General features: G+C 54.1%; 144 protein-coding genes (1 of these 144 running past the window's edge). 58 read left to right on the top strand and 86 right to left on the bottom strand.

From position 1 onward, the window contains the following. The 9 genes from NBA72_RS09835 to fkpA form a co-directional block, all read right to left on the bottom strand. Window positions 1–368, bottom strand: a 368-nt coding sequence (locus NBA72_RS09835; RefSeq protein ID WP_002444880.1) for a GTP-binding protein, incomplete at its 3' end; no start/stop codon positions are given. 71 nt (window positions 369–439) lie between these two features. Next, complete coding sequence (gene fusA, locus NBA72_RS09830; RefSeq protein ID WP_000124693.1) at window positions 440–2554, bottom strand: elongation factor G; 2115 nt, start codon at window positions 2552–2554, stop codon at window positions 440–442. A gap of 96 nt (window positions 2555–2650) precedes the next feature. Further along, on the bottom strand, window positions 2651–3121 hold the full coding sequence (gene rpsG, locus NBA72_RS09825) for a 30S ribosomal protein S7 (RefSeq protein ID WP_001138043.1): 471 nt from the start codon (window positions 3119–3121) through the stop codon (window positions 2651–2653). Between the two features lie 95 nt (window positions 3122–3216). Next, window positions 3217–3591 (bottom strand): 30S ribosomal protein S12, encoded by a 375-nt coding sequence (gene rpsL, locus NBA72_RS09820; RefSeq protein ID WP_000246815.1) that lies wholly within the window; start codon window positions 3589–3591, stop codon window positions 3217–3219. A 125-nt stretch (window positions 3592–3716) separates the two neighbouring features. Then, on the bottom strand, window positions 3717–4004 hold the full coding sequence (gene tusB, locus NBA72_RS09815) for a sulfurtransferase complex subunit TusB (RefSeq protein ID WP_000903400.1): 288 nt from the start codon (window positions 4002–4004) through the stop codon (window positions 3717–3719). A 7-nt stretch (window positions 4005–4011) separates the two neighbouring features. Next, window positions 4012–4368, bottom strand: a complete 357-nt coding sequence (gene tusC, locus NBA72_RS09810; protein WP_000820705.1) for a sulfurtransferase complex subunit TusC — start codon at window positions 4366–4368, stop codon at window positions 4012–4014. Beyond that, entirely contained in the window at window positions 4368–4754 is a 387-nt protein-coding gene (gene tusD, locus NBA72_RS09805) for a sulfurtransferase complex subunit TusD (protein WP_001268011.1), read from the bottom strand. Before tusD ends, tusC begins: the two co-directional genes overlap by 1 nt. Continuing rightward, window positions 4754–5476: a helix-turn-helix transcriptional regulator gene (locus NBA72_RS09800; RefSeq protein WP_000091471.1), complete on the bottom strand. Its 723-nt coding sequence runs from the start codon at window positions 5474–5476 to the stop codon at window positions 4754–4756. The genes tusD and NBA72_RS09800 overlap by 1 nt, the downstream gene beginning before the upstream one ends. Window positions 5477–5752: 276 nt before the next feature. Next, a complete protein-coding gene (gene fkpA / locus NBA72_RS09795; RefSeq protein WP_000838222.1) occupies window positions 5753–6571 on the bottom strand; it encodes an FKBP-type peptidyl-prolyl cis-trans isomerase in 819 nt (272 codons plus the stop codon). Window positions 6572–6790: 219 nt separating this feature from the next. Here fkpA and NBA72_RS09790 point away from each other — a divergent pair, with 219 nt between their 5' ends. Beyond that, window positions 6791–7009, top strand: coding sequence for a protein SlyX (locus NBA72_RS09790; protein WP_001152701.1), 219 nt, complete (start codon window positions 6791–6793; stop codon window positions 7007–7009). Window positions 7010–7198: 189 nt separating this feature from the next. Here NBA72_RS09790 and slyD read toward each other — a convergent pair whose 3' ends face one another. From slyD to kefG, 4 genes are all read right to left on the bottom strand, one after another. Beyond that, window positions 7199–7789, bottom strand: a complete 591-nt coding sequence (slyD, locus tag NBA72_RS09785) for a peptidylprolyl isomerase (protein WP_000861341.1) — start codon at window positions 7787–7789, stop codon at window positions 7199–7201. Between the two features lie 94 nt (window positions 7790–7883). Continuing rightward, window positions 7884–8084: a YheV family putative zinc ribbon protein gene (locus tag NBA72_RS09780; RefSeq protein ID WP_001007735.1), complete on the bottom strand. Its 201-nt coding sequence runs from the start codon at window positions 8082–8084 to the stop codon at window positions 7884–7886. A 10-nt stretch (window positions 8085–8094) separates the two neighbouring features. Continuing rightward, window positions 8095–9900 (bottom strand): glutathione-regulated potassium-efflux system protein KefB, encoded by a 1806-nt coding sequence (gene kefB / locus NBA72_RS09775; RefSeq protein WP_000398141.1) that lies wholly within the window; start codon window positions 9898–9900, stop codon window positions 8095–8097. Continuing rightward, the gene (gene kefG / locus NBA72_RS09770; protein ID WP_000081820.1) at window positions 9900–10451 is read right to left on the bottom strand and encodes a glutathione-regulated potassium-efflux system ancillary protein KefG; all 552 of its coding nucleotides are present in this window, start codon (window positions 10449–10451) and stop codon (window positions 9900–9902) included. The genes kefB and kefG overlap by 1 nt, the downstream gene beginning before the upstream one ends. Before the next feature lie 265 nt (window positions 10452–10716). Here kefG and NBA72_RS09765 point away from each other — a divergent pair, with 265 nt between their 5' ends. Together NBA72_RS09765 and NBA72_RS09760 are read left to right on the top strand one after the other, a co-directional pair. Continuing rightward, window positions 10717–12624 (top strand): ABC transporter ATP-binding protein, encoded by a 1908-nt coding sequence (locus NBA72_RS09765; protein ID WP_039589920.1) that lies wholly within the window; start codon window positions 10717–10719, stop codon window positions 12622–12624. A 162-nt stretch (window positions 12625–12786) separates the two neighbouring features. Beyond that, window positions 12787–13008 (top strand): helix-turn-helix domain-containing protein, encoded by a 222-nt coding sequence (locus NBA72_RS09760; RefSeq protein ID WP_042948430.1) that lies wholly within the window; start codon window positions 12787–12789, stop codon window positions 13006–13008. A gap of 1 nt (window position 13009) precedes the next feature. Here NBA72_RS09760 and NBA72_RS09755 read toward each other — a convergent pair whose 3' ends face one another. Beyond that, entirely contained in the window at window positions 13010–13321 is a 312-nt protein-coding gene (locus tag NBA72_RS09755) for a monooxygenase (protein ID WP_000047690.1), read from the bottom strand. A gap of 197 nt (window positions 13322–13518) precedes the next feature. Between NBA72_RS09755 and NBA72_RS09750 the strand changes: the two genes are divergently transcribed. From NBA72_RS09750 to NBA72_RS09740, 3 genes are read left to right on the top strand one after another with little or no spacing between them, the layout of a single operon-like run. Continuing rightward, window positions 13519–14586, top strand: a complete 1068-nt coding sequence (locus tag NBA72_RS09750) for a hydrolase (protein ID WP_001214116.1) — start codon at window positions 13519–13521, stop codon at window positions 14584–14586. Further along, window positions 14583–14801, top strand: a complete 219-nt coding sequence (locus NBA72_RS09745; protein ID WP_000586568.1) for a YheU family protein — start codon at window positions 14583–14585, stop codon at window positions 14799–14801. Before NBA72_RS09750 ends, NBA72_RS09745 begins: the two co-directional genes overlap by 4 nt. A 51-nt stretch (window positions 14802–14852) precedes the next feature. Next, window positions 14853–15722 carry a phosphoribulokinase gene (locus NBA72_RS09740; RefSeq protein ID WP_001274690.1) on the top strand — a complete coding sequence of 290 codons (870 nt, stop codon included), beginning with the start codon at window positions 14853–14855 and terminating at the stop codon, window positions 15720–15722. A gap of 95 nt (window positions 15723–15817) precedes the next feature. On the opposite strand, the gene NBA72_RS09735 is transcribed toward NBA72_RS09740, so the two are convergent. Further along, a complete protein-coding gene (locus NBA72_RS09735; RefSeq protein ID WP_001148919.1) occupies window positions 15818–16222 on the bottom strand; it encodes an OsmC family protein in 405 nt (134 codons plus the stop codon). A gap of 307 nt (window positions 16223–16529) precedes the next feature. Here NBA72_RS09735 and crp point away from each other — a divergent pair, with 307 nt between their 5' ends. Both crp and NBA72_RS09725 read left to right on the top strand, forming a co-directional pair. Then, entirely contained in the window at window positions 16530–17162 is a 633-nt protein-coding gene (gene crp / locus NBA72_RS09730; RefSeq protein WP_000242758.1) for a cAMP-activated global transcriptional regulator CRP, read from the top strand. 48 nt (window positions 17163–17210) lie between these two features. After that, complete coding sequence (locus NBA72_RS09725) at window positions 17211–19298, top strand: YccS/YhfK family putative transporter (RefSeq protein ID WP_000269311.1); 2088 nt, start codon at window positions 17211–17213, stop codon at window positions 19296–19298. 42 nt (window positions 19299–19340) lie between these two features. Here the strand turns inward: NBA72_RS09725 and argD are convergent, their stop codons facing one another. From argD to ppiA, 5 genes are all read right to left on the bottom strand, one after another. Beyond that, window positions 19341–20558, bottom strand: a complete 1218-nt coding sequence (gene argD / locus NBA72_RS09720) for a bifunctional acetylornithine/succinyldiaminopimelate transaminase (protein WP_001631070.1) — start codon at window positions 20556–20558, stop codon at window positions 19341–19343. An 85-nt stretch (window positions 20559–20643) separates the two neighbouring features. Continuing rightward, complete coding sequence (pabA, locus tag NBA72_RS09715; protein WP_000601880.1) at window positions 20644–21207, bottom strand: aminodeoxychorismate synthase component 2; 564 nt, start codon at window positions 21205–21207, stop codon at window positions 20644–20646. A gap of 31 nt (window positions 21208–21238) precedes the next feature. After that, on the bottom strand, window positions 21239–21841 hold the full coding sequence (locus NBA72_RS09710) for a putative adenosine monophosphate-protein transferase Fic (protein WP_001280675.1): 603 nt from the start codon (window positions 21839–21841) through the stop codon (window positions 21239–21241). Then, on the bottom strand, window positions 21831–21998 hold the full coding sequence (locus NBA72_RS09705) for a YhfG family protein (protein WP_001519136.1): 168 nt from the start codon (window positions 21996–21998) through the stop codon (window positions 21831–21833). Before NBA72_RS09705 ends, NBA72_RS09710 begins: the two co-directional genes overlap by 11 nt. A gap of 108 nt (window positions 21999–22106) precedes the next feature. Beyond that, entirely contained in the window at window positions 22107–22679 is a 573-nt protein-coding gene (gene ppiA / locus NBA72_RS09700) for a peptidylprolyl isomerase A (protein WP_000920478.1), read from the bottom strand. A 276-nt stretch (window positions 22680–22955) separates the two neighbouring features. Between ppiA and tsgA the strand changes: the two genes are divergently transcribed. The 7 genes from tsgA to NBA72_RS09665 all read left to right on the top strand — a co-directional run bounded on the left by tsgA (window position 22956) and on the right by NBA72_RS09665 (window position 36347). Next, window positions 22956–24137 carry an MFS transporter TsgA gene (gene tsgA, locus NBA72_RS09695; protein ID WP_000185267.1) on the top strand — a complete coding sequence of 394 codons (1182 nt, stop codon included), beginning with the start codon at window positions 22956–22958 and terminating at the stop codon, window positions 24135–24137. Window positions 24138–24398: 261 nt separating this feature from the next. Continuing rightward, entirely contained in the window at window positions 24399–26942 is a 2544-nt protein-coding gene (gene nirB, locus NBA72_RS09690) for an NADPH-nitrite reductase large subunit (RefSeq protein ID WP_023224866.1), read from the top strand. After that, a complete protein-coding gene (nirD, locus tag NBA72_RS09685) occupies window positions 26939–27265 on the top strand; it encodes a nitrite reductase small subunit NirD (protein WP_000084817.1) in 327 nt (108 codons plus the stop codon). Before nirB ends, nirD begins: the two co-directional genes overlap by 4 nt. A 265-nt stretch (window positions 27266–27530) precedes the next feature. Further along, entirely contained in the window at window positions 27531–28340 is an 810-nt protein-coding gene (gene nirC / locus NBA72_RS09680; protein WP_000493576.1) for a nitrite transporter NirC, read from the top strand. A gap of 11 nt (window positions 28341–28351) precedes the next feature. After that, a complete protein-coding gene (gene cysG / locus NBA72_RS09675) occupies window positions 28352–29725 on the top strand; it encodes a siroheme synthase CysG (protein ID WP_020899313.1) in 1374 nt (457 codons plus the stop codon). A 337-nt stretch (window positions 29726–30062) separates the two neighbouring features. Next, window positions 30063–35984, top strand: a complete 5922-nt coding sequence (locus NBA72_RS09670; protein WP_439004991.1) for an autotransporter adhesin BigA — start codon at window positions 30063–30065, stop codon at window positions 35982–35984. 192 nt (window positions 35985–36176) lie between these two features. Beyond that, window positions 36177–36347 (top strand): YhfL family protein, encoded by a 171-nt coding sequence (locus NBA72_RS09665; RefSeq protein WP_000472323.1) that lies wholly within the window; start codon window positions 36177–36179, stop codon window positions 36345–36347. A 144-nt stretch (window positions 36348–36491) separates the two neighbouring features. On the opposite strand, the gene trpS is transcribed toward NBA72_RS09665, so the two are convergent. From trpS to NBA72_RS09605, 12 genes are all read right to left on the bottom strand, one after another. Further along, window positions 36492–37496, bottom strand: a complete 1005-nt coding sequence (trpS, locus tag NBA72_RS09660; RefSeq protein WP_000165562.1) for a tryptophan--tRNA ligase — start codon at window positions 37494–37496, stop codon at window positions 36492–36494. Further along, window positions 37489–38247, bottom strand: coding sequence for a phosphoglycolate phosphatase (gph, locus tag NBA72_RS09655; protein ID WP_000359652.1), 759 nt, complete (start codon window positions 38245–38247; stop codon window positions 37489–37491). The genes trpS and gph overlap by 8 nt, the downstream gene beginning before the upstream one ends. Next, window positions 38240–38917 (bottom strand): ribulose-phosphate 3-epimerase, encoded by a 678-nt coding sequence (rpe, locus tag NBA72_RS09650; RefSeq protein ID WP_000816286.1) that lies wholly within the window; start codon window positions 38915–38917, stop codon window positions 38240–38242. The genes gph and rpe overlap by 8 nt, the downstream gene beginning before the upstream one ends. 17 nt (window positions 38918–38934) lie before the next feature. Further along, window positions 38935–39771, bottom strand: a complete 837-nt coding sequence (dam, locus tag NBA72_RS09645) for an adenine-specific DNA-methyltransferase (RefSeq protein ID WP_000742132.1) — start codon at window positions 39769–39771, stop codon at window positions 38935–38937. Between the two features lie 180 nt (window positions 39772–39951). Further along, a complete protein-coding gene (gene damX / locus NBA72_RS09640; RefSeq protein ID WP_042948441.1) occupies window positions 39952–41229 on the bottom strand; it encodes a cell division protein DamX in 1278 nt (425 codons plus the stop codon). Between the two features lie 97 nt (window positions 41230–41326). Continuing rightward, entirely contained in the window at window positions 41327–42415 is a 1089-nt protein-coding gene (gene aroB, locus NBA72_RS09635; RefSeq protein ID WP_000439824.1) for a 3-dehydroquinate synthase, read from the bottom strand. 56 nt (window positions 42416–42471) lie between these two features. Further along, window positions 42472–42993, bottom strand: a complete 522-nt coding sequence (aroK, locus tag NBA72_RS09630; protein ID WP_000818621.1) for a shikimate kinase AroK — start codon at window positions 42991–42993, stop codon at window positions 42472–42474. Between the two features lie 464 nt (window positions 42994–43457). Continuing rightward, entirely contained in the window at window positions 43458–44696 is a 1239-nt protein-coding gene (hofQ, locus tag NBA72_RS09625; protein WP_023195930.1) for a DNA uptake porin HofQ, read from the bottom strand. Continuing rightward, window positions 44611–45012 carry a HofP DNA utilization family protein gene (locus tag NBA72_RS09620; protein ID WP_023195929.1) on the bottom strand — a complete coding sequence of 134 codons (402 nt, stop codon included), beginning with the start codon at window positions 45010–45012 and terminating at the stop codon, window positions 44611–44613. Before NBA72_RS09620 ends, hofQ begins: the two co-directional genes overlap by 86 nt. Next, window positions 45002–45475 (bottom strand): HofO family protein, encoded by a 474-nt coding sequence (locus NBA72_RS09615; protein WP_023195928.1) that lies wholly within the window; start codon window positions 45473–45475, stop codon window positions 45002–45004. The genes NBA72_RS09620 and NBA72_RS09615 overlap by 11 nt, the downstream gene beginning before the upstream one ends. Then, on the bottom strand, window positions 45459–45998 hold the full coding sequence (locus NBA72_RS09610) for a PilN domain-containing protein (RefSeq protein ID WP_000951390.1): 540 nt from the start codon (window positions 45996–45998) through the stop codon (window positions 45459–45461). Before NBA72_RS09610 ends, NBA72_RS09615 begins: the two co-directional genes overlap by 17 nt. Next, entirely contained in the window at window positions 45998–46777 is a 780-nt protein-coding gene (locus NBA72_RS09605; RefSeq protein WP_023202839.1) for a hypothetical protein, read from the bottom strand. Before NBA72_RS09605 ends, NBA72_RS09610 begins: the two co-directional genes overlap by 1 nt. A gap of 120 nt (window positions 46778–46897) precedes the next feature. Between NBA72_RS09605 and mrcA the strand changes: the two genes are divergently transcribed. Next, window positions 46898–49450, top strand: coding sequence for a peptidoglycan glycosyltransferase/peptidoglycan DD-transpeptidase MrcA (mrcA, locus tag NBA72_RS09600; RefSeq protein WP_042948443.1), 2553 nt, complete (start codon window positions 46898–46900; stop codon window positions 49448–49450). Window positions 49451–49544: 94 nt separating this feature from the next. Here mrcA and nudE read toward each other — a convergent pair whose 3' ends face one another. After that, entirely contained in the window at window positions 49545–50108 is a 564-nt protein-coding gene (gene nudE, locus NBA72_RS09595) for an ADP compounds hydrolase NudE (protein ID WP_000045725.1), read from the bottom strand. A 322-nt stretch (window positions 50109–50430) separates the two neighbouring features. Here nudE and igaA point away from each other — a divergent pair, with 322 nt between their 5' ends. The 4 genes from igaA to hslO all read left to right on the top strand — a co-directional run bounded on the left by igaA (window position 50431) and on the right by hslO (window position 54611). Beyond that, window positions 50431–52563: an intracellular growth attenuator protein IgaA gene (igaA, locus tag NBA72_RS09590; RefSeq protein WP_000104091.1), complete on the top strand. Its 2133-nt coding sequence runs from the start codon at window positions 50431–50433 to the stop codon at window positions 52561–52563. 64 nt (window positions 52564–52627) lie between these two features. Beyond that, entirely contained in the window at window positions 52628–53296 is a 669-nt protein-coding gene (yrfG, locus tag NBA72_RS09585) for a GMP/IMP nucleotidase (RefSeq protein ID WP_001520508.1), read from the top strand. 10 nt (window positions 53297–53306) lie between these two features. Continuing rightward, window positions 53307–53708, top strand: coding sequence for a ribosome-associated heat shock protein Hsp15 (gene hslR / locus NBA72_RS09580; protein WP_000660719.1), 402 nt, complete (start codon window positions 53307–53309; stop codon window positions 53706–53708). 24 nt (window positions 53709–53732) lie between these two features. Further along, window positions 53733–54611 (top strand): Hsp33 family molecular chaperone HslO, encoded by an 879-nt coding sequence (gene hslO, locus NBA72_RS09575; RefSeq protein WP_001135571.1) that lies wholly within the window; start codon window positions 53733–53735, stop codon window positions 54609–54611. 110 nt (window positions 54612–54721) lie between these two features. Here hslO and NBA72_RS09570 read toward each other — a convergent pair whose 3' ends face one another. Further along, on the bottom strand, window positions 54722–56431 hold the full coding sequence (locus tag NBA72_RS09570; protein WP_042948447.1) for a DUF4153 domain-containing protein: 1710 nt from the start codon (window positions 56429–56431) through the stop codon (window positions 54722–54724). A gap of 379 nt (window positions 56432–56810) precedes the next feature. On the opposite strand from NBA72_RS09570, the gene pckA reads away from it, so the two are divergent. Beyond that, window positions 56811–58430: a phosphoenolpyruvate carboxykinase (ATP) gene (gene pckA, locus NBA72_RS09565; protein ID WP_001265689.1), complete on the top strand. Its 1620-nt coding sequence runs from the start codon at window positions 56811–56813 to the stop codon at window positions 58428–58430. Window positions 58431–58504: 74 nt separating this feature from the next. Here the strand turns inward: pckA and envZ are convergent, their stop codons facing one another. Beyond that, entirely contained in the window at window positions 58505–59857 is a 1353-nt protein-coding gene (gene envZ, locus NBA72_RS09560; RefSeq protein WP_001253818.1) for a two-component system sensor histidine kinase EnvZ, read from the bottom strand. After that, window positions 59854–60573, bottom strand: a complete 720-nt coding sequence (ompR, locus tag NBA72_RS09555; protein WP_001157751.1) for an osmolarity response regulator transcription factor OmpR — start codon at window positions 60571–60573, stop codon at window positions 59854–59856. The genes envZ and ompR overlap by 4 nt, the downstream gene beginning before the upstream one ends. A 225-nt stretch (window positions 60574–60798) precedes the next feature. On the opposite strand from ompR, the gene greB reads away from it, so the two are divergent. From greB to NBA72_RS09525, 6 genes are all read left to right on the top strand, one after another. Next, window positions 60799–61272 (top strand): transcription elongation factor GreB, encoded by a 474-nt coding sequence (gene greB / locus NBA72_RS09550; protein WP_000856695.1) that lies wholly within the window; start codon window positions 60799–60801, stop codon window positions 61270–61272. Window positions 61273–61370: 98 nt separating this feature from the next. Beyond that, complete coding sequence (locus NBA72_RS09545) at window positions 61371–63701, top strand: Tex family protein (protein WP_000980659.1); 2331 nt, start codon at window positions 61371–61373, stop codon at window positions 63699–63701. A gap of 436 nt (window positions 63702–64137) precedes the next feature. Beyond that, entirely contained in the window at window positions 64138–64365 is a 228-nt protein-coding gene (feoA, locus tag NBA72_RS09540; protein WP_001160955.1) for a ferrous iron transporter A, read from the top strand. A gap of 18 nt (window positions 64366–64383) precedes the next feature. Beyond that, entirely contained in the window at window positions 64384–66702 is a 2319-nt protein-coding gene (gene feoB / locus NBA72_RS09535; protein ID WP_000736983.1) for a Fe(2+) transporter permease subunit FeoB, read from the top strand. A 12-nt stretch (window positions 66703–66714) separates the two neighbouring features. Then, complete coding sequence (gene feoC / locus NBA72_RS09530; protein WP_000157589.1) at window positions 66715–66951, top strand: [Fe-S]-dependent transcriptional repressor FeoC; 237 nt, start codon at window positions 66715–66717, stop codon at window positions 66949–66951. A 234-nt stretch (window positions 66952–67185) separates the two neighbouring features. Next, window positions 67186–68112: an Rpn family recombination-promoting nuclease/putative transposase gene (locus tag NBA72_RS09525; RefSeq protein WP_000235954.1), complete on the top strand. Its 927-nt coding sequence runs from the start codon at window positions 67186–67188 to the stop codon at window positions 68110–68112. Between the two features lie 35 nt (window positions 68113–68147). On the opposite strand, the gene bioH is transcribed toward NBA72_RS09525, so the two are convergent. Then, a complete protein-coding gene (gene bioH, locus NBA72_RS09520) occupies window positions 68148–68918 on the bottom strand; it encodes a pimeloyl-ACP methyl ester esterase BioH (RefSeq protein WP_023224184.1) in 771 nt (256 codons plus the stop codon). A 37-nt stretch (window positions 68919–68955) separates the two neighbouring features. Here bioH and gntX point away from each other — a divergent pair, with 37 nt between their 5' ends. The 3 genes from gntX to gntT all read left to right on the top strand — a co-directional run bounded on the left by gntX (window position 68956) and on the right by gntT (window position 71966). Beyond that, window positions 68956–69639 (top strand): DNA utilization protein GntX, encoded by a 684-nt coding sequence (gene gntX, locus NBA72_RS09515; protein WP_042948452.1) that lies wholly within the window; start codon window positions 68956–68958, stop codon window positions 69637–69639. 58 nt (window positions 69640–69697) lie between these two features. Then, on the top strand, window positions 69698–70273 hold the full coding sequence (gene nfuA, locus NBA72_RS09510; RefSeq protein ID WP_000619387.1) for a Fe-S biogenesis protein NfuA: 576 nt from the start codon (window positions 69698–69700) through the stop codon (window positions 70271–70273). A gap of 376 nt (window positions 70274–70649) precedes the next feature. Continuing rightward, window positions 70650–71966, top strand: a complete 1317-nt coding sequence (gene gntT, locus NBA72_RS09505; RefSeq protein WP_001131737.1) for a gluconate transporter — start codon at window positions 70650–70652, stop codon at window positions 71964–71966. A gap of 118 nt (window positions 71967–72084) precedes the next feature. Here the strand turns inward: gntT and malQ are convergent, their stop codons facing one another. Both malQ and malP read right to left on the bottom strand, forming a co-directional pair. Continuing rightward, window positions 72085–74163 (bottom strand): 4-alpha-glucanotransferase, encoded by a 2079-nt coding sequence (malQ, locus tag NBA72_RS09500; RefSeq protein ID WP_042948453.1) that lies wholly within the window; start codon window positions 74161–74163, stop codon window positions 72085–72087. Window positions 74164–74172: 9 nt separating this feature from the next. Next, entirely contained in the window at window positions 74173–76566 is a 2394-nt protein-coding gene (gene malP, locus NBA72_RS09495; protein WP_042948454.1) for a maltodextrin phosphorylase, read from the bottom strand. 594 nt (window positions 76567–77160) lie between these two features. Here malP and malT point away from each other — a divergent pair. Continuing rightward, entirely contained in the window at window positions 77161–79866 is a 2706-nt protein-coding gene (malT, locus tag NBA72_RS09490; RefSeq protein ID WP_000907030.1) for an HTH-type transcriptional regulator MalT, read from the top strand. Window positions 79867–80007: 141 nt separating this feature from the next. Here the strand turns inward: malT and NBA72_RS09485 are convergent, their stop codons facing one another. The 4 genes from NBA72_RS09485 to NBA72_RS09470 all read right to left on the bottom strand — a co-directional run bounded on the left by NBA72_RS09485 (window position 80008) and on the right by NBA72_RS09470 (window position 84718). Beyond that, window positions 80008–80568, bottom strand: coding sequence for a hypothetical protein (locus tag NBA72_RS09485; protein ID WP_001650910.1), 561 nt, complete (start codon window positions 80566–80568; stop codon window positions 80008–80010). Then, a complete protein-coding gene (rtcA, locus tag NBA72_RS09480; RefSeq protein ID WP_042948458.1) occupies window positions 80565–81599 on the bottom strand; it encodes an RNA 3'-terminal phosphate cyclase in 1035 nt (344 codons plus the stop codon). Before rtcA ends, NBA72_RS09485 begins: the two co-directional genes overlap by 4 nt. Before the next feature lie 3 nt (window positions 81600–81602). Beyond that, a complete protein-coding gene (rtcB, locus tag NBA72_RS09475) occupies window positions 81603–82817 on the bottom strand; it encodes an RNA-splicing ligase RtcB (protein WP_001105526.1) in 1215 nt (404 codons plus the stop codon). Between the two features lie 347 nt (window positions 82818–83164). After that, window positions 83165–84718, bottom strand: coding sequence for a vWA domain-containing protein (locus NBA72_RS09470; protein ID WP_042948461.1), 1554 nt, complete (start codon window positions 84716–84718; stop codon window positions 83165–83167). Window positions 84719–84907: 189 nt separating this feature from the next. Here NBA72_RS09470 and rtcR point away from each other — a divergent pair, with 189 nt between their 5' ends. Further along, on the top strand, window positions 84908–86491 hold the full coding sequence (rtcR, locus tag NBA72_RS09465) for an RNA repair transcriptional activator RtcR (protein ID WP_042948463.1): 1584 nt from the start codon (window positions 84908–84910) through the stop codon (window positions 86489–86491). Here rtcR and NBA72_RS09460 read toward each other — a convergent pair. The 3 genes from NBA72_RS09460 to glpE all read right to left on the bottom strand — a co-directional run bounded on the left by NBA72_RS09460 (window position 86488) and on the right by glpE (window position 88572). Continuing rightward, a complete protein-coding gene (locus NBA72_RS09460; protein ID WP_000815085.1) occupies window positions 86488–87246 on the bottom strand; it encodes a DeoR/GlpR family transcriptional regulator in 759 nt (252 codons plus the stop codon). The genes rtcR and NBA72_RS09460 overlap by 4 nt on opposite strands. Window positions 87247–87339: 93 nt before the next feature. Further along, window positions 87340–88170: a rhomboid family intramembrane serine protease GlpG gene (gene glpG, locus NBA72_RS09455; RefSeq protein ID WP_024146220.1), complete on the bottom strand. Its 831-nt coding sequence runs from the start codon at window positions 88168–88170 to the stop codon at window positions 87340–87342. Between the two features lie 75 nt (window positions 88171–88245). Next, window positions 88246–88572 carry a thiosulfate sulfurtransferase GlpE gene (glpE, locus tag NBA72_RS09450; RefSeq protein ID WP_000434523.1) on the bottom strand — a complete coding sequence of 109 codons (327 nt, stop codon included), beginning with the start codon at window positions 88570–88572 and terminating at the stop codon, window positions 88246–88248. 198 nt (window positions 88573–88770) lie between these two features. Here glpE and glpD point away from each other — a divergent pair, with 198 nt between their 5' ends. Beyond that, complete coding sequence (glpD, locus tag NBA72_RS09445) at window positions 88771–90279, top strand: glycerol-3-phosphate dehydrogenase (protein WP_000448178.1); 1509 nt, start codon at window positions 88771–88773, stop codon at window positions 90277–90279. A 46-nt stretch (window positions 90280–90325) separates the two neighbouring features. Here glpD and NBA72_RS09440 read toward each other — a convergent pair whose 3' ends face one another. From NBA72_RS09440 to NBA72_RS09430, 3 genes are all read right to left on the bottom strand, one after another. After that, window positions 90326–90871: a hypothetical protein gene (locus NBA72_RS09440; RefSeq protein WP_000393232.1), complete on the bottom strand. Its 546-nt coding sequence runs from the start codon at window positions 90869–90871 to the stop codon at window positions 90326–90328. Window positions 90872–90880: 9 nt separating this feature from the next. Continuing rightward, window positions 90881–92377, bottom strand: a complete 1497-nt coding sequence (locus tag NBA72_RS09435) for a PstS family phosphate ABC transporter substrate-binding protein (RefSeq protein WP_017441605.1) — start codon at window positions 92375–92377, stop codon at window positions 90881–90883. Between the two features lie 157 nt (window positions 92378–92534). After that, window positions 92535–93644, bottom strand: a complete 1110-nt coding sequence (locus NBA72_RS09430) for a glycerol dehydrogenase (protein ID WP_042948464.1) — start codon at window positions 93642–93644, stop codon at window positions 92535–92537. A gap of 337 nt (window positions 93645–93981) precedes the next feature. Here NBA72_RS09430 and NBA72_RS09425 point away from each other — a divergent pair, with 337 nt between their 5' ends. Genes NBA72_RS09425 through NBA72_RS09415 form a run of 3 tightly spaced genes read left to right on the top strand, consistent with a single transcriptional unit; the run spans window position 93982 to window position 97977 of the window. Then, window positions 93982–95316 (top strand): MFS transporter, encoded by a 1335-nt coding sequence (locus NBA72_RS09425; RefSeq protein WP_001518078.1) that lies wholly within the window; start codon window positions 93982–93984, stop codon window positions 95314–95316. Beyond that, complete coding sequence (gene ilvD, locus NBA72_RS09420) at window positions 95313–97028, top strand: dihydroxy-acid dehydratase (RefSeq protein WP_000078494.1); 1716 nt, start codon at window positions 95313–95315, stop codon at window positions 97026–97028. The genes NBA72_RS09425 and ilvD overlap by 4 nt, the downstream gene beginning before the upstream one ends. 43 nt (window positions 97029–97071) lie before the next feature. Then, window positions 97072–97977: a dihydrodipicolinate synthase family protein gene (locus tag NBA72_RS09415; protein ID WP_000192193.1), complete on the top strand. Its 906-nt coding sequence runs from the start codon at window positions 97072–97074 to the stop codon at window positions 97975–97977. A 43-nt stretch (window positions 97978–98020) separates the two neighbouring features. Here NBA72_RS09415 and NBA72_RS09410 read toward each other — a convergent pair whose 3' ends face one another. The 7 genes from NBA72_RS09410 to asd form a co-directional block, all read right to left on the bottom strand. Then, window positions 98021–98776 carry an IclR family transcriptional regulator gene (locus NBA72_RS09410; RefSeq protein ID WP_000724553.1) on the bottom strand — a complete coding sequence of 252 codons (756 nt, stop codon included), beginning with the start codon at window positions 98774–98776 and terminating at the stop codon, window positions 98021–98023. 177 nt (window positions 98777–98953) lie between these two features. Beyond that, window positions 98954–101401, bottom strand: coding sequence for a glycogen phosphorylase (gene glgP / locus NBA72_RS09405; RefSeq protein ID WP_000993424.1), 2448 nt, complete (start codon window positions 101399–101401; stop codon window positions 98954–98956). A 19-nt stretch (window positions 101402–101420) separates the two neighbouring features. Further along, entirely contained in the window at window positions 101421–102854 is a 1434-nt protein-coding gene (gene glgA, locus NBA72_RS09400) for a glycogen synthase GlgA (RefSeq protein WP_001197669.1), read from the bottom strand. Next, window positions 102854–104149 carry a glucose-1-phosphate adenylyltransferase gene (gene glgC / locus NBA72_RS09395; RefSeq protein ID WP_000253994.1) on the bottom strand — a complete coding sequence of 432 codons (1296 nt, stop codon included), beginning with the start codon at window positions 104147–104149 and terminating at the stop codon, window positions 102854–102856. Before glgC ends, glgA begins: the two co-directional genes overlap by 1 nt. A 14-nt stretch (window positions 104150–104163) precedes the next feature. Beyond that, window positions 104164–106140 (bottom strand): glycogen debranching protein GlgX, encoded by a 1977-nt coding sequence (gene glgX, locus NBA72_RS09390; RefSeq protein WP_000192491.1) that lies wholly within the window; start codon window positions 106138–106140, stop codon window positions 104164–104166. After that, window positions 106137–108323: a 1,4-alpha-glucan branching enzyme gene (gene glgB / locus NBA72_RS09385; protein WP_000098553.1), complete on the bottom strand. Its 2187-nt coding sequence runs from the start codon at window positions 108321–108323 to the stop codon at window positions 106137–106139. The genes glgX and glgB overlap by 4 nt, the downstream gene beginning before the upstream one ends. Window positions 108324–108670: 347 nt before the next feature. Continuing rightward, complete coding sequence (asd, locus tag NBA72_RS09380) at window positions 108671–109777, bottom strand: aspartate-semialdehyde dehydrogenase (RefSeq protein WP_000799940.1); 1107 nt, start codon at window positions 109775–109777, stop codon at window positions 108671–108673. Window positions 109778–109903: 126 nt separating this feature from the next. On the opposite strand from asd, the gene NBA72_RS09375 reads away from it, so the two are divergent. Beyond that, window positions 109904–110284 (top strand): MarC family protein, encoded by a 381-nt coding sequence (locus NBA72_RS09375; protein WP_077917543.1) that lies wholly within the window; start codon window positions 109904–109906, stop codon window positions 110282–110284. On the opposite strand, the gene gntU is transcribed toward NBA72_RS09375, so the two are convergent. The 5 genes from gntU to NBA72_RS09350 all read right to left on the bottom strand — a co-directional run bounded on the left by gntU (window position 110201) and on the right by NBA72_RS09350 (window position 115191). Next, window positions 110201–111541 (bottom strand): gluconate transporter, encoded by a 1341-nt coding sequence (gene gntU / locus NBA72_RS09370; protein WP_000105950.1) that lies wholly within the window; start codon window positions 111539–111541, stop codon window positions 110201–110203. The two genes, NBA72_RS09375 and gntU, sit on opposite strands and share 84 nt — an antisense overlap. Then, window positions 111538–112071, bottom strand: a complete 534-nt coding sequence (gene gntK / locus NBA72_RS09365; RefSeq protein WP_000108340.1) for a gluconokinase — start codon at window positions 112069–112071, stop codon at window positions 111538–111540. Before gntK ends, gntU begins: the two co-directional genes overlap by 4 nt. Before the next feature lie 138 nt (window positions 112072–112209). Continuing rightward, window positions 112210–113205: a gluconate operon transcriptional repressor GntR gene (gntR, locus tag NBA72_RS09360; RefSeq protein ID WP_000730242.1), complete on the bottom strand. Its 996-nt coding sequence runs from the start codon at window positions 113203–113205 to the stop codon at window positions 112210–112212. Between the two features lie 129 nt (window positions 113206–113334). Beyond that, on the bottom strand, window positions 113335–114030 hold the full coding sequence (locus tag NBA72_RS09355; protein ID WP_000639789.1) for a pirin family protein: 696 nt from the start codon (window positions 114028–114030) through the stop codon (window positions 113335–113337). 123 nt (window positions 114031–114153) lie between these two features. Beyond that, window positions 114154–115191, bottom strand: coding sequence for an oxidoreductase (locus tag NBA72_RS09350; protein ID WP_001728080.1), 1038 nt, complete (start codon window positions 115189–115191; stop codon window positions 114154–114156). A 459-nt stretch (window positions 115192–115650) separates the two neighbouring features. On the opposite strand from NBA72_RS09350, the gene yhhY reads away from it, so the two are divergent. The 5 genes from yhhY to NBA72_RS09325 all read left to right on the top strand — a co-directional run bounded on the left by yhhY (window position 115651) and on the right by NBA72_RS09325 (window position 120451). Then, window positions 115651–116139: an N-acetyltransferase gene (gene yhhY, locus NBA72_RS09345; RefSeq protein WP_001290278.1), complete on the top strand. Its 489-nt coding sequence runs from the start codon at window positions 115651–115653 to the stop codon at window positions 116137–116139. Window positions 116140–116403: 264 nt separating this feature from the next. Then, a complete protein-coding gene (locus NBA72_RS09340; protein ID WP_000667440.1) occupies window positions 116404–117618 on the top strand; it encodes a PfkB family carbohydrate kinase in 1215 nt (404 codons plus the stop codon). Window positions 117619–117633: 15 nt separating this feature from the next. Next, a complete protein-coding gene (locus tag NBA72_RS09335; RefSeq protein WP_001066509.1) occupies window positions 117634–118395 on the top strand; it encodes a glutamine amidotransferase in 762 nt (253 codons plus the stop codon). Between the two features lie 53 nt (window positions 118396–118448). Continuing rightward, complete coding sequence (locus NBA72_RS09330; RefSeq protein ID WP_001038948.1) at window positions 118449–119420, top strand: DMT family transporter; 972 nt, start codon at window positions 118449–118451, stop codon at window positions 119418–119420. Beyond that, window positions 119417–120451 carry a phosphotriesterase family protein gene (locus NBA72_RS09325; RefSeq protein WP_000675710.1) on the top strand — a complete coding sequence of 345 codons (1035 nt, stop codon included), beginning with the start codon at window positions 119417–119419 and terminating at the stop codon, window positions 120449–120451. The genes NBA72_RS09330 and NBA72_RS09325 overlap by 4 nt, the downstream gene beginning before the upstream one ends. A gap of 44 nt (window positions 120452–120495) precedes the next feature. On the opposite strand, the gene ggt is transcribed toward NBA72_RS09325, so the two are convergent. After that, complete coding sequence (ggt, locus tag NBA72_RS09320; protein ID WP_000805100.1) at window positions 120496–122238, bottom strand: gamma-glutamyltransferase; 1743 nt, start codon at window positions 122236–122238, stop codon at window positions 120496–120498. Between the two features lie 125 nt (window positions 122239–122363). On the opposite strand from ggt, the gene NBA72_RS09315 reads away from it, so the two are divergent. Continuing rightward, on the top strand, window positions 122364–122780 hold the full coding sequence (locus NBA72_RS09315; RefSeq protein WP_042948473.1) for a DUF2756 family protein: 417 nt from the start codon (window positions 122364–122366) through the stop codon (window positions 122778–122780). Window positions 122781–122792: 12 nt separating this feature from the next. On the opposite strand, the gene ugpQ is transcribed toward NBA72_RS09315, so the two are convergent. The 11 genes from ugpQ to livK all read right to left on the bottom strand — a co-directional run bounded on the left by ugpQ (window position 122793) and on the right by livK (window position 133275). Then, complete coding sequence (ugpQ, locus tag NBA72_RS09310) at window positions 122793–123533, bottom strand: glycerophosphodiester phosphodiesterase (protein WP_000073542.1); 741 nt, start codon at window positions 123531–123533, stop codon at window positions 122793–122795. After that, entirely contained in the window at window positions 123530–124600 is a 1071-nt protein-coding gene (locus tag NBA72_RS09305) for a sn-glycerol-3-phosphate import ATP-binding protein UgpC (RefSeq protein ID WP_000907838.1), read from the bottom strand. The genes ugpQ and NBA72_RS09305 overlap by 4 nt, the downstream gene beginning before the upstream one ends. 1 nt (window position 124601) lies before the next feature. Further along, complete coding sequence (ugpE, locus tag NBA72_RS09300; RefSeq protein ID WP_000572196.1) at window positions 124602–125447, bottom strand: sn-glycerol-3-phosphate ABC transporter permease UgpE; 846 nt, start codon at window positions 125445–125447, stop codon at window positions 124602–124604. Then, a complete protein-coding gene (gene ugpA, locus NBA72_RS09295) occupies window positions 125444–126331 on the bottom strand; it encodes a sn-glycerol-3-phosphate ABC transporter permease UgpA (RefSeq protein WP_000094074.1) in 888 nt (295 codons plus the stop codon). Before ugpA ends, ugpE begins: the two co-directional genes overlap by 4 nt. A gap of 104 nt (window positions 126332–126435) precedes the next feature. Continuing rightward, complete coding sequence (gene ugpB / locus NBA72_RS09290; protein ID WP_000624747.1) at window positions 126436–127752, bottom strand: sn-glycerol-3-phosphate ABC transporter substrate-binding protein UgpB; 1317 nt, start codon at window positions 127750–127752, stop codon at window positions 126436–126438. A gap of 232 nt (window positions 127753–127984) precedes the next feature. Beyond that, window positions 127985–128263 carry a hypothetical protein gene (locus NBA72_RS09285; protein ID WP_000621260.1) on the bottom strand — a complete coding sequence of 93 codons (279 nt, stop codon included), beginning with the start codon at window positions 128261–128263 and terminating at the stop codon, window positions 127985–127987. A gap of 163 nt (window positions 128264–128426) precedes the next feature. Continuing rightward, window positions 128427–129140 (bottom strand): high-affinity branched-chain amino acid ABC transporter ATP-binding protein LivF, encoded by a 714-nt coding sequence (livF, locus tag NBA72_RS09280; RefSeq protein WP_000416114.1) that lies wholly within the window; start codon window positions 129138–129140, stop codon window positions 128427–128429. 1 nt (window position 129141) lies between these two features. Further along, window positions 129142–129909, bottom strand: a complete 768-nt coding sequence (gene livG, locus NBA72_RS09275) for a high-affinity branched-chain amino acid ABC transporter ATP-binding protein LivG (RefSeq protein ID WP_000082083.1) — start codon at window positions 129907–129909, stop codon at window positions 129142–129144. Further along, the gene (gene livM, locus NBA72_RS09270; protein WP_000803764.1) at window positions 129906–131183 is read right to left on the bottom strand and encodes a branched chain amino acid ABC transporter permease LivM; all 1278 of its coding nucleotides are present in this window, start codon (window positions 131181–131183) and stop codon (window positions 129906–129908) included. Before livM ends, livG begins: the two co-directional genes overlap by 4 nt. Beyond that, window positions 131180–132106, bottom strand: coding sequence for a high-affinity branched-chain amino acid ABC transporter permease LivH (gene livH, locus NBA72_RS09265; protein ID WP_000003007.1), 927 nt, complete (start codon window positions 132104–132106; stop codon window positions 131180–131182). Before livH ends, livM begins: the two co-directional genes overlap by 4 nt. A 59-nt stretch (window positions 132107–132165) precedes the next feature. Continuing rightward, entirely contained in the window at window positions 132166–133275 is a 1110-nt protein-coding gene (livK, locus tag NBA72_RS09260; protein ID WP_000822976.1) for a high-affinity branched-chain amino acid ABC transporter substrate-binding protein LivK, read from the bottom strand. A gap of 421 nt (window positions 133276–133696) precedes the next feature. Between livK and panM the strand changes: the two genes are divergently transcribed. Both panM and NBA72_RS09250 read left to right on the top strand, forming a co-directional pair. Then, complete coding sequence (gene panM, locus NBA72_RS09255) at window positions 133697–134080, top strand: aspartate 1-decarboxylase autocleavage activator PanM (protein ID WP_000778873.1); 384 nt, start codon at window positions 133697–133699, stop codon at window positions 134078–134080. Continuing rightward, entirely contained in the window at window positions 134058–134192 is a 135-nt protein-coding gene (locus NBA72_RS09250; protein ID WP_001517957.1) for a hypothetical protein, read from the top strand. Before panM ends, NBA72_RS09250 begins: the two co-directional genes overlap by 23 nt. An 83-nt stretch (window positions 134193–134275) precedes the next feature. Here the strand turns inward: NBA72_RS09250 and livJ are convergent, their stop codons facing one another. From livJ to ftsY, 5 genes are all read right to left on the bottom strand, one after another. After that, window positions 134276–135379: a branched chain amino acid ABC transporter substrate-binding protein LivJ gene (gene livJ, locus NBA72_RS09245; RefSeq protein WP_001528146.1), complete on the bottom strand. Its 1104-nt coding sequence runs from the start codon at window positions 135377–135379 to the stop codon at window positions 134276–134278. A 321-nt stretch (window positions 135380–135700) separates the two neighbouring features. Beyond that, window positions 135701–136555, bottom strand: coding sequence for an RNA polymerase sigma factor RpoH (gene rpoH / locus NBA72_RS09240; protein ID WP_000159621.1), 855 nt, complete (start codon window positions 136553–136555; stop codon window positions 135701–135703). Between the two features lie 245 nt (window positions 136556–136800). Further along, entirely contained in the window at window positions 136801–137856 is a 1056-nt protein-coding gene (gene ftsX / locus NBA72_RS09235; RefSeq protein ID WP_001081705.1) for a permease-like cell division protein FtsX, read from the bottom strand. Beyond that, the gene (ftsE, locus tag NBA72_RS09230) at window positions 137849–138517 is read right to left on the bottom strand and encodes a cell division ATP-binding protein FtsE (RefSeq protein WP_000617729.1); all 669 of its coding nucleotides are present in this window, start codon (window positions 138515–138517) and stop codon (window positions 137849–137851) included. The genes ftsX and ftsE overlap by 8 nt, the downstream gene beginning before the upstream one ends. Window positions 138518–138519: 2 nt before the next feature. Next, window positions 138520–139995: a signal recognition particle-docking protein FtsY gene (ftsY, locus tag NBA72_RS09225; RefSeq protein ID WP_021294130.1), complete on the bottom strand. Its 1476-nt coding sequence runs from the start codon at window positions 139993–139995 to the stop codon at window positions 138520–138522. A gap of 125 nt (window positions 139996–140120) precedes the next feature. Here ftsY and rsmD point away from each other — a divergent pair, with 125 nt between their 5' ends. Continuing rightward, window positions 140121–140717, top strand: coding sequence for a 16S rRNA (guanine(966)-N(2))-methyltransferase (gene rsmD / locus NBA72_RS09220; protein ID WP_000743275.1), 597 nt, complete (start codon window positions 140121–140123; stop codon window positions 140715–140717). Then, a complete protein-coding gene (locus tag NBA72_RS09215) occupies window positions 140707–140976 on the top strand; it encodes a DUF1145 family protein (protein WP_000906759.1) in 270 nt (89 codons plus the stop codon). Before rsmD ends, NBA72_RS09215 begins: the two co-directional genes overlap by 11 nt. Window positions 140977–140997: 21 nt before the next feature. Here the strand turns inward: NBA72_RS09215 and NBA72_RS09210 are convergent, their stop codons facing one another. Beyond that, complete coding sequence (locus NBA72_RS09210; protein WP_000042852.1) at window positions 140998–141369, bottom strand: DUF2500 domain-containing protein; 372 nt, start codon at window positions 141367–141369, stop codon at window positions 140998–141000. Between the two features lie 141 nt (window positions 141370–141510). Here NBA72_RS09210 and NBA72_RS09205 point away from each other — a divergent pair, with 141 nt between their 5' ends. From NBA72_RS09205 to tcp, 3 genes are all read left to right on the top strand, one after another. Continuing rightward, a complete protein-coding gene (locus tag NBA72_RS09205; RefSeq protein ID WP_000964735.1) occupies window positions 141511–142137 on the top strand; it encodes a lysoplasmalogenase in 627 nt (208 codons plus the stop codon). An 80-nt stretch (window positions 142138–142217) separates the two neighbouring features. Then, complete coding sequence (gene zntA, locus NBA72_RS09200) at window positions 142218–144416, top strand: Zn(II)/Cd(II)/Pb(II) translocating P-type ATPase ZntA (protein WP_000106657.1); 2199 nt, start codon at window positions 142218–142220, stop codon at window positions 144414–144416. 199 nt (window positions 144417–144615) lie between these two features. Further along, entirely contained in the window at window positions 144616–146259 is a 1644-nt protein-coding gene (gene tcp / locus NBA72_RS09195; RefSeq protein ID WP_000789682.1) for a methyl-accepting chemotaxis citrate transducer, read from the top strand. A 23-nt stretch (window positions 146260–146282) separates the two neighbouring features. Here tcp and tusA read toward each other — a convergent pair whose 3' ends face one another. After that, a complete protein-coding gene (gene tusA, locus NBA72_RS09190) occupies window positions 146283–146528 on the bottom strand; it encodes a sulfurtransferase TusA (protein WP_001541054.1) in 246 nt (81 codons plus the stop codon). Between the two features lie 169 nt (window positions 146529–146697). On the opposite strand from tusA, the gene NBA72_RS09185 reads away from it, so the two are divergent. Further along, window positions 146698–147363 carry a 7-cyano-7-deazaguanine/7-aminomethyl-7-deazaguanine transporter gene (locus NBA72_RS09185; protein ID WP_001518097.1) on the top strand — a complete coding sequence of 222 codons (666 nt, stop codon included), beginning with the start codon at window positions 146698–146700 and terminating at the stop codon, window positions 147361–147363. A 72-nt stretch (window positions 147364–147435) separates the two neighbouring features. Beyond that, window positions 147436–147993 (top strand): DcrB family lipoprotein, encoded by a 558-nt coding sequence (locus NBA72_RS09180; protein ID WP_001245277.1) that lies wholly within the window; start codon window positions 147436–147438, stop codon window positions 147991–147993. A gap of 3 nt (window positions 147994–147996) precedes the next feature. Here NBA72_RS09180 and NBA72_RS09175 read toward each other — a convergent pair whose 3' ends face one another. Continuing rightward, window positions 147997–149256, bottom strand: a complete 1260-nt coding sequence (locus tag NBA72_RS09175; protein ID WP_077684039.1) for an MFS transporter — start codon at window positions 149254–149256, stop codon at window positions 147997–147999. An 89-nt stretch (window positions 149257–149345) separates the two neighbouring features. Here NBA72_RS09175 and NBA72_RS09170 point away from each other — a divergent pair, with 89 nt between their 5' ends. The 3 genes from NBA72_RS09170 to nikR all read left to right on the top strand — a co-directional run bounded on the left by NBA72_RS09170 (window position 149346) and on the right by nikR (window position 151518). After that, window positions 149346–150395 (top strand): AI-2E family transporter, encoded by a 1050-nt coding sequence (locus NBA72_RS09170; RefSeq protein ID WP_000179589.1) that lies wholly within the window; start codon window positions 149346–149348, stop codon window positions 150393–150395. A 51-nt stretch (window positions 150396–150446) separates the two neighbouring features. Further along, complete coding sequence (gene acpT, locus NBA72_RS09165) at window positions 150447–151025, top strand: 4'-phosphopantetheinyl transferase AcpT (RefSeq protein ID WP_000285380.1); 579 nt, start codon at window positions 150447–150449, stop codon at window positions 151023–151025. 91 nt (window positions 151026–151116) lie between these two features. Continuing rightward, window positions 151117–151518 (top strand): nickel-responsive transcriptional regulator NikR, encoded by a 402-nt coding sequence (gene nikR, locus NBA72_RS09160; protein ID WP_001190057.1) that lies wholly within the window; start codon window positions 151117–151119, stop codon window positions 151516–151518. A 102-nt stretch (window positions 151519–151620) separates the two neighbouring features. On the opposite strand, the gene NBA72_RS09155 is transcribed toward nikR, so the two are convergent. From NBA72_RS09155 to NBA72_RS09140, 4 genes are all read right to left on the bottom strand, one after another. Next, window positions 151621–152745 carry an ABC transporter permease gene (locus NBA72_RS09155; RefSeq protein ID WP_001214750.1) on the bottom strand — a complete coding sequence of 375 codons (1125 nt, stop codon included), beginning with the start codon at window positions 152743–152745 and terminating at the stop codon, window positions 151621–151623. After that, window positions 152745–155486, bottom strand: coding sequence for a ribosome-associated ATPase/putative transporter RbbA (gene rbbA / locus NBA72_RS09150; protein WP_000202924.1), 2742 nt, complete (start codon window positions 155484–155486; stop codon window positions 152745–152747). Before rbbA ends, NBA72_RS09155 begins: the two co-directional genes overlap by 1 nt. After that, window positions 155483–156550, bottom strand: a complete 1068-nt coding sequence (locus NBA72_RS09145) for an HlyD family secretion protein (protein ID WP_042948483.1) — start codon at window positions 156548–156550, stop codon at window positions 155483–155485. Before NBA72_RS09145 ends, rbbA begins: the two co-directional genes overlap by 4 nt. Before the next feature lie 305 nt (window positions 156551–156855). Next, a complete protein-coding gene (locus NBA72_RS09140; RefSeq protein ID WP_000439230.1) occupies window positions 156856–158052 on the bottom strand; it encodes an NAD(P)/FAD-dependent oxidoreductase in 1197 nt (398 codons plus the stop codon). Window positions 158053–158282: 230 nt separating this feature from the next. Between NBA72_RS09140 and pitA the strand changes: the two genes are divergently transcribed. Further along, a complete protein-coding gene (gene pitA / locus NBA72_RS09135) occupies window positions 158283–159779 on the top strand; it encodes an inorganic phosphate transporter PitA (RefSeq protein WP_000902764.1) in 1497 nt (498 codons plus the stop codon). Between the two features lie 139 nt (window positions 159780–159918). On the opposite strand, the gene uspB is transcribed toward pitA, so the two are convergent. Further along, on the bottom strand, window positions 159919–160254 hold the full coding sequence (gene uspB / locus NBA72_RS09130; RefSeq protein WP_000626193.1) for a universal stress protein UspB: 336 nt from the start codon (window positions 160252–160254) through the stop codon (window positions 159919–159921). A gap of 387 nt (window positions 160255–160641) precedes the next feature. Between uspB and uspA the strand changes: the two genes are divergently transcribed. Together uspA and dtpB are read left to right on the top strand one after the other, a co-directional pair. Then, window positions 160642–161076: a universal stress protein UspA gene (gene uspA / locus NBA72_RS09125; protein ID WP_000323565.1), complete on the top strand. Its 435-nt coding sequence runs from the start codon at window positions 160642–160644 to the stop codon at window positions 161074–161076. A 324-nt stretch (window positions 161077–161400) separates the two neighbouring features. Continuing rightward, window positions 161401–162331: the 5' portion of a dipeptide/tripeptide permease DtpB gene (gene dtpB, locus NBA72_RS09120; protein ID WP_001098275.1), read on the top strand. 542 nt of this gene lie beyond the right edge of the window; 931 of the gene's 1473 nt are visible here — the first part of the coding sequence; it begins with the start codon at window positions 161401–161403; the stop codon falls past the right edge of the window.

Genomic DNA, 162331 nt, shown 5'->3' with positions numbered 1-162331 from the left:
CCCAGCAGGATGTGCTCACGGGTCTGCGGCATCGGGCCGTCAGTCGCAGCAACAACCAGGATCGCGCCGTCCATCTGCGCAGCACCGGTGATCATGTTTTTAACATAGTCGGCGTGCCCCGGGCAGTCTACGTGTGCGTAGTGGCGGGTCGGGGTATCGTATTCAACGTGAGAAGTGTTGATGGTGATACCACGCGCTTTTTCTTCCGGAGCGTTATCGATCTGGTCGAATGCACGAGCAGCACCGCCGTAGGTTTTAGCCAGTACGGTGGTGATTGCAGCGGTCAGGGTAGTTTTACCGTGGTCAACGTGGCCGATGGTGCCGACGTTAACGTGCGGTTTTGTACGTTCAAATTTTTCTTTAGACACGGCTATATTCCTTACTATAGCGCTCTCCCCTTCAGGAGAGAGCACGGGATTTTGGTTTTTAACCCTGCGGCTTATTTACCACGGGCTTCGATTACGGCCTGAGCAACGTTGTTCGGCGCATCATCATACTTCAGGAATTCCATAGTGTACGATGCGCGACCTTTGGTCAGAGAACGCAGCTGAGTTGCATATCCGAACATTTCAGACAGCGGTACTTCAGCGTGGATCTTAACGCCTGTAACTTCAGATTCCTGACCTTTGAGCATACCACGACGGCGGCTAAGGTCGCCGATAACGTCACCGGTATTCTCTTCAGGTGTTTCTACTTCAACCTTCATGATCGGCTCAAGCAGAACTGGTTTTGCTTTCTTAAAGCCTTCTTTAAAGGCGATAGACGCAGCCAGTTTAAACGCCAGCTCAGAGGAGTCAACGTCATGGTAAGAACCGAAGTGCAGACGCACACCGAGATCAACTACCGGATAACCCGCCAGCGGGCCAGATTTCAGCTGCTCCTGGATGCCTTTATCAACGGCCGGGATGTATTCGCCAGGAATTACACCACCTTTGATGTCGTTGATGAACTCGTAACCTTTCGGGTTAGAGCCCGGCTCCAGCGGGTACATGTCGATAACAACATGACCATACTGACCGCGACCACCAGACTGTTTCGCGTGTTTACCTTCGATGTCGGTAACTTTCGCGCGAATCGCTTCGCGGTAAGCAACCTGAGGTTTACCCACGTTAGCTTCAACGTTGAATTCACGCTTCATACGGTCAACGATGATATCCAGGTGAAGTTCACCCATACCAGCGATGATGGTCTGGTTAGATTCTTCGTCAGTCCATACGCGGAATGACGGGTCTTCTTTCGCCAGACGGCCCAGAGCCAGACCCATTTTTTCCTGGTCAGCTTTGGTTTTCGGTTCTACCGCGATGGAGATTACCGGCTCAGGGAATTCCATACGTTCCAGAATGATCGGGTTTTCCGGATCACACAGGGTGTCACCGGTAGTCACGTCTTTCAGGCCGATAGCAGCCGCGATGTCGCCCGCGCGAACTTCTTTGATCTCTTCACGTTTGTTGGCGTGCATCTGAACGATACGACCGAAACGCTCACGTGCGGTTTTCACGGAGTTCAGTACGGTATCACCAGAGTTAACCACACCGGAGTACACACGGAAGAAGGTCAGGTTACCCACAAACGGGTCGGTAGCGATTTTGAACGCCAGCGCAGAGAACGGCTCGTCGTCGCTTGCGTGACGCTCAGCCGGAGTATCTTTACCGTCGTCCAGAATACCGTTGATCGCAGGTACGTCTACCGGGGATGGCAGGTAATCAATTACCGCATCCAGCATCGCCTGAACACCTTTGTTCTTGAATGCAGAACCACAGGTTACCAGGATGATTTCGTTGTTCAGAACGCGCTGACGCAGAGCTTGTTTGATCTCTTCTTCAGTCAGTTCTTCACCACCCAGGTATTTTTCCATCAGCTCTTCAGAAGCTTCTGCGGCGGACTCGATCAGGTTCTGGTGCCATTCGTTAGCCAGGTCCTGCATGTCAGCCGGGATATCTTCGTATTCGAAGGTAACGCCCTGGTCGGCATCGTTCCAGTTGATGGCTTTCATTTTCACCAGGTCAACAACGCCGGTGAAACCTTCTTCAGCACCAATTGCCAGCTGCAGCGGAACCGGGTTCGCGCCCAGACGGGTTTTGATCTGACCAACAACTTTCAGGAAGTTCGCGCCCATGCGGTCCATTTTGTTAACGAACGCAATGCGCGGAACTTTGTATTTGTTTGCCTGACGCCATACGGTTTCAGACTGCGGCTGAACACCACCAACTGCGCAGTAAACCATTACCGCACCATCGAGAACACGCATGGAACGTTCTACTTCGATAGTGAAGTCAACGTGCCCCGGGGTGTCGATGATGTTGATGCGATGCGGTTCATACTGCTTAGCCATACCAGACCAGAATGCAGTAGTCGCTGCGGAGGTGATAGTAATACCACGCTCCTGCTCCTGCTCCATCCAGTCCATGGTAGCTGCGCCGTCATGAACTTCACCGATTTTGTGGTTTACACCGGTGTAGAACAGAATACGTTCGGTAGTAGTGGTTTTACCAGCGTCGATGTGCGCACTGATACCGATATTACGGTAGCGTGCGATGGGTGTTGTACGAGCCATTTGATTCCTCGTTGATATCTTTAGGCGTTCAGTTAAGTTATCCAAAACGGGCGACTTACCTGAAGCGCCCGCCTGGTGACTATGACTCCGAAGGGATTACCAACGGTAGTGTGCGAACGCCTTGTTGGCTTCTGCCATACGGTGAACGTCTTCACGTTTCTTAACTGCAGTACCTTTGTTTTCTGCAGCGTCAGAAAGTTCGTTCGCCAGGCGCAGAGCCATGGATTTATCACCGCGTTTACGAGCAGCTTCTACGATCCAACGCATTGCCAGAGCATTACGACGGACCGGACGGACTTCAACTGGTACCTGATAAGTAGAACCACCTACACGGCGGGATTTAACTTCTACAGTCGGGCGAACGTTTTCGAGAGCGACTTCGAAAGCTTCCAGTTCAGATTTACCAGAACGCTGAGCCAGGGTCTCCAGCGCGCTGTATACGATTGATTCTGCAGTAGATTTTTTACCATCTACCATCAGGATATTGACAAATTTAGCCAGCAGTTCTGATCCGAACTTCGGATCCGGCAGAATTTTACGCTGACCAATGACGCGACGACGTGGCATGGAAATACTCCGTTGTTAATTCAGGATTGTCCAAAACTCTACGAGTTTAGTTTGACATTAATTTAAAACGTTTGGCCTTACTTAACGGAGAACCATTAAGCCTTAGGACGCTTCACGCCGTACTTAGAACGAGCTTGCTTACGGTCTTTAACGCCGGAGCAGTCAAGCGCGCCACGAACGGTGTGGTAACGAACACCCGGGAGGTCTTTAACACGACCGCCACGGATCAGGATCACGGAGTGCTCCTGCAGGTTGTGACCTTCACCACCGATGTAGGAAGTCACTTCAAAACCGTTAGTCAGACGAACACGGCAAACTTTACGCAGTGCGGAGTTCGGTTTTTTAGGAGTGGTAGTATATACACGAGTACATACGCCACGTTTTTGCGGGCATGCTTCCAGCGCAGGCACGTTGCTTTTCGCAACTTTGCGAGCACGTGGTTTGCGTACCAGCTGGTTAACTGTTGCCATTAAATAGCTCCTGGTTTTAGCTTTTGCTTCGTAAACACGTAATAAAACGCCCTCACACAATATGAGGACGCCGAATTTTAGGGCGGTGTCGAAAAGGTGTCAAGAAATATACAACGATCCCGCCATCACCAGGCCATCTGGTTGGCATACTTAACCGTGAGTCTGACAAACTCAGTATAGTCAACCCTGACGACACTGTCTGAAATTTGACCACCCAGGCCGCGGGCGTCAATGTCTTCTTTCAAGGCATAGACCGTTATGGGGGCATCGCGCAGACTTTCAAGGAAGCGGTTACCTTCAATCGCGACGGTAACGCCATCCTGGAGCAACAAAAGCGCATCGCCCTCTTTTAGCAGGCGCAGCAAAGCGGGAAAATCAACGCTCGAAGCGCAATGAGGTAAGGTATGCAGCATAAACGCCTCAGAATCTCAGGATGACATCATAGTTGCCAAGCTCGCGGCGTAACGCCACGGGTTCCAGCGGCGTGGCGTCTACCACAAAATTAACGTTTTCCAGACCACGCTCGCGCAGCGATGCCGCGCAGATCCAGCATTGATCAATATCGTACAAATCAAAGAGCTTGAAAGTAGCAATATAGTCACGCGCCAGCACAGCGTCTGGTTTTTGTCCCGGTAATAACTGAAAGACGCCGTCGCTGATAAAAAAGACGCCCAGCGCTTCCGTTAGCGCTGACGTCGCCAGCAGCGCATCCAGCCCTTCACGACCTGAGGCGCTACCATGCGGCGCGGTGGAAAAGACAAATGCAATACGTTTCATTAAAACTGCACCACCCGATCGCAGGTGAGAGATGCCTCCGCCAGCGCGCCCAGTCCGCTTAGCGTAAAGCCCGGCTGAAGATTGGCGGACGGCAACTCCAGTCTGCCGGCTTCAGTTTCATCAATAATACCGCGACGAAGCGCCGCCGCGACACAGATGTTCAGCGCTACGCCATGCTGCGTATTCAATTTCTGCCAGGCGCGTACCAGATCATATTCATCGCTCGCCGGCGAGGTCAGGAGATTGGCGTTATAGACCCCTTCCCGATAGAAAAAGACGCTGGCTAACTCATGCCCCTCATTGAGCAGCGCGTGGGCGAACTGCAATGCGCTGCTGGCCTGCTGGGTGCCATATGCCGGCCCGGTGACCATAATGGCATAACGCATTATTTATCCTGCCCCTGAAAATCGCCGCTTTTGAACTGGCGAATATAGAGGTAAACCGTGTGTTTTGAGATATTCAGACGATCGGCTACCTGGTTAATGGCGTCTTTAATATCGAAAATGCCTTTTTCGTACAGGTTAAGGACGATCTGACGATTTTTCGCATTGTTAGAGACATTACGATCGGCATTCACTTCTTCGATCGTGAACTCCAGCGTCTGGGTGACTAAATCTTCGACTGAGGAGGCAAAATTAACCGCTGAGCCGACTTCCGGCGTTTCCGGCGGAATAAAGGTATTCATAATCTGTGAAAATGGCACATCAAGATTCATGTTGATGCACAGTAGACCAATGACGCGCTGCTCGCGGTTGCGAATGGCAATCGTCAACGACTTCATCAAGACACCGCTTTTCGCGCGCGTGAAATAGCATTTCGACACGCTACTGTCCGCCCCTGTCATGTCGTGCAACATACGCAACGCCAGGTCGGTAATCGGCGAGCCAATTTTACGGCCCGTATGTTCGCCATTGGCAATACGAATGGCTGAACATTTTAGATCCTGCAAAGAGTGCAATACGATTTCACAATGGGAACCTATAAGCATCGCTAACCCGTCCACTACCGCTTCGTAGGATTTCAGAATATCGAAGTCGGTTTGCTCGAAGGGACGCTGATCCAGCAAATCAAGTTCACTGGTTTCGTTGGTTAAAAGCGACCTGGACATGAAAAAAAACACTCCTTTTCAGGAGCCTGTCGTTATGTTTTCAGGGCAGGCTCATTATTTACGCGGATGATTAAATTAATACAGTGAGGGTTCATCTTTCCAGTACTAATTTGCTCGTCTATTTCAGACTACGTGTGCGTTGGCGGTCATTCAGCCTACGGTCTCGCCCTTAACGACCAGCGCAAGCGCCGTTATCCGCAAATCAAATTATGGTGAGTAATATATCCGGCCTGAATAAAAAAAACCGCCGCTATTACAAGCGGCGGCTCTCAGTTTTTATTTTTTAGCAGCATCTGCGGCTTTAGCGTCAGCCGCATCGGCAGGTTTGGCATCCGCTTTCGGCGCTGGTTTGATATCCAGCAGCTCTACGTCGAATACCAGGGTGGAGTTCGCCGGGATACCCGGAACGCCCGTTTTACCGTAGGCCAGCGCCGGTGGGATAACCAGCTTGATCTTGCCGCCTTTCTTAATATTTTTCAGGCCTTCAGTCCAGCCAGGGATAACGCCGTCCAGACGGAAGGAGAGCGGTTCGCCGCGCGTGTAAGAGTTATCAAACTCTTTACCGTCGATCAGCGTACCTTTGTAGTTCACCACAACGGTATCGCTATCTTTCGGCGCCTCGCCTGTGCCTTCTTTCTCTACTTTGTAAAGCAGACCGGTAGAGGAGGTTTTCACGCCTTTCTCTTTAGCAAAAGCGTCGCGGAACGCTTTACCTTTTGCTTCGTTATCGGCAGCGTCTTTTTCCATCTTCGCCTGAGCAGCGCTCTTCACGCGTGCTTCAAACGTCTGCAGCGTTTGCTCAATTTCCTGATCGGACAGTTTGCTCTTATCGGCAAAGGCATCCTGAACGCCGGCAATCAACTGATCTTTATCCAGTTTGATGCCCAACTTTTCCTGCTCTTTAAGCGAATTTTCCATGTAACGACCCAGCGAGGCGCCCAGCGCATAAGCCGCTTTTTGATCGTCGTTTTTAAATGCTGCTTTGCTATCAGCGGTAGCTGCCGGTTTCGCCGCATCAGCAGCAAAAGTGATCGGTGCGTGCATAGCAACGGCCATCGTAGTTGCCAGCAGCGTGGCTTTAAACAGTGATTTCATCCATATCTCCAGGGCCGGGGCATCTCGCCCCATGTTAACTTACGTAAGAAGCGTACTATAAATCGTTGCAGAACAAATCAACATACGAACACGCCCTATTATCACTTCTTTTCAGACTCTTTTTGTTTAAATTAGTTTCGTAGGGCGCGTAATGGTTGCTGTGAAAGCCGGTAAAGTTAAGTAGAATCCGCCGACGGAGACAACATAAAGAGGTACATCATGCAGGATATCACGATGGAAGCTCGTCTGGCTGAACTGGAAAGCCGTCTGGCGTTCCAGGAGATTACCATAGAAGAACTAAACCTGACGGTAACCGCACATGAAATGGAGATGGCGAAGCTGCGCGATCATCTGCGTTTGCTCACGGAAAAGTTAAAAGCCAGTCAGCCGTCAAATATCGCCTCTCAGGCAGAAGAAACGCCGCCGCCGCATTATTGAGACGAAAAAAAAGCGGGGATAACCCGCTTTTTTTGTGCCCGATGATTTATCGGAACCAATGATAATACCCTAAGGATTTCGAGTCACAGCAAGGCGGCAAGCTTGAAAATTCCCCGGGAGCATAGATAACTATGTGACCGGGGTTTGAAAGCGTAGCCAACACCGCGGTGGCTTGAAAGACGACGGGGATTAATGGCAACCGCAGCCGCCTTTACCACCACCGCCGCAGCAGCCTTCGCCGCCGTGCTCGTGACCATGGTCATGACCATGACCGCCACAGCAGCCATCTTCACCGTGATCGTGGTGGTGATCGTGCGCGCCGTGAACATGACCGTGAGCCAGTTCTTCTTCAGTCGCTTCACGAATCGCAACAACTTCTACGTTAAATTTCAGATTCTGGCCCGCCAGCATGTGGTTACCATCAACCACAACGTGATCGTCTTCCACTTCGGTAATCTCTACCGGTACCGGGCCCTGGTCGGTTTCCGCCAGGAAACGCATCCCTACCTGCAGTTCATCAACGCCCATAAAGACGTCTTTAGGCACACGCTGCACCAGATTTTCGTCATACTGGCCGTAAGCGTCGTTCGCGCCAACAGCGACATCAAATTTGTCGCCAACTTCATGGCCTTCCAGCGCGGTTTCCAGACCAGAGATCAGGGAGCCGTGACCGTGCAGGTAATCCAGCGGCGCACTCACCGGAGACTCATCAACCAACACACCGTCTTCTGTACGTACCTGATAGGCCAGGCTGACCACCAGGTCTTTTGCTACTTTCATGATATCTCCTGAGCATGGGAAGAATAGTGGCGCAGATTGTAGCGGAATTCTGCAGCCGTGTACCCCTTAGCTTAAAAAAACCTGCGGCATATCGCTAGTCCGGATGAAAAATCCCGATCACTTGCTCTTCTTTGCGAACATGCTCGCGAACGTCTTTATCCGCTTCCCGCATTTGATGCCCGCACTTAACGCATTCAACAATATCGACATTATTTTCACGCCACATCGCCATTGTGTCCTGCGCCTGACAGGCCGGACATTTCGCGCCTGCAATAAAACGTTTACGGATTGCCATTGTTTTACCCCTACTCAAATTCATCCCAGCCATCCAACTGGCGCCGTTCCTGTTGCATTTCGCGCTGAAAAATCTCCTCCAGTTCGCGTCGGGCCTCTCTGGCGCGCGAAATCTGTACCATGTCGCTATGCTCCGGGATCAGCTCCCGCAACATTCGCATATCCAGCCGGCGAAAATGCAACTGCGCGCGTTGCGCCTGATGCGGATGCATACCTAACGACACCAGAGTTTTACGTCCCAATTCCAGCGCGCTGGAAAACGTTTCACGGGAAAACTGCGTGACGCCAGCCTGTAATAACTCATGGGCCTCCACACGTCCACGCGCTCGCGCAAGAATATGCAGATGAGGGAAATGCTGCTGACACAGCGCCACCAGCTTCATCGTGTCTTCCGGTTCATTACACGTGATGACTATCGACTCCGCCGCCTCCGCGCCCGCAGAACGCAGCAGCTCGACTTGTGTAGCGTCGCCGTAATACACTTTATAACCATATTTGCGCATCAGATTAACGGCGCCGATATCGCGTTCCAGCACGGTGATACGCATCTTATTCGCCATCAATAAGCGAGCGATCACCTGACCAAAACGGCCAAAGCCGACGACAATCACCTGGGGCTTATCATCCTCAACCCACGGCTTTTCATCATTCTCTTCCGGGCCATTAAGACGGCGCGATAACCACTTATCAATCCCTTTCATCAGTAGCGGTGTGGTCATCATTGATAACGTGACAGTCACCAATAATAACGCCATCTGGTCGCCCTGAAACAGGCGCTGAGAAGAGGCGGTAGAAAAGAGCACAAAAGCGAACTCGCCCCCCTGACTCAGCACGCTGGCAAACTGCATCCGTTCAGAACTTCTTATTCCATATAACCGCGCCAGCAGATACAGCGTCAGCATTTTTATGACGACCAGAATAACAACGCTCGCCGCCACCCACAGTAAATGGGTATAAAGTACGCCGAGATTTAGCGACATACCGACGGAGATAAAGAACAGCCCAAGCAGTAAACCTTTAAAGGGATCGATAGCGTTTTCCAGCTCATGCCGGTATTCACTCTCTGCCAGTAAAACGCCGGCAATGAAGGTTCCCAGGGCCATCGACAGTCCCAGCGCGTCCATAAATAAGGCGGCGCTCAACACCAGCAACAGCGTCGCGGCAGTGAAGACCTCCCGCACGCCGGACGCAGCAATAAAACGAAATACCGGGCGCAGCAGGTAACGACCGCCAATCAGCATTACCGCGAAAGCCAGTACCTTCATTGCCACTTTAAACCAGTCGAAATGCTCGTCGACCGATCCCGCCAGTAAAGGCACCAACGCCAGCGCGGGGATCACCGCTAAATCCTGAAACAGTAAGACGGAAAACCCTAACTGCCCGGACTCGCTACGATTCATGCCTTTCTCGCGCATCAGTTGTAGCGCCATCGCCGTCGAAGACATCGCCAGGCCAATCCCGCCGACGACCGCCGCCTGCCATAAGAAATCAGCAAGCATCAATAATCCCGCCAGCACCGCCGCGCTTAACAGCACCTGAGCAGCGCCGACGCCGAAGATAGAGCGCCGCAGTTGCCAAAGCCGGGACGGATTGAGTTCGAGACCAATGATAAACATCAGAAACACGACGCCCAGTTCGGAAAAGTGCAGGATCTCGTCAACGTCGCTGATAAATCCCAGCCCCCACGGACCGATGGCGATTCCCGCCAGCAAATACCCTAGCACCGCGCCGATGCCCAGCCTGGCGGCTAACGGCACCGCCGCCACCGCCGCGAAGAGGAACAACACTCCCGCGGTCAATAAATCAGCACCTTCCATCAATAGCCTCCCGCGCTCACAGGATTCGCCAGCCACTCGCCATAGGCTTTCGCATGACTGGCCAGCGTCTGCGGCGACTGGCGGCGCGCCCAGTACACAATAATGGGCGGCATCCAGTGCATCCGGCACATGGCCGCGGTCAGTTCAAAAGGGCGGAGTACATCGCTCATTGGATAGCGGTTTAGCGCGTCATACCGGTAAGCGCTCTCCGGCTCGCCGGTCGTAATCACGCTACGCCAGTACTTTCCCACCAGTTGGTTTCCCCCTGGTCCGCTGGCGAACCCCCGACTCAAAACGCGATCAAGCCATTCTTTCAGTAAAGCCGGACAGCTATAGGTGTAAAGGGGATGCTGAAAAACAATGACGTCGTGCTCACGTAACAGGGCTTGTTCATAGGGCGTGTCGATAAAAAAATCAGGATAGCGCGCATAAAGATCGTGCACGGTTACGTTATTGTGCTGTATGGCCGGTTTAAGCAGTACCCGGTTAGCAACCGAGTCCTGAGATTCCGGATGGGCATACAACAGCAAGACTTTCGCTGGCTGAGACATCAATCCCCCTCCCGGTTGTTTTGGGTCGATACATGCCATTCTTCAGGCCGCTTCTACGTTGATAGCGTTTGGTCAACTCAGGAACGTACTCTATGTCCGCCGCTGGGGATTAATGAGAGATATTCTTGTCCCTCACCAAAGGCGGCCTGAATGATTTTGTGTATCGTTGTTGTTTTGAGCTACCATTGCGCTCCAGCGCGGCGGTACGCCCGAATATTACATTATCATAATGATAAATTAACATAGTCTGAACATACGGCGCCTTATGATTGTTTTCTCCTCGTTACAAATTCGTCGCGGCGTGCGCGTCCTACTGGACAATGCCTCGGCTACCATTAATCCAGGCCAGAAAGTCGGCCTGGTGGGTAAAAACGGCTGCGGTAAATCTACCCTGCTGGCATTGCTAAAAAATGAAATCAGCGCCGATGCCGGGAGTTTTACCCTGCCCGGAACCTGGCAATTAGCGTGGGTGAATCAGGAAACACCTGCGTTGCCTCAGCCAGCGATTGAGTATGTCATTGACGGCGACCGTGAATACCGGCATCTGGAGGCGCAGCTTAACGACGCCAACGAACGTAACGACGGACATGCTATCGCCTCCATACACGGTAAGCTGGACGCCATCGACGCATGGACCGTTCGCTCGCGCGCCGCCAGCCTGCTACACGGTCTCGGCTTCTCTAACGATCAGCTGGAACATCCGGTCAGCGACTTTTCCGGCGGCTGGCGGATGCGCCTTAACCTGGCCCAGGCGCTGATTTGCCGTTCCGATTTACTGCTGCTCGACGAACCGACCAACCACCTCGATCTGGATGCCGTTATCTGGCTGGAAAAATGGCTGAAGAGCTATCCGGGCACCCTGATTTTGATCTCCCACGATCGCGATTTTCTTGACCCGATAGTGGATAAAATTATCCATATCGAACAGCAGACTCTGTTCGAGTACACCGGCAACTACAGCGCGTTTGAAGTTCAGCGCGCCACGCGCCTGGCGCAACAGCAGGCGATGTATGAGAGTCAGCAGGAGCGTGTGGCGCATCTGCAAAGCTACATCGACCGTTTCCGCGCCAAGGCCACCAAGGCCAAGCAGGCGCAAAGCCGTATCAAGATGCTGGAGCGTATGGAGCTGATTGCCCCGGCTCATGTCGACAACCCGTTCCATTTCAGCTTCCGCGCGCCGGAAAGCCTGCCGAACCCGCTGCTGAAGATGGAAAAAGTCAGCGCAGGTTATGGCGATCGCATCATTCTGGAATCCATCAAGCTGAACCTGGTGCCCGGCTCGCGTATCGGCCTGCTGGGCCGCAACGGCGCGGGGAAATCGACGCTGATCAAGCTGCTGGCGGGCGAACTGGAACCGTTGCACGGTGAAATCGGCCTCGCCAAAGGCATTAAGCTCGGCTACTTCGCCCAGCACCAGTTGGAGTTCCTGCGCGCCGATGAATCCCCGTTGCAGCATATGGCGCGTCTGGCGCCGCAGGAACTGGAGCAGAAGCTGCGCGACTATCTCGGCGGCTTCGGTTTCCAGGGCGACAAAGTAACGGAAGAGACGCAACGTTTCTCCGGCGGCGAGAAAGCGCGCCTGGTACTGGCGCTGATCGTCTGGCAGCGTCCAAATCTGCTGCTGCTCGATGAACCGACCAACCACCTGGATCTCGACATGCGCCAGGCGCTCACCGAAGCGCTGATTGATTTTGAAGGCGCATTGGTCGTCGTGTCGCACGACCGCCACCTGATTCGCTCCACCACTGACGACCTCTATCTGGTTCACGACAAAAAGGTCGAACCGTTCGACGGCGACCTGGAAGATTATCAGCAGTGGCTGAGCGACGTGCAGAAGCAGGAAAACCAGGCCGACGACGCGCCGAAGGAAAACAACGCCAACAGCGCCCAGTCACGCAAAGATCAGAAGCGTCGCGAAGCCGAGCTACGCACTCTGACGCAGCCGCTGCGTAAAGAGATTACCCGTCTGGAAAAAGAGATGGAAAAGCTCAACGCCCAGTTAGCGCAGGCGGAAGAGAAGCTCGGCGACAGCAGCCTGTATGACCCCAGCCGTAAAGCGGAGATGACCGAGTGTCTGCAACTGCAGGCCAGCGCCAAATCCGGGCTGGAAGAATGTGAAATGGCATGGCTTGAGGCGCAGGAACAGCTTGAGCAGATGATGCAGAACGACTAAGAGCCTATCCCATTAGGCTATTTTATTCGCCATTTTAGGGCCGGGCAGTGCTCGAAATCCTCACGTACTATGTGTACGCTCCGGTTTCTGCGCGCTGTCCTGCCCCAAACTGGCTTCAACAATTACGCCTACTGGGATAGGCTCTAACGCACGGAGCGGACGATGAACCTGTCAATCACCGATGACATTACCTTCCGCAAGCTCACCATCTTCATGATGCTTGTGGAGAAGGGTAACATCGCCCGCACCGCCGAGGCGCTGCACACGCTGGAAGAGAACGTTCGTTGTCCGCTGTTCGTCCATAAAGGCCTCTTCGGTACTCGCCCCGATATAAAGGTTACCGTTGCGGTCGGCAGCACCGGAACAGAAGCCTGCGTTATGTGATTTAGCGGCAAAGGTTGCCGTGATTTATTTTCGTCAGCGCGTCGTTCACGCCAAATAATGTAAACGTCACCTCATCAACGCCAAGATTTTTCAGACGCGCAGTGTGTTTTTTAATATAAGCCTGCGCCGTTTCTTCGGATTCAAACAAGTAAATGCCGCCAGCTTGCTGGTTTTTCTCGCTTTCTGTCCAGATTTTCCAGATGAAGCCCGGCTCCTCATTGATAGACTCCGCCAGCCCGACCAGTTGCTGAGTCATCTCCTCGCCAAAAGGGCCGCTAAAGTTAAAATGGATCTGTAAAAGTGTCTTCGACATGCCTTCTCCTTGAGTCACATAACTATCGTGTTGCCACACTACCACGATTAATTCGGCTGATGCAGAGGTTCACGCGATTTCTGTGGGGTATTGCGCGCGCCTTGCATACCGCCCCCTCTGGTGAAATGAGGCGCAATTTTATTTCGCCAGACGACCAATTGAACGTAAAATCACATATTGACTAATCTGTGAACCTTATGCGCGGTATAGTATTGTTTCCAATTATCAATTGTTCTGGTGCTATGGTTGAGATCACGTCCACAGAAATGACCCCGCCTGTCAATGACTCGCATGAATTTATTCCCATGCGTGGCATTCGTAATCGCCATTTACAAACTATGCTGCCGCGCTTAATCCGCCGCAAAGTGAAGTTCAACGCCCACTGGCAGCGGCTGGAGCTACCGGACGGCGATTTTGTCGATCTGGCATGGAGCGAAGAACCGCAACAGGCAAAGCATAAACCGCGGCTGGTGGTCTTTCACGGTCTGGAAGGCAGCCTGAACAGCCCCTATGCCCACGGGCTGATTGAGGCGGCGCAAAAGCGCGGCTGGCTGGGCGTGGTGATGCACTTTCGCGGCTGTAGCGGCGAACCCAACCGTCTGAATCGTATTTACCACTCCGGTGAAACGGAGGACGGAGCCTGGTTTTTACGCTGGCTACAGCGGGAGTTCGGCACCGTTCCGACAGCCGCCGTGGGCTATTCGCTCGGCGGTAATATGCTGGCGTGCCTGCTGGCGAAAGAAGGCCGCGATATTCCCATCGAGGCGGCGGTGATTGTTTCTGCGCCCTTTGTTCTCGAAGCCTGTAGCTACCACATGGACAAAGGGTTTTCCCGCGTCTATCAGCGTTATTTGCTTAATCTGTTAAAAGCGAATGCGTCACGCAAGCTGGCGGCGTATCCCGGGTCGCTGCCGGTGAATCTGGCGCAACTGAAATCAATGCGCCGTATTCGCGAGTTTGACGACCTGATCACCGCGAAAATTCACGGCTTTGCCGACGCCATCGACTACTATCGTCAGTGTAGCGCCATGCCGTTGCTTAACCAGATTGCTAAACCGACGCTGATTATTCACGCTAAAGACGATCCGTTTATGGATCATCATGTGATCCCTAAAGCGGAAGATCTGCCCCCGCAGGTGGAGTATCAGCTAACTGAGCATGGCGGACACGTAGGATTTATCGGCGGTACGCCGCTGCGCCCTGAAATGTGGCTGGAACGCCGAATTCCTGACTGGCTGACAACGTACCTGGAGGCGTCATCATGATCATTCCCTGGCAGGGGCTGGCCCCCGACACGCTGGACAACCTGATCGAAAGCTTTGTGTTGCGCGAAGGCACCGATTATGGTGAACATGAACGTTCGCTTGAACAAAAAGTCGCTGACGTAAAACGCCAACTGCAATCCGGCGAGGCCGTGCTGGTATGGTCTGAATTACATGAAACGGTCAATATTATGCCGAAAAAGCAGTTTCGCGAATAAAACGCCTTTGCCGACAATACATTATTACTAAAGCTCAATCATGGAGTTGCCATGTCAGCCAAACATCCGGTGATAGCAGTAACAGGGTCAAGCGGCGCGGGGACCACCACCACCAGCCTCGCGTTTCGTAAAATTTTCGCGCAGTTAAATCTGCACGCCGCCGAGGTGGAAGGCGACAGTTTTCATCGTTACACCCGCCCGGAAATGGACATGGCGATCCGCAAAGCGCGTGACGCCGGGCGGCATATCAGTTATTTCGGGCCTGAAGCCAATGACTTCAGCCTACTGGAACATACCTTTATTGAGTACGGGCAGACGGGTAAAGGCCAGTCGCGTAAATATCTGCATACCTATGATGAAGCCGTACCGTGGAATCAGGTTCCCGGCACGTTTACCCCCTGGCAGCCGCTTCCCGAACCGACCGATGTGCTGTTTTATGAAGGACTGCACGGCGGCGTCGTCACCCCGCAACATGATGTCGCGCGTCATGTTGATCTGTTGGTTGGCGTGGTGCCTATCGTCAACCTCGAGTGGATTCAGAAACTGATTCGCGACACCAGCGAGCGCGGACACTCCCGTGAAGCGGTGATGGATTCCGTGGTGCGTTCCATGGACGACTACATCAATTACATTACGCCGCAGTTCTCGCGTACCCATATCAACTTCCAGCGCGTACCGACCGTCGACACGTCCAATCCGTTCGCCGCAAAGGGTATTCCCTCGCTGGATGAGAGTTTTGTGGTGATCCATTTCCGCAATCTGGAAGGGATCGATTTTCCCTGGCTCCTGGCGATGCTCCAGGGCTCGTTCATTTCTCACATTAATACATTAGTGGTGCCGGGCGGCAAAATGGGGCTGGCGATGGAGCTGATTATGTTGCCGCTGGTGCAACGATTAATGGAAGGCAAAAAAATCGAATAACCGCGTTGAAATGCCCGATGGCGCTACTCTTATCGGGCCTACGAGATAAAAACAGGTAGGCCGGATAAGGCCACGCCGCCATCCGGCATCACGTGTTACGCCGCAATTACTTCATACGAATGGGTAATATTGACCGCTTTTTCCAGCATTAGCGCCACCGAGCAATATTTTTCCGCGGAGAGATCGACAGCGCGCGCGACGGCAGCCTCTTTCAGATCGCTGCCGGTAACGATAAAATGCAGATTAATGTGCGTAAACAGGCGCGGCGCGTCTTCCCGGCGCTCGGATGTCAGCTTCACTTCGCAGTTGGTGACATTCTGACGGCCCTTTTGCAGGATTGATACCACATCAATAGCGCTACATCCGCCAGCCGCCATTAATACCATCTCCATCGGACTCGGCGCTTTGTCACCGGAGTTGCCATCCATTAAAATCTGGTGGCCGGAGGAGGACTCTCCGAGGAACGTGAGCCCTTCAACCCACTTTACACGCGCTTGCATATTTCGTAACTCCAATGTTTCAATTTTCCTGAAAGATTACGCGCATACAACAAAAGTCGCAATGGAAGGCGACCTGGGTCATGCTGAAGCGAGACACCAGGAGACACACGGCGAAAGCTATGCTAAAACAGACAAGATGCTACAGTAATACATTGACGTACTGCATGTATGCAGAGGACATCACATTACAGGCTACAATCTATTTTCGTAGCCCCCTTCCCAGGTAGCGGGAAGTATATTTTTGCAACCCCAGAGACAGTGCCGTTTTCTGGCTCTGGAGACAGCTTATAACAGAGGATAACCGCGCATGGTGCTTGGCAAACCGCAAACAGACCCGACTCTTGAATGGTTCTTGTCTCATTGCCACATTCATAAGTACCCGTCAAAGAGCACGCTGATTCACCAGGGTGAAAAAGCAGAAACGCTGTACTACATCGTTAAAGGCTCCGTGGCAGTGCTGATCAAAGATGAGGAAGGGAAAGAAATGATCCTTTCTTATCTGAATCAGGGTGATTTTATTGGTGAACTGGGCCTGTTTGAAGAAGGTCAGGAACGCAGCGCCTGGGTACGTGCGAAAACCGCATGTGAGGTCGCTGAAATTTCCTACAAAAAATTTCGCCAATTAATCCAGGTCAACCCGGATATTCTGATGCGCCTCTCTTCCCAGATGGCTCGTCGCTTACAAGTCACCTCTGAAAAAGTAGGTAACCTCGCCTTCCTTGACGTCACCGGGCGTATCGCTCAGACGCTGCTGAATCTGGCGAAACAGCCCGATGCCATGACGCACCCGGATGGGATGCAGATCAAAATCACCCGTCAGGAAATCGGCCAGATCGTCGGCTGCTCCCGCGAAACCGTTGGTCGTATTTTGAAAATGCTGGAAGATCAAAACCTGATCTCCGCGCATGGCAAGACCATCGTCGTCTACGGCACCCGTTAATTCCGTCAGAATGGCGCGTTTTATCATGCGCCATTTTTGTTTGCATCGATGTGGCGAAGACTGATTTATCACCCAGAGATTAATTACGCACTACGGCAAACGCTGGTGCTGTGCCTGCCTGTGGCTGTCGGTTTATTGATAGGCCAACTACACCTGGGCTTGCTTTTCTCTCTCGTTCCCGCCTGCTGCAACATTGCAGGTCTGGATACCCCGCACAAACGTTTTTTTAAACGCCTGATCATCGGCGCGTCGCTGTTCGCCGGATGCAGTCTGGTAACGCAACTTCTGCTGGCGGAATCCATCCCCCTGCCGTTGATCCTGACCGGGCTCACGCTGGTGCTTGGCGTGACGGCGGAAATTAGCCCGCTTCACGCGCGGCTACTGCCAGCGTCGCTGATTGCCGCCATCTTTACCCTGAGTCTTGCGGGATACATGCCCGTCTGGGAGCCGCTGCTCATTTATGCGCTGGGCACGCTATGGTACGGCGTGTTTAACTGGTTTTGGTTCTGGCTATGGCGCGAACAGCCGCTGCGCGAGTCATTGAGTTTGTTATACCGTGAACTGGCCGATTATTGTGAAGCGAAATACAGCCTGCTCACCCAACATATCGATCCGGAAAAAGCGCTGCCTCCCCTGCTGATACGCCAGCAAAAAGCGGTCGATCTCATTACCCAGTGTTACCAACAGATGCATATGCTTTCGGCGCACAACAATAATGATTACAAGCGTCTACTACGGGCTTTTCAGGAAGCGATGGATTTGCAGGAGCACATCTCCGTCAGCTTGCATCAGCCGGAAGAGGTACAGAAACTGGTAGAACGCAGCCATGCGGAAGAGGTGATTCGCTGGAATGCGCAAACGGTCGCCGCCCGTCTGCGCGTGCTGGCGGATGACATTCTTTATCATCGTCTGCCGACGCGCTTCTCCATGGAAAAACAGATTGGCGCTCTGGAGAAGATCGCCAATCAGCATCCTGAAAATCCGGTAGGCCAGTTCTGCTATTGGCACTTCAGTCGAATCGCCCGTGTGCTGCGTACTCAGCGGCCGCTGTACGCCCGCGACCTGATGGCCGATAAACAGCGTCGCCTGCCGCTACTTCCGGCGCTGAAAAATTATATGTCTCTAAAATCGCCGGCGCTACGCAACGCCGGACGCATCAGCGTGATGATGAGCATCGCCAGTCTGATGGGCAGCGCGTTGCACCTGCCCAAACCGTACTGGATCCTCATGACGGTGCTGTTTGTCACCCAAAACGGCTATGGCGCGACGCGCGTACGTATTCTGCACCGTTCGGTCGGAACGCTGGTCGGCCTGGTGATTGCCGGCGTCACGCTGCACTTACATATTCCCGAAAGCATTACGCTGGCGGTCATGCTGGTACTAACGCTGGCAAGTTATCTGATTATTCGTAAAAACTACGGCTGGGCGACGGTCGGCTTTACGGTGACGGCGGTATACACCATCCAGTTACTGACGTTAAACGGAGAGCAGTTTATTGTGCCGAGGCTGATCGATACGCTGATTGGCTGTTTAATTGCCTTTGGCGGCATGGTCTGGCTGTGGCCGCAATGGCAAAGCGGGCTATTACGTAAAAACGCCCATGATGCGCTGGAAGCCGATCAAGAAGCTATCCGACTGATCCTCAGTAACGATCCGCAAGCCACCCCGCTCGCTTATCAAAGAATGCGGGTCAACCAGGCGCATAACACGTTATTCAACTCGTTAAATCAGGCAATGCAGGAACCCGGGTTCAATACCCACTATCTGTCGGATATGAAACTGTGGGTCACGCACAGCCAGTTTATTGTCGAGCATATCAACGCCATGACGACGCTGGCGCGGGAACACACCATGCTGACGCCGGATCTGGCGCAGCGCTATCTGGAATCTTGCGAGATTGCGATTCAGCGCTGCCAGCAGCGCCTGGAGTACGACAGGCCAGGCGGCTCCGGCGATGTCAATATTCTGGAGTCGCCGGACATGCCGTCACATGGCTTATTGAGCACTCTGGAACAACATTTACAGCGCATCATTGGCCATCTGAACACCATGCACACCATTTCGTCGATGGCCTGGCGTCAGCGTCCGCATCACGGTATCTGGCTGAGTAAGCGGCTACGGGATACAAAAGGTTAAGTCCGACTGCCGGATGCGCTACGCTTATCCGGCAATCCGCCATCAGGCCACCACCTTCCCTACCGCCTGCGCAAAGCGCTGCATTCCTTCATTGATATCCGCCTCTTCCACCACCAGCGACGGGGCAAAACGCATCACGTCGGCTCCGGCATTGAGCACCATCACGCCGGCCTCCGCTCCTGCGTACAGAAAATCGCGCGCCCGGCCTTTGTACTTCGGCTTCAGTTCCGCGCCAATCAGCAGACCCATGCCGCGAATATCGCTGAAAATGTCAAATTGCTCGTCAATCGCCTGCAAATGTTGCACAAACTGTTGCCGCTTAGTGTGAATACCTTGTAGTACCTCTGGCGTATTAATAATATCGAATGCCGCGCCAGCCACCGCACAGGCCAGCGGATTGCCGCCATAGGTTGAACCGTGCGAACCGACATGGAAGGCCGAGGCGATCTCCTGCGTGGTCAGCATGGCGCTCACCGGAAAACCGCCGCCTAACGCTTTGGCGCTGGTGAGGATATCCGGCGTGACGCCGTAGTGCATATAGGCAAACAGGTCTCCGGTGCGCCCCATCCCACACTGCACTTCATCAAACACCAGCAACGCCTGATGCTCGTCACACAGGTCGCGTAACCCTTTGAGGAATTCCGATGTAGCCGCCTGCACGCCGCCTTCACCCTGAATCGGCTCGACCACCACCGCGCAGGTGTGGTCATCCATTACCGCTTTCACCGCATGAAGATCGTTGAAGGGAACGTGAATAATATCGGCGGGTTTTGGCCCAAAGCCGTCGGAATATTTCGGCTGCCCGCCTACAGAGACGGTAAACAAGGAACGGCCATGAAAGGCGTTATGGAAGGCAATGATTTTCGTTTTGAACGGGCTATGGCGCACGCAGGCATAATGACGCGCCAGTTTAAAAGCGGTTTCGTTCGCTTCGGTGCCGGAATTCATAAACAGCACGCGCTCGGCAAACGTGGCGTCGATCAGTTTACGTCCCAGACGCAACGCTGGTTCATTGGTAAAAACGTTACTGGTATGCCACAAGGTTTCCCCCTGGGATTTCAGCGCCTCGACCAGTGCCGGATGGCAATGGCCCAGCGCAGTCACTGCAATCCCGCCGGCGAAATCGATATACTCTTTGCCCTGCTGATCCCATACGCGGCTGCCTTTACCTTTGACCGGAATAAAGTCCGCCGGTGCATAAACAGGCAGAATTACCTCATCAAAAGTTGCGCGCGTAATAGCCGTTTGTTCAGTTGCCATATCATTACCACCCGGTTAAGTAGAAATGCCAGTGAAATTATAATCACAAAATATGAATAAAAAATCACTCAATAGCAACCACAAATCAACGCCGGAGGAAATTTTTCAGCAGAGCGTGTCCTTGTTCGCTGAGAATACTTTCCGGGTGGAACTGCACGCCTTCCAGATCCCACTCGCGGTGGCGAATGCCCATAATCTCCTGCGTTTCGCTCCAGGCGGTGATCTCAAAACACTCTGGCAACGTGGCAGGGTCGACAATCAGCGAGTGGTAACGTGTCACGGTTAACGGGCTGGGCAATCCCCGAAACACGCCCTGTCCATTATGCGTAACAGGTGACGTTTTACCGTGCATCACTTTCGCTGCCCGCACCACCGACGCGCCAAAGGCCTGCGCCATCGCCTGATGACCCAGGCAAACGCCCAGCATCGGAATACGTCCGGCATAATGGCGGATGACCGCCAGTGAAATGCCAGCGTCATTCGGCGTACAGGGGCCAGGAGAGATAACGATTTTTTGCGGGTTCAAAGCGTCAATGTGCGCCAGCGTCAGCGCATCATTGCGCCGGACCTGCACTTCCGCGCCCAGTTCACAAAAATACTGGTAGAGGTTCCAGGTAAAGGAATCATAGTTATCGATAAGCAGGATCATGGCGGCTCCGGGTGAGTAGAACCGCACTATTTTACTCAGTTTCGCGAGCTTCGCTTATCGCTTTCTGAAAAATCGCCTGCAAAGCGGAGAGATCGCCCATCGCGCCGCTCTGGTTCGCCTGCTTCCATGTTTCAACCGCAATACCTTGCCAACTCAGCGCATAGCCTGCATGTAACGCCAGTTGTTCAAAGAAGATGCGCTGCGCCAGCCCGCTCCCCAAACGAAACGGATGAAGCACGTTAATTTCGCAGTAGTAATGCGCCAGCCGCTCGACAAACTTCTCGTGCGCCAGACCGACCAGATAGCCCTCTTCTTCCAGATCCTGCATCAGAGCGTTGCCCTCTTTTTCGATATAGGCAAAGTGGCAGAAACGGGTATCGCCCTGGTAAATATCGACCTCCCGCAGTTGCCCTGCCCAGTCGAAAATATCCTGATAGAGCTGGCGATGAATCGCGCACAGATGAGGCAAGCCGCGTACCAGCGGCCCCAGTTCAATCGTGGCGGCACGGAGCGCGGTCATTTCATATGCCGCTTGCGCCAGTCGCTGGGCCTGATGAATCCCCAGCCGATTACGCATCACATTCAGCCCCGGATAGAGGTACGGATCGCGCCCTTCGCCAAATTTATCGCTCATAGTGCCTCCGAAGCTCGTCAAGACGTGCCAGCGCTTCATCGGCGGTCAGAGTTACTAAAGGGATCTCAATACCTTCGAGACGGCGGCTTTGCTGGAAGTTAACGTTGCGCCGCTGTTCCCAAAAGCGTGACTTTTGTTTATCGGTAAGTTTCTTCACCGGGCCTCCCTGAATATGTCTGTGCTTGACCACAAGTATAAGCAGCAATTTCAGGTTACGCTGAGACAGGGAGAAAACGCGGGCGGCTCGCGCCCGCGCAGGCATGTTTTATGGCAGGACTTTCGCGGAAAGGATAACGACTGGTTTTGTCGGCACATTCTGATAAGGCCCGACATCGTGCGTCGGTACCTGTGAGATTTTATCGGCGACATCCATACCTTTTACCACTTTACCAAATACCGCATAGCCAAAGTCGCGCTGGCCGTGGTCGAGAAAAGCGTTATCCGCGACGTTAATAAAGAACTGGCTGGTGGCGCTGTCTTTATCTGCGGTGCGCGCCATCGCGATCGTGCCGCGAGTATTACGCAGACCGTTGTCGGCTTCATTCTTAATAGGCGGATTCGGTTTCTTCTGCTGCATCTGCTCGTTAAAACCACCGCCCTGAATCATAAAGCCAGGAATAACTCGGTGAAACGTAGTGTTGTTATAGAAACCACTGTTGACGTAATCGACAAAGTTTTTCACAGAAACCGGCGCTTTCTGGCTGTTCAGCTCCAGCTCAATATTCCCGGCGGAGGTGGTTAACAGCACATGAGGATCGCCTTTTGCTGCCAACGCTGCGGGAGAAAGAGCAGAAAGAGCGAAAACAGCTGCGACAGCCGCCAGAGTCGATTTGAGCATGAGATTTCCTTAAAGAGAGCAGAAATAAAGCAAGTGGAATGATTTTAAAGAGCCTTCCTGGGCCAGGCCAGCCCTTTACCTAATTTTACGTATATGAAACAAATGTAACGTTACGACGCAACGCCGTATTCTTGCAATATGATGTGACAAACATCATATTAAAAAATGTAATGAACATTACTATCACTAATAATTATTTAAATGCATCACAAAAGCGCCTAAAATCTGCCCGCTTAACGCGCCCTCCACGCGCTTCACTTCTCTTCAAGGCCAGACATGACTAACAGCAACCGCATCAAGCTCACATGGATCAGCTTTCTTTCCTACGCCCTGACCGGGGCGCTGGTGATTGTCACCGGGATGGTGATGGGAAATATCGCAGACTATTTTCAGCTGCCCGTTTCCAGCATGAGTAACACCTTTACTTTCCTGAACGCCGGGATTTTGATCTCGATCTTCCTCAATGCGTGGCTGATGGAAATCATCCCGCTGAAAACACAGCTACGCTTTGGTTTTATCCTGATGGTGCTGGCGGTGGCCGGGCTGATGTTCAGCCACAGCCTGGCGTTGTTCTCAGCGGCGATGTTTGTGCTGGGGCTGGTCAGCGGGATCACCATGTCGATTGGCACCTTCCTGATTACGCAACTGTATGAAGGGCGTCAGCGCGGTTCCCGACTGCTGTTTACCGACTCCTTCTTCAGCATGGCGGGGATGATTTTTCCTATGGTCGCCGCCTTCCTGCTGGCGCGTAGTATTGAGTGGTACTGGGTCTACGCCTGCATCGGCCTGGTCTACCTGGCGATTTTCATCCTGACCTTCGGCTGTGAATTTCCGGCGCTGGGTAAACATGCGCAGCACTCTCAGGCACCTGTCGTCAAAGAAAAATGGGGCATTGGCGTACTGTTTCTCGCCGTCGCCGCGCTGTGCTATATCCTCGGTCAATTAGGCTTTATCTCCTGGGTGCCGGAATACGCCAAAGGCCTCGGCATGAGCCTGAATGACGCCGGGGCGCTGGTGAGTGATTTCTGGATGTCCTATATGTTTGGCATGTGGGCGTTCAGCTTTATCCTGCGCTTTTTCGATCTGCAACGCATTCTGACCGTACTGGCGGGTATGGCGGCGGTACTGATGTATCTGTTTATTACCGGCACGCAGGCCCATATGCCGTGGTTTATTCTGACGCTGGGCTTCTTCTCCAGCGCCATTTATACCTCCATCATTACGCTGGGATCGCAGCAAACGAAAGTGGCCTCGCCTAAGCTGGTTAACTTTATTCTGACCTGCGGCACCATAGGAACGATGCTGACCTTCGTCGTCACCGGCCCGATTGTGGCGCACAGCGGCCCACAGGCGGCGTTACTCACCGCGAATGGTCTGTATGCGGTGGTCTTTGTGATGTGCTTTGCGCTCGGCTTTGTGTCCCGTCATCGCCAACATAGCGCGCCGGCTACGCATTGATAATCCTTGCCGGATGGCGACGTCGCCCTCCGGCACTCTATCCCCCTCCTGACGAGGTAGGCCTGTTGGTCTAAAAACCCCTCATTTTGTATGTTATTTGTACAAACCTGAAAAGCCTGACAATTCCGCCACTTATAAAAATCCAGACAAATCAGCCATATACCCATTAAGAGGTATATAAAGGTGAATTTGATTTACATCAATAAGCGGGGTTGCTGAATCGTTAAGGTAGGCGGTAATAGAAAAGAAATTGAGGCAAAAATGAGCAAAGTCAGACTCGCTATTATCGGTAATGGTATGGTCGGCCACCGCTTTATTGAGGATCTCCTTGATAAATCCGACGCTAGCCTGTTCGACATTACCGTGTTCTGTGAAGAACCCCGTAAAGCCTATGACCGTGTCCACCTGTCATCCTACTTCTCTCACCACACCGCGGAAGAGCTCTCTCTGGTGCGTGAAGGATTTTACGAGAAGCACGGCGTGAAGGTACTGGTTGGCGAACGCGCAATTACCATTAACCGTCAGGAGAAAGTGATTCACTCCAGCGCGGGTCGTACCGTTTATTATGACAAGCTGATCATGGCGACCGGTTCATATCCGTGGATTCCGCCGATTAAAGGCTCCGAAACCCAGGATTGCTTCGTTTACCGTACCATTGAAGACCTCAACGCTATCGAAGCCTGCGCCCGTCGCAGCAAGCGCGGGGCGGTGGTCGGCGGCGGTCTGCTGGGGCTGGAAGCCGCTGGCGCGCTGAAAAACCTCGGCGTGGAAACGCACGTCATTGAATTTGCGCCAATGCTGATGGCGGAACAGCTCGATCAGATGGGCGGCGAGCAGCTACGTCGCAAGATCGAAAGCATGGGCGTGCGTGTACACACCAGTAAAAACACGCAAGAGATTGTTCAGCAGGGTAACGAAGCGCGTAAGACTATGCGTTTTGCCGACGGCAGCGAGCTGGAAGTCGATTTTATCGTCTTCTCTACCGGTATTCGCCCCCGCGACAAGCTGGCTACCCAGTGCGGTCTGGCCGTCGCGCAGCGCGGCGGTATCGTGATTAACGACACCTGCCAGACGTCTGACCCGGATATCTACGCTATCGGCGAGTGCGCCAGTTGGAACAACCGCGTTTACGGTCTGGTCGCACCGGGCTATAAAATGGCCCAGGTTGCCGTTGACCATATCCTCGGCAGTGCAAACGCCTTTGAAGGCGCGGATCTCAGCGCCAAACTGAAGCTGCTGGGCGTGGACGTCGGCGGCATCGGCGACGCGCATGGCCGCACGCCGGGCGCGCGTAGCTACGTTTACCTCGATGAAAGCAAAGAAGTCTACAAACGTCTTATTGTCAGCGAAGATAACAAAACGCTGCTCGGCGCAGTACTGGTCGGTGACACCAGCGATTACGGCAATTTGCTGCAACTGGTACTGAATGCCATCGAACTGCCGGAAAACCCGGATTCACTGATCCTGCCGTCGCACGCGAGCAGTGGTAAACCCGCTATCGGCGTGGATAAACTGCCGGACAGCGCGCAGATCTGCTCCTGCTTCGATGTGACTAAAGGCGATCTGATCGCCGCTATCAATAAAGGCTGCCATACCGTGGCGGCGCTGAAAGCGGAAACCAAAGCCGGAACCGGCTGCGGCGGCTGCATCCCGCTGGTGACGCAGGTACTGAACGCCGAACTGGCGAAACAGGGTATTGAAGTCAACAACAACCTGTGCGAGCACTTTGCTTATTCTCGTCAGGAACTGTTCCACTTAATCCGCGTGGAAGGTATCAAAACCTTTGAAGAACTGCTGGCGAAACACGGTAAAGGCTACGGCTGCGAAGTGTGTAAGCCGACCGTCGGTTCGCTGCTGGCGTCGTGCTGGAACGAATACATCCTCAAACCGCAGCACACGCCGCTACAGGATACTAACGATAACTTCCTGGCGAATATCCAGAAAGACGGTACTTACTCGGTGATCCCGCGCTCCGCTGGCGGTGAAATCACCCCGGAAGGTCTGGTGGCCGTGGGTCGTATCGCCCGCGAGTTTAACCTCTATACCAAAATTACCGGTTCTCAGCGTATCGGTCTGTTTGGCGCGCAAAAAGACGATCTGCCGGAAATCTGGCGTCAACTGATTGAAGCCGGTTTCGAAACCGGTCACGCGTATGCCAAAGCGCTGCGGATGGCGAAAACCTGCGTCGGCAGCACCTGGTGCCGCTACGGCGTGGGCGACAGCGTCGGTTTCGGCGTGGAGCTGGAAAACCGCTACAAAGGCATTCGCACCCCGCACAAAATGAAGTTCGGCGTCTCCGGCTGTACCCGTGAATGTGCGGAAGCGCAGGGTAAAGATGTCGGCATTATCGCCACTGAGAAAGGCTGGAACCTGTACGTCTGCGGTAACGGCGGCATGAAACCGCGTCATGCGGATCTGCTGGCAGCCGATCTCGATCGCGACACGCTGATCAAGTACCTCGACCGCTTTATGATGTTCTACATCCGTACTGCCGATAAGCTGACCCGTACCGCGCCGTGGTTAGATAACCTGGAAGGCGGCATCGACTATCTGAAATCGGTCATCATCGACGATAAGCTGGGCCTGAACGAACATCTGGAAGAAGAGATGGCGCGCCTGCGCGCAGCGGTGGTCTGCGAGTGGACGGAGACCGTCAACACGCCAGCGGCGCAGGTTCGTTTCAAACACTTCATCAACAGCGACAAGCGCGACCCAAATGTCCAGGTCGTCCCGGAACGTGAACAGCATCGACCGGCCACGCCGTATGAACGTATCCCGGTCACTCTGGTGGAGGAAAACGCATGAGTCAGTGGCAAAACATCTGCAAAATCGATGACATCCTGCCGGGAACCGGCGTCTGCGCGCTGTCAGGCGGCGAACAGGTGGCGATTTTCCGTCCTTACCATAGCGATCAGGTGTTCGCGATCAGCAACATCGACCCGTTCTTTGAGGCCAGCGTGCTGTCTCGTGGACTGATTGCGGAACATCAGGGCGAACTGTGGGTCGCCAGCCCGTTGAAAAAGCAGCGCTTCCGCCTGAGCGATGGTTTGTGCATGGAAGATGAGCAGTTCTCTGTGAAACAGTACGACGCGCGGGTAAAAGACGGCGTGGTGCAGTTGCGCGGTTAATTATTTTTGGGAGGCGCAACGCCTCCCCTTTTTTGTATTTTTTTTCATTTTAATTGTTATCACAAAATCATTTGTACTGCATCGCGGCGGCAACTGAGCAACAAATTCGTCAGGAACGAATTTGAACAGCCGCTGGCTGCCTTCGGTGAGGGACAAGGATGTCCCTCATTAATCCCCAGGAGCATAGTTCACTATGTGACTGGGGTGAGCGAGGGCAGCCAACAAAGAGGCAGTGCAAAGGATGAAGTGAGAAAAGGATAATCAAATGTTTACAGACACTATCAACAAGTGTGCGGCTAACGCTGCGCGCATCGCACGCCTGTCGGCGAATAATCCGCTCGGCTTCTGGGTCAGTTCGGCAATGGCCGGGGCTTATGTCGGTCTCGGCATCATTCTTATTTTCACCCTCGGCAATCTGCTCGACCCGTCCGTGCGTCCTTTGGTAATGGGAGCGACCTTCGGTATCGCCTTAACGCTGGTCATCATCGCCGGTTCCGAACTGTTTACCGGCCACACCATGTTCCTGACGCTAGGCGTCAAAGCAGGCACTATCAGCCACGGTCAAATGTGGGCTATCCTGCCGCAAACCTGGCTCGGCAACCTGGTCGGTTCCGTGTTTGTCGCCCTGCTTTACAGCTGGGGCGGCGGCAGTTTGTTGCCGGTAGATACCAGCATCGTTCACTCAGTCGCGCTGGCGAAAACCACCGCACCCGCCACGGTACTGTTCTTCAAAGGCGCGCTGTGTAACTGGCTGGTTTGTCTGGCAATCTGGATGGCAATCCGCACCGAAGGCACGGCAAAATTTCTTGCTATCTGGTGGTGTCTGCTGGCGTTTATCGCTTCCGGCTACGAGCACTCCGTCGCGAATATGACGCTGTTTGCCCTCTCCTGGTTTGGTCATCACAGCGACGCCTATACCCTGTCCGGAATCGGACACAACCTGTTATGGGTCACTCTGGGTAATACTTTGTCCGGCGTCGTGTTCATGGGATTGGGTTATTGGTATGCTACGCCGAAATCGGAGCGTCCTGTTCCGCAAAAAACCAACCAAATTAAGGTTACAGCTAACCATTAAGGGGTAATGTCGTGGACCATTTGCCTATATTTTGTCAATTACGCGACCGCGACTGTCTGATCGTCGGCGGTGGCGATGTCGCAGAACGCAAAGCACGGTTACTGCTGGAAGCAGGCGCACGTTTAACGGTCAATGCGCTAACCTTTATTCCACAGTTCACCGTATGGGCAAATGAAGGCATGTTGACTCTGGTTGAGGGACCGTTCGACGAAGCACTTCTCGACTCGTGTTGGCTGGCGATCGCGGCCACCGACGACGATACCGTCAACCAGCGCGTCAGCGACGCGGCGGAGTCACGCCGTATCTTCTGCAACGTGGTGGATGCGCCGAAAGCCGCCAGCTTTATCATGCCCTCCATTATTGACCGCTCGCCGCTGATGGTCGCCGTCTCCTCGGGCGGCACTTCCCCAGTGCTGGCGCGTCTGCTGCGCGAGAAACTGGAATCGCTGCTGCCGCAGCATCTGGGGCAGGTCGCGCGCTATGCCGGGCAACTCCGCGCCCGAGTGAAAAAGCAGTTTGCCACGATGGGCGAACGTCGTCGCTTCTGGGAAAAATTTTTCGTCAATGACCGGCTGGCGCAGTCGCTGGCGAATGCCGATGAGAAAGCGGTTAACGCGACAACCGAACGCCTGTTTAGCGAACCGCTGGATCACCGTGGCGAAGTCGTGCTGGTCGGCGCCGGGCCGGGCGATGCCGGACTGCTGACGCTGAAAGGGTTACAACAAATCCAACAGGCGGATATCGTGGTTTACGATCGCCTCGTCTCCGACGACATTATGAACCTGGTACGCCGCGATGCCGATCGGGTCTTTGTGGGGAAACGCGCGGGTTACCACTGCGTCCCACAGGAGGAAATCAACCAGATCCTGCTGCGTGAAGCGCAAAAAGGTAAACGCGTGGTACGCCTGAAAGGCGGCGATCCCTTTATCTTTGGTCGCGGCGGCGAAGAGCTGGAAACGCTGTGTCATGCCGGTATTCCTTTCTCGGTAGTGCCGGGGATTACCGCGGCTTCCGGCTGCTCCGCCTACTCCGGTATTCCGCTAACCCATCGCGATTACGCACAGAGCGTACGTCTGGTCACGGGTCACCTGAAAACCGGCGGCGAGCTGGACTGGGAAAACCTGGCGGCAGAAAAACAGACGCTGGTGTTCTACATGGGGCTGAATCAGGCAGCGACTATCCAGGAAAAACTGATCGCATTCGGTATGCAGGCCGATATGCCGGTTGCGCTGGTAGAAAACGGTACCTCTGTGAAGCAACGCGTCGTCCACGGTGTGCTGACGCAGCTTGGTGAATTAGCGCAACAGGTTGAAAGCCCGGCGCTGATTATCGTTGGCCGGGTCGTTGGCTTACGCGATAAATTAAATTGGTTCTCTAATTATTAATTAAAATAAAGCCCTGAATAACAGGGCTTTATTTTACAACTACTCGTAATCTCAAATTATTTTTACTTAAAAGTGAATTAAGAAATCAACTTTAAATACACCAGAAAAATTTAAATAGTAATAATTCTGCCTAAAAACCCTTTTATTCGTCAAATTCACCTCTTATTCATTCATACAATAAATAACACCGTTAAGCACTCAATTTGACCTGACCTGGTTATCGGGTGATAAAATAAACACTAAAGCATAATTTTTCTTCTGGCCATTTCATCATTGCCTGTATCGCTCTCTGCATATGTTTAGTACGCAAGGAAAATATTAATTAAGGATGAACCCTATGCAAAAGAAAAAACTTATTTCTATCGCTATCGCTTTAACGCTACAAAGTTATTACATTCCGGCCATCGCCGCAGAAAATAACGATGATGAAAAAGAATGTCCCAGTAATATCTCCTCCCTGCCTAAAGAAAAACGCGCAAAACTCTCACCGACCTGCCTTGCTACACCTGAAAATGATAATCACTGGGGCTGGGTTGCTGGCGGCGTTGCTGCACTGGTCGCAGGTGTGGCTATTGGCGTTGAAAATAACGGTGGCGGAGATTCTAATCATTCTTATACCCCCCCTACGCCCGATAATGGCGGCGACGTTACCCCACCCGACGATGGCGGCAACGTCACCCCGCCTGACGATGGCGGCGATGACAATGTGATCCCACCCGATGATAGCGGCGATGATGATGTGACCCCACCCGACGATAGCGGCGATGACGATGTGACCCCACCCGACGATAGCGGCGATGACGATGTAACCCCGCCCGACGATAGCGGCGATGACGATGTAACCCCGCCTGATGATAGCGGCGATGACGATGTAACCCCGCCCGACGATAGCGGCGATGACGATGTAACCCCGCCTGACGATAGCGGCGATGACGATGTAACCCCGCCCGACGATAGCGGCGATGACGATGTAACCCCGCCCGACGATAGCGGCGATGACGATGTGACCCCGCCCGATGATAGCGGCGATGACGATGTAACCCCGCCCGATGATAGCGGCGATGACGACGACACGCCCCCGGATGACTCGGTTATTACCTTCAGCAACGGCGTCACCATCGATAAAGGCAAAGACACCCTGACCTTCGATAGCTTCAAACTGGATAACGGCAGCGTTCTCGAGGGTGCCGTGTGGAATTATTCAGAACAGGACAACCAGTGGCAGCTCACCACCGCGGACGGCAAAACGCTGAACGTCACCGACTGGGACGTGACCGACGCCAATGCCGCCGTGATTGAAGGCACCCAGGAAAACGGTCTCTACTGGAAGTACGACAGCCGTGGCTATCTGATTATTGCCGACGATAAAACCACCGTTATCAGCGGCGATGACCAGGCGCATAATTCCGATCGCGGCATGGATATCAGCGGCCAGGATCGCACCGGCGTGATTATTTCCGGCGATAGAACCGTCAACACGCTCACCGGGGACTCCAGTGTGACCGACGGCGCCACCGGCATGGTTATCTCCGGCGACGGCACCACCAACACCATTTCGGGCCACTCAACGGTGGACAACGCCACCGGCGCGCTGATTTCCGGCAACGGCACCACCACCAATTTCGCCGGTGACATTGCCGTGAGCGGCGGCGGCACCGCCATCATCATCGACGGCGACAACGCCACGATTAAGAATACCGGTACCTCTGACATCAGCGGCGCAGGCTCCACCGGCACCGTCATTAACGGCAATAACGCCCGCGTCAACAACGACGGTGATATGACCATCACCGACGGCGGCACCGGCGCCCACATTACCGGCGACGACGTGGTTATCGATAACGCCGGGAGCACCACCGTCAGCGGCGCAGACACCACGGCGCTGTATATCGATGGCGACAACGCGCTCGTTATCAACGAAGGTAATCAAACTATCTCTGACGGCGCCGTCGGTACGCGCATTGACGGCGACGATGCCCATATCACCAATACCGGCGATATCGCGGTGGATGGCGCGGACTCTGCCGCTGTAGTTATCAATGGCGACAACGGCAGCCTGACCCAGGCGGGCGATCTGCTGGTCACCGACGGCGCGATGGGTATCATCACCTACGGCACCGGAAATGAAGCAAAAAATACCGGCAACGCCACCGTGCATGATGCGGACTCGGTGGGTTTTGTGATTGCAGGCGAAAAAAATACCTTCAAAAATAAAGGGGATATCGACGTCAGCCTTAACGGCACCGGTACGCAGGTGAGCGGAGATATGTCACAGGTTACGCTGGATGGCGATATCAATGTAACCGCCGTCGAAGACAGCGATAGCGTCTATCGTGGCGCAACGGGTATCGACATTACGGGGGATAACAACACGCTGGATATTGTCGGTAACGTCACAGTCAACGGCGATTATGACAACGACAGCGTGATGGCTGGCAGCACTGATACCCTACAGGGGATGTCCGTCAGCGGCGACAATAATCAGGTGGATCTCACCGGCACGCTCAACATTAACGTCAGCGATATGAGTAATGTAGACGGGCAATATCTGAATGCCGTTGGCCTTAGTGTAACGGGTGATGGTAATTCCGTGGACTTAACTGGCGGTATTAATATCAACTACACCCAGGATGCTGATGGCATCGAATCGCCCGTTGTCGGCATAAATATCAACGGCGACAGCAGCGTAACGCTAAGCGGTCAGTCCACGCTTGATATTACCAGCGTCACCGGCGGCGCGGTGACGCTGGCCTATGTGCAAAACGGCGGCAACTTAACGTTAGACCAAAGCTCAACGATTAATGTCAACAGCACACTTCTGCCTGCTGGTTATTACATGGAAAATGCGCTCTTAACCGCCACGGGTCAGGGCTCCACGATCAATAATCAGGGAACGATCGTGGATAATGGCGCGGTCTCTTTGTTGCTGGCGAACAGCGGCGCACAGGGAGGAAACAGCGGCGATATTACCGCCTATGCCACAACCGGTGAGGATAACCGTAATGCAATCACCGCCGCCAATGGCCAGGGCTCCACGTTCAACAATGAAACGGGAGGAACCATCACGGTAGTGTCGTCATTAACTCCGGTTGTGGATGGTGGCGCATTCGGATTCCCGCTTGCGTGGCGCAACAACACGCTTTACGCCATGCTGGCGGAGGGTTACGGCGAGGTGAGTAACGATGCCGGCGCCCACATATATTTGCAGGGCGCAGGAGTATATGGCGTATCCGCCAGTAAAGGCACGGCGTCCAATGCCGGGGATATTTACCTGGACGGTTTAGTCCCGACGCTGGATGATGAAAACCATATCACCGACAAAACTTACTGGGCGCCGCCGCAACTTTATGTCACCAGTTCCGCAATGGTAGCGGGCTCCACCGATGGCGGTTATGGCGACGCCACCGCTATCAACACCGGCACCATTACCGTTAACAACGCCGGGTTCGGCATGATGGCGCTCAACGGCGGTACCGCCATTAACCAGGGCGTAATCACCCTGACCGCCGATGACGGCGTTACCGGCCAGGCAAACGAGTTGGTCGGGATGGCGGCGCTCAGCGGCGGCACCGTCATCAATGACACCAGCGGCATCATCAATATTGATGCCGATTACGGCCAGCCCTTCCTGACCGACGGCAGTGGCCTGATTATTAACTATGGCCAGGTCTGCTTTGGCGACGATTGCCAAAACAGTGAAGAGTACAATCCAACAAACGGTGACGTTTCAATCCCTTACACGGATGGCGCAACTATTGCCGATGCCGGAACAAGCACCACGCTTGAAAATAACGCCGTGGTGACAGGGAACGTCAATAATGCCGGAGAGGTCAGCGGCAAGCCAATCACAGTCCTGGATAGCGGCACGCTGACCAACAACGACAGCGGTGTTATCAATAGCGATACCAAGGTATCCGGTAACCTTGTCAATGATGGCACCATAAGCGGTAAACTGACGCAAAATGGCGGCGATATCGTTAATAATGGCACCATTGACAGCCGTAGCCTGACGACCGGCGGCGTATTAACTAACGGCACGGATGGCACCATGACCTCCGGCGCCAAAGTCACCGGTGCGAATAGCGCCATCATCAACGATGGTACCTTCCAGCTTGGCTCCGCAACAGACGCGACCAACGCCTCAATGCTGGAAATTAACGATTACGCACAATTCTTTAATACCGGCACGCTGATCCTTGATAACAACAAAAACGCCATTCACCTGAATCCGAATAACGGAACGCTGTATAACACAGGGACGATGGATCTTACGGCAACCTCCAATAAGGGGGCGATTAACTATTGGGGCGCAGGCGCTACATTCATCAATGACGGTACGGTCAATGCTACCACGGCGACACTGGCTTATGCGGCCGGTGGCGCAAGCAGCGCGCCGGATCAACACGCGTTCTTCTGGAACCAGTCAAACGGCGTTATCAACTACGATGCGGATAATGGCCGCGCGGTAGATTTTTCTGCCAACAGCAATTACGTGGCGGTCAATGACGGCACCATGAATATCAGCGGTAATAACGCTTACGGTATGTATGGCGGCAAAAATGCGCAACTGGTCAACAACGGCACCATTGAACTGGGTACAGAAGGCACCACCGACACGGGCATGGTGGCGATGGCGCTGGATAAAAATGCCACCGCCGACGCGGTTATTGAGAACAACGGCACGATTAATATTCACGCCAATAACTCTTACGCGTTCAGCGTGGCGGGCGCAGGTCATGTGGTCAATAACGGTACGGTCGTCATTGACGATAACGTGACGGGTTCCGGCCTCATTAAACAGGGTGACAGCGTTAACGTCGAAGGGACAAACGGTAATAACGGCAACAGCGATGAGGCGCATTATGCCGACTATACGTTGCCGGGAACGCCGGTTGAACCTGACGGTAACATGACTTCCGGCTCCACCACCGATGGCACGTCCAACAACCTGAACGGTTATGTGGTTGGCACTAACGCCGACGGCAGCGCCGGTAAGCTTAAGGTCAGCAACGCCAGCATGAACGGTGTGGAAATTAACACCGGGTTCACCGCAGGCACCGCCGACACCACCGTCAGCTTTGACAACGTGGTTGAGGGCAGCAACCTGTCCGACGCAGGCGCGATTCAGTCCACTTCCGTAGTCTGGAACGCCCAGGGTAGCCAGGATGCCAACGGCAACGTTGACGTCACCATGACTAAAAACGCCTATGCCGATGTGGCGACCGACAGCTCGGTAAGCGACGTGGCGCAGGCGCTGGACGCCGGTTACACCAACAACGAGCTGTACACCAGCCTTAACGTGGGTACTACCGCCGAGCTGAACAGCGCACTCAAGCAGGTGAGCGGTGCTCAAGCCACCACGGTATTCCGTGAAGCGCGTGTACTCAGCAACCGCTTTACCATGCTGGCCGACGCCGCGCCGCAAATTAAAGATGGTCTGGCGTTCAACGTCGTAGCGAAAGGCGACCCACGTGCGGAGCTGGGCAACGACACCCAGTACGACATGCTGGCATTACGCCAGACGTTGGATCTCACCGCCAGCCAGAATCTGACGCTGGAGTACGGTATTGCGCGTCTGGATGGCGACGGTTCGAAAACCGCAGGCGATAACGGCCTGACCGGCGGCTATAGCCAGTTCTTTGGCCTGAAGCACAGCATGGCGTTTGATGAAGGTCTGGCGTGGAACAACAGCCTGCGTTATGACGTCCACAACCTCGACAGCAGCCGTTCTGTCGCCTATGGCGATGTCAACAAACTTGCCGATTCCGACATGCGTCAGCAGTACCTTGAGTTTCGCAGTGAAGGGGCGAAAACTTTCACCATGATGAGTGATACGCTGAAAGTCACGCCGTATGCTGGGGTGAAATTCCGTCACACCATAGAAGATGGCTACAAAGAGCGCAGCGCCGGAGATTTTAACCTGTCCATGAACTCTGGCAACGAAACGGCGGTAGACTCTATTGTCGGCCTGAAGCTGGATTACGCCGGGAAAGACGGCTGGAGCGCCACCGCTACCCTGGAAGGCGGCCCGAACCTGAGCTACAGCAAGAGCCAGCGTACAGCGTCATTACAGGGTGCGGCGGGTCAATCGTTCGGCGTGGATGACGGTCAAAAAGGCGGCGGCGTTAATGGTCTGGCAACCATCGGCGTGAAATACAGCAGCAATGATACCGCGCTACATCTGGATGCCTACCAGTGGAAGGAAGACGGTATCAGCGATAAAGGCTTTATGCTTAACGTTAAGAAAACATTTCGTTAAATAAACGACATTATATAACACTAATAAAGGCCGCTTATTATTAAGCGGCCTTTTTAAATCATATCCCCTGGTAAAGATAAAGTCCTTATTTGGACTACCTGGATGATTCATTAATTGCTATCGTACTATACGCTAAATAGATCTTATATTTATTCCATCAGTAGTGCTCGTTTTATCAACAAGGATTTTGAAATGTTTAAATTTGTAAAAATTGCCGTTGTGGCAGGGGTTCTGGCGACGCTCACTGCTTGTACTGGTCATATCGAAAACAAAAAAAATAACTGCAGCTACGATTATTTGCTGCACCCTGCAATTTCTATTTCTAAAATTATTGGCGGTTGCGGCCCGGCTGCCGATCAATAATAGAAACGACTGCGCAGATACAAAAAAACCGGGATTTTCCCGGTTTTTTTACAGGTCTGATAAACGGTACGGCGCAGATGCCTTGTCCAACTTACGCTCGTTTGTAGGCCCGATAAGCTAGCGCCATCGGGCAAGCAATTACCGTTACGGTTTCGCCACAAAGCCAATGGCTTCGTAAACGGCTTTCAGCGTTTCGGCCGCACGTGCGCTGGCTTTTTCCGCCCCGTCTTTCATCACCTTCTGCAAGAACGCTTCGTCGTTGCGGAAACGATGATAGCGCTCCTGCAACTCAGACAGCATTCCGGAAACCGCCTCCGCCACTTCGCCTTTCAAATGGCCATACATTTTACCTTCAAACTGTTTTTCCAGTTCAGGAATGCTCTGACCGGTCACGGCGGAAAGAATATCCAGCAGGTTAGAGACACCCGCTTTCTCTTTCACATCATAACGCACTACCGGCGGCTCGTCGGAGTCAGTGACCGCACGTTTGATTTTCTTCACTACCGATTTCGGATCTTCCAGCAGGCCGATCACGTTATTACGGTTATCGTCCGATTTGGACATTTTCTTCGTCGGCTCCAGCAGCGACATCACACGCGCGCCGGATTTTGGAATAAACGGTTCCGGTACTTTGAAAATATCGCCATACAGCCCGTTAAAACGCTGGGCGATATCGCGGCTCAGTTCCAGATGCTGCTTCTGATCTTCGCCTACCGGCACCAGATTGGTTTGGTACAACAGGATGTCTGCCGCCATCAGCACCGGGTAATCAAACAGGCCGGCGTTAATGTTTTCCGCATAGCGCGCAGATTTATCTTTAAACTGCGTCATACGGCTCAGCTCGCCGAAATAGGTATAGCAGTTCAGCGCCCAGCCAAGCTGCGCATGTTCCGGCACATGGGACTGAACGAAAATAGTGCTCTTTTCAGGATCAATACCACATGCCAGGTACAGCGCCAGCGTATCCAGCGTCGCTTTACGTAGCTGCTGCGCGTCCTGACGCACGGTAATAGCATGTTGGTCTACGATGCAGTAGATGCAATGATAGTCATCCTGCATGTTTACCCACTGACGCAATGCCCCCATATAGTTGCCAATGGTCAATTCACCTGAGGGCTGTGCGCCACTAAAAACGATGGGCTTAGTCATTTTTTATTTCCTGGTTATCGCTATGCGGAAGCCCAAGTGCGGGCAAAAGATCGTTAAAACTGTCATAAATGACGTCCGGCTCGCTAAGGGCGATCGCTTCGCCATAATTGTAGCCGTATGTCAGGCCAACCGAAGGGCAGCCCGCCGCTTTTGCAGCCTGAATATCATTACGCGAATCGCCGACAAAAAGCATCTGCTCCGGCATCATGCCCAGCCGGCTTGCCACCAGCAACAGCGGCTCCGGATGCGGCTTCTTATTTTGCACATCATCGCCGCCGATAACCACACTAAAGTATTTGGCGATATCAAGCGATTCCAGCAACGGCGCGACGAACGGCGTCGGCTTATTCGTCACCAGACCTAATGACAATCCGCTGGCGTGCAGCGCGCCCAGCGTGTCGGCGACATGCGGAAATAAAAAGGTGCCTTCTTCCGCCACTTCGCCATAATACCTGTCGAACAGTTTACGCAGAATGCGTACCTGTTCCTCGGCAGGAATATCTTCATCAACGGGCGGTTTCCCCATCGTCTTACGCAGCGTGGCGCGCTCCTCGCGAGCCCAGGTCAGCGCGCGTTCCATCAATACGTCTGCGCCGTTACCAATCCAGGTAATCACGCGCTCCTCGCCCGCAACCGGCAGTTCCAGCGCATACAGCGCCATATCTACCGCCGCGGCAAGACCCGGCGCGCTATCCACCAGCGTACCGTCAAGATCAAAGGCGACGCCCCGAATATTCTGCAACTTATCCATGACTTACCTTTGCCAGCTCACTGCGCATTTCATCAATCACTTTTTTGTAGTCGGGTTTATCGAAAATTGCCGACCCCGCAACAAACATGTCCGCGCCTGCTGCGGCGATCTCGCCGATATTGTTCACCTTCACGCCGCCGTCCACTTCCAGGCGAATGTCGTAACCGGACGCATCAATGCGGCGACGCACTTCGCGCAGTTTATCCAGCGTCTGCGGAATAAAAGACTGGCCGCCGAAGCCTGGGTTCACGGACATCAGCAGGATCACATCCAGTTTGTCCATGACGTAATCGAGATAACTGAGCGACGTTGCCGGGTTGAATACCAGCCCCGCTTTACAGCCGTGTTCTTTAATCAACTGTAGCGTGCGGTCAACATGTTCGGAGGCTTCCGGGTGAAAAGTAATGATGCTCGCGCCAGCGGCGGCAAAGTCGGGCACGATACGGTCGACTGGCTTGACCATCAGGTGGACATCAATAGGCGCGGTAATACCGTACTGACGCAGGGATTTCAGCACCATCGGGCCGATAGTCAGGTTCGGCACATAGTGATTATCCATGACGTCAAAGTGTACAACATCAGCACCGGCAGCCAGCGCTTTGGCGGTGTCTTCACCCAGGCGAGCAAAATCAGCCGACAGAATTGAGGGGGCAATCAAATACTGTTTCATCCGCTTCTCCTTGAGAATTATTTTCTTGCAGGCGTTGCGACTCCTGGTTGGTACAGAGCCAGCAGTTCGTCCACCTTTTTACGTGTACCGCCGTTGCTGCTTATACTGCGTCTAACTTTGACGACATGCAATTTTGCGAGTTGATACCACTCGCGTGTGAGCGCCGTATCATGGTTGGAAATGAGCACCGGTATCCGGTTACTGACCAGATTCTCAGCGATTTCCGCCAGATGCGCTTGTTGCGTCAGGCTAAAACTATTGGTGTGATACGCTGTGAAGTTAGCCGTGGCGGACAGCGGCGCATAAGGCGGATCGCAATAGACCACCGACGACTTGTCCGCACGCGCCATACTGTCTGCGTATGACTCACAGTAAAAGAACGCATTCTGCGCTTTTTCTGCAAAGTGGTACAACTCCGCTTCCGGGAAGTAAGGTCTTTTATAACGACCAAACGGTACATTAAATTCCCCGCGTAAGTTATAGCGACAGAGTCCGTTATAACCGTAGCGGTTCAGATATAAAAACAGTACCGCCCGACGAAAGGGGTCCTGGCAGGTGTTGAACTCCTCGCGGAGTTGGTAATAGACCTCAGCCTGGTTAGTTTCAGGCATAAACAGCTCGCGCGAAGCCTGTACATACTCGTCAGTACGTAACTTCACGATGTTATAGAGGCTAATAAGGTCGCTGTTGATATCGGCGAGGATATAACGAGAAAAGTCGGTGTTAAGAAACACCGATCCGGCACCCACAAAAGGTTCGACAAGGCACTCGCCTTTTGGCAAATGTCGTTTGATATCATCAAGCAGAGGGTATTTTCCCCCTGCCCACTTCAAAAAAGCGCGATTTTTTTTCATGCTGACTAACTAATTACACCTTCTCCGGCTGTGGAGAAAGCTCCGACAGCATCCTGCGCTTTAGGCTGTGCCGCGTTGCTTTACGGCGCATTTGACGGTAGCAAATGCGCCCCTCGCGCCTGTCCTGAACAAAAATAGCTGTCAGCGACACTCACAGGCAATTGCAGGACACAGCCTGGATTATTTCAGATCGGCCTGAACCTGATGCAACGGTTTTGCCCACGGGTTTTTCGCCTGCACATCGGCAGGTAAGGTGGACACCGCACGTTTAGCATCTTCTTTCGAAGCATACATCCCCGTTACCAGCACATACCACGGTTGTCCATTACGCGTCGTCTCGTATACCACATAATTTTTCAGGTTCTCTTTCTTCGCCCAACCGTTCAGGTTGTCGTAATTTGAAGAACTACTGAGCTGCAATGTGTAGTGGCTGGATGGTGCGCTCTTTAACGCGCCAACGTTGCCGGCGCTTTTCCCGCCGCCTGCGACAGGCGTCGTCGAGGCTTGCGCTGGCTTCGCGGTTTGTACCGGCGCAGCGCTTGCCGTCGCTGTCGGCGCAGCCGTCGTGGTGGTCGCTTTCGGCGTCGCGGCTGGCGCTGCCGGTTCCGTGCGTTTCACTGGCGCGACCGGTTTCTTCGGTTCCGCAGTCGTGGTTTTCGCCGTGGTCTGCGGTTTCTTAGGTTCAATGACGGCCTGTTTACGTTCCGGACGCGTGGTATGACGCTCAGCAGGTTCGCTAACCGCCGCCTGACGCGTCGTGCTGCCATTGCGAACTGGCGCGACGGTTGCAGGCTCTGTCGGCAACGTAGAATTCACCGCAACATTGTTCATCTGCTCTGGATTCTGCGTCAGCGCATTATTCAGATCGCCCTGCACTTCCACGCGCTGCTGACCGTCAGCGACCACAGGCGACTGTCCCTGCGTCGGCGTTGAAGAAATCGGCGGCAAAGAAATATCCTGCGACGTATTGCCCGCGGTTTGTTCTGCGGAGGTGGTGCCCGGCGCAGGCTGGGTCACATTCGCCTGATCGGCGGCGTTACCGGAAAGATCGATACTCTTTTCGCCAGAGGCCGACGGCTCGCTGGAAGACGTTGAGGGGGCTTTCAGCGCGGAGCCGATACCGATAATCAACAGCAGCAGCACCAGCACGCCAACGCCCATCATCATGTATTGACGAGAGGCTGGCTTATGGGCCGCTTTTTTACGCTTACGTGGACGGCGTTCAACACGCTCTTCGTCCACCGTATCGTCTTCATCGGATTCGTACTCTTCTTCAACTTCAGGTTCTTCACTACGCGCTTTACGCGTACGCGTCGGACGGCGATCGTCGGCGTCCAGATCAACGTCATTAAAGTTGATCTGCGGCTCATTATCGCGTTCTGAAGATTGACGAGAACGACCAGTACGACGATCGCTGGGATCGGGTTTCAGCTCGTCTTCTGGTTTGAATTCATCCATTTAACACCCCACTCAAAGGTTAATGCTTACGACATTGCACATAACCTGAAGCTAAAAGACTGACATCTACGCAATATCAGTCTGACCTTTCTTGTTGTTACGCCTGCTGACAGTCAGCAATCGCGCTAAGAACGACTTCGTGCGACACTCCGCCGCGCACTTCACTTTTCCCTATGGCCAGCGGAAGCACTAAACGCAGCTCCCCCGCTAACACTTTTTTATCTCGCAGCATGTGCGGCAAATAGTCCTGCGCGGACATCTCGCAAGGGCCATTGACTGGCAACCCGGCCCGTTCGAGTAGAGCGATGATGCGCTGCGTATCAGCAGAACTGAACTGCCCCAAACGCTCGGATGCGCGCGCAGCCATCACTATACCTGCGGCAACGGCTTCACCATGTAACCAATTGCCATATCCCATTTCCGCTTCAATGGCGTGGCCAAAGGTATGTCCAAGATTCAGTAAAGCACGTAAGCCCGCTTCACGCTCGTCGGCGGCAACAACTTCGGCTTTCAGCTCGCAACAACGACGAATACAGTACGCCATCGCCGGGCCGTCCAGACGCAATAGCGCATCCAGATTACCCTCAAGCCAGGTGAAGAAGTCCGCGTCGAGTATAATGCCGTATTTGATCACCTCTGCCAGTCCCGATGCCAGTTCGCGTGCGGGAAGCGTTTTCAGGCAATCAAGATCGACAACCACAGAAGCGGGTTGGTAAAACGCGCCAATCATGTTTTTGCCAAGGGGATGGTTGACGGCGGTCTTCCCGCCCACGGAAGAATCAACCTGCGACAGTAAGGTAGTTGGCACCTGGATGAAACGAACGCCTCGCTGGTAGCTGGCCGCCGCAAAACCGGTGAGATCGCCAATCACGCCGCCGCCAAGCGCGACCAGCGTGGTATCACGACCATGCGGTTTTTTCAGTAACGCCGTAAACACCGTATCCAGTACCGTCAGGCTCTTATACTGCTCGCCGTCAGGAAGAATCACGCTGTCTACGTTAACGCCCGCCCGTTCGAGTACGCCGCGAACCTTGTCCAGATAAAGCGGCGCCAGGGTTTCGTTGGTCACTAACATGACCTGATCGCCTGATTTCAGCGGCAAGAATGAAGCTGGTTCGTTAAACAAACCAGCCGCGATGGTGATCGGGTAACTACGTTCCCCGAGAGTGACTGTAATCCTCTCCATGACGCGACATCCACCTTAGTTACTTGTGCCCGCTTACCCAGCGTATTCTGCTTGAATTAGTTGCTTTCCAGCATATGAATAATCTGGTTTGCCACAACCTTAGCGCTTTGATCGTCGGTGCGAATGGTGACGTCGGCAATCTCTTCGTACAGCGGATTGCGTTCGTTAGCCAGCGCTTCCAGAACTTCGCGAGGCGGCGCTTCAACCTGCAACAGCGGGCGTTTTTTATCACGCTGCGTGCGCGCCAGTTGTTTTTCGATGGTCGTTTCAAGGTAGACCACGACGCCACGCGCGGAGAGACGGTTACGCGTTTCACGCGATTTTACAGAGCCACCGCCGGTTGCCAGCACAATACCCTGTTTTTCCGTCAATTCGTTGATAACTTTTTCTTCACGATTACGGAAGCCGTCTTCACCTTCAACATCGAAGACCCAGCCCACATCAGCTCCGGTTCGTTTCTCAATCTCTTGATCAGAATCGTAAAATTCCATATTGAGTTGTTGAGCTAACTGGCGCCCAATAGTGCTTTTTCCGGCACCCATAGGCCCAACCAGAAAGATATTGCGTTTCTCTGCCATTTTTTCGGTACTACTAAGACTATTCGTTAATGGTAAACCCGCTTCACAGACACCCAGCGCAGCAGGACATGAACTGAAACCTCATAAGATATTGCGAGAGTCAGACTGAAAATTATCTCAATACTCAAGCGGGTTTGGCAACTGAATAAATCACCAAGCCTGATTGTTGCAAAACCCGAGTTAGCGTTGCCGGATGGCGGCCAGAACAACATATCCGGCCTACAAATTGCTCTACTTTCAAACAATTGTGCGCAATCCGCAGAACCAATACGTCTGCATCAGCGGACATTCAGCCGTTTATCATCGGTCTTATGCACACCTTAGGCAAGGCAAAGCGCATTAATCAATGCGTAAGCAACGAAAAGCACGACTCTCAAATCGGTACTCCTTGTATGCTAAATACATCCGCACGTCAAATCCCGCAGATGCGTTCAGTGCAAAAACAGCGCTTTTTTATGCATAAATTATTCTGTCGCCACCAGTCTGGGGGTGATAAACACCACTAATTCGCGTCGCTCGTCCTCTTTGCCGTCATGGCGGAAGAGCTGACCAAGCCAGGGAATATCCCCCAACAGCGGCACGCTATCGCTACCCGATTTATTTTTTCGCGAAAAAATACCGCCCAGCGCCAGCGTCTCGCCGCTTTTTACCTCTACCTGCGTTTCAATTTCCTGTTTATCTATCGCCAGCACTTCGCCGTCAGCCTGTTGTAGTACCTGACCGGGGACATTCTGGCTGATATGTAACTTCAGGCGGATGCGCCCTTTTTGCAAAACGGTGGGCGTCACCTCCATTCCCAGCACCGCTTCTTTAAATTCCACGGAGGTCGCGCCGCTTTCGCCGCTGGAAACCTGATAAGGAATTTCGCTGCCTTGCTTGATACTGGCTGGCTGCAGATGGGAAGCCAGCAGCCGGGGGCTGGCGATAATATCCAACTGCTGCTTTTGCTCCAGCGCTGACAGCTCCAGATCCAGCAAGCGTCCGTTAATGCGCCCGATGTTAAACCCGACGCGTGAGGTGGCGGCGGCGACGGATAAATCACTGGAAAGCGTCGTCACGTCACCCACCGCGCCCGCTTGCGTCGCGTCAGCCAGCGTCCACTTTACGCCCAGTTCCCGTAGACTCTTTTCGTTAATGGTGACGATATGCGCCGCCAGTTCCACCTGCGCCACCGGCAGATCCATTTGCGATACCCATTTTTCCAGCTCCGCCAGGGCCGCGCGGTTATCGCGCAACAGCATGCGGTTGGTGCGCTTATCTACCATGATGGTTCCCTTCGCGCTCAGGAGTTTCTCGCCCGCTTTCGCCAGTTCGGCGGCATCGGCGTATTGCAGGCTAATGCTGCGGTTTTCCAGCGGTAAATTAGCCTGAAGCCTTAACCGCTCGGCATCCTGCCGCGCACTGTGTTCTTTCTGCCAGGCCTGTGAATGAACATGGAGAATATTCCCCTCCTGACGCAGCACCAGCCCAGCGCTATTGACCACCGTCTGTAGCGCCTGTTTCCACGGCACATCCGTCAGATGTAGCGATAATGTCCCGCTGACGTCCGGCGACACCACCAGATTCTGCCGCTCCTGTTCGGCTAAAGTCTGCAAAACCTGCACCACAGGGACGTCGTCAACCACCAGCGTCACTTTCGCCGCTTTTCCCGCCTGCGCGGCGGGCATCAAGGCTATCAGTATTATGGCTATCCATCGCTTCATTGTCCGCTCCCTGACGTAGCCACCGCCACTGCGGCGGCGCACAATTTTTACCGGTCGTTAACGTTAAGGCTTCCGCCGTCAGGTGGACAATCGTCCAACCGTTTTCCAGCGTCTGCCCTTCTTCCACTCGTCGCCATTTTTGCTGACTGTCTTTAAGAATGCCTGTCCATCGCTCGCCTTTACGCACCGCGCCCTGATACCGCCACTGCGAGAGTTCCGCTATCCGGCAGCGATCTTCCGGCGGGCGGAAGGGATCGCGCATTCCTGTCAACGTCAGCAAACAAAAACAGAGCAATACACTGCGGCTAGCCTTCATTCGCCAGGCGCTCCAGTTGCAGCGTCATCAATAATTCCGCCCCCTCTCTACGCAATGAAAACCGACTTACGCTCATCTCGCTTTCGGCCAACCGGACAAACAGCGACGGCACCGCATCCCAGGACGTTTTCAGCGCCATTTCTCCCCCCTGCGCCGATGGCTGCCAGTGCAGCAAACGCAGGGGAGGCGCCTGGAAATCTAACGGCGAAAAAGGACGCGGATTTTCCACGGTACGCCCGAAAAGCGGTTCAGCCGCGACGCTCAGACGGCGCAGATGACGCCACTGTTGCCGGGCGGCCTCGCGCTGCTGGCTTAACCGCGTTTGTTGCGTATCCAGCGTTTTCCAGCCGGGATAGCCCACAGATAACGCGACCGTCAGCGTCAGGCACAGCACGCCTGCACACCAACCGAAAACCCGACCACGGCGCGACATCCCGTACCAGATATCAAAGAGCGCGTTCACGGGCGGCGCTCCTCGTTAACTGATAATGGAACTGCCAGCGCCCTTGCGCATCCTGCCGCGTGGCGCCCGTGCGGTTTAGCGGAAAACTGACATAGTGACGAAGTGATGTCTCAAGCGTGAGCAGGGCGTCAAACGTTCTCGCCAGCCCTTCCAGCTCTAGCGTCTCTTGCTGATAATTGAGGCTTGTCAGCCATGCCTGCTCTGGCAACAGGTTGGCAAGGTCAGTCAAGATAGATTGCCAGGCTTGCGTCAGTTCACGCTGCGCCTGACGTTGTAATCGCGCCTGTTGCTGTCGCTGACGCTGCTGCAACTGCGGTATGTTCGCCGCAAGCGCCGTCGTGCGTCCGTTTTCCGCCGTCAGTAGCAGTTCATTAATCCTCCCCTCCTGCCAAAAAACCAACCGGGCGATCGTCGCGAGGCTTGCTATCAGCAGCAGGGACGCGCCCCATACCACGCACCACAGCCGCAGACGCGCTACGTAATGTTGGCGCCGCCAGGGGAGCAAATTGACAGAATGCGCCATCAGCGTATCTCCCCTATGGCTAAACCCAGCGCAATCGCAAAGCGATAACCGTCCGGCGGAACCGGCGGTTGGCGGACGGTAACGGCGCGCCAGGGGTCGAATTCGCCTTCGGCGCATAACGAAATATGTTCCGGCACGACGGATAACGTCGCGGCAAGGTCATGCAGAGTCGTCGCATCGCGCGCCGATTTACGTCCCCACGCATAGCGCGTCGCCCACAGCCACTGGCTCTCATCGCGCCAGACCAGACATTGCCGCCCCGAAGGTATAAACGGCAGCAAGCGCTGTAACGCGCAGGCATCGGGCGTTACAGCAGCGATGCGCACATTGAGCGTTTGCGCCAGCGTTAACAGCTCTGAAATTTCTTTGCTTTGCACGGCGGTAACGTTGAACGCAGGGCTCAGCGCATCGTCCTGAAAGTCGAAACGCAATAAGTCCGGATCCATATCCAGCTCACGCGCCATCGTTTGTGAAAGCCATGCGACTTGCTCACGTTCCCGCAGACGCATCGGCGGATGTGGAAAAGCGCGTTGCAATGTCCGATTTGCGGGAAAAGAGAGATAAATACGGTGACGTAGCGGCAGCTCACGGCTCCAGGGTCGCAGTACGTGAGCCAGCGATTGCGGGTCAGGAATCGTACCCTCTGCCGTGGAGGCGTTCATCAGCGGCAGTCGCCACCAACGTTGCAGGGACCAGCCCGATGCGCCGCGAATAACGGCGATGGCCAGCGCTTCATGCTGCTGAATATGCAATCCTATTTGCCAGGTTTTAAAAGCCATAACGGTCGATCTCCTTATCACCCGTCGCGTTAACGGGTATATCAATGCGTCTGGCTTGCCTTTATACTACCGCGCGTTTGTTTATAAACTGCCCAAATGACACTAAATGGGAAATCTCCAGTGAAGTTCGTAAAGTATTTATTGATCCTTGCAGTATGTTGCATCCTGCTGGGAGCAGGCTCGATTTATGGCCTTTATCGCTATATTGAGCCGCAGCTACCTGACGTCGCGACATTGAAAGATGTGCGTTTGCAAATTCCGATGCAGGTTTACAGCGCGGATGGCGAACTTATCGCGCAATATGGCGAAAAACGTCGTATTCCCGTTACGCTCGATCAAATTCCGCCGGAAATGATCAACGCCTTTATCGCCACCGAAGATAGCCGCTTTTATGAGCATCACGGCATTGACCCGGTAGGTATTTTCCGTGCGGCCAGCGTCGCGCTCTTCTCCGGTCACGCATCGCAGGGAGCAAGTACCATTACCCAGCAACTGGCGCGAAACTTCTTCCTTAGCCCCGAACGCACGCTGATGCGCAAGATCAAGGAAGCGTTTCTGGCGATTCGTATTGAGCAGTTGCTGAATAAAAATGAGATCCTCGAACTCTATCTGAACAAGATCTATCTCGGCTACCGCGCCTATGGCGTTGGCGCAGCGGCACAGGTCTACTTTGGTAAGACGGTCGATCAGCTTAGTCTAAGCGAAATGGCGGTTATCGCCGGGCTACCTAAAGCGCCTTCTACCTTTAACCCGCTCTACTCGATGGATCGGGCGATAGCGCGCCGTAACGTAGTGCTTTCGCGAATGTTAAGCGAGGGATATATCACTCAGGCGCAGTACGATCAGGCCCGTAGCGAACCTATCGACGCAAATTATCACGCGCCGGAAATCGCCTTCTCCGCGCCTTATCTGTCGGAAATGGTGCGCCAGGAAATGTATAACCGTTATGGCGAAAGCGCCTATGAAGATGGTTATCGTATTTACACGACCATCACCCGCAAAGTGCAGCAGGCCGCGCAACAGGCGGTGCGTAATAACGTGCTGGACTATGACATGCGCCACGGTTATCGCGGCCCGGCGAATGTGCTATGGAAAGTGGGCGAAACGGCGTGGGACAGTAAAAAAATTACCGATACGTTGAAAGCGTTGCCGACCTACGGACCGCTGCTTCCCGCCGTGGTCACCAGCGCTAATCCGCAAGAGGCGACCGCTGCGCTTGCCGACGGTACGTCCGTTTCGCTACATATGGAAGGAATGCGTTGGGCGCGGTCTTACCGCTCGGATACACAGCAGGGGCCGACGCCGCGTAAAGTTACCGATGTCGTCCAGACAGGTCAGCAAATCTGGGTTCGTCAGGTGGATAACGACTGGTGGCTGGCGCAGGTACCGGAAGTGAACTCCGCGCTGGTTTCGCTTAACCCGCAAACAGGCGCGGTACTGGCGCTGGTCGGCGGTTTCGATTTTAATCAGAGTAAATTTAACCGCGCGACGCAAGCTTTGCGTCAGGTGGGGTCGAACATCAAACCGTTCCTCTACACCGCCGCAATGGATAAAGGGCTGACGCTCGCCAGTATGCTCAACGATGTGCCGATTTCCCGCTGGGACGCCGGGGCAGGTTCAGACTGGCGTCCGAAAAACTCCCCGCCGCAGTACGCCGGACCGATTCGTTTACGCCAGGGGCTGGGGCAGTCGAAAAACGTGGTGATGGTACGCGCCATGCGCGCCATGGGCGTCGACTATGCGGCGGAGTATCTACAACGCTTCGGCTTCCCGGCGCAGAATATCGTGCATACCGAATCGCTGGCGCTGGGCTCCGCCTCCTTCACGCCGATGCAGGTTGCGCGCGGTTATGCGGTGATGGCGAACGGCGGTTTCCTGATCGACCCGTATTTCATCAGCAAGATTGAGAACGATCAGGGCGGCGTGATCTTCGAAGCGAAACCGAAAATCGCCTGCCCGGAGTGCGATATCCCTGTCATTTACGGCAATACGCAGAAATCCGACGTGCTGGAAAACACCAATGTGGAAGAGGTCGCGGTTTCGCAAGAGCAGCAAAACAGCGCCGTACCGATGCCTGAGCTGGAACAGGCAAACCAGGCGCTGGTCGCGCAAAACGGCACGCAGGAGTACGCGCCGCATGTGATCAATACGCCGCTGGCGTTTCTGATCAAAAGCGCGCTGAACACCAATATCTTCGGCGAACCCGGCTGGATGGGTACCGGCTGGCGTGCGGCGCGCGATCTTAAACGTCGCGATATCGGCGGCAAAACCGGTACAACCAACAGCTCGAAAGACGCATGGTTCTCCGGCTATGGTCCTGGCGTCGTCACTTCCGTATGGATCGGCTTTGACGATCACCGCCGTGATTTAGGCCGCACTACCGCTTCCGGCGCGATCAAAGATCAAATCTCCGGCTATGAGGGCGGCGCGAAGAGCGCGCAACCTGCATGGGACGCCTATATGAAAGCCGTGCTGGAAGGCGTGCCGGAACAGCCGCTAACGCCGCCGCCGGGCATCGTCACGGTGAATATCGACCGCAGTACCGGACAACTGGCGAGCGGCGGTAACAGCCGTGAAGAGTATTTCATCGAAGGCACGCAGCCGACACAACAGGCGGTACACGAGGTGGGAACCACCATTATTGATAATGGTGAAACACACGAACTGTTCTGATCAAAAAAGGCGCTCCGGCGCCTTTTTTATTGTGTTTAGCGGATGACGGCGAACGGGAGACGAACTTTCCGTTGGCTTGATCAACGCCGCGCCATCAGGCAATTCGGCCCTGCGCTTTCAACCACTCGCGTACCAGAAACAGCGCGCTGACGTTGCGGGCCTCGTTAAAATCGGGGTCTTCCAGCAGATCCATTAAATGCGCCAGCGGCCAGCGTACCTGCGGCAATGGCTCAGGCTCGTCGCCTTCCAGCGACTCCGGATAGAGATCTTCCGCCACCACGATATTCATTTTGCTGGAAAAATAAGAGGGCGCCATGCTGAGTTTTTTTAAGAAGGTCAGGTTATGCGCGCCAAACCCGACCTCTTCTTTGAGCTCCCGGTTCGCCGCTTCAAAAACGGTCTCGCCCGGGTCGATCAATCCTTTCGAGAAGCCCAGCTCATAGGATTCGGTTCCCACCGCATACTCACGAATAAGAATCAGATGCTCATCAACGATCGGCACAATCATTACCGCCTCACGGGTTGATGGTCGCATACGTTCATACACGCGACGCACGCCGTTGCTGAACTCCAGATCCACGCTTTCTACGTTAAACAGTCGGGATTGTGCGACGGTTTCCACTTTCAGAATGGTGGGTTTTTGTAATGATTTGCTCATTGTGAGAATCTTTGCAGTGTAATCTGTGGTCATTGTGCGACATACCGCACGGTTTCGGCAATGCGAATTGCCGTTTATTTACATTTATGTAACGTAATAAAAATTAATTCTTATTTCAAATTAAAAGTCAATAGGTTGAAATAACTCCAGGAATTTGCTGATATTCCGTTTTTGGTGGTATTGCTATGATTTGCCTTCACTGGGATGCGCTTTACAATGCTCAAGTTCAACTCCACGCTTGCCGATAGCCAACCACAGAAAAATGTTTATTGGACAGGGTGCGACTGACCACGCCTGACAGACTTAGTAAGATGGGGAAAGCATGAGCACCATTCTGATTTTTATAGCTGCTTTGCTGGCCTGCTCTCTACTGGCAATATGGCGGTTCCGGGTAAAGTCCAGACGAGGGAGCTTACCGTGGATCAGCGCCTTTCAGGACGCGCAAACGCGTAAACTGTTGCCCGAAGAGCGCAGCGCGGTAGAAAACTATCTCGATAACCTTAGCCAGATCCAGCAAGTTCCGGGGCCGACAGGCGCCAGTGCTGCGCCCATCTCGCTGACGCTGAACGCGGAAAGCAACAGTGTCGTGATACTGACCCACTCCATCACCCGCTACGGCATTACCACTGACGATCCTAATAAATGGCGCTACTACCTCGACTCCGTCGAAGTCCATCTGCCGCCTTTCTGGGAACAGTACATCAATGATGAAAACAACGTTGAGCTGATCCTCACGGATACGCTGCCGCTGGTGATCTCTTTAAACGGCCATACGCTGCAAGAGTATATGCAGGAGTCGCGCGGCTACGCGCTACAGAATACGGCCTCTACGCAGGCGTCGATTCGCGGCGAAGAGAGCGAGCAGATTGAGCTGTTGAATATCCGTCAGGAGACCCACGAAGAATATGCGCTCAGCCGCCCGGCTGGCTTGCGCGAAGCGTTGTTAATCGTCGCCTCCTTTTTGTTATTCTTTTTCTGTCTGATAACGCCAGACGTTTTTGTACCGTGGATGATAGGCGGCGCGATCCTGCTGCTGGCAGCCGGACTTTGGGGGCTTTTTGCGCCGCCGTCGAAAAGCGCGCTGCGGGAAATTCACTGTCTGCGGGGAACGCCCCGCCGCTGGGGACTGTTTGGGGAGAATAATCAGGAGCAGATTAACAATATTTCGCTGGGCATCATCGACCTTATTTACCCTGCCCACTGGCAACCCTACATTACGCAGGATCTTGGGCAACAAACGGATATTGATATTTACCTTGATCGCCATGTCGCCCGCCAGGGCCGGTTTTTATCCCTGCATGATGAAGTGAAAAACTTTCCGTTGCAGCACTGGTTACGCAGCACTGTTATTGCTATCGGTTCGCTGCTGGTGTTGTTTATGCTGCTGTTCTGGATCCCGCTGGATATGCCAATCAAGTTCACGCTATCGTGGATGAAAGGCGCGCAAACTATTGAAGCGACAACGGTAAAACAGCTTGAAAAAGCTGGCGTGCGGGTGGGCGATACGCTGCACCTGAGCGGTAAAGGAATGTGTAATATTCATTCCGGCGCGACCTGGAGCGGACAGTCTAACTCACCGTTTATGCCATTCGATTGCTCGCAAATCATCTGGAATGACGCGCCTGCGTTACCGCTACCGGAATCAGACCTGGTGAATAAAGCGATGGCGCTAAGCCAGGCGGTAAATCGTCAGCTCCATCCAAAACCCGAAGACGACTCGCGCGTCAGCGCATCTTTACGCTCCGCGATCCAAAAATCGGGCATGGTATTATTAGATGACTTTGGCGATATTGTTCTGAAAACCGCTGATTTGTGCGCGGCGGAAGACGAGTGCGTGCGTCTGAAAAATGCGCTGGTTAATCTCGGTAACAGTAAGGACTGGAACGCGCTGGTGAAACGCGCGAACGCCGGCAAACTGGACGGCGTCAACGTGCTGCTACGCCCCGTAAGCGCAGAGTCGCTGGAAAATCTGGTCACGACCTCAACGGCGCCGTTTATTTCTCGCGAGACCGCGCGTGCTGCCCAGTCGCTGAATAGCCCCGCTCCCGGCGGATTCCTGATCGCCAGCGATGAAGGCAGCGAACTGGTTGATCAGGCCTGGCCGTCAACGCCGCTGTATGACTATCCCGCGCAGGAACAGTGGAGCGCCTTCCAGCGTCTGGCGCAAACGCTCATGCAGACGCCATTTAGCGCCGAGGGCATTGTCACCAGCGTGTATACCGATGCCAACGGCACGCAGCATATCAGCCTGCATCGTATCCCCGATAAATCCGGCTGGTGGCGTTACCTCGGCACCACGCTGCTGATGCTGGCAATGATAGTGAGCGCGGTCTACAACGGTATTCAGGCGTTCAGACGTTATCAACGCCACCGTACCCGTATGGCGGACATCCAGGAATACTATGAAAACTGCCTCAATCCCAGGTTAACCGTCTCTCCGGAAAATCTCATCTGATAGCGCCGCCGTGCGACAGGGTATGCTACCCTGTCGCGCAAATTGCGTTACCCTGGAGTTCCCCATGCATATTGATATTGACTGGCAAAACGTGGATACCGTTTTGCTGGATATGGACGGCACGCTGCTCGATCTCGCGTTCGATAACTATTTCTGGCAAAAGCTGGTACCGGAAACCTACGGCGCGCAGCAGGGTATTTCGCCGCAGGACGCGCAGGAATATATTCGTCAGCAGTATCATGCCGTACAGCATACGCTAAACTGGTACTGTCTGGATTACTGGAGCGAGCGTCTGGGTCTGGATATTTGCGCCATGACGACGGCGCAAGGGCCGCGCGCCGTTTTGCGCGACGATACCGTACCGTTTCTGAATGCGTTAAAAGCCAGCGGAAAACGTCGGATTCTGCTCACCAATGCGCATCCACATAACCTGGCGGTGAAGCTGGAGCATACCGGTCTGGCCTCACACCTTGATTTATTACTTTCCACCCACACATTTGGTTATCCCAAAGAGGATCAGCGGTTATGGCGCGCTGTCACTGAGGAAACGGGAATAAGCGCAGAGAAAACGCTGTTTATCGATGACAGCGAACCGATTCTCGACGCCGCCGCCCGGTTTGGTATTCGCTACTGTCTTGGCGTGACGAATCCTGATTCCGGTCTGGCGGAAAAGCACTATACGCGCCATCCGTCCCTGAACGACTACCGCCGTCTGATCCCCTCGCTGATGTGAAGGAGACGCCATGAAAGAAAAGTCCTCCGTTGAGGTCAGACTGGATAAATGGCTGTGGGCCGCGCGTTTTTATAAAACCCGCGCGCTGGCCCGCGAGATGATTGAAGGCGGTAAGGTGCATTACAACGGCCAGCGCAGTAAGCCGAGCAAAATCGTCGAGCTGAACGCAACCCTTACCCTGCGTCAGGGAAATGACGAACGGACGGTGATCGTTAAAGCCATCACCGAACAGCGCCGTCCGGCCAGCGAAGCCGCCGCGCTGTATGAAGAGACGGCGGAAAGCGTGGAAAAACGCGAAAAAATGGCGCAGGCGCGCAAGCTTAACGCCCTGACCATGCCGCATCCGGACAGGCGACCGGACAAGAAAGAGCGCCGCGACCTGTTACGATTTAAACACGGCGACAGCGAATAACTGTCACCCGCAAGAGAGATGATTATGCCGCAACATGACCAATTACATCGTTATCTGTTTGAAAACTTTGCCGTTCGCGGCGAGCTGGTGACCGTTTCGGAAACCTTGCAACAGATCCTCGACAATCATACCTACCCGCAGCCGGTGAAAACCGTACTGGCCGAACTGCTGGTCGCCACTAGCCTGCTGACCGCGACGCTGAAGTTTGCCGGTGACATTACGGTACAGCTCCAGGGCGACGGGCCGTTAAGCCTGGCGGTGATCAATGGCAATAACCAGCAGCAGATGCGCGGCGTGGCTCGCGTTCAGGGCGACATCCCTGACAATGCGGATCTCAAAACGCTGGTTGGCAACGGCTATCTGGTGATCACCATTACGCCGGAAGAGGGTGAACGCTATCAGGGCGTGGTGGGTCTGGAAGGCGATACTCTGGCGGCGTGCCTGGAAGATTACTTCCTGCGCTCCGAGCAGTTGCCGACGCGCCTGTTTATTCGTACCGGCGATGTCGACGGTAAGCCGGCGGCAGGTGGAATGTTGCTCCAGGTGATGCCGGCACAGAACGCGCAGGCGGAGGATTTCGACCATCTGGCCATGTTGACGGAAACCATTAAAAGCGAAGAGCTGCTGACGTTACCGGCAAATGACGTGCTGTGGCGTTTGTATCACGAAGAAGAAGTCACGCTCTACGATCCGCAAGATGTTGAATTCAAATGCACCTGTTCACGCGAACGTTGCGCGGGCGCGCTGAAAACATTGCCGGATGAAGAAGTGGACAGCATTCTGGCGGAAGAAGGTGAAATCGATATGCACTGCGATTACTGCGGCAATCATTACCTGTTCAATGCGATGGATATCGCGGAGATCCGTAACAACGCCTCTCCTGCCGATCCACAGGTTCATTAATCGCCTTTCAGTCGACAACATCATTGCCTGATGGCGCTGCGCTTATCTGGCCTACAGCATCCCGCTCCGTAGGCCGGATAAGGCATTTATGCCGCCATCCGGCAAAAAGCTTACTCGTTGTAGTAATCCACATCCAACCGCTGACCATCAACAATGATATCGCGCCAGGCTTTGGGGGCTGAGTCTAACCGATGCCCGGCAATCGCGTGCAACAGTTGCGTCTTAGAAAACCCGTCCGGCAATCGGGCGAACGCTTTCTGCGTCCATTTCCCCTCTTTTAAGCCGTAGACCTGGCTCTCGGCAACAATAAAGTTATACAGCACCTGCTCAGGCTGACCGTCGCCGTTAAGATCCTGACTCACCAGCACGCAGGCATCCGGTTCAAGGCAGGAATCGTCCGAATAACTCTGCTCTTTGACAAACGCCCAAAATGCGGCATCCGGCTTCTGGCTACCGGGCGCAATCATCACCACCCGCGCTAAATCGTCCGCCGTCGGAGAGACCTTATTTCTCTGCAAAAACGTCATCAGTTCACGATTGCGCTTTCTGTTCTGCGTAAACGCCTCGTCATCCCGCAACGATTTCAGCGCTTCCTGGCCAGGTTTGCCGCTGTGATCCAGCATATACAGGCTGATCTGATCCGCAGTAATTTTACCGCTATGGTAACGCGCCATATGGCTGTTGACGCTAATACGCCAGACATCAAGTACAGGCGAGGCCAGCAACAGCAATATCACCAGCGTCAACAAAGAGACGCTCAGTATCACCTTGCCTTGCCACTCACCAGGGTCGCGTCCGCGGCGTAACAGACCGATTAGATAACCGAAGGACCATACCAACAAGACAGACGCCGTCAGCGCGCCATACAGACGATCCGGCGTCCAGCCGTATTGCTGAATGCGTACCCATAACGCCCAGCCCGCCAGCAGCATATATATCGGGGCAACGCACAGCGAGGCGCTAATCATGCCGCGTAGTACGCGCGGATAGGGTAATACGCGCTTTTGCGGTTCGTTGACAATCGCCACGAGGAGCAGCAGCATCAGCGTCAGCGTGGATAGCAGCCCCGCAGCGGAAACACGCGCAGAAATCGCCTCCAGTCCGGTAAAGGGTAACGTCACAATAAACAGCAATGCCAGCAGCGACACCACCGGCAGTAAACCTGTCGCGATCAGCGTCAACAGCTTTTGCACCGCCGCCACAAGGCGCGACTGCGTGCGGGCGAGAATGACCGCCAGCGCCGTAATCAAGCCGATGGTCACATAAATAAAGGCTTCAGTTTCAAAGAAAAGGGTGCTGAAAAAGCGGATGCCCACCAGCCTGAATAGCGCGCTCCAGAGCAGAAGTACCAGCCAGAACAGTCCGTTAGCGACCAGGACGATAAACAATGTCAGTACGTTATGCCATAACCGCATATAAAACTGGGGATAACGCGCCGAACCGGTTTGCGAATGTAACTGATATTGCATCCAGGGTAATACCAGCATCGCCATTAACACAAGCCGGAGACCATACAGCCAGAGGAGCTCGGCCAGGCGCCATTTCTCCACCGCCTCAACCTGCCATTTCAGCCAGCCGCTCATTGCCAGCACGACCACAAAGATCAGCCCCAGCCAGCCCCACAGCGCGCGCTGTTTAAAAGAGACCACGGTAAGCAATAGCATTGACGACAACGCTATCGTCGCAGGCATACCATAGAACAGCCAGTCGCTATTTTGTGGTACCAGCCAGGCCATCAGCAGGTAGCACAAGACGCCCTGCAGCAAACCGGTGAGCAACATACCCCAGCGAGTAGTACGTGAAAGCGCTACACTTTCCATGTCGTTATCCAGAATGATGAGAAAGCCGCATTATTGCATCATCTGTTCACCGCCAGGCATCGTCATGCATAATTCAGAAAAAAACGCAGAGAGGTGAATCGATATTGTTAATGTTGGTGTTACGTAACTTTCTTACATGAATGCGATTACAGTCACATTATGTCGGTCAAAAACACTTCCTTTTAACGTTTTCAGAACATTTTCCACAACAAAAGTAGGTTTCCTGCCATAATAACCGCCGCTGCGTGACAGGAGTCACAGTGTTTTTCGTCAATCGTGATTTTGTCCAGATACGTAAATCTATGAGCCTTGTCGCGGTTAACCAACCTCAAAAAACCTTACTATTTTCGGTAATATATATTGGCTAAGGAGCAGTGATATGCGCGTTAACAATTTAACCCCGCAAGATCTCAAGGCTTATGGTATCAACGACGTCCAGGATATCGTTTACAATCCCAGCTACGACACCCTTTATCAGGAAGAACTTAATCCTGGTCTGGAAGGCTATGAGCGTGGCGTGTTAACTAACCTGGGCGCTGTTGCCGTTGATACCGGTATTTTTACCGGTCGTTCGCCTAAGGATAAGTATATTGTTCGCGACGACACCACGCGTGATACGCTGTGGTGGTCCGATAAGGGTAAAGGTAAAAACGATAATAAGCCGCTTTCCCAGGAAACCTGGCAACACCTGAAAGGTCTGGTGACGCATCAGCTTTCCGGTAAACGCTTATTCATTGTTGATGCGTTCTGCGGCGCAAATGCCGATACGCGTCTTTCCGTGCGCTTTATTACGGAAGTCGCCTGGCAGGCCCACTTCGTTAAAAATATGTTCATTCGCCCAACGGACGAAGAGCTGGTAGGCTTCAAACCTGACTTTATTGTCATGAACGGCGCGAAGTGCACCAACCCGCAGTGGAAAGAGCAAGGGCTGAACTCGGAAAACTTCGTGGCGTTCAACCTGACTGAACGTATTCAGCTTATTGGCGGCACCTGGTACGGCGGCGAAATGAAAAAAGGGATGTTCTCGGTAATGAACTATCTGCTGCCGCTCAAAGGTATCGCCTCAATGCACTGTTCCGCCAACGTGGGTGAAAAAGGCGATGTCGCGGTCTTCTTCGGCCTTTCCGGTACCGGAAAAACCACTCTGTCCACCGACCCGAAACGTCGTCTGATTGGCGATGATGAGCACGGTTGGGATGACGACGGCGTGTTCAACTTTGAAGGCGGCTGCTACGCCAAAACCATCAAACTGTCGAAAGAAGCGGAGCCAGAAATTTATCATGCGATTCGCCGTGATGCGCTGCTGGAAAACGTCACCGTGCGCGAAGACGGCACCGTTGATTTCGATGATGGTTCCAAAACCGAAAACACCCGCGTCTCTTACCCGATCTATCATATCGATAACATCGTTAAGCCCGTGTCCAAAGCAGGTCACGCCACCAAGGTTATCTTCCTGACGGCGGACGCCTTCGGCGTGCTGCCGCCGGTTTCCCGTTTAACCGCTAACCAGACGCAGTACCACTTCCTGTCGGGTTTCACCGCTAAACTGGCCGGCACCGAACGCGGCGTCACCGAACCGACTCCCACCTTCTCCGCCTGCTTCGGCGCCGCGTTCCTGACGCTGCACCCGACGCAGTATGCTGAGGTGCTGGTGAAACGTATGCAGGCAGCAGGCGCGCAGGCTTATCTGGTTAACACCGGCTGGAATGGCACCGGCAAACGTATCTCCATCAAAGATACGCGCGCGATTATCGACGCCATTCTGAACGGTTCTCTTGATAACGCGGAAACCTTCCGTCTGCCGCTGTTCGATCTGGCGATCCCGACTGAACTGCCAGGCGTGGATACCCACATTCTCGACCCGCGTAACACCTACGCGTCGCCGGAACAATGGCAGGAAAAAGCCACCGCGCTGGCGAAACTGTTCATTGAGAACTTCGAGAAGTATACGGATACCCCGGCAGGCGAAGCGCTAGTTAGCGCCGGACCGAAGCTGTAAGGAACAGGCCGGATGGCGGCTTTGAACAGCGTCATCCAGCGTTAAGAAGAAAGGGAGGGTAATACCTCCCTTTCTTATGCCTCTTTTGTCGTCCCCTGGACGCGAGCCACAGGAACCGGTAGCCAGGCGCGAATCGACAATCCGCCACGCTCGCTGGTGCCAATCTCCAGCATCCCGTTATGGTTATCGATAATGCGCTGCACAATCGCCAGCCCCAGCCCTGTGCCGCTGGTGCTACGGGCGCTGTCGCCGCGTACAAAAGGCTGGAACAGATGTTTACGCTGCTCCGGCTTAATGCCCGGCCCGTCATCTTCTACCTGGAACCAGGCGCGATGCGACTCGGTGCCGCTGCTGACCTTAATCCAGCCGTTGCCATAGCGGGCAGCATTGACCACCATATTCGCCACCGCGCGCTTAATCGAGAGCGGGTGCATTTTCACCTGGATACTGCCTGCCTGAAGCGCAGTGTTAATCTCACGCTCATAGCCGCTTTCCGCCGCAATCACCTCGCCCAGCACGGAATTGAGATCCGCCATCTCCATTGGCATTTCCTGACCGGTACGCAGATAGTCAATAAACTGTTCGATAATGGCGTTACACTCTTCGATGTCTTTATTGATCGACTCCGCGAGATAACCGTCTTCCTCGCCCATCATCTCCGTCGCCAGACGAATACGGGTCAGCGGCGTGCGCAAGTCGTGGCTGACGCCCGCCATCAATAGCGTACGGTCATCGGCCAATTGTTTCACGCCGGCTGCCATATGGTTAAACGCCCGAGTCACAGAGCGTACCTCAGAGGCGCCATATTCACGCAGCGGCGGCGGAATAATTCCCTTCCCTACCTGCAGGGCGGCATGTTCAAGATCCACTAACGGTCGATTCTGTATACGAATAAACAGCCACGCGCCACCTATCGCCAGGAGCATGATCGCCAGCGTGTAACGGAAAAGCGGAGAAAAATCGCCCTGATGAATCTCGGTCAGCGGCACGCGCACCCAGATATTGGGCGACAGCCAGGTTTTGAGCCACACGACGGGCGAGCTTTTGTTGACCTCAACGCGCACTTCCGTCGGGCCGCCTAATTGCTGCGCCATCTGGTGGCTTAAGAATTCGTAGTGTTGCGCCCAACGCAGCCCGGCCTCTTCGGCGGCTTCGTTGGTGTAGAGAGAGATCCCCAGCTCGCGATAGATTTCCCGGCGAAACGCAGGCGGCACGACTAACTGCGTGCCGTCCTCCAGTTGCAGCTTATCGGTCATCAGCATACGGACTTCGTAAGCCAGAACCTTATTAAACTGCTGGAGGCTCGGCAAAATCGCGAAGTTCAGCACCACCAGGTAGGTCGTCACCAGGCTGACGAACAGCAAGGTGACGATGAGCAACAGCGTGCGGGCAAATGAACTTCGCGGCGAGAAGCGCATTCGCCTCATGCTTTAGAACCGTCCGGTACGAAGACGTAGCCCAGGCCCCATACGGTCTGAATATAACGCGGATGTGCCGGATCTTCTTCCACCATACGGCGCAGGCGGGAGATCTGGACGTCGATGGAGCGTTCCATCGCGGAATACTCGCGGCCACGGGCCAGATTCATCAGCTTATCGCGAGAGAGCGGCTCGCGCGGATGGCTGACTAACGCTTTCAGTACCGCAAACTCCCCGCTGGTCAGCGGCATCGGTTCATCTTCACGGAACATCTCGCGCGTACCGAGGTTCAGTTTAAACTTACCGAACGCGATAACGGCCTCTTCCTGCGACGGCGCGCCGGGCAGTTCGTTTGCCTGACGACGTAGCACGGCGCGGATACGCGCCAACAGCTCGCGCGGGTTAAACGGTTTAGGAATGTAGTCATCGGCGCCGATTTCCAGCCCGACGATACGGTCAACTTCTTCACCCTTCGCCGTGACCATAATGATCGGCATTGGATTACTTTGACTACGCAGGCGACGACAAATCGACAGACCATCTTCACCTGGCAGCATTAAATCCAGTACCATGAGATGGAAAGATTCACGGGTCAGCAGACGATCCATCTGCTCGGCGTTAGCGACGCTTCGAACCTGGAAGCCCTGCTCGGTCAGATAACGTTCCAGTAGCGCCCGCAGACGCATATCGTCATCAACCACCAGAATCTTATAATTCTCTTGCATTGTCTGTACTCCCAAAGGTTCGCAACAAATGTAAGTGTGTATTCTTAAAAAAGCTCACGTGAGTCACCAGCAAATTCTGGTATGAATTTCAGGCTAAATTGTTACAAAGCATATTTAACAGCAGCTTAAATATACAATTAATCGGCAACCCCATTATTTATTCTGTCGGGACGATCACGTTATACCCCGTGTGCGCAATATCGACAGCAAAGGTAAATCAACGAGATGAAAACGCCCCTGATCACCCGCGAAGGGTACGAAACACTCAAACAAGAGCTCAATTATCTCTGGCGTGAAGAGCGCCCGGAGGTCACCAAAAAAGTGACCTGGGCTGCGAGTCTGGGCGACCGCAGCGAGAATGCCGACTATCAGTATAATAAAAAGCGCCTGCGTGAGATCGACAGACGCGTCAGATATCTGACCAAATGCATGGAAAATCTCAAAATCGTGGATTATTCCCCGCAGCAGGAGGGCAAAGTCTTCTTCGGCGCCTGGGTGGAAATTGAAAATGATGACGGCGATACGCTGAAGTTCCGCATTGTCGGCTACGATGAAATTTTCGGACGTAAGGATTACATCTCTATCGACTCGCCGATGGCGCGGGCGCTACTGAAAAAAGAAGTGGGCGATCTGGCGGTGGTCAACACCCCTGTCGGCGAAGCAAACTGGTACGTCAATGCGATCGAATACGTCAAATAAGACAAGAAGAATCCTAAGCCCCCGCTGATGGCTGGCATTTTTGCCAGCCAATCCGTATAACTATCCCCTGATTTTTATCCTGAAGACGAAGCTAACCCATGATGAATGATTCTTTCTGCCGCATTATTGCGGGTGAAATCCAGGCAAATGCCGGGCAGGTTGAAGCTGCCGTTCGCCTGCTTGACGAAGGGAACACCGTGCCGTTTATCGCACGTTATCGTAAAGAAATCACCGGCGGTCTGGATGACACGCAGTTGCGTAACCTGGAAACGCGTCTGGGCTATCTGCGTGAGCTGGAAGACAGGCGTCAGGCCATCCTCAAGTCCATTTCCGAACAAGGCAAACTGACCGATGAGCTGGCTGGCGCCATCAACGCTACGTTAAGTAAGACCGAGCTCGAAGACCTCTACCTGCCCTATAAACCTAAACGCCGCACCCGTGGACAAATCGCCATTGAAGCCGGCCTTGAGCCGCTGGCCGATCTGCTCTGGAACGAGCCGTCCCACGATCCTGACGTGGAAGCGGCAAAGTACATTGATGGCGACAAAGGCGTGGCGGACACGAAAGCCGCGCTCGACGGCGCACGCTACATTCTGATGGAGCGCTTTGCCGAAGACGCCGCATTGCTGGCGAAAGTGCGTGATTACCTGTGGAAGAACGCCCATCTGGTCGCCACAGTCGTGAGCGGCAAAGAGGAAGAAGGGGCAAAATTCCGCGACTATTTCGACCATCATGAGCCCATTGCTAACGTCCCGTCTCACCGTGCGCTGGCCATGTTCCGTGGTCGTAACGAAGGCATTCTGCAACTTTCGCTCAATGCCGACCCACAGTTTGATGAGCCGCCGAAAGAGAGCTACTGCGAGCAGATCATCATGGACCATCTCGGCCTGCGGCTAAATAACGCCCCGGCGGATAGCTGGCGCAAAGGCGTAGTGAGCTGGACGTGGCGTATCAAAGTCTTAATGCACCTCGAAACCGAACTGATGGGCACCGTGCGCGAACGTGCGGAAGATGAAGCGATTAACGTGTTTGCCCGTAACCTGCACGACCTGCTGATGGCAGCCCCCGCAGGCCTGCGCGCCACGATGGGCCTTGATCCTGGCCTGCGTACCGGCGTAAAAGTCGCTGTCGTTGACGGCACCGGCAAGCTGGTGGCGACGGATACCATTTATCCGCATACCGGTCAGGCGGCCAAAGCGGCTACCGTGATCGCCGCGCTGTGCGAAAAATACCATGTCGAACTGGTCGCGATTGGCAACGGTACGGCCTCGCGTGAAACCGAACGCTTCTATCTCGACGTACAGAAACAGTTCCCGAACGTGACGGCGCAAAAAGTGATCGTCAGCGAAGCGGGGGCGTCCGTGTATTCCGCTTCTGAGCTGGCGGCGCAGGAGTTTCCGGATCTCGACGTCTCCCTGCGCGGCGCGGTCTCTATCGCGCGTCGTCTACAGGATCCGCTGGCGGAACTGGTGAAAATCGATCCGAAATCGATCGGCGTCGGCCAATATCAACACGATGTCAGCCAGACCCAGTTGGCCCGTAAACTGGATGCGGTGGTCGAAGACTGCGTAAACGCCGTCGGCGTCGATTTGAATACCGCCTCCGTGCCGCTGCTGACCCGTGTCGCGGGCCTAACGCGCATGATGGCGCAAAACATCGTCGCCTGGCGTGATGAGAACGGTCAGTTCCAGAATCGCCAGCAACTGTTGAAGGTGAGCCGTCTGGGGCCGAAAGCGTTTGAACAGTGCGCGGGCTTCCTGCGTATTAACCACGGCGATAACCCGCTGGATGCCTCCACCGTCCACCCGGAAGCCTATCCGGTTGTCGAACGCATTCTGGCGGCGACGCAGCAAGCGCTAAAAGATCTGATGGGCAACAGCAACGAATTGCGTCACCTCAAGGCCGCTGATTTTACCGACGATAAATTCGGCGTGCCGACCGTGAGCGATATCATCAAAGAGCTGGAAAAACCGGGCCGCGACCCGCGTCCTGAATTTAAAACCGCGCAATTCGCCGATGGCGTCGAAACCATGAACGACCTGCTGCCGGGGATGATTCTGGAAGGGGCGGTCACTAACGTCACTAACTTCGGCGCGTTTGTCGATATCGGCGTTCATCAGGATGGCCTGGTGCATATCTCCTCGCTCTCGAATAAGTTCGTCGACGATCCGCACACCGTGGTGAAAGCGGGCGACATCGTGAAGGTGAAAGTGCTGGAAGTGGATCTGCAACGTAAGCGTATTGCGCTGACGATGCGTCTGGACGAACAGCCCGGCGAAACCGCCGCTCGCCGCGGCGGCGGCGCCGATCGCGCTCAGGGCAACCGCCCGGCATCAAAAGCGGCGAAACCGCGCGGTCGTGACGCCCAGCCAGCCGGTAACAGCGCCATGATGGACGCGCTGGCAGCCGCAATGGGAAAAAAACGCTAATCGGGTAATACGCAGGCCGGGTTACTTCTTATCCGGCCTGCGATTTTGCAATACGTCCAACCCTTTCTTTTTTAATTAACAATTAAATCTTACCCATTAGAATCTGTTAATTAATTTCCTTCTGCTATCCGCACTATTAATTATCACTTTATTAACAGATGAAACCTTAATTAAACATTAAAAACGGTGAATATTTGCACATCAGGGGTATTTGCAAAAAGACAAATAAATGTTGAGCCATATCAACATCGGCGCAAATTATCGCTTATTTGTACATTCCGTCACATTTTAATCGTTGAAGATAGAAACCATTCTCATTATCATTGTGTTGTTGATTATTTACTCTTTCCTTCGTTGGCTAAACATCGGGTCTCCTGCCGCCCCCCTGAGCGCCGCATGAGGTATACATCCAGTTAGTAAGAAACAAGTAGGTCGTATGCAATTCACTCCTGACACTGCGTGGAAAATCACCGGCTTTGCGCGTGAAATCAGCCCGGCGTATCGTCAAAAACTGCTTTCGCTCGGCATGTTGCCCGGCTCTTCATTTAATGTTGTCCGCGTCGCGCCCTTAGGCGATCCGATCCATATCGAAACACGACGCGTGAGTCTGGTTTTGCGTAAAAAGGATTTGGCGTTAATAGAAGTGGAAGCGGTTTCCTGTTAATACAGTGAGTCTATAAAAATGAAAAAATTAACCATTGGTTTAATTGGTAATCCTAATTCCGGCAAGACCACCTTATTTAACCAACTCACCGGCGCGCGTCAGCGCGTGGGGAACTGGGCGGGCGTCACCGTCGAGCGTAAAGAGGGCCAGTTCGCGACAACTGACCACCAGGTCACGCTGGTAGATTTACCCGGCACCTATTCTCTGACGACCATCTCGTCACAAACCTCTCTCGACGAACAGATCGCCTGCCACTACATCCTGAGCGGCGACGCCGACCTGTTGATAAACGTTGTGGACGCCTCCAATCTGGAGCGCAACCTCTATTTGACGCTGCAACTGCTGGAGCTGGGTATCCCCTGTATTGTCGCGCTCAACATGCTGGATATCGCCGAAAAACAGCAGGTTCGTATTGATGTCGACGCTCTGTCCACGCGTCTGGGTTGCCCTGTCGTACCGCTGGTATCGACTCGCGGCCGCGGTATCGAGGCGCTGAAACTGGCCATTGACCGTCACAACGCTAACGACAACGTCGAACTGGTGCATTATGCCCAGCCGCTGCTGCGCGAAGCGGGTTTCCTGGCCGACGCGATGGCCCAGGAGATGCCTTTACAACAGCGCCGCTGGCTGGGTCTGCAAATGCTGGAGGGCGATATCTACAGCCGGGCTTACGCAGGCGAGGCGGCGCAAAACCTGGACACCTCCCTGGCCCGTCTGAAGGACGAAATGGACGACCCGGCGCTGCATATCGCCGACGCCCGTTACCAGTGTATCGCCGCTATTTGCGACGTGGTCAGCAATACCCTGACAGCCGAACCCAGCCGCTTCACCAGGGCGGTCGATAAAATTATCCTGAACCGCTTCCTCGGCTTACCGATTTTTTTGTTCGTGATGTACCTGATGTTCCTGCTCGCCATTAACATCGGCGGCGCGTTGCAACCCCTGTTTGATGCCGGTTCAGTCGCCATCTTTATTCATGGTATTCAATGGATTGGCTACACGTTGCACTTCCCGGATTGGTTAACCATCTTCCTGGCGCAAGGTCTTGGCGGCGGGATCAATACCGTCCTGCCGCTGGTGCCGCAAATCGGGATGATGTACCTGTTCCTCTCCTTCCTTGAAGACTCCGGTTATATGGCGCGCGCGGCCTTCGTCATGGATCGCCTGATGCAGGCGCTGGGACTACCGGGTAAATCCTTCGTGCCGCTGATTGTCGGCTTCGGCTGTAACGTACCTTCCGTGATGGGCGCCCGCACGCTTGACGCTCCGCGCGAACGCCTGATGACCATCATGATGGCGCCGTTTATGTCCTGTGGCGCGCGCCTGGCGATTTTCGCCGTCTTTGCCGCCGCCTTCTTCGGGCAAAACGGCGCGCTGGCGGTCTTCTCGCTGTACGTGCTGGGTATTGTCATGGCGGTATTAACCGGCCTGATGCTGAAGCATACCATTATGCGCGGCGAAGCCTCTCCGTTTGTGATGGAGCTGCCGGTTTACCACGTCCCGCATATCAAGAGCCTGATCATCCAGACCTGGCAACGCCTGAAAGGTTTTGTACTACGCGCCGGTAAAGTCATTATCATCGTGAGTATTTTCCTGAGCGCGTTTAACAGTTTCTCGCTGAGCGGCAAAATCGTCGATAACATTAATGACTCCGCCCTCGCCTCTGTAAGCCGGGTCATCACGCCAGTCTTTAAACCGATCGGCGTCCATGAGGATAACTGGCAAGCGACCGTGGGTCTGTTTACGGGCGCCATGGCGAAAGAGGTTGTCGTCGGTACGCTGAACACGCTCTACACCGCCGAAAATATTCAGGACGAAGCGTTTAATCCTGCCGACTTCCACCTCGGCGATGAACTGCTGGGCGCGGTTGACGATACCTGGCAAAGCCTGAAAGACACCTTTAGCCTGAGCGTACTGGCTAACCCGATCGAAGCGAGTAAAGGCGACGGCGAAATGGCGACCGGCGCGATGGGCGTGATGGATCAAAAATTCGGCAGCGCCGCGGCGGCGTACAGTTACCTGATTTTCGTCCTGCTTTACGTACCGTGTATCTCGGTAATGGGCGCTATCGCCCGCGAGTCCAGCCGCGGCTGGATGGGCTTCTCCATCCTGTGGGGACTGAATATCGCCTATTCGCTCGCCACGCTGTTCTACCAGGTTACCAGCTTCAGTCAACACCCGACATACAGCCTGATCTGTATTCTGGCAGTGATCGTCTTTAACGTTGTGGTGTTAAGCCTGTTACGCCGCGCCCGCAGCCGTGTAGACATTGAACTGCTGGCAACCCGCAAAAACGTCAGTTCCTGTTGTTCGGGCACTGCGGGCAATTGTCACTAAGGGATGTAAAAAATGGCTTCATTGATACAGGTTCGCGATCTACTGGCGCTGCGGGGGCGTATGGAGGCAACGCAAATCAGCCATACGCTGCACGCTCCGCAGCCCATGATCGACGCCATGCTGAATCAACTGGAGATCATGGGTAAAGCGGTACGTATCCCGGAAGAACCGGACGGCTGCCTTTCAGGCAGCTGTAAAAGTTGTCCGGAAGGTAAAGCCTGCCTGCGCGAATGGTGGGCCTTGCGTTAGCCTTCGCAGGGTAGCGACGTAACGCGTCTTATCCGGCCTTTATCCCGCGTTATGTTGCCCGGTACGCGTCACGCTGCCGGGCAATTTTGCGTCATGCCTTCCACAAAGATGAAAGCGTTACCGCCGTGCGCATTTATCTCCCCATGCGCCTCGCAAGCGCACTAATCCTCTACTGCAATCAGCCCGGTCTGCGCGTAGCGTCACGCCATTGAACTTCACCGATGACGGATCGATATGGCGACCTCAACAACATCCACGCCGCATGACGCGGTATTCAAACAGTTTCTATGCCACCCCGATACTGCACGGGATTTTTTGGAAATTCATCTCCCGACGACATTACGTCAAATCTGTAATCTAAATACGTTACGGCTGGAGTCCGGTAGCTTTATTGAAGAGGATTTACGCCCCCATTATTCCGATATTCTTTGGTCGCTGGAAACAAGTGAAGGTGAAGGTTACATTTACGTGGTTATTGAACATCAGAGTACGCCGGACGCGCATATGGCATTTCGGCTGATGCGTTACGCAATGGCTGCAATGCAACGGCATCTGGAGGCCGGGCATAAGACGTTGCCGTTAGTGGTGCCAATGCTGTTTTATCACGGAAACCGCAGCCCCTATCCGTTCTCATTATGCTGGCTGGATGAATTTGCCGACCCGGTGATGGCGCGTAAGCTATACGCCACCGCCTTTCCTCTGGTCGATATTACGGTCGTGCCGGACGACGAGATTATGCGACACCGACGGGTCGCGCTGCTGGAACTCATACAAAAACACATCCGCCAGCGTGATCTGATGGGGCTTGTCGAACAGCTGGTCGCCCTGCTGGTTAAGGGATACGCTAATGACACCCAGCTTCAAAGTTTGTTTAATTACATGATGCACACTGGCGACGCCGCGCGCTTCAATACGTTTATCCGCCAGGTGGCTATGCGTATCCCACAGCATAAGGAGAAGATCATGACTATCGCAGACAGATTACGTCAGGAAGGACATCGTAACGGGTTACAGAAAGGGCTACAGCAAGGCAAACAGGAAGGCCAACGGCTCGCCGCATTGCGCATTGCCCGCTCCATGCTAAACGATGGTTTCGATCGCGATACCGTGCTTAGGGTTACCGGGCTGGCGCCTGCCGATCTGGCGTCTGAAAGCCATTAACCTTGCAGAATGGTCCGGGCCCGGCAACGCCCTGGTTACAGCGATGATTTTAGCGTCATCAGCGCCTGACAAAACGCCGCCGGATGCGAGATAAACGGCGCATGGGCCGCTTTCGCCATTATCTGTGATGTACTGTGCGGCCATAACGTATCGAGCAAAGGCACAATTTTACGCGGCACCAGACCGTCCAGATAACCATACAAACGCAAAAACGGCATGTTCACATTTTTAAGCGCTTCTCGTAGATCGACCGTTTTTAAGATTTCCAGTCCGCCATTGAGCACGTCTACATCCGGCATAGGCTGCGCCAGCACTACGCTTTTTAAGGTGCGGGCATCCTGACGCGCCGTCTCCGTCCCTAACGTTTGCAGCGCCAGAAAACGCTCCACCGTGCGCTGAAAATCGTCGCTAAGCTGCTGCTGGAATCCGCCGAGGATTTCCGGTTTTATTCCCGGCCACCCCTCACGCGCGCTAAAGCATGGCGAAGAGGCGACTGTCACCAGCGCCTGAACGCGTTCAGGGTGTGTGAGCGCCATCTGACTCGCCACCAGGCCGCCCAGGCTCCAGCCAAGCCAGATAGCCTGGTCCGGCGCGTTTTTCGCTACCTGCGCCGTCATCTCTTCAAGCGTCATGGCGCCAAACCCCGAGCTGCGACCATAGCCCGGCAAGTCGACCAGATGCAGCGTAAAATGCGAGCCGAGTTCCTCGCGAATGCAATGCCATACCTCCGCGTTCAATCCCCATCCGTGCAGCAGCACAAGATGACAATTTCCCTCGCCGTAGGTCTGCCACCAGACGTCATTCATCAGTTACTGTTCTCTTTTGTCTAACAAGGATGCACCTATGCTAACAGTACCGGGATTATGCTGGCTATGCCGAATGCCGCTGGCGTTAAGCCACTGGGGGATTTGTTCCGTATGCGCGCGCGCCGTTCGTCAGCGCGTCAGCCTGTGTCCGCAATGCGGATTACCTGCCGCGCATCCTTCGCTCCCCTGCGGTCGCTGCCTGCAAAAACCGCCGCCCTGGCAGCGTCTGGTGAGCGTCAGTGACTATACGCCGCCCTTGAGTTTACTGGTGCATCAGCTTAAATTTACCCGCCGCAGCGAAATTGCCGCCGCTCTGGCGCGTCTACTGTTGCAGGAAGTACTTATGGCGCGCCGCAGCACTGGCTTGCCGCTTCCCGACAGAATCGTCAGCGTTCCGCTCTGGTCGCGCCGACACTGGCGGCGGGGATTTAACCAAAGCGATCTGTTATGTCAACCGTTAGCGCGCTGGCTTGGCTGCGCGTGGGACAGCCAGACCATCACGCGGGTACGGGCGACCGCAACACAACATCATCTCAGCGCCAGGTTACGTAAACGCAATTTGAAAAACGCGTTTCGCCTTGAATTGCCGGTACAGGGTCTCCATATGGTTATTGTGGATGATGTCGTCACTACCGGAAGTACCGTCGCGGAAATCGCGCAACTGCTTTTGCGCAACGGCGCAGCGACTGTCCAGGTATGGTGCCTGTGTCGAACCTTGTAGAGCCTCGATGATGGGCGTATTATAACCAACTAAAATAGTCAACTATTAGGCCATTACTATGATCCGTATTTCCGATGCTGCACAAGCGCACTTTGCCAAACTGCTGGCAAATCAGGAAGAAGGGACGCAAATCCGCGTATTTGTCATTAATCCCGGCACTCCTAACGCAGAGTGCGGCGTTTCTTATTGTCCGCCCGACGCCGTAGAAGCCACCGATACTGCACTGAAATTTGACCTGTTGACCGCTTATGTCGACGAGCTGAGCGCGCCCTATCTGGAAGACGCGGAAATTGATTTCGTGACCGACCAGCTAGGTTCTCAACTCACATTGAAAGCGCCAAACGCGAAGATGCGCAAAGTGGCCGATGACGCGCCGCTGATGGAGCGCGTGGAATATGCTCTGCAATCGCAGATTAACCCGCAGTTGGCGGGCCACGGCGGTCGCGTCTCGCTGATGGAAATTACCGATGAAGGCTATGCAATTCTGCAGTTTGGCGGCGGTTGTAACGGTTGCTCGATGGTTGACGTCACGCTGAAAGAAGGGATCGAGAAACAGTTGCTGAATGAATTCCCGGAACTGAAAGGGGTTCGCGATCTGACCGAACACCAGCGCGGCGAGCACTCCTACTACTAAGATTTTCCCCGCATCCATGCCCGATGGCGCTTGCGCCTGTCGGGCCTTGTCTGCCCCACCGTAGGCCGAATAAGGCGTCTACGCCGCCATCCGGCGCTATCAGCCACATCTCAGAACGATGGCCCTTCTTCTTCCGCCGATAACATGACCTGTGTCTCATAATTTAAATTTTGCCTGCCAGGGTCATTTTCAACACCTATATGTTACCCGTATCATTCTTATGGGCACCTAACATCCATATAACATCTGACTACGCTCATTCGTTTCAACGGTAATCAGTATTGGTGCTATTGCGACTCTGTTCCCGTCGGGAACAACAGGAATTTGTCGTCGAAACAATGACGTTACCCATAACAAAGTAAAGGCCAGGTAAATCATGCCATTAGTCATCGTTGCTATCGGTGTTATCTTGTTACTTCTTCTGATGATCCGCTTCAAAATGAACGGATTTATCGCCCTTGTCCTGGTAGCGCTCGCTGTCGGGTTGATGCAGGGAATGCCTCTGGATAAAGTCATCGGCTCCATCAAAGCCGGTGTCGGTGGTACGCTTGGCAGTCTGGCCCTGATTATGGGGTTCGGCGCCATGCTGGGCAAAATGCTTGCCGACTGCGGCGGCGCTCAACGTATCGCCACTACCCTGATCGCGAAATTTGGTAAAAAGCATATTCAGTGGGCCGTCGTGTTAACCGGCTTTACCGTCGGCTTCGCTCTGTTCTATGAAGTGGGCTTCGTTCTGATGCTGCCGCTGGTATTCACCATTGCCGCAGCGGCGAATATCCCGTTACTGTACGTCGGCGTGCCGATGGCCGCGGCGCTCTCCGTCACACACGGCTTCCTGCCGCCGCACCCGGGCCCAACCGCAATCGCCACGATTTTCCATGCCGATATGGGTAAGACGCTGCTGTTTGGTACGATTCTGGCAATCCCGACCGTGATCCTTGCCGGCCCGGTTTACGCCCGTTTCCTGAAAGGTATCGATAAGCCGATCCCGGAAGGCCTGTACAGCGCGAAAACTTTTACGGAAGAAGAGATGCCGGGCTTTGGCGTCAGCGTCTGGACGTCGCTGGTTCCGGTTATTCTGATGGCGATGCGTGCGATTGCCGAGATGATTCTGCCAAAAGGCCACGCTTTCCTGCCCGTTGCCGAGTTCCTGGGCGACCCGGTAATGGCTACGTTAATTGCCGTACTGATTGCGATGTTCACCTTTGGCCTGAACCGCGGGCGTTCAATGGATCAGATTAACGATACGCTGGTTTCTTCCATCAAAATTATCGCCATGATGCTGCTGATCATCGGCGGCGGCGGCGCGTTCAAGCAGGTGCTGGTCGATAGCGGCGTGGATAAATACATCGCTTCAATGATGCATGAAACCAATGTCTCTCCGCTGTTGATGGCGTGGTCTATCGCGGCGGTGCTGCGTATCGCGCTGGGCTCTGCGACTGTCGCGGCGATTACCGCAGGCGGCATTGCGGCGCCGCTGATCGCCACTACCGGCGTTAGCCCTGAACTGATGGTTATCGCAGTCGGTTCCGGGAGCGTGATTTTCTCTCACGTCAACGACCCGGGCTTCTGGCTATTCAAAGAGTATTTCAATTTGACTATCGGCGAGACCATTAAATCCTGGTCGATGCTGGAAACGATCATCTCCGTCTGCGGCCTGATCGGCTGTCTGCTGCTGGGTATGGTGGTTTAAGCGAGGCGGCTTGTAGGCCGGATAAGGCAGCAATGTGCGCCAGGATTGCCTGATGGCGCTGCGCTTATCAGACCTACGTGCTCTCACCATCATAAAGCCGGGGAAATCCCCGGCTTTATTACTTCTTCTTCGCGGCCGCTTTTCGGCGCTTATCCAAATCCTTAATCAACTTGTTTACGCCCTCATCGGCAAACATGGCCTCAAGAGATGCAGACAATTTCCGCCGCCAGTTTTTATACTGATCGCTGGTGCCCGGTACGTTAACCGGATCGGCCATATCCAGCCAGTCCTCCGGCTGAAGCCCCAACAGACCGCTGTTACTGTCGGCGATGTAGCGCTGAAGCCCGCGATTTAGCGTTGGCGTCATCGACATTAACGATGCCTTATGCCCGGCGCGTTTTGGCAGACAGCCATATTTATGCAGCGCGTCCAATAGCCCCTGTTTCGCCCGCTCGCGATCCTCATACAGCCCGCGCAGAATCACTTCATCCGGATAAAGCCCCAGAGCTTTACCCAACGTCAGGTCACCGCATTCCCAATAGCCGCGCAGCGTGGGGAGATCGTGCGTCGAGGCGACAGCCATCGATTGTTGCGGATACGCGCCTGGCGCGCGGAAGTTTTTCTCAAGGTCATTTTCAAACCACAGCACTTTATAAGAATAGACCCCGCTATCGCGCAGCTTGCCGACAATCTCAACTGGCACCGTCCCCAGATCTTCGCCTATCACCATACAGCGGTGACGTTGGCTCTCCAGCGCCAGAATAGCCAACAGATCGTCAACCGGATACTGAACATATGCCCCGCGATCCGCGGTTTCGCCATACGGTATCCACCACAGACGCAGCAACGACATGACATGGTCAATGCGCAACGCGCCACAGTTTTGCATATTGGCGCGCAGCAGGTCGATAAAGGGCTCATAGGCCCGGGCGACAATGATATGCGGGTCCATTGGCGGCAGCCCCCAGTTCTGACCGAGCGGGCCGAGGATATCCGGCGGCGCGCCGACAGATGCTTTCAGGCAGTACAGCTCCCGGTCGCACCAGGTTTCCGCGCCGCCTTCCGCTACGCCAACCGCCAGATCGCGGTACAGACCAATCGGTAGTTTAAAACTCTGGCAGGTATCCCAGCAGGCGGCGAATTGGCGCCAGGCCAGCCACTGAAGCCAGAGGTAAAACTCCACCTCTTCGCGGTGCGCTTCACAGAATTGTTTTACAGCGGAAGACTCTACCGACTGGTACGCCTCCGGCCAGGCTGGCCAGCCCCAGCGCTGCTCATCCTCTTTTACCTGATACGCATGCAGCGCGTCGAATGCCGCCTGCCAGTAAAGGCTCTCGCCTTCGCGGGCGATAAAGTGACGAAACTCCGCCATTTGCGCATCGTCGCGAGCGGCAAACCGCGTCCACGCCATCCGCAGCGCCGTGATTTTCAGCGCGGTAACGGTAGCGTAATCCACCCATTGCGCATCGCGCGCCTGTCGCAGCTTTTGCTGTGTGGCGAGCATTTGCCACCATGCCTGCGCCTCTTCGCTCAGGCGGAAATCTTCGACGGCGTTGACGTCGATATATATCACGTTCAGCCAGCGACGAGACGAGGGGCTGTAGGGACTGGCGCTCTCCGGATTCGCCGGATAAAGCGCGTGGATCGGGTTCAGGCCGATAAACGCGCCGCCGCGTGTCGCCACGTCGACCAGCATCGACTTCAAATCGCCGAAATCGCCAATACCCCAGTTTTTTTCTGAACGCAGAGTATAAAGCTGGACGCAGGCCCCCCACAGTTTTTTCCCCTCCAGCAGCGCCTGCGGCTCATAGCATCGCGGCGGGGCGACGATAATCCGGCAGTGCGTACGCTGTTCATCCTGGGTCAACGTCAGGGTGTGGTAGCCCTCCGGCAATGTAGCCGGAAGGTTAAGTTTTTTACCGCCCGTCACGCGCCCTTTGTAATGCACGCCCTCTTCCGTAGTCAGCAGCCAGGCAAACTCACCGCGCCCCTCTACCGGCAACGCCATTTTTTTACCCGCGGTATAAACCTTCACATTCGGCACGATCGCCTGTGGTCCTGTTGTCGTGCCGTGCATCGCCGCCAGCAAACGTCTCTTGGTTTCAGCGCCAATAGACTGCGGTTTGCCATGAGCATTGATGTAACTGGGGCTGATCCCCGCCGCCAGCGCGGCACTATCGAGACGTTTATTTTCCATCGCGCTCCCTTAGCGTTTTGCCTGCCAGATACGGGCCTGATAATCGCGAATAGAGCGATCGGAACTGAACATACCGCAGCGCGCGGTATTGAGGATCGCGGCGCGCGTCCACGCTTCTTGGTCGCGATACAGCGCATCCACCTGCTTTTGCGCCTCGACATAAGCGGCGAAGTCCGCCATGACCAGGTACGGATCGCCCCCCTGTTTGCCGAGGCTATGCAGCATCTGGTCAAAGGCATGTTTATCGCCATCGCTGTATTGACCGCTTTCCAGCTCTTTTAGCACCGCATCCAGCACTTTGTCTTTTTTACGCCATTTCACCGGATCGTAGCCTTTGGCTTTGAGCGCCTTGACCTCTTCCACAGTATGGCCAAAGATAAAGATATTCTCTTCACCCACTTTCTCAGCGATTTCAACGTTAGCGCCGTCCAGCGTTCCCACAGTCAACGCCCCGTTCAGCGCCAGTTTCATGTTGCCGGTGCCGGACGCCTCTTTCCCGGCAGTAGAAATTTGCTCGGAAATATCCGCCGCCGGAATGAGCATTTCCGCCGCCGAGACGCAGTAATCCGGCAGGAAAACCACCTTCAGCTTATCACCCACCGCCGTGTCGTTATTAATGGCTTCCGCAACCTTATTGATAGCAAAAATGATGTTCTTCGCCAGGTAATAGCCCGGCGCCGCCTTCGCGCCAAACAGGAATACGCGCGGTACGCGGTCGGCCTGCGGGTTTTCGCGAATCTCTTTGTACAGCGCCAAAATATGCAACAGGTTCAGGTGCTGACGTTTGTACTCGTGCAGGCGTTTGATTTGAATATCAAAAATCGCGTTGCTTGAAATCTCAATCCCGGTACGGGCCTGGATGAATTTCACCAGGCGCTCTTTGTTCGCCCGTTTGATGTCGCGATACTGCTGACGGAACTTCGCGTCGTCAGCGTATTTTTCGAGGTTGATCAACCGGTCGAGATCGTTAGCCCACTCTTTTTTCAGCGTTTTATCCAGCAACGCCGCAAGCTGCGGATTGCACTGTTTGATCCAGCGACGCGGCGTAATGCCGTTGGTGACATTGTGGAATTTGTTCGGCCAAAGCTGGTGATATTCCGGGAACAGATCTTTCACCACCAGATCGGAGTGCAGCGCCGCCACACCGTTGACCGCAAAGCCGCTGACCACGCACATATTGGCCATGCGCACCTGACGGTCATGCACCACCGCCAGTTTTGCCCATACCTGCTTATCGCCAGGCCAGGTGTTATCGACCAGCGTCTTAAAGCGATCGTTAATCTGCTTGATAATCTGCATATGACGCGGCAACAGCGCTTTCACCAGCTTCTCATCCCAGCACTCCAGCGCTTCTGGCATCAGGGTGTGGTTGGTGTAGGCGAAGGTTTTGCTGGTGATAGCCCAGGCGTCATCCCAGCTCAGTTGGTGCTCGTCAATCAGCACGCGCAGCAGTTCCGGAATGGCAATAGTCGGGTGAGTATCGTTCAACTGAATGACCTCGTAATCCGCCAGCTCATGCAGTTTGCGTCCGGCCAGATGATGGCGGCGCAGAATATCCGCTACCGAGCAGGCGCACTGGAAGTATTGCTGCATCAGGCGCAGTTTTTTGCCCGCCGTGTGGTTATCGTTGGGATAAAGCACCTTCGTCAGTTTTTCCGCATCGATACCCTGCTGTTCCGCCCGCAGGAAAGCGCCGTCGTTGAATTTGGTCAGATCAAACGGATGCGCGTGGGTCGCCTGCCACAAACGCAGCGGTTGCGCGACGCCGTTACGATAGCCTAACACCGGCAGATCCCAGGCCTGGCCTGTAATCACAAAACCTGGCTCCCAGCGCCCTTCTTTGGTGACTTTACCGCCGATCCCAACCTGGACGTCCAGCGCCTCGTTGTGGCGGAACCACGGATAGCTGCCGCGATGCCAGTCATCCGGCGCCTCCATCTGCTTGCCTTCAACAAATGACTGACGGAACAGCCCATACTGGTAGTTCAGACCATAGCCCGTAGCGGACTGCCCGACGGTGGCCATCGAATCGAGGAAGCAGGCGGCCAGACGTCCCAGACCACCGTTGCCGAGCGCCGGATCGACTTCCTCTTCCAGCAGATCGGTCAGATTAATATCGTGCGCTTTCAGCACATCGCTAACGTCCTGGTACCATCCCAGATTTAACAGGTTATTTCCCGTCAGGCGGCCAATCAAAAATTCCATCGAAATGTAGTTCACATGACGCTGGCCTTTCGTCGGCTGCGCTACCGGTTGCGCGCTCAGTAATTCCGCCAGCGCGCCGCTAACGGCCTGCCACCACTGACGAGGCGTCATGTCGGACGCCGACAGTAAACCGAAACGCTGCCACTGACGCGTCAGGGCGGCCTGGAATTGATCTTTATTGAAGGTTGGCTGTGACATAGGAAATCCGTCCTCGGGTAATAAAACAACGTTATCGCTAGTTTGCCAGGCTCGATGTTGACCTTCCTCCTCCCGGCAATGATTAGGGAGGGAGGAGGAGCGGGGATGAGCATAAAAGTGTGATCGCCGCCACTTACCCCTGTATAAACGCGCCGATTCCTGTCAACGACACTCAGTGTTACGCATAATCAAATGAATAAACAGAAATAACAGTAAATTGCGAAGGGGTATTTTCGAAAGATTATATGAACGCCGAAATAGTTTCTTACCTGAAATATTCAGCGGCGGGAGATTCACTAACTAAACATAATTAATTAAACGCCTGGTATCGCCATTGTGTTAAATCCGCATCATGTCCAGGACATTATTTACAATAACGAAAATATGACCTCAGCCCAGCTCTGACGCTCGTTTCAACCGCGCTGAATACTTTTTTAATACCGTTATTTAGAATTGTGACAGAGTGCAAATTCAGACACATAAAAAGTCTGCTTAGCTTGCATTAAAATGCTTTCTGGCCGACCTTATATCTATTAATTACGAAGCGCAAAAAAAATCGCAGTTCCCCCCATTTCCCACAGTGAAGTGATTGCTATGTTGATTCCGTCTAAATTAAGTCGTCCGGTTCGTCTCGACCATACCGTGGTTCGTGAGCGGCTGTTGGCTAAACTTTCCGGCGCGAACAATTTCAGGCTCGCCCTGGTAACCAGTCCTGCTGGCTATGGGAAAACCACGCTTGTCTCACAGTGGGCGGCGGGCAAAAATGAATTAGGCTGGTACTCTCTCGACGAAGGCGATAACCAGCAAGAGCGATTCGCCAGTTACTTAATTGCCGCTATCCAACAGGCCACCGGCGGACACTGCTCTACCAGCGAAGCGATGGCGCAAAAACGTCAGTACGCCAGCCTGACGTCCCTCTTCGCACAGCTCTTTATTGAACTGGCGCAGTGGCATCGCCCGCTTTATCTGGTGATTGACGACTACCATTTGATTACCAATCCGGTGATTCACGACGCGATGCGCTTTTTCTTACGGCATCAGCCGGAAAATTTCACCCTGGTGGTGTTATCGCGTAATTTGCCGCAACTGGGCATCGCTAACCTGCGCGTGCGCGATCAGCTGTTGGAAATCGGCAGCCAGCAGTTGGCTTTTAACCATCAGGAAGCAAAGCAATTTTTTGACCGTCGTCTTTCGTCGCCCATTGAAGCCGCTGAGAGCAGCCGCATGTGCGATGATGTGGCCGGTTGGGCCACTGCGCTACAGTTGATCGCCCTCTCCGCGCGCCAGAACCATACCTCTGCGCATCACTCCGCCCGCCGTCTTGCCGGGATTAATGCCAGCCACCTTTCTGATTATCTGGTGGACGAAGTACTGGATAACGTGGATGTCAGCACCCGACATTTCTTACTTAAAAGCGCGATCTTACGCTCAATGAATGACGCGTTGATCGTGCGCGTGACCGGCGAAGAAAACGGCCAGATGCGGCTGGAGGAGATTGAGCGCCAGGGGTTATTCCTGCAACGCATGGACGACACGGGCGAATGGTTTAGCTATCACCCGTTGTTTGGTAGCTTTCTGCGCCAGCGTTGCCAGTGGGAACTGGCGGCGGAACTGCCGGAGATCCACCGTGCGGCCGCGGAAAGCTGGATGGAACAGGGTTTTCCCAGCGAAGCTATACATCATGCGCTGGCGGCGGGTGACGCGCAAATGCTGCGCGATATCCTGCTTAACCATGCGTGGGGGCTGTTTAATCACAGTGAACTGGCGCTGCTGGAAGAGTCATTAAAAGCGCTGCCGTGGGAAAGCCTGCTGGAAAATCCGCGGCTGGTGTTGTTACAGGCCTGGCTGATGCAAAGCCAACACCGCTACAGCGAAGTGAATACGCTGCTGGCGCGCGCCGAGCAAGAGATCAAAGGGGTCATGGACGGCACACTGCATGCTGAATTTAACGCGCTGCGCGCCCAGGTCGCCATCAACGACGGCAATCCGGAAGAGGCAGAGCGGCTGGCGAAACTGGCGCTGGATGAGCTTCCTCTCGCCTGGTTTTATAGCCGTATTGTCGCGACCTCCGTTCACGGCGAAGTGCTGCACTGTAAAGGCGATCTCAGCCAGTCTTTATCGCTGATGCAGCAAACCGAACAAATGGCGCGCCATCATGACGTCTGGCATTACGCGCTGTGGAGCTTAATTCAACAAAGCGAAATTCAGTTCGCCCAGGGATTCCTGCAGGCCGCATGGGAAACGCAGGAGAGAGCCTTCCAGTTGATCAAAGAGCAACATCTGGAACAACTGCCGATGCATGAGTTTCTGGTACGTATCCGCGCGCAATTGCTGTGGGCGTGGGCGCGCCTTGACGAAGCGGAGGCCTCGGCGCGCAGCGGTATCGCTGTGCTGTCCACCTTCCAGCCGCAACAACAGTTGCAGTGCCTGACGCTACTGGTGCAGTGCTCGCTGGCGCGCGGCGATCTGGATAATGCCCGTAGTCAGCTTAACCGACTGGAAAATTTATTAGGCAATGGTCGTTATCACTGCGACTGGATCTCTAACGCCGATAAGGTGCGTGTCATTTACTGGCAGTTAACCGGCGACAAAAAATCCGCCGCCAACTGGTTACGCCATACGCCCAAACCGGCGTTTGCCAATAACCATTTTCTGCAAGGACAATGGCGGAATATCGCCCGCGCGCAGATCCTGCTGGGCGAATTCGAGCCTGCGGAAATCGTGCTGGAAGAGTTAAATGAGAATGCCCGTAGCCTGCGCTTAATGAGCGATTTAAACCGCAATCTGCTGTTACTCAATCAGCTTTACTGGCAATCCGGGCGGAAAAACGACGCCCAGCGCGTATTGCTTGATGCCTTACAGCTTGCCAACCGCACCGGATTTATCAGCCATTTTGTGATTGAAGGCGAAGCCATGGCGCAACAATTGCGTCAGCTGATTCAACTCAATACGCTGCCGGAGATGGAGCAGCATCGCGCGCAGCGCATCCTGCGAGAGATTAACCAACATCACCGGCATAAATTCGCCCATTTTGACGAAGGCTTCGTCGAGCGCCTGCTTAACCATCCGGATGTCCCGGAGCTTATTCGCACCAGCCCGCTCACCCAGCGTGAATGGCAGGTGTTAGGGCTTATCTATTCCGGTTACAGCAACGAACAGATTGCCGGCGAACTGGCGGTGGCCGCAACCACCATTAAGACGCATATCCGCAACCTCTACCAGAAACTCGGCGTCGCGCACCGTCAGGACGCGGTACAGCACGCGCAGCAGTTGCTGAAGATGATGGGGTACGGGGTTTAACGTGTGCCTGATAACGCTTCGCTTATCAGGCCTGTAGAGTCATTTTAAATCATATTGATATTGCTGGTTTTGTAGGCCGGGTAAGGCGTAGAGGCGTAGCCGCCATCCGGCATAAACGTAAATCCAGACGCTGAGTTGGCTTCAGGCCCGATGGCCGTCGCTCAGCCGCAGGTTAAATGGCGCCCATCCATCCGGCGGGTCCCACTCACCACTGCCATAAATAATGCCCTCCCGGATATCGTGAATAATGACGCCATCAATACCACACGGTTCCGATCGCCAGATAATGCCGGAACTCACGTTGATAAGAAACGTATACTGAAAGGTTGTGACCAGGAAATTCTCGCTCAGCGAGGCCTTATGATCCCAAACATCGGGTATTGAATAAATATGGCCAACATAATCATCAAGAAACAGGCTCTTAACCTGATGTGAATCCGTATCAAATAAGTGAACGTGCTGACCGTATAATATCGCAATAGTCTTATCATTATTCATGATGCCGCTGAAGCACTGCTCAACGATCCAGCGCCCCTCTTCCAGCGCGACAAAAAGACACAGCACGATAACCGGCTCGCCGTCCTGACTCACCAGCACTCTTCGCCGCATCGTTGAAGGGCCGGAAAAGGGATTAACATCCCTCTCCGGGATGGCGTCAGCAACGCGTTGTTCAGCATCAAGGAAATCAGCGTGGTATGTCATGATCCGCTATCCTTTTTACTTACCATAACCTGCACCATCTCCCTCGCCTCCTCCAGGTTGAACGTTACCGGCAAAAACCGTTCCACCACCGCAATATTGGTAAGCAAGTGAGCGGAAGCCCGCGCCACGGTAAACGCGCCTTCGCCCGCCAGCGCCAGCGGTAAAATCAGCTGGTCGGCCAGATGCTCTCCCACCGCTGCCGGGCTTGCGAGATAGCGCCGCGCTTCATGCGCAACCTGGTTAGCTACCGCTTCCGCGCTGGTGCCTTTTACGCCGAACGCGGCGAACAGTTCGGTTAACTGTTCGCTTTGGATCATCAGCGACAGCGCGTTGCCCGGCCCGCAGCCGCCTTCCAGCGCAACGACGTTTTTCTCCGCCTGCGGGAAGTGGGCTTCCAGCGTTGCGACTTCACGTTCGCCAACGTGGTGAGGCACCGAGGCCAGCAAAGCTTCGGCGGTGATACGCAGCGTCTCGCCGCGCGATATCAGCGTTAGACCGCGTAAAAACGCCGCCGGTTCGACGACCGTTGCCGCCGCGCCGCCGCCTGCCGGATAAAAGCCGTGTTTTATCAGTGTGGTGTGCTGGCTGATGCCCATCCTCGCCAACAGCGGCTCCCAGACGCGGCAAATAAAATCGGCGCTGGGCGCGGCCTGATTATGCGTCCCGCCGTGAACCTCCACGCGGGATGAACCATCGGCAAACCACAGCGCGGGCAGGACGGTTTGCAACACCAGCATACAACTGCCCGCGCTGCCAATCGCGAAACGGTACTCGCCGCCGCGAATCGGCCCCGGCGTAAAACGCAACTGTTGCGAGCCCAGCTCGTCGCCGTTCACCTGCGCGCCGCAGATTTCCGTTGCCGCCCGCACCGCCGTTAAATGCTGGCGTAGCAGCCCCGGTTTGGCGCGCCCGGCGCGGATGCCGCTCATTTCAAACGGCTGGCCGGTTATCATTGATAAACTCAGCGCCGAGCGCAAAATCTGCCCGCCGCCCTCTCCCTGTGCGCCATCCAGCGCGATGATCCTTGCCATTTTCTATCCTTTAACGCACACCACCTGCCGCAGGGTGTACATGATTTCCACCAGGTCAGACTGCGCCGCCATCACCGCATCAATATCTTTATACGCCATTGGGATCTCGTCGATCACATCCGCATCTTTACGGCATTCGACATGCGCGGTGGCGCGAATCTGATCGTCAACGCTAAACAGTTTCTTCGCTTTCGTTCGGCTCATCACACGCCCGGCGCCGTGGCTGCACGAACAGAACGACTCTTCGTTACCCAGCCCGCGCACGATAAAGCTTTTCGCCCCCATCGAACCGGGAATGATACCGAACTCACCGCGCCGCGCCGAAACCGCCCCTTTACGCGTCACATAGATCTCTTCGCCAAAGTGCTGCTCTTTTTGCACATAGTTATGGTGGCAGTTGATCTCGTCCATATCGAGGGCGATCGGTTTTTCCACGCAGCGCTGGAGCGCCGCCAGCGCGTTTTCCATCATCGCCTCGCGGTTCAGGCTGGCGAATTGCTGCGCCCAGTGTACCGCTTTCAGATAATCGTCAAAATATTCGCTTCCTTCATTAAAATACGCCAGATCGCGGGACGGCAGCGTTTCTAACTGCTCCTGCATTTCTTGCTGCGCCAGGCCGATAAAATAGGTGCCGATGGCGTTACCGATCCCGCGCGAACCGGAGTGCAGCATGATCCATACCCGATCGGTTTCATCCAGACAGATCTCAATAAAGTGGTTACCGGTTCCCAACGTTCCCAGGTGCTTATAGCTATTGGTATTCAAAAAGCGCGGATATTTTTGCGTTAACCACTGATATCCCGCTTCCAGTTGCGCCCATTTTTCATCAACGTTGGCGGGCGGGTTTCCCCATGCGCCCACATCGCGACGCCCGCGTCCGGTGGTACGCCCGTGAGGCACAGCGGCCTCTATGGCGTTACGCAGTTCCGCCAGATTTTCCGGCAGATCGGCCGCCGTTAAGCTGGTACGCAGCGCGTTCATTCCACAACCGATATCCACGCCCACCGCCGCCGGAATAATCGCCCCTTTCGTCGGGATCACGCTACCGATGGTCGATCCTTTCCCCAAATGCACATCCGGCATAACGGCAATATGTTTGAAAATAAACGGCATTTTCGCCGTATTGATCAGCTGCTGACGGGCATCGTCTTCTACCGGTACGCCTTTGGTCCACATTTTTACCGGTGCGTTCTGGGTGGTCATCAATTCGTAATTCATCATTTTTTTCTCGTTTTAATCATTAGGGTGGCGACAAGTTTATGTGAATACACCGCTCTACCATTGAGCTACAGAGCCGGGCTCTGACGGGTCTCGAACCCGCAACAAATGTAGATCCACAGGCATTCGCCAAAATAGGGTGGCACGACAAGTTAAGGTGAATCACCCGCTCTACCGTTGAGCTACAGGGCTAAGCCCCGGCAGGGTTCGAACCTGCGTCTGGCCATACAAGGTGTAGATCCACCAGCATTCGTGCCTTCAGCGTTGCGCGACAAATTCATAGTCGGGATGATACGCATCGGGAAAGATGTAATCCCGGCCAGCATTCGCGCCGCGCTGAATACTCTTTACAGCGTCACGGCTTCAATCTCTTCCAGCCAGTGCGCGCTGCCATAGTGACCGTTAACAAAGTTATCTATCACCGTAAACACCTCGTCGCTGAAGCCGCCGACGTTCAAAATATCGCTTCGTTCCGCCGCCTGCGTGGTGCCGTAAGGCAGCAGATCGATACACACCAGGCGCGCCTGCGGGTTGCGCTTTTTCAGTTCGATCCAGCATTCCATGGTGGCCGTTGAGCCATGGCGCGACTTATCAACCCACGATTCGTTATCCGACACCATAATCACCAGATCCACCCGCGCCCGCTCGTTCAACAACCTACGCAGCGGCGCGGAGCAGTTGGTGCCGCCGCCGCCAACCGCCGCCAGCTTTTGCGCGTTGTGCATAACCGACTGGCGCGCATCAAGCCGCACGTCGACCACATCGCATTCAAACGGCAGCACGCGGGCCTGCGGATGATTACGCAGCACGGCGGCGGCAATCAGCCCGGCAACGTCCACGCAGCGGATCTTACTGGTCGCCCCCTTGCGATAGCCGGTTATCGACGACTTCATCGACCCCGACACGTCCGGGCAGACCACCACATTCCCGCGAAACGGCGGAATGTTCTCCAGCGCGTACTCCATCGCCTGCGCTAAAGCCTCGCGAATAACCTGCGGCACGCTGCTTTGCAGATTGCTCCACGCCGACAACAGCTGATAAGGATAGACCCAGGACTGGCGCACCTGCGCCCTGTCCGCCAGCCGCTGCGCCACGCTGGCGGCAAGCGTTGCATTCTCAAACACGTCATGACGCGCCAGGGTATTCAAATTCATCCGCAACGTTTGCCAACTCATCCGCTGCGCCAGCTGTGCCCACTGTTCGCGACTCAGCGGCGCGTTGGTCAGCAGTAAAAACGGCACATCGGGTAAGGCCGCGCCCATGTCGCCTTCACGAAACGCCAGCAGCGCGCGCGTTTTTTCCGGCAGTTGCGTCTTATCGCACGGCTTACCAATCAGCCAGGCGAAGAAGGCTTCCTGCCACGCCGCCTGCGGCCGTGGGTGCACCATTTTGACGATATCCGCCAGCGACGGCGCATTGCCCACCGATGCCTGCAATAAACGCTCTTCGCTGGCGTTCTGCAACCAACGCTGCACCAGCTTCTTTGGCCGCGTTCCCAGCGAACGCCGCCCGGTCACGCCGCTGCGCAAAATTTGCACAAAGTTACGCAGCATCCGGCCATTGTTGATCACCCGCGCAAATACTACCGGCAGCAGCGCCGAACCACGCGCCGCCAGAATGGCGGTCAACAGCGCGAGCATATCCTTCATCATCCCGCGTTCGCGGCCATAAATCGCCAGTTGCGCTAAAAACAGATCGTCGAGATCTTTCGCCGTCGCCAGAACATCATTTAGCTGCGCCTGGCCGCTGGCATAAAAAGTCTCGTTCATGCAGCCGGTCATCACCATTTGCGCCAGTTTATGGCGCGGGGTGAAGGCAAAGGCCGCTGCGCCTTGCTGATTGCTGGCGTTGGCCAGCGGCGCGTCCCTTAACAGCGAACGGAACAAAAGTGGATTAGCCATTTGTTTTTCCCATTTCCGTTATTCTCCATGCCAGAGTTATTGCAACCAGCGTGCCAGAAAATAAATTATTTTTTAGTTTATTGATTTTTAACTAATTTATTTCTTTAGCGTTCAGGTGAAAGAAAAATGCCTGCACGGCAGCCATTAAAAAGCGATAAAATTATCTCGTCTTTTAGAAGGAAATCTAAGATGCGAAAAACGGTGGCCTTTGGTTTTGTCGGTACGGTACTCGACTATGCAGGACGCGGCAGTCAACGTTGGGAAAAATGGCGCCCCACTTTGTGTCTGTGTCAGCAGGAGACGCTGGTCGTTCACCGCCTGGAACTGCTGTACGATGCCCGCTCTCGCTCGCTGTTTGAAGGATTAAAGAAGGATATCGCCAGCGTCTCGCCGGAAACGGAAGTCGTCGGCGTAGAAATCGCGATCCGCAACCCGTGGGACTTCGAAGAGGTTTATGCCTGCCTGCACGATTTCGCCCGCAGCCATACCTTTCATCCCGAAGATGAAGACTATCTGATTCATATCACCACCGGCACTCACGTCGCGCAGATCTGCTGGTTCCTGCTGGCGGAGGCGCGCTATCTACCGGCGCGATTAGCGCAGACCTCGCCGCCGCGCAAAAAAGATAAACCGCATAGCACGGGCGACGTGACGATTATTGACCTCGACCTCAGCCGCTACAATGACATCGCCACCCGCTTCGCCCAGGAGCGGGAGGAGACGCTCAACTTCCTGAAGTCCGGCATTGCAACCCGCAACCCGTGTTTCAACCGGATGATTGAGCAAATTGAGCGCGTCGCGATACGCTCCCGTTCGCCAATCCTGCTCAACGGCCCGACCGGCGCGGGCAAGTCGTTTCTCGCCCGCCGCATCTATGAACTAAAACTGGCCCGCCACCAGTTCAGCGGCCCATTTGTCGAAGTGAACTGCGCCACCCTGCGCGGCGACACGGCGATGTCGGCGCTGTTCGGCCACGTTAAGGGGGCGTTTACCGGCGCGAGAGAGGAGCGTGCGGGACTGCTGCGCAGCGCCGACGGCGGCATGTTGTTTCTTGACGAAGTGGGAGAGCTGAGCGCGGATGAACAGGCCATGTTGCTGAAAGCCATTGAAGAGAAACGCTTTTACCCTTTCGGCAGCGACCAGCAGGTCAGCAGCGATTTCCAGTTGATTGCCGGCACGGTGCGCGACCTGCGCCAGCGAGTGGCGGAGGGGACATTCCGCGAAGACCTGTACGCGCGCATTAATCTCTGGACCTTCGAACTACCGGGCCTGCGTCAGCGCCAGGAAGATATTGAACCAAACCTTGACTACGAACTAGAACGCCACGCGGCGCTAACCGGCGACAGCGTGCGTTTTAATACCGAAGCGCGCCGCGCCTGGCTGAGCTTCGCCACCTCGCCGCAGGCCGCCTGGCGCGGTAACTTCCGCGAACTCTCCGCCAGCGTCACCCGCATGGCGACGCTGGCGGACAACGGGCGAATCACGGTCGAAACGGTAGACGATGAAATCGCGCGTTTGCGCTATAGCTGGAATGACCATCGCCCCTCCGCGCTCGACGGACTGCCGGGCATTGACGCAACGGCGCTGGATCTGTTTGACCGTATGCAACTGGAAAACGTCGTTGCCGTCTGCCGCCAGGCGAAAACCCTTTCCGACGCCGGGCGGCAGCTATTCAACGTTTCCCGTCAGGGGAAAGCCACGGTGAATGACGCTGACCGGCTGCGTAAGTACCTGGCGCGTTTTGGGCTGACGTGGGACGTTTTACAGAATTAACACAGCTCCAGTTGAATATGGTTCTCCGTCAACACCTGCATCACGCCCGGCGGCGGCAGGGTATCGGTGTAGACCGCATCGACCATACTAATGCTGCCCATGTTTACCATCGCGTTACGGCCAAATTTGGAGTGATCCACCACCAGCATCACGTGGCGCGAATTTTCGATAATCGCGCGCTTGGTGCGTACCTCATGGTAGTCAAATTCCAGCAATGAGCCGTCGCTATCAATACCGCTAATACCGAGAATGCCGAAATCGAGACGGAACTGGGCGATAAAGTCCTGCGTCGCTTCGCCAATAATGCCGCCGTCGCGGCTACGGAGTTCGCCGCCGGCGAGGATAATACGAAAATCCTCTTTCGCCATTAGCGTGTTCGCTACGTTCAAATTGTTGGTCACGATCCGCAAATTACTGTGCCCTAACAGGGCGTGCGCTACGGCTTCCGGCGTCGTGCCGATATCAATAAACAGCGTTGAACCATTGGGGATCTGGGCCGCGACTTTGCGAGCGATGCGCTCTTTTTCTTCCGTTTGCGTCGCCTTACGATCGTGCCACGGCGTGTTCACCGAGCTGGAGGGCAACGCCGCGCCGCCATGGTGGCGCAAAATCATATTCTGTTCCGCCAGATCGTTAAGATCCCGACGAATGGTTTGCGGGCTGACAGAAAAATGCTCCACCAGCTCTTCCGTACTGACGTACCCCTGTTTTTTCACCAGTTCAATGATCGCGTCATGCCGTTGTGTTTGTTTCATGAATAATCTCTGAAAGTAACCAACCTTGCGCCGGATAGCGGCATTCGCCCTACCCGGCCTGGAAAAATATCTCGACCACAGGCCGGATACGCCTCACGTTCGTTTTCGCGCATTCAGCGTATCAACAAAGGCCATCGCTAAACCGACGATAAGCCCGGCGATGTGCGCGCCGTTCGCCATAGACATGCCAAACCAGTCAAACCAACCAGCGACTATCCACAATAATGCAAAAATAATTAAGCCGCGCTGGAGGTAAATTCCGCTTTGCGGATCGCGCTCTCCGCGCAGCCACACGTAACCCATCAGCGCATAGACGACGCCGGACAGCCCACCAAACCACGGGCCGCTAAATTTCTGCTGTACATAGCCGCTTAGCAGCGCGCTTATCACCGTAATGACGATTAATTTACCGCTGCCCAGGCGCTTCTCTACCGCCCCGCCGAGATACCACCACCACAGCAGGTTAAAAAGAATATGCATCAGTGAGAAGTGCATAAAGATATGGGTGAAGTAGCGCCAGACTTCAAATTTTAAAACCGGATCGAACGGCCACGCCAGCCACACCATCACCGTCTGATCGCCGATGAGACTCATCGCGATATAGACCAGCACGCAGGCGAGCATCACGATCCAGGTAACAGGGCCGGCTCGTTCACGCAGCGTGGCGAGAAAGGGAAAACGGCGGTAGCGTAGCCCGCTGTTAGTCTGCCCGGACTGCCAGCTAGCCGCCAGATAACGCGGATGGCCGGGATTTTCTATAAACCGCGCCAGCTCGACCCGCACACGTTCGGCCTGAGATTCATCTGCCAGCCAGATATCGCTTTGATTATGTTGCTGAATAGTAAGAATGACGCCCTGGGTGGCCATATAATCAACAAATGCCTGCGCCACGCGAGGATTCGCAAAGGAAGTAATCATCAACATTATTGCTGTCGCTTAGTCCATACAAAAGAAGACAGTATATATACCCTTCTCGTCGGAGGCTGCATCTTTATGGGATTACGCGCCATTCGCGACATCGGCAGGGAAACGGCGATGCCAGGCCTCAAACCCGCCGTCAATGCTGTAAACCGCATCATAGCCTTGCTGGAGCAGATACTGCGCGGCGCCTTTACTACTGTTGCCGTGATAGCACATTACCATCACGGCGGTATCGAAACCATGCTCACGCATAAACGCGCCCAGCGTATCGTTAGTCAAGTGAAACGCCTGCGGCGCATGGCCCATGGCATAACTTTGCGGATCGCGAATATCGACCAGCACCGCCGCGCCCTGGTGCAGTTTCTGATACGCCTCTTCTACAGTGATACATTCAAATTGTTCCATGAATCGCTCTTTCATTATTGCCGGTGAAGCCAATTAAGGCATTTTATCGCCCAGTGTACGTTGACGGAGTAGCTTAACGCCATAATGTTATACATATCACTCTAAAATGTTTTTTCGATGTTACCAATAGCGCGTTTCTTTGCTATTATGTTCGATAACGAACATTTTTGAACTTTAACGAAAGTGCAAGAGGGCAGCATGGAAACCAAAGATCTGATCGTGATAGGCGGGGGCATTAACGGTGCAGGCATCGCGGCTGATGCCGCCGGACGCGGTTTGTCCGTACTCATGCTGGAAGCGCAGGATTTGGCCTGCGCAACCTCTTCCGCCAGTTCGAAACTTATCCACGGCGGCTTACGCTACCTTGAGCACTACGAGTTCCGCCTGGTCAGCGAAGCGCTGGCAGAACGTGAGGTGTTGTTGAAAATGGCGCCGCACATCGCCTTCCCGATGCGTTTTCGTCTGCCGCACCGCCCGCATTTACGTCCAGCCTGGATGATCCGCATCGGTCTGTTTATGTACGATCACCTCGGCAAACGTACCAGCTTACCCGGTTCCACCGGTGTGCGGTTTGGCGCAGATTCGGTGCTCAAACCTGAAATCGTGCGCGGATTCGAATATTCCGACTGCTGGGTAGACGATGCGCGTCTGGTGCTGGCTAACGCACAGATGGTGGTGCGTAAAGGCGGCGAAGTCCTTACCCGTACTCGCGCAACCGCCGCTCGTCGGGAAAATGGCCTGTGGATTGTCGAAGCGGAAGATATCGACACCGGTAAAAAATATGTCTGGCAGGCGCGCGGACTGGTTAACGCCACCGGACCGTGGGTCAAACAGTTCTTCGACGAAGGGATGCACCTGCCGTCGCCGTATGGCATCCGCCTGATCAAAGGCAGCCATATCGTCGTGCCGCGCGTCCATAATCAGAAGCAGGCGTATATTCTGCAAAACGAAGATAAGCGTATCGTCTTTGTCATTCCGTGGATGGAAGAGTTTTCGATCATTGGCACAACCGATGTCGAATATAAAGGCGATCCGAAAGCGGTAAAAATTGAAGAGAGCGAAATTAATTACCTGTTGAAGGTCTATAACGCGCACTTCCAGAAACAACTGGGGCGCGATGACATCGTCTGGACGTACTCCGGCGTCCGTCCGCTGTGCGATGATGAGTCCGACTCACCGCAGGCGATCACTCGCGATTATACCCTTGATATTCATGATGAAAACGGCAAAGCGCCGCTGCTTTCCGTGTTTGGCGGTAAGCTCACGACCTACCGTAAGCTGGCCGAACATGCGATGGAAAAACTGGCGTCTTATTATCCAGGCATCGGCCCGGCATGGACCAAAACGTGCGTACTGCCCGGCGGCGACATCGACGGCAGCCGCGAAGATTACGCGGCGAAGCTGCGTCGTCGTTACCCATTCCTGACGGAATCGCTGGCGCGCCACTATTCGCGCACTTACGGCAGCAACACGGAGTGGATTCTCGGCGAAGCCACGTCGCTGCTTGATTTAGGCGAAGATTTCGGTCATGAGTTTTACGAAGCGGAACTCAAGTACCTGGTGGATCACGAATGGGTGCGCCGTACTGAAGACGCTATCTGGCGTCGCACCAAAGAAGGCATGTGGCTGACCGCCGAGCAGCAATCCCGCATCACCCAGTGGCTGGCGGCGTATGTTGAGAAACACCAACTTTCACTGGCGTCGTAATAAAATCCGGGGCGGTTTATACCGCCCTTTTCGCCACATACCGCATTCACTCGCCGGGTTTTGTACAGCCGGGCATATGATTAGTGATACGGTAGCGATCAACACTTATTTTGGTAATAAAGAAGGGTTTTGCCCGCGCTTCACTATTCCAGAGAGTTTTCCCCGTTTTACACCAGCTTTTATGAGAAAAGTTGGCATAATGAACCACGCTCTCCTCCCCCAGCACGCTTTCAAAATGCGCGCGTTTATCACCGTCGGCCACGCTAAAGTCAGCATAAAAAAGATTGCTGTCCAGGTTAAACGTCATCTCTATTTCACTGGCGGACGATGGAAAGAACACAGGCAGCCAGGTCCAGATACCGGATTGCTCGGGTATGGCGGCATAATCAGGAAAATAGCTTACCTGGCGATCATCGCAGGCGGTCAGCACAGCGACGATGATTAATGCCGCACCACACCGAAGAACCTGATTAATCAGCTCAGCAACAATATCTTTATGCCACGAAGTGGATTCACGCCGTGCAATACGAATACCAGCGCCGCTGATCGGGTCTACGCCAACCAGTTCCACATATAGTTTAACCTCTTCCATTTAGTCCCTTTATTTCGCGGCCGGATACAGCGGCACATATCCCACATCCTGCACCAACTGCTGTCCCTGCGGGCTTAGAAACCAGTCCACCAGCTTTTGTGTTTCCGCTGTGGGGTGTTCACGGGTGACCATATAAACATCAACCGTGTACGGGTAACTGCCGTTACGAATATTTTCAACCGTCGGGGCAACATCGTTTATCGCCAGTAATTTAATCTCTTTATTGCTGTGCATCTGCGTAGCGTAATAACGAAAGGTATAGCCAATGGCGTTGTGCGTATTGCGATACTCAGCCACGATATCCACCATTTCCCCCATCGCGGTTGCCACTGATGTTGTTTGCGCTGGCATCAGCTTTGTTTCTTTCATTACCTTCGCCAGCATCGCCGTTTGGCTGCCAGAGTTTTCTGGTCGCTGCCAGGGCTTAATGTCGATTGCCTCTCCGCCTACCTCATTCCAGTGGGTGATTCTTCCGCTAAAAATGCCGCGAATTTGTACATCACTCAACGATGACACGGGATTGTTTTGGTTGACGATAAACACAAACGCTTCACGTGCAAAGGGGGTGTAAACCAGTTTTACGCCACTGGCCTCGGCCAATTGCTTTTGAGCAGTGGAAGGCTGGGCGACAAAAATAAGATCGGCATTACCGTTAAGGATATTTTGATAGGCTTCAATGGTTCCCTGGTTTTCAAGGTAGTCTTCAGGGCAGATATCATCCGGAAAGCGCGTAAGCGCATAAAAAGCCGAGGCGTATAACGGCAAGCCAGCCGTTGCGCCATCGAGCCGCGGCCAATTTTGGGTGAGCAGAAGTGTCGGTTCATCGCGCAGCCCGGTTAGCTTGTTGCCCCATGTGTGCGCCTGATAATCGCGGAAATAAAGATATTCACTGCTCTCGGGAGCGGGATACTTCACGGCATAAAGATGTGACTGGTATACGGCACAGCTCCCGAAAAACAGCAGGCAAATCACCAGCAGATTACGACAAGTGTAGCCCGCACCGCCGCGTAGCACTCCCCAACGCGCACCGCCATACCCTAATGCAAAACAGAGCTGCGAGCCAACCGGGATGAGCAACACTGCCCATACCCAGCCGTTGAAAAAGGATATTACGCTGGGTACTAACCAAAGCGTTTGCACCACCTGGGCGATGGGTTTACGCCCTATCGCGCGAATATTAAGATCGGTGAGAAACATCAGGATGACCCACCCCATCAGCACCACCAGAGCGGGCATAAGCAGGCAGCAATCACGCCATTCTGGATTTACCTCTGATGCATTTCCCTTTCCCCATATTCGGCCACAAAGAAAAATTAACCCTGCGCCCAGAAGCGCTACCGGGATAATGGTCGCCTTCTCAATAGATTGCGCGACGGGGATACTATTTTCAAGAACGCTAATGCACGCCCACATTCCCCCCACGATAATCGTAATAATGTTCACCAGCAGCGGCACGCCGATAAACGCCATTATGATTGACAAAAAAAGCCACTTAGCATTTTTCATTTTTCTATCCGCTAATCCCTGCGATAGCGGAAGTATAAACCCGGTAGCCCTGAGCACCCCCCATGCATTTTTCTGAAATCGCGACGTTAAAACATTCACGATAGCGGCAGACAGAAGTTGAAAGTTCCGGCTGCCGTTTTTTATTTACAGGCTCACATTAACCTGCAAGATCGATCTTTTTCCGCGCCTGCCCAACAGCATCGGCGGCCCGCAATGCCGCCTGAACGGCCTCCGGCGCAATGGTAAACGGCTCGTTGTGCATCGTTTCCCCGGTTTGACAAGACGCTCTGGCAACGGCCAGCAGTTCATCATCGCTAACGCCAGCCAGACCAATATCCGCCAGCGTGGTGGGCAAGCCTATATCTTCACAAAATTGATAAACCTCCTCGATAAGCTCAGGCGCTCTATCGGTGAGCATAAGCATTGCCAGCGTGCCAAACGCAACCTTTTCCCCATGCCAGTATTTGTGCGTGGCGGGCAGTACCGTCAGACCGTTATGAATGGCGTGCGCCGCCGCCAGCCCACCGCTTTCAAAACCGAGCCCGGATAATAGTGTATTCGCTTCGATAACATGTTCGAGCGCCGGAGTAACCTGATGTTGTTCACAGGCAAGCTTCGCCAGGCGCCCATAGCGCATCAAGGTGGTGTAGCAAAAGCGCGCCAGCTCAAATGCGGTCATCGGTCCTGGCCTGGTGGTCATATTGCCAGCCCCTTTGATGCGGCAATCTTCCGCTTCAAACCAGGTTGCCAGCGCATCGCCTATCCCGGAAACCAAAAAGCGTACCGGCGCGGCAGCAATAATACTGCTGTCCACCAGCACAAGTGTCGGGTTACGTGGAATCATCAGGTAGCGTTTGAATTTCCCTTCTGGCGTATAGATAACAACCAGTGAACTGCACGGCGCATCCGTTGAGGCCAGAGTAGGAACCACGGCAATAGGCAACCGCAGGCTGGCGCCGGTTGCTTTTGCCGTATCCAGGGTTTTCCCACCCCCCATACCGACAATCACATCGGCGCCAATTTCCTGCGCGCGTGCGGAGATGCGAGCAATTTCCTCATCACTGCACTCGCTACTGAACACTTCGATATCAAATTCAATCACCCCGTGCAGTGCTGTTGCAACTGTATCCCGGTAGGTGTTGTGAACAACAGGATCCTGCAAAATCAGCGCCTTATGACCGAGTGCGGCCAATTCCTGCGGGAGATGCGTTGTCAACGCTCCTTTACCCTGAACATATCGTGACGGAAAGATCGCGGTAGTAACCATTGTTTCTCCTTAAAAAGCATTAAAGTTCAATATACAGAACACAAATTCCACATAAAGAATTTAATGCTGTTTACTCTGAACGCACAATGACCAAGTGAGAGCATCATCTTATCCTGTGAGGCAGCGCACAATTTTGGCTATGTATTAGACCGATGAGCAGTTTCCATTGGGTTATCCGCTCTTTCTCACCTTATCTCCGTTCATTTTTGAAGCAAATCACAAAATATAACCTTCCTTAGAGTATGGAATTGACGCTGTATGAATACGTCGGCATAGTGTCAATATACAGAACAGTAGTTCCATATACAGAACACATTTTTGATACTAAAGGGATGCAATGATGAGCATTGAAATAGAGAAACCGACCACACGAGGGCGCTGGCTGCATATTATTCCAGCCACGATCCTCGTTTATATCGTGGCCTATATGGACAGGACCAATATCGCCATTGGGATCGCAGGCGGCATGGATGAAGATTTAGGCATGACGGCTTCTTTTGCCGGTCTGGTCGCCGGGATCTTCTTTATTGGTTATATCTTCCTGCAAATTCCCGGCGGTCAGATAGCCGAGCGGCTAAGCGCCAAAAAGTTAATTGCCTGGACAATCGTCGCCTGGGGTGGCTTTGCCCTGCTGACCGGTTTTGTTCAGACACCGACGCAGTTGTTGATTATCCGCTTTGTGCTCGGCGTGGCGGAAGGTGCTGTGTATCCCGCCATTCTGGCGCTGATTGGCCACTGGTTCCCAAATGAGGAGCGCGCCAGGGCTATCGCCTATTTCCAGATGAACCTGGCCGTCGCTTCTATTATTACCGGGCCGCTTTCCGGCTGGCTTATTGAAACCTACGGCTGGCGGGAGATGTTTATCATCGAAGGCTTGCTCTCTCTGGGACTGCTCTTTGTCTGGCTACCTTTGGTTTCCGATCACCCGCATCAGGCAAAGTGGCTGGATCCGAAAGAGCGCGCCTGGATCGAACAAAAATTGCTGGCCGATCGCGCGTTGAGTATTGGCGGAGAGCAAAGCAGCATTCGCGGCGTATTAAAAAGCATCAACCTGTGGAAGCTTGTCGGTATCTATTTCTTCGTACAGGTCGGCTTCTATGGCTTCGCACTATGGATGCCAAATCTGATTAAACACCTGACCGGCAGCGGCATGACCATCGTTGGGGTACTCACTGCGGCGCCTTACGTTCTGTGCATTATCGGTCAGTATTACATCGCCAAATGGTGTGATAAGACGATGAATCGCCGCCTTTACACGGCTATTCCTCTGCTGGGTTTCGCGGTCTGCCTCGCCCTCTCCTTATTACTGAAAGATAACGTCTGGCTCGCCTACGGCATGATGGTTATTTGCGGGTTCTTCCTGCAAGCCTATGCCGGTCCATTCTGGACGCTGCCGCCATTACTCTTCGCCCCCAACGTTCTGGGCGGCGTGCGCGGCACGATCAACGCCCTGGGCAACATCGGCGGGTTTATCGGTCCGTACCTCGTCGGGCTGTTAACGGTGACGTTCTCGCAAACAGCAGGAATGACCGTACTGGTTGCCGCACTGCTTATCGCCGTTGGACTGCTTTTCAGCTTGCCTTCTGTTACCGCTCGTCCTGCAGGTAGCAGCAACACACCTAACACCTCGACGCCGGGTGCGTCACTTAAACAGGAAGGAATCGCCAAATGAGCCAAAAATGTCAACATGCTCGCGATCTGTGGTCGCAGCTCGACGCCCTGCGTCTTGGAATGAATTACAGCAAAGAAGATGTCAATAAACTGCAGGTCCTGGTGGATGATTGCTATGGCGAAAGTCATCCGGGCAGTTTCCATCTTAACCAACTGGGCGATGAAGCCGTGCTGGGTGTTCATGAAAGCGGCGGTCGCGCGGTCCGTCACCATGTGACGGATATCTGCGACGGCTGGGGTCAGGGCCACGATGGGATGAATTACATCCTGGCATCTCGAGAAGCTATTGCCAACATGGTCGAAATTCATGCCTCAGTGGTGCCTTATGATGCCGGTATTCTGATCTCAAGCTGCGATAAATCTATCCCGGCGCATCTGATTGCCGCCGCACGCCTGAACCTGCCGCTGCTGCATATTCCCGGCGGTTCTATGCGTCCGGCACCGAATATGAGTACTTCTGACCTCGGCGGGATCACTGCTAAGTTGAAGAAAGGCGAAATCGGCATTCAGCAAGTGGAAGCCATGCAGCAATGCGGTTGCCCCACCGCCGGAGCCTGCCAGTTTATGGGAACGGCCAGTACCATGCAGTGCATGTCGGAGGCCTTGGGGCTGGCCCTGCCAGGCAGCGCTTTGCTGCCATCGACCCTGGCGGAAATTCGCCGCGTTGCCAGAACTGCAGGCCACCAGGCGCTGTATCTGGCGGAGAAAAATATCACCACCCATAAGATCCTGACTCCTGCGGCGTTTGAAAATGCTATCAAAGTCCATGCTGCTATTGGTGGCAGCACCAATGCGATGATCCACCTTCCGGCCATCGCTCATGAACTTGGATGGGAGCTGAAGCCCGAACTGTTTGATCGGATCAATAACGAAATCCCTTATCTGACCAATATTCAGCCCAGCGGTGAATACGTTACCGAAATGATGTGGTTCGCTGGCGGCGTGCCAATGGTGCAATGGTATCTGCGCGATTATCTGGATCTTGATGTTCTTACCGTGACTGGCCGTACGCTCGGCGACAACCTGGAAATGCTCCATCAATCCGGCTTCTTTACCCGCAACCACGGTTACCTCAACAATTACAAAGTCAGTCCGGAGGAGGTGATCCGTAAACCAGAAAATGCCACCAAAAAAGGGTCGATTGCGGTACTGAAAGGCAACATCGCGCCTGAAGGAGCGGTCATTAAATACGCGGCCTGTGCGCCGGATATGCACCACCATACCGGTCCTGCTCGGGTCTTTAACTCCGAAGAAGACGCTCAGCAGGCCATCATCCATAACCATATCGAACCCGGCGACGTCATTTTCATTCGCTACGAAGGCGCAAAAGGCTCTGGCGCACCGGAAATGCTGATGACCACCGATGCCATCGTGTATGACAAACGCCTCGACGGAAAAGTCGCATTGATTACCGACGGTCGTTTCTCTGGAGCGACCAGCGGGCCATGTGTCGGACACGTCTCGCCAGAAGCCGCTGATGGCGGGCCGATTGCCCTGGTGGAAGATGGTGATTTAATCGAAATGGATGTGAAAGGCCGCAAGCTCAATATTGTAGGGATCGACGGGATGCCTAAAACAGAAGAGGAAATACGCCGCTGTCTTGAAGAGCGTCGAGCAAGCTGGAAGAAACCTGATTATTCAAACCGTCGCGGCGTCTTTAAACAGTTCACCGCTAATGCAACATCATTAATGGCCGGAGCCTGGCTTAAATAATATCCCTGGCGGGCTACGGCTCGCCTGTTTTAAGGATCAATACATGACTCAGATTACGAAATTTCACGGCGTATTTCCGCCAGTTCCGACCATTGTTAATGCGCAGGGAGAGTTAGATAAAGTCGGCATGGCAACCTTGCTGGATCATCTTATTGCAAGCAAGGTCAATGGCGTATTACTGCTGGGCAGCGGGGGGGAATTTTGCCATATGACCAATGCGCTGCGTCTGGAAACCGCAGAGTTTTGCGTCCGTCATATTAACCGCCGTATTCCAGTACTATTAGGTATTAGCAGCACCAGCACGCAGGAAGTGATTGAGTATGGTCAACATGCCGACCGACTCGAAGTCGATGCCGTGCTGGTACTCAATCCCTACTATGCCAGATTGACCGATGAGTATATTTATCATCATTTCAAAACCGTGGCTAATAACATAAAAAGCCCGGTCATTCTCTACAACTTTCCAGCATTGACGGGACAGGACCTTAGCGTTGATTTAATTACCCGGCTGGCGCAGGATCACCCCAATATTATCGGCATTAAGGATACCGTTGATAATATCAGCCATATTCGTGAAATCATCAATAATGTCAGGCCAGTGCGTCCGGACTTCGTTATTTTCTCCGGCTATGATGAATATATGATGGATACGCTTATCTTAGGCGGCAACGGCGGGATCCCAGCGACAGCGAACTTTGCGCCGCAGCTAACCTGCGGGATCTACCGCGCGTGGTGTGAAAAAGAGTATGAGACAATGTTCGGATTACAGCGCAGGCTGTCCGCGCTTTCCACTATTTACAGCCTGGATTCACCTTTCTTCGGGATAATCAAAAAGGCAATTCAGCTTAGCGGAGTCGATATTTCAACTCATGTAATGCCCCCCGTTTTGCCGGCAAATGAAGAACATATTTCGAATTTGAAGCAGATCTTACAGCGTGCGGGACTTTAAGCGATGACGAAAGCGGGCTTCTTGCCCGCTATGTCTTTTTATTTCAGCACATCAGACGCGTCAGGCTACGGCTGGCATCCATCATCAGCGTAGCAAGCGACTCGCGTTTATCATCGGGGATCTGGAACGTAACGCCGGATACGCTCAGGGCGGCGATCACTTTCCCCTGCGTATTGAATACCGGCACCGCAATGCAGCGCACGCCAAGGGAGTCTTCTTCATTATCATAACCCCAGCCGCGACGGCGAATTCCTGCTAACTCCTGCTTAAGGATATTCACATCCGTGATCGTCGTATCCGTAAAACGCGTTAATATCTGATCTGGAGGCAGCAACTCCTCCAGCTCTTCCCCGCTAAGCCATGCAATCAGCACCTTTCCCAGCCCTGAGCTATGTAATGAGAGGCGCTTGCCCTCCCAGCTTCGAATCACAATAGCCTGTGGGCTTTCGACTTTCAGAAGGTAAATAGGGGCATCGCCCTCCAGAACGCCAAGATGGCAGGTCAGGCCGGTGTTATCGCGAATCTCTTCAAGAATCGGTAACGCGATTTTTTTAATATCGTACTGTTCCGCCGCTTTATTACCTAATTCATACAGGCGTAGCCCCAGATAATACTTGTCTTTTTCCTGGCGTAATAACCCATGCTCCACCATGCCGTTGAGCAAAGATGAGGTACTGCTTTTCGCAATCCCTGAATTTTGATGGATCTGGGTAAACGTTGCGCCATCGCACTCCAGAAGGTAAGCAAATACGCGCATAATTTTATCGAGAGCCGGAATAGATGTCGTAATCTTTTTCATATTATTATCAATTAATTATGGATTTTTCTGCTAATACTATACACCAGTACTCAACCCTTTTTCCATGACAGAGACCAAGTGCCGCTAACAGATTCAGCAGACGAATATCGGCATACCCCCCGAATATACCACGATAAAAAACGGGGCCGTTTGGCCCCGTTCTCAAGCGTTAAACCGCTACAACCGCACCGGATCAATATGCCAGATATTTTCGGCATACTCTTTGATGGTTCTGTCCGATGAGAAGTAGCCCATATTGGCAATGTTGAGCATCGCTTTCGTCGTCCACTCTTCCGGGCGACGATACAACTCATCCACCTTATCCTGGCAGTCCACGTAGCTGCGGTAGTCCGCCAGCACCTGATAGTGATCGCCAAAGTTAATCAGCGAATCTACCAGATCGCGGTAACGGCCTGGCTCTTCCGGATTAAAGACGCCGCTACCAATCTGCGTCAGTACCTGATGTAGCTCTTCATCTTTTTCATAATAGTCGCGAGGCTTATAACCCTGCCTGCGCAACGCTTCCACCTCTTCGGCAGTATTACCGAAGATAAAGATATTCTCCTCGCCGACATGCTCTTGCATCTCTACGTTCGCGCCATCCAGCGTACCAATGGTGAGCGCGCCGTTCAGGGCAAATTTCATATTACTGGTGCCGGAAGCTTCTGTCCCTGCCAGCGAAATCTGCTCAGACAGGTCGGCAGCGGGAATGATCACCTGCGCCAGGCTGACGCTGTAGTTCGGGATAAACACCACTTTCAGCTTGTCGCCAATCTGCGGATCGTTGTTAATCACTTTCGCCACGTCGTTGATCAGATGAATAATGTGTTTTGCCATGTAATAGGCGGAAGCCGCCTTACCGGCAAAAATATTCACCCGCGGCACCCAGTCGGCCTCCGGATTTTCTTTAATGCGGTTATAGCGGGTAATGACATGCAGCACGTTCATCAGCTGACGTTTGTACTCGTGAATACGCTTGATCTGCACGTCAAACAGCGCCTTCGGGTTAACCACCACATTAAGCTGCTGCGCTATCACTACCGCCAGCCGTTTTTTATTTTCCAGCTTCGCCTGACGCACCGCATGATTGACCAGCGGATAATCACAATGCTGCTTCAGCTCGCTGAGCTGACTAAGATCGGTACGCCAGGTACGACCAATATTCTCATCCAGCACGTCAGACAGCGGCGGGTTTGCCAGCGCCAGCCAGCGGCGCGGCGTAACGCCGTTAGTGACGTTACAAAAACGGGTCGGGAAAATCTTCGCAAAATCCGCGAACAGCGACTGCACCATCAGGTTGGAATGGAGTTCAGAAACGCCGTTGACTTTATGGCTGACCACCACCGCCAGCCAGGCCATCCGTACCCGGCGACCGTTCGACTCATCAATAATCGACGCGCGACCAAGCAGGCTAGTATCGTTGGGATATTGCTCTTGCAACGTTTTCAGGAAATAGTCGTTAATCTCGAAGATAATCTGCAGGTGACGGGGCAGAATTTTCCCCAGCATATCGACAGGCCAGGTTTCCAGCGCCTCGCTCATCAGCGTATGGTTGGTATAAGAGAAGACCTGACAGCACACCTCAAACGCGTCGTCCCAGCTAAATTTATGTTCATCAATCAGCAGGCGCATCAGCTCCGGAATTGACAGCACCGGATGCGTATCATTGAGGTGAATGGCGATTTTATCCGCCAGATTCTCATAGGTTTTATGCAGTTGATAATGACGGTGCAGGATATCCTGTACCGTCGCCGAGACCAGAAAATACTCCTGGCGCAGGCGTAGCTCTCGTCCGGAATAGGTGGAATCGTCCGGGTAGAGCACCCGTGAAACGTTCTCAGAGTGGTTTTTATCTTCCACCGCCGCAAAGTAGTCGCCCTGGTTGAATTTACCGAGGTTGATTTCACTACTGGCCTGCGCATTCCACAGCCGCAGTGTGTTAGTGGCGTCGGTGTCGTAACCGGGGATGATCTGATCATACGCGACGGCCAGAATCTCTTCCGTCTCAATCCAGCGCGCTTTTTTACCTTCCTGCTGAATGCGCCCGCCAAAAAGCACTTTATAGCGCGTATTGTGGCGCTTGAACTCCCACGGGTTGCCATATTCCAGCCAGTAATCCGGAGATTCTTTTTGCCGCCCGTCGACAATATTCTGCTTAAACATGCCGTAATCGTAGCGAATGCCATACCCGCGCCCCGGTAATCCTAGCGTCGCCAGCGAGTCCAGGAAGCAAGCCGCCAGCCGTCCTAAGCCGCCGTTGCCAAGCCCTGGGTCATTCTCTTCATCGATCAGCTCTTCGAGATCTAAGCCCATGGCCTCCAGCGCGCCTTTAACGTCGTCATAAATGCCCAGCGAGAGCAGCGCGTTAGAGAGGGTACGACCAATCAAAAACTCCATCGACAGGTAATAAACCTGCCGGGTTTCCTGCGATAATTGGGCTCGATTAGAACGCAGCCAGCGCTCCACCAGACGATCGCGCACCGCGAACAATGTGGCGTTCAGCCATTCATGTTTATTGGCAATGACCGGGTCTTTACCAATCGTAAACATCAGCTTATAGGCAATAGAATGCTTAAGCGCCTCAACGCTGAGTGTGGGCGATGCATAAGTAAACGGAGCATTCATATAAATGATTCCTGGATGACTATTTCAAGCGATAGTACAGCTCGCGGTATGATTTCGCGGCAACTTGCCAGCTAAAATCCATCGCCATCGCCTGCCGTTGTACAAACCGCCAAAGCGAAGGCCGTGACCACAACACAAAAGCACGCCGAATCGCGCGTAGCAACGACCAGGCGTTACTGTCTTCGAAGACAAAACCGCTGGCGATACCGTCCGCCAGATTTTCCAGCGAACTGTCGGAGACCGTATCGGCCAACCCTCCGGTACGCCGCACCAGAGGCAGCGTGCCATACTTTAAGCCATATAACTGCGTTAAGCCGCACGGTTCGAAACGACTGGGCACCAGAATAACGTCCGCGCCGCCCATAATGCGATGCGAGAAAGCTTCGTGATAGCCGATCTGTACGCCAACCTGCCCTGGGTGTTCCGCCGCCGCCGCGAGGAACCCTTCCTGAAGCACCGGATCGCCCGCGCCGAGTAGCGCCAACTGCCCGCCCTGCTCCAGCAGCCCCGGTAACGCCTCCAGCACCAGATCCAGACCTTTCTGGTTGGTCAGACGGCTTACCACGGCGAACAGCGGCACTTTGTCGTTAACCTTCAACCCCATCGCAATTTGTAGCTGACGTTTGTTTTCCGCCTTCTCTTCCAGGGTATCGCGCGTGTAGCGCGACGCCAGCAGCAGATCGGATTCCGGGTTCCAGATCTTCTCATCCACGCCGTTCAGTATGCCGGACAAGCGCCCTTCCAGATGACGCTGACGCAGCAGGCCTTCCATACCATAAGCAAACTGCGGTTCAGTAATTTCACGCGCATAGGTCGGGCTCACCGCCGTAATATGGTCGGCATAGTACAAACCGGCCTTCAAAAAGGAGAGTTGTCCGTTGAACTCCAGCCCATGCATATTAAAGAATGACCACGGCAGTTCGATGTCATCCATATGCTTTGCATAAAACATGCCTTGATAGGCCAGGTTGTGTACGGTAAAGACCGATTTCGCCGGCCGCCCGCGCGCCGCCAGATAGGCGGGCGCCAGCCCGGCGTGCCAGTCATGGGCGTGCACCACGTCGGGGCGCCAGAATGGATCAAGTCCGCAGGCCATTTCACAGCCGACCCACCCTAACAGGGCAAAGCGCAGCACGTTATCGGTATAGGCATATAAATTCGTATCGTGATAGGGACTGCCTGGACGCTCGTACAGATGCGGCGCGTCGATCAGATAAATGCCCACGCCGTTATAATGCCCGAACAGCAGCGATATCTTACCTGCGAAAGTATCGCGGCGGCTCACCACATGCGCGTCGGGTATCCCCCGACGGATATCGGGAAACCCTGGAAGCAGAACGCGAACATCAACACCATCCGCAATTTGTGCCGCAGGCAACGCGCCTATCACATCCGCCAGCCCCCCAGTCTTCAGCAGGGGGAACATCTCTGAACATACATGTAAAACCTGCATTATCGCTCCTGTTTGACCTGCAGTTTGCGCAGCATTTCACGCGTGACCAGTACAATACCTTCTTCTGAACGGTAGAAACGACGAGCGTCCTCTTCCGCATTTTCACCAATCACCATGCCTTCCGGGATAATACAGGCACGGTCAATAACACAGCGACGTAAACGGCAGGAGCGCCCTACCCAAACCTCAGGTAACAACACTGCCGAATCAATATTACAAAAAGAATTTATTCTCACCCGTGGGAAGAGCACAGATTGCACCACCACCGAACCGGAGATAATGCAGCCGCCGGAGACCAGCGAGTTCAGCGTCATACCGTGGCTACCGGAGCGGTCCTGCACGAATTTCGCAGGCGGTAGCGATTCCATATGCGTACGGATAGGCCAGTTCTGGTCATACATATCCAGCTCCGGCGTCACCGAGGCTAAATCCAGGTTCGCCTTCCAGTAAGCTTCCAGCGTACCTACATCGCGCCAGTACGGTTCGGCTTGTGGATCGGACTGCACGCAGGAGAGCGGGAAAGGATGCGCGTAAGCCATACCTTCGCGGGTGATTTTGGGGATAATGTCTTTACCGAAATCGTGGCTGGACGCGTCATCTTTATCGTCTGCCGCCAGCAATTCATACAGGTAATCGGCGTCAAAAACGTAAATGCCCATACTGGCCAGCGCTTTGCTGGCGTCACCAGGCATTGCGGGGGGATTCGCCGGTTTTTCGACAAAATCAATAATCTTGTCGCTTTCATCGACCGCCATCACGCCGAACGCCGTCGCTTCTTTGATCGGCACCGGCATACAGGCCACCGTGCAACGCGCGCCCTTTTCAACGTGATCGATCAACATACGCGAGTAGTCCTGCTTGTAGATATGATCGCCTGCCAGGATGACGACATATTCCGCTTTATAGCGACGAATAATATCCAGGTTCTGGGTCACCGCGTCTGCCGTGCCGCGATACCAGTTTTCGCCCTTCATACGCTGTTGAGCTGGCAGCAGATCGACAAATTCGTTCATCTCTTCGCTAAACAGTGACCAGCCGCGCTGAATATGCTGCACCAGCGTGTGGGACTGATACTGAGTGATCACGCCGATACGGCGAATCCCGGAGTTCAGACAATTAGATAAGGCGAAATCGATGATGCGGAACTTCCCACCAAAGTGGACGGCTGGTTTGGCGCGTTTGTTCGTTAAATCTTTTAGACGCGTGCCGCGGCCGCCGGCCAGGATCAGGGCAACAGATTTCAATGGCAGCTGGCGCGCCAACATTACACGATCGTTCTTCTCTAAACTCACCATGATTAACTCCTTTTTTATCCTCTCTGGAACACACACAGTCCATGCGCAGGTCCCTGCCAGACCGCCGTTATCACCGGATTATCCTCTCCAGCGAATGGGGGAACGGCGCGCCATTCCCCTTCGGGTAAAACTATATCTGTCACCTCAAGCGTGGCATTTATCGCAATCAGAAAACGGTCCGACAACAGAATTTGCATCAGCTTAGGCCCGTTTTGCCACTCATCCGCACTCAAGGGTTGCGCGTTTTTATTTAGCCAACGCACGTTGCCATCGCCTTCTTCCCACCAGCTATTGCCGGTTAAAGCCGGTATCTGCTGACGCAAACGAATCAGCGCGGCGGTAAACGTGGTTAACCCACGGTTTGCCTGCTGCCAGTCCAGCCAGGTTAAGGCATTATCCTGACAATAGGCGTTATTGTTGCCATGCTGGCTATGGCCATGTTCATCGCCTGCCAGCAGCATCGGCGTTCCCTGAGAGAGCAGTAGCGTCGCCAGCAGGGCATGAATGCTGTCGCGCCGCCGCTCCATTAAATCAAGCGGACCGCCTAATCCTTCTTTACCATGATTGTCGCTGTAATTGCTGTTGGTGCCGTCGCGATTTTCCTCACCGTTCGCCTCATTGTGTTTCTGATTGAAACAGACGCAGTCCCGGAGCGTAAAACCGTCATGCGCCGTGAGCAGATTGACAGAGGCGCCGGGCGCGCGGCCATTGCGTTTAAACACATCGCTGGAAGCGGCGAAACGACAGGCAAATTCCCCGGTCGTCAGGTTACGTGGCAACCAGAATCGGCGGGCCGCATCGCGAAAATGGTCGTTCCACTCGGCAAACGGTGGCGGAAAATTCCCGACCTGATAGCCGCCCTCGCCAATATCCCACGGTTCAGCAATCAGCTTGACCGTTGATAACACAGGACACGCTTTAATCGCGGCGAACAGCGGCGCATCCTGGCGAAACGTCGGCGTGCGCCCCATGACGGACGCCAAATCAAAACGAAAACCATCGACATGACAGGTTTCCACCCAATAGCGCAAACACTCGCACGCGTATTCCACCACGCCGGGATGGCTTAAATTGAGCGTGTTGCCGCACCCCGTCCAGTTGTGATAATCGCCATCGTCCCTTATCCAATAATAGCTACGGTTATCAATTCCGCGCAGAGAGAAGGTTGGACCATCCAGATCCAGCTCGGCGCTATGGTTTAATACGATGTCCAGAATGACCTCAATCCCCGCGCGATGCAGCGCTTTCACCGCATCGCGAAACTCGTCCAGCGCCGTCTCGGGCGAACTGGCCCAGGCGGGATGCAGCGCGAACATCGCCATCGGGTTATAACCCCAATAATTGGTCAGTCCCATACGTTGCAGGCGCGGCTCGCTGGCAAACTGCGCTACCGGCAACAGTTCCAGCGCCGTAATGCCAAGCTGTTTGAAGTACGCCACCATGACCGGATGACCGAGCGCTTTATAGGTGCCGCGTATCTCCTGGGGGAGTTCCGGATGCAGGTAGGTCAGCCCTTTGACATGCGCTTCATAGATGACCGTTTTTCCCCACGGCGTGCGCGGCGCGGCGTCATCTTCCCAGTCATAATGGTCGCTGATTACCACGCTTTTCGGCGCCACCGCCGCGTTATCGCGGTAGTCCGGTTCATCGTGTCCGCCGTGCAACAGCGGATGATCTTTTAGTTCGCCCTCGACCCGGCGCGCATAAGGGTCAAGCAGTAACTTCGCCGGATTAAACCGATGCCCCTGCGCTGGCTGCCACGGGCCATGTACGCGATAGCCATAGCGCAAACCTGGCCTGGCGCCTGCCAGATAACCATGCCAGACATCGCCGCGACGTCCTGGCAGGTCATAGCGACGCTCATTCCCTCGGGAATCAAAAACGCACAGCTCTACGCGCTCCGCATGGGCGGAAAAGAGCGTGAAATTCACGCCATGACCGTCATACGTTGCGCCATGCGGCGTTGCTTCGCCGATCGCAAGCTGCGTCATTCCCCCTCCCGCATCAGCCAGATCGTCGCCAACGGCGGTAACGTCAGGCTAAGAGAGTGCTGACGGCCATGGCTTTCGATCTCATCGCTGTGCACCACGCCGCCATTGCCGGTGTTGCTACCGTGATAATGCATCGAATCAGTATTGAGAATTTCACGCCAGCGTCCCGGCTGGTTGATGCCAAAGCGGTAGTCGTGGCGAGGAACGGGCGTAAAGTTGCTGGCGACGATAATCTCGTTACCGGCTTTATCACGGCGTACAAAAATCAGTACCGAGCGTTCATTGTCATCGACCACCAGCCACTCAAAGCCGTAAGCATCAAAATCCAGCTCATGCAACGCTTTATGATGGCGATAGGTGTGGTTGAGATCGCGTACCAGACGCTGAACCCCGTGGTGCCAGTTATCGCCCCCCTCCAGCAGGTGCCAGTCGAGGCTGGCGTCATGGTTCCACTCGCGTCCCTGGGCAAACTCATTCCCCATAAATAGCAGTTTCTTGCCGGGGAAGGCCCACATCCAGCCATAGTAAGCGCGCAGGTTAGCGAATTTTTGCCACGCATCGCCCGGCATACGATCGAGAATGGATTTCTTGCCGTGAACCACCTCATCGTGCGACAGCGGCAGAACAAAGTTTTCGGTATGGTTGTACAACATACCAAAGGTCAGCTTGTCGTGATGATACTGGCGGTACACCGGGTCCAGCTTCATGTAGTCCAGCGTGTCGTGCATCCAGCCCAGGTTCCACTTGTACCAGAACCCCAGGCCGCCCGTTTCCGGTGGACGCGTCACGCCAGAGAAGTCTGTCGACTCTTCCGCCATGCTGACCGCGCCGGGCACCTGCTCGCCAATAATGCGGTTGGTATTGCGCAGAAACTCAATGGCTTCCAGGTTTTCACGACCGCCGAACTCGTTCGGTATCCACTCGCCCTCTTTGCGGCTGTAGTCGCGGTAGATCATAGAGGCCACCGCATCGACACGCAGCGCATCAATCCCAAAACGCTCCATCCAGTACAGGGCGTTACCCACCAGATAATTACTGACTTCACGACGACCATAGTTGTAGATCAGCGTATTCCAGTCCTGGTGATAGCCCTCGCGCGGGTCGCTGTGCTCATAGAGGTGGGTGCCGTCAAACTCCGCGAGGCTAAATTCATCGGACGGGAAATGGCCCGGCACCCAGTCGAGAATGACGTTAAGGCCCGCCGCATGGGCCGCATTGATGAAATAGCGGAAGTCGTCCCGCGTACCAAAGCGGCGGGTCGGCGCGTAGAGGCCGGTCGGCTGGTAGCCCCAACTGCCGTCAAACGGATGTTCGTTGACCGGCAAGAGTTCAAGGTGCGTAAAGCCCATCCATTTGGCGTAAGGCACAAGCTGATCCGCCAGCTCACGATAGCTCAGCCAGAAATTGTTATCCGTATGGCGGCGCCATGAACCTAAATGCACCTCATAAATCGAGATCGGCGCATCAAACTGATTGGCTTTTTGTCGTTCTTCGCTTGGCGTCACTTTCTCCGGCAGTCCGCAAATCATCGACGCCGTTTCCGGACGCATCTGCGCCTCAAAAGCATAGGGATCGGCTTTAATGCGCAGATTACCGTTCGCATCAAGCAGCTCGAATTTATACAGTTGTCCATTATGCGCGCCGGGGATAAACAGCTCCCAAATACCGCTCTCTTTGCGCAGACGCATCGGGTGGCGACGCCCATCCCAATAGTTGAATTGCCCGACAACCGAAACGCGACGAGCATTAGGCGCCCAGACGGAGAAACGGGTGCCGGTGACGCCATCCATCGTATCGGCGTGCGCGCCCAGCGTTTCATAAGGACGCAGGTGGGTGCCTTCCGACAATAGCCAGGCATCCATTTCCTGTATTAATGGACCAAAACGGTAAGGATCGTCGATGAGGTTCTGCTGTCCGTGCCAGGTCACGGCGAGCTGATAGCGAAAGAAATTTTTACGTCGGGGTAAAACGCCGCAGAAAAAACCGCGAGCGTCGAGACATTCCAGTTTGCCGACTTTACGTCCGGTTTTGGGTTCAATCACCCATACGTCGGTGGCGTCAGGTAATAGGGCGCGGACTTCTAGTCCGGCTTGGGTCTGGTGCATTCCGAGTACGGAAAAAGGGTCCGCAAAATGTCCTGCAATTAGCGCATTAATCACGTCTCTATCGATACGACTGGACATGGTTTGTCATCCTGTTTTGTGGCGTCACTCCATCTCACTGAATTCAACATCAGGTAGTGACACTTCTTTGACCTGAACGGCGCAGCACACTGTGCATCCTATCTGCGTCGTCCTACCTTCAGGTTAGGCTTAATACCCGTGGGATTAAGCTACCCTTAAAGAATAGCCAATGCTCTGCTTAACTCCTGATAAAAATGAAACATCTGCGTTTACTCCTGTATTACGCAAAAAAAAGGGTGACGATGCACCCCTGGTTTAACACAAATTCCCCCGCCGGATGGCGGCGCTGACGCGCCTTATCCGGCCTACAGAACCACACGCAGGCCCGATAAGCGCTGCAATAGCTACTACGCCAACTGGCGCAGCATTCGACGCAGCGGCTCGGCGGCGCCCCATAACAACTGGTCGCCTACGGTAAACGCCGACAAGAACTCTGGCCCCATGTTCAGCTTACGCAGACGACCAACCGGCGTAGTCAACGTGCCGGTCACCGCCGCCGGGGTTAATTCGCGCATAGTGATATCACGATCGTTCGGCACCACTTTCGCCCACGGATTATGTGCCGCCAGCAGTTCTTCCACCGTCGGAATGGATACCTCTTTTTTCAGCTTGATGGTGAACGCCTGGCTGTGACAGCGCAGCGCGCCGACGCGCACACACAAACCATCAACCGGAATCACAGAGGCGGTATTGAGAATCTTGTTGGTTTCCGCCTGGCCTTTCCACTCTTCGCGGCTCTGGCCGTTATCGAGCTGTTTGTCGATCCAGGGGATCAGGCTTCCCGCCAGCGGTACGCCAAAGTTATCAACCGGCAGCTCGCCGCTGCGGGTCAATGCCGTAACTTTGCGTTCAATATCAAGAATTGCGGAAGACGGCGTCGCCAGTTCATCGGCGACATGGCCATACAACTGACCCATTTGGGTTAACAGCTCGCGCATATGGCGCGCGCCGCCGCCGGAGGCGGCCTGATAGGTCGCGACGGATACCCAGTCAACGAGATTATGGGCAAAGAGACCGCCCAGCGACATCAACATCAGGCTAACGGTACAGTTACCGCCCACAAAGGTCTTCACGCCATTGTTCAGGCCGTCGGTAATCACGTCCTGGTTGACCGGGTCGAGAATAATAATGGCATCATCTTTCATGCGCAGCGTAGAAGCCGCATCAATCCAGTAACCCTGCCATCCGCTTTCGCGCAGCTTTGGATAAATTTCGTTGGTATAATCGCCGCCCTGGCAGGTCACGATGATATCGAGCGCTTTTAGCGCATCCAGATCAAAAGCGTCCTGTAGCGTGCCGGTGGAGGTGTCGCCGAAGGTGGGCGCCGCCTGTCCAAACTGGGAGGTAGAAAAGAAAACAGGGCGAATAGCGTCGAAATCGCGCTCCTCTACCATGCGTTGCATGAGAACAGAGCCGACCATTCCGCGCCAGCCGATAAAGCCAACATTTTTCATAGCGTTTTTTTCCTGCAAAGAGATGTGCTGTGTATGCGCGCCAGTATCCTGTGGCGCATCCTTCACCATACAAAAAGCAGCCAAAGTCGCAAGTGAAATTAATCAATGATAGCGAAGCCATCAGTAATGCGACTTATCCTGCCTTACCGCGCAAGCAGAAAGTCCAGTGGCGATTATCAGGGAATTTGCGTTAGGAAGGGAATCATTTCCGTCGCTGTTTTATTGATCCTAATTATGGATCAGCGTAGAAATTTTCCTGCTTTTATGCGCGTACTGAAACATGGCGAGGCAAAATGTCGTTGGGCGATTGCCATGCACACCTCAATAAAAAAACCGGGTAGCGATTACGCCTTACCCGGCTTACGGTGTCGATATGTGCCCGTTTCCAGGCCCGGTAAGCACCGCGCCACCGGGCAACAAGACTCAGCTCAGCAGTTGGAAAGCAATCATCCCGACAATCGCGCCGACCGTGCCGAGGATAGTTTCCATCATCGTCCAGGTTTTTAACGTCTGCGCTTCGGTCGCGCCGGTAAATTTACCGAACAGCCAGAAGCCAGCGTCGTTAACATGAGAAACCACAATTGAACCGCCGGCGATACAGATAGAGAGCGCCGCCATCTGCGCGCCGGAGAAATTCAGTTGCTCTATGACCGGCATCACCAGACCGACCGCGGTTAAACACGCCACGGTCGCGGAACCCTGAATGATGCGCACCGCCGCCGCCAGCACAAAGCAGGTAATGGCAATCGGCAGTCCCATACCGGTTAACGCTTCGCCCAGCGCCGGGCCGACGCCGGAGTCAACCAGTACCTGTTTGAACACCCCGCCTGCGCCAATCACCAGCAGGATAATGCCCGCCGGTTGCAGCGCGTGGCCGCAGATTTCCATCACTTTGTCTTTCGGCATCCCCTGGCGCATCGCCAGGCCGTAAATCGCAACCAGACAAGCGACCAGAATCGCAGTGAAGGGGTGGCCGATAAACTCAAACCATTCGTAAGCGGTGGAACCTTCCGGCACAAAACGCGCGGCGATCGTTTTCAGCCCTACCAGCACCAACGGCAGCAGGATCAGCGACAGGCTGAAGCCGAAAGAAGGCATTTTACCTTCACCCAGATGCGGCTCGGTAATGTCGTCAGGAATACGCAGCTCAACGTAGCGGCTGATAAAATTCCCCCACAGCGGCCCGGCGATAATCATGCCAGGAATGGCGGCGCACAGCCCAATCAGGATCATCCAGCCGAAATCAGCATGCATCTGGGAAGCCAGCAGCATCGGCGCAGGCCCAGGCAACAAAAACGCCGCGGCTGCCGCCACGCCCGCAAACAGCGGAATGACCAGCTTCACCAGGTTTGTGCCGGTATGACGCGCCATAGAGAACGCCACGCTTATCAGCAGCACAATCGCCACTTCAAAGAACAGCGGAAGCGCGCAAATCAGCCCGGCCAGGCCAATCGCATAGTGCGCGCGGTTATGACCAAAGGATTTAAGCATCTTGACGGCTATCTGATCGACCGCGCCGGTTTCATGCAGAATTTTACCGAACATCGCCCCCAGCGCGACCACAATCGCCAGGAATCCCAGCGTGCCGCCCATCCCTTTTTCCATGGTCGCGGCGATTTTATCAAGCGGCATCCCTGAAAAAAGCCCCGCGCCCATTGAGACGACCATTAACGCGACGAAGGCGTGCATACGCGCCTTCATCACCAAAAACAGCAGCAGTAAGACGGAACCGACGGCGGTTAAAACCAGTGTTAATGTACTCACAGCGTACTGCCTTTATTGATGACCTCAATGGTGCTCGCCACGACGTCTTCCAGCGGCTGGTCGATATCCACCACCAGAACATCGCGTTCGTCGGCACCCGGCTCTTGCAGCGTTTCAAACTGCGTCACCAGCATCTGGGTTTTGAAGAAATGACCTTTGCGCGCTTTCAGACGGCTTTCAATGACGTCGAAATCACCTTTCAGGTAGATAAAGGAGAGGTTCGGGTTTCCCTCGCGCAGCAGGTCACGATAATGTTTTTTCAGTGCGGAACAGACGATCAGCGAGATTTTATTGGTACGCTGCATCGCGAAAGCGGCGTCGTTCAGCGCCTGTAACCACGGTTTGCGGTCATCATCATTCAACGGCTCGCCGGAAGCCATTTTTTCAATATTGCAGCGCGGATGCAGAAAATCGCCGTCCAGAAACGCGGCATGAAGCTGATGCGCCACGGCGCTTGCGACAGCGGATTTACCGCTGCCTGATACGCCCATCAGAACGTAAACGTGGTGATCATGATTAGTCGTGCTCAAAGCGGGCCCCCACTCTACAAGTTGCAAAATTTGTTACGGGTAACTGTTATCGGTAACATTGTCCAACCGCACCATTCACGACGCAATGACCATTCGTGCCAAAAGTGAATAAGTGTGAGCTACTTCAAAGTTGTCAGACTAAATAGATCCGCCCGGTGACAAGGTGAAACCTAAATCTAACATTTTTGGCGTGACCGTTTCGCCGCGAATGCGGGCCAACAGACGTTCCGCGCCAATGCTGCCCATTCGCTCGCGCGGCGTCAGGACGCTTGCCAGACGCGGTTCCATCACCTGACCGATATCATGACCGTGGAACCCGGCGATCGCCATGTCGCCCGGGATTTTTAGCCCCAGGCGCTGGCATTCGAAGGCCGCCCCCACCGCCAGGTCATCGTTGGTGCAAAAAATACCGTCAAGCTGTGGGTATTCGCGTCGCGCCTGGCGCATGAGTTCGATACCGGAAGAGTAGGATGAAGATTGCTCCATCATCACACTGTAAGGAACCAGTCCTGCGTCCCGCATCGCCTGTTCATAGCCCTTCTGCTTGATGATAGTACGTTCGTCGAGGCGCGCCCCCAGATAGGCGATATGACGATGACCACGCGCGATAATCGCGGCGGTCATCTGACGGGCGGCCTCGAAGTTGTCAAAACCAACGGCAATATCGAGACACGGCGACTGGCTGTCCATCAGTTCCACCACCGGAATCCCGGCGACTTCGATCATTTTTAAGGTGCGCGGCGTATGGGTACGCTCAGTGAGGATCAGGCCGTCGATATTCCAGGAGAGCATCGATTCCAGGCGCTCCTGCTCCATCTCCGGTTTATAGCCGTAGTGCGCCAGCATGGTCTGATACCCATGCGCGTCGGTGACAGCCTCAATGCCGCGTAACACTTCCGCAAAGACCTGGTTGGTTAAAGACGGCAGCAGAACGCCAATGGCGCGGCTGGTGGCGTTGGAAAGAATGTCAGGCGCGCGATTAGGAATGTACCCGAGCTCATCAAGCGCAGCCGCAATTTTACCCCGCAGCGCGACGGAGACCTGCTCCGGATTACGCAAAAAACGGCTGACCGTCATTTTGGTCACGCCCACACGGTCGGCCACATCCTGAAGTACGGGTCTTTTCTTTTTCATCGTCCTGAAAGGTATAAAAGGGATAGATTTGCCCAGTTTACCACGGACGTGCGGAATTAATGACAAACGATGAAAAGCCGGATGGCAACGCTTTCGCGTCTTATCCGGCCTACAAAAGGTTACAGCACGTTAAACTGGCGGCAAGTCAAACAACAACACTTCGCTGTCGCTGTCGGCATGAATCGAGATTGCCTGCTCATCCCAAATCGCCAGGCCGTCGCTGGTGGTGGCTTTAGTACCGTTAATGGTCACGTTACCTTTTACCACCTGGATCCAGACGCGGCGCTCAGCGGCAATCTGATGCACCGACTGTTCATCTTTGAGCAGCGCCCAGCGGTACAGCTCCATATCCTGGTGGACCTTCAGCGAACCATCGCGAGCATCTGGCGAAAGCACCAGTTGCTTGCCCTGCGCGGCGTCGAAGCGACGCTGTTCGTAGCGCGGCGTGATGCCGGTTTCTTGCGGAATGATCCAGATCTGATACAGCCGCAGACGATCCGTTTTACTCGGGTTGTACTCGGAGTGGCGAACGCCGGTCCCGGCGCTCATAATCTGGAATTCACCTGCCGGAACCTGTTCTTTATTGCCCATACTGTCCTGGTGTTCTACGGCGCCTTCCAGCACATAGGTCAAAATTTCCATGTCTTTATGCGGATGCGTGCCGAACCCCTGGCCTGCGTCGATCACATCGTCGTTAATCACGCGCAGCGCCGAGAATCCCATAAAGTTCGGATCGTAATAATCGGCAAAAGAAAAAGTATGCCAGGAGTCAAGCCAGCCATGATTCGCATGACCGCGGTCGTTTGCTTTGCGTAAGTAGATTATTGTGTTCACCCCCAGATGTTTTCGATGGAATAAGTGTGGACTCATTCCGTTCGGGATCATAGAGGGTGAAAATTGACTCCTCTGTTCAAAAAATATGAATAAGCGCAGAGGAGTCTGTAAGGGCTATTTAGCGAGGGTTATCGTCGCAGGCGATGCCTGTTCGAAAGCACGCTCGAGGATTTCCAGATTGGTAAGAACTTCAGATTCCTTGACGTAATTAGGCGTACCGACGGTCAACGTCTGGTACAGCGCATCATAGACGCGACCATAGTCACCCGTTTCCGGTTTCACCTCTTCTTTCACGGTCACGCCGTCATCGTTAACATATTCCAGCACGCCGACGGATTCGTCAGCGGCGAAACCGGGTTCACCAGGCATAATGTTCGCTTTCAGGCTGGTTTCTTGTTGATCGATACCGTATTTCACAAACGAACCTTTGGTGCCGTGAACAATAAACTTCGGATAGTCGATTTTCACCAGATGGCTGGTTTTAACGATAGCCTTCAAATCGCCATAAAACAGTTGCGCTTCAAAGGTGTCATCCGGATTCGCTTTATTACGCAGGCTACGAATGTCATACGCGACATGATCCGGACGGCCAAATAGCGAAATAATTTGATCCATGGTGTGGACGCCAAGTCCATAGAATGCGCCGTCCTGCGGCAGGCCCGGTTTGGTTTCTGCTACCGGGCGGTAATAATCGAAATGGCTTTCAATTTCGACAATCTTGCCCAGTTTGCCGCTCTCAATCGCTTTTTTAGCCGTGAGAAAACAGGAATCAAAACGCCGATTCTGATACGGCGTGACGGTCAGTCCTTTGCTTCGCGCCAGGTCGAACAACACTTTTGCCTCCGCCAGCGTCGGCGTGAAAGGTTTCTCAACCAGCACATTTTTACCCGCTTCCAGCGCGCGTTTGGCGTATTCGAAATGGCTGTCAGCATGCGTACAGACGATCACCAGTTTTACCTGCGGATCGCCCAACACCTCATCCAGATCGCTGGTGAAGTGAATATGCGAATACTGCGGCGCCTGCTCTTCCGGTTTAGCGTGACGACGGAAAATATGCGCGACATGCCAGGTATCTTTCCGATTCAGAACGTAGGGGAGATGGTAACGGGTGGTACTTTTGCCAAATCCAATAAATGCGCAGTGTAAGGTCATGAGACGATCCTTTTGAAGATGATTGTTTACACCATAGCGCAAAGCGTGAGGAGACTGAATGTTGGATTCTTTGCCGGATGCGGCGTTGCCTTTTCGGGCCTACAAAAGCAGATGCCTCAAGATCGGCCGTCGGCGTCGCGGTCAGTTGTTCACGGCAAGCGCGCAGGGCCCGGAGCGTACTAAATGTACGTGAGGAGCACTTCCCGGGGACAAAATGACAAGTAAGCCAGGCTGAAACAAAACCAAAAAAAAGCCAGCAAAAGCTGGCCAAAATAATACTGGAAGCAATGTGAGCAATGTCGTGCTTTCAGGTTCTCCGTAGGGGTTCCCCTGAATGCAAGGCAATAATAATCATTCTCATTCGCAGTTGTCTACTTCTTTTTGCAAAAAAAATGCGGTTGACGGAATTTTCTTTCTCAGCGAGTGTAAATACACAATTAACCCTGCAGGAGATAAGGAATGAGTGAAATAGTGATACGCCACGCTGAACCGAAAGATTACGATGCCATTCGTCAGATCCACGCCCAGCCGGAGGTGTACCACAACACGCTACAGGTTCCTCATCCTTCCCTCGAAATGTGGCAGGCGCGGCTAACCGAGCAAGCCGGGGTTAAACAACTGGTTGCCTGCATTGACGATATTGTCGTTGGCCATCTTTCTATTCAGGTCACCCAACGTCCTCGCCGCAGCCACGTGGCCGATTTTGGTATCTGCGTGGATGCCCGGTGGCACAATCGCGGCATTGCCAGCGCGCTGATCCGCACGATGATCGACATGTGCGATAACTGGCTGCGCGTTGACCGTATTGAGTTAACGGTGTTTGTTGATAACGAGCCCGCCGTGGCGGTGTATAAGAAGTACGGCTTTGAAATCGAAGGCACCGGTAAGAAATACGGCCTGCGCAACGGTGAGTACGTTGATGCGTACTTTATGGCGCGCGTGAAATAGCGCTTCCCCGCCCCACCCTGTGGGGTGAAACGTCACAAACCTTCACAACATTCCAGTTATTGCAACCTACTTCCCCTATATCAAAACAATAACCACCTGAATTTCATGGTTATTGCCGCTTTAAGCTTTATCACCGTTTTTTCCGTAATTTTAGCAATATTAATATTACATTTTTGTTTTTTTTTGGTTTCTGCCATCACTTTATGGTGACAATCACAACTATATACTCCTCCCGGGACTAATTTAACCACGGTGAGGTAAAAAATGAAATTTGAACGCCATCATAGAATATTGAAGGAACTCAGTATTTCGGGAGTTGTAAAAGTTTCAAATCTGGCGAAAAGTCTCAAGGTAACAAAGGAAACTATTCGTTCAGATCTCAATGAACTTGCCGGACAGGGATATCTTACTCGCTGTCATGGTGGTGCATTTATTACCCTTGATTCTCTTGATAACGTCGCAAAAAATGAAATTGCTTATGTGCTGGAAAAATATGAATCAGCGCAGAAAATAAAAAAAGGTCTCTCTGCCATGAAAAATAATGTATGTGTTATTGGCTCGTTCAATGTTGATATCATCAGTTATCTACCGAGATTACCCTCAACGGGAGAATCATTGCTGGCCGATAAATTTATTTTTTCACCCGGCGGTAAGGGATGTAATCAGGCATTAGCAGCAAGCTATGCCGACTCTGATGTGCATTTTATTACTAAAGTCGGCTCAGACCATTTTAGCGATTACGCCATTAATTTTATAAACTCATCAAAAATCCATAAAAGTGTTATCTACCAGACCAAAGAAACACAAACAGGTACAGCAACCATCATGGTGAATGGAGATACCGGAGATAACGTCATCGCTATCTACCCTGGCGCCAACATGACAATTTCCCCTGATGAAATCACCATTCAGAAAGAAGCCATTGTTCATTCAGATATTGTTCTTGTCCAACTGGAGACGAATTACGAAGCGCTGCAGCAAACAATTCGTCTCGCACAAAAAAATGACATACCGGTCATCATCAATCCAGCGCCGTACAATGACATGGTTAACACCATCATTGATAACATTGACTATATTACGCCAAATGAAACGGAAGCAGGTCTGCTGGCCAATATGGCGGTTAATGATATCGAATCAGCCAAATGCGCGGCCAAAATTATTCATCAGAAAGGCGTCAAAAATACCATTATTACATTAGGTAGCAAAGGTTCGCTTGCTTATGATGGCACACAATTCATCTATTCCCCGGCATTTCCGGCAGTTGTAAAAAATACTGCGGGAGCGGGTGACGCTTTCAATGGCGCCCTCGCATCTGGTCTTGCAAAAGGAAAGTCACTGGCATCCGCATTGTGCTACGCCAGCGCATTTGCCTCACTTGCGGTTGAAACGCCTAATGCCTCTGATATGCCGGAAAACGACTCCGTTCTTCATCGTATTCAGGGTTCACATTACAAACAAACTATCTCTACTCACTAAATCAAGGAGCAGACTATGAACAATACGCAGAAAAAACTAAAGGTGCTCTTTATTGGAGAATCCTGGCATATTCATATGATTCATTCAAAAGGTTATGACAGTTTCACCTCCAGTAAATATGAAGAAGGCGCTACATGGTTACTGGAATGCTTGAGGAAAGGCGGCGTTGATATTGATTACATGCCTGCCCACACGGTACAAATTGCCTTTCCAGAGAGTATTGACGAATTAAACCGTTACGATGTGATTGTTATTAGCGACATTGGTAGTAACACCTTCCTGTTGCAAAACGAGACATTTTATCAGCTAAAAATAAAACCAAACGCTCTGGAGTCCATTAAAGAGTACGTCAAAAATGGCGGTGGACTACTCATGATTGGTGGTTACCTGTCATTTATGGGTATTGAGGCAAAAGCCAATTATAAGAACACCGTTCTTGCTGAGGTTCTGCCAGTTATTATGCTTGATGGCGATGACCGGGTAGAAAAGCCAGAGGGTATTTGTGCTGAGGCTGTCTCACCTGAACATCCTGTTGTTAACGGGTTCTCAGATTATCCGGTATTTCTTGGATATAACCAGGCCGTCGCCAGAGACGATGCCGATGTCGTATTAACAATAAATAATGACCCATTGTTAGTGTTCGGTGAATACCAACAGGGTAAAACCGCCTGCTTTATGAGTGACTGCTCCCCACACTGGGGAACCCAGCAGTTTATGTCATGGCCGTTTTATACCGACCTGTGGGTCAACACGCTTCAATTCATCGCCAGAAAATAAAAAACAATGGAGTAACGAAAGTTACTCCTTTTATAAAATATAAGGATTGATGTATGAACAAGAATAAGTACTCAACCCCCTTACTGATGCTTGCCACCATCTTAGCCGGTATGCTTTCCCCGATGCAGTCTGCCGTTAATGGGCAGTTAGGACATTGGTTACAAGACGGTAATGCTTGCGCAGTAATCTCGTTTGCCAGCGGTCTGGTCGTCATGTTTTTTATTATTATTGCGCGCAAAGAAACACGCCAGCAATTCGCCTCAATCCCTACTCTGATTAAAAAGAGAAAAATCCCGCTATGGAATTGGTTTGCAGGATTATGCGGGGCGATGGTCGTATTTTCCGAAGGCGCATCCGCCAGCGCGCTGGGCGTTGCCACCTTTCAAACGGCATTAATTTCCGCCCTGCTCCTTTCCGGCCTGCTGTGCGACCGTTTTGGCATCGGTGTGGAGGAGAAGAAATATTTTACGCCATGGCGCATTACTGGCGCATTATTCGCCGTTATCGCCACCATTTTTGTCGTGTCGCCACAGTGGCACTCAACCTCGTTTATCCTGCTCGCTATCCTCCCCTTTTTGGCAGGGTTACTCGCTGGCTGGCAGCCTGCGGGGAATGCGAAAGTCGCCGAGGCAACGGGCTCCATGCTGGTGTCCATTACATGGAACTTCATCGTCGGCTTTTGTGTCCTGGGCGCGGCGCTGGCGATACGTATCGCATTAGGCCATGTCACCATTCAGTTACCCGATACATGGTGGATGTATCTCGGTGGTCCGCTGGGTCTGCTGTCCATCGGGCTAATGGCGATTCTGGTGAGAGGCTTAGGGCTATTGATGCTGGGCGTAGCGTCAACAGCAGGCCAACTGCTTGGCTCAGTGCTGATTGATGAATTGATCCCTTCATTAGGCAATACGGTCTACCTGGTCACCATCATCGGTACGCTGTTCGCGTTAGTCGGTGCGATTGTGACCACCATCCCTGAATACAGAGCATCCAAAATGGCGCAAAGAATAGAGGTGTCAGAATGAAAGGTTTCCTGCAAACCGTAACAGGCCCGGTGGCGCATACGGATATGGGGCTGACGCTACCGCATGAACATCTGTTTAACGATCTGTCTTCGGTCGTAGACGAGCCACATTATGCTTTTTCACAGCAACTGGTGGGAAAGAAAGTCAGTGCTGACCTGCAGTGGGGGCTGAAACACGACCCATACTGCTGCGCCGATAACATGGACCGCAAAGAGATTGATGATGTTATCTTCGAAATCAATAACTTTATGTCTTTGGGCGGCAGGACGATTGTCGACGCCACCGGATCAGAATCCATTGGACGGGACGCCTCAGCGCTGCGAGAAGTTGCCTTAAAAACGGGTTTGAATATCGTTGCGTCATCCGGACCTTATCTGGAGAAATTTGAAAGTACCCGGATCCATAAACCTGTTGAGCTGTTAGCCTCACTCATTGATAAAGAACTGAATCAGGGTATTGGCGAGACGGATATTCGCGCTGGCATGATCGGTGAAATCGGCGTATCTCCCGCGTTTACCCAAGCGGAGCGTAACAGCCTGCGGGCAGCGTCTCTGGCACAATGTAACAACCCCCACACGGCGATGAATATCCATATGCCAGGGTGGCTGCGACTGGGTGATGAGGTGCTGGATATCGTGCTGGAAGAAATGAACGTCTCTCCGGCAAAAGTCTCGCTGGCGCATTCGGACCCTTCAGGAAAAGATGTCGTCTATCAACGTAAAATGCTCGACCGTGGCGTATGGCTTGAATTTGACATGATTGGTCTGGACATCACCTTTCCAAAAGAAGGTGTCGCGCCGGGCGTTCAGGAGACCGCAGATGCAGTAGCGAATCTGATTGCACTGGGTTACGCCGACCAAATCGTTTTAAGCCATGATGTTTTTCTCAAACAGATGTGGGCGAAAAATGGCGGAAATGGCTGGGGGTTTGTCCCGAATGTCTTCCTCGCCTATCTGGCTGCTCGCGGAGTAGACAACGATACTCTGCGCAAGCTTTGTATTGATAATCCAGCCCGATTACTCACGGCATAATCTGCAAATAGCCCGGTGTCTGACACCGGGCCTGGAATTAAAAATCAGTATCCCGCCGTTAAATCATCCACCGAACGCGGGTCAGACGCACCGTACAGTTCGCCATCCGGTCCAACCATAATACTTTGGGTGCTGCCCATCGCTTCTTTCAGCGCGACTTTCTGCCCTTTCTGTTCCAGCAACTTTAGCGTATCGGGGCTGAAGCCCTTTTCTACCCGCAGTTCGTCCGGCAACCATTGATGATGGAAACGCGGCGCGTTGGTCGCTTCGGCGACGTTCATGCCAAAATCAATGCTGTTCACTACCATTTGCAGCACAGTAGTGATGATTCGACTCCCGCCAGGACTGCCGGTCACCAGCCAGGTTTTGCCGTCTTTTACCACGATAGTGGGCGACATCGACGACAGCGGACGCTTCTTCGGACCGACCGCGTTAGCATCGCCGCCTACCAGGCCATAAACATTAGGTACACCGGGTTTAGCAGAAAAATCATCCATTTGATTATTCAGCAGAATACCGGTATTTCCCGCCACAATTCCTGTGCCGAAGGTGGTATTCAGGGTATAGGTCACCGCCACAGCATTGCCGTCTTTATCCACCACCGAGAAGTGGGTGGTCTGGTTGCTTTCATACGGGGCGAGCTTGCCCGGTTTTATCTGGCTGGAAGGTTTGGCCTTGTTGATATCAATTTGATCGGCCAGCGTTTTCGCATAGGCTTTGTGGGTCAGCGCCTGCCACGGCACTTTCACAAAGTCCGGATCGCCCAGATACTCTGAGCGGTCAGCGTAGGCGTATTTTTCCGCTTCCGCCATGATTTGCATGGCATCGGCGCTGCCAAAGCCGTACTTCTTCATGTCGAAATTTTCGAGGATATTCAGGATCTGTACGATGTGAATACCGCCCGAGGACGGCGGCGGCATGGAGAAGACCTGATACCCGCGATAGTCACCGCTGATTGGCGTACGCTCAACGGCTTTATAGCTGGCTAAATCCTCTTTGGTCATCAGACCGCCGTTCTTCTGCATTTCTCCGGCAATCTGGTCAGCAATCGCCCCTTTATAAAACGCATCCGGGCCGTTTTCGGCAATCATTTCCAGGCTTTTCGCCAGATTCTTCTGGACCAGCTTATCGCCTTTTTTCAGCGGCTCGCCGTCTTTCCAGAAAATGGCTTTGCTGTTCTCATGATTAGGGATCACTTCGCTGCCGTAAGTTTTTAAGTCGTCGGCCAGCGCATCGTTAACCACAAAACCCTCTTCCGCCAGCTTCATCGCCGGACGCACCACTTTATTCAGCGGCATCGTGCCGTATTTCTCCAGCGCCAGCGAGAACCCCGCCACGGTACCCGGCGTACCGGATGCCAGATGCGACGTCAGCGACTTTTTCGCATCGGCGTTACCCTGCTCGTCGAGGAACATATCACGGGTCGCGCCAGCAGGCGCCATTTCACGAAAATCAATCGCCGTGGTAGCGCCATCTTTAGTGCGCAGCAGCATAAATCCTCCGCCGCCCAGATTCCCGGCTTGCGGATGCGTGACAGCCAGCGCATAGCCCACGGCGACGGCGGCATCCACGGCATTACCGCCCTGCTTTAAGATATCCACGCCAACCTGCGTCGCCATTGCATCCACGGACGCCACCATCCCTTGCGTCGCCCGCACAGGATGAAAGACATCTTCTTCAACACCATAGGAGACTGGCGGCGCGACGGGAGGATTGGCCACCGCGCTAAACGTCCCCCCGGCCAGCAGAGCGGCGATCGCCACCCAGCGCATAAACGTTGGTTTCATCGTTGTTTTTCTCCAGATAAATGGGTGTATGTCCCGTTTAATCCTGGTCCACAACGCTTAAAAAATCATCATCATGGCGAAATAGAGGTACACTTAAAAAGAGGCCTCATCGGGAGGAGACGACAATGAAACGCTTACTACTTATTACGGCTTTGTTACCCTTTGCTGTATTGGCCCAGCCAATTAACACTATGAATAATCCTAATCAGCCAGGTTATCAGATCCCCAGCCAGCAGCGTATGCAGACGCAGATGCAAACGCAGCAGATTCAGCAGCAGGGTATGTTGAAACAACAGATGCAAACGCAGGCGCGCAGCCAGCAGCAAAATCTACAGTCGCAGTTGAATGCCAATACGCAGCGGGTTCAGCAGGGACAGCCGGGCAACGGTATGCTCGGTCAGCAAACGCTGCCCAATACGCAGGGCAGAATGCTCAGCGGCAGCGGAAATCCGGACCGGATGCTAAACCATTCCCAGCCAATGTTGCAGCAGGGCAGCGGGACGCCGCAGCCTGACATCCCGCTGAAAACCATCAGCCCTTAAAACTGACGGCCCTTAAAACTGAAAGTGAGGGCCGATGTCATCAATGCGATCGGTGCAGATACAATCCACGCCCCAGCGCAGCAGCTCTGCCGCCCGCTGGGGCTGATTGACGGTATACACCAGAATCCGCAGACCCGCGGCCTTAATCTCTTGCACTCGCGTCTCATCGAGTAATTTATGGTTGAGATGGAGGGAAACACAGCCCAGACGGGTCGTCAGTTCACGCCAGTCTTCACGCCATTTATCCAGTAGTAACCCGCGCGGCAGTTCAGGTGCTGCCGCCTGCGCCGCTTCCAGCGCCTCTATCTCAAAGGAAGAAAGCAGCGGCGGCGTCATCCCGGCCCACAGTTCGCGGGCGGCCAACGCCACGACGCGTCCTGTTAGCCTTTCGCTCCCCGTTGTCGGTTTGATCTCAATATTCGCCATCATGCCGTGTTTACGGCAGCGCTCCGCCACCTGCGAGAGCAACGGCAGCGGCTCGCCTTTAAATTCGCCGCTAAACCAACCGCCAGCGTCCACACGCAATAAATCCTGCCAGTTCAACTCGCCCGCCACGCCCCAACCGTTGCTGGTGCGCTCCAGGTTATCGTCATGCAGCAGGAAAATTTCGCCGTCTTTCGACAGCTTGGCATCAAACTCAATCATGGTGTGCCCGTATCGCGCGCCCACGTCAATCGCCGCCAGAGTGTTTTCCGGCGCCAGTTTACCGCCGCCGCGATGGGCGACAATGTGGGGATAAGGCCAGTTACTCATACACGTTGTCCTGTTTCGCCATCAAAAAGATGTCGCTGATGTTCCGGCAGATGCAGCCATAGCGTACTGCCCGCCGCCGGGCGCTGCTGATGCGCCAACCGCACCACCAGTTTCTGATCGCCCCAGCGCCCATGCGCCAGATTATCCGCGCCCAGAATCTCCAGCGTATCTACCGTTAGCGGCACGCCGCCTTCCGCCTGCGAGCTTAACGCAATATGCTCCGGGCGGATACCCAGCGTCATGTTACGTCCGGCATGACCCCGATAGTCCGCACCTATCGGTAACGCCAGACCGCCAGGCAATTCGAAACGGTCGCCGGAAGCGCTGATAACGCCGTCCAACAGGTTCATCGCCGGGCTGCCGATAAAGCTCGCCACGAAGCGACTGGCCGGTTTTTCATACACCTCTACCGGCGTGCCAATCTGTTCTGCGACGCCTTTATTCATCACCATCACCCGCTGGGCCAGCGTCATCGCCTCTACCTGATCGTGAGTAACATAGAGCGAGGTGGTACGAAGGCGACGATGCAGATGTTGTAACTCCAGACGCATCTGCACGCGCAGCTTGGCGTCGAGGTTAGAAAGCGGTTCGTCGAATAAAAAGACTGCCGGCTCGCGGACGATCGCGCGCCCCATTGCCACGCGCTGCCGTTGACCGCCGGAAAGCTCGCGTGGACGGCGTTTAAGCAGGCCGTCCAGCTCCAGAATGCGCGCCGCCTCCCGCACACGTTCTTCAATATGCGCTTTGCTCATACCGCGAATTTTTAGTCCCCACGCCATGTTCTCCTCTACGCTCATATGGGGATAGAGAGCATAGTTCTGAAATACCATCGCGATGCCGCGATCTTTGGGCTCCATCTCGGTGACCCGTTTGCGATCAATCCAGATATCGCCGCTGGTCACGCGTTCCAGACCGGCCACCATCCGCAACAACGTTGATTTGCCGCAGCCGGACGGCCCGACCATCACAATAAATTCGCCATCCGCCACGTCCAGCGTCAGCGGTTGAATGACCTGGGTTTTGCCGTCCCAGCTTTTGGTTACTGCCTGTAGTTTTAAACCAGCCATTTTATTTCTCACTGTCCACTAAACCACGCACAAACGCCCGTTGCATGGCTAAAACGATAACGACCGGAGGGATAAGGGTAAGCAACATTGCCGCCATCACCTGGTTCCATTGCGTGGTACCTTCGCCGGTAGCGATCATCCCTTTGATACCCGCTACGGCAGTGCCAAGATTCACGTCGGTGATAATCAACAGCGGCCACAGATACTGGTTCCAGCCGTAGATAAAGGTGATGACGAATAACGCCGCCAGGTTGGTTTTTGACAGCGGCAACACGATGTCGCGGAAAAAGCGCATCGGCGACGCGCCGTCAATACGGGCCGCCTCCACCAGTTCATCCGGAAGCGTCATGAAGAACTGACGAAACAGGAAAGTGGCGGTAGCGGACGCCATCAGCGGTAGCGTCAGACCGGCATAGCTGTCGAGCATTTTCAGGTTGGCGATCACTTCCACCGTCGGGAAGATACGCACTTCAACCGGCAGCATCAGGGTGATAAAAATCATCCAGAAGAACAGGTTACGCAGGGGAAAACGAAACCAGACGATGGCGAATGCGGAAAGCATAGATACCGTGATTTTGCCTACCGTAATGCTGAACGCCATAATGAAACTGTTAAGCATCATCAGCCAGAATGGCGCGCTATTAACACCGACACCGTTGACCCAAATAGTTTTGATATTCTCCAGTAACTGCGTGCCGGGAAGCAGCGTCATCGGCGTCTCAAACACCGCGCGGTCGTCCAGCGTCGCCGCGACAAACGCGACATACAGCGGAAACAAAATGACCGCGATCCCCAGAATCAGCATGGTATGGCTGAATATTGTCAGCCCGCGACGATTCTCTATCATTGGTAACGCACCTTACTTTCCACATAGCGGAACTGCACCACCGTCAGAATGATGACGAGGAACATCAACACCACCGACTGCGCGGCGGACGCCGAGAGATCCAGGCCGGTAAACCCTTCGCGATAGATCTTATAAATCAGCGTCGTGGTGGCTTGTACCGGCCCGCCGGCGGTCGCGGCGTCGATCACCGGGAAGGTGTCGAAAAAGGCGTACACCAGGTTGACCACCAGCAGGAAGAAACTGACCGGCGCAATAAGCGGCAAAGAAAGCCGGAAGAAACGACGAATCGGCCCGGCGCCGTCAATGGCCGCAGCTTCCACCAGCGAGCGGGGAATGGATTGCAGCGCGGCAAAGAAGAATAAAAAGTTGTAACTAATCTGCTTCCAGACTGACGCAAATACCACCAGGAACATCGCCTGACCGCTGTTTTGCGCGTGGTTCCAGTCATAGCCGAATTCGCCGAGGAAATGGGTGATTAATCCCCGCCCTGGGTTAAACAGGAAAATCCACAATACGGCGGCGACGGCGGGCGCGACGGCATAAGGCAGCAGCATCAGCGTCTGATAAAAACGGCTGCCGCGCACCACGTAATCCACCAGGGCGGCGAAAAACAGCGAGACCAGCAGGCCGCTAAACGTGACCAGCGCGCTGAATTTAATCGTCGTCCAGAAGGCGTCGAGATAATAACTGTCGTGAAAAAGCGCGACAAAATTCTCCAGCCCGACAAATTGGCTGGAAAAACCAAACGGATCGACGCTTTGCAGCGAATACCACAGCGCTTCGCCCGCAGGCCAGATAAAGAAAATAACGGTGATAACCAACTGCGGAGCAACCAGTAAATACGGCAGCCAGCGCGAGCGGAACACCGGACGGAATGATGACATGAAGGTTCTTTTCCTGGAAGGTGCCGGATGGCGGTGCAAGCACCTTATCCGGCCTACAAACGCTGTAGGCCTGATAAGCGCAGCGCCACCAGGCACTTATACACTTAAGATTTGCTCGCTTTCTCAAAACGACGCAGCAACTGATTCCCGCGATCCACTGCGGTATCCAACGCCTGTTGTGGGGTTTTCTTCCCGGTCCAGACGCTTTCCAGCTCTTCGTCCACGATGGTACGAATCTGCGGCATATTGCCCAGACGCAAGCCTTTGGTGAAGGGTAACGGCGGCTTATTCAACATCTGGCGAGTGGCGATATCCGCACCGGGGTTTTTATCGTAATAACCCTGCTCGCGGGTCAGCTCGTAGGCGGCGGTAGTAATCGGCAGGTAGCCGGTTTTTTGATGCCATTCAGCAGCGTTTTCCGGTTTTGCCAGGAAGTCGAGGAATTTGGCGACGCCGGTATAGGTTTCTTTATCTTTACCCTGCATGACCCATAGGCTGGCTCCGCCGATAATGGCGTTTTGCGGCGCGCCCTTGATATCAGCGTCGTACGGCATCATACCCACGCCATAGTTAAATTTGGCATACTGGCGGATATTGGCGAGCGAGCCGGAGGACGCGGTTGTCATCGCGCAGTCACCGTTATAAAACTTCTCGGTAGACTCGTCCTTACGCCCAACATAGCTAAAATCGCCTTTTTTATTCATCTCTTCCAGCAGCGCGATATGTTTCACCTGCTCTGGCTTATTAAACTCCAGCACCGCATCTGTACCGTCAAAGCCATTGTTTTTACTGGCGAAGGGGAGACCGTTCCAGGCGCTGAAGTTTTCCAGTTGGATCCAGCCTTGCCAGCCGCTGGCGTAACCGCATTTCATGCCTGCCGCTCTCAGTTTCGCGGTATAGTCAGCCAGCTCCTGCCAGGTTTTCGGCGGCTGTTCCGGATCTAAACCGGCTTTCTTAAAGGCGTCTTTGTTGTAGTACAGTACCGGCGTGGAGCTGTTAAAGGGCTGGGAGAGCAGATGCCCGCTTTTAGCATCGGTGTAGTAGCCTGCAACGGTCGGTACAAACTGGGACTCGTCAAAGTTAATACCGGCGTCTTTAAACACTTCATAAACCGGCTTAATGGCTTTCGAGGCCATCATGGTCGCCGTCCCAACCTCATAAACCTGCAATATTGCCGGCGCGTTGCCGGTACGGAATGCCGCGATCCCGGCGCTCAGGTTCTGTTCATAGTTCCCCTTATAGACCGGAACGATTTTGTAATCCGGATTAGCCTGGTTGAAACGTTGCGCCAGCGAATCAACTTCTTTGCCTAACTCCCCTTCCATTGAATGCCAGAATGGAATAGTGGTGACGGCCAACGCCTGACCCGTAAATGCCAGACTCAGCGCCAGTCCTAAAGCTGTATGTCGTAACGATATCATCGGTTATCTCTCTTTTTGTGCCGGGATGCGCGATATCACGCGTTTTATGTTCGCGGGGGTAACATGACATGCTCGAATGACAGAAAAATAACTTTTTTATTACAAAAAAAAGATAGTAAGGCGACAGAGAGATGGCAAGGCAGTGAAAGCGCCGGAAAAGAAAAGTGGGAGCTACGGCACGTCTGACAGCGTAATGCTGACCAGACATGCGTTATTTGGCTGGCGTCAGCAGTTAATCACGATGAGAATACTTTTTGTACAGATTTTGTAAGCGCCGCTGATCTCGCCGCTCGCGTTCACGCTGAATGTCGGATTTTTCATCCTCCCACGTTGCACAATCCGGATGATGACGCACTTCGCAGGTCGTTGCGGCCAGTGGATAAGGCGTTGCGGTTTCTTCTTGCCAGATAGCAGGATCGCGGGGATCAAAATCGTTTGAGGTTAAGGCGTTAACACTGAACGAAGCCGCGAACAACAGCGTTCCCATTATGCAGGCGCCTGAACGTATCATCCTTGCTCCTTCTTCGGTGGTTATAGTTGATAACTATTCTCAACTATAACATATTGGTACGAAAAATGTTCTACTGATTTGCCGAATGCCGAGTAATCCGCCAGGTCCGGTAAGCGGTAGCGCCACCGGGCGCGTTTGCCAGATGGCAGCTGTAAACTGCGCCTTATCCGCCCAGATAGGCGCTGCGCACCGCTTCGTTCGCCAGCAGCGCATCACCGGTATCGGATAGCACCACGTGGCCGTTTTCCAGCACATAACCGCGGTCGGCGAGCTTCAGCGCCTGGTTGGCGTTCTGCTCGACAAGGAAGATGGTCATACCCTGCTCGCGCAACTGCTCAATGGTGTCGAAGATCTGCTGGATGATGATCGGCGCCAGCCCCAGCGACGGTTCATCCAGCAGCAATAGCCTCGGCTGGCTCATCAGCGCGCGGCCAATCGCCAGCATCTGCTGTTCGCCGCCGGACATGGTGCCCGCTCGCTGGATACGGCGTTCATGCAGGCGCGGAAACAGCTCGTACACCCATTTGATACGCTCCTGAAACCGATCGCGCTCGGCAAAAAAACCGCCCATCGCCAGGTTCTCTTCCACCGTCATCCGCGAGAAGACGCGCCGCCCTTCCGGCACTATCGCCACCGCTTCACGCATGATTTTCGCCGTCTGCCAGTCGGTGATGTCTTTACCGTCAAACACCACCCGTCCGCTGGAGGCGCGCGGATCGCCGCACAAGGTGCCAAGCAGCGTCGTTTTCCCCGCGCCGTTAGCGCCAATCAGGGTAACGATTTCCCCCTGGTTGATGTGCAGACTGACGTCGTGCAGCGCCTGAATCTTGCCGTAGTGGGCGCTGACTTTTTCAAACGTTAACATCGTTTTTTCCATCTTATGCCTCACCCAGATAAGCGCGGATGACGTCCGGGTTGTTGCGGATCTCTTCCGGCGTGCCGTTCGCCAGCGGCGTGCCCTGGTTCACCACGTAAATGCGATCGGAAATGCCCATCACCAGCTTCATATCGTGTTCAATCAGCAGGATAGTGGTGTTGTGATGGTTACGTAGTTCGGCAATCAGCTCATCCAGCTCTTTGGTCTCTTTCGGGTTAAGACCAGCCGCCGGTTCGTCGAGCATCAGAATTTCTGGCTGCGTCACCATGCAGCGGGCAATCTCCAGCCGGCGCTGGTCGCCGTAGGCCAGATTACTGGCCTGGCGGTTGGCATGTTCCAGCAGGCCAATACGCTCAAGCCAGGTCGCCGCGCGGTCCAGCGCTTCGCTTTGCGCGCGGCGGAAAGCGGGCGTTTTCAACAGGCCGGAAAAGAGGCCCGTTTTCAGTTGCTGGTGCTGCGCCACCAGCAGGTTTTCAATCACCGTCATTTCGCGAAACAGACGCACATGCTGGAAAGTACGTACCACGCCCATGCGGGCGATCTGCTGGCCCGGCAATCCTTCCAGATGCCGCTCGCGCAACGTGATCGTACCGCCTGTCGGCTTATAAAAACCGGTCAGGCAGTTAAACACCGTCGTTTTACCCGCGCCGTTAGGGCCAATCAGCGACACAATTTCCCGCTCACGCAATTCCAGCGATACATTGTTGACCGCCAGCAAACCGCCAAAGCGCATCATCAGGCCGTTAACCGCTAATAATGGCTGACTCATGCCTGCTCTCCTTTCGCCTGACCACTTTTCAGCTTCAACTGCGGACGCGTCATCGGCAACAATCCCTGCGGGCGCCAGATCATCATCAACACCATCAAACCACCGAGCATCAACATGCTATATTCGTTGAAGTCGCGCATCAACTCGCGCGACACCACCAACAGAACCGCCGCCAGGATCACCGCAAACTGCGAGCCCATTCCGCCCAGCACCACAATCGCCAGCACGAAGGCGGATTCGGCGAAGGTGAAGGATTCCGGGCTGACAAAGCCCTGGCGGGCGGCAAACAACGTCCCGGCGAAACCGGCAAACGCGGCGCTGATAGTAAAAGCGGTCAGCTTGATGCGCGTCGGGCTTAAACCTAATGAGCGACAGGCGATCTCATCTTCACGCAACGCTTCCCACGCCCGGCCCAGCGGCATACGCAGCAGGCGGTTAATGACAAACAGCGACAGGACCACCAGCAACAGGGCCACCAGATAGAGGAAAATGACCCGGTCGGATGGGTCGTACTTCACGCCAAAGAAATTGCTGAAGGTATCCCAGCCGCCTTCGCGGGTGTTGCGGCTAAACTCCAGACCAAATAGCGTCGGTTTGGGGATCTGGCTGATGCCGTTCGGGCCGCCGGTAATTTCAGTGTTGTTGAGCAGCAGGATACGGACGATTTCGCCGAAGCCGAGCGTCACAATCGCCAGATAGTCGCCGCGCAGACGCAGTACCGGGAAGCCGAGCAGGAAACCGGCGGCGGCGGAGACCAGTCCCGCCAGCGGCAGGCAGGTCCAGAAACCCAAACCGTAATAGTGATTGAGCAGCGCAAAGGTATAAGCGCCGATGGCGTAAAAGCCGCCGTAGCCCAATACCAGCAGGCCGGACAGCCCCACCACCACGTTCAGCCCCAGACCGAGGATGATATAAATCATGGTCATGGTGGCGATATCGACGCTACCGCGCGACACCATAAACGGCCACGCCACGGCGATAACCAGCAGCGCCATCAGAAACAGCTTTTGCTTAACGGTAGAGCCATCGATCGCCGGCAGAATAAACTTCGGTCCGGAGACGTGCTTCACCGCTTTCTGGAACATCGGACGCAGCAACTGAAAGAAAAAAACCACTGCCGTACCGATAAAGATCCACTGCCAGCGGATGTCGGCGGCGGTATCCACCACCAGTTTGGTGCCGTCCAGCTCCAGTTGTACGCCCATGAAGACGCCAGCCAGAACGAAGAACATCGCCGCAGAGAACAGAGCCATCGCAATATGCATCGGTTTCATACTTTCTCTACCTCCGGACGCCCCAGGATACCGGTCGGCATCACCAGCAGTACCAGAATCAGCAGAGCGAACGATACGACATCTTTATATTCGGTACTTAAATATGCAGACGAGAGCGCTTCGGCGACGCCCAAAATCAGACCGCCGATCATCGCGCCCGGAATGCTGCCAATACCGCCCAGTACCGCTGCGGTGAACGCTTTCATCCCGGCCATAAAACCGATGTAGGGGTTAATCACGCCATAGAACTGGCCGAGCAGTACGCCCGCCACCGCCGCCATTGCCGCGCCGATAACAAACGTTAGCGCAATGACGCGGTCGGTATTAATGCCGAGCAGGCTGGCCATTTTCAGATCCTCCGCGCAGGCGCGGCAGGCGCGGCCCATCCGGGAGTAGCGAATGAAAATGGTGAGCGCTAGCATAGCCAGAAAGGTGACTATCCAGATAACCGCCTGCATGGTGGTGATGGATGCGGAAAAGTTTTCGCTGCTGCCCACAATCCACTGGCCGTTAAACAGGCTGGGTAACGCCACGTCGCGCGAACCTTCCGTCAGGCTGACGTAGTTTTGCAGAAAGATGGACATCCCGATGGCGGAAATCAGGGCGATCAGGCGCTTGGAGTTGCGCACAGGCCGGTAAGCGACTCGCTCGATACTCCAGCCGTAGGCGCTGGCAATAATAATCGCGCCGATAAATCCGGCGGCCACCAGGAGCCAACTGGTGTCTATTCCCATCATCATTAGCGCGGCGATGATCATAAAAGAGACGTAGCTGCCGATCATATACACCTCGCCATGAGCGAAGTTGATCATGCCGATAATGCCGTACACCATCGTATAACCGATAGCAATCAGCGCGTAGGTGCTCCCCAGCGTGACGCCGTTAAACATCTGCTGCAAGAAATAGAGAAACTGCTCGGACATAAGGTAACCTTTTTAAACCCGCCCGGCGTGCGGGCGGTGGGATAACTTATCTTCTGGCATTACTTCGCGACGGTTGACGAGCCGTCGGCGTGCCACTGGAAGACGCCAAATTCAAATCCCTTAAGATCGCCTTTTTCATCCCATTTCAGCGGCCCAATAACGGTATCAGCCCCGTTAGCTTTAAGATCTTTCACCAGATCCAGCGGAGCATGGCTGGCGCTACGCGTCATTGCGGTCGCCAGTGACTGGACGGCGGCGTAGGTGATCCAGACGTACGGACCGCTGGGATCTTTCTTGTCGGCTTTCAGCGCCTCGACAATCGCTTTATTCGCCGGGTCCTGGTCATAACGTTTTGGCATCGTCACCAACATGCCTTCCGCCGCACCGCCCGCAATATTGGACAGCGACGCGTTACCCACGCCTTCCGGCCCCATAAATTGCGTTTTCAGGCCATTAGCCCGCGCCTGGCGCAGCATCTGCCCCATTTCCGGGTAGTAGCCGCCGTAATACACAAAGTCGATATTCTCTTTTTGCAAGCGAGCAATCAGGGCGGAGAAATCTTTTTCACCGGCGGTAATACCATCAAAAAAGACAATATTGGCATTGCCCTGCTTCAGGCCATCCTGCACGGAGCGCGCCAGTCCTTCGCCGTATTGCTGTTTATCGTGAATGATAGCGATGCGCTGTGGTTTCACCGTTTCCAGGATGTATTTCGCGGCCGTTGGCCCCTGGGAGGAGTCCAGGCCGGCGGTACGCATAATGTACTGATAGCCGCGCTGGGTCAGCTCCGGGTTAGTCGCCCCCGGGGAGATCATCAGAATACCTTCATCTTCATAGATATCGGATGCTGGCTGAGTAGAAGAAGAACACAAGTGACCAATAACGTACTGAATACCGTCGTTAACGATTTTGTTGGCCACCGCCACCGCCTGTTTTGGATCGCAGGCATCATCGTACTCTACGCCGACCAGCTTATCGCCTTTAATCCCGCCTTTAGCGTTGATGTCTTTAATGGCCTGGCGCGCGCCGTTAAATTCCATATCGCCCCATTGCGCTACCGGGCCGGACATCGCCCCGACTATGGCGACTTTAATATCATCTGCCATTGCCCCCTGCGAGACTGCTAATGCAACAATCCCTGCGATTATTGTTTTCGCTTTCCGTTTCATGTGCCTGTATCCCCATTCGTGATGTTATATGTTTTGTTTTTTGCTGGTTAAAAAGCAGACTGTACTTTTTATAAATGGTGCGCTTTTTACTGACTCATTAATGAGTTAGCGCAGAATTTAAAGCATAATAAGATTAAAATCTCTATTTTTCAGTCTATTAAGAAAAGATAATATTCTGCTTTTCGCTATAGATAAACAAAAAAAAGCACGCTTGTCAGCATAAAATAACGGCACATTAAGCGGAATAATTCACTAGCATTCAGGGAATTATGCTGCCTGTTTTCCATTCTCTAATGCTTCAAACTGTAATTATCGTTGTTAAAAAATTAATAACCTGGTAAATGACACAAAAAAGAGAAAGCATCTGGCCTGCCTGTTTCGGTACACTGATCGCATCTTTTGAAATCGGGACAAGCCGTCGATGAAGCTGACCATTCTTCGTTTAGAACACTTTAGCGCTCAGGATCAGATCGATCTGGGCAAAATCTGGCCGGAATATTCCGCCTCCTCATTAAGCGTAGATGAAACGCACCGGATTTATGCCGCGCGGTTTAACGAGCGTTTGTTGGGCGCCGTAAGAGTGACGCTGAGCGGAACGCAGGGCGCGCTGGATTCCTTACGCGTGCGTGAAATCACCCGTCGCCGCGGCGTCGGGCAATACCTGGTAGAAGAAGTCATCCGCGATAATCCCAACGTCTCGTCGTGGTGGATGGCGGATGTCGGTGTTGAAGACCGCAGCGTGATGGCCGCATTTATGCAGGCGTTAGGTTTTACCGCCCAGCATGACGGCTGGGAGAAGCGCTAAAAGAAAGCCGGATGGCGCTGACGCTTATCCGGCCTACATGCCGGGAGAAAAGATAAAAACCACCTCGCAATTTTCCAAGAATTTCGCGTTGCAGGCAGGCGGCAAGTTATGAAATCCCCGGGAGCTTACATAAGTAAGTGACCGGGGTTGAATAACGTAGCCAACGCACCTGCAGCGCGAAAGGCGCCAGGAAAATCACTTGGCGTCCGTCGCCGTACCATTCGCATGCCAGTCAAACACGCCGAACTCAAATCCTTTCAGATCGCCTTTCTCATCCCACGACAGCGGTCCCATTACGGTGTCGACCGTGGCGCCTTTCAGGTATTTGGCGATTTCCGCCGGATCGTCGGAGTGGTTCAGCCCCGCCTGCAACGATTGCAGCGCGGCGTAGGTGGTCCACACGAATGCACCGCTAGGATCTTGTTTCTTGGCTTTGATGGCATCCACAATCGGTTTGTTCGCCGGGACCTGATCGTAGTTCTTCGGTTTGGTGACCAGTAAGCCTTCCGCCGACTCTCCGGCGATGTTAGACAGCGAGACGTTCGCCACCCCTTCCGGCCCCATAAACTGGGTTTTCAGCCCTGCGGCGCGGGACTGGCGCAAAATCTGCCCCATTTCCGGGTGATAACCGCCGTAGTAGACAAAGTCGATATTCTCTTTCTTCAGGCGCGCTACCAGAGTGGAGAAATCTTTTTCGCCAGCGGTGATGCCGTCAAAGAATACGACGTTAACGCCGCCTTTCTTCAGACCGTCCTGCACCGCGCGCGCCAGCCCTTCGCCGTACTGCTGCTTATCGTGGATAATCGCGATGCGCTGCGGTTTTACCTTCTCCAGAATATACTTTGCCGCCGTTGGCCCCTGGTCAGAGTCCAGGCCGGTCGTGCGCAAAATCAGGTTATAGCCGCGTGCGGTCAGCTCCGGCGCGGTCGCCGCCGGGGTTATCATCAGGATACCTTCGTCTTCGTAGATATCAGAGGCTGGCTGTGTGGAAGAGGAGCATAAGTGTCCGATAACATACTTGATGCCGTCGTTCACCACTTTGTTAGCGACAGCTACCGCCTGTTTCGGGTCGCAGGCGTCGTCATATTTCACCGCGACGAGCTTATCGCCTTTAATACCGCCTTTCGCATTGATATCGGCAATTGCCTGCTCCGCACCGGTAAATTCCTGGTCGCCATACTGCGCCACCGGACCGGACATCGCGCCGACAACCGCGACTTTAATGTCCTCGGCGAATGCCATATGGCTTAATGACAGGGCGATACATCCTGCCAATAACGTTTTACCCTTCATATTCATCCTGATAATCCCCATTATTCTGGTTGTTACGTGTGTTGTGGTGTTATTGTTCAGCACTTTATTTCGATTATTGGCTAGCTACCCGTGCTTTAGCAGCATACTCTGCTAAAACATACCCGATTTTTATTATTTTGGAATAGCTAAATTTACATCCAGATAACAGATTTGTGTCGGTGGGGGAGAGGAAGGGCCCGTAGGCCCGATAAGCGAAGCGCCATCGGGCAAACGTGTTGCCGGATGGCAGGGTAAACGCCTTATCCGGCCTACAAAAAACAAAACCCCCGAATTCACATTCGAGGGTTCATTGGCAATTCGCGAAGATTACGCTTCGATCGCAGCGCGAAGCTTTTTCATGGCGTTCTTTTCAAGCTGGCGCACACGCTCAGCGGAGACGCCGTAACGATCGGCCAGCTCCTGCAACGTAGACTTATTGTCTTCGTCCAGCCAGCGAGCGCGGATAATATCCTGGCTACGCTCGTCGAGCCCCTGCATCGCGTCGGTCAGTCGGTTGGCGGCCTGCTCTTCCCAGTTATCGTCTTCAATGCCGTCGGCAAAGTTAGACGATTTATCCTGCAGATACAGCACCGGCGCCATTGGCTGGCTGTCGGACTCATCGTCCGAAGACATGTCAAACGTCATGTCCTGCGCCGCCATACGCGACTCCATCTCACGCACGTCTTTACTGGAAACACCCAGTTCGCGCGCCACCATTTCAACCTCATCCTGATTAAACCAGCCCAGACGCTGCTTGGTTTTACGCAGATTAAAGAACAGCTTACGCTGCGCTTTCGTGGTTGCGACTTTAACGATACGCCAGTTACGCAGCACGTATTCGTGAATTTCTGCTTTAATCCAGTGTACGGCGAAGGAAACCAGGCGCACGCCTACTTCCGGGTTAAAACGACGTACGGCTTTCATCAGGCCGATGTTGCCTTCCTGGATCAAATCCGCCTGCGGCAGACCATAGCCCGCATAGTTACGAGCAATATGAACAACAAAGCGCAGGTGAGACAGGATCAGCGTTTTAGCTGCTTCCAGATCGCCCTGGTAATGCAGCCTTTCAGCCAATGCCCGCTCCTCGTCAGCCGATAACATCGGCCACGCGTTCGCCGCCCGGATATAAGATTCCAGGTTGCCAACAGGGGCTAAAGCTAAATTTTGCATTTCTTTGGTCATTCAAATCCTCTCAATCAGTATTGCCTGGCACCGTCAGCGAGCAACAACCGTGCCAAAGCCGATGAGCAACGAGAATATCACCCACTCTTTTATCAGACAGTGATTTTATCCACAAGTTCAATGTAACACTGTGCATAATTTGCACAAATCTTGTGACATAAAGATGATGCGCGGGGAAGAGACAACAGGGACTCTTTCCCTGCGAACGGAAGCCCATTGCAGGGAAATATTATACCACGATTTTATCAATCGGGAGTAAAGTGACGTAAATGTTGCACCGTGGCCAGCCAGGCGGCGATCCAGCCGATCATGGAACAGATCAGCAGCAGCAACAGGCACTCATCGAACGATAAGCCATTGAGATCAAACTTCGTGCCGAAGACCTGCGCCACTTCAGTCACCGCCGATGATAAACGCATCACCAAAATTTCAGACAATATCAGTGAAAGAAACGCGCCGGAAAAACCGAGCAACGCGCCGCCATAGAGGAACGGACGCAGGATAAAGCCATCGGTCGCGCCAATCAGCTTTTGCACGTTAATGGTATCGCGACGGGCAAAAATGCTCAGGCGCACGCTGTTGCCGATAACGAGGAAGACCGCCGCGACCATCAGCACGCCGATCATCGCCGACACGCGGCCCACCAGCCCAGTGAGCGCCGCCAGGCGCGCAAACCAGCTATCATCCATGCGGACTTCGTCAATGCCGTTAATCTGCGAGATACGGTCGCGCAGCGTATTAAGCGAGGCGGTACTCTGGAAGTCCAGCTTGGGGATCACCACCGCCACCGCCGGTAGCGGGTTCTCTTCCAGCATATCCAGCGCGCCGCCAAAACCCGACCAGTTGCGGAATTCTCCCAGCGCGTCCTCACGGGACAGGTAGTTGACCTTCTCAACGCCCTGCTCGGCCTGAAGCTGCCCAACAACCCGTGCCGCCGCGTCATCATCCAGCGTTTTTTGCAGATAAACGGTGATCTGCGGCGACGGATAATACTGAGTCGCCGCCTGGTTGACGTTCTTATAGACCATGTAACAGACGCTGGGCAGCGTCAGGGAGATGGCGATCACCATCACCGTCAGAAACGTCGCCAGCGGTTTGCTTTTCAGATCCTGCAGCGCGCCGTGCCAGGCATAGCGCACCTGTTCATTAAAGACATTTGTTTTACGTGAGTTCGGTTTCGGCGTCGGCTTCTGGCGTCCTGGCGCGTTGCGCCCGCCGCCTGTTCCGCCGCGAGACTTACGCAGTCGATCCAGCCGTCCGCCGAACTGCCTGATTTGGTTAATCGCGTCGCGCCTATTCATTGGCCAGGCCTCCATGCAGATGTCCATCGCTCAGGACGAGCTGCCTATAGGAACGACGGGAGATAAGTCCAATATCGTGCGTCGCCATCAGTACCGTCACCCCTACGCGGTTAAACTCTTCAAACAGACGTAAAATCCCTTCCGACAACGCGTCGTCCAGGTTCCCGGTCGGTTCATCCGCCAGCAATACCGCTGGCTTATTGACCACCGCGCGGGCGATGCCCACGCGCTGCTGTTCGCCTCCGGAGAGTTGAATCGGGAAGTTTCTCGCTTTGTCCAGTAGTCCAACCTTATCCAGCGCCGCCGACACACGACGACGGATATCATCGCCGCTGGCGCCGGCAATGATTAACGGTATCGCCACATTGTCATAGACCGTGCGATCCATCAGCAGATGGTGATCCTGGAAAATCATCCCAATCTGGCGGCGCAAAAACGGCACTTCGCGGTTTTTCAGGCGCGTAATATCATGCCCGCTGAAGAAGATTTTGCCGGCGCTGGGCCGCTCAATCCCACAGATTAACTTCAGCAGGGTACTTTTCCCCGCGCCGGAGTGGCCGGTCAGAAACGCCATCTCGCCTGGCCGCATATGGAATGTCACTCCCTGCAGCGCTTGTCTCCCGCCGAGATAGGCCTTGCTGACATGTTCAAAGCGAATCATTGTTAATCCTCTCGGGCAAAAAGTGCCTCAATAAAATCGTCCGCCTTAAACGGACGCAAATCCTCGATACGTTCGCCCACGCCAATGTAACGGATAGGAATGCCAAACTGGTCAGCTACCGAGAAAATCACCCCGCCTTTCGCCGTACCGTCCAGCTTGGTCAGGGTAATACCGGTTAAGCCTACCGCTTCATGGAACAGTTTGGCCTGGCTTACCGCGTTCTGTCCGGTGCTGGCGTCAATGGTCAGCATAACTTCATGTGGCGCTTCTTCGTCCAGCTTTTTCATGACGCGAACGATTTTTTTCAGCTCTTCCATCAGGTGCGACTTGTTCTGCAGACGCCCTGCCGTATCGGCAATTAACACATCCACATTACGCGCCTTCGCGGCCTGGATAGCGTCAAAAATCACCGAGGCGGAGTCCGCGCCGGTATGCTGGGCGATAACCGGAATGTTGTTACGCTGTCCCCAGACCTGTAGCTGTTCGACCGCCGCCGCGCGGAAAGTATCCCCCGCCGCCAGCATCACTGATTTACCCTGCTGCTCAAACTGGCGCGCCAGTTTACCGATAGTGGTGGTTTTACCCACGCCGTTCACGCCAACCATCAGAATAACAAAAGGCGTTTTACCTTCAATATTAAGCGGTTCGTCTACCTTCGCCAGAATCTCGCCCATCTCGTCTTTCAACAGACCATACAGCGCCTCGGCATCTTTAAGCTGTTTGCGGCTGGCGCCTTCCGTCAGATTAGCGATAATCTTACGCGTGGTTTCCACCCCGACATCAGCGATGAGCAACTGCTCTTCCAGCTCCTCGAACAAATCATCGTCGATTTTCTTGCCGCGGAACAGACTGATAAATCCGGAACCGAGATTTTCTTTGGTTTTCAGCAGGCTGCGTTTCAGGCGGGCAAAGAAACCTTCTTTAGTCGGTTTTTCCTGTTCCTGAACGATCGCTTCCACCGGCGCGTCTTCTTCCGCCGGCGGAACAACCATCACCGCCTCTTCCGCCGCCTGAGCGGCCAGCGCCTGCGCTTCCAGCTCTTCGTCGGTGAATTTCGCCGCGTTTTCGCCCTCTTCTTCTACCGCGGCAATGACCTCTACGGTTTCCGCTTCGGCCTGCCACTCTTCCGGCGAGATAGCCTCGTCTTTGACCTCTTCCGGCAGCGGCAATTCCTCGCGTTCCACCGCGATCTGCGGCGCTGCCATCTCAATGGCCGCCGCGGGCTCCGGCTCTACCGGCTGCGGTTTTTCGCTCTCCTGAACTTTCTCAGTAACGTCCACCACCTCTTCCGCAAAGGCTTCTGTTTCTGCTTTGCTGTGCGCGGGCGTTTGCGCGTCTACGTCTGCCGCCGTTTCAACAGGGGGCTCAACCGGTCGTTGTTCCTCAACAATCTGCTGTTCTTCGGTCTGTTCCTGCTTCTGCTCTTTATCACCGAAGCCCAACCAGGAAAAGAAGCCACGTTTTTTCTGTTTTGCCATCTGCGACTACACCCCTCGCGGCGCTATATACATGGAAGCTAAAAAAATGATGAAATAGTCTATCACTTAACTTAATTCACATCACCGCCTGGAATAACTTGCAACAGGCGGTTCGAGCAAGAGAAATGAAAAAACCGACTCACTCTGGCAGCGGCCAAATCCGCATTATTGGCGGGCAATGGCGTGGCCGTAAATTACCGGTTCCGGACAGCCCGGGTCTGCGTCCCACCACCGATCGCGTGCGCGAAACGTTATTTAACTGGCTGGCTCCGGTAATGGTAGACGCCCATTGTCTGGATTGCTTTGCCGGCAGCGGCGCGCTGGGTCTGGAAGCGCTATCACGTTATGCGGCCCAGGCAACGTTACTGGAAATGGATCGCGCCGTATCGCAGCAGTTACAAAAAAATCTGGCGACGCTGAAAGCCAACAATGCTCGCGTCGTCAATACCAATACTCTGGCCTTCCTCAGCCAGCCGGGAACGCCGCATCACGTCGTCTTTGTCGACCCGCCGTTTCGTAAAGGGCTGCTGGAAGAGACGTTACAATTGCTGGAAACCCAGGGATGGCTGGCCGACGACGCGCTAATCTACGTAGAAAGCGAGGTGGAAAACGGTCTGCCGCCCGTTCCGGCGAACTGGGCATTGTATCGAGAAAAGGTGGCCGGACAGGTCGCTTATCGTCTGTATCAGCGCGACGCGCAAGGAGAAAATGATGTTGATTAATCTGGGCCGCTTATTAATGCTCTTCGTGTGGGCATTTTTGATTCTTAATCTGGTGCATCCCTTCCCGCGCCCGCTCAATATCTTCGTCAACGTGGCGTTGGTGTTCATGGCGCTGATGCACGGTATGCAGTTGGCGTTGCTGAAATCAACGATACCGAAAGAGGGCCCGCAGATGACGACGGGAGAGAAAATCCGCATTTTCCTGTTCGGCGTGTTTGAGCTGCTGGTCTGGCAGAAGAAGTTTAAGAACAAAAAATAACGTTTGCTGCCGGATGACGGTTTATTCGTTATCCGGGGTACGGCTAACAAACCCGACGAACCGAGTTCCCTTATAGCTCAGCGTACCTTGATCGCCCACCGTCAAAGCGTGGTACTGCTGCGCTTGTAAACGGAACGTTTTTTCCAGACCGCCATTGAGCGGCTTAAAACTTGCCTCATAGCGCATACTGGTTCCCGCCGGGCTCACTTCCTGCTGGCGAGAGCGTCGGTCGTTAACCGGCTTCTCCCGTTTACTGCTGACCACGACCAGCTTTTGCTGTAACGGCGCCGCCTCATTAGCGGCTTTTTCCCGCCGTTGCTGAACGAAGCGGAACGACGCGGCAACTACGATTAATGCGATGATTATAATGAAGAAAAGCGGTGGCTTACTCATACTGTTAACCTGTCAGAAAATGCGGAAATAAGCATACCCTGCCCGTTATAGTGTTGTCATCTGACCGTCACGGCCTCTACACTGAATAATAGAGCCGCAAGCATACCGTTTGCGAAAAAATAACGAATTCAAGGAATTAAGATGCTTTGGTCGTTTATCGCTGTCTGCCTGTCCGCATGGCTGTATGTGGACGCCTCCTATCGCGGGCCAGCCTGGCAACGCTGGGTTTTTAAGCCCGTCACGTTATTACTGTTGCTGTTACTGGCCTGGCAAGCGCCGATGTTTGACGCCATCAGTTATCTTGTGTTGGCCGGGCTGTGCGCCTCGCTGGTCGGCGATGCGTTAACGCTCTTGCCGCGTCAACGCCTGCTGTACGCCGTCGGGGCATTTTTCTTATCGCATCTGCTCTACACCATTTACTTTGCCAGCCAAATGACGTTGTCGTTCTTCTGGCCGCTGCCGCTGGCGTTACTGATAGTCGGCGCGTTGCTTATCGCCGTTATCTGGACGCGACTGGAGGAGCTACGCTGGCCGGTATGTACTTTTATCGCCATGACGCTGGTCATGGTCTGGCTGGCGGGCGAACTGTGGTTCTTCCGCCCAACGGCGCCAGCCCTTTCGGCCTTTACCGGCGCGACGCTGCTGTTCATCGGCAATATCGTCTGGCTGGGTAGCCATTACCGCCGCCGTTTCCGGGCGGATAACGCGATTGCCGCCGCCTGCTACTTTGCCGGACACTTCCTGATTGTTCGCTCGCTGTACCTGTAAATAATAGCGCTTGACTCTGGAGTCGACTCCAGAGTGTATCCTCCGGTTAATGAGAAAATTATCATCAACCGGAGGACGTTATGTCGACCCCTGATACCGATGGCAAAAAAGTCCCGCCCTTTACCTCCTTCAGATTAGCCCCGGCAATACAGAAGGCCGATAGCTGCTGCTGCGAAGAACATTGCGCGTCCAGCGCGCCTGTTTCTACTGCCGTGGCAGGCACGCGCTATACCTGGAAAATCTCCGGCATGGACTGCGCCGCCTGCGCCCGAAAAGTGGAGAATGCGGTCCGCCAAATTCGCGGCGTCAACCAGGCGCAAGTGCTGTTCGCCACCGAAAAGTTAGTGGTCGATGCCGACGCCGACCTCCGCGCGCAAATTGAACGCGCCGTACAGAAGGCGGGTTATACCTTGCGTAGTGAAGATTCGCGCGACGCCGCGCCTGAATCTCGTCTTAAAGAGAACCTGCCGCTTATTACGCTGATCATTATGATGGCGATAAGCTGGGGGCTGGAGCAATTTAACCACCCGTTCGGCCAACTGGCCTTTATCGTCACCACTCTGGTCGGTCTGTATCCTATTGCCCGCCAGGCGCTGCGGCTGATGAAAAGCGGCAGTTGGTTCGCTATTGAAACGCTGATGAGCGTAGCCGCCATTGGCGCGCTGTTTATTGGCGCGACGGCGGAAGCAGCAATGGTATTGCTGCTGTTCCTCATCGGCGAGCGCCTGGAAGGATGGGCCGCCAGCCGCGCCCGTAAAGGCGTCAGCGCGTTAATGGCGCTTAAACCGGAAACGGCGACCCGTCTGCGCGACGGCGTGCGGGAAGAGGTCGCTATTAATACCCTGCGACCGGGCGATATTATCGAAGTCGCCGCCGGGGGGCGTTTACCCGCCGACGGTAAACTGGTTTCCGGTTTCGCCAGCTTTGATGAAAGCGCGCTCACCGGCGAGTCTATCCCTGTGGAGCGCGCAACGGGCGACAAAGTCCCGGCAGGCGCGACCAGCGTTGACCGTCTCGTCACCCTGGAGGTGCTATCTGAACCTGGCGCCAGCGCGATTGACCGTATCCTGACGCTGATTGAAGAGGCGGAAGAGCGCCGTGCGCCTATTGAGCGGTTTATTGACCGTTTCAGCCGCATCTATACGCCGGTCATTATGGTTATCGCGTTGCTGGTGACGCTTATTCCGCCGCTGATGTTCGATGGCGGCTGGCAGGAGTGGATTTATAAAGGGCTGACGCTGCTATTAATCGGTTGCCCGTGCGCGCTGGTGATCTCCACGCCCGCGGCCATTACCTCCGGGCTGGCGGCGGCGGCACGGCGCGGCGCATTGATTAAAGGCGGCGCAGCGCTGGAGCAACTGGGCCGTATCACGCAGGTCGCCTTTGATAAAACCGGTACGTTGACCATCGGTAAACCACGGGTGACGGCGATTCATCCGGCAAGCGGTATCAGCGAAGCTGAACTGTTGGCGCTGGCGGCAGCCGTAGAACAAGGCGCTACGCACCCGCTGGCGCAGGCTATTGTCCGCGAAGCGCAGACACGCGATCTGGCGATCCCGACGGCGGAATCGCAGCGAACGCTGGCCGGCACCGGGATTGAAGCGCAGGTTAACGGCGAACGAATTCTGATTTGCGCGGCGGGAAAACAGCCTGCGGCAGCGTTTGCCGGGCAAATTAGCGAACTGGAAAACGCCGGGCAGACGGTGGTTCTGGTGCTGCGTAACGAGACCGTACTTGGCGTCCTCGCCCTCCAGGATACGTTGCGTGACGATGCGCGCGACGCCATCCGCGAACTGCATCAGTTAGGCGTTAACGGCGTGATTCTGACCGGCGATAACCCACGGGCGGCGGCAGCGATTGCCGGCGAGCTGGATCTGGCGTTTAAAGCCGGGCTACTGCCGGAAGACAAGGTGCGGGCAGTCACCGCCCTTAACCAACAAGCGCCGCTGGCCATGGTGGGCGACGGCATTAATGATGCGCCCGCGATGAAAGCCGCCAGTATCGGAATTGCGATGGGCAGCGGTACTGACGTCGCGCTGGAAACGGCTGACGCCGCCCTTACTCATAACCGTCTGCGCGGGTTAGCGCAGATGATTACGCTGGCGCGCGCTACCCACGCGAATATCCGGCAGAACATCACCATTGCGCTGGGGCTGAAAGCCATTTTCCTGGTGACGACGCTACTGGGTTTTACCGGGCTATGGCTGGCAATCCTGGCGGATACGGGAGCCACGGTATTGGTGACCGCCAACGCGCTACGTTTGCTGCGTAAAAACTAATCTTCTCCCACCCGGCGGCGTCGTGTCGCCGGGTTATCCCGCGATATTCCTTTCTTTGTTCATATTATTCACGCGAAAATTATTTATTTTCTATTACTTATCAAACCATTAATCAGAAATAGCGTGATTTGATGTAAGGTTAATTTTTATCCAACCGATATTGATCATACCGTCTACAAAATAAGGAATGTTAGGCACTATGAAAAATATCAAAGTCATCACCGGCGTTATCGCGACGCTGGGCATATTTAGCGCCTTATTGTTGGTGACAGGAATACTGTTTTATTCCGCCGTCAGCAGCGATCGGCTGAATTTCCAGAATGCGAGCGCACTGAGTTACCAACAACAGGAACTGGGCGGCAGTTTTCAGACATTGATTGAAACCCGCGTCACCATTAACCGCGTGGCGATACGCATGTTAAAAAATCAGCGCGATCCCGCATCACTGGACGCCATGAACACGCTGTTAACCAACGCTGGCGCGTCGCTCAACGAAGCGGAAAAGCATTTCAACAACTACGTGAACTCCGAAGCGATCGCAGGAAAAGATCCGGCGTTGGATGCCCAGGCCGAAGCCAGCTTTAAGCAGATGTATGACGTTTTGCAGCAGTCTATCCACTATCTTAAAGCCGATAATTACGCCGCCTATGGCAACCTTGACGCGCAAAAAGCGCAGGATGACATGGAGCAGGTATATGACCAGTGGCTATCTCAAAATGCGCAATTAATAAAATTAGCCAGCGATCAGAATCAGAGCAGCTTTACCCAGATGCAATGGACGCTGGGGATAATTCTACTTATCGTACTCATCGTGCTGGCGTTTATCTGGCTGGGGCTGCAACGCGTTCTACTCCGCCCGCTGCAACGGATTATGGCGCACATTCAAACGATCGCCGACGGCGATCTTACCCATGAGATAGAGGCCGAAGGACGCAGTGAAATGGGCCAACTGGCCGCCGGTCTTAAAACGATGCAGCAGTCGTTAATCCGTACCGTCAGCGCGGTGCGCGATAACGCAGACTCTATCTATACTGGCGCAGGCGAAATTTCCGCCGGCAGCAGCGACCTCTCTTCCCGTACCGAACAGCAGGCCTCGGCGCTGGAGGAGACCGCCGCCAGCATGGAACAGTTAACCGCCACGGTACGGCAAAACACCGATAACGCACGACAGGCGACGGGTCTGGCGAAAACCGCATCAGAAACCGCGCGTAAAGGAGGACGCGTGGTGGATAACGTAGTGAGCACCATGAACGATATCGCCGAAAGCTCGGAAAAAATCGTGGACATCACCAGCGTGATTGACGGTATCGCCTTCCAGACTAATATCCTGGCGCTGAACGCCGCGGTAGAAGCCGCCCGCGCCGGCGAACAGGGGCGAGGATTCGCGGTTGTGGCCGGAGAGGTACGCACGTTGGCCAGCCGTAGCGCGCAGGCCGCCAAAGAGATCAAAGTGCTGATTGAAAACTCCGTGTCGCGCATTGATACCGGCTCTACGCAGGTACGCGAAGCGGGAGAAACCATGAAAGAGATCGTCAACGCCGTGACCCGCGTAACCGATATTATGGGCGAAATCGCCTCTGCCTCCGATGAGCAAAGCAAAGGCATTGAGCAGGTGGCGCAGGCGGTATCGGAAATGGACAGCGTGACGCAGCAAAACGCCTCGCTGGTAGAAGAATCCGCAGCAGCGGCGGCGGCGCTGGAAGATCAGGCTAACGAGCTTCGTCAGGCGGTCGCCGCGTTCCGCATCCAGAAACAACCTCGTCGGGAGGCGTCGCCGACGCCGTTAAGCAAAGGCTTAACGCCACAGCCCGCCGCAGAACAGGCGAACTGGGAAAGCTTCTAATCAGAATGCTATCTGCCGTGCGGTTAATGCGCTTTACGCAATAAATAGCGGTACGGCAGACCCTCCGTCTCTTGCGCCAGCAAATCGTGTTCCATAAAGGTACAGAACCCCGGAATATCACGCGTCGTCGCCGGATCGTCGGCGATAATCAGCAATGTTTCGCCAGTTTGCATGTTGCGCACCGTTTTGCGCACCATCATTACCGGTTCAGGGCAACGCAGCCCCAGGGCGTCAAGCGTATGGTCAGGGGAGGAAAACAGATCGCTCATCTTCGTCTCAATGGTAGAAAAACGGCGATATTTTACGCCCATCTTCGTCAGTAAGCCAGGCAGGTTAACGATTGCGTGAAAATTAGCCATTGCAATGCCAGCGCAAAACAGTATTATGCGGCGGTTCTTTATTGGGTTCCCTCACCCCATCCAACAAAAAGGTCACAATATGACTCCGTTTACACAATCACAGCGCGTAAAAGCGTTGTTCTGGCTATCGCTATTCCATTTACTGGTGATCATTTCCAGTAACTATCTGGTGCAGCTCCCCATCACTATTTTTGGTTTCCACACGACCTGGGGCGCGTTTAGTTTTCCTTTTATTTTTCTCGCCACCGATCTTACCGTGCGTATTTTTGGCGCACCGCTGGCGCGCCGCATTATCTTCGCCGTCATGATCCCTGCGCTGCTGGTGTCATATGTGGTGTCATCGCTGTTCTATATGGGCGCCTGGCAAGGTTTCGCCGCGCTGGCGAACTTTAATCTGTTCGTCGCCCGTATCGCCGCCGCCAGCTTTATGGCCTACGCGCTGGGACAGATCCTTGATGTCCATGTGTTTAACCGCCTGCGCCAAAATCGTCGCTGGTGGCTGGCGCCGACCGCTTCAACGCTGTTTGGCAATATCAGCGATACCCTTGCCTTTTTCTTCATTGCGTTCTGGCGAAGCCCCGATGCCTTTATGGCCGGGCACTGGATGGAAATTGCGCTGGTGGATTATTGCTTTAAGGTGCTCATCAGCATTATTTTCTTCCTGCCGATGTACGGCGTTCTACTGAATATGTTGCTGAAAAAGCTGGCAGATAAATCTGAAATTTCCCCATTACCGGCAAGTTAAAGGTTCGTTTTCCGAGTTGTGATAAGATGAGCGAATGAGCCGTTATGGCCGTTTATCGAAAGGAAGAAGTCAATGCGCAATTTGGTTAAATATGCCGGTATTGGCCTGCTGGTTATGGGGCTTGCGGCCTGTGATAACAACGATACGAAAGCGTCGGCAGAAAGCGCCGCCGCAGAAAGCCAGGCCTCCGGTCAGCCCATCAGCCTGATGGATGGCAAACTCAGTTTCTCACTGCCGGCGGATATGACCGATCAAAGCGGTAAGCTGGGCACCCAGGCGAATAATATGCACGTTTATTCTGACCCGACGGGCCAGAAAGCGGTGATTGTTATCGTCGGCGATAATACCGATGAAGCGTTGCCGGTGCTGGCGAACCGCCTGCTTGAGCAACAGCGTAGCCGCGACCCGCAGCTTCAGGTCGTCACCAATAAGTCTATTGAGCTCAAAGGCCATACGTTGCAACAACTGGACAGCATTATCTCCGCGAAGGGCCAGACGGCGTACTCTTCCATCGTGCTGGGCAAAGTGGATAACCAATTGCTGACGATTCAGGTCACGCTGCCTGCGGACAATCAGCAAAAAGCGCAAACCACGGCTGAAAACATCATCAATACGTTGGTTATTAAGTAACCTTTACGACGATGATGCGGCCTCCGGCAGTGCAGACGGAGGCCGTTTTTTTAAGCGCCAGGTCAGCAATAGCGCCATCGCTACCAGCCCGGCCGCCGCCAGATAAATCACCGGCACGCCCGCCCAGGTCATCACCAGCCCTGCCAGCGGCCCGGTAACCCCCAAAGACATATCCATAAAGACGGTATAGGTCGCCAGCGCCGCGCCCTGGTTCTGCGGCGGCACGGCTTTGACGGCCACCACGCCCAGCGCCGGAAAGACCAGCGAAAACCCCATCCCCGTGAGTAAAACGCCGATTTTTGCCATCCACGGCATGGCTGCCGTCCCCACCAGTAACAGACCAATAATCTCCACGCCAAAGCAGATCATGGCGACATTCAACCCGCCTAAACGATTGATGCCGTTAGGGAACAGCAAACGCGTGCCGACAAACGCGACGCTAAATAACGTGAGCGCAAAGGCGGCGCCATCCCAGCCTTTAGCATCATAAAATAAGGTAATAAACGTCGCGATGACGCCAAACCCTGCCGAGGCCAGCGCCAACGCCATACCATACAGCCAGACACGCCCCAGCACCGCGCGAAACGGCAGCGGCTTGCCTTTGTTCGCCTTCACCGACGGACGTGGAAGCGCTAACAGTATCGCCAACAGCGCCACGCCCATCACCGTTAGCGCCAGCCCCTGTAACCCGCCCCAGGCATAACACAGCACGCCCAGCGGCGCGCCCATCGCCATTGCGCCGTAGGTGACGATACCGTTCCAGGAGATGACCCGACCAATATGCAACGACCCGACGACGCCGACGCCCCACAGTGTCGAACCGGTGCCGGCAAAACTTTGCCCAATCCCCAAAATCACGCGACCCAGCCCCAGTAGCAACAAACTGATCATCGGCCAGGCGCTGGCGATATCCGCCAGCAGGTAGCCGAGTCCGCTTAAAAAACAGCCGCATAAGCCAAAGACAACGATTTTTTTTGGCCCTAATACATCCGCATACCGCCCGGCATGGGGACGGCTTAACAGAGTGGCGAAGTATTGCAGGCTGATAATAAGCCCCGCCCAGAACGCGCTGAATCCCATCGCATCATGCACATAGCCGGGCAAGACGGCGAGCGGCAGGCCGATGGTCAGGTAGCTGGCAAAGTTAAACATCACAATGGAGACAATACGCAGATTGAGGCGCAATCCGTTTAGCGCCGGTTCAGCGACGGGTTCGGGCATGAGTATCACCGCATTTTTACAACATGTTTTCTTTTCTATCATGGCGCGCGGTGAAAATCAGTAGTGAGATTCAGATTATCGGTATCAGGGCAGCCGCTACACTTAGAAAAAAACACAACAAGGAAAACTTCATGGCAACCGCTCAACCCGACAAAACGGGTATGCATATTCTGCTGAAACTGGCCTCCCTGGTTATTATTCTCGCCGGGATTCATGCCGCGGCGGATATTATTGTACAACTCTTGCTGGCGCTCTTTTTTGCCATCGTTCTTAACCCATTAGTGACCTGGTTTATTCGTCGGGGCGTGAAGCGACCGCTGGCGATTACTATCGTGGTGGTCGTCATGCTGATCGTGCTTACCGCGCTGGTGGGTGTGCTTGCCGCATCGCTTAATGAATTTATCGCGATGCTGCCTAAATACAGCAAGGAGCTGACGCGTAAAGTCTTACACCTTCAGGAGTTAATGCCCTTCCTGAATTTACATATGTCGCCGGAACGTATGCTCCGCGGGATGGATTCCGATAAAATCATGCTCTTCACCACAACATTAATGACCGGCGTATCGGGCGCGATGGCAAGCATTGTGCTACTGGTGATGACCGTGGTTTTTATGCTGTTTGAGGTGCGTCACGTGCCTTATAAATTACGTTTCGCGCTTAACAATCCACAAATCCATATTGCCGGCCTGCACCGCGCCCTGAAAGGCGTCTCGCATTATCTGGCGCTGAAAACGCTGCTCAGTTTATGGACGGGCGCGATTATCTGGCTGGGGCTGGCGTTAATGGGTATTCAGTTTGCGCTAATGTGGGGCGTACTGGCCTTTTTGCTCAATTACGTTCCTAATATCGGCTCGGTGATTTCCGCCGTTCCCCCCATGATTCAGGCGCTGTTATTTAACGGTTTTTACGAGTGCGTACTGGTCGGCGCGCTCTTTTTGGTGGTCCATATGGTGATTGGCAACATTATGGAGCCACGCATGATGGGCCATCGTCTGGGAATGTCCACGCTGGTGGTATTTCTTTCGTTATTGGTCTGGGGATGGCTATTAGGCCCGGTCGGGATGCTCTTGTCCGTTCCTTTGACCAGCGTCTGCAAAATCTGGATGGAAACTACTAAAGGCGGCAGCAAACTGGCGATCTTACTGGGGCCAGGCCGACCGAAAAGCCGTTTACCGGGATGAGGCGACAGATGCTACAATCTCCTCTTCTTCATAGGCAACGTTGGTCCTGATATGTACCAGGTCGTTCTGGGAAAAGTGTCAACATTAAGCGCAGGTCAATTGCCCGACGCGTTAATCGCTCAGGCGCCGCAGGGCGTTCGCCGGGCAAGCTGGCTGGCCGGGCGCGTGCTGCTTTCCCGTGCGCTCTCGCCGCTACCGGAGATGGTGTATGGCGAACAGGGTAAACCGGCTTTTTCCGCCGGAACGCCGCTATGGTTTAACCTCAGCCATAGCGGCGACACTATTGCTCTGTTGCTTAGCGACGAAGGTGAAGTCGGCTGCGATATTGAAGTGATCCGCCCGCGCGATAACTGGCGTTCGCTGGCAAATGCGGTATTCAGCCTCGGCGAACATGCTGAAATGGAAGCGGAACGTCCGGAGCGACAACTGGCGGCCTTCTGGCGTATCTGGACGCGTAAAGAAGCCATCGTAAAACAACGCGGCGGCAGCGCCTGGCAAATCGTCAGCGTGGACAGCACGTTGCCCTCTGCCTTGTCGGTCAGCCAGTGTCAGCTCGATACGCTCAGTCTGGCAGTCTGTACCCCCACACCGTTTACGCTGACGCCGCAGACGATAACAAAAGCGTTATGACACATTAATTTTTCCCTCTGGCGGCGGACGTGTGTTACAAAATGCGGAGCTTCCCATGCGCCGACGCGCCATACCAAAAGGTTTAAGTCAGATGCAACGTGTCACCATCACCCTCGATGACGATTTACTGGAAACGCTGGACAGCCTGAGCCAGCGACGCGGCTATAACAATCGCTCCGAAGCGATCCGTGATATTTTGCGCGGCGCTCTGGCGCAGGAGGCCACCCAGGAACACGGTACACAGGGTTTCGCGGTACTTTCATATGTTTATGAACATGAGAAACGGGATTTAGCCAGCCGCATCGTCTCCACCCAGCATCATCATCATGATTTATCCGTCGCCACGCTGCACGTCCATATCAACCACGATGACTGTCTGGAGATCGCCGTTCTGAAGGGCGATATGGGCGACGTACAGCATTTTGCCGATGATGTTATCGCCCAGCGCGGCGTGCGCCACGGCCACTTGCAGTGCTTGCCGAAAGAAGACTAACGCCCCAGCGCCTTGCCGGGGGCGCTTCGCTTGTCCGGCCTACGTTCGCACGTCTGTCGTTTGTAGGCCGGATGAGGCGCAGCCGCCATCTGGCAATAATGTTTACGCCATTGTGCCAATCGTTTTTCTGAAGCGTAACAGCGCTATCAGGAAGAACACGCCGCCTATCGCCAACAGGGTCAGGAACTGCGGCCAGACGATACTCAAACCTGCGCCGCGATAAAGAATAGCCTGGGCAAGGCTGACAAAATGCGTCGTCGGCATGGTCAGCATAATATCCTGCACCGCCTGCGGCATACTTTCGCGCGGCGTGGAACCGCCGGAAAGCATTTGTAGCGGTAACAGTACCAGAATCATTAATAACCCCAGTTGCGGCATCGAACGGGCGATGGTGCCCATAAAAATCCCAATTGAAGTGGTGGCGAACAGGCTCAGCGCCACGCCCAACATAAACAATGGGATCGATCCTTCAATCGGTACGCCAAGTACGCCTTTCACCATCAACATCAAAGACAAACCGGAAACCACCAGCACGACCAGCCCCATCGACCACACTTTCGCCATCATGATCTCAAAGGGCGTGACCGGCATCACCAACAGATGCTCTACCGTGCCGTGTTCTCGCTCGCGGATCAGCGCCGATCCGGTCAGCACTATCGCCAGCATGGTAATGTTGTTGATAATCGCCATCACGCCGCCAAACCACGCCGGGTCCAGATTCGGGTTAAAGCGCATCCGAATCTCCAGCGACACCGGCTGAACGTTATCTCCCCGCGCGCGCGCCACAAAGCTGTTGACCTCGCCGCTAATAATATTCTGGATATAACTGTTGCCGGTAAACGCCTGACTCATGCGCGTCGCATCGACGTTAACCTGAATATCAGGCTGACGTCCGGCCAGCACATCACGCTGGAAATTCGGCGGAATATTGACCGCAAAGGTATAGCGTCCGGCATCCAGTCCGGCATCCATTTCCGTTGCCGTAATCATCTCCGGCGGCAGAAACCACGGGCGATAAAAACTATTCACAATACGGTTCGACAACTGCGACTGATCCATATCGGCGATGGCGATAGGGGCAAGATGCAACGAACCGGGCAGGACGGTAGCGGAGGAGTAAACCGAAATCGTAAAGGCGAAGACGATCAGCGCCAGCATCGCTTTGTCGCCCAGCAGACTGCGCAGTTCTTTGACGCCGAGGTTATAAATATTACGTAATCCGCGCATTACCCCTCCTGTTTTTTCAGCAGCAGAATGCTCAGACCCATCACCACCGGGACGGCAATCAGTAACGGCATAAATAACGGCCAGAGATCGGACAGATCCAACGCTTTGGAAAACGTCCCGCGCGCGATCGTCAGAAAATGGCTGGTCGGGTAGATCTCGCCGATCCATCTTCCCGGTCCTTCCAGCGAAGCCACCGGATCGATCATGCCGGAAAATTGTGTTGCCGGAATGAGGGTAATAATCGACGTCCCAAAAATAGCGGCGATTTGGCTCTTCATAAACGTGGAGATCAGCAGCCCCAGACCGGTGGCGATGATGACGTAAAGTAGCGCCGCGAGGGTAAGCGTGAGAAAGCTGCCTTTCAGCGGCACGCCGAACACAAAGACCGACAGCGCGCACAGTAGCAAGAAGTTCAGCATACCCAGCGCGATATAGGGCAGTTGTTTACCCAGCAAAAATTCGCTGCGCGTCGTCGGCGTTACGTACAGATTAATCATCGACCCCAGCTCTTTCTCCCGCACCACGCTCAGGGCGCTAAGCATTGACGGGATCATCATGAGCAGCAGCGGAATGACCGCCGGAACGATAGCGGGCAGACTTTTCACATCCGGGTTATAACGATAGCGCGTTTCAATGTTGAGCAGCCCGGTCTGTTTAACCGGGTTCGGCTGACGACTCGCCGCCTCCTGCAGCCAGCTTTGGTGCATCGCCTGAACGTACCCCTTCACCGTCTCGGCGCGGCTGGGCATGGCGCCATCCACCCAGACGCCAATCTGCGCTGGCGTACCGCGAGCAATATCGCGGCCAAAATTAGGCGGGATCTCAATGGCAACCGCCAACTCTCCCGAACGCATCCGCCGGTCAAGCTCGTCATAGCTGGCGAGCGGCGGCTGTTCGATAAAATAGCGCGATCCCGCCAGATTGAGCGACCATGCCTGACTACTGACGGTTTGATCGCGGTCGAGTACGGCAAAACGCAGGTTCTCCACGTCCATACTGATGCCATAGCCCATAATCAGCATCAGAATTACCGTTCCCAGCAGCGCCAGCGTCGAGCGTACCGGATCGCGGCGTAGCTCCAGCGCTTCGCGGCGACTGTAGCTGAACAAGCGCCGGAAGCTCAATCCCTGCCGCGACGGTTTACCTGACGCGGCGGGCGTCTGGGATGGCGGTATTGGGGTTTCAGGCGCCGCTCCCGCAGCTTCCTGTAGCCAGGAAATAAACGCCGCCTCCAGATTGGCCGCGCCCCGCTGTTGCACCAATTCCTGCGGCGTACCGCTGGCGAGCACTTTACCGGCGTGCATCAATGACATTCGGTCGCAACGTTCCGCTTCGTTCATAAAATGGGTCGAGATAAAAATCGTCACCTTATCCTGACGCGAAAGATCGACCATAAGCTGCCAGAACATATCCCTGGCGACCGGATCAACGCCGGACGTTGGCTCATCAAGAATCAGCATTTCCGGGCGATGGATCACCGCTACCGCCAGCGATAAACGCTGGCGGATACCGAGCGGCAACGAAGCGGGGAGCGTATCTTCCACCTCCGTTAGCATAAAGCGTTCGATCATCTGCGCGACACGCGCCGGGATCTCCGCTGGCGGAATATGAAACAGGCGGGCATGAAGTTCCAGATTCTGCCGCACGGTGAGTTCGTTATAGAGCGAAAAAGCCTGCGACATATACCCGACCCGGCGACGGGTATCGATGTCGTTCGGGTCCACCGGCTGGCCAAATAGCCAAGCCTGGCCTTCGCTGGCGGGAAGCAGACCGGTCAGCATTTTCATGGTGGTCGATTTGCCGCAACCGTTTGAACCGAGGAAGCCAAAAATCTCGCCGCGCGGAATGCGGAAATTAACATGGTCAACCGCGACGAACTTACCGAAGCGCATGGTCAGATCTTTCGCCTCAATGGCAATCTCTTCCTGCTCAGCGTGATACGGCGGGATCACCACTGGCTTATGCGCCTGGCGCTGCGCTTCTGGCAACAGGGCGATAAACGCCTGTTCCAGCGTCGCGCTATGGGTTTTTGCCCGCAGTTGCTGCGCGCTGCCGGTTGCCAGTATCTCGCCCGCATTCATCGCCACCAGCCAGTCAAAACGCTCCGCCTCTTCCATATAGGCCGTTGCGACCAACACGCTCATATTGGTCTGGCGCTGGCGGATACTGTCGATTAAGTCCCAGAACTGAGCGCGGGAGAGCGGGTCCACGCCGGTGGTAGGCTCATCAAGAATCAGCAATTCCGGGTCATGAATCAGCGCACAGCACAGCCCCAGCTTTTGTTTCATCCCACCGGACAGCTTCCCGGCAGGACGGTCACGAAACGGCGCCAGGCCGGTGCTGTTCAGCAGCTCGGTAATACGCGCTTCGCGTTCAGCTTTGTCATGACCAAAGAGACGAGCGAAAAAATCGACGTTCTCATAAACCGATAGCGTGTGATAAAGGTTTTTCCCCAACCCCTGCGGCATCCAGGCGATGCGCGGACAGACGTCGCGGCGATGTTTCGCATCGCGCATATCGCCGCCCAGGACGATAACGTTCCCTTGCTCAATCACCCGCGCGCCAGAAATCAGCGACAGCAGGCTCGACTTACCCACCCCGTCCGGACCAATCAGCCCGACCATACTACGGGCGGGAATGTCCAGCGTGATATTGTTCAGCGCGACCGTTTTTCCGTAATGCTGGCTCACCCCCTCAAGCTGCGCCACGGGAGGAACAGGCACCAGCGTCAGCGACGTCATTGCGACAGCCTCACGTTCAGATCGTCAGGCCAGGGCACGCGCTCATCCAGACGAACCCAGGCCATTCCCGGCAAACCGGTTTTGACATATTCCAGATGCTGTCGCAGCAGCTCTGGCGGAATACGCGCTTTGACGCGGAACATCAGCTTCAGCCGTTCATCGTGGGTTTCCACGGTTTTGGGCGTGAACTGCGCCACGCTGGCGACAAAACTGATCGTCGCCGGAATACGCAGATCCGGCGCGGCGTCCAGCACCAGTCGCGCTTCGCCGCCGATCTTCAACAACCCCGCCTGTTCGGTCGGCAGGAAAAATGTCATATAAACATCGCTGAGATCGACCATGTTCAACACCCGGCCGCCAGCCGATAACACTTCGCCCGGCTCCGCAACGCGGTACTGCACGCGTCCATCGCGCGGCGCTTTTAATTCGCTGTCGTCGATGTCGGCGACAATACGCCGCTCGGTCGCCTGCGCCGCTTCCACGCGCGTTTGCGCCTGGATAATACTGGTACGCGCCGCCTCAATCGCCGCTTTTGCCGCAGATACCTGCGCTTTGGCAGTCTCCAGGGCGGCGCGCGCGCTTTCCGCCGCCGCGCGATCGTCATCTAACTGTTGTACAGATACCGCGCCACGCTGCGACAGCGAACGGGAACGCACGTGACGTTTAGAGACGGCGTCCAGCTCAGCTTCCCGCTGTTTGACGACCGACTGCGCGGCGCGCATTTCACTCTGGCGTTGCTCCAGCAAGGCACGGGCGGCGGCAACCGCGCTTTCGGCCTCTTTAATCTGCGCAATCGCCTCCAGCCGCTGCTCCTGCAGCACGCGGGTATCCATTTTCGCCAGCACCTCGCCCTGACGAACGAACTGCCCTTCCGAAACGAGGATGGTATCAATACGCCCGGCAATCTTAGTGGCAATATCCACTTCGGTGGCTTCAATTCTGCCGTTGCTGGCGGCAAATCCCTCCGGTATTCCCGCAGGGCGCAGCATCCACCAGGCTATCGCGGCCACCGCCACAAGAATCCCCGCTCCCCACCACACCAGATGACGCTTCATTTTGTCCATAATCGACCCGCCGTAATCCCTGTTGTCTAACCATGCGTGTCACAAAGTCCGCCGGGCGTGCGCTCAGCGGGGATTTCCATTCGGGATAAGAATGAAAAAAGAAAAGGGGCCAGACGACGAACAGACGCCGATGAAGCGCTCGCCGTCAAAGGGAGTGAATGATGTAGGTACCCGGAAAAGAGGGAGTAATGTTGTCATCATCAGCGTTCCTGGCCGTAAATGAAACACGCATACTCATAACTGCTATAAATCGATACTAACACCTCTGTCCGGGATGTCTATTCGCTTATTGTTTGTAATGGTACTTAGCGTTTTGCCGCCAAATCCTGCGCGCAGGCCCAGGCACTCGACCACGCCCACTGGAAGTTATAGCCGCCCAACCAGCCGGTGACGTCCATCACTTCGCCGATAAAATAGAGACCCGGCACGCGGCGCGCTTCCATAGTCCGCGATGATAGTTCGTTTGTATCCACACCGCCCAGCGTCACTTCCGCTGTCCGATAGCCTTCGGTGCCGTTAGGCTGCACTTGCCAGGCCGTAAGCGTGTCAACCAACGCCTGCTGGTCACGAACGTTCAACTGCCTGAGCGATACATCCGGGATGTGCCCCAACTGTTGTAAACACTCCACCAACCGTTTCGGCAGATGCATCGCCAGCGTGTTCTTCAGACTCTGGTTCGGGTGCGCGTTACGCTGTTCATTGAGAACGTCTTCCAGCGAGAGGTCCGGCAATAAGTTAATGCTCACTAACTCCCCCGGTTGCCAGTAGCTGGAAATCTGTAAAACAGCGGGGCCGGACAGCCCACGATGGGTAAAAAGTAGGTTTTCTCGAAATACCGTGCCATTGCGGGCGGTAATCACGCAGGGCACAGAGACGCCAGACAGCGTCTGGAGCTGTTCTAACAGCGGCTTATGTAGGGTAAAAGGCACCAGCCCGGCGCGCGTCGGCAACACCTTGAGACCAAACTGTTCGGCGATTTTATAGCCAAACGGCGATGCGCCAAGCCCCGGCATCGACAGGCCGCCGCTGGCAATCACCAGCTTTTGCGTAGTCACCGTCTCGCCGTTCAACGCCAGTACGAAACCCGACTCATCACGCTCGACGCTCAATACCTCGCTACGCAGGCGCATCGTTACGCCGCCTTTGTCGCACTCGGCAACCAGCATATCGACAATGCGTTGGGCGGAATCATCGCAAAAAAGCTGTCCCAGCGTTTTCTCATGCCAGGCTATCCCATACCTGCCGACCAGATCGATAAAATCCCACTGGGTATAGCGGGCTAACGCTGATTTACAAAAATGGGGGTTCTGGCTCAAATACGCAGCAGGCTCAACATAAAGATTAGTAAAGTTGCAGCGTCCACCGCCGGACATGAGGATTTTACGTCCTGGCTTCTTGCCATTATCGATGAGCAGCACGCGGCTACCCGCCTGTCCTGCCTGCGCGGCGCAAAACATGCCCGCTGCGCCAGCGCCTATAATAACGGCATCAAACCTTTCCACGTCGCCTTCCTCTCTCAAATTCGGGCGGGAATTGTAAAGTTTCCTCAGTGGTCGCACCAGCGCGAAAAGCGCCTGAAAATGGTATTTATCTGAAATATATAAGATAATTCTTTAGTGATATCAAACAAAGCACGAAGTACATCAAAAAAAGTCTATATTTCACTTTGCCCGCGCCGCCAAAGTCACTGATAATGCGCCGCGTTCATGTCCTCAAAATGGCGTAACGTCCTATGCTACATTTGTTTGCTGGCCTGGATTTACATACCGGGCTTTTATTATTGCTTGCTCTGGCTTTTGTGCTGTTCTACGAAGCGATTAACGGCTTCCATGACACAGCCAATGCAGTCGCAACCGTGATTTACACCCGTGCGATGCGTTCGCAGCTGGCGGTTGTCATGGCGGCGGTGTTTAACTTTTTTGGCGTTTTGCTGGGGGGTCTCAGCGTGGCGTATGCCATTGTGCATATGCTACCGACGGATCTCCTGCTCAACATGGGTTCCGCGCACGGCCTCGCTATGGTCTTTTCCATGTTGCTGGCGGCGATTATCTGGAACCTCGGCACCTGGTATTTCGGGTTGCCGGCGTCCAGTTCCCACACGCTGATTGGCGCCATTATCGGCATCGGTTTAACCAATGCGATGATGACCGGCACGTCAGTGGTGGATGCGCTTAACATCCCGAAAGTTATCAATATTTTCGGTTCACTCATTATCTCCCCTATTGTCGGTCTGGTATTCGCCGGCGGTCTGATTTTCTTGCTGCGCCGCTACTGGAGCGGTACTAAGAAACGCGCCCGTATCCACCTGACGCCAGCCGAACGTGAAAAGAAAGACGGCAAGAAAAAGCCGCCATTCTGGACGCGTATCGCGCTGATCCTCTCAGCTATCGGCGTGGCGTTTTCGCATGGCGCGAACGATGGTCAGAAAGGCATTGGCCTGGTCATGCTGGTGCTGATTGGCGTCGCGCCTGCGGGTTTCGTGGTCAATATGAATGCCTCCAGCTACGAAATCACCCGTACGCGCGATGCTATCAACAATGTCGAAACGTACTTTGAGCAGCGTCCTGACCTGCTGAAAGCCGTCACCGGCGTTGACCAACTGATTCCGTCTCCGGAACCGGGCGCGACTGAACCGACTGAATTCCACTGCCATCCGGCTAACACCATTAACGCGCTTAACCGTGCGAAAGGGATGCTGGCAAACGTGGAAAGCTACGACAAGTTAAGCGTTGAACAGCGTAGTCAGTTGCGTCGCATTATGCTGTGCATTTCCGACACGACCGACAAAGTCGTGAAATTGCCTGGCGTAAGCAGCGATGACCAGCGCCTGCTGAAAAAGCTGAAGACCGATATGTTAAGCACCATTGAGTATGCGCCAGTGTGGATCATTATGGCAGTGGCGTTGGCGCTGGGTATTGGTACGATGATCGGCTGGCGTCGCGTGGCGACCACTATCGGCGAGAAAATTGGTAAAAAAGGCATGACGTATGCGCAGGGAATGTCGGCGCAGATGACGGCGGCAGTCTCTATCGGTCTTGCCAGCTACACCGGTATGCCAGTTTCTACCACTCACGTACTCTCCTCTTCAGTGGCGGGAACCATGGTCGTTGATGGCGGCGGGTTGCAGCGTAAAACCGTGACCAGCATTCTGATGGCCTGGGTATTTACGTTACCGGCGGCGATTATTCTTTCCGGCGTGCTGTACTGGCTTTCCCTGAAGATTATTTAAGCCAAATGGGCCGGATAGCGCTGTCGCTAATCCGGCCTGTCAGGATGAAACGACACAGGCCTGACAGGCCGCTACAAGCGGCGTCATCCGGAGGCTTATCTAATACGAGCGGGTCAGGAAACTGGCCCGCTTTTTTTATTCAGTGCCAAATCATGAGCGCAATCAAGCTCACCACCACCAAACCGCATAACGCGCTGGTCAGCAGAAACTGGCGGCGCACGCGTTCACAACGGCGAATAAATTCTTCATCATGATGATCGCGATAGCGCTGAGCGTAGATATACCATACCAGGCGCACCTGTTTGTTGGGCTGACCATGCGTGGTAAAGAAGCCGCCGCCATCGACATATTGATAGAGCAAAGGATCGCAACCACGAAGTACCACTAACAGTGCGCGTAGCGATGAGAAATAGCGCGCCATATTAACAATGCAAACGACACATAAAGCCCAGAATAGTGAGACGGTGCTTATCATATCTCCTCCCCGGCGACCCGCCCACGGAGTTCCTCTCCGGGACTACCGCTCCCCGATACCCTGCCAGACAATCAGTGAAAGAGTACTACGAAAGCCGTCCATATTAGCGCTCCGCATTCGAACGGCTCTTATACACATTGTAGGAGATCAGTTAATTTTTTTACCAGAAGGTTAATCACTATCAATGCAATTCCCTGAAAATTTTGTTTAACTAACTGGCAAGCAAGGCAGATTGACGGATTATCCTGGTCGCTATAATGTAAGGATAGTTATGGTAAACGGCTGAGCTAGCCCCGCGCATAGAGTTCGCAGGACGCGGGTGACGCGGCGGCATAAGAAACGCCAGTAGCTCAATGGTCATCGACAACTTATGGAAGGAGTAACACTATGGCTTATAAACACATTCTTATCGCAGTTGATCTCTCCCCGGAAAGTAAAGTTCTGGTTGAAAAAGCGGTCTCTATGGCGCGCCCCTACAACGCGAAAATCTCCCTCATCCACGTTGACGTGAATTATTCAGACCTGTACACCGGTCTGATTGACGTCAATCTGGGCGATATGCAGAAACGTATCTCCGAAGAAACCCACCACGCGCTGACCGAGCTGTCTACCAACGCTGGCTACCCTATCACTGAAACCCTGAGCGGTAGCGGCGATTTGGGCCAGGTGCTGGTTGATGCCATCAAGAAATACGATATGGATCTGGTCGTTTGCGGTCATCACCAGGACTTCTGGAGCAAACTGATGTCTTCTGCGCGCCAGCTGATCAACACCGTTCACGTTGACATGCTGATTGTTCCGCTGCGCGACGAAGAAGAGTAATACTTGCCGTGCCGGCTGGCGGCTAAGACCGCGTCTGGTCTATAGTCAATCAGGTTGGCCTGAACCATCAGGCAAATTCCGGCTATCAACAACAACGCCCGCTTATGTGGGCGTTTTGTTTATCCCCCCTTCTTCGCAGTACTCAGTACATCATTCCATCACACCAAACATAATTAGTGTGATCCACTAATTAGTTTGCGTATCATTTGTATAATAACCTATTGATCAGGCTAATAACCGCAGTCTATATCAGGGTAAGTCTTTTCGGCGCGTTTTGATATACGCGCTCATACGTTTCGGGATGGCATTAAAAGGCGAAGGAATATGAATACAACTGCACCTACGGGCTTGCTGCAGCAACCTCGTCCATTCTTCATGATCTTTTTTGTAGAATTATGGGAACGATTTGGCTATTACGGCGTCCAGGGCATCCTGGCGGTCTTTTTCGTTAAACAATTGGGTTTTTCTCAGGAACAGGCCTTTATTACCTTTGGCGCTTTTGCAGCACTGGTTTATGGCCTGATCTCCATCGGCGGCTATGTTGGCGACCATCTGTTAGGGACTAAACGCACCCTGGTCCTGGGCGCGATTGTGCTGGCGATTGGCTATTTTATGACCGGCATGTCGCTATTAAATCCCGATCTGATTTTTATCGCACTGGGTACGATTGCCGTGGGCAACGGGTTATTTAAAGCCAATCCCGCCAGCCTGCTCTCTAAATGCTATCAGCCTAAAGATCCCCGGCTGGATGGCGCTTTCACCCTGTTTTATATGTCGATTAACATCGGTTCTTTGTTATCGCTATCGCTGGCGCCGGTGATTGCCGATAAATTTGGCTATGCGGTGACCTATAATCTGTGCGGCGCTGGTTTAATTGTTGCGCTTCTGGTGTACTTCGCCTGCCGTGGCATGGTGAAAAATATCGGTTCTGAACCGGATCATAAACCGCTACGTTTTCGCAATTTGCTGCTGGTACTACTCGGCACCGTCGTCATGATTTTCCTCTGCGCCTGGCTGATGCACAACGTTAAGATTGCCAATCTGGTGCTCATCGTCCTTTCTATCGTCGTCACTATTTTCTTCTTTCGCGAAGCGTTTCGTCTGGATAAAACCGGCCGCAATAAAATGTTCGTGGCGTTTATTCTGATGATTGAAGCCGTGCTGTTTTACATTCTGTATGCGCAGATGCCTACCTCGCTGAACTTCTTTGCGATTAATAACGTGCATCATGAAATTCTTGGATTCGCCATTAACC

Source organism: Salmonella sp. NW1250 (assembly GCF_051812965.1).
Taxonomy (GTDB): domain Bacteria; phylum Pseudomonadota; class Gammaproteobacteria; order Enterobacterales; family Enterobacteriaceae; genus Salmonella; species Salmonella enterica.
Note: the sequence above shows the minus strand (reverse complement) of the source record. Positions and strands in the feature narration are given on the sequence as shown.

Coding starts and splice junctions, on each gene's coding strand:
- NBA72_RS09460 (WP_000815085.1), bottom strand. CDS start 87,246: ATGAAACAAACACAACGGCATGACGCGATCATTGAACTGGTGAAAAAA.
- igaA (WP_000104091.1), top strand. CDS start 50,431: ATGAGCACCATTCTGATTTTTATAGCTGCTTTGCTGGCCTGCTCTCTA.
- NBA72_RS09340 (WP_000667440.1), top strand. CDS start 116,404: ATGAAATTTGAACGCCATCATAGAATATTGAAGGAACTCAGTATTTCG.
- rtcB (WP_001105526.1), bottom strand. CDS start 82,817: ATGAATTACGAATTGATGACCACCCAGAACGCACCGGTAAAAATGTGG.
- NBA72_RS09170 (WP_000179589.1), top strand. CDS start 149,346: ATGGCAACCGCTCAACCCGACAAAACGGGTATGCATATTCTGCTGAAA.
- rpe (WP_000816286.1), bottom strand. CDS start 38,917: ATGAAACAGTATTTGATTGCCCCCTCAATTCTGTCGGCTGATTTTGCT.
- argD (WP_001631070.1), bottom strand. CDS start 20,558: ATGGCAACTGAACAAACGGCTATTACGCGCGCAACTTTTGATGAGGTA.
- NBA72_RS09410 (WP_000724553.1), bottom strand. CDS start 98,776: ATGAAAAAGATTACGACATCTATTCCGGCTCTCGATAAAATTATGCGC.
- bioH (WP_023224184.1), bottom strand. CDS start 68,918: ATGAATGACGTCTGGTGGCAGACCTACGGCGAGGGAAATTGTCATCTT.
- NBA72_RS09350 (WP_001728080.1), bottom strand. CDS start 115,191: ATGACCTTACACTGCGCATTTATTGGATTTGGCAAAAGTACCACCCGT.
- ugpA (WP_000094074.1), bottom strand. CDS start 126,331: ATGTCATCATTCCGTCCGGTGTTCCGCTCGCGCTGGCTGCCGTATTTA.
- NBA72_RS09740 (WP_001274690.1), top strand. CDS start 14,853: ATGTCAGCCAAACATCCGGTGATAGCAGTAACAGGGTCAAGCGGCGCG.
- pckA (WP_001265689.1), top strand. CDS start 56,811: ATGCGCGTTAACAATTTAACCCCGCAAGATCTCAAGGCTTATGGTATC.
- ftsE (WP_000617729.1), bottom strand. CDS start 138,517: ATGATTCGCTTTGAACATGTCAGCAAGGCCTATCTCGGCGGGAGACAA.
- glpE (WP_000434523.1), bottom strand. CDS start 88,572: ATGGAACAATTTGAATGTATCACTGTAGAAGAGGCGTATCAGAAACTG.
- gntR (WP_000730242.1), bottom strand. CDS start 113,205: ATGAAAAAGAAAAGACCCGTACTTCAGGATGTGGCCGACCGTGTGGGC.
- rpsG (WP_001138043.1), bottom strand. CDS start 3,121: ATGCCACGTCGTCGCGTCATTGGTCAGCGTAAAATTCTGCCGGATCCG.
- NBA72_RS09305 (WP_000907838.1), bottom strand. CDS start 124,600: ATGGCTGGTTTAAAACTACAGGCAGTAACCAAAAGCTGGGACGGCAAA.
- NBA72_RS09485 (WP_001650910.1), bottom strand. CDS start 80,568: ATGACATACCACGCTGATTTCCTTGATGCTGAACAACGCGTTGCTGAC.
- livH (WP_000003007.1), bottom strand. CDS start 132,106: ATGTCCGAGCAGTTTCTCTATTTCTTGCAGCAGATGTTTAACGGCGTC.
- NBA72_RS09750 (WP_001214116.1), top strand. CDS start 13,519: ATGCGCGGTATAGTATTGTTTCCAATTATCAATTGTTCTGGTGCTATG.
- nikR (WP_001190057.1), top strand. CDS start 151,117: ATGCAACGTGTCACCATCACCCTCGATGACGATTTACTGGAAACGCTG.
- malP (WP_042948454.1), bottom strand. CDS start 76,566: ATGTCACAGCCAACCTTCAATAAAGATCAATTCCAGGCCGCCCTGACG.
- zntA (WP_000106657.1), top strand. CDS start 142,218: ATGTCGACCCCTGATACCGATGGCAAAAAAGTCCCGCCCTTTACCTCC.
- feoB (WP_000736983.1), top strand. CDS start 64,384: ATGAAAAAATTAACCATTGGTTTAATTGGTAATCCTAATTCCGGCAAG.
- NBA72_RS09780 (WP_001007735.1), bottom strand. CDS start 8,084: ATGGCAATCCGTAAACGTTTTATTGCAGGCGCGAAATGTCCGGCCTGT.
- envZ (WP_001253818.1), bottom strand. CDS start 59,857: ATGAGGCGAATGCGCTTCTCGCCGCGAAGTTCATTTGCCCGCACGCTG.
- greB (WP_000856695.1), top strand. CDS start 60,799: ATGAAAACGCCCCTGATCACCCGCGAAGGGTACGAAACACTCAAACAA.
- ppiA (WP_000920478.1), bottom strand. CDS start 22,679: ATGCTCAAATCGACTCTGGCGGCTGTCGCAGCTGTTTTCGCTCTTTCT.
- livF (WP_000416114.1), bottom strand. CDS start 129,140: ATGGAAAAAACGATGTTAACGTTTGAAAAAGTCAGCGCCCACTACGGC.
- ugpQ (WP_000073542.1), bottom strand. CDS start 123,533: ATGAGTAACTGGCCTTATCCCCACATTGTCGCCCATCGCGGCGGCGGT.
- fkpA (WP_000838222.1), bottom strand. CDS start 6,571: ATGAAATCACTGTTTAAAGCCACGCTGCTGGCAACTACGATGGCCGTT.
- yhhY (WP_001290278.1), top strand. CDS start 115,651: ATGAGTGAAATAGTGATACGCCACGCTGAACCGAAAGATTACGATGCC.
- NBA72_RS09250 (WP_001517957.1), top strand. CDS start 134,058: ATGACGGCTGGGAGAAGCGCTAAAAGAAAGCCGGATGGCGCTGACGCT.
- glgC (WP_000253994.1), bottom strand. CDS start 104,149: ATGGTGAGTTTAGAGAAGAACGATCGTGTAATGTTGGCGCGCCAGCTG.
- dam (WP_000742132.1), bottom strand. CDS start 39,771: ATGAAAAAAAATCGCGCTTTTTTGAAGTGGGCAGGGGGAAAATACCCT.
- NBA72_RS09735 (WP_001148919.1), bottom strand. CDS start 16,222: ATGCAAGCGCGTGTAAAGTGGGTTGAAGGGCTCACGTTCCTCGGAGAG.
- tusD (WP_001268011.1), bottom strand. CDS start 4,754: ATGCGTTATGCCATTATGGTCACCGGGCCGGCATATGGCACCCAGCAG.
- NBA72_RS09285 (WP_000621260.1), bottom strand. CDS start 128,263: ATGATACGTTCAGGCGCCTGCATAATGGGAACGCTGTTGTTCGCGGCT.
- nirB (WP_023224866.1), top strand. CDS start 24,399: ATGAGCAAAGTCAGACTCGCTATTATCGGTAATGGTATGGTCGGCCAC.
- rpoH (WP_000159621.1), bottom strand. CDS start 136,555: ATGACCAAAGAAATGCAAAATTTAGCTTTAGCCCCTGTTGGCAACCTG.
- hofQ (WP_023195930.1), bottom strand. CDS start 44,696: ATGAAGCGATGGATAGCCATAATACTGATAGCCTTGATGCCCGCCGCG.
- NBA72_RS09175 (WP_077684039.1), bottom strand. CDS start 149,256: ATGATAGAAAAGAAAACATGTTGTAAAAATGCGGTGATACTCATGCCC.
- ftsX (WP_001081705.1), bottom strand. CDS start 137,856: ATGAATAGGCGCGACGCGATTAACCAAATCAGGCAGTTCGGCGGACGG.
- NBA72_RS09435 (WP_017441605.1), bottom strand. CDS start 92,377: ATGAAAAATGCTAAGTGGCTTTTTTTGTCAATCATAATGGCGTTTATC.
- NBA72_RS09570 (WP_042948447.1), bottom strand. CDS start 56,431: ATGGAAAGTGTAGCGCTTTCACGTACTACTCGCTGGGGTATGTTGCTC.
- gph (WP_000359652.1), bottom strand. CDS start 38,247: ATGGATAAGTTGCAGAATATTCGGGGCGTCGCCTTTGATCTTGACGGT.
- ugpB (WP_000624747.1), bottom strand. CDS start 127,752: ATGATATCGTTACGACATACAGCTTTAGGACTGGCGCTGAGTCTGGCA.
- kefB (WP_000398141.1), bottom strand. CDS start 9,900: ATGGAAGGTGCTGATTTATTGACCGCGGGAGTGTTGTTCCTCTTCGCG.
- rsmD (WP_000743275.1), top strand. CDS start 140,121: ATGAAAAAACCGACTCACTCTGGCAGCGGCCAAATCCGCATTATTGGC.
- glgA (WP_001197669.1), bottom strand. CDS start 102,854: ATGCAGGTTTTACATGTATGTTCAGAGATGTTCCCCCTGCTGAAGACT.
- NBA72_RS09315 (WP_042948473.1), top strand. CDS start 122,364: ATGAAACGCTTACTACTTATTACGGCTTTGTTACCCTTTGCTGTATTG.
- ftsY (WP_021294130.1), bottom strand. CDS start 139,995: ATGGCAAAACAGAAAAAACGTGGCTTCTTTTCCTGGTTGGGCTTCGGT.
- malQ (WP_042948453.1), bottom strand. CDS start 74,163: ATGGAAAATAAACGTCTCGATAGTGCCGCGCTGGCGGCGGGGATCAGC.
- trpS (WP_000165562.1), bottom strand. CDS start 37,496: ATGACTAAGCCCATCGTTTTTAGTGGCGCACAGCCCTCAGGTGAATTG.
- NBA72_RS09185 (WP_001518097.1), top strand. CDS start 146,698: ATGACTCCGTTTACACAATCACAGCGCGTAAAAGCGTTGTTCTGGCTA.
- nirD (WP_000084817.1), top strand. CDS start 26,939: ATGAGTCAGTGGCAAAACATCTGCAAAATCGATGACATCCTGCCGGGA.
- hslO (WP_001135571.1), top strand. CDS start 53,733: ATGCCGCAACATGACCAATTACATCGTTATCTGTTTGAAAACTTTGCC.
- NBA72_RS09545 (WP_000980659.1), top strand. CDS start 61,371: ATGATGAATGATTCTTTCTGCCGCATTATTGCGGGTGAAATCCAGGCA.
- damX (WP_042948441.1), bottom strand. CDS start 41,229: ATGGATGAATTCAAACCAGAAGACGAGCTGAAACCCGATCCCAGCGAT.
- NBA72_RS09525 (WP_000235954.1), top strand. CDS start 67,186: ATGGCGACCTCAACAACATCCACGCCGCATGACGCGGTATTCAAACAG.
- ompR (WP_001157751.1), bottom strand. CDS start 60,573: ATGCAAGAGAATTATAAGATTCTGGTGGTTGATGACGATATGCGTCTG.
- NBA72_RS09800 (WP_000091471.1), bottom strand. CDS start 5,476: ATGTCCAGGTCGCTTTTAACCAACGAAACCAGTGAACTTGATTTGCTG.
- glgB (WP_000098553.1), bottom strand. CDS start 108,323: ATGTCCAGTCGTATCGATAGAGACGTGATTAATGCGCTAATTGCAGGA.
- glpG (WP_024146220.1), bottom strand. CDS start 88,170: ATGTTGATGATTACTTCCTTTGCGAATCCTCGCGTGGCGCAGGCATTT.
- NBA72_RS09710 (WP_001280675.1), bottom strand. CDS start 21,841: ATGAGCGATAAATTTGGCGAAGGGCGCGATCCGTACCTCTATCCGGGG.
- NBA72_RS09415 (WP_000192193.1), top strand. CDS start 97,072: ATGACTCAGATTACGAAATTTCACGGCGTATTTCCGCCAGTTCCGACC.
- NBA72_RS09335 (WP_001066509.1), top strand. CDS start 117,634: ATGAACAATACGCAGAAAAAACTAAAGGTGCTCTTTATTGGAGAATCC.
- NBA72_RS09430 (WP_042948464.1), bottom strand. CDS start 93,644: ATGGTTACTACCGCGATCTTTCCGTCACGATATGTTCAGGGTAAAGGA.
- livM (WP_000803764.1), bottom strand. CDS start 131,183: ATGAAACCGATGCATATTGCGATGGCTCTGTTCTCTGCGGCGATGTTC.
- acpT (WP_000285380.1), top strand. CDS start 150,447: ATGTACCAGGTCGTTCTGGGAAAAGTGTCAACATTAAGCGCAGGTCAA.
- yrfG (WP_001520508.1), top strand. CDS start 52,628: ATGCATATTGATATTGACTGGCAAAACGTGGATACCGTTTTGCTGGAT.
- NBA72_RS09210 (WP_000042852.1), bottom strand. CDS start 141,369: ATGAGTAAGCCACCGCTTTTCTTCATTATAATCATCGCATTAATCGTA.
- NBA72_RS09180 (WP_001245277.1), top strand. CDS start 147,436: ATGCGCAATTTGGTTAAATATGCCGGTATTGGCCTGCTGGTTATGGGG.
- livG (WP_000082083.1), bottom strand. CDS start 129,909: ATGAGTCAGCCATTATTAGCGGTTAACGGCCTGATGATGCGCTTTGGC.
- panM (WP_000778873.1), top strand. CDS start 133,697: ATGAAGCTGACCATTCTTCGTTTAGAACACTTTAGCGCTCAGGATCAG.
- tcp (WP_000789682.1), top strand. CDS start 144,616: ATGAAAAATATCAAAGTCATCACCGGCGTTATCGCGACGCTGGGCATA.
- NBA72_RS09205 (WP_000964735.1), top strand. CDS start 141,511: ATGCTTTGGTCGTTTATCGCTGTCTGCCTGTCCGCATGGCTGTATGTG.
- NBA72_RS09215 (WP_000906759.1), top strand. CDS start 140,707: ATGTTGATTAATCTGGGCCGCTTATTAATGCTCTTCGTGTGGGCATTT.
- NBA72_RS09330 (WP_001038948.1), top strand. CDS start 118,449: ATGAACAAGAATAAGTACTCAACCCCCTTACTGATGCTTGCCACCATC.
- NBA72_RS09725 (WP_000269311.1), top strand. CDS start 17,211: ATGTGGCGAAGACTGATTTATCACCCAGAGATTAATTACGCACTACGG.
- NBA72_RS09155 (WP_001214750.1), bottom strand. CDS start 152,745: ATGCGCGGATTACGTAATATTTATAACCTCGGCGTCAAAGAACTGCGC.
- pitA (WP_000902764.1), top strand. CDS start 158,283: ATGCTACATTTGTTTGCTGGCCTGGATTTACATACCGGGCTTTTATTA.
- rpsL (WP_000246815.1), bottom strand. CDS start 3,591: ATGGCAACAGTTAACCAGCTGGTACGCAAACCACGTGCTCGCAAAGTT.
- gntT (WP_001131737.1), top strand. CDS start 70,650: ATGCCATTAGTCATCGTTGCTATCGGTGTTATCTTGTTACTTCTTCTG.
- asd (WP_000799940.1), bottom strand. CDS start 109,777: ATGAAAAATGTTGGCTTTATCGGCTGGCGCGGAATGGTCGGCTCTGTT.
- NBA72_RS09745 (WP_000586568.1), top strand. CDS start 14,583: ATGATCATTCCCTGGCAGGGGCTGGCCCCCGACACGCTGGACAACCTG.
- glpD (WP_000448178.1), top strand. CDS start 88,771: ATGGAAACCAAAGATCTGATCGTGATAGGCGGGGGCATTAACGGTGCA.
- NBA72_RS09620 (WP_023195929.1), bottom strand. CDS start 45,012: ATGAAGGCTAGCCGCAGTGTATTGCTCTGTTTTTGTTTGCTGACGTTG.
- NBA72_RS09755 (WP_000047690.1), bottom strand. CDS start 13,321: ATGTCGAAGACACTTTTACAGATCCATTTTAACTTTAGCGGCCCTTTT.
- NBA72_RS09470 (WP_042948461.1), bottom strand. CDS start 84,718: ATGGCTAATCCACTTTTGTTCCGTTCGCTGTTAAGGGACGCGCCGCTG.
- glgX (WP_000192491.1), bottom strand. CDS start 106,140: ATGACGCAGCTTGCGATCGGCGAAGCAACGCCGCATGGCGCAACGTAT.
- feoC (WP_000157589.1), top strand. CDS start 66,715: ATGGCTTCATTGATACAGGTTCGCGATCTACTGGCGCTGCGGGGGCGT.
- NBA72_RS09605 (WP_023202839.1), bottom strand. CDS start 46,777: ATGGCTTTTAAAACCTGGCAAATAGGATTGCATATTCAGCAGCATGAA.
- nirC (WP_000493576.1), top strand. CDS start 27,531: ATGTTTACAGACACTATCAACAAGTGTGCGGCTAACGCTGCGCGCATC.
- NBA72_RS09425 (WP_001518078.1), top strand. CDS start 93,982: ATGATGAGCATTGAAATAGAGAAACCGACCACACGAGGGCGCTGGCTG.
- fusA (WP_000124693.1), bottom strand. CDS start 2,554: ATGGCTCGTACAACACCCATCGCACGCTACCGTAATATCGGTATCAGT.
- ilvD (WP_000078494.1), top strand. CDS start 95,313: ATGAGCCAAAAATGTCAACATGCTCGCGATCTGTGGTCGCAGCTCGAC.
- uspA (WP_000323565.1), top strand. CDS start 160,642: ATGGCTTATAAACACATTCTTATCGCAGTTGATCTCTCCCCGGAAAGT.
- NBA72_RS09665 (WP_000472323.1), top strand. CDS start 36,177: ATGTTTAAATTTGTAAAAATTGCCGTTGTGGCAGGGGTTCTGGCGACG.
- aroK (WP_000818621.1), bottom strand. CDS start 42,993: ATGGCAGAGAAACGCAATATCTTTCTGGTTGGGCCTATGGGTGCCGGA.
- NBA72_RS09325 (WP_000675710.1), top strand. CDS start 119,417: ATGAAAGGTTTCCTGCAAACCGTAACAGGCCCGGTGGCGCATACGGAT.
- NBA72_RS09610 (WP_000951390.1), bottom strand. CDS start 45,998: ATGGCGCATTCTGTCAATTTGCTCCCCTGGCGGCGCCAACATTACGTA.
- NBA72_RS09765 (WP_039589920.1), top strand. CDS start 10,717: ATGATTGTTTTCTCCTCGTTACAAATTCGTCGCGGCGTGCGCGTCCTA.
- crp (WP_000242758.1), top strand. CDS start 16,530: ATGGTGCTTGGCAAACCGCAAACAGACCCGACTCTTGAATGGTTCTTG.
- rbbA (WP_000202924.1), bottom strand. CDS start 155,486: ATGACGTCGCTGACGCTGGTGCCTGTTCCTCCCGTGGCGCAGCTTGAG.
- NBA72_RS09440 (WP_000393232.1), bottom strand. CDS start 90,871: ATGGAAGAGGTTAAACTATATGTGGAACTGGTTGGCGTAGACCCGATC.
- nudE (WP_000045725.1), bottom strand. CDS start 50,108: ATGAGCAAATCATTACAAAAACCCACCATTCTGAAAGTGGAAACCGTC.
- tsgA (WP_000185267.1), top strand. CDS start 22,956: ATGACTAACAGCAACCGCATCAAGCTCACATGGATCAGCTTTCTTTCC.
- NBA72_RS09790 (WP_001152701.1), top strand. CDS start 6,791: ATGCAGGATATCACGATGGAAGCTCGTCTGGCTGAACTGGAAAGCCGT.
- tusC (WP_000820705.1), bottom strand. CDS start 4,368: ATGAAACGTATTGCATTTGTCTTTTCCACCGCGCCGCATGGTAGCGCC.
- NBA72_RS09760 (WP_042948430.1), top strand. CDS start 12,787: ATGAACCTGTCAATCACCGATGACATTACCTTCCGCAAGCTCACCATC.
- malT (WP_000907030.1), top strand. CDS start 77,161: ATGTTGATTCCGTCTAAATTAAGTCGTCCGGTTCGTCTCGACCATACC.
- NBA72_RS09375 (WP_077917543.1), top strand. CDS start 109,904: ATGCGACTTATCCTGCCTTACCGCGCAAGCAGAAAGTCCAGTGGCGAT.
- rtcR (WP_042948463.1), top strand. CDS start 84,908: ATGCGAAAAACGGTGGCCTTTGGTTTTGTCGGTACGGTACTCGACTAT.
- livJ (WP_001528146.1), bottom strand. CDS start 135,379: ATGAATATGAAGGGTAAAACGTTATTGGCAGGATGTATCGCCCTGTCA.
- kefG (WP_000081820.1), bottom strand. CDS start 10,451: ATGTCTCAGCCAGCGAAAGTCTTGCTGTTGTATGCCCATCCGGAATCT.
- ggt (WP_000805100.1), bottom strand. CDS start 122,238: ATGAAACCAACGTTTATGCGCTGGGTGGCGATCGCCGCTCTGCTGGCC.
- feoA (WP_001160955.1), top strand. CDS start 64,138: ATGCAATTCACTCCTGACACTGCGTGGAAAATCACCGGCTTTGCGCGT.
- ugpE (WP_000572196.1), bottom strand. CDS start 125,447: ATGATAGAGAATCGTCGCGGGCTGACAATATTCAGCCATACCATGCTG.
- glgP (WP_000993424.1), bottom strand. CDS start 101,401: ATGAATGCTCCGTTTACTTATGCATCGCCCACACTCAGCGTTGAGGCG.
- rtcA (WP_042948458.1), bottom strand. CDS start 81,599: ATGGCAAGGATCATCGCGCTGGATGGCGCACAGGGAGAGGGCGGCGGG.
- uspB (WP_000626193.1), bottom strand. CDS start 160,254: ATGATAAGCACCGTCTCACTATTCTGGGCTTTATGTGTCGTTTGCATT.
- nfuA (WP_000619387.1), top strand. CDS start 69,698: ATGATCCGTATTTCCGATGCTGCACAAGCGCACTTTGCCAAACTGCTG.
- aroB (WP_000439824.1), bottom strand. CDS start 42,415: ATGGAGAGGATTACAGTCACTCTCGGGGAACGTAGTTACCCGATCACC.
- tusB (WP_000903400.1), bottom strand. CDS start 4,004: ATGCTGCATACCTTACCTCATTGCGCTTCGAGCGTTGATTTTCCCGCT.
- slyD (WP_000861341.1), bottom strand. CDS start 7,789: ATGAAAGTAGCAAAAGACCTGGTGGTCAGCCTGGCCTATCAGGTACGT.
- tusA (WP_001541054.1), bottom strand. CDS start 146,528: ATGAGCGATCTGTTTTCCTCCCCTGACCATACGCTTGACGCCCTGGGG.
- livK (WP_000822976.1), bottom strand. CDS start 133,275: ATGAAACGGAAAGCGAAAACAATAATCGCAGGGATTGTTGCATTAGCA.
- hslR (WP_000660719.1), top strand. CDS start 53,307: ATGAAAGAAAAGTCCTCCGTTGAGGTCAGACTGGATAAATGGCTGTGG.
- NBA72_RS09670 (WP_439004991.1), top strand. CDS start 30,063: ATGCAAAAGAAAAAACTTATTTCTATCGCTATCGCTTTAACGCTACAA.
- gntX (WP_042948452.1), top strand. CDS start 68,956: ATGCTAACAGTACCGGGATTATGCTGGCTATGCCGAATGCCGCTGGCG.
- pabA (WP_000601880.1), bottom strand. CDS start 21,207: ATGATCCTGCTTATCGATAACTATGATTCCTTTACCTGGAACCTCTAC.
- NBA72_RS09145 (WP_042948483.1), bottom strand. CDS start 156,550: ATGGACAAAATGAAGCGTCATCTGGTGTGGTGGGGAGCGGGGATTCTT.